The organism is Bartonella koehlerae C-29 (genome assembly GCF_000706625.1).
Classification (GTDB): domain Bacteria; phylum Pseudomonadota; class Alphaproteobacteria; order Rhizobiales; family Rhizobiaceae; genus Bartonella; species Bartonella koehlerae.
Window position 1 is genome coordinate 1,035,295 of record NZ_KL407334.1, and the last position, 164,417, is coordinate 1,199,711.

Genomic DNA, 164,417 nt, shown 5'->3' on the forward strand with positions numbered 1-164,417 from the left:
TTATTTAATTATGTGTATTTAATTTTAATTATATTAAATATTTATTTTTGCAGTTTTAATTGAAGAAAAAAAGAACAAAATGAATCTAGGCAGCCTCTCTTTCAATAAGCAAAAATAATGCTTTAATTTGATGTTGTAAAATAAGTCGATAGCTATACAGATGTTATTGATTATCATTGATAAAAATAATACGATTGATTACATAAAAATTACAAAAGACTGAGAAAATTTTTGTATGTAATTTATATCTTCTTACCAAAACCTTTTGAAAAATGATATAAGAAAGAAAATAAGTAGTGAGGAGATAGTGAGCATTTATAATGAGATTTTCACGTTTCAATGTTGCTATCACTTTTGCATTTAATAATGCAATAATTACATGTGTGATTCATGATAAAATTTAGTTTGAAATCAATAGTTAATCTTTATTTAATTTGTTATTGAATAGCTATATTGATATATATAAAAAGTCTTTGAGACAACAAATCTCACAAAAGTAAACGCTCTGATCTGATATATAAACCACTGATTATTTACAGAGAAAACAATCTATGCATCTCAAAGTTGCTTAATCATTTTTTTCTCTTTAAAATGCACATTTGAGCTAAGTTTCGCAATTATATCTTTTCTACGATAAAAAGGCGTATGAGTTAATTGGAATATCCATAAATTGTGCATACTGATTTAAAAAATATACAGGAACACAATTTTACGCGATTATTGTGGATTTCATTCTTATGAACTGAAGAAGCATAGTAATTAGCGTTACAATTATTTGCGAAAAAGTGCTTTCATCAGGAGTGACTTAATTTTTTTTGTAGTTTACAATTTTTTTTATCATTTTATTTTAGCTAAAAGGGAGTGTGTATTAATTTATTTTTATCTATTTTTTTTTCAAAAGGTTGGAGTTATATTAATGTCAAAAAAAGTCATGATCGTTGAAGATAACGAACTTAATATGAAGTTATTCCGTGATCTTGTAGAGGCGAGTGGCTATGAAACCGTTGAAACACGCAATGGTCTTATGGCATTAGATTTAGCTCGTTCATCAATGCCATCTCTTATCCTTGTAGATATACAGTTGCCAGAGGTATCAGGGATAGAGGTTATTAAACAATTAAAAGAAGATGGGGAATTGAGAGCTATCCCTGTTGTTGCTGTAACAGCCTTTGCTATGAAAGGGGATGAAGAGCGAATTCGTGCCAGTGGATGTGAGGAATATATGTCAAAGCCTATCTCCGTTCCTCATTTTATTACAATGGTAAAGAATTTTTTGGACTGAAACTTTGTTAAATGATGATGGAAAAGACACTGAGAATCTTGTGAGATAACTGAAGTTATACTGCAAATGTTTTTGTGAAAGAGTATGTAGATATATCTGAGTTACCAGAGTGCAAATTCTAAAATTGAAATCGAGGTTTTAGGATTTTTTTTGGTCGATTTATTCTTACTTTTTATCTAAGAAGAAATTAGTCGTTTAACATTCTTATTTTTCTCCTGATAGATACAAACTGATCAGTATATTTCCGAAAAAACTGTTTTAACAGATAAAAAAAGCCCCGTTGAAATGAGGCTTTATGAATTACAAAAAAATAAAATTAGCGCTTTGAGAATTGGAAAGAACGACGCGCTTTTGCTTTACCATATTTTTTACGTTCAACAACACGGCTATCACGGGTAAGAAAGCCCCCCTTTTTCAAGATTGTGCGAAGTTCTGGTTCGTAATAGGTTAAAGCTTTGGAAATGCCATGGCGCACTGCACCAGCTTGTCCAGAAAGACCACCACCTGCAACGGTTGCAATAATATCAAATTGAGTATCTCTGTTTGTTGCAACAATTGGCTGACGAAGAATCATTCTAAGAACAGGACGCGCAAAATATTTGTCAAATTCTTTATTGTTAATGGTGATTTTTCCAGAACCAGGTTTGATCCATACGCGAGCAACAGCGTCTTTACGTTTTCCTGTTGCATAGGCACGTCCTTGTGAATCAAGCTTTTGCACATGAGTAGAAGTGAAATTTTCATGAGTTTTTGCAGTATTTGTTACGACACTAAGCTCAGCAAGAGAATTAATTCCAGCCATAATCAAGAAATCCTTTTGTTTTTGCGGTTTAAAGCACCAACATCAAGAGCTTCGGGCTGTTGTGCCGCATGCGGGTGTTGGCTTCCAGCGTAAACACGGAGATTTTTCAATTGTCGACGACCAAGAGGCCCACGAGGAATCATGCGTTCCACAGCTTTTTCAACAACGCGTTCAGGAAAACGTCCTTCAAGAATTTGCCGTGCTGTACGCTCCTTAATTCCACCAATATAACCGGTATGCCAATAATATTTTTTATCTGTATATTTCTTTCCGGTGAGAGATATTTTATTTGCATTGATCACAATAACATTATCACCATCATCAACATGTGGAGTAAATGTAGCTTTATGTTTACCACGTAAGCGGTTAGCAACAAATGTGGCAAGACGACCTAAAACGAGGTTCTCTGCGTCAATAACAACCCATTTTTTCACCACTTCAGTTGGCTTTTGTGAAAAAGTTGCCATAGAAGTATCCTTTACTGAGCTCTTTAAACGAGGGTATTTTTGTTTTTTTGCGTTGAAAATTGTTATCATAACAAAATATTAACACATATTACCTGCCCTGATATAATGTCTTTTGATTTACGTCAAGAGAAAATAAAAACTTATAAAACAGAACTTTATAAAAGAGGTATTTTAATACCATTCATTAGGAGAGGCTTATGTACATTTTAAATTAGAATGAGTATTACAAAAGACGATTTTATCCTGAACGCGTGATTGTATTTTATTTACCTTCATTATAAAATGAACACCAATGCGTCGATCTCGTTATTTTCTCAATGTTCAATCTTCTGCTAGCGGTCAGGCTTGGTTAGATGCCCTTGATATTCAAGGGATAAATAATGCGCGTGCTATTTCTCAAAAATTTGGTTTTCCAGATCAATTAGCCCGTGTTCTCTCGGCAAGAGATGTGGATGTATCTGATGCTGTTGCTTTTATCAATCCAACATTACGTACGCTCATGCCTGATCCAAAAAGTTTTACGGATATGCAATGCGCAGCAGAGCGCATCGTGACAGCTATTCTAAAGCAAGAGAAAGTTGCAGTTTTTGGTGATTATGATGTTGATGGTGCTTGTTCATCTGCACTCATAGCGCGCTTTATGCGTTATTTTGGTGTCGAAGTAAAAATTTATATTCCTGATCGTATTGTTGAAGGATATGGCCCGAATGAGCAAGCAATGAGGATGTTGATACAACAAGGTGCTCATTTGATTATCACAGTTGATTGTGGTGCGAACAGTCCAGATGCAGTAAAATCAGCAAGGCTTGCAGGTGCTGATGTTGTCGTTTTAGATCATCATCAAATGTCAGAGATTCATCAAGAAGCTGTTGCTCTTGTTAATCCTAATCGTCCAGATGATTTTTCTGGACAGGGGCATTTATGTGCTGCTGGCGTTGTCTTTGTTACGTTAGCATGGGTTCATCATTTATTGCGAAAGAAGAAATTTGCAGGAAAATTTCTTGACCTTCTCAGTATGCTTGATCTTGTTGCATTGGCAACCATATGTGATGTCGTTCCATTACAAGGTGTTAATCGTGCTTTTGTGGTAAAAGGGCTCCAAGTTGCGCGTTCTATGCATAATCCTGGAATAGCGGCTTTAACAAAGGTTGCACGTATAGGTGAGCCACTTAATAGTTTTCATTTAGGTTTTTTGTTAGGCCCTAGAATTAATGCGGGAGGACGTATTGGCGATCAGGCTTTGGGAGCACGTTTGCTTAGCTGTGAGGATAAAAATGAAGCGGACAGAATAGCAGAACAATTGAATCAATTTAATCAAGAACGTCAAGAAATGGAGGGCATTCAATTAGCGCAAGCAGAATCTTATATTGATTCTCTTTATCAAGATCGAGAAACACCACTATCGCTTGTAATTGCTCATCAAGAATGGCACCCGGGAATCATTGGTATTCTTGCATCCCGTTTAAAAGAGCGTTTTTTTTGTCCTGTTTTTGCCATTGCTTTGAAAGAAGATGGAAGCGGCGTAGGATCAGGACGCTCAATTAGTGGCATAGATTTAGGAGCACTTGTTCGTGAAGCTGTTACGTTAAATTTATTGGAAAAAGGGGGGGGGCATAGTATGGCAGCAGGGATCACAATCCAATCGACAAAAATTGAACTTTTTCGAAAATGGCTGGAAGAGAGAGTCTCTTTAAGTGTTGCACAGTTGCGTGCTGAAAAGTCTCTTAGTATAGATGGTTGCCTTTCTGCTTCTGGGGCCAGTAAAGCGCTTTTTGATATGATTGAAAAAGCAGGACCATTTGGTTCGGGGAATACGACACCTGTTTTTGTTCTTCCCTCTCATCGGTTAATAAATCTGTGTGAGGTTAGTAAAGGGCATCTCCGCCTTATTATGTCTAATATGGAAGGAAAAAAGCTGCAAGGAATAGCTTTCCGTGCTGTAGGGACATCGCTTGGTTATTTTCTTTCTGGAAATGTTGGTGAAATGATCCATGTGGCCGGCAATATTAGCTTAAATTATTGGAACGGAAATATCAGTCCACAACTTCGCGTTATTGATGCAGCTGCAGTGATCTGAGAGGAATATTTTCTGAAATTATCAGATATCTAGATTTGAAGCAAAAGTAGAGTTTTCCTGTATGAATCGAAATCGTGCTTCTGGTTTTGTTCCCATTAAGCTTTCTACAGTGTTTTTGGTTTCTTGCACTTCTTCTGCATTAATAGAAACGCGTAGCAGTGTACGTTTTTGAGGATGCATGGTGGTTTCTTTAAGCTGTTCAGCACGCATTTCACCAAGTCCTTTGAAACGTCCAATTTCAATTTTAGCTTTTCCAGTGAATTCAGTTTTTAATAATTCATCTTTATGGGTGTCATCACGTGCGTAAGCAACTTTCCCTCCTTGCGATATTCTGTAAAGGGGAGGCACAGCAAGGTATAAATGTCCCTGACGAATAAGATCGGGCATCTCTTGAAAAAAGAAGGTAATGAGCAGTGAGGCAATATGAGCGCCATCAACATCCGCATCTGTCATAATGATAATACGTTCATATCTAAGATCTTTTTCGCGATATTTGGAGCGCGTTCCACATCCAAGAGCAAGTATAAGATCACCAATTGTTTGGCTTGAGTTCATTTTTTCGTGTGCAGCACTGGCTACATTTAAGATTTTTCCACGAAGAGGTAAAATTGCTTGGTTTGCTCTGTTACGCGCTTGTTTAGCTGAACCGCCAGCAGAGTCACCTTCAACAATGAATAGTTCAGCACCAGCAGCACAGTTTTGGCTACAATCTGCTAGTTTACCGGGGAGACGTAATTTACGTACAGCTGTTTTTCGATTTATTTCTCTGTCTTGGCGCCGTTTAACGCGTTCTTCAGCACGTTCAACAACCCAATCAAGAAGTTTTGTTGATTCTTGTGGAGAATTTGTCAGCCAATGATCGAAAGGATCGCGTATTGCATTCTCAACGATACGCTGAGCTTCGATTGTCGCTAATCGGTCTTTGGTTTGTCCCACAAATTCAGGATCTTTAATAAACACTGAAAGTATTGCAGAAGTTGAAATCATAACGTCATCAGACGTAATGATAGAAGCGCGCTTGTTTCCTATTAATTCAGCGTAAGATTTTAATCCGCGCAAAAGAGCTTGACGCAGTCCCATTTCATGTGTTCCACCCTCTCCGGTGGGAATAGTATTGCAGTAAGACTGTACATGGGAATCGCCACCATGCCAGGCGATAGCCCATTCAACAGAGCCATGACCATTAGAGTGTTTTGTTTTGCCAGAAAAAATTTCTGATGTTACCCGGTATTCATCTTTCAATGATGAGAGTAAATAATCTTTAAGTCCATCTGGGAAATGAAAAGTAGCTTTTTCGGGAATATTTTTTGTGTTGTCAAGTAAGGCAAGATCGCAATTCCAACGAATTTTTACACCACCAAAAAGATAGGCCTTGGAGCGTGCCATCTTATAAATTTTTTCTGGATCGAAAGCTGCTTTTTCACCAAAAATTTTACTATCAGGGTGAAAACGAACGCGTGTGCCACGACGATTATAAACATCACCCAAATCTTCCAAGCCAGATTGAGGAATACCGCGAGAGAAGCGTTGTCTGTAAAGTTTGCGTTCTCGTGCTACTTCAACTTCCATATAGTCAGAAAGAGCATTGACAACAGAAATTCCTACACCATGAAGTCCACCAGCTGTTTGATAAGCTTTGCCATCAAATTTACCACCTGAATGGAGTTGGGTCATAATGACTTCAAGAGTTGATTTTCCAGGCATTTGAGGATGATTTTCGACAGGAATGCCACGTCCATTATCTATAACTGTTAAATAGCCGTTTTTCTCTAAGGACACATCAATGAAGTTCGCATAACCAGCAACTGCTTCATCCATTGCATTATCAATAATTTCGGCAAATAAATGATGAAGTGCTTTGCTGTCTGTTCCACCAATATACATTCCAGGACGTAAGCGTACGGGCTCTAGCCCCTCAAGCACACGAATAGACAGCGCGTTATAGTCATTTTCTTGCGTATCTTTTTTCGAATTCACTGCTTCTGAACTCAGCGGGGGAGAAAGATTTTTTTCTTTTATATTTACGCAAAACTGAGCATTATTTAAAATACTAAAAAGATCTTTGTTTTTATCGCTCATGACGTTCGATTATCTACCTCATTAAAATAAAATCTTCATAAAAGTGAATTTTATGCCTGTTTTTTATTTAAAAATCAATGCAGTTAAGAAACATCAATTGTTGGTCCGAAAATTTGTTCAAAGACTTGTTTAAGAGCAATATCAATATCGTGCATTGTTACAGGTAAACCTAGATCAAGAAAGCTTGTTACACCGTGATTTGTGATACCACAGGGAACAATTCCTGAATAATGGGCTAAATTAGGATCAACATTGATAGAAACGCCATGAAAACTCACCCATTTGCGCACGCGAATACCCACAGCCGCAATTTTATCTTCTGAAGAAAGGCTATTTTGTGTTGATTGGCAACTGTGCCTTTGAACCCAGACCCCAACGCGATCTTTACGGCGTTCACCTTTAATATTAAATTTTGCAAGCATTTGTATAATCCATTCTTCCAAGGCACTAATAAAAGCACGGATGTCTTGCTTTCGGCGTTTAAGATCAAGCATAATATAAGCAATGCGTTGTCCTGGACCATGATAAGTAAATTCACCACCACGTCCTGCCTCATAAACAGGAAACAAATGAGGTGCTAAAAGGTCTTTTTTATTCGCACTTGTACCAGCTGTATAAAGAGAAGGATGTTCAAGAAGCCAAACCTGTTCAGATGCGTTTTTTTCAAGAATGTTTTCTACACGCTCTTGCATATAACTTAGTGCTTCAGGATATTCGACTAAGTTATGACTTACTTTCCATTCAACTGGTGGATTTCCAGAGATTGTTTTAAACTGATCTGGTAAATAACTACGGTCAGTATATTTCAATTCAAATGTCATAAGTAAATTTATATTGGTACTCAAGTTTGTGTTTGTAATCAGTAAAAGAATTATAGATTAAGATATGAAATTCTTCATTAAAATTGGATAATACGGGTAACAAATTTTATTAAGAAAATTCGCTATCTTGTAAAATCTATACCCATTTTACCACCTTCCTGTGGCACCACCACCACCTGATGATCCTCCACTACCTCTAAATCTTCCTCCTCTTGAATGACTACCATAGATTCTACCAGAATATCTGTTGTCGGTATTTAAATTTAAAAACCAAGGTGTGAAAATGATCCTCATCCAGAGATATTTTTTAGAGCCTATTTTTTTTCCAAAAATCATTGCAAGAATGGGCAGGACAAACATGATAAAAAAGATTAAAAATACGATTGTATTAGCTATTATTTCTTCTTTTTCAACTTTTTTACGTTGTTCTTCAGTAATTTTAGCTTTTTCCTTGATTCGAAAAGAAAAATCAGAATCACTTTCTGTAATGACGTTGATAATTGCGTGAACTGCTTCAACAATTCCTTTTTGATAATTCCCTTCACGAAAATTAGGAAGAGCAAAGCTATTAATGATAACTGTGGAAAGAGTGTCTGTTAGTACTCCTTCCAAACCATAGCCCACTTCAATACGCATTTCACGTTCATTCGGTGCAATGACAAGTAATATACCGTTATTGACCTGTTTTTGACCTAATCCCCATTTACGAAAAAGAGAATTGCTATATGTTTCTATATCGCTTCCTGAAAGGGTAGGGAGAGTTACAATAACAATTTGATCTCCAGTTTTCTCTTCGAGTTCAGCCAACTTTTCTATTAAATTCTGCTTTGTTGCATTATCGAGCAAATGAGCTACATCGTTAACATAGCCAGTTAAGGGAGGAAACTTGATTTGTGAATAAGCACTTCCTCCCAATGCAGTAACCAAGTACAGAAAGGCAATAAAAACCAATAAATATGGAAAAACACTGCGTTGCATAAAATAGTGAAAGAATTTCATTAATTAAAATTAACCTTCGGTTTTTGTTGGCTATCTGTATCAATCGTAAATGTTGGCATAGGTTTAGCATCACGAAACCATAATTTTGCCCAAAGCATTGTTGGCATTGTTTTTAGTGCGGTGTTGTAGACACGTACTGTTTCAATATAATCACGGCGTGCAACAGAAATTCGGTTTTCAGTGCCTTCTAATTGTGATTGAAGAGCAAGGAAATTCTGATTTGCTTTAAGATTAGGATAATTTTCAACAACAGCCATAAGACGTGAAAGTGCGCTTGATAAATTTGCTTGATTGTTGAGATATTGCTGCATCATTTCTGGATTATTCAACATATCAGCATTAATGTTTATTTGTGTTGCTTTTGCACGTGCTTCAACAACATTGGTAAAAACAGCTTGTTCATGGGTAGCATAGGTTTTGACAGTTTCTACGAGATTAGGAATGAGATCTGCACGGCGTTGATATTGGTTAAGCACGTCACTCCATGCTGCATGTGCTTTTTCTTCATTTATTGGGATCGTATTAAATCCACAGCCACTTAAAAATGGTATTAAAAACGCTAAGAAAATAGCGATTGAGAATCGTCTTAACATTTTAAACATAGGATAAGTAAGTATAATTGAAGCATTTCGTGCATTTAACATAAAGACATCTCCACAACTATTTCATATATTATATAGTATATATCTTTTTTATAAAAAGTATTTTGAATTTTGTAAAATACATTTCATAAATAAATTCATACATTTATAATTTTTTATCGTTCCTAAATGATTGGTGAAATTAAAATAACAATGCCTTTGTAAATAACCGCTTATAAAATACTAATTTATACTGTGTAATATGAATATTGATTATTATTGCAACAGATTAGGATTTTTCTGCCTTTTGATTTGAAAATCCCTTGTTTTTTGGAGATAACAATGGAGAGAGAAAGTTTTAGATGAGCTTGGAGATAAGCATTTGAAAATTTTATTCTAACATTTTTAAAATATAAATAAGAACAGCATTCTAAAAGAAAGATGCTAAATGCTTTTTTTGAGAAAACAATATATTAGCTTAAGTATTTTTCATCATATAAAAACAAAGTTCCGCTGATAAGTGTGTGCAATGAGAGGAAAACTGTTTTGTATTCTCTTTATTTCAATCTATTCTTATGGCTGAAGGGTATATTTAGGTTCACTAAATTCAGTTGTGTTTTGGAAGGGTGCATTTGGTTTGACTGTGATTTAAATTCAAACAGCAATTTACAGCTGGGAAAATTGCGGGTGGAATTTTATGCAGAAGAAATGCTCCCCCTTATAAGATTTGCGTTTTAACAGCCAGCGCAATAGCACTTACTTTAATCGGTTAGCCGAAGATATCCAAAACAAAATGACCTGCACCTTTGGCGATACGCTTGAGAATTATCGCAAGATTGGCAAGGAGTAAAGCATGACCTTAAGAATTGTTCGCGGTTTTACACTGATTGTTGATGATGATGTTAATCTTTACTTAGTTCAAACTTCTTACATTGGAAGAAGTCACTGAAACCTATCAACTAGGTGGTTCTTATATGCAAATTGGTGTGAGTGGTCTTGGTGCAAAAGCCATTAGCTTACAGATGAAAATCTGCAGCCACACACCAGAAATCATCGGTATCTTTAGAGCTACCCCTGATATTCGTCATAAATTAACCTTCATAAACCTCATATGTGATACACACACTTTTTTTACATTGTTTATTAATTTTGCATTACATCTAAAAATAAAAAATTATGTTTTTTCTTGAGTACCTTTAAAAATTATCGAATAAGTGATAAGCACAATCAATAATGATTTTAAATACAAATTATGACACTTTTTGATGTAAAATTAGAGGATGTGGTATAAAATAAATAATCATATCTTTGATTATTCACTTCATTGTTTTTTAAACGTATCCAGTTACGTTGATGAATATCATGTAAACTAAAAACATTTGGCAAAAAATCACAACGATCTACAATCAATTTTGCGCTTTCTTCTGTCAATGTACCACCCGCCGCATAAAGCTGTTTTACACGACTTAGTAGATATTGTAACCAGTGCAATGCCAGAGAGAGTAAACTAACTTCAAAACAATTGCTCTTGATCAGTTCAAATATTGAGGCAAGGGTTGCTGTGGTTTTGGATATTTTTAAAAGACGTAAAAGACAAAGGTGATCAAAGAGAAAATTCCATGGTTCAGTCCCATCTCATGGGAGGAAAGGATGTACAGATCAGTGCTAATCACGATGTGAACATGCAAGAAGCAAATGTTTTAGCAGGTTGTAATGTGAATATTGATTCTGGCAATAGTATCACGCTGTTGGAAAGCTATGATATTTCTAACGGCAAAGAAAAGCATGAAAAATCCTTTGAAGCGTTACAGGTTTTGTCAATGTTGGCATTCTTGATACGGTACAAGACATGCAGAATGCAGCCAAACGTTTTGGTCATGGGGACGGGGAATACAAAATTGACAATGGTATAATTGCTAGTCTAAAAAGTTATGATCTCTATAACAAATGAACCGCTTTATTTTGTCGTTTTTCCACAGGCTGCTCTACCATATCAGGACTTATGATTGCGGGATATCAGAAATTTCTAGAAAATAACTTTTTGGGGGTAACTAATTCAACAAAAGAAGCACAAGATCTGCTGAAGAGTAATGGCAATACAGAGTTAGAATTTTATGCCCATAGTCGCGGTGGCATGACAGTGGGGAATACGCTAAAAGCATTAGACAAACAAGGTGTGTACGGTATAGCTGGCAACACAAATATTCAATCTTATGGACCAGCCTTTGATGCTCAATCTATGGCAATATTAGATAAACTGAGTGATGGAAAACAAACCTATGTTGTTTTGGATGGACATACAGATGATTTTGTAAGCAGATGAATCGGTGGCAATAGTTTTATCTACAAAACAGTTCCAGTTAGCAGTAACACTTGGAAAGAAGCATGGAGAATGTTTTTAGATCCTTATAACGTCCATACTTGTCTTAGAGATGGTGACAACATGTGCAGAAGGCTTTATGACCCTTTCCATTGTGTACAAATTAGTTCAAAGAGGAAAAAATGAAGCAAGTTTTAAGATTATAGCGGGTTCATTCTGTTAGGGTATAGCTAGATTATAACTTAAGTAAGTTTTCCACATCATCTTTAGGATGTGGAATGCGGACTCTTAGTGATGTTTTTCCAGAAAATCAAAATCTAAGTATCAAAACAGAAGTGATAATTCATGCTTGCATGGTTCAAGCTGGTTTTCAGTATAAAATGAAAGGGGTGAGTTGGTGTTATACTTTTAAAGAGGAAAACCTTTCTAATTGTCGTCTTGACGCTGTCATTTCATAGCGCAGTGTCAAGAAGCGCTTAAATAGCCTTTTTTGTAAAAAGCATTCAGAACAATATGAATGTTATCCTTAAGTGCTGTTGTTGGAGATGATCAACAATCTTCATATTCCTGCTTTCGCTTGCCTATGCCGGATTGTGTCCTCAACCAACCATTCCTATCTGATTATTTAGCAGCTGCTGCTTGTAAAATTAAAGGGGAAATTTCTTTTCTCATTCAATGATGTATCAGAGATACGAGAAATTTTTAGGCAAATTACTCTAAGAAGAGGTGAGAACCACTTATTCTTCTAACTCGTCAAATAAAGCGATTCCAGCAAAGAAACTGGTCATTACCAATTGGCGACCTTTAAGAAAAGACAAAAAGATTCATGAAAGAGTCCTTATATAACCTTTAAAAGGTCTTTGAAAACCCCTTAAAAATCTTTTGAAAAAAATAAATTGGTACAAAACCTAGTGTCGAAATATACAAAATCTGCTGGCAAGCTACATTGGAAAGAAGAAAATGGTCGGAGCGGCGGGATTCGAACCCACGACCCCTTGACCCCCAGTCAAGTGCGCTACCAGGCTGCGCTACGCTCCGAACCATGAAAGACGACTAAACGACTGTTTCTTTAAAGGCAAGAGAAAAATAAGAGGAGAAAAATCTAAAGTACTTTTACCATTTTTAAAAGAGCTTATTTTAATAAAAGTAAAATTTTGAACTTTGAGGTTCCTTTGCTTTTTTAGGAGAAATAATTGAATTCTCAAACTCTTGATTGTTGTTGATTATAAGTACATGTTTATTAACTATTTTATACGGATTGCAAAGAAGTGAGATAAGATTTTGTGTTTTTAAACGTATGTATTTTGGGAGGATAAACCTAATAAATGCGAGAGAAAAATAACATTTGTTTCATATTTTTGTTTATTCATCGAGAATCTGTCAAAAAAGTGAACGCTTTTACAAGTATCATAAATGATGCAGGGTATTGAAAGGCTTTTTCTCTTTTTTTTTTTGGAGAAGGGATATTTCATACGGATAACAAAGACAGCAAAAATAAAAACCCCAGATTGCACAATCAAAAATAGGAAATTGTTGGGAAATTTTTATCGCGATCAGAAAAGATCAAAACATTTCAATTTATATCTTGTTATTCTCTTTTGTATATACCAGATAAGTAAAATATTAAAGTCTTTATTTAACAAAAAAGAGAAAATGGTGAGTTGTTTTTCGGTAGTAAATTTGACAGAAGCCGCAGTAGATCGTGTTAAAGCAATTATGAATGCAAAAGATGCACGGGGTATTCTTATTAGTATCAAGAAAGGCGGCTGCGCAGGAATGGAATATACCATTACTCTTGTCAAAGAAGAAATTTTGGATGCAGATGTTGTTGAACTTAATGGTGCCCGTGTTTTTATAGCACATGATGCAGTCTTATTTTTATTAGGAACGCAGGTGGATTATGAAGTGACAACACTTCGTTCCGGTTTTGTATTTAAAAATCCTAATCAAGTTTCAGCATGTGGGTGCGGTGAATCGGTAGAACTTCGTCCTGCTTCGCAAAATCACCTAAAGGAAAACGTATAACACTAATTGAACTTAATCAGTGGGGAGCTTGTTTTTTTAGATTGATAAAATCTAATATTTTCCTTACCTTTCGTCCTTAGCCTTATTCCAAAGAGATACCATTTCTTTCAGGGATGTATCAGCTAGTGTTTTAGATTGTGTGTATAGGCTTTCTTCAATATAGGTAAAACGGTTTCGGAATTTTGTATTTGTTTTTTTTAATGCTTTTTGTGAATCAATATTCAAATGGAGCGCGAGATTCAGCAGAGAAAAATAAAGATCACCGAATTCTATTTCTATATCTGATATTTTTTCGCTTTTTATTGCATCTTTGAGTTCATTAATTTCTTCTTCGATTTTTGCAAAAAAATTATGGATTTCACGCCAATTAAATCCCACTTTAGTAGCTGCTTTTTGTAAAGCAAGAGATTCTTGGTCTGCTGGTTGGTGCTTTTTTACTTTTGCAAGAATACTTGTTGTGGAATTGGTTGGTAAGTTTACTGCCTCGTAGCATTTATTTTGTTTAGCCCGTTCTATTTTTTTGATACGCTCCCATTCATCCTCTATAAAACCACGTTTTTTCTGTTTTGCGTTGCCAAAAACGTGAGGGTGGCGACGAATCATTTTTGAGGTAATTGCGTAAACAACATCTTCAAAAGCAAAGCTACCTTCTTCTTGAGCAATTGTAGCATGATAGACGACTTGTAAAAGAAGATCACCGAGTTCATCACAAAGATCTGTTCGGTTTTCTCGTTCAATGGCATCGATAATCTCGTAAACTTCTTCAAGCATATAAGGTATGAGAGATTCAAATGTTTGTTTTATGTTCCAGATACAACCGCTCTCACGATTTCGTAATGCTGCAACAATTGCGATAAGATCATTGATATCTTTTGATGCAAACACTTATATTTTTCCTATAAACTTATGAATATAGTCAACTATCCCAACGTCTGTGTAACCAAGTCCATTGTCCTGGATATTCACGTACCCAACTTTCAACAATATCATTTAATTTCTGCATTGAAGCAGCTATATCAATTTCATTTTTTTCATCAAGTGGAAGTTTTACACGTTCATACAACTCTAAACGATGGCGCTTTCCAGCTAAACGAATACAGCGTGCTGGATAGATATCACAATTATATTGGCGAGCAAGTTTTATAATTAAGGGGTTTGTTTTAAGTTGTCTGTTGAAAAATGTTCCCCAAACACCTCGGCAAAATTTTTGATCAACAAGCATGCCGATATTCTCTCCCTCTGCTAATTTGGCTGCTAATGCCCAAGCTGCACCAGCCTTGGAAGGAACGAGGTGTCCCATGGAAGTTTCTCTGGCTTTAAGGACTCGTTTTGCAATATAAGGATTATTGGGTGGTCTAAATAATACTGTAACATTCAGACCAAAACTTTGTGCGCATATAGGAAGAAGTTCGAAATTTCCGGTATGTGCTGTGAAAAAAATATGCGGTTTTTTTTCATTTTTTAATCGCTCAAATATTTCAGCACCTTTAACTTCGATAAGTCCTGGCTGCTTCGCATGAGGATCAAAATCAAAAATTTTATCAAGAAAAATATATTCAGCTAAAAACTGTCCTATATTCTCCCACATTTCCACTGCAATTGCACGGAGTTCTTCTTCTGTTTTTTCTGGATACGCTGCTCTAAGATTTGCAAGAGCGATTTGGTGACGGTGTACAAGAGGACCAAATGTTTTTGCTAGCCAGGAAAAAAAAGCAAATCCAATGTTAGCAGGAAAATATTTTAAAATAAATAAAGAACCAATGAGCAGATACCCCCAAAAAAAGTAAAATGATTTTTTTGCTGTAATTTTAATATAATAAACAAAATTTTTAATATAAAATTTCATCATGACTTAATTAATTTTAAGGATAATTTTACCAAAAACATCACGGCTTTCCATTCGCTTTAAAGCTGTATCAATTTCATTGAATTGAACAATTGTATCAATGACAGGGTGTATAAGGCTTTGTGCCATTTTCTGCATGGCGTTTTGCATATTTTCTATACGGCAGCCAAATGAACCGAATATTTTAAGTTGTTGCTGGAACAATTGCATGAGATTGAGTGATGTTGAAATACCAGAGGTAGAACCACAAGTTACCAAGCGTGCTCCTCGTTTCATACACAAAAGAGAACCGCTCCATGTCTCTGCACCTACGTGTTCAAAAACAACATCGACCCCTTTTTTTTGGGTTAATTTGCGCACAACACCTTCAAAACGATCTTTACGGTAATTAATAACGTGATCCGCACCAAGAGCTTGTGCTTTTGCAATTTTTTCATCTGAACCGACAGTTGTGATAACTGTACACCCTGTTTGTTTTGCGAGTTGAATAGCTGCTGAGCCGATACCAGAACCACCTGCTTGTATCAGGATTGTTTCGCCTGCTTGTAGGTTTGCATTATCGAAAAGCATATGTTCTACAGTACCAAAAGTAATTGGAGCAACGGCTGCTTGCAATTCATCACATTTTGCAGGAGTGGGAACCAATAGATGTGTTGGCAAATTAACAAGTTCGCGGGCAAAACCGTCAAGATGAAAACCGTAGACGCCCTTTACATCATTGCAAAGATTATTACGTCCTTCACGGCAAGCTTGGCATATCCCGCAGGTTTGCGCACCATAAATTGAGACAATTTGTCCAAGTTGTAAATTTTTAACGTTATTTCCCAGCTGAGTAACTTCACCGGAAGCTTCTGCACCAATGACAAGGGGCATTTTTCTTTTAGCAAAGGCCATACCACGCCAACCCCATACATCAAGATGATTAAGAGCGACAGCTTTTATACGCACTGTCACTTCATTGGGGGTAGGTGGTGGTGGCGGGGCAATAGTGGTGATTTCAAGTTGGCGTTCATTGAGTAGTTGCAGTGCACGCATTATCATTCCCCCTTAAAATATGTGGCTTTTAGATTAATTATGACAAATTTTTGTCAATATTAAAAGGATTATCGTTTATATGCTGTGATAACGAGACTCATATTTTGACCGCCGAATCCAAATGAGTTTGACAAAATCGCATTGACACAGGCCTTACGGCTACGGTTAGGAACAACGTCTAAAGGGATAGCAGGATCAGGATCATCATAATTGATTGTAGGAGGAAGTATTCCCGATTGAATTGTTAAGAGCGAAAAAACAGCCTCTATAGCGCCAGCAGCAGTTAATGTGTGACCAATCATTGACTTATTAGAAGAAACAGGAATATGTTTTAGGCTATCACCGAAGACTGTTGATAATGCGAGATACTCCATCTTTTCATTTTCAGGTGTTGAGGTGCCATGTGCGTTAATATAGTTAATTTCATTAATAGTTACATTTGCATCCTCTAAGGCTTTGCGAATGGCTTCAATTGCTGGAGATGCATCAGGTTTTGAACGCGTACGATGAAAATCATCTGCTGTTTCTCCACAGCCAGCTAAAATTCCTAAAATTGTCGCATTACGATCTAATGCGCTTTTAAGAGATTCAAGAACAAGAGCACCTGACCCTTCTGCCATAACAAAACCATCTCGGTCACGGCTAAAGGGTTTTGCTGCTTTTTCTGCAGGATCATTTTGGGTTGAAAGGGCAGATAATAATGAAAAGCGGATAAGGGATTCTGCTGAAACTGAACCATCTGTAGCAACTGTGAGCACGCGATTTGTTTCTTCACGTCGAATAGCTTCAACACCTAATTGAATTGCTGTTGCACCGGATGCACAAGCAGTGGAAAGTGTAATAGGAAGTCCTTTTGTGCCAAATTTTTTCTGAAGATTTTCTGCAATTGCACCAAATTGTGTGGTTTCAAACAGCGTCTCGTGGAGTTTATGGTTGCAGATTTCAAGAAGATGCGCATAGGAAGGCGCACCATTTAACTTTCCTTCTTGATCAAGAGTAAGACGTGCTTTCCATTCAAGTTCAACAGGAGGAGCTGCTAAAAAGAGTGGTCCATTAAAATTTATTTTATCAAAATCCGCTTGCTCTAAAGCTTCCTCTGCTGCAAGATTAGCAAGTTTTTCAGAAAGAGCAGAAGCGCCACACGTGCTTTCTTTAAGAAAATCAACTGTTCCAGCGATACGTGTCTTTAATTCCTCAACAGGAAAACGTGTTATTTTGTGGATGCCGCTAACACCACTTGTTAATTTTTGCCAATTTTCGTACTTGCCTTTCCCCAGTGATGTTACAATTCCTGCTCCAGTTATTGCCACAAGTGGTCGTCCAAAATGATCGTGATATTGCATTGTAGAAATCCCTCTATACAGCAGTTAGCTGTGCTATACCTTCAGCTCTTTTGATACCAATGGTTGTAACAAATGCTTCACGTATTTCTTTAGGAAAAGGTTTTTCATGAACACTGAATGCTGGAAAACTGCGTTTTTTTTCAATAGCAAGTGCAGCAAGTGCGAGAGCTAAAGGAAATTGTGCTTCCCGCATATAACCAAATAATGTTGTAATACCACGGTAAAACATATCAGTAGCTTCAAGAGCATTTTGTTCTGCTTTAGTTACTTCATGAAATCCTGAAGCCGCTGAAATGGCAAAGGAATTTTTAGCTCCTACTGTTTTCAACATTGTTGCAATTGATTTTTCAAGCGAAATTTTTGTTCTATCTGTCTGATCCGTGATGATTTTGCTAATTTTAGCATAAGGGCGTGCATTACGTTTTTTTGCATGTTTCCCATTTTCAAGGACTAGAAAGATACCGCCAGAACCCGTTATAATACCACCGCCAAGGCAATTTTTACGATCCCATACTGGCGACCATCCACTGCGTGATAAGAGACCTCCAAGTTCATGCGCCAACAGCATATCATAGCTTTGTGTATTATAAGAGCTTCCTACCAATACATGTGTACTTTGTCCTGATCGAATACGAGCTATAGCAATTTGAATAGCAGAAAGTCCACACCCTTCTTCTCCCATGAAGGTACGAGAAGATCCCGTTACTTTATGAACAATTGAAATATTCCCAGCTAAAAGATTAGAAAGTTGTGCTAAAAACAAAGTTGGACGAAGTTCAGTTGAAAGGATTGAATTTAACATAGAAGCATGATTAGCTCCTGTACGTGCTTTGGAAAGAACTTGTGTGTCAACGTCAATGTCACGTTCTCCTCCACCTGCTGCAACAATCATATCCATTGTTGATGTTAATTTCTCATTATTCTTTATACCTGCATCATCAAGAGCAAGGCCTGCTGCATAAGTACCAAGACGTTGCCACGCTCCCATTTGCCGTTGGTCACTCCGTTTTGGAATTTGCAAATTCCAATCGATTTCAGGTAATTTATGGATAGTATAGGGAGAAAAAGTTGTACAATCAAGATTTGGTGTAATTGTTGTTTTATTCAAGATATCCCAATGACAATTACCCCCTTCACCCAAAGAGGTTATCAGTCCTATACCAGTTATGAATACTGTTTGATCATGCATGATAAAAGAAATTAACTCGCTTGTTTTAAAGAAACGAGTTCATCAATTTTTGCACAAAGATTTTTAAGAACAAAGTATTCTTCAGTTGCAACTGCACCTTCATTAACTTCTTGTGTCCATTGTTCTAGCGGAATTTTAATTCCAAAAGCCTTGTCAATGGCAAAAACAATGTCAAGAAAGTCAAGACTATCAATCCCTAAATCATTGATCGTATGACTTTCATATGTAATCATATTACGATCAACTTCACTGATTTCTGCGATAATATCAGCAACTTTATCAAATGTAGAGGACAATGTATAATTCCTTATTATGTGTGATGGTTTCAGAAGATACTTTTAAGTATTATGTAGTATAGATCCTCTTAGTTTTTTTAAAAAAGACTTAACTCAAGATAAATTTATCTTTTCAATATAGCAAATAATTTTATAAGATATGAAGTATCACACATCAAGTTTTTAAAAGAAATTGATGTTTTATTATGAATTCATTCATTTTCATTATGCAATTTTTTTCTATTTGCAGCAAGCACCGCAAGAGCTGTCATATTAACCACTCCTCTTGAAGTTACTGAAGGTGTTAGGATGTGTGCAGGACGTGAGGCTCCGATCAAAATAGGGCCTACATGAAGTGCATTGGTAAGATTTTTTACGAGATTGAGTGTTATGTTAGCGGCATCGAGTGTTGGGAAAACAAGCAAATTTGCTTCACCTTTAAGGCGTGAATCAGGAAAAACACGATCACGAAAAACTTTAGAAAGTGCAGCATCTCCGTGCATTTCTCCATCGGCTTCTAAATTTGGGTATAATTGGGCAAGAATTTCAGTTGCACGGCGCATTTTACGCGCACTTTCTGTATTTTTGGAGCCAAAGTTTGAATGTGATAATAATGCTGCTTTGGGTGTTATACCAAATGCTTCAATTTCTTTTGCAGCCAATACTGTCATTTCTGCTACTTCTTCTGCAGAAGGATCTTCATTGACATAAGTGTCTGTTAAAAAAAGGGTGCGGCGTGGAGAAATAAGCAAACTCACAGCAGAAAAATGACGAGTATTTGAATCAAGCCCAACAATTTGTTCAATTAATTCAAGATGACGTTCAAAACGTCCTTCTAAACCGCAAATCATTGCATCAGCTTCTTCACGCATGACTGCCAGGGCAGCAATCGCTGTTGTTGAGGTTCTCACGATTGTTTTTGCAACTTCTGGTGAAACACCACGTCTTCCTGTATAACGGAGAAATAAGCTAACATAATCACGAAAACGTGGATCATCTTCTGGATTTGTAAGTTCAAAATCTATGCCAGGGCGAATTCTTAAACCAAAGCGTTTTAGTCTCGTTTCCACTACATGGGGACGGCCGATGAGAATTGGAATTGCTGTTTGTTCTTCAAGCACAATTTGCGCTGCTCGGAGGACGCGTTCATCTTCACCATTGGCATAAATGACGCGTTTACGTTTTGCTGTTTTTGCTGCTGCAAAAACGGGCTTCATTGTTAATCCAGAACGAAATACGAATCGATTAAGGGTATCATGATAAGCTTCCATATCTTCAATCAGCCGAATCGCTACCTTTGTGTCCATTGCTGCTTTAGCCACGGCAGGAGCAATGCGTAGTATTAAGCGTGGATCGAAAGGGGAAGGAATAAGATAGTCAGGACCAAAACTGGGTGGTTTCTTTGAATATGCACGTGCTGCAATATCTGAAGTTTCTTCGCGGGCGAGAGCAGCAATCGCATAAACTGCAGCCATTTTCATTTCTTCATTGATTGCGGTTGCACCAACATCTAATGCACCACGGAAAATATAAGGAAAACAAAGGACATTGTTTACCTGATTGGGATAATCAGAGCGTCCTGTACAGATCATTGCATCTGGTCGCACAGAACGTGCTTCTTCTGGCATAATTTCTGGTGTTGGATTAGCAAGGGCCAAAATTAAGGGATTTGGAGCCATTTTTTTCAGATATTCAGGTTTTAAAACACCACCTGCTGAAACACCTAAAAAGATATCCGCATTATCAATAATCTCAGATAAGGTGCGTGCATCAGTTTTTTGTGCATAATTGATTTTCCAACGATCCATAAGTGTCTTGCGACCTTCATAAACAACTCCCTCTAAATCGCTAAGCCAAATATTTTCAACTTTTGCTCCAAGACGGACCAAAAGGTTGATACAAGCGAGAGCTGCTGCTCCTGCGCCTGAGGAAACTATTTTTGCATTTTCAATTTTTTTTCCTGCAAGACTTAATGCATTTAATACTGCTGCAGAAACAATAATAGCAGTTCCATGTTGGTCATCATGGAAAACTGGAATATTCATCTTAGTGCGAAGTTTTTCTTCGATTTCGAAACATTCAGGAGCTTTAATATCTTCAAGATTTATACCACCAAATGTAGGTTCTAAGGCAGATACGGCTTGTACCATTTGTTCAATATCAGATGCATCAATTTCAATATCAAAAACATCAATATTCGCAAATTTTTTGAATAAAACAGCTTTTCCTTCCATAACCGGTTTTGAGGCGAGGGGACCAATATTTCCTAACCCAAGAACAGCAGTTCCATTTGATATAACGGCAACTAAATTAGAACGAGAAGTATATTGTGCAGCAAGATTTGGATCTTTATGAATTGCAAGACATGGTGCAGCAACACCTGGAGAATAAGCAAGAGCTAAATCACGTTGATTATCAAGAGGTGTTGTAGCTTGGATTTCTAATTTTCCAGGCTTTGGATGTTGGTGATAAAAAAGTGCGGCACTGTCAAGTTCAGTTTTTTGTGAACTGAAATCACTATTTCGTTCTGTAGACATTTTTACGATATCCAGGTTAGTATATGTTTATATGTGGAGATCCATCTACCATAAGGCCTTGTACACTGATAGATTCTAATTTCTCTAAATACAAAAATGTACAGGTATGAGCAAATTCTTCTAGACTATTAAATTAGTTTGATGATTCTTTTCGTTTGAGCTCGTTAACAATTTTATTGATATCATAAAAACCAACCTTCTCCCCTTAAAAAACAAGTAAAGTATCACTGATAGTTTACATTACCAAGCGGTTATTTTTTTTTTGCAATGCTCGCAAAAAGGAAAAACAGAAAAGCTTTCTATTAACTTAACCTGTTTTCTACAAATATATGCTTTATTTACACCTTTATAAGTGATTTTAAGAATTATAAACCAACATTTGCAATGTCTTAAACTGTTTGTATCTTTTCTAAAGAGACTTTGCAAACTGAAGAGTGGAAATTTTATTTTTTATTATTGAATAGAGGTAAAAGGAATTTCTTTAGGGTTGGAGTTTGTATTCAATATTTAAAAATATGCTGATAAAACGAAATTTAATACGGGTGAAATGAGTTGTAGTGCAGGTATGTCAGCAAATATGCGTGTGTTTTGATGAAAAAAAATTTATCGGAACAACCCAGGGATGAACATTTTATACATAAAGTTAATTTTTACAGAGTTTGTATACGAGATGTGAAATAGAGAAGGGAATTAGCACGAGAATATAGAAAGAGTAGTATTCACCATATGAAATGCTATGCTGTTTAGCAATTGATCATACTATTTTAAGAGGATTATTACTTTGAGTGTTACAAAAACTGAATTCAATCCTCTATTCAACCTTTGAAGTAAATATATGTAATCAGTGAATTCTATGATGATGAGCAATGAATACAAAAGCGAAAGAAAAAAGTAGAAAAAATCCTTTGCCACTTTTTTATTGTCTATTGGATGCGACCACTTGCATGAGCAAGCATAGTATAGACTTTCCCAGTATCTGATATCAGATATTTTCGAACTGAATTGGAATAACCAGAACTGCGGGATACATCACGTAAGAGTTTTTCAAAATCCGCAATATACTGATTAACGGAATTTTTAAAATTCACATCGTTTATATATTTTTTCTTAATCGTTTCAAATATCACTTTCCCATTCAAGGTATAAAGGCGGTCTATCACAATATTTTCTTGTCCATGTCGATAATGATCCCACAGCTCAACCATAGCATTGTGTTTAATGGCTTGTACTATACCAGCTGCTAATGAGTTAAGAGAGGTGCTTACAGGATGCGATTTTGTTTGTACTGATGCAAAAACAGCATTATTAGGTGTTTCATTGTACAAGGCCTCTTCACGCGAAGCTCTTTCTAAAAGATTCGATACCCATTTATTTTGCCTTTTTTTGCTTTGGTCTTGTTGCAAAATAGGTTTAGGTGGTACTATCTTCTTGATAACTTCAGGAGAAGCAGTATCACGTTTATGAAGCGTCGATGATGATGAAATTGCCGGTATTAACTGTTCCTTTACATTCTTTTGATCACTTTTTTGTATAATGCTTACCAAATCCTTTAATGCTGTAATTTGTTCATTCAAAGCGTGGCGGATTATTTGGGTTGTTTCTTTTGTCTTTTCTGGCAATTTTTGAACACTCTCATTAAGATCATTATTAATTTTTGAAAATTCGGAACGAATTTCATCAGCCGAACGACGTATATCCTCTGTTGCTCCTGAAAAACGCGTTGAAGCTTCATCAATAAGCTGATTAAGTGATTGCTGGAGTGAATGTGTAGAATTACGAGTATTTTCGTCAGCGCGTTTAAATGCCAAACTAAGAATACTTTCATAATGTTCAATCAGTTGATTGATTTCATTAGATTTTGAAATAAGAGCATTGCTTAACGCAGAAAGCGTATTGTGTTTTTCCTCAAGTGTTGCATTGAATGAATTTTCAGATTGTTCGAGAACATGAATTGTCTCAGAAAGAGTTTTAGCATGTTCACCAAAACTGCTTGTTATATGACTAATTTTTTCAAATGCATTTTGTGAAAGTCCTTGTAAAACTTCCACGTTGCTATCAAGTGCTTGATTAGAGGCTGATAAATGTTCTACTGCTTGATGAGTTTTGCGGAAAAAATTATTTGCAGTTTCACTAAACTTGTCATCAATATTTTGAACTGCCGAAAGTAAAATACTATTATTTTCAGAAAAATTATAAATTGATTGATTTAATTGTGCAACGATGGAGGAGATATTCTTGAGAAGATCTTCCTTCATAGCAGTTACAGTTTGAAGAGTTTCTGAGTTAGTTTGTGTTAAGCTATTCACTAAAGATTCATTTTGCGCATACATTCTTTGTTCAGTATCTTGTGTTGAAAGAGAGAGTTGCTCCCTAATATGCTGTGTTAAATGATTAATTGAATCAGTTGTATTCTGAGCAGCTTGGTTTAAATGATTTGTCAACTCTGTAAGTTTTTCAACATGACCTGAAATTTGAGTAGCTGTTTGATTGCTTGCTTCTTCCAAACGATTATTTACATCAGAAAGTTGATCTCCTAGATTAGCTTTAAGGTTTTGCATAGAGTGATAAAGAATATTGCAGCGTTCATGGAGGATTTCTTCAATCGCTGTTGTAGAAGTATGGATTGTTTCATTCAATAATGTTTGTGCATTATAACTCGCCGTTGTGAAGGCTTCCATAGTATGGGATGCTTGCTCAGACAGAACAGAAAGAACTTTTTCACTGGTATCATAAACTGTTTGTTTAACGTTTGATACAATACGATTGCCAGACTCCGAGAGAATATTTTCTGCTTGTACAGCAACGTTGGCAACAGACGAAAAGATCTGTTCACCCGTAGAAGAAAGGACATCAGAAGCTTTTATAATTTTATCGTGTAGGTTATCTGTAACTGTATTAACAGAATCCTCTAATGTGATGCGTATATTATCGACGCTTGTTTCCAATGCTTGTTGAATTGCTTGGCTTTGTTCATTATTCAGGATGATGGATGTTTGTAATGTATCAGAACGTTCTGCAAAAGCAGAGGTTTGTGTTTTGATAGTTTCACATACCTGTCCAATTTTTTCGGATAATTTTTCCTCTAACGTGGCTGCACATTCAAAAATCTTGCGTGTACGAACTTCTAAATTTGCGTCGAGCGAACCCATTTGTGTTTCAAGTGTCTCAAAAAATTTACCGTTGGATTGAGAGAGAGTATTCTTTAAAATTTCGGTATGATCTTCAAGATTTTTGATATGATCTTGAACAGTTTCAGTAATACTCCTGTTATTGGCAATAATTGCGTCCTCAACTAAATCTATCTGTTTCTTTAACGCAACATCAACGTGTATATCACTTTTTTCGATGAGATTATAGATTGTTTCCATCCGTTGTTCGAGTGTGCGCGCCTGATCTGCAAGAACTTCATTAAGAGAAAAACTGTTAATAGCCAAAGAGTCACGCAGAGCATCAGCGCGTATATCAATATTTCTAGCTTGTGCTTCTAAAGCGTCTTTCGTTGTATTACAACTTTGCACAATGACTTCTTGTAATTTCTCTGTACATTGAACCATATTGGCAACATGATTTTCAGCATATTGATCAACGATTTGAATATTATCAATCAAAACCTTTTCAATGTTTAAAGCATTTTTGGCTAAGATATCAGTCTGACTTTTTAAGGTATCAGCGATTTTATTTTTTTCGCTATCAAGCATATCTGCCATCAAAGCTCTTTGATCAGAAAGTTGCAATTTAAAATCCTGCGAACGTTCTTGTATGATATCAACAATTGCACTATCGATATGTTGAATTTCTTCTCTCAGCCTTTCTTTGCTTTTGTCGATTGCTGAAAGAATACTTTCATGTCCATTTGTAAATGCGCTGGTAATATCAGCTGTTCTTTCTTGGAGATTTTCATTAATTTTTAAAACATGCGCTTCTAAGAATTCACCAAGCTTTTCGGCATTGTCTTCTAAAGTTTGACTGCGAGAAATAAATGATTCAATAATAGAATCACTATATTCTTTCAAAGACAGATCAACAGTTGCTAAACGGTTTTCAAAAACTTCAATTGCTTCTGAAGCTACGTTATCAAATTTAGAAGAGAGTTTGTCTGCTTGTTCATCGAATTGCATGATTTTTTCATCAAAACTCTGGAGAGATTGCTTATTGCGATCAATAATGGTTTCATCTAGTGTTCTAAATTTTTCGTTAATACTGTATAGAGTCTGATCTGTTGCTGCTTGTATATGTGTTGTGATTTTAGCAATATGCATTTCAGCTTTAGCAGCTGCTTCATTAAAGGTTTTTTCTATTTGTTTTTCATTATTATCGAAACGTTTTGAGAAATCATCAAAGTTTTCCCCTAACTCGTGGAAAAATTCTGTGTTTTTTTGCTGAATCTGTCTTGTTGTTTCACTAAATTTTTCAGAAAGCTGATTTGTTACACCATCGCCTGCATGGGAAAGTTTTGCAACAAGATCTTCACCTTGTTTTTGTAAAGTCTGCGAAAGGGTTTGTGCAAGTTTTTCAACATTCTTGACAATGTTGGAGGTAGCTAAGCCAAATTCATCACTGAGTTGTTCTTGTGTTCCTTTAATTGTTGACTGTACGCGGTCCGCATGATTCAAAATGGCTATGCGTTCATTACTCAATTCTTTAATTAATGTATGAATACGCGATTCGTTTTCAGCATAGGCTTGCTCTAGATGATGAACTTCACCTTGGATAATAGCTTCAAGCTCAACAGCACGTTCAAGGGTACGTTCAATTCCCTGATTCATTGCTGCTACTTCTTCACGAATGGTTTGTCCTATAGCAACAGCTTGTTTTTCAGATATATGTTGTGGTTCACTGAGCCGCTGTGCAGCATTTGTCATAAGAACGGCAATATTGTGCAATTCATTTGAGCGTTTTGTTAATTGAGCAAATCCCCAAGACATAAGAATAGGAATTGTTGTTCCTGCTGCTACAGCTAATCCAGTTGGCGATGTAAAAAAAGTCGTAATATTTGATAAGGAATTCAGTTCAATAGGAGCTAGCCTATGAGCAATAAAAGCACCTCCTGCTGCCCATAGAGCGCTGAGCGCCGTTGTACACCAATAGATTCGAGAAATAGAACTCTGCTTTAATAATTCAAAATTTAAAGGGGTTGTTATATCATCATTAGCAGGAAGAAGTTTTGTAGACAATACTGTATTATGAACAGTTCCACCTGAAAGTTCACGCGTCGGTTTTGCGGCAAAAAGCTGCTCAACAACGGATTCATCAACAACAGAATTATCATGAATATTCGAGGTAAAAATCGAAGTGCCATTTTCAGCAAGAATTTCTTCTTCTGCCATTGCAATCTTTTGAATCAAATCATCTACATTAACGACATTTTCAGAATTATTGGAGGATGTCATTTCAATTTTAGTGTCATCAAAGTTAAAGTTCATAGCTTTTGTGAGAGCTTCTTCAACTTCAACTTCAAATGTTTGTAATTTTGTTCTGCGTGCCATACTCGCCTCGTACTCTTACAGATGAAAAAGGGATACGTCCTCCTCATAATATTCTAGCATACTAGCTGTTAATCATTTAGAAAGGAATATGTTCAGGGCAAAATTTTGAAAACTTATCAAGATAAAGTTAACGTAGCTTTTTTATCGTATTTGAAAATGATAAAAAATTTAATAAAAACAAATCATTATTTAATTACAAACAGAATAAAAATACTTGTTTACAACTTTAGTTTATAATGTATACAATGCTGGATTATAAGCAAAATTATAAGATTGTTCTCTTGCAATTTAAGAGTAATTTAATAATAGTTACGCACGGTATGTTAAAGATATCTGTGGTCTGAGTTTAAGTTTGTATCTATGCAGCTTGCTAGAGTGCTCTTAATCGATGACAAATTGATGAATTATGCCTTTGCACCAATTATTTTTTATATGCAATGTCCTTTATGTAAACTAAAAGGCTATTTTAAAAAAGATTTTAAAAGTAATTCATAAAAAGTAAACGTTATTTGGTGATAGGTTCTTATGGTTTATGATGCTCGTTGTCTTTAGAATAATATTTTTTTGCTTTTCATTAATGGTATTAAAGGTTCAAATTATCTTTTTCTAAATTTTAAAGCTTCTACGTTGACAATTTAGTATTTTTCAGTCGATATGCGTGCACAAATATTTTATGCAATTTGAGACGAAGGTGTAAGAATAATGGCAGAAAGATCACAACACCTGCAAGATGTATTTTTAAATACAGTGCGCAAGCAAAAAATTTCTCTTACAATTTTTCTTGTAAATGGCGTTAAACTAACAGGTATTGTAACCTCATTTGATAATTTTTGTGTCCTTTTACGTCGTGATGGACATGCGCAATTGGTTTATAAGCATGCTATTTCTACAATTATGCCGGGACAACCTGTACAAATGTTTGAAGGTGAAAGTTCTGAATAAAAAACTACTTCACTTAATTTATAGACCTCTTATCCTGTTTTAAAATGCTTTAATTGCTATGAACAATGAAAATAAGAGATTTAGGAGTTTTTTTTCACGGGTTGTAGAGCAGGTGCGTACATTTGTTTTAGTGCCAATTTGCCAAGAAAATAAAAGTAAAAATGCTTCATATATATTTTCAGTCTCTTCTCGGGTCCAGGAAGTGTTGGGGTTAGTTCGTGCTATAAGGTTAGAAGTCATTGATTATGAAACGGTCAATATCATTATACCACGTCCTGCGACTTTATTTGGGACGGGCAAAGTAAAAACACTTGCTCATTATGCAAGTGAATATAATATTGAGCTCATAATTGTAGATCATTTTTTGACACCAGTACAACAGCGTAATTTAGAAAAATTATGGAATTGCAAAGTTATCGATAGAACAGCTTTGATTCTTGAAATTTTTGGAGATCGCGCGCGAACAAAAGAAGGGGTTTTACAAGTCGAATTGGCGCATTTATCTTATCAAAAAAGTAGGCTTGTGCGTAGTTGGACACATTTGGAAAGACAACGTGGTGGTCGTGGTTTTTTAGGTGGACCTGGTGAAACCCAGATTGAAGCGGATAGGCGGCTTTTGCAAGAGAAGATTATACGTATCCGCCGTGAATTAGAAAAATTCATTAAAACACGGGCTCTTCATAGAGCCAAGAGAAAAAAAACATCCCATCCTATTGTTGCTTTGGTAGGATATACTAATACGGGAAAGTCAACTCTTTTTAACCGTTTAAGTAGTGCAGATGTATTAGCAAAGGATATGTTGTTTGCTACACTTGATCCAATTTTGCGCAAGGTTGTTCTTCCCCATGGAAAAACTATCCTTTTATCTGATACTGTCGGTTTTATTTCTCATTTACCAACGCATTTGATTGCGGCCTTTAGAGCAACCCTTGAAGAAGTGATTGAAGCTGATTTGATTCTTCATGTGAGAGATATGTCAGATCTTAATCATCGCGCGCATAAGCAAGATGTTTTAGAAGTTCTTGCAGATCTTGGTATCGATATTGATGACACAGAGCATATCATAGAAGTTTGGAATAAGATCGATATATTGGATGAGCATACATTGAATGTTTTGCGAACAAACGCCAAAACACAGTTAAATCCCGCAGTAATGGTATCAGCATTCATGAGCGATGGACTAGATCAATTATTAGCAGCAATTGAAAAGCGAATTTTTGGAGAAATGCACAACATTGAATGTCTTTTAAGGCCTCATGAAATGTCACTTATTGATTGGTTTTATGAAAATTCTGGTGAAATAATGCAGGAAGGGCATAATGATGGTTCTGTTACCATTCGAGCTATGCTTACTTCTGAAGCAAAAAAACGACTAGATCATATCAAACAAACTATGAATTAAAGTTTTAAAAAGCTATTTTAAAATATTTTTTCTTAAATTTTAGTTTTTTCTTATCTAGAAATAATATGAATACAAGTTAAGAGGATAGTTACTACTTTCTCTTAATAAAAAAATATGAAGTATTTTGCCGGTTTAAATCAAGATGAATCTTAAATGCAATAAAAAACTGTTGATATGCACAGTAATGCGAAATGTTTTGCTTGTTTTTCTGTTAGCAGTGCTCTGTACATTTTTTATTTGGTTATATTATTTTTTTCAGCCGCGTGGCTATCAGGCGACTTTAACATTTTCGTTATCTGATTCTGTAGGGAAACCTTTCCCACTCGATAAACAAAAGAATGCTATCGCTTTTTTATTTTCACAGACTGTCTTTTTAAATGATTCAAGTTTGCAAAATTTCTCTTCTACCCCTTTTCTCAAGAAAGAGTTTCGTGAAAATATTCATTTATCCCGTGATGGTGATCTCATCAAACTTACTTTTGAAGCTGGAACACTTGAAGCTGCTCAACAAGGACTGGAAATCTGGTTTTCGGTATTTTCAGAAGCAATTGTAAAACAAAAACAATTATTAATAGAGCAACAATATGATGCTCATGCGTTACTGGATATAGTGCAGCGATTCCGTTCGTCTATTGATTCTTTTCTTCACCACAATGCAAAACAAACAGAGCTTAATGATCTTTCTGTTCAATTAACGCAAGCAACTTTAAAGCGTATTCATTTAATGAGTTTAAATTCAACCATTAAGATGATGCGTGAAAATGGACAGTCTTTACTATCTTTCTCATTTATTGCCAGCAATCCAGCAGTTGCTGCATTAGAATCCAAGCGTAATCTTTTGGAAACCCAAAGAGCGCATATGGTTATACAATTAGGTTGGACACATCCTCAAATTAAGGCAATGACCGCAGAATTAGAGGCACTTTCTCATCAATTAGAAAATAAAATTTTGCAGATTGCTCATCAAATTCATTCAGATGAGGTTATTGCAAGGGACTTTGAAGAACAGATCAAAAAAAAGATTGGTTTTTTTGTAACGGATCAATCCCAATCTTTGAATCAAATGTTTAACGAGCTAGAAAATAAAATAAGAATAGTGGTGGACACGCAAAACAAAGAGATAATCAAGGATACTGTTCTCTTGCAAAATGCAAAAATTCATGTGGTTGTACCAACAACCTTAGCGCCCATTTCTTTTATGACTCTTTACGGAAAAGATCTTATTGTGAGTGTGTTTGCAAGCTTAGTCACTCTTTTAGGAGGAATTTTGTTGTTTTATAACTGCTTTAGAAGCAAAAAAAGCCGACCGGAAGAAGAGAGTTTTAAAAAGGACGAGAACTTTTTAGCATCTAAGGAAATAAAAAATCTTGAGGCTTGTATTACAATAGAGGGATTATCGGATTTTTTAAAAGGCCGCACTTCAACAGTTGTTTCAATTATTGGTCCAGAGGCTGCACGGATAGCGGCAAAACTCTCTCTTCATCTTATAAAAGAGCGCGAAACAGTTCTGTTAGTGGATATTTCTGGTCAACAAATAGAGAAAATCATTGGTCCACATCGGGGTTTGAGCGATATTTTAATAGGGAATGCTCAGTTACGTGATGTTATTTATCGTGATTATGACACGAGTGTTGATATTCTTCCACAGGGGTTAACAAGTGCTGTTTGTGCACAAGATTTTTCAAATAATATTCCTCATTTGTTACAAGAATTAAAAAAAGAATATAATTTTATTATTTTAGAAATGGCAAGTGAACCTAAATATGGATTTGAACAATTTGCTGGACTAACAGACTATTACATTTGTAGTATTGCGCTTAACAAACAGGATTGGATGAAGAAAATGGTGAGCAGGTTTCCCAGGACTGTTTACCGGGTGGTTGAATCATAAATGTCATAAAATAAGAATGCTTATTGCATGTTATAGCGGTATGTTTGTCTTTGTTTTGTGCTAAAGTTGCAGTACATATTATAAAGAGCTAAAATTTAATGTTTAAATTTTAAAAATGAGTTGTGGTTTGAGAGAGAGCAGGGCAATCAAAGATATGGTAGTAAATAGTTTGAATAATAACGTTTTAACACCATTACAAAAGAAAAATCGAAAACACATTCAACTGTGGCTTTATTCTATTTTATTGCTTTGTTTGGCGATTGTTTTAGTAGGGGGGGCTACCCGCTTGACGGGATCAGGTTTATCGATAACCGAATGGAAGCCAATTCATGGTGTTATTCCACCGATTGGTGTGGAACAATGGCAAGAGGAATTTTTAAAATATCAACAGATAGCACAATATAAGATGCTTAATCGTGATATGACTTTAAGTGCATTTAAGGTTATTTTCTGGTGGGAATGGGTGCATCGTTTTCTCGGACGTCTTGTTGGCCTTGTGGCTTTATTGGGTTTAATTTGGTTTTGGGCAACAAAACATTTTGAAAAAAATATTTTGCTCCAACTTATTATTGTACCCATTCTTATCGCATTTCAAGGGATTATTGGTTGGTGGATGGTGGCTTCAGGTATTGGCCAAAGCAACTTGACAAGCGTGAGCCAATATCGTTTGGCATTTCATCTTATAACAGCATGTTTTGTTATTATTTTTGTTACTTATTTATCTCAAGGGCTTACAGAATATTCTGAAAAACCAGCAAATCAAAGGGTTCAATATTTTGCGGGTTGGCTTGTTATTTTGATTTTGATTGAGATTTATTTTGGTGCTTTGGTTGCAGGGCTGCATGCTGGGAAAGTTTATAATACGTGGCCACTTATGGATGGTCAATTCATACCAGATGGATTGCTGCAGCATAATCCTGTTTGGCTCAACTTATTTGAAAATCCTTTGACGGTTCAATTTGTTCACCGTTTTTTTGCTTATTTCTTGTTTTTTGTAGCGGTTATTCACGCTTTCTATGTGCAAAAGAATATTCCATATTCATCCCATTCCCGTCGTGCATTTTTTATATGTGTTATGATAATTGTCCAAGCACTTTTAGGTATTCTTACACTGTTACATGAAGTCCCAATAAGTTTTGGGCTCATTCATCAAAGTGCTGCATTAGCAGTGTTGTATTTTTCGGTTACACACTGGCGAGCAACAAAAGGAGCGCATCATACTGTTAAATAAAAAATTGTTACCAGGGAAAATTCTAGCTCCCTGAAAGCATTAAGTCAAGATTTTGAACAGCAGCTGCGGCTGCACCTTTCCCTAAATTGTCTAATATGGCACAGAGATTGAAAATTCCTTCGCTATCATTGCCAAAAACAAACAGTTTTATACCATCTTTATGTGCTAAGCATTCTGGATTGAGTTTGCTAAGCGAATCAGTTTCTTCTTGTGATGCAACTGAAATAATGTTTTGTCCATCGTAATGGTTTACAAGAATTTCACGTAGATCAGCATAGTTTGCTGATTTCGTAAATAAGTGGCGATGCAGAGGAATATTCACAATCATTCCTTGAGGAAAACGACCAACACTTGGTACAAAGATGGGTGTATGACTGATTTGTCCATGGATTTTAATCTCTGGCACATGCTTGTGTTTAAGATTAAGAGCATAGATGAAATAATTTTCTCGAACGCCATCTTGTCGAGATTGATTTTCCATTTGTGCAATTAATTTTCTACCGCCACCAGTATAACCAGATATTGCGTTAATTGATATTGGATAATAAGAATCTAGCAGGCATGCTTCACGTAGAGGGCGAATCAAGCTAATTGCACCGGTAGGGTAACATCCGGGATTGGTTACGTAGTGTGCTGCTTGGATGCGTTCTTTTTGGCCTGCTGTCATTTCAGGAAAACCATAGATCCAGTTTAGTGCAACACGGTGAGCTGTTGAGCTATCAATAATTCTAATTTTTTTATTTTTTTTAAGCCAGTGAACTGTTTCGCGTGCAGTTTCGTCTGGAAGACACAAAATAGCAATGTCAGTTTGATTAAGATAGTCTTTTCGAATATTAATATTATACCGATCGCTATGAGGAAGAGAGAGTAATTCTAAATCCGAACGCTTTGCTAGTCGCTTTTGTATCTGTAAACCAGTTGTTCCATGTTCACCATCAATAAAAACTTTCGTTGCCATTCTCTTTGCCTTGAATTAATTTTTCTGCCATATGCAACTTGCTGCATAAATCAGCATAGACGATTGGATTTCTTAAGGAGGCGGTTTCTTTCTTGTAAAAAATTCTGTAATAAGAATATGTTAAGATAAATGTAGAATCTATTTTGCATTATTTATTTTTGCAAGACTAGAATTTCATTTTTAAACGGCAAAAAACAAGCAAATTGCAAAAAATAAGGCTAATATTTGCTCTATTTTTAAATAAAAAATTTAAAATATTGGTCTGCATGGCTTGCTATGTTATCGTTCGTAACTTTCTTTTTTTAATTTTAGGAACGTGTTTTTATGACCAAGCAAGCAAATGATACACAAAAGCGTTTTTTTAATGATAATTTACAAACGGTTGATGTTGCAATCTTTGATGCGATCAGAGGAGAGTTTGAGCGGCAACAACATGAAATTGAGTTGATTGCGTCAGAGAATATTGTTTCAAGGGCAGTTCTTGAAGCTCAAGGATCAGTTTTAACCAATAAATATGCAGAAGGTTATCCAGGAAAGCGCTATTATGGAGGTTGTCAATTTGTTGATGTGGTTGAAGATTTAGCAATTGAACGAGCTAAACAGCTTTTTGGTGCTGATTTTGCAAATGTTCAGGCTAATTCTGGTAGCCAAATGAATCAAGCTGTGTTTTTAGCTTTATTAAAGCCTGGTGATACATTTATGGGCTTGGATTTAAATTCCGGTGGTCATCTTACGCATGGTTCATCCGTTAATATGTCAGGAAAATGGTTTGAGGTTGTTTCCTATGGTGTGCGTAAAGAAGATCAGCGTCTTGATATGGAGGCTGTTGAACGCCTTGCAAAGGAACATAAACCCAAACTTATTATAGCAGGGGGATCAGCTTATTCTCGCTTATGGGATTGGAAAAAATTCCGTGAAATTGCAGATGAGATTGATGCTTATTTCCTCGTTGATATGTCTCATATCGCTGGTTTAGTCGCTGGTGGTGTTCATCCTTCACCTGTTCCACATGCGCACATTGTGACAACGACGACGCATAAATCACTGAGAGGTCCTCGTGGTGGTTTGATTTTGACAAATGATGAAACTTTAGCCAAAAAAATTAACTCAGCGATTTTTCCTGGTCTTCAGGGGGGCCCTTTAATGCACGTGATTGCAGCTAAAGCTGTTGCATTTGAGGAAGCTTTGCAACCTGCTTTCAAGGATTATAGTGCCAATGTTATTGCTAATGCGAAAACCTTAGCAAAAACACTACAGAGTAACGGTTTTGATATTGTTTCTGGCGGTACAGACAATCATTTATTGTTGGTTGATTTGCGTTCCAAAAAAGTGTCAGGAAAACGTGCAGAATTGGCTTTAGGGCGTGCTCATATTACCTGCAATAAAAATAGTATTCCTTTTGATCTTGAAACACCATTTGTAACATCCGGAATTCGTCTTGGTTCACCTGCTGCGACGACACGTGGTTTTGCAAAAAATGAGTTTATTCAAATTGCTCATATGATTTCAGAGATTCTTGATGGTCTCGGTATGGCAACAAGTGATGAGGACAATAGTGCTGTTGAAATGGTTGTTAAGAAAAAGGTAGAAGATATGACAAATAAATTTCCTCTTTACTCTTATCTTAGCACTTGTTAAGGATGTAAAAAGATGCGCTGTCCTTATTGCCAATACGAAGATACACAGGTTAAGGATTCGCGTCCTTCAGAAGAAGGGACGGTCATTCGTCGTCGGCGTATATGTTCCGTGTGCGGTGGCCGTTTTACCACTTTTGAACGTGTTCAACTGCGTGAGCTTTTGGTTTTTAAAAAAAGTGGTCGATACGAACCATTTGACCGGGATAAGTTGATGCGATCAGTTGAGATAGCTGTGCGTAAACGCAATATTGACCCAGACTATATTGAACGCGTTATTTCTGGCATTGTACGTCAACTCGAGAGTTTAGGAGAACCAGAGATTACTTCGGAAAAAATTGGACATCTTGTGATGAAAGCGTTGAAAAGCATTGATGATATTGCTTACATTCGTTTTGCTTCCGTCTATCGAGATTTTCGTAACGCAAGCGATTTTCACGATGTTATAGACGAATTGTCGAAGGGTATAACGGACACAGAATCTTGTTTTGATGAATAAAAAAGCGCAAGATGAGCGGTTGATGGCTGCAGCTATCCGTTTGGCAGAACGTCATGTCGGACTTACTGGTGAAAACCCGTCTGTCGGTACAATAATCGCACGAAACGATGAAAATATTGGAGCATACATTGTTGGCTATGGTGTAACAGCCATCCACGGGAGGCCTCATGCCGAGGTACAAGCCCTACAAATGGCTGGCCCTTTGGCGTACGGCGCTACTGTTTATGTTACTTTAGAGCCTTGTTCGCATTATGGCAAAACTTCGCCGTGTGCAAATGCTCTCATCAAATCCGGTATTTCGCGGGTTGTTATTGCTCTTACTGATTTAGACAAGAGGGTTGATGGTCGTGGTATTGCTCTTTTGCGTGCGGCTGGCATTGAGGTTATTGAAGGGGTCTTGGCTAAAGAAGCTTTCGAGTCTTTGTGCAGCTATTGGTGTATAAGGAAGCAGAAACGTTCTGCAGTCACTTTTAAAATGGCAATTTCTGCTGATAATGGTGTTGGAAAAAAGGGGCAAGGTGGAATAAAAATTAGTGGAACGACTTCTCATATCTATACTCATATTCTTCGTGCTCAAAACAATGCTATTCTTGTTGGTATTGGTACTATATTGGCGGATAATCCACAATTAAATTGCCGTTTGCCAGGAATGGAAGTGCGTTCGCCTATACGTATTATTTTGGATACAGATTTATGCATTCCACTCAACGCAAAAGTTGTTCAAACAGCAAAAACAATTCCTACATGGGTTATTTGTGATGTGAACTTTTCAAAGAAAAGCAAAAAAATCGCACTGGAACAGTGTGGAGTATCTGTTTATTCGGTAAAAATGAGCAATGGTTACATGCCACCCTTTACTATTTTACAGCTGCTTTATCAACATGGAATCAATAGCGTTTTACTTGAGGGAGGCGTAAAGACGGGAAAAATTTTTTTAAATGCTGGTTGTGTAGATCATTTGATATGCTTTTATGCACCCGTTATTTTAGGAAAAAATCGTATTGAAGCCCCTTATTTGGGGAATTATCTCTCGCAATTTCATGAAGTAGAGACAAGAATGTTTGGAAATGACCGTTTTTATAAATGGAGGCGTAAGACATTATGTTCACAGGAATTGTAACGGATATAGGTTGTGTTGAAGATGTCCAATCCTTAAAGCAGGGGATGCGGTTCATTATTTCAACACGTTATGGTATCGAAGACTTAGAAATTGGTGCATCAATCGCGTGTTCAGGGATTTGCCTAACAATCGTTGAGCGAGGATTAAAACAGCAAACGAAAACCAATTGGTTTGCTGTAGAAGCGTGGGAAGAAGCGTTGCGTTTGACTAATCTTGCACAATGGACAAAAGGAACATTTGTTAATTTAGAACGTTCATTACGATTGGGTGATGAAATGGGCGGGCATTTGGTTTCTGGTCATATTGACGGTTTGGCTGAGATTATTGATCAGAAAATGGAAGGTGATGCAGTTCGTTTTTTTCTACAGGTATCAAAACATTTTATGCCTTTTATTGCAAATAAAGGCTCTATCGCACTTAATGGAACATCTTTGACCGTTAATTGTGTTGAAGATCATATTTTTGATGTTCTTATTATTCGTCACACACTTGAAATGACAACCTGGGGACAAGCTGAAATTGGAGATCTGGTCAATTTAGAAATTGATCAATTTGCCCGTTATGCTGCAAGACTTTCTGACTTTAGATATAAAGACTAATAAATTAAAATTCTATATTCTATAATTCTAAGTTCTTTATGGGATTCCCATTATGACAATAGAAATACGTAAAAAATTGCATATATTGATTGTTGAAGCGCGTTTTTATGATGGGATTTCCGATGCGCTTCTTACAGGTGCAGTAAGCACTTTGCAAAAAGCCGAAGCAAGCTATGATATTGTGACAGTTCCAGGAGCATTAGAAATACCCGGTGCAATAGCTTTTGCCGAAAAAAATAGTAGGATATCTTATGATGGTTATGTAGCACTTGGTTGTGTTATTCGGGGTGAAACATACCATTTCGAAATTGTTGCAAATGATTCTTGTCGTGCATTGATGGATTTAACAGTCCATAAGCACTTGGCTATTGGAAATGGTATTTTGACTGTTGAGGATGAAAAACAAGCATGGGCGCGTGCAAAACAGGATGAAAAAAATAAAGGTGGTTTTGCTGCTGAAGCTGCTTTATGTATGATCGCTCTAAAAAAGAGATTTGGAGAAATCATTAAATATGGTTGATGTAAAAGGCAAATATTTTCCCCGTTTAGCCAATAAACGTGGAACAGCAAGACTCGCTGCAGTTCAAGCGCTTTATCAAATGGATATGGTTGGTTCTGGTGTGATGGAAACGGCAGCTGAATATAAGGCTTATCGTTTAGGAAAAAATATTGATGGAAATCAGTATCTTGATGCTGATTTTCAGTGGTTTTTGGCTATTATAACTGGTGTTGTAAAAGATCAAAAACAGCTTGATCCTATGTTGCACCAACAACTTTCTGCAGAGTGGTCACTTTCACGTCTTGATTCCACACTGCGCGCAATTTTACGTGCAGGTTTATGGGAATTAATAAACCGTCAAGATGTACCTATTGCTGTCGTGATGAGTGAGTATGTTGATATAGCAAAGGCATTTTTTGAAGGTGATGAGCCAAAACTCGTCAACGCAGTTCTCGATAGTGTGGCAAAAAAAATCCGTTTCTAAAAATAGCATTAAAATCCTCGAAACTCTCAGGACCAACATTAGCAGACCTGACAATATCACAACTTCATGTAGGCTGTTACAAACTTAGTCATGGGCTGGCAAATTCGCAGGACCCTTAATAATCTGAATCAAGAAAGGTTGCTCCCTGGTCGCAGTTGGAGTTGTTTTCGCGATAAAATCAAACACTTGGCCATCTTGTAACCCATAATTAGCTATTTTAGTAACCTGATCGTTTTTATTAAAGTAAATGGCTAAAACTCTACGATCAATAATTTTTGTTTTCATAAATTGCATCCCACGGTACCGAGTTTGTGAGATATAATAAAAAACCTCATTATCATATTTTGTTTTTAGAGAAGGGGTTCCTAAAGCTAAAATAACTTGCTCCTGACTGGACCCAATAGAAATAGAATCGAGGGCATTTTTATCAAGAATATAACCTTCTTTATATATTTGGCTTGAACCTGAGGAATCAAGAAGACTACAACCGGCACTTGCTACCATGCTTACTATTAACAGACCAATCAATAACTTATGTTTGATTACGGCCACTCTCTGGGGCACTTGCAACAATGATACCTCCCTTTTATACTTAGGTGTAAGTTTATAATTAGACATACGACAAAAGGGAAACCTCAAGTTTTTTTCTCATTTTAGCTTAATCTGCCATAGCTTACATTGAGTTTCCCTGTTATAAAGCAAATTATGCCATATAGAATTTCTTTAGAAAAGAAAAAAATGAATGAAATGTATTTTGGCTAAATGAAAGCACAATATTTATATCTCTTCATATTCGGGAATTTCCAATGAATGTTCAAAATAATTCTCAAATGACATTTGCTTTGGCTTATCCAATTTCAGTGCGGTCATTACCTGCTAAAGGTATAAGAGTTCATATCTGTGCAGATCAGCAAGAGTGCACACATTTAGCTAAGAATCATGATTTAGTTGAAGTGAAGTTTTGTGAGGGAGAATTCTATATTTTACCGTGGAAAAAGCGTGGGGTGCGCGTAAAAGGTTTATTGCAGGCACGTATAATACAATTATGCGTTATTACATTAGAGCCACTAGAAAATATTCTCTATGAAAATATTGAGATTGTTTTTATTTCTGAAGATTCAAATTTGATTAAACAAAAAATATCAGAGGATACAGGTGAATTATTTTTAGATGTAGAGGGATTAGATACACCAGAAGTATTTTATGGCGATAAAATTGATATTGGCGCAGTTATGGAAGAATTTTTTGAGTTGTCCATTAATCATTATCCGCGCAAAGAAGGAACACACATGAGTATGATTGAAAATTTAGAAGAATATGAGAAAAAATTATCGCCATTTTCTGTTTTGAAAAGTTGGAAGTAATTGTAAAAACATAAAAAAAATGTCTATTGTATACTATTATAAAAACGGTATTTTCTGCGAAGCTATTTTGCCCAATATGCTTCGGGGGGGGTAGTAGCAAAAAATCGCAATATAAGTTTAAAAGCGTAAATGAAAAATGTGGGATAGGCAGGCGTGATTAGAATTTCTATAGATGTTATGGGTGGTGATTATGGTCCGGAAGCAACTATTGCAGGCGCAGCAAGGATAACAGAATATTTACCAAATGTTTATTTTCTGTTTTATGGATTAGAGGAGGCTGTTAAGCCAGTTTTAAAAAAATACCCTTGTTTGGCTTCTGTGTCGTGCTTTTGTCCCACAGAAAGTTATACACGTATGGATGAAAAACCAAGCCAAGCACTTCGCAATGGGCGTGGTAAATCATCAATGTGGTATGCAATTGAAGCGATAAAAAATGGTAAAGCTGATGTTTGCATTTCTGCTGGTAATACTGGTGCACTCATGGCAATGTCTTATTTTTGTTTAAAAATGATGGCAGAAGCTGAACGTCCTGGGATTGCGGGTATTTGGCCAACACTTCGTAGTGAGAGTATCGTTTTAGACATTGGTGCAACGATCGGTGCATCTGCTAGCCATTTGGTTGATTTGGCCGTTATGGGAGCAGGGATGTTTCGCGCCTTATATCATACTGAAAAACCAAGTGTTGGGCTTTTAAATGTAGGTGTTGAAGAGGTTAAAGGGCTCTATGCAATCAAAAAAGCTGGAACGATATTACGTGAAGTGCAATTAGAAGGGCTAGAGTATAAAGGATTTGTTGAAGGTAATGATATTGGAAAGGGAATAGTAGATGTTGTTGTAACGGAAGGATTTTCTGGTAATATTGCGTTAAAAACGGCAGAAGGGACTGCACGGCAGATAGGAGAGATCTTAAACAGCGCTATGCGTAGCTCTTTTTTCTCATCCCTTGGTTATTTTTTGTCACGAAGTGCTTTTCGTACATTGAAGCACAAAATGGATCCCGATAGGGTGAATGGTGGAGTGCTTTTAGGTTTAAATGGTATTGTTATAAAAAGTCATGGGAGCGCTAATGCTGGTGGTTTTGCTTCTGCTATCCGCATTGGTTATACAATGGTTCATAATGGACTTTTAAAAAAAATAACCGCTGATTTGCGCCGGTTTCATGAGAATAAGCAAACACTTTTTGATAAAGAAGATGAAACTAAGGAGAATGAAAAGATCATATGATAAAAATTGCTAGAATAAATAAAAAATCTCAGGAAAAGGTTAGCAGCGAATGATTCGATCTGTCGTGCGTGGTATAGGAGGTGCTTTACCCAAAAAAAGCTTATCGAATGATGAGATTGCGAAGTTTGTTGAAACATCGGATTCGTGGATTATTCAGCGTACAGGAATACGTCAACGCTACATTGCCAATGAAAAGGAAACAACAGTTTCTTTGGGAGTAGAAGCTGCACAAGCTGCACTTATAAATGCTAGTTTAACAATTAAAGATATTGATTGTATTATTTTAGCAACCTCAACACCAAACCGTACTTTTCCTGCTTCTGCTGTCGAAATTCAACATGCTTTGGGAATGAGCCATGGATTTGCTTTTGATATTCAAGCTGTTTGTTCTGGTTTTATTTTTGCTTTAACAACAGGAGATGCTTATTTATGCTGTGGAACAGCCAAAAGGATTTTGGTTATCGGATCTGACACATTTTCTCGAATTTTAGATTGGCAAGATCGTACGACATGTGTTTTGTTCGGTGATGGTGCGGGTGCTGCTGTTTTGGAAGCACAAGAAATTGAGAGAGGTGTTGCTTTTGATCGTGGCATTTTATCTGCGAAATTGCGCTCTAATGGTGCGTATATGGATAAACTTTATGTTGATGGTGGTCCTTCAACAACGCAAACAACCGGCTATTTACGTATGGAAGGGCGAGAAGTTTTTAAATATGCAGTTGGTATGATAACCGATGTGGTTGATGAGTGTTTTGCAGCTGCTGGTGTGGATTCTTCACAATTAGATTGGTTTGTACCTCATCAGGCCAATAAACGTATTATTGAAGCGTCAGCTAAAAAACTAGGAATTTCTATAGATAAAGTGGTAATCACCGTTGATCAACATGGTAATACGTCTGCAGCATCTGTGCCATTAGCTTTAACAACGGCTATTTGTGATGGAAAAATTAAAAAAGGAGATCTCGTCATGCTAGAAGCTATGGGAGGAGGGTTTACATGGGGTGCAATTCTTATTCGTTGGTAGATTATAGTCGCTTGACCATATTTGAATAAAACGTATAAATCATTTTGTAATTTTTAATATTTGAATAGGTGGTTAGAATGACAAGTAAAACAGTAACGCGTGCAGATTTAGCAAGCGTAGTTTGTAGAAAAGTGGGCTTGTCACATACGGAATCGGCAGCTTTGGTTGAATTGGTTTTAGATGAAATTTGTAATTCACTTATAAGAGGTGAATCTGTTAAGTTATCTTCTTTTGCAACTTTTCAAGTTCGCAAAAAAAATGAACGGGTTGGACGTAATCCAAAAACCGGTGTTGAAGCACCTATCCTACCGAGACGTGTAGTGACATTTAAGGCTGCAAATATACTTAAACAAAGAATTATGGATTCGTATCGTGCAAAACAAAAAATAGTGTCACATGAATAAACGTTGTTACAATCTTTGATATTTGTTTAAAAAGATTTTATAAAACAAAATTTTCCATTCTGTTTTAAGAAAAAGATTTTTTAGTCTAAATATAATCAAATATGGTCCTATTTTTGACCAGTCTAGTTGAAAAATTAAAACTTATTGAGTCGTTATAGAATCATTTGTAGAGTTTGAGATAAGGTGTTGAAAATGGATAAAAGCTCCGATGCTTTTCGCACAATTAGCGAAGTAGCCGAGTTATTGGAGCTTCCACAGCATGTCTTAAGATTCTGGGAAACACGTTTTAAGCAAATTAAACCCATGAAGCGTGGTGGTGGAAGGCGCTATTACCGGCCGATTGATATTGATTTGCTTAATGGTATTAAGAAATTACTGTATGATCAGGGCTATACGATAAAAGGTGTGCAACGTCTTTTGAAAGAGAACGGTGTTGCTTTTGTTACTGCCTTTGGTAATGGTGATCTCGATGCCATAAATGTTGTAATAGAAAAAAAACATGGGGAACAAACTTCTGAATTCACCAGCAGTAAGCTTAAAAAGTCTTCTTTTGGGCTTTTGAGCTTCATGAAAAATGAGGCGGAAACATCTATCGGTTCTGTTAATGTTTATAAAGATAAAACCGATAAAGCATTATTGCAAGAAATACTACTTGAGTTAATTGAATGCAAGCGCGTGCTTGACAGAGCACGATAACGACGTCTCTCTTCTCTTTATCGTTTTTTTCATTTTTTAGAACATTTAGGTATTTATTATACGACGCAAGTCCGGTGGGGTTGCTTCATTCTTAAGTCGCTCAATCACTTCTTCTACAGACAAGAAGATTTGTTCTGTACTTCCTAAACGGCGCATACTCACGCTGTTTGTTTCAGATTCACGTTTACCGCATACCAAAATTACGGGAACTTTTTGTAAAGAGTGCTCACGTATTTTATAGTTAATTTTTTCATTGCGCAGATCTAATGTTGTAGACAGTCCAACAGCTTTAAGCTTTGCCGTTAATTTTTTTGCATATTCATTTGCTTCGGATGTAATTGTTGCCACAATAACCTGTTCAGGTGCAAACCAAAGTGGCATATGTCCAGCAAAATTTTCGATTAATATACCAAGAAAACGCTCCATTGATCCAAAAATGGCGCGGTGAATCATGACTGGCTGACGCTTTTCTGAATCTTTATCAATATAAAATGCATTGAATCGTTCAGGAAGGTTAAAATCTAATTGTATTGTTCCACATTGCCATTCACGACCGATAGCATCCTTCAATGTATATTCGAACTTTGGTCCATAAAATGCACCTTCACCTGGAAGAATACTCGTTTTGATTTGCCCTGCGGATTTTGTCTCAATAGTTTTAAGAACAGATTCCATAATATTTTCTGCATGATCCCATAATGCGTCAGATCCGACACGCTTTTCTGGGCGTGTTGAAAGCTTAAGACTGATTTCTTTAAAACCAAAATCAGCGTAAGTTGATAAGATCAGATCATTAATATTGAGGCATTCATCAGCTAATTGTTTATCGGTACAAAAAATATGTGCATCATCTTGTGTAAAGCACCGTACACGCATAAGACCATGAAGAGAACCCGAGGGTTCATAACGATGAACAACACCAAATTCAGCGATTCTCGTTGGCAAATCGCGGTAAGACTTTAAACCATGTTTAAAAATCTGCACATGACCAGGACAATTCATTGGTTTAAGAGCATAAACATTTTCATTATCCCAATCTTCAGCTGCGGGAATTGCTTTGAACATATTCTCCTTGTACCATCCCCAATGACCAGATATTTCCCATAGTGATCTGTCGAGAACTTGCGGTGCATTAACTTCGTCATATTGATGATCATTAAGGCGTCTGCGCATATAGTTGATCAAATTTTGAAACATTTTCCAGCCTTTTTTGTGCCAAAAAATCATACCTGGTCCTTCTTCTTGCAAATGAAATAAATCCATTTCACGTCCCAAGCGACGATGATCACGTTTTTCAGCTTCTTCTAGCATGTGTAGATAGGCTTTTAAGTCATTTTCGTTTGCAAATGCTGTGCCATAAATTCTTGTTAGCATTGGATTATTAGCATTACCACGCCAATAAGCTCCTGCAACTTTCATCAGTTTGAAGGCATTTCCAATTTGTCCAGTAGATTGCATATGTGGACCGCGGCAAAGATCAAACCAATCACCTTGATAATAGACTTTCAAATCTTGATTATCGGGGATGCTATCGATAAGCTCAACCTTATAAAGTTCACCTTTTTCAGAAAAAATTTCTCTGGCTTTTTTACGAGACCAAACTTCTTTTCTAAAAGGTTTATTGCGTTGGATAATTTCATGCATTTTCTTTTCAATGATAGTAAGGTCATCCAATGTGAAAGGTTGTTGACGCGCAAAATCATAATAAAAACCATTTTCAATAACAGGGCCAATTGTTACTTGTGTTCCAGGAAAGAGATCCTGTACTGCTTCGGCTAGGACATGCGCACAATCATGGCGTATGAGCTCAAGAGCACGTGTGTCTTCGCGAGTAATGATTTCTATCTGACCAGACTGTTCTAATGGATCAGATAGATCGCGGATGACTCCGTTAAGGCTATAGGCAAGTGCTTTTTTTGCAAGTGATTTAGAAAGAGATTTGGCCAATTCTAAACCAGTCATTGTAGAGTGATAATCACGCTTCGAACCATCGGGAAAAGAAAGAGAAACAGAGCAAGACATAAGGCACCCCTTTAATCCAATTCCACGAACGATTGCGGATGATTTCGTGAAAACTTAGTAATAAGCAGTTAAGGCCAATTAAGCTCATTTTTTAGCAATACGCATGAAAAAAGGAAAGAATTATTTATTATGTTTTGTAGAAATTTTCCAGTAGCACCAAGGTTTGTAAAAACAGCAAGAGTTTCCAAGAGAGGTGGGTACTGGATCAAATCCATGTGTTCCGAATGGACCACAACGTATGATACGAAAAAATCCCATCCATGCTCCAGCCCATAGTCCATGGCGTGCGATTGCTTCATAAGTATATTCTGAACAGGTTGGTAGGTGGCGACACTGATTTCCTATAAAATTGGAAAATGTTATTTGATAAAAATGTATCAATAGAAGACCGAGTAAACGTCCGGGTGTTTTTCGCCAAGGGCCCGTATAATTGCGAGTTTGTCTCTTTTTATTCTGAGGATGTGGATTAAACATTTATTTTTCTTCAATTTGTTGAATACAATCTATAACAGCATCAAAAATAAGCATCGTTGATGTGTGGCGTGCTTTATAGTCTTTAATGGGCTGCAAGCAGGAAAATTCTTCAAATGGAGCTGGAGGAGGAGGGCCATCTTCTGTCAACATATGATAGATAACTTTACATAACATTTTAAGATTTTGTGTTGTTTCGCCAATGATATGATATGCTAAAAGTGAAGCAGCAGCCTGTCCTAGTACACATGCATGCACTTCATGAGAAAAATCTGTAACAATATTATTTTCTACTTTTAGATCTACAGTGATTGTTGAGCCGCAAAGGCGTGCATGCTTTTTTGACGTTGCATCCGGTTTATTAAGACGTCCAATTTTGCTTATATTGGCAGCATATTCAAGTATTTTATCATTGTAGATATTATCAATCATGACCTATGGCCTCAAATTTCGAAAGCCGTGATTGTTTAAGCTTTTAATTCGATTATATAGAGATTATACAGGATGAAATGGATATGGAGCAAACGCTTTGTATATGGTAGCCTTGGAGTTTTTAAATGCACAATATTAAAGTAGGTACTAAAAACCTTTTTTTATCTGGTAGGAAGCGCCCTCCTTTTGAAGAAGTGGAAGCGGCGATTCGTACATTTCTGTTATGGATAGGGGAAAATCCAAATCGAGAAGGGCTTTTGGAGACTCCAGAGCGGGTTGCTAAGACATATCGTGATCTTTTTACCGGGTATGACGAATCGGTTGAAGAAATCTTGGGCACGATTTTCGAAGAGGTTTCAGGCTACAATCAACCGGTAATCGTAAAAGATATCTCTTTTTATTCACATTGTGAACATCATATGATTCCAATTGTTGGTAAAGCTCATATCGCTTATCTTCCTGATACAAAGGTTGTTGGTCTTTCAAAAATTGCACGGGTGGTAAATGTTTTTTCGCGTCGGTTACAGACACAAGAAGCTATGACAGCTCAAATAGCTAATGCTTTGGAAACACATCTAAGACCTCGTGGTGTTGCAGTGTTGATTGAGGCTGAACACATGTGTATGGCTATGAGAGGAGTACAAAAGCAAGGAGCTAAAACGATAACGACAAGTTTTCATGGCTCTTATGAAAAGGATCAAGTTGCACAGGCTCATTTTATGATGATGGTGCGTAGATCATCTTAAAACCTGTTGTTCTCGTAATTTAGATTTGCTTATAATTAGTTCGGATAAAAATCATCAAAAAGTAAAAATGGACTTGTACCTTTCTGTGTGATTTGTTAAATCCCAAAAGATAGATATTTTGGCTTCACCATGTGCGGTCGTGGCGGAAGTGGTAGACGCGCAGCGTTGAGGTCGCTGTGGGGCAGCCCGTGGAAGTTCGAGTCTTCTCGACCGCACCATTTTTTTTCTTTCCTTAGGATTTTCTGTGATATCATCTGATAGTATTGTGAATGGTTTGCATTATTTCTTTATTTTATACGTTTCATAAGATTAGAGACGCCCTTATGATATGCATTTTTAGTCTCATAAATTATAACCTTTTACAAAATGCCTTTGTTATTTCATTTTACACTTCATAGTTTAAATAACATTAGGCAACTGTTTTCATAACCAAGGCTTTCAATTTGTATTTTGCTGTTTCTATGCATTCTCTGTAGTTCTTGCATCATTTTTTATAAAATATGATGTGTGATACACATTCTTAAAAAAAACTTAATGGGATTTTGTCAATTCTCCTAACAGACAATTTTTATCGTTTTAGTGTGTGATTAAAACTGTGTCTTTATGAGGGATATATCAAATTTAAAACTTTTCAAAAGACAGTTTGTAATATGAGAAATGCCATCAATAAGTATTATGGCTATGAGTTTTGAGGGTACCATAATGTAAAGAAATTTAGTTCTTTCTTAAAGGATCTTTTGAAAAGCTATCATTTTAGGTTACGATATAATCTATAATCTTAAAGGCAATCGAAAAAAACCAATTTTATTAAATATGGGATGTCTTTAAAATCTTAAAGAACTTCATAAGAGTTTTCAAAATTTCAAATCCTCTCTTATTAGAGTATCGCATGATAAACTGTTCCTTTTAAGATTCTATGTTTCAACTTAACAAGATGAGGAGCTTATAGATTGTCGTTTAAACTAATACACAAAAAAGCTTTGAAACAATTTTCATGGATCAGCAAGGTTGCCAACCGTCTCGACAACTTAGCAATTGGTATCATTAACAAGTCTCCTCTTTTTATAGGCCTTAGCACATTGATTCTTCATCACCCATTCAAGAGTGGTGCTAACGTTTACAATATAGTTATAACTTTAAAGAAGGATATCTGCCATGATGATATTGTGTTTGTAGATAACTTTAGACCTATCCTTTGTTTTACTGGTTTTAGAAAGTTTGATTTTTATCATGCGATAGAGTAAATTTATTATATTTTGTGGATTAAGTGAGTATTTTAAGGATTATATTCTTTTCTTTATGATAAAAGTAATTTTCCACATTACGCCTTAAATAAATGGCATGCAGTGCGTAAAATTGCAGTTTGGCGGAGCGCTTTAAAATCTTCAATGGCGGGGGAGGGAAGATATGGTTTGTGCAACTGTTAAAGTGGGTAAGTGTGAGGCAGTTTATGCTCTTTACTTACTTAAAAGAATTTATTTCACCAGAATAATAAAAAATTGTTACACGATTGACAGTTTTTCCCACAGTGAGAGGAAAGCTGTTCATTAAGGTGGTTTTCTTGACAAGAATTTGATTGCCAATTTGCCAATTTGCGTACGGCGCTTTCTGGAACCCTTGGTAAGATGTTAACTGAAGAAATCGATTCCGCTAAGGCAGAAGGGAAAATTGACATCGTCACTCTGATTGTTGCCCATGTGGGTTTTGGTTGTCTGGTGGGTGCCACTGTCACCAGTAATTGTAAAGCCCGTGCTGTCGGGGAAGCGACAGAAATGCTGCAAAATGCTGCAATATAAACTGTGAGTAAAAGGCATTGTGCAAGAGGAGATGGGAGCCCTGGATTGGCACACACCAACTTCGGAAGAGCAAGCGTGGATCACCGCAAAAATTGATGCGCAGTTTGTTGATTTTAAAGAGCACACCATTGATATGGCGCGCATTGCGGGAGGGAGGCAGCTCTTGCTGGTGATGATGTCAATATCGGCGCTGATGTTGCAGGCAGTGCTGCGGAGAATAACTACTTCGGAAGTGTCCAACAAATTCAGATGAAAAAATAGTTAGAGGAGTGTTCTGACTATTTGTATTAAACAAAAGTTTTTGCGAAATGGTTTGCGATTAATAGCTGGCAAAAGCCAATTCTGAACGAGCAGAATAAAGTGTGAGAGAAATTATGTAAGAAATATCTGCGGCTTCGCAAGTAGTAAGAGAAGCAGAGCAGATAGCAACAGAGACGAAGCAAGTAGCAGCAACAGTGGTAGTGATCTCTCATGAAGCGAGAAGAATACACCAATGACAGCAGCGAACACGGCAAGAGATGCCAAGGAGATGGCAGAGGCAGCAAGAAGTGTTTTGGAACAGGCAAAATCAGTTACAGAGGAAGTAAAGGGGACTACCGAATCCGCTAAAGGATTAGCGGAAAGAACGACAACAGCGGTTAGTAAAACTTCTAAATCAGTGGATGAATCCAAGGTTGTGAAAACCACTGCAGAAATAGCAAAATTATCCTTAGAAGCAAAGAGCTTTGTGGCACAGTTGAAGAGTGTTTCTGAAGATGCCAAGACAATAGAGACGAAAGGGAGTCAGTCATCCGCAACAGCCCTCACAACTTTCACACAAGCGAATACATTAGCTTCCAGAACGATGACTCAATGAACAGATAAGTAGCGGACAAGACGAAGGAAAACAGAGCTAAGTCTATCAGAAGAGACAAAGAAAAGCAAGCGTGTTTGTGATGAAAACAAACAAGCGCAAAAAAGATAGCAGAAAGTGCGCGACAAGAAGCGAGTGTGGCAAAGGAAGGAGTTCAGAGTATAAAAGATACCACTACTTCACGAGACTACTAACAGAAAATTCTAAAGGAAATATTATGAGTGTAAAAAGTGAGTTTGTAGCAGATAAAGTAAATATAAATCTAAAGTATTCATGTTGAAAATAATAAGATATCTAATGAGGTAACGCGTGAATCTTTTTACAAAGCGGACAGAAATGAAGACATTTTTTATGCTAAAAATATTGCTGATTTATTTAAGCAACTGGACATCTAAATATGTGTTCAGTGAGCTATTCAGGAAAGTTTAAAAAGGATGTAAGACGAGCAAAAAAGCGTGGAAAAAATATACAAAAGCTTACAGAAGCTATGCAATTTTTGATTAATAAAAAAATTGCCTGCTGTATTAAATGATCATGCATTATAAGAAAACTGGAAGCCTCGTAGAGATCTTTATATAGAACCAGAGATTGGTTATTAGTTTATATAGTTAACAAAGAGCGAGTATCCATTTTGATAGGACAGGTGCAAGCTCGAACTTATTTAGATAAGAAAAAACATTATAGCGCGATTCGTAATCATTGCAGAGAAGAAACTGGAAAATTCTGATAGAATCAGAACGAATATCTGTTCTCGGTTAAGAGGTTCTATACAGATGCTTACACCATTTGGTAAAATTGTGTGTAAACTTCGTATTGATCATTCTGAATGCTTAGTTAGATATGGCTGAGAAATTAGACGTGTCTGCGGCATTTTTGTCTTCTGTAGAGATTGGTAAAAATCTGTATCTGTTGGCATGGAAGAAGAGAGGAGCTGTACACTTTAGATCAAGAAGCGGCATGCTTTTTAAGAAAAGAAGCAGATGCTTGCCGCAAGAGTTTTACAGTAAAATCTTCTGATTCTTTTAGTTGTGAAATTGTTGGTATGTTTGTTGGACTTTGCATAGTTGCCCACAACAGGATTTACTAGACTTAAAAAAGTTGATAGAAAGAGTTAGCGGTTAAGGAATTCGTCAAAATGCATTTCGATTGCACCATTTTGTGTTTTCAGTTGCTGCTGCAGACGAATAAGGGGGAAGTATAGTACGTATTAGAGAAGGACTTTTATGGCGTATTATTTATTGTATTTCTGGTAATAGTTTCATTTCAAGTCCGTGAAGGTATTGTCTGTTTAGCTGTAAATTTGAAATGTTGATTCTTTATAAGAAGAACAGGTTGGAGTTGCGGTGAGAATTAAAATATTTTTAAAGTATTTAAAACTTTTTATTTGCGTTTCTTTATTAACAGCATGTAGTACATCGCGGGCAGTGCTTTGGCATGGGATCCATGCAACACCATCTATGATTGCAGTACAAAGGGAGGTTGAAAGTAGATCAGTACCCCCAAAAGCTATTGTTCCAGTGTATGTTGCAACAAGTCGTATGATGCAGAACAACTATTCTCAGCCTTATGGGGCAGAACGATCAAATAAAGTACACTATAATCGTGTGGATATAGGAATCCCTCAACAACACGTGAAAGGGATTGTCGAAACAAACGCGTATAAGCCTACTCATGATAAGTATTTTGCAGCAGTAGCGTTGCAAAAATATGATAATAAAGAACAGTTTAAACGGCAATTAAATGTGGCTTTAGAAAAAAAACCAAGAGGAAAAAGAGAAATTTTCCTTTTTATTCATGGTTATAATAATAATTTTGCAGATGGCACATTTCGTACAGCTCAGTTTACATACGATTATTCCTTAAATGTGGTTACTGTGCACTATTCGTGGCCCTCTGCAGGATCAGTTCCTCTTTATATTTATGACCGTGATAGCGCTAATTTTGCACGTGATGGACTGATAGAGCTCTTAACACTTATCAGCGAAACTAAAGCTGATCAGATTTCAGTTATTGCACATTCTATGGGCAATTTTGTTATAATGGAAGCATTTAGAACTCTAGCATTGCAAAGAAAATATAAACCTATCCAACGTATTACAAGTTTTTTAATGGCAGCGCCAGACATTGATATTGATGTGTTTGAACGTCAACTTAATGATATTAAGAAATTACCTCAGCCAACAGCTATTTTGGTATCTCGTGCAGATAAAGCTCTCGCTGTTTCTGGACGTCTTACGGGTGGACATCATCGTGTGGGGGATGGTTCGGATATTGAAATGTTGCGTAAAAATGGAATAGCTGTTCTTGATTTTTCTAATGTTGATGGAGGAGCACATAATGTATTTGCTTCTTCTCCAACGTTGATGGCTCTTGCTCGAGAAGGGTCTTTGGCTTCAACAATTATGCAGGGTACAGAATTATCGCCCAGTCAAGCGCTTCTTGCTGATAGTAGTAGTGTGTTAGAAAAAACAACGCACCTTATCCTTTATACACCTTTACGTCTTTTATCCCCACTAGCTCGACGGTAAGTGCAAAAAGAATGAGGACTTCCCCTAAAATATAAATAACATTGGGAACAATATTTTTTAGCACTTTCTTTAGAATGGTTTTGTAGAGTTAAAACTGAATAGTGGGATGATATAAAAAACCATTGATTAGGTAAGTTCAAATGGTTGCACAAAAATGCTATGCCAGTACGCCTACATTAGTTGATTACTTATCTCATTCCGCAGTTAATTTGTTAGGTATTCATGCAATACTTTTAAAGATGAGAGAAAAGGCTATGGGGGGAGAATCAAATTTATTACGCCAAATTGATTCTACAAAAAAACAGTTAAATGAGCTAAGTTGTGCTCTTATTTTAGAATACCGCAAACGCCAAGAAAATGAGCGTTTTCTAAAGCAAATTTTGCTATCAATTTCTGATCAACTTTTCTCACTTAATAATGATTTCAAAGAAACTGGACGCCTTTTCTTTCAGGAGATTAGAATGCTTCAATCTCAGATGCAGTGTTTTTACGAGGGTAAGGAAAGGCAGTATTTATTAAGTGAACAAGAGTCTTCTTATTCTCCATCAAAAATTGATGAAGTTATTAAGCAGTTACAAAAAGCAAGAGAAAAACTTATTATTGAAAGTCCGCATCTCTTTGAAAAAGATTGTTAAAGCGAAAAACAAAAAATTTTCTGAATCAAGCACGTTGATAAAAATATTTTTAGCTTAGTAGAAAATAGTGCAGCTAGATTGCAGTTGTTTTTCTCTTTTTTACAGTTCTTTACAATATCAGCTGATAGAGTATTTCAGGTGCGATTCCAACGGTAGAAAATATATTTAAACATGCTGTTCAATTTACTGAAGAATATCTGACGGTTTTAAAGAAAATGAGAGGCAGCAGAGTTACGCATTAGTTTACAAGATTTGGCTCTCCTTAATACAGGTTCTAAAAAATTAAAAATGATAAAACTGGACATCTTGTCATAATAAAAACTACAATCGTAATGCTTGTTTCGTATGTATAGACCGTCTCATCAATATAACATATAGCTTTGATACAGAAGAAAAAGTGGCTGTAGTTATCTTCAAATCTTCGCTCTCGGCACTTTTTTCACTGCTCATCGTGATATTTTTCTTTGATTACCCCAATATATAGCTCTCAAAGAAGTAGAAGAGATTTATACAGTCTTTGGTGCTGAAGTCGATGGAAAAACTGAAATAGATTTGTGCAGATATTCTTGAGTGGACTTATAGCCAAAATGTAAATCAAATCATCTATGATTATGCTGCTTTGCTTACAAACAAACTTGATTTTGTGGTGAGTTATCTTATTGCTCTTATTCTAATTAGGTCGTTGAAAAGCTCAAATTTTATAGGAAGAGTTTTAGGGAAAAAACTTCTTAGGCTTTATGGAAGGCATCATGAAATACAAAACTGACAATGTTCTTACTTTCGTTTGGTGTTATTGAACAGGTTTACTCACAAAACGTTCTGACTTTGTCCGTTGATCCCCAAGCACTATCCATTCCTAAAACTGCACTTGTTGATGTACATAGGGAGGGGGCGGATGAAAAACAGATGATAATAATGATAAATTGACTATGGAGAATGCAACAGCACTTTTGAAAAGACTAGGCTGGTTGGTTAACAAGATCGATGGAGATAATCATATGGCAAGCTATCAATTGGTTGACCGTGAAGTATAAATTCTTTATAATAGTGGAATTACTCACAATTTCTTGCAATGTGATAACGATTTTTAAATTAGTATTGATATTTTTACAGCTGCTTGTGAAATAACTTATCCTACGCTGAATATTTATCCGATTAAAAGCTTAATTTTGAGGTAAAAGGTTTAGAAATATTTGAAGAAGAAGTGGAAGAAGATCGTTTAAAACAAGCGCGTGATGAGGCTTTATAATAGGCAGTCGAAAAGATTAATCTTGTGCAAGAACTATACTTTACTTCATATTAGTGTACTGGCTTTATTGGGTGATGTTGAGACCTTTCAATTTTGTTACAACGGTTTTGCAAGTGGGGGGTATCGACACAACGTCCAACAGATTCTTTTTTAAAGCGCACTGGCTTTAGACAAAGAAGTGACAAAATCTAGCTAACTCAGCTATGCATTGAGAAAGGGGCAAAGAGTCTTCCAACCAATTAGAGCGCTGCAGTGAAAAGTTTCTGCACTCTTTAAAAAAACTTAAGTTTATTCAAAAAAAATCCGTGATTATTTTGTTTAAACTAAGGGGATTATAGATCATGAAATGGATGAAGAAAAGAAAGCACGACTCGATTGGGCTTTTTGAATTTAAATGTAAAAGGGTTTATCAGGAAGATAAGCTTTTGGAGCCCAAAACAATTTCTTCTTGAAAGGAAAAAGGACAACTTAGTGCAAGTACAAATGTTGAGAGAATAACGTCAGAAAAATCCTCTACTGGTATTAATTGCAGGTCTATAATGTTGTATCTTTTATAACACAAGAACAAAATTGTCCTTTAGCAGAGATTTTCCACTCATTCTATCAAGAAAAGAGCTCTTTTTATTCCTATTAATCCAAATCTAATTCCATTGGATATCACTAAATAAGTATTTGATAAGTAGAAATGTTAATAAACAAAGACCTTCTGTAATTTGTGGAGAATAATTTGTAGACAATTTCACGTTATCTGATGTTACAACAATTTGTTGATGTACATAGTCATGTTATCAATTTTTGTACTGCGGATAATACGGTTGATGATATAAGGATTAAAAAAGTTGAGGAAATTCTTGGTCTGCAATTCATATCGCTCTACAAGAGTTTTTTGAAAGATTATGGAGTAGAAGAAATTGACTTTAAGAAATATCCAGCATTTACGAGATCTGCGTGGGTATTCCTTTTGGTTATATTGTTTACCGAAACTTACTCGATTTATAAAGCCAAATCAACTTTTTCTCTGTACAATTGATTTTGGTGATATATTTTACTTTGATTATTCTCAATTTCAAGATGGCAAATGCTCATTCTATCTTAAGTGTTCCTCTGGAGGTTTCCAGTATTATGCAAGTAATTTTTATGAATTCCTTTATAAAATGAGAGAATAATCTTTTTATAGCAGTTTTGCTTTTAAAGTGTAATGCTAAACTGCCATTCTTTCCTCAATAGTGGGTAAATAAGATTGCTCTCTTAATAGAAAGACAGACCAAGTCTATTATTACAAAAACGCTAAACTCAGAAAAACCAGAACGTCAGGTTTGTGAAAATGCAAAATAGCAACAAAATTACTGGAAAACAATCTTTAAATACAGGTGAAACCTCTGAAACCATATTTATCAAAAAAATTCTGTCTTTATGGTTGACTGAGATAAAAATAACAAAGTTGTCTCTTTAACAGATTAATACGCTATGAAAGTAGAAATAGAGAAAACAACGGCACATTGATAAACAGAAAACCGGTATGCTTTTAGTATTAACCAACAGATTCAATCATGCAACAAAAAGGAGATGGACTGGTAAATTAAAAAATTACCAAAATATCTAATTTATTGATGATAGTTTATTTTTTTAAAAGATAAAATGGTGCCCCCAGAGAGACTCGAACTCCCGACCCCCTGATTACAAATCAGGTGCTCTACCAACTGAGCTATAAGGGCATAAACGTATAGGAGTTAACACAAACTCTTAAAAAGGAAAATAGAAAATTATTAGTTTTTGTACATATTTTTTTAAAAAAAACTTATATCATAAATTATAAAATAATCAGCTTCTCTATTTTCTTACTATTGTTTACAGCAATGTTGTATATTATTTCCATGTTGACGTTTTATAGAAGCGCTGATGAAAGTACACCATTTTGTTATTGAATTATGAAGCTAATTGGCTAGAAAGATATTTTTCTAGCCAATGGATATTATAATTACCATCTGCAATATCTTGATTGTTAATAAGATCGCGAAAAAGAGGTAATGTGGTTTTTATTCCATCAACTACAAATTCATCTAAAGCACGCTGTAAACGCATCATGCATTCTAAACGGGTACGTCCATGAACAATAAGCTTTCCAATCATGCTATCGTAATAAGGAGGGACACAGTAACCTGAATAAGCACCTGAATCGACCCGTATTCCTAAGCCTCCAGGTGTATGAAAATGTGTAATGGTTCCTGGTGATGGGGTAAAGTTAATAGGATCTTCCGCATTAATACGACATTCAATAGCATGACCAGAGAAACAAATATCCTCTTGTACAACCGAAAGTCTACAGCCTGATGCAATATGAATTTGTTCATGGACTAAATCTATGCCTGTAATTGCTTCAGTTACAGGATGTTCAACTTGTAAACGCGTATTCATTTCAATAAAGTAAAATTCACCATTTTCATAAAGAAACTCAATAGTACCCGCTCCACGATATCCTAGTTGTGCACAAGCGTTTGCGACAATATCACCAATTTTTTTTCGTTCAATTTCATTAAGTGCAGGTGAAGTTGCTTCTTCCCATATTTTTTGATGACGTCGTTGAAGTGAACAATCGCGTTCCCCTAAATGGATAGCATTCCCAGCTCCATCACCTATAACTTGAATTTCAATATGGCGTGGCTTTTCCAGATATTTTTCGATATAAACTGCATCATCACCAAAAGCCGCTGCTGCTTCTGAACGGGTTGTTTCAAGAGCTATAGCGAACTCTTGTTCAGAGTGGACCACTTTCATACCGCGTCCGCCACCGCCGGCAGAAGCTTTAATAATAACTGGATAACCAATTTTATGAGCCGTACGCAGAGCTTCTGCTTCTTCAGTGATCGCTCCATCTGAACCAGGGACTACAGGAATTCCAAGTTTTTTAACGGTTTTTTTTGCTTCAATTTTATCTCCCATGATGCGAATATGCGCAGCCGTTGGGCCGATGAATGTAATCTTATGGGCTTCTAGAACATCTGCAAATTTTGCATTCTCAGAAAGAAAGCCATAGCCCGGATGAACTGCATCAGCACCTGTGATCTCACAGGCAGCAATAATTTGTTGAATACTTAAATAAGAATCGCGAACTGAGGGAGGGCCAATACAGACACTTTCGTCAGCAAGACGAACATGCATTGCATTAGCGTCAGCAGTTGAGTGAACGGCTACGGTTTTTATTCCAAGTTCTTTGCAGGCTCTCAGAACACGAAGAGCAATTTCTCCCCGATTAGCAATGAGGATTTTTCGAATCATAGCTACTTCTCACCTTATTCAACAACAATAAGCGGTTCACCAAACTCAACGGGTTGGCCATCTTTAACAAAAATAGTGGTTACTTTGCCTGAACGTGGTGAGGGAATTTGATTCATTGTTTTCATCGCTTCAATAATAAGTAGAGTTTGTCCTTCAGAAACATTTTGCCCTATCTCTACAAAAGATTGTGCACCTGGTGAAGGTGCAAGATAGGCTGTACCAACCATTGGAGATGTGATTGCATTTTTTGATTTGTCTTCTGGTGTAGGAGTTCCAATTGTTGGTATTGGGGGAGAAGCCACAGAAACAGTAGGAGTAGAAACAGGAGCATAGATTGTTTGTTCGGGAACAGCTGTGATATTTTGACGTGATACACAAATACGCAGTCCGCCCTGTTCAAGCTCAATATTGGTTAAATTGGTATCATTCAAAATTTCAGCAAGGTCGCGGATAATTTTCGTATCAATTGCGGTCTGTTTTACAGCGTCCATTTTTTTTGTTGCCATTTTATTTCTAACTCCTTGATCAATGAAGATCGTCATTATTTAATTATTATGACTGAATACTTAGACTACAGATGACCTTTTTTGAGGATTCTATATAATTTAAAACCAGTGTTTGCTATGCGAAATTGCACTTATAAGCTTGTTGTTAAAAAAGAGAAAGCATAAAATCACCTAATTTAGAGTATTTTAAAAGATAACGAAGTAAAGAAAGAACGTTCATTGCATATTTTCTATGGCTTCTTTGAGAATTTCTTCACTCATAGCTCCGATGAGTAATTTATCACCGATGATGTAAGAAGGTGTTCCCGTAATATTCAGTGTAGAAGCAATTTGAATATTTTTTTTAAAGGCGTTTTGCAGGTTAGGATCTTTTATTGCATTGCGCAGTTTTTTTTCATCTGCTCCTAATGAAACCGCTATTTTTATAGCTCTGATTTCGTTTGCACGACTCCGATGTGCTAAAAGCTCTTTGTAAAACTGAGGATATTTCTCTGGAAATTGTTTTCGAAAAGCATAAGCAACAATATGTGCTGCCATAGAATCAGATCCCAAAATTGGTAAATCTTTCATAATAACCCGTAGATCTGGATATTCTTTCATTAAGTTTTCTATGTATGAGTAAGAAATTTTACAATATCCACAATTGTAATCAAAAAAATCAACCAGCACTCTTTTACCATTTGGATTTCCCAAAACAGCATCATGAGGAGATTGAAAAATCTGCTTTTTCAATGAGTTGATAACGGAAGCCTGTTTTTTGGCATTTTGTGCACTTTGCTCTTCTAGCTTTTCCTGAAGAATAAGCTGCATTTCAATCATAATTTCTGGATTAGTGAGTAAATAATCTCTTACAACCTTTTGAATACCGTGATCATCAATACGTGATATAATTTTTTCTCTAAGTTTAGATAAAAAGTTAGAATCTTCAAGAAGTTGTATTTTAAGATTTTCTAGTGTTTTTTCGCTTAATTTTGCGTTTGAAAAAGAAGGTGAACAGAGCAAAATACTCAATATAATTGTTATTGAAAATTTTGCAATGAGCTCCGTTTTTAGGTGTTGAGGTTGAGAGATCATCTATATGGCTTCACATTTCTTTTGTGACATTTTCAGACTATATGAAAAATATTGCCTATGTGCAACAAAGCATTTAACTACAGTGGAGATTTAATCGGTTATAAAAAAGACAGTAATTTTTTTCTGTAAGAAGATGTTGTGTAATGCATGTTTTGCAATGATTATGTTTTTGAAGAGCTGAAGCTTTTTCTTTTTTATCAGATGTTGTTTTCATCTTTAGATGATATCAAGGATATTTTTTGCATATTGATTGTGAAAAGAAGTACGTTAACAATTTGATTGAGAGTATTTGTATTGACTTTTTTTTGTTGTTTTATTGAGTACAGTGGAACAAACTAAATTGAATGATGAAAAAAAATTATGGAAACCGTAGCGCATTATGACCTTTTTATTATTGGTGGAGGGATAAACGGATGTGGCTTAGCAAGGGACGCAGCGGGACGCGGATTTAAAGTGGGATTGGCTGAAATGAATGATCTTGCATCCGGCACATCAAGTGCATCGACAAAGCTCATTCATGGTGGTCTTCGTTATCTTGAACATTATGAATTCCGGCTTGTTCGTGAAGCACTGAAAGAACGCGAGATCATTTGGCGTATGGCTCCGCATATTGTACGTCCTTTGCGTTTTCTTCTCCCTTATCATAAAAAATTACGCCCTGCTTGGATATTGCGTTTTGGACTTTTTATTTATGATTATCTCGGTAACTGGAATCAGAAATTGTGGCCTAGTAAAACGGTTAACTTTTCAAAGAATTTTTGCTCTACACTTAAGCAAGAATATCATAAAGGTTTTGAATATTCTGATGCAAGAGTAGATGATGCTCGTTTAGTGATTGCAAATGCTCGTGATGCAGAAAAGTGGGGAGCTGTAATAAAAGTGCGAACGGAAGTTCTGTCTTTAAAAAGTGAAGAAAAAAAATGGGTTGTGATTCTTCGAAATAAATTAAGCGGTAAAGAGTTTTGCATTACGGCTTCTTATGTTGCAAATATGACAGGTCCTTGGATTAATCATATTTTGACAAATGTATTAGACTGTAAAGAAAATCCACCAGTACGGCTTGTCAGAGGTTCTCATATTCTAGTTCCAAAGCTTTATGCTCATGATCGTGCTTATATTTTTCAAAACGGGGATGGGCGTATTCTGTTTTCCATTCCGTATCAGGAAGAGTTTACATTGCTTGGAACCACAGATTGTGAATATCAGGGTGATCCTGCTGATGTTCATATTACCGATACAGAGATTGACTATATCTGTACAGCAGCGAGTGAATATTTTTTACAACCGGTATTGCGTGAGAGCATTGTCTGGACTTACTCTGGTGTCCGTCCTCTCTATGACGATGGTACTTCAAAAGCACAAGAAATCACGCGTGATTATGTTTTAAAAGAAATGGGTACAGAAAGTACACCACGGATTCTTAATCTTTATGGTGGTAAGATTACAACTTATCGCAAATTAGCTGAAGATGCGATGAAATTTGTTGAAAAAGCGCTTGGCAAAAAGGGAAAACCGTGGACGGCCAACTCAACGCTTCCTGGAGGCGATTTTCCACATAACAAGCTAGATACAATCGAAAATAAAATTGCTCTTTTAGTACCAGGTTTAGATGCTTTTACATATCGCAGACTTGCAAGGTCTTATGGTTGCGAGGCGTTGAGGATATTTGCAAATGGTAAAGCAGATAAGGGAAAGAATTTTGGACATGGACTTTATGAAATAGAAGTAAAGTGGCTCATAGAAAAGGAATGGGCTAAGACGTGTGAAGATGTGTTATGGCGCCGCTCAAAACTTGGACTTCTGTTTAACAAAAAAGAGATTGATGCTCTGACTGCTTATATGCAAAGAACAAAAGACAATGAACAAAATTTATGATCACGTAGCTTTTAGAGAGTTTATTGAGCTTTATTTTTGCATTTGTTTACACATTAAATTAAAAAGCGCTGAAGGAGAATAAATTATTATGATGTTAATCGTGGGGCGCTTTAGTCTATTTTTATCAAATTAAAAATATCTTAGAATAATGAGCTAAATAATAAAAAGATAGGATGAGAGTGGAGATAAATACCATTCAGAGAGGTTTTTTGTCGTTTTTAAGAAGATTTTAGATCAATTAAAAAGGATAATTGGGGAGAGCATTTTTTCACCTTCAATTGATAGCAAAAAAATAATAAAATTTTCTGCAAGATAAAAAAAATCAGATATTAATTATAAATGGGAACTCTTAAGAAAGAGAGGAGGGATGCTCCTATGATATTTTACAGTTCTCCCTCACCAATAAAATTTGCAATAGCACCAATGTTGGGATGGACAGATCGGCATTGCAGATTTTTTTACCGCCTTTTAACTAAAAAGGCACTTCTTTATACAGAAATGATTGTAGCTGATGCTGTAATCCATGGTATTCGTGAACAACTTTTGACTTTGAATCATAAAGAACATCCAATTGCATTGCAATTAGGGGGCTCAGATCCACAAAAATTAGCAGAGGCTGCGCGAATTGCAGAAGATTTTGGTTATGATGAGATAAATCTCAATGTTGGTTGTCCATCAAATCGCGTTCAATCTGGCGCATTTGGTGCTTGTTTGATGTTATATCCTGGCATTGTGGCAAGTGCTGTGGAAGCAATAAAACAAGTGGTTACACTCTCTGTAACTGTCAAATGTCGAGTTGGGGTGAACGATCAGGATGAAGAGTTAGCTTTAGATCTTTTAGCTAATAAAGTTTGGAATTCTGGATGTGATGCACTCTGGGTACATGCACGTAAAGCATGGTTAAAAGGATTGAGTCCAAAGGAAAATCGCGATATTCCTCCACTTAATTATGAAAGAGTTTATAAATTAAAACGAAAATATTATAATAAATTTATTGGAATAAATGGTGGAATTAAATCAATTGATGAAATAAAAAAGCATTTGAGTATATGTGATGCTGCTATGGTTGGCCGACAAGTCTATCATAATCCAGCTTTATTAAAGTATATTGATTCTGAAATATATGGTGAACAGCAAAATGATCTTAGCGATGGTGATCTCATTGAGGCCATGTGTGAATATGCTGCTCAACATATTGCATCAGGGGGGCAGCTTTCTCATGTAACACGTCATATGATTGGTTTATTTCATGGTCAGAATGGTGCACGTCGATGGAGGCAAATATTATCAAATAATGCAAGAGGAAAAGATTCAAGCGTCTACGTTTTGAAAGAAGCTTTTTCTGCTATCATGTAACACAACATTTTTATCAGATAAACAGATATCAAAGCTTAAATTTTAAAGTTTTTCTTCCAGACTTGTGAATTTCAGAAAGCCAATCCCTTTGTTGTGGAGAGAACTCTAATGCCAGTCTCAACTGAAAGAGAAAGCTGCTTACCCTTCACTTTTTTTGTTTCGATTCGTGCAAATATACACAGCCAAGAATAGTTTAAGTGCTTTTCAAAAATTGCGTAAAGATTTCATTAAGTGATTGAATTTTATCGAATAAGTGGAGATATTGACTATTTATTGCGTATTGTTGTTCCTAACATTGAAACTTAGGACCCTTTTTTATAATAAATATATGCTGATCAATGTTAACTTAATATAGAAATAGGCTGAAGCCCTCATATAAAAATAAGTTTATACATTAAATATTGTTCATCTGTAGATCAATAAAAACAGTTATTTAGTACAAAAAAAAATCGTTAATAATTATCTAACATGCTTAAAAGACTTTAAAAAAACAAATTATTCATATCCTGTTTATATGACAAGATTTTAAATTACATATTATAAATTTGAAAAGATATCTTTCTTCATGACTGTTAGTCCATTTGATGATTTTCATGCTTTTCTCACAAATTTATCAAGTGCTGATAAATTTTTTATGATTTTAGCAAAAAAACGGCAAAAAAATTAACAAAGGAGCAATGAGTATTAAAAAAATTAGGAGAAATAGCGGTTTGATATACCGGATAGAGAGGTGCAGAGAAATCTATCGTAACACAGCCTTTAAAGGCTATTGTTTTTGGGAATCATAGCTTTATCGAGGAGAATGTTACATCATTTTTGCAATTTATAACACAAAAGATGGTACAAAATTTCGCGGTTGGTGGCGTTACTATTAGTCAAATTTGTATAGCTTATGATTTTGGATTGAAGATATTTGATCTAGCAATGGAATATATCCAACAATGAATATTACCAAAGATGCAGCAATGGATGAGCGCAGTGCTTTTACTACAATGACATTTGGAATGGAAGCCATCGCTAGTGAAACAGATCTTTTGTGTATTGGTGAAATGGGAGTTGGCAATACGAAAATAGCTTCAGTTTTTATGTTTAGCATTGTTTGACGGAGAAGTGGAGGAATGGACAGCGAGCAGCATAGGAATTAAGGAGAAATTTTATTAGCGAAAAATAGCTGCAGTGGGAACCGCTGTTTCTTTACATAAGCATCGTTTTAATGACCTTATTTGAAATAATGCGTTGTCTAGGAGGACATGAAATTGCCGCGATCGTAGGTGTCATTTTGTTACTAGAATGGAAAAGATACCGGTTATTTTGGATGGTTTTGTAGCAATTGGAGTAGCACTTTATGAAATGAATCCAAAAGCTCTTGATCATACCCTTGTTGGGCACGTTTCTTCTAAGTCAGCACATTACAGGTTTTTAGAAAAAATTGACAAAGAATCGCTCTTAGATCTATAGATGTGTGTCTTGGCGAAGGAACAGGTGCGGCTATGGCAGTTGCTATCGTCAAGGCTATTGTTTTAACCCACGCTCAAATGGCAGTGTGCGAACAAGAACATTTGACCGTTTAAGAATGATAGCGATTTTATCAGCATCAAAAAATCTTTAAAAATTTTTTTCACTTGTTTTGTCGTGCAATTTTATATAATTGAGTGGTAGTTCCGTGGTGTATTTAATTTGTTCTATCGCGAAAAAAGATGAAACATCACGGATATCGATTTTAGCAATTAATTTTTTGTAAAAAAGATCGTAAGCTTCAATGTTAGGAACGACGATACGCAATAAATAGTCAATATTTCCACTCATTCGATAAAATTCAATCACTTCACGAAATTCTTGCACAATTTTTGAAAAGCGCTTAAACCATTCATGACTGTGTGTGTTCGTACGAATAGAAACAAAAACAGTGATGTGTGCATTTACTTTTTCTGGAGAAAGGACAGCAACACGACGTTGAATAACACCATCTTCTTCAAGTTTTTGAATTCTACGCCAACAAGAAGTGGTAGAAAGTCCTACTTTTTTAGCGATATCAGCGACAGAGAGTGTCGCATTTTCTTGCAAAAGATGTAAAATTTTTCGATCAAGACGATCCATATTTTTCTCAATATTCAGTTTGTAAAAATTTACGCACTAAACTGCGTAGGGACATAATAAGCTCATCATTAAACCATGGATTTTTTTGTAACCAAGAAGTATTTCGCCATGATGGATGGGGTAAAGGCATCACATTATAGCCTCGAGGTTGACGTATGGAAAGAATGTTTTTCCAATCATTAACGGTTGCTGAGACAGTTTTATGTTTTAGCTTTGTAATATGCCACTTTTGTGCATAACTTCCAATAGCAAGAACAAGTTTTATTTGTGGCATAGCTTGAAATACCTTTTCATGCCATATTTCTTGACATTCACGTCTTGGTGGTAAATCAGATTTTTTTTGATCATAGCCTGGAAAACAAAATCCCATAGGAACAATAGCAAAGAGAGATCTATTATAAAATTCATTCCTTGTTACATTGAGCCAATTACGTAATCTTTCGCCAGAACGATCATTAAAAGGAATAGAATTTTCATGGACACGTAGCCCTGGTGCTTGTCCTGCAATTGCAATCAAAGCCGTATTGGATAAATAAACTACGGGTTTTGGTTCATGCGGAAGAGGAGGAAGATAACGGGGATATTTGGTACAAACACGACAGGAATAAATTTTTTTTTCAAGTTTGATAATTTGATTATATGGTTGTTTTTTCATTGGTAAATAAGAAATTAAAGAATATTATATGGGGAAATATATTCTTTATTCTACTCGAGGATGCGCTTTTCGCCATTTTCTCGGGTATTGAAAATCTGATTGCCATATTCCTTTTCTTTTCTTTCTGGCTTCTTGTTCTTCTTGAGGGTAGTCATAATAACTTACAGCCCAACCATCCTGTACCATCGTTGCGTTGATGTTACTGACTTGCTTTGTTTTACATGTCGCAAGAATGCGGCCATATTTATCCTTTTTATACCAATGACATATAACAGGCTGATTTGCTATGAGTTGCTCTAAGTGTTTTTTTGCTTCAAGTCCGCATGCATAGGGTACTTTTTCGGTACCACAAAATTGTTTTATCTCAGGAGCGTCAATTCCTGCAAGTCGGATCATAACAGAGGAAATCATAAATGAATCGCCATCAATGATTAACGCATTTCCTTCGATAGATTCTTTGGAAACTAAAGAGGTCTTCTGAGGGTATGTTTTAGTATACTCAATGTAAACTATCACAATGATGAAAATACTAACAGCAATAAAAATGCTGGAACTCATAATCTTTAGGTTGAAACCACTTAGGCCAAAATAAGAACTTTTTTTTCTCATGAGACAAAAAACTATGGTTATAAAACGTTTAATTTATAAAGGATTGACTTATAACGTCTTCAATAAAATTCGATTATTTTGATAAATAAACATATTACTCAAATTATAATGAAAAAATTCTACTATATTAAACATACTTCACTCTTAAATTACATAGCAAACCAAATTCAACACAACACCACAATGATACTGCTCAAAATACAGAAGAGCAATTAAAAAAATAAACCAACCTTATTTAAATTATATAAAGCTCTAAAATAAAAACAAATAAATACAATTCAAATCTCTATTTTTCCCCTTGATAAGCAGCATTTAAAACTGCAGTGCTTTCGATTGCAACAGTCACGAGAAAAATAATGTAAGTCAATTATTTAATTTTTGTTTCTTTAAATTCAACGTGCTTTTTTACAACTGGATCATATTTACGCTTGCTCATTTTATCTGTCATTGTACGACTGTTTTTCTTCGTTACATAGAAAAAACCAGTATTTGCAGTTGATAAAAGCTTGATCTTAATGGTTGCTGCTTTGGCCATAATTAAGAGTCCTATTTATACTGAAAACTATATAATTTTCCATTAAAGTCTATTTCTGATGCAAACAGATCTCCGATAACACTACGGATCTCGTCAAAAAAGTCAAGAGCTGATTAATTTTTTCATGTGTTGAATAAGCATCAAAATGATATATAAACTAAAAAAACAAGCCATTGTAGTTAAAAAAATTGGTTTCGAGATATTTCATGCTTTGAATAGTATTTGTCCTAATAAACATATTGATCTAATAGTAAAAAAATAAAAGCAGAAATGGTAAGAAAAAATTCTTCCTCGTTAAGGCATATTGCTCACGCTGTAAGCTCGATTCTACAAAGGTAAATAAAAATGTGAGTGAGGAGAAAAAGAGGAAAAATCAGAATCCATTGCTGTTTAAATATCATAGTATTAAAAGTTTTAAATTTCTTTTTTCTGGATTCTTGTAAAGTTAAAATACACATCTCATACAGAAATAGTACTGATCCTTTGTGTAATCGTTCATTACTGTTATGTATTAAGAGTAAATATTATCAAACAAAAATGTTGCTACAAAAATAAGATTACTTCATTTTTATTATATTCAATGGATTAAAGAGAGTTATTAACAGTGAATGCTCCCATTGACAACACTACAAAAATACTGCAATCGTTGAGATAGGAAAGAAAACGTAAGAATAAATAACACATATTAGCTATCTTTAAATTTGAGGATTAATTTTCAAAATACGAAAATTGTTATGATAGCAAACATAATAAAGATATATAGTAGAAAAGAGCTTTAAATTCTTGATTCCCACTTTTGCCAGCAGTATTGTACCTATCGCAAAGTATAATCGCTTCTATAAGAGTGTAAACACAAAGTAACAGACTGCATTTTTAAGTGATGCGCAATTGTTGAGTTAAAACTTTGATAAGATAAACAGGATTGTCATGGTAAAATGCAATATAAATTTTACAATAAAGCAAATTCATATTTCTTGAAAACTAGATACTAGAAAACTTAAAGAGCTAATAATGCAATAATTTCCGCAAAGAATTTTTTGAAACTCTAAAGTTTTTATTATAAGAATAGTTTAATTTTGTTTTTCTCATGAAGCTTATGAATAGCTAATTTAAAAGCTAAAAGAAAGTAAATTCCTCCATTGCAGATTTTCTAATTCCCTTAATATTCGAAATTATTTCAGATTTTTATAGGGTTGCTATTGATTAAAAATAAATATACGATCCCTTATGCTGAAGAGAGTTACTTGCATACTAAAAATAATATAATGAAATAAATTATATAGAACAGTTCAGTTTTTAAATTATAGTTATTTTATTATTTTATAATAATATTTTATTTAAAGTAATGGAACTAAAGATGTAATTATCTCCTATAATATTTTTTTATTATATTTTTATAGTATAATAAAAATTGTCACGATGATTTTCATTTTTACATATTTCCTTCATTTTTATCTGATATTATTTCTTTCATAAAAGTTACGCTTTCGTTTTTTTGCTATAAATTTGTTTTTATGATAATATGCAGATGAAAAAGCTATTGGACGAGGGTCTGTTAAAAGTTCAAAGCATAAAGCACCAGCAAAAGGCTGTACTTTTATAAGCTTCACTTCTACTATATCATTGAGTTGGTAGCCTTTATGACTACGCTTTCCTACCAGAGTATGTTGTACTTCATCGAAATAATAATAATCATTTTCAAGTGTAGAAATATGCACAAAACCATCTATATTGAGTGTATCAAGTGAGATAAAAAGACCTGTTTTTGTAACTCCAGAAATACGACCTGTAAAAGTACAACCGACTTTGTTGATTAAATAATGTGCGATAAGTCTATCAATAGTTTCTCTTTCAGCCACTATTGCTCGGCGTTCATAGAGAGAAATTTGTGTGGCGATTTCTGCAAGATTTTTTTCTTGTGTCTCTGTTAATTGATCATTCCCTAGCTTTAGAGCTTTAATGAGTGCTCGATGAATAATCAGATCAGCATAACGACGAATTGGTGATGTAAAATGTGTATACTTATGTAAGTTCAAACCAAAATGGCCGATATTTTGGGGGTTATATTCTGCTTGAGATTGTGTGCGCAAAATAACTTGATTGATCAATTCTTGTTGTTGGGTATTCACAACTTTTTTTAAAATTTTATTAAGGCGTGCTGATGTTAGTTCTGCACCCCGAGAGAGTGATAAACCCAAACTTTGAAGAAAACTCCGTAATATTTCTTGTTTTGCGAGAGAGGGCCTATCATGAATTCGATAGATGAAGGGCTGACGATATTCTTTTAATGTTTCAGATGCGGCAATGTTAGCTTGTATCATGAATTCTTCAATCAAACGGTGTGATTCTAGATGCGTTTGTATCTCAATATTTTTGATGCATCCATTTTGATCAAGAATAATTTTTTTTTCTGCTATTTCTAATTCTAGTGGTTGTCGACGATTCCGTGCGATTTTAAGGCATTCATAAGCTTGCCACAATGGTTGTAAGACGTTTTCGAAAAGAGGAGCCATTTTTTCATTTATATTTCCCTCAATTGCTGATTGTACTTCTTGATAAGAGAGGTTAGCTCTTATACACACCATAACGCGGTGAAAATTATGTTTTCGTTTGTTCCCGTTTGCATCAAAAATCATACGAACTGCTAAAGCGGGTCTTTCTTTTTCTTCACGTAGAGAACATAAATTATTAGAAATACGTTCTGGAAGCATTGGCACAACGGTATCGGGAAAATAAACGGAATTTCCTCGCTTTAATGCTTCTTTGTCTACAGCACTTCCTGTTTTGACATAGTAAGAAACATCCGCGATTGCGACAACAATAATCCAACCGCCACTATTTGCAGGATCTTTGTCCTTTGTTGCATAAACTGCATCATCATGATCTTTTGCGTCTGGTGGATCAATCGTAATGAGTGGCAATTGTCGCCAATCTTCACGATTTTCTATGTTGGCAGGTTTTACATTTTTCACTTGCTTAAGAACATCTTCAGGAAAAATATAAGGAATTCCCTTTGACAGAAGCGCAATCATTGAAAGTGTTTTTTCACTCTCAATGTGTCCTAAAACATTTTTTATTTGTGCACTCTTCAGCCCATACCGAGTATTTTTTTTAATTTCGACTTCAACGAGATCGCCAGTTTCTACATGAATTTCTGAAGATGTATCAATAATCAATTCACTCATTTTACGCTCGACAGGATCAAGACGCCATTGGCCATTTTCTAATTTTCGTGCAACGCCAAATGTGCTCTTTGGTGATAGATCAATTTTACGAACAATTTTTCCCGTATAAGGGGAGCTTTGAGGTGCTTTATTTCGAAAAATTTTTACAAGAATATGGTCTCCAATATCAACGTTTATTCCTTTTATATGGTGAAAAGGGAGTATTTTAATCTTTGGTTTTGGGCCATTTCCCCACTCAAGAGGTTGCGCAATAAAACTACCGTCTTCATCAGGTGCAGTAATTTTTAAAATAGCAACAGCTGGCAATAGTCCTTTATTTCTTGCCTTTTTACGCTCCTTTTGTTCTAAGCTCTGATGTTCCAGATCCCGCAATATATCTCGTAACCAGATACGAGAATCATTTTGTAAATTGAAAGCTTTTGCTATTTCACGTTTACTTGATCGACCAGGATTCTCATTAATAAAGGAGAGAATTTCTGCCTTATTAGGCAGCCTTTCCAAATTCAGCGGTTGGAAATATTTTGTTTGTTTTTCACCTTTAGCCAAAATTTATGTCTCTTTTGTTTTTATAGAAACTCTTTTTGAGTTTATTTTTTTACCAGATTCTTTAGCCGATATAAGTTCTAATGCTTCTGAAAGTGTCACATTAATCGGATCTTTATCTTTTGGCAATGTTGCGTTAATTTTGCCCCAATTAACATAGGGACCATAACGGCCATTGCGGACGGTGACAGTTCCCCCATCTGGGTGGGCTCCTAATATTGCCAGCGCTGCAGTTGTTGTTCTACTTCGCTTTGTTTTATTTTCTTGTTTTTCGGCAAGTACTGTAACAGCGCGATTTAGGCCAATATCAAAAACTTCATCTGCATTGAGAAGAGGAGAATATTTCCCATCATGCGTAAGGTAGGGGCCATACCGGCCAATTGTTGCGGTGATTATTTTTCCTGTTTCAGGATGAATACCAATTTCACGGGGTAATGATATTAAAGCCAAAGCTTTATCAAGAGTGATCTTTTCTGCTTGCCATTCTTTTGGTAACCCTGCACGCTTAGCTTCTTTTCTTTCACCAAGTTGAATATAGGGCCCAAAACGACCATTGCGAAGAGAGATATCTTTTCCTGTTTTAGGGTCGACTCCAAGCATAACGGGTTCATCATTCCGTATGGATTTGTTCTCTTCTCCTGGATCTGTGCCAAGTTGGCGTGTGTATTTGCATTCGGGATAATTAGAACAGCCAACAAATGCACCATAACGACCGAGTTTTAATGATAACTGGCCGTTTGTACATAGAGGACAGGAACGGACATCACTTCCATCTTCACGTACAGGAAAAGCAAGAGGTGCTAATGTTATATTTAAAACATCGAGAACATTTGTTATACGCAATTCTTGGATATTGGTAATAGAGGCATTAAATTCATCCCAAAAGTCTCGCAATACATCTTTCCAAGAAAGCTTTCCATCCGATATAAGATCTAGTTTTTCCTCAAGATCTGCCGTGAAACCGTATTCTACATAGCGATTAAAGAAATTTTCAAGAAAGGCTGTAACAATACGTCCTTTAACATTGGGAATAAGCTTTCGTTTATCAATTATGATATATCCACGATCAGACAATGTAGCCAATGTGGATGCATAAGTTGAAGGACGACCTATTCCTAACTCTTCAAGCTTTTTAATTAAGGAAGCTTCAGAATAACGGGAAGGGGGGGCAGTGGTATGTTGTATGGCGTCAACCTTGTCTTTTGTAAGTTCTTCATCAGTATTGATTTGCGGCAGATGTGTTGTTTCATTTTCTTCACTGTTTTCTTCATCTCGTTGATCTGTGTAAACAGAAATAAAGCCATCAAAACGAATAACAGAACCTGTTGCGCGTAGATTTGCGTGATTTTCCCCTTGTTGTGCTTCAATTTCAACAGTTGTACGTTCAATTTCAGCAGAACGCATCTGGCTTGCAATAGCGCGTTTCCATATCAGTTCATAGAGTTTTGCCTGATCGTTGTCGAGAAAATTCCGTACTTGATTAGGAGTACGTTGAAAATCGGTTGGACGGATGGCTTCATGTGCTTCCTGTGCATTTTTTGCTTTTGTTGAATAAAAACGTGGTTTTTCAGGAATATAATCACTGCCAAAAGATTCATGAATTACTTTTCGTGCTAAATCTATGGCTTCTTGTGCTATTTGTACACCATCAGTACGCATATAAGTAATCAGCCCAGCCATTTCACCATTAATTTCAACACCTTCATAGAGCTTTTGAGCAATTTGCATGGTACGAGAAGCTGAAAAACCCAGTTTTGAAGAAGCTGCTTGTTGTAAAGTAGATGTTGTAAACGGAGGAAAAGGATTTCTCTTTGTAGGCTTTGCTTCAACACTTAGTGTATAATATTTTGCCTTCTCCAACATAAGGCAAATTTGATCTGCTTGTTCTTGAGATTGAATGTCAAGTTTGCCAATCTTTTTTTGATTAAACATTGTTAATCTTGCTTGAAAACCGTCATTGCGGATGGTTTTCAAGTCTGTTGTAATAGACCAGTAATCCTCTTTGATAAAATGTTCTATTTCTGATTCACGATCACAAATAATACGCAGGGCAACCGATTGAACGCGACCAGCCGAACGTGCTCCGGGGAGTTTACGCCATAAAACAGGTGAAAGTGTAAAACCAACAAGATAATCGAGAGCACGACGTGCAAGATAAGCATCTACAAGTGATGTATCAATATCACGTGGATTATTCATCGCATCAAGCACAGATTTTTTTGTGATGGCATTGAAGACAACCCGTTTAACAGGTTTATCTTTTAAAACTTTTTTCTGACGAAGAACATCTAGAATATGCCATGAAATAGCTTCCCCTTCACGATCAGGGTCTGTCGCTAAGATAAGACTATCGGCTTCTTTAACTGCTTTTGCTATTTCATTTAAACGTTTAGCGGCAGCAGAATCTACATCCCATTTCATAGAAAAATCTTGATCGGGTATAACAGAGCCATCTTTTGCGGGTAAATCACGAACATGTCCAAATGATGCTACTACTTTATATTGAGACCCAAGATATTTATTAATTGTTTTTGCTTTTGCTGGAGATTCAACGATAACGATATTCATAATTTTACCCGAATGTTGAAATAAAAAACTTTTTTATAAACTTCTTTTCCAGGAATAGCTAATGGCAATTGGTTAAGAGCACATAAAAAAACATTAATATTATACAGCTTGTGATTGTTATTGTTAAAATACACCCTATATGGAATTACACGATTTATTTTCCACGGTTAATACAAAAACATAAGACGCAATACTTAAGATAACGTCTATTGAGAGGTGAGGAGAATACTCAAGGATAGAAGATTATGTTTATAAATCATTTAAAAATTATCCAATATATTACAGATATGTCAAAACAGATGAACCAGATGGCACGTCAGGCGCGAAGTCCTCTTTTAGCATTGCTTTTGGATATGGCTGCTAAAGAAGGACAAAGTATTATTAATAGTGCGGAGGCTCTTGGAGAAGATCAAAATTCGACAATGACACATAACCACCAGAGTGTCGAATAAGCTTTCCAGCAAGTTCGAGTTCAATCAATAGAAGGTAGAGATTTGAGAGGGGAACACCTGAATGGGTACTCAGTGTGTCTAAATCAATGGGTGTTGTTGAGAGGGCAGAGAGAACAGCACGCCGTTCTTCTTTGCCTACAACGCAAGAAGGGGTGCTGTTTTTTTCATCAGGTGAATTAAAACAGCCTTTTTCAAGTTGCAAAGAGGGTGTTTCTTCAAAGAAGTTAAGTTGGAGATTTGTGGGCGTTGGGATTAATGGTGTAAGTGTTTCTATAATATCAGAGGGGTGTGTGGTTAGCAAGGCACCATCCTTGAGGAGGTTGTTTGTACCAACGGATCTTGGATCAAGTGGAGAACCGGGAATGGCAAAAGTCAATCGTCCCATTTCGGCAGCTTGACGCGCAGTAATAAGGGATCCTGACCGCAGTGCTGCCTCTACAACCAGCAATCCAAGTGAGAGACCTGCAATAATACGATTTCTTCTTGGAAAATCGATAGCCCGTGGTTTCCATCCAATGGGCATTTCACTGATAATTGCTCCACCGTTTGTGATAATATCTTCGTGCAGTTTTTTGTTTTCAGGAGGATAGATGTGATCAATTCCACTGGCCATTACTGCAACTGTGCCCGTTTGTAGACTTGCTTGATGTGCAATGCTATCAATTCCACGCGCTAATCCAGAAATAATTGCAAAACCGGCGTTTCCAAGAAAATGAGCAAATTGAGCAGCCAGTTTCTTGCCAGATGCAGAAGCATTTCGAGATCCCACAATTCCAACAGAAGGTTTCTCAAAAACTGATACATTGCCTTTTATAGCAATAAGCGGCGGTGATGCTTCTGTAACCTTAAGAAATCTTGGATAATCAGGTTCTCCTATACCAACAAACCGAATACCTAATCTTTCGGCTTCTTGCATTTCTTTTTCCGCCTCTTCTAATGTTGCTATTCGGATAGATGTAGAAAGACCCCCCTTTCTACTAAGCTCAGGAAGTGCCGCTAAAGCGTTTTCTGCTGTTTTATAATGATCAATGAGGTTGCGAAAACTCACTGCTCCAATATTTGCGCTCCGCAACAATCGTAACCAGTTTAGACGTTGACGATCAGTGAGTAGAATTCCTTTATTTGCCCCCGTTTTGCGTCCCAATTTTGCTTTCTTTCCCAACTAACAATCTGCTGATATTTGCATAATGTTTTATCATCACTAATAGGCTCATAGTCACTAATATACAATGAACATAGAGATAAGGGTAGGAAAAATAAACAAATATTGGAGTAATAATAACAGCAATGATTGCGGATAATGAAGAATAACGCGTAATGAAAAAAAACACTATCCACGCAGTGATGAAAGCAATTGCTGCTGGCCAATAGAATCCTAAGCATACACCTAAATAAGTAGCAACACCCTTACCACCTTTAAATTTAAGCCATACGGGAAAAAGATGTCCTAAAAACGCAGAAAAACCCGCTAAAGAAATAATGATATTATTTTCTATCGGATTAGTTAAAAATTTTATAACAAGAATAACAAGACTGCCTTTTAATATGTCACAAAGAAGTGTAAGGGCAGCAATTTTTTTATTTCCTGTTCGTAAAACGTTTGTAGCTCCAATATTTCCGGAACCAATTGTTCTTATATCACCAAGTTTGGCTAATTTTGTAAAAAGCAAACCAAAAGGGATAGATCCAATGAGATAAGATATCAGAAAGATAAACCATGTAATAAATTGAAAAAGTGTTTCACCTTCATTCATTAAAAACTCCCATGAAGTTTATTGATCAAGTTTAAAAATTGATTGTCCTTTAACAAAGGTTTGGAGGACACGTCCTTGGAAGTGCGCCTTCTCAAAAGGTGTATTTTTTGAACGTGAATACAACTTCTCTGTAGAAACTACCCATGGTTCATCAAGATCAACCAAAATAAGGTCTGCATGAGCACCTTTTCTAAGTGTTCCTGCATTGAGATCAAAGAGTTTTGCAGGTGTTGTTGACAAAAGTTCAGTTAATCGGAGAAGAGAGATGGTTCCGTTATGATAAAGGCGTAAAGCTGCACTCAATAAAGTTTCCATGCCGATGGCACCTACGGCTGCCTTACTAAATGGTAGATATTTTCTATCAAGACTTTGAGGATCATGAGAAGAAACGATAATATCCACTGTTCCATCTTTTATTGCTTCAATCATTGCTATACGATCTTCTTCTGTACGCAATGGAGGTATCAGGCGAAAAGAGGTGCGATATTCACCAATGTCATTTTCATTAAAAGATAAGTGATTAATGGATACACCGGCTGAAATCTTTTCACTTCGTTGCTTGCTTAAACGAAGTGCGTCAGCAGACAGTGCTGTTGATATTTGTGCTGCATGATAACGTGTTTGGGTTAATACTGCTAAGCGCAAATCTCTTTCGAGTGGGATAACTTCTGCTTCGCGGGGTATTCCAGAAAGTCCAAGCCAACTGGCTAGAAGACCTTCGTTCATAACGCCTTGTCCTGTAAGATCTTTGTCTTGTGTTTCGTGCATCAATGGAACATTGAAGTCGCGTGCATAAGTCATTGCACGCCGCATAACAGACGAATTTTGAAGTGTTTTTTTTCCTTCACTAAAGGCAACTGCTCCTGCATCTTTTAGCAAGCCAAATTCGGTTATTTCCTGTCCGTTGAAACCTTGAGTAATGGCAGCAACGGGATAAATATTAATTGATGAAACTTCCTGTGTTGTACGCATAATAAATTTAATAAGCGCTACATTATCAATGACTGGATGTGTATTTGGCATCATAAGAAAGGAAGTAATGCCTCCTGCTGCTGCAGATTGGCTTGCTGAATCAAAAGTTTCCCGATTTTCATTTCCTGGTTCTCCAACAAAAACGCGTGCATCAACAAGTCCAGGGAGAATTGCTTTATTTTGTGCATTAATAATTTCTGCCTCTTCGGGAATTCCCTGATTAAGGGCTTCTTTTCCAGCGGCTGTAATCAGTCCATTTTCAACAATAACGGAACCAATTTCATCGATTGTACGAGAAGGATCGATAATACGAGCGTTTTGAAAAACAATTGGCTTTGTCATTTTTTTTCTCCACTTGCCTTAAGGCGTGAATCTAATAAAGCTTCCATGACAGCCATACGTACAGCAATACCCATTTCGACTTGTGTATGAATCATGCTTCGTGGTCCATCTGCTATATCAGATGCGATTTCTACACCACGGTTTATTGGGCCAGGATGTAGAATAATACAATCGCTTTTAGCGTAAGTTAAATTCTCTTTATGTAAGCCGAAATAATAAAAATATTCACGAATGGAAGGAATAAAGGAACCTGTCATACGTTCTTGTTGTAAACGCAGCATCATGATAACATCAGCACCTTTAAGACCTTCTTTCATGGTGTTATAAACTTCAACACTCATATCTGCGATACTTGCTGGCAAAAGTGTTGAAGGAGCAACAACACGAACACATGCTCCCAAGGCGTTGAGACTGAGGATATTGGAACGTGCGACACGTGAATGCAAGATATCACCACAAATTGCAACAGTTAACCCTTCAATACGACCTTTTGTTCTCTTAATGGTTAGAGCATCTAATAAAGCCTGTGTTGGATGTTCATGTGCACCGTCACCTGCATTAATGACACAACAGTCAACTTTTTTCGCTAACAAAGCAGCTGTTCCGGCACAACTATGGCGAATAACCAATATATCTGGCTTCATCGCATTGAGGGTTGTAGCTGTATCAATCAATGTTTCTCCTTTTTTTACAGATGAATTGCCAATAGCCATACTCATCACGTCTGCCCCTAACCGTTTGCCAGCCAATTCAAACGAAGATTGTGTTCGTGTGGAAGCCTCAAAGAAAAGATTAATTTGCGTACGCCCATGCAATGTAGATTGTTTTTTATCACTTTTTTTTAAGAAGGGAACATTTGCATTTGCTCGATCAAGCAATATGGTAAGGTCTTGTACACTTAGATCTTTAATAGCTAACAGATGTTGGTGGGGGAAAAGGGGAAAAAAAATATTTTGAGTCATAGCATTCTTTTCTATCTCTCTTTAAAAAGATTAAACAAGCATTTGTTTGAATATGATAAATATTTTTTAACTGCAAAAAGACAAATAGTCTATGATATGAATGATTTGAATAATAGGAATATGCCTATGAGTGCTGTATTTGCGCAAAACTCCCGCCGAAAAAATGCATTTCTCAGTGATACGCTGATGTTTCGCATCGCGTCCACTTTGCCTACATTTTTGTTAGCAAGTTTTGAAGAAATAGGAGATTTTGTAGCTAGTCGTAAAGCATGGGAGCTTGCCTCTTTGGCGAATCGTTATCGGCCAATGTTGCGCTATAACGACGAATGGGGAAAGCCAACAGAAAAATTAGAGATACACTCTTCTTACAAAGCTCTTCAACAATATTCCAGACAAGCTGGTTTGGTCACTTCACTTTGGGAAAACACCAGTTCAGAAAATGGAATACGCTATCAAGCGCGTGCTATCCGCTTAGCTTTATCTGCCAGTCTAGAAACGGGGCATTTAAATGAAGTTATTATTACAAGCGCTGCTATTGCAGTTTTAATTAGTGATGTTGAACTCTTTAAAAAATGGCAAAATGTACTTTTATCACGTCAATATGATTTGTCATTCAAGCCTGTTAATAGTAAAAAAGCAGCTTCATTGACTTGTGCTTTTGATGATTTTGAAAAACACGAAAAATACTCTTTCAATTTTCCAAGTGTTAAAAAAAATTCTTTTGATGAAAAAATGGGGCGTGATCTCTATCGTTTAAATGTTGTAAAAACCAATGTTATTAATCCTATAGTTGATGGATATCTTGTTAGTGCAGAGTTAGATGGTCATTTGAGCTGCTTTTTAGTTCCACGCATGCAGGAAAATGGTGCATTAAATGGGTCTATATCGATTCGTCATTTAGTGAAGCGTTCCGGAGAAACTTCAACACCAGAAGGTATTGTTGATTTTCAAGGCAGTTGCGGTTGGCTTTTGGGGAATGCTGGAGAGGGCATTAAGGTCATGAAGGATATTGAAACGATGATGCGTTTTGATCAATCTGTCATATCGGCAGGTGTTCTGCGGGCTGCTCTTCAATTTGCTATAGATTTCTTTCGGCAAAAGATGCCAAACCAGCCTTTGTCTCCATTAACAGAACGTATTTTTGCAGATATTGCACTTGATATTGCTGCCGCACAAGCATTAGTTTTGCGTTTAGCGCGAGCATTTGACAATGCTGCAAATGACCGTTCTGAAGCAGCTTTTGCACGAATTATGACTCCTATTATTGCTTATCATGTGAGCCAATTAGTTGTTCCTATTATTGGTGAAATTATTGCCCAGCTTGGCATTGAAAGTTTTATAGAGGATAATCCACTATCACAAATGTTGTGTAATGGGCCTGCGCGGATTGTGAGAAATACTTCTGCTAATCAATTGGTAAAAGATGCAATTCTCATAGCTGAAAAAGCACCGGGATTATTTCAGAAATTATTAGAAAAAATTGCTCTTGATATCGGCCCAGCAGGGCCAAGAACAATTGAGATTATTAAATCTGCTGGAGAAATGGCATCGGCAAATGAAGGAGCAGGGAGATTTTTTGTTGAACAAGTGGCATATGCAGCTGCCGCTGCAGCGTTACAATCTACAGATATAGAGCATGTTGCAAGTGCTTATATGGAAAGCCGTCTTGGGGGACAATGGAGAGCTTCCTATGGTATGTTGATTGCACGATATAATGCAGGACTTTTGTTAAGTGTTCTTTATCCTTCCATATGATGAAAGTTGTGGATTCTATTAAGAGCACCTTGCAATATGAATGCAGCAGCAGCAGAATCAATCCGAGTTGTTCTTTTAGTGCGTGACATATCCATTTCGAGAAGAGAGCGTTCTGCAGCAATCGTCGATAAGCGTTCGTCCCAAAAAACAAAAGGAATTTCTGTATATACTTCCATATTTTTGACAAAAGTCCTCGTTGCTTGAGCACGAGGTCCGCTGCTTCCATTCATATTAAGAGGTAACCCAATAATAACAACGCCTACATTTTCACGGTCAAAGATTTGTATAAGGGTTTGAGCATCTACCGTAAATTTTTTTCGTTGGAGTACAGAACGCGGATTTGAAAAAATCAGCCTTCTATCAGAAACCGCAATTCCAATAGTTTTCGTGCCCAAATCCAACCCTGCTACTATTTGACCGGGCAAAAGATGTATCATAACTTCATTTATATTAATAACGGCCATATGCTTTACAATTTAAGTTCTTTATTGTTTTAGATTTATACTTATATTCGTTTATTTGGGTTATCAAATATTCTTGCGCTTGCAAACGCAGCCTTGTATAGCCAGAATATGAATAAATGAATATCAAAATAAAAAAGCAGAAAGGCGTAGTATGTCTGTTGATCAGGAAACAGTCAAGCGGGTATCACATTTAGCACGCATTGCTCTTCATGACGATGAAGTAGAACCTATGACAAAAGAACTCAATATCATTTTAGATTTTGTGGAACAATTGAATAAAGTTGATGTCAGTGGAGTTAAACCATTAACATCAGTGATACCAATGACCTTACGAATGCGTGAAGATCGTGTTACAGATGGTGATAAAGCAGCAGATATTGTAGCAAATGCACCTGTTACAGAAGAAAATTTTTTTCTTGTCTCAAAAGTCGTCGAATAACTTTTTATATTTTAAAAATTTGAGAACCAATATGACTGATTTAACAACCCTCACAATTGCACAAGCCCGTGATGCTTTAACAAAAAGAGAGCTTAAAGCAACTGAATTAACAGAAGCTTATTTAAAGGCAATTGAATTAGCCAATCCAATCTTGAATGCTTATGTGGCAATAACAGCAGAACAAGCAATGAAAATGGCTGCTAAATCAGACAGCTGTTTGGCTAAAGGACAGGGAGGAATTTTAGAAGGAATTCCATTGGGAATTAAGGATCTTTTTGCGACACAAGATGTTCATACACAAGCCTGTTCCTATATTCTTAATGGTTTTAAACCGCACTATGAATCAACAGTGACTGCTAATTTATGGAGAGATGGAGCCATTATGTTAGGGAAGCTTAATATGGATGAGTTTGCTATGGGATCTTCTAATGAAACGTCATATTATGGTCCAGTTATTAGTCCATGGCGAAAAAAAGACTCTAATGAAAAACTAGTACCAGGTGGTTCTTCAGGTGGTTCTGCGGCCGCTGTTGCAGCAGGGCTCTGTATGGGTGCAACCGCGACAGATACAGGTGGCTCAATACGTCAGCCAGCAGCATTTACTGGTACTGTAGGGATAAAACCAACTTATGGACGTTGTTCACGGTGGGGAACCATCGCTTTTGCCTCATCACTTGATCAAGCGGGACCTATAGGGCGAAATGTTCGAGATTGTGCTATTTTACTTAAATCAATGGCTTCTTTTGATGAAAAAGATTCTACTTCGGTTAATTTACCAGTGCCTGATTATGAAAGTTATATTGGTCAATCCATAAAAGGAATAAAAATTGGTATTCCGAAAGAATATTACCTTGAGGGAATGTCACCTGAAATTGTTGAACTTTGGCAAAAAGGAATAAATTGGCTAAAAGAAGCAGGGGCTGAAATCAAAAATATTTCATTACCCCATACAAAATACGCTTTGCCTGCTTATTACATTGTGGCTCCTGCAGAGGCGTCTTCTAATCTGGCGCGTTATGATGGTGTTCGTTTTGGTCTTCGTATACCGGGAAAAGACGTTATTGAAATGTATGAAAATACCCGCTCAGTTGGTTTTGGTAAGGAAGTAAAACGACGTATTTTGATCGGCACTTATGTTCTTTCATCAGGCTATTATGATTCCTATTATCTTAAAGCTCAGAAAATAAGAACATTAGTAAAGCGTGATTTTGATCAATGTTTTTCTTCTGAGGTTGATGCTATTCTCACACCAGCAACACCAACACCAGCTTTTGGTATTGCTGATGAAAAAATAAAAAATGATACTGTGGCAATGTATCTTAATGATATTTTTACTGTGCCGGTTAATATGGCTGGTTTACCAGGAATTTCTGTTCCTTCTGGTCTCTCATCAAATGGTTTACCGTTAGGATTGCAATTGATTGGTAAGCCTTTTGCTGAAGAAGTCATTTTTCAGATAGCTCACATTATAGAACAAGCAGCCGGAATGTTTAGCGCTGAAAAGTGGTGGACATAATAATAAAAAAGCTCAGTTTTTTTATGAAAAAAGTTTTCGTTTAAATTACTTGAACTTGAAATTAGTAACTCATACTGTTCCTGAAATTGAATTAGAATGCATTAGAAAAGCTATTATTGAGCAAGAAAACCAATTCTCAGTTAGTTTTAGAAGAACGAGCAATCACAAAAGATTATGAAATACGCTATAAATGCTTGTTTTGCTACACATACATTAGAAGAATATAAGGGTTTCCTTTTATAAATAAAAAAGTGATGAAGAACTTTTGTTCACTAAAGAGTATTATGATATTTTGCAATCATGTTCCGTTCTTCGACAGATTTAAAAGTTATTAAAAAAAATAAAATAAAATCCATTTCAGACTTTAGAAAGGGTGCATGAAAATTGAAAACCACAAGATATCTTTCTTAATATAGAAAAACGTTTATGCAAGAGGATAAGCTCTCGATTCTTAACCATTGTACGTAATTTTCATCCGCCAAGATACGCTTCTTTAACACGGGGATCAGAAAGCATAGCTTTTCCTTCACCATGAAACAAAATATGCCCAACTTCCAGAATATAAGCATAGTCCGCAATGGAAAGCGCAGCAAATGCATTTTGTTCAATAAGAAGAACAGTTTTTCCCATATCATTAATTTTTCGGATAATCGAAAAAATTTCCCGAATAAGAAGCGGTGCTAACCCCAGTGAGGGTTCATCTAATATTACCATGTCAGGATTACTCATGAGTGCACGGCCTACAGCAAGCATTTGTTGTTCACCACCTGACATTGTTCCTCCTAATTGCTTTGCTCTTTCACGCAGGCGCGGGAAGAGATCAAATATCCATTCGATATCACGAGAAATTCCTGACTTATCATGGCGAATATAAGCGCCTAGATGGAGATTTTCTAAAACGGTGAGATGAGGCATAATGCGCCGTCCTTCAGGACTGAGAGCAATACCTAATCGCAAAATTTTTTCTGGTGACTTTTTAATAATTGATTCGCCTTTATAGGTAATTTTTCCATAAACAGATCTATTAAGTCCTGTAATAGAACGTACAATGCTGCTTTTTCCTGCTCCATTGGCACCTATTAAAGTGACTATACTTCCTTTTTTTATAGACATAGAAAGATTTTGGATAGCTTTAATGGCGCCATAATGAACGTGAAGATTTTTGATTTTAAGAATATCCATAAACATCTCCGCCAAGATAAGCTTCAATAACTTTAGGGTTGTTACGAATTTCATCTGGTGTGCCATTGGCAATGCAACAACCATGCTCCATTACCAAAATATATTGGCAAAGCCCCATGACAACTTTCATATCGTGTTCGATAAGTAGAATTGTAAGATCAAAGTCTTTTTGCACTTTTGCTATGAATTTTCTAAGATCTTCACTTTCTTGTGGATTCATACCGGCAACAGGTTCATCAAGAAGAAGTAATTTTGGCTTTGTTGCTAGAGCACGTGCAATTTCTAAACGTCGTTGTACACCATAGGGCAGAGTCGTTGCAGATTGATTGGCAAGGTGATCAAGTTGCAGCTGTTCAAGAAGTTCCATCGCATTTTTATAAACTTCTCTTTTCTCTTTCATTGCTTTTGGAAAAAACAAAGCTGAAGAAAACCATGGATGCTTTTGCCGAACATGAGCCCCCACCATAACATTTTGCAAGACTGTTAACTCTGAAAAAAGGCGAATATTTTGGAATGTTCGTGCAATATGGTATCTACAGATAATATAAGGAGGAGCTCCAGAAACTTTTTTCTCATCAAAAAGAATGATTCCACTTGTGGGGGCATAAAATCCGGAAATCATATTAAAAATGGTTGTTTTTCCAGCACCATTGGGACCAATTAATCCAGTAATTGTTCCTCGCTTGATTGCCATATTAACATTATTGACAGCAACCAATCCGCCAAAACGCATTACGATATCATTGAGAGAAAGAATAGTGTCATTCATAGCTTTCCCTCAGTATTAGAGAGCTTTTTACGTGTCAAAAAGCTATAAATCCCATTCCATGAGAATTCACTTTGTCCCAATAAACCTTTTCTCCAAAATAAGATAATGACAAGCAATAAAAGAGAAAAAATAACCATCCGGAGTCCTGGTGTCTCTGGAATATGTATAAAACCTAAGTCAAATGGACTTTCAATAATGCGAAGCCACTCAAGCATGACCGTAATAATAATGCTGCCAATAACGCTGCCTGTAATTGAACCAAGACCACCAGCAACAACAATCATTAAAATATTAAAAGTTAGAAGGAAGTTGAACATTTTGGGATCAATTGTTGAAATAAGAGCGGCCATTAATGCTCCTCCGACACCTGCAAAGAATGCACCTACAGTAAAGGAAAAGCTACGGTAGAAAAAAGCGTTAATCCCCATTGTTTTCGCAGCGATTTCATCATCACGAATAGCGCGTAGTACATTACCAGTATTGCTTCGCAATAAGAGAATAATGAAGGTAACCGTAAATGCTAACCAACTATAATTCCACCATAATGTCGCATTTTGAGGTATTCCTTTGATTCCTAAAGAACCATTTGTTACGAAGGTCGCGTTTGTAATAACAATGCGAATAATTTCTGCAAAACCTAACGTTGCAATTCCAAGATAATCTCCACCAAGACGCAAGATAGGAAGAGCAATCAATAAACCTACAACTGCAGCACACAGACCACTTACAACAACAGTTACAAAAAAAGGTAACTGCAGATCATGCAATGGCTCAGCTATAGGTTCGAGAATCCACATCATTTCTTTTTGTTCAGGAGAAAGAAGTAAAATTGCGCATACATAAGCGCCAATAGCCATGAATCCAGCATGTCCAAGAGAAAACATTCCTGTAAAACCGTAAATCAAATTAAGCGAAATTGCCAATATCGCATTAATAGCAATAAGATTGATGACACGAAGTGTGTAATCATTAAAATGATTATCAGCGTAAAATAAAGAACCGATAAGAACAAGAATACTGATACACGATAAAAAAGTTGAAGCTGATTTTGCCATTAGATTTTCTCCTGACTTTTTTTGCCCATTAAACCAGTGGGCATTACTAATAAAATCAGAATTAATAAAATAAAGGCAAAAGCATCTCTATACCCGGATAGAGCAGGAAAGAATGCAACAATCATAATTTCAATAAATCCTAGTAACAACCCACCCAACATTGCTCCTGGAATTGATCCAATACCTCCAATAACGGCTGCTATAAATGCTTTGAGTCCGGGAAGAATTCCCATATAAGGTTGAACTTGAGGATAGCGTAAAGCCCACATGATGCCGGCAATAGCAGCAAGCGCTGAGCCTACCCCGAAGGTGAGTGCAATGACTTTATTGACAGAAACACCCATCAAACGAGTTGTTTCAATATCGTGAGAAATTGCACGCATAGCAAGACCAGGTTTTGTTTTATGGATAATCCATAGCAATAACACAATAAGAATAAATGAAACAATGGGAACGATTAGAGACATGGGAGCAATTCTAATAATTCCATTTTTCCCTGATTCTAAATGCCATAAGAATGGTGTTACAAGAAAATCTGGCTGTTTTACACCCTTTGGTACACCACTAAAGATTACGGTAGCAAGATTTTCAATAAAAAAGGAAACTCCTATTGCGCCAATGAGTGCTGAAATACGTGGGGCATGACGCAGAGGTTTATAGGCAAACTGATCAATAGTAATACCCACTGCACTTGTGATGAAAATTGAAAAACAGAGAGCTAAGATCCAAATCGGTGTAAAATCTTGTGGGGCAATTTTAAAATAATAAATGAACGTTAAAATTAAAGCAAAAAAAGCAGCAACCCAATAGAATTTAGGGCGTTTTTTAAACCCTATAAATACTGAATAATAAATGAAAAGAGCCAATAATATAAGAACAACAGCAGCCCAAGCAGGCATAAAGCTGATTGTGGAAAAGAAAACGAAATATGCCCCCAGCATAAAGATATCACCATGAGCAAAGTTAATGAGTCTTAGAATACCATAGACCATGGTGTAACCAATAGCTATAAGCCCATAAAGGGCCCCCAATGCAAGGGCATTAAAAAAATACTGGATGAACATTTCAGTGCTCATCTCTTATCCTTCCGCATTTGTTAATTCATATATAATGAAAGAAGCAACCAAAAAACGATTTGATTGAACAACAATCATCAACCGATTTTCGTATTTTGATTTAGTAAGATTTTCTGATTTTTTTAAAAAGCAGGTTTGACTTCATTTAAATAGACACGTTTTCCATCCTTTATTTCAATAACACCGATAGGAATTGTAGGATTATGGTTTTCATCCATAGACATATCACCAAAGGGTGTTTGAAAGTCTTTTAATTTGCTAAGTTCTATAGTGATTTTTTCACGATCAGCACTGCCAGCATTTTCAATAGCTTTCATAAACATCATATAACTTGTGTACCCCAAAACGGAATTGATATTTGGTTGTTTGTCAGGATAAGCTGCTTTCCATTCTTTTGTGAATTCTTTTGCAGCTTCTGACATATTTGGCATATTCTCGCTATAAGGGAGTGTTGTATGTAAAAAGCCTTCTGCAGCCTTTCCCGCAATTGTAATAGTTTCTGGATTATCCATAGCATCTCCACCCATAATTCGGAACTTCGCACCTAATTCACGCGCTTGTTTCATGATGATGGCACCCTCAGAGAAATAGGACGGAATAAATAAGATATCGGGATTTTGTGCTATAATCTGTGTAAGAACAGCTGAAAAATCCTGATCTCCAGAATTATAGTTTAAATTTGAGATAATCTCACCACCTAGTTTTTTAAAAGAATGCGTAAAATAACTGGCAAGACCAATGGCGTAATCACTTGATATATCTTTGAGTATAGCAGCTTTTTTTGCATGTAAAGTTTGAATTGCGTAAGTTGCAACTCCTATGCCTTGGTAGGAATCAACGAAGCAAGCGCGAAAGTAATACTTCTTGCCTTGTGTAACCAGCGGACTTGTTGAAGAGGTTGCAATAGCTGGAGTTTTCTCTTTTTCGGATATTTCTCCACCAGCCAATGAGAGTGAAGAGCCATAACTCCCGATGATTCCGTTTACTTTATCACTCGCGATTAGGCGCATAACAGCATTCGCAGCTTCTACTTTATCAGATTTATTATCAACAACAATAAGTTCTACCTTACGTCCCAATATTTCTGGGATTTTTTTGTGTGCCAATTCTATACCTCTAATTTCAAGCTGACCTCCAAATGCATTTTGACCACTTAACGGAAGGTAAACACCAATTTTAATGGTTTCATTCGCATAAACATTTACTGTAAGTGTCATGACAGCCGTGACTATAGCAAGAATTTTCCTCAATTGCATTGGGCAACTTCCTTTAGTTGTAGTTTTTACACTTTATCGTGAACTTCTGCATCATGCAAGTTACACATTAATGAAAATATCATTGTTCGAAAAACCTTTTGTATGATCTCTCTTTAGTGAAAGATGTCTCTTAAGATACGTTAAGCATATGATCAAACATTTTTTGGATTTATGGGTTAATGTTAACATAGAAAATACGACAATATGGGGAAATCTTAATCTTGGGGCTTGCGTGTTGATACAATCGCAATGTTTACTTACACATGAAGAATCAATGTCGTGTAATTTACCTACAGGATCACGTTTTATTATGGCGAGTAAGGATGCATTAAAGGGTTGTTCCCTGTCTGAAGACAGTATAGGTGCTTGTGGTGAGATTATTGAAATCAGTGGTGTCATTAAGTGGTTTGATGGGAGTAAAGGGTATGGATTTATTGTGCCTGATTTACCTAATTATCCCGATATATTACTGCACGTTACGGTGATGCGCAGAGATGGCTTTCAAACAGCTTTGGAGGGTGCTAAAGTTGTTTGTGCTGTAGAAAAAACTGAAAGAGGATTAAAGTGCGTTCAGGTGAAATCTATAGATTGTTCATCAGCGATTCATCCAGCAGAAGTTCCAGCCCGAACGCATGTCGTTGTTACTCCAGAAAGTGGTTTAGAGCGCGCAATTGTTAAGTGGTTTAATCGCGATAAAGGATTCGGTTTTCTTAGCCGTGGACAGGGAACAGAAGATATTTTTGTTCACATGGAAACGTTGCGCCGTTTTGGTTTAGCAGAGCTTCGTTCTGGTCAAGTCGTTCTTGTACGTTTTGGTAAAGGGGAAAAAGGTTTGATGACAGCGGAAATTTATCCGGATGTAGGGATTCCGTTTGCTACGCATTGAGTTTCACTATTGAATCCACATTATATATATATTTTTTTTGAGAGAGGGTTATGTATGTAAGCGTAAATAGCGCTAAAGCGAGTATGTGTGAGAGGGGGCATATTCATGAAACTATCAATCAAAAGAGTCCGGTTGTTCATAGTCTATTGAGAGCGATAAAAAGATAAATGTCTTATTTTTTAGATTTTGATGCTTTTTATTTTATATGAAAAAGCTAAAGATTTGTTGAGTGAGAAGATAAAAATGTTAAATTTTTTAAAAAGATGGCTTACCATTCTATTGCCAGTGTCTTTTCTATTAGCAGTAAGTTTAGCTATAGCAAAAAAGCCTTTAGAACTTCCTGTTAATTCGATTCCTTTAGAGATACAAACAAAGCAGGGGACAATTTCTTACAAGGTAGAGATTGCTTTTACACCGTCCCAAGCGGCAGCTGGGTTAATGTACCGCACGGATTTTCCACGTGATCGTGCAATGCTCTTTAGACAACAAGGAAGTAGGGAGTTAAAGGATAAGCAGCAGTTGTTTATGTGGATGGCAAATACATCTTTACCTTTAGATATGATTTTCTTAAACGATGAGGGGATTATCGTATCAATTGTCGAAAAAACTTCTCCATTTTTAACAGATATTATTTCATCGGGAGCGCCTGCAACTTTTGCACTTGAAGTTAATGCTGGTGAAGTTTCTGAAAAACAAATAGAGAAGGGACAACGTGTTATTCATCCTGCTATTTGTGGCAAATGTGACAGTGAGAAAAAATGACAGGAGAGAATATTCGTTTTTTTGAATATGATGGTTTACGATTTGCTTATAGAGAAGAAGGGCAGGGTACACCTATTTTGTTGATTCATGGTTTTGGGTCTTCTGCACGTGTGAATTGGTATGCAACGGGTTGGTTTCGTACTCTTACTGAAGCAGGATATCGTGTTATTGCCCTTGATAACCGTGGACATGGAGATTCTGTTAAAAGTTACGATTCTTCTTTTTATACACCTCAAGCTATGGCTGGCGATGCGATGCGATTGTTGCAGCATTTAGAATTATCTAAAGCGCATGTCATGGGATATTCTATGGGAGCTCGAATTAGCGCATTTATGGCTCTCTTGTATCCAACATATGTACACAGCGTTATTTTTGGTGGCTTAGGCATTGGTATGGTAACAGGAGCAGGGAATTGGGAACCTGTTGTGGAGGCTCTTTTAGCAGAAGATATTTCTACTATTACTAATCCACGTGGTTTGATTTTTCGTAAATTTGCAGACCGAACCAAAAGCGATAGACGAGCTCTTGCTGCGTGTATTATCACATCAAAGCAAGAGTTAACAGCAGCTGAGGTTTATAAAATTAAGCAACCTGCACTTGTAGCTGTTGGTTCATTAGATGAAATTGCTGGTAAAGCAGAGCCATTAGCAGCCTTGTTGCCACTTGGAGAAACACTGCCCATTCCTGGACGAGATCATATGCTGGCTGTGGGAGATAAGATCTATAAAAGAGGCGTTATCGACTTTCTTTCTCGCTATCCTATCGTATGAGAATCATTGACAGTTTAGAGCCCGAAATATCATTTACTCCCATGATCTTATATAAGGTAACAATAGGGGTCAAAGTATCTATCTTATTGTGAGGAGAGGGATTTTTATGCAACGGTAAAGGAAATAGCAATAAAAATTCTGGAAAATTCATTTGTTATAAGAATGATTTCTTTATTTTATATATTAAATTTAGTACCTTACTGAAAATAGTTAAAGAAAATTATTTTTTAATTATACAACAAGATCTTATGGTAAACAAAATAGTTGTAAAAAAGAGAGTGCTTTTGTTTAATGAAGCTCTGTTTTGTGTAAAAAGGAAAAAAAATACACTAGGTGATCGATGTTTTGCCTCAATATGCTTGTAAACGCAGATACTGAAATTGAGGATAAAGTAAAAATTATTAAAAATTTACGTTTTTCTCTACCCGTTTTTTTTACTTTTGTAATCTGTAGGAGTATATTTAACAACGATAAACTCTTTTAAAAGGATATTAAACAAAAATTGAAAATAATTGTGTTTTGAGTATAAGCCAAACCGAAGATTAAGACTAGGATTTTTTACTATCTTTACAGAATCTTAGGAATATCTTATTTGCTTATAAAGAATTAAATTAATATCTAAGAAAGACAGGAGAACAGAGTGAATGCTGATGAAATAAAAAAACTTGATAGTTATTTAAAAAACACATTCCAAAATTCAGCATTACAGGTGAGAGCTCGGCCTAAAAAGGATGATTCTTGTGAGGTTTATATCGGGGATGAATTTTTAGGTGTTATCTATCGAGATGAAGATGAGAATGAGTTGTCCTATAATTTCTCGATGGCCATATTAGATATTGATTTAGAAAATTAATTTATTATGAATAATTTTATGAATTTTTTCTTTATCTAAAGATATTCATATGAACTTTAATTCTTTAAAGCTCGTGTAGTTATTGCGTGCTATAATAAGGTGGTCATGAACAGTAATTCCTAATGCATTTGCCGCATCTTTTAATCTATACGTCATTGTTATATCCGCTTTAGAAGGTGTTGCATCGCCGGAGGGGTGATTATGAACTAAAATAAGTCCTGATGCAGACAATTGCAAAGCTCGAGAAATTACTTCACGAGGATAGACAGGGGTGTGGTCGATAGTTCCAGTTTGTTGCACTTCATCAGCGAGCAAACCATTTTTCTTATCAAGAAACAATACACGAAATTGTTCTCGTGTTTCATGCGCCATGACAGCTTTACAATAAGCTAATACTTTGTCCCATGATGAAAAAATATCACGTTTTAATAATTGCGCACGGGCAAGACGTCCTGCAACATCTGAAATAATTTTTAAGTCGAGTGCAGTTGCAGGACCACATCCTTGAACTTCTTGAAGCCTATGAATATCAGCGCCCAACACATCGGCTAATGAGCCAAAATGTGCTATTAAGCTTTTAGCTATTGGTTTCGTATTTGCTCGGGGTATCGTGCGAAAAAGCAATAATTCAAGGTATTCATAATCTTCAATTGCATTTCCTTTTGATTTTAAATAACGTCTCCGGAGACGTTCACGATGCCCCTGGTAATCTTTATAAATCTGTGAATTTTTCTGAATTTTTTCACTTTTTTTTTCTGGTATTGGATCAAGTGGGAAACTTTTGGTTAATGCAAAATGATTACTTTGACTATTTCCCTTTTTACTTAACTTTTTAGCCATAACATTTCTACATTTATTTAGACATATGAATTTGGAATATAAAAAATATTTTTAGGAGATTGTGTAAATATTTCACACCCTTCATTTGTTACACCAATTGTATGTTCGTACTGTGCAGTAAGAGATCTATCACGTGTAACGGCAGTCCAGCCATCAGATAAAATCTTCACTTGTGGTTTACCAAGATTAATCATCGGTTCAATTGTAAACATCATACCTTGTTTGAGTTCTATTCCTTCTCCAGGGTTTCCATAATGCAGAATATTCGGAGCATCATGAAAAAGTTGACCGATTCCATGTCCACAAAAGTCTCTCACAATTGAACAGCGTTCGGACTCTGCATAGCGCTGAATTGTTGCACCAATATCACCTGTGGTTGCTCCGGGTTTGACTACAGCAATTCCTCTCATAAGACTTTCATAGGTTATCTTTAGCAAGCGTTCTGCAGCACGTCTGATTTTTCCAACAGGATACATGCGGCTTGAATCGCCATGCCAACCATCTAGAATAAAGGTTACATCAACATTTACAATATCGCCTTCTTGCAAGGGTCTTTTATTGGGGATACCATGACACACAACATGGTTGATAGATGTACAGCATGAGTGCCCATATCCATGATAATTTAGATCAGCAGGGAATGCTCTTCGCTCAGCACCAAAAGTAAAAACAAAATCATCAATTTCTTGCGTAGTGATACCAGGCTTAATAATATCTGCAAGTGCATCGAGACATTCCGCAGCAATACAACCGACTTTCCGCATTTTATCAAAAGCGTAGTCATCAAAAATGCGGATTTGTCCGTTAAATTTTAAGGGTATTTTGTGATATTCAATATAATCAATCATTTTCTGTTTTCTATTTTTACTTGCTGAATTGGAAAAATACCTTCTACACTTACGTGACATTTTATAGCATAAAATTCCACCCCTGATTCTAATGCTAAATCAAATTTACGTCCATAGGTTGGATCAAGATCACGGCAGATTGTAAAAGTTGAGCAATCTTCCCGTTGAATCACATAAAGCATAATAGCTCATTTTCCTTGTTGCACGATTTTTATAAGCTCTTCAAGATGACGTGTACCACGTTTTGCCTCAGTATCAGGAAATTTTACTAGTCCTTTTTGCCGAATAAAATGAACGTTTTTAACTTCTAGATAACAGTCAGGTAGGATGTCATCACGCAGAAGAAAGTCAATTCGTGATTGTGTGCCATAACGTTGTTCTTTCAAGATTGTTTTGTATTCGTTTAATTCTGGTAGTAAACTATTTTGAATTGCTTCTAATGCAAGTTTGTTTGATAAAGTTGTATTGATTCCAACTAAGGTATTATTTATTTCTATAATTTCTAATTGATATGCGTATTTTCGTTTGGGATTATTGTTATATGAAAGCCAAATATTAGAATTTGGAGTTGTTAATCCAAGCATTGATCCTGTATTGGGAACCGATATGTTGAAAGTATGTTGATCTTCTCGTTTAACATCAGAAAGAAAACGTTTATAACTACGGATAAGTTTTGCAGGAAAAAGTTCAGGAATAAATAGCATATCTTAGGATGCATAATTTCATAATTCAACTCAAATAGTGATTGTAACAATTATAACATGTTAAACAAGGAGATATTGGTGCAAAAAATGTTATAAGAGCACTTATCTCAACTTTCTATAAGCAGCAAAATTCATTTTTTGCTTTTACAAATTATTATTAATCTCTTTAAACTCACAATTTTTGAGTGAAAAAATAATATTGACTATAACTTGTTCTTTAAAAGATTATTTCATGGAATATGTTATTTTAGGAAGGTTGCGTTAAAAAAATCAGCGATAGGATCATAATTATAATGGCTGGAACCAATAAGAATCGTAAGAATTTAACAAATGGGCCAATTATTATTTTAGTCGAGCCGCAGTTGTCTGAAAATATTGGTATGGTAGCAAGGGCAATGGCAAATTTTGGGCTCTCTAAGCTTCGGTTAGTCAAACCTCGAGAAGAGTTTCCAAATGAAAAAGCCAAAGCTGCAGCAAGTAAAGCAGATCATGTCATTAACGATACAATAATTTTTGATACATTACGTGATTCGATTGCAGATTTGCACTACGTTTTTGCCACAACTGCACGTAAAAGATGTGGTTTTAAAACGGTAAAAAGTGCTGTTGAAGCGGCGACTATATTACGTCAGCGTGAGAATATTAGGCAGAAGACAGGTATTGTCTTTGGAAGAGAAAGGTGGGGATTAGAAAATGATGAGATCAGTCTTGTTGATGAAATTATCACTTTTCCAGTGAATCCTGCTTTCGCTTCACTTAATATTGCACAAGCGGTTTTGCTTATGTCTTATGAATGGATGAAATCAGGTTTAGAAGATGCAAGTGATACAGCTTTTCGTGCAGCAAAAATGGAGCCAGCGAATAAAGCAACGTTTCATGGTTTTTTATCTCAGTTAGAGGATTCTTTAGATATCCGTGGATATTTTAGACCCCGAGAACGCAAAGAGGTGATGCTTGCGAATCTGCGCTCTGTTTTTACGCGCGCTAATTTTAGCGAATCTGAAGTGCGCTTGCTATGGGGGATTATATCTTCATTGGATCATTTTTCGCCTAAATTTCCGCGAGGAAGCGGTTCACCCGCAGATCGTGATCATAAAAAATTAAAAACAAGTGTGAAAACTGATGGATGAACGACCTGTTCTTTTTTTTGATAGTGGCATTGGTGGTTTAACAGTGTTGAGGGAAGTGCGCGCTCTTATCCCTGAAAAGCAATTTATTTACGTTGCTGATGATGTTGGATTTCCTTATGGGAATTGGGAAGAAAATGTTCTAAAAAACCGTATTTTAAAAGTTTTTACAAATCTTGTAACGCTTTATAATCCTGCTTTATGTGTAATCGCTTGTAATACTGTTTCTACACTTATGATGGCAGATTTACGAAAAAATTTTCCCCATATTCTTTTTGTAGGAACGGTTCCTGCAATTAAATTAGCAGCTCAACAAACGAAATCTGGTTTTATTTCAGTGTTAGCTACTCCTGGAACTGTTAAACGTACATATACACATGAATTAATCAATTGTTTTGCAGATCAGTGCCATGTTCAACTTGTTGGAAGTGAAAAACTTGCTGGATTTACTGAAAATTATTTACGTGGAAAATCTGTCGATTTGGAAGAATTGCGTAATGAAATCCTTCCGTGCTTTGTTGAGAAAAATGGCAAATACACTGATATTATTGTGTTAGCGTGTACACATTATCCTTTTTTGATTCACTTTTTTCGTGAACAAGCCTTATGGCCCGTTCAATGGATTGATCCTTCAAAGGCTATAGCCAAACACACAAGATCGTTATTACCGCAAAGAACGCATCACAAAACTATAAAGAAGCATAAAGATTTTGCATTGTTTACATCACAAAATACAACTTCTTCAACAAAGCGCTTGTTAAAAGGATTTAGCTTAAATATCATGAAAGGAGTTGACTTTGAGGTGTGAGATTAATAAAGTCATTCCAGCTTTTTCTTTCAAGAAAATGGCATGAATTGACGTGTCCCGCGGATAACTTTGCATATTATGTGTTAAGATATTCTGTCAGTCTTTATTTTTGAAGGCAGAGGAGGGTGCGTTTCCTTGGAATCTTGTTCTTTATTTTAAAGGAAATGCGATGAGTAAACGCGAAACAACAAAATATAAAATTGATCGCCGTATGGGAGAAAATATTTGGGGTCGTCCAAAATCTCCTGTTAATCGCCGTGACTATGGTCCAGGTCAGCATGGACAACGCCGTAAAGGTAAACTTTCTGATTATGGTGTGCAATTGCGTGCTAAGCAGAAATTAAAAGGATTTTACGGTGATATTTCAGAAAAACAATTCCGTAAAACTTATGAAGAAGCTGCTCGTCGACGTGGTGATACGGGTGAAAATCTTATCGGGCTTTTGGAAGCTCGTTTAGATTCGGTCATCTACCGTGCAAAATTTGTACCGACGATTTTTGCTTCTCGCCAATTTATCAATCATGGTCATATTAATGTGAATGGTCGACGCACAAATATTCAATCATATCGCTGTAAGCCAGGTGATGTTATTGAGGTTCGTGAGAAATCAAAACAGCTTGTTTTAGTTTTGGAATCTGTGCAATTGGCTGAACGGGATGTGCCTGAATATATTGAAGCGGATCACAATCAGATGAAAGCAACATTTATCCGTGTTCCTGCTTTTGCAGACGTTCCTTATGCTGTGCAAATGGAACCCAATTTGGTTGTTGAGTTTTATTCTCGATAAATGCTCACAGTCTGGCATTGCTCTTTCTATTTTTTACATGTTCAAAAATATTATGTTGCTTATAAGCTTTTGAACAAGTGATTTTTGTGAGTAGAACTATATCGAGTTTATTGTTATTTTTATAACAACAAACTCGATATAGTTTCGCTTTTTTGCACTTATCATTTTAAGCTCAAATAAACAGCGGTTTAAACTGCGTTGCGTTTATGTTTTGTGTTACTTGCAGAGCAAGCTGTTTATTGTGCAGAATATAATATTAATAAATAATGTTTCAATTGAATATCAGACAATGGAAAAGAATAGAGAGAGAGTTGATCCTTTGGCAATAAAGACTGATGATTGCCATCCAATATTTCGGATTGCTCCTTCAACTGTGGAGTTTAATAAATTACGCAAACGGCTTTTGCGTCATATACGGCAAGCGTTTGATGACTTTTCTATGCTTTCATCAGGAAAAAAATGGCTCGTTGCTTTATCAGGCGGAAAGGACTCTTACGGTTTATTAGCACTTCTTCTAGATTTAAAGTGGCGTGGTCTTTTACCTGTTGAAATTTTGGCCTGTAATCTTGATCAGGGACAACCAGGATTTCCAAAACATATTCTTCCAGACTTTTTGAGTTCTTATCAAATTCCACATCGCATTGAATATCAGAATACTTATTCAGTTGTTACAGATAAATTGGTGCATACGCAAACATACTGTTCTCTTTGTTCTCGATTACGACGTGGCAATTTATACCGTATTGCACGTGAAGAGGGGTGTTCAGCATTAGTTCTGGGACATCACCGTGACGATGTTTTGGAAACGTTTTTTATGAATTTGTTTCATGGTGGTCGATTAGCAGCTATGCCAGGAAAGCTTATAAACGATGAAGGAGACCTTTTTGTTTTGCGCCCTCTTGTTTATGCTGCCGAGGAAGATATGGAAAAATTTTCTCAAGCAATGCAATTTCCTCTCATTCCTTGCAATTTTTGCGGTAGCCAGGATGGTTTACAACGCAATGCAATGAAGAAAATGCTAAAAGATATTGAAAGAAAAATGCCAGGGCGTAAAGACACCATGATCCGTGCCTTAACAAATGTACGCCCAAGCCATTTGCTTGATAAAAAATTTTTTGATTTTAAAAATCTATTTTAAAGATTAAATGTTCATGTAAATGATAGTTGTGACAATATATACGCAATAACATCTATTTTCATCATATTGACTGTGATCTTCATAAAAATAAATTTAAGCCTTTTTTATAATTTCAAACTGCGATACCATAAAGATCATAAGCATCTGATCGTTCTATTTTAACAATGACAAATTCACCAACACGTAAGGGGAGTCGTGACGATATATATACAACGCCGTCTATTTCTGGAGCATCATATTGGCTAAGACCTTTAGCTATTTTTCCTTGACTTTCATCGATAAGAATTTGAAGTCTTTTTCCAACTTTTTTCTTTAAAAGATGAGTAGAAATTTTTTGTTGTTTTGCCATAAAGCGATGTCAGCGGTTTTCCTTCACTTCTTCAGGAATGCTTTTAAATCCCAAATCATTTGCAACAGTACCTTTTACTTCTTCATATTTAACGCAGCCGGCACATTCAATTTTGACTTCGTCTAACCATTCAAGAAGTATATTAAAATCTTCATGAGTTTCACCTGGAAAGCCAACAATAAATGTGGATCGCAAAGTGAGATCTGGACAAATTATGCGCCATTTTTCAATTCTACGATTTATTTTTTCACAAGAGCAGGGCGTTTCATGTTGCGCAAAACAGTTGGTGATGCGTGTTGAAAAGGAATATCCAGATAAGGAAGAATTTTTTTTCCGCCATAAATTCAATAACGTTATCAACATGAGGATAAGGATAAACATAATGCATGTGTATCCAAATGCCCATATTACCTAATTCGCGACAAAGATCGAAAAATTTTGTTTTTACTGTGCGATCTTTCCAAGGAGTTTCTAGATATTTAAGATCAATGCCGTAAGCACTTGTATCTTGTGAAATAACCAAAAGTTCTTTTACACCTGCTTGTACAAGTTTTTCAGCTTCACGAAGAACATCACTGATAAAGCGTGACATAAAATTACTGCGCAAAGTATGTATAATACAAAAGCTAGACCGATTAGAGAATCCTTCAGAAATTTTTAAATAAGCATAATGACGGGGTGTTAAACGAATCCCTTGAGGGGGCACTGAATCTATAAAAGGATCATGAACTGGAGGAATTGCTGTATGAACTGCTTGTATAACGCTTTCATAGACTTGTGGTCCTGTAATGGCCAATACATTAGGGTATGCTTGACGAATAACATCGGGATCAGCACCAAGATACCCAGTTACAATAACTTTTCCATTTTTTTAAAAGGGCTTCATCAATATTGGCGAGTGATTCATTTCGGGCAGAATCAAGAAAACCACAGGTATTCACAATAACGAGATCAGCACCTTGATGTTTGCATGAAATTTCATAACCTTCGGATCGAAGACTTGTAATAATTCATTCAGAATCTACAAGTGCTTTAGGGCATCCAAGAGAAACAAAACTAATACGAGGCACTGCCATAATAATTCCTACAACTTTATGACATTTATGACAGTCGAATTTTATTTGTCTCTTTTACTTTATTAAGAATAAAAATGCTCTTGATTTTTTCTACAAAATTTTATGAGTCTGCGTAGCATATAACATGCTAAAAAAATACTTAAACAATCTGTCATTGAATAGAGGAGTTTACTCAGTAACTTTTTTGTTTTTTAATATTTGCGAATAAGTCCGATAAGCTTACCTTGTATCTGCACACGCTCAGGTCTGTATATGCGCGTTTCATAGTGCGGATTTGCAGCTTCCAGTGTAATAGAGTTTCCTTTGCGTCGATAACGTTTAAAGGTTACTTCTTCTTTATCGATGAGTGCAACAATAATTTCGCCTGGTGTTGCCGTATTTTGACGTCTAACAATTATAGTATCTTTATCAAGAATTCCAGCCTCAATCATAGAATCATCTTTGACTTCTAGGGCATAATATTCACCTAGGCTAATCATATCTTGTGGCAAACAAAGCGTATTTATTTGTTGCTGTATAGCGGAAATAGGTACAGCAGCAGCAATGCGACCCATAATGGGAATGATGATGTTTTTTTTATCTTTCAAATTAAAATTATCAGAGTTTTTTGATACTCTTCTTTTATTATTCTTTATTATACTAGGGGAAATTTTACGTGCTGAAGAAAGGTTAAATGTTATTTTCTCGGGAAGTCGGACAACTTCCATTGCACGGGCACGATTTGGCAAACGGCGTATAAAACCTCGCTCTTCTAAGGCTGTAATAAGTCTATGAATGCTAGATTTTGAAGTAAGCTCCAATGCAATCTTCATTTCATCAAAGGAGGGGGGAACGCCCGTTTCTTTCATATGATTGTGAATGAACAAAAGTAATTCATATTGTTTACAAGTCAGCATTGAATATTCCAATAAACAGAATCAAAAAAGAAAGAATAAAAAATATATTTTAAGTAATTATTATACAATTTTTATTTTGATAAAACAATAATATCTATTTTTTAATTTTATTAAGTGAATTTAATAAAGTAATATTTAATATTTTATGTTTATTTATTAATTTTTTTTATTTTTTAAAATATATTTTATTTTTTTAAATAAAAAATTATCTTAAGCTAAATTCTATAAGCGGTTTCGTATACAACGATGAGGAAAGAAGAAATAGCAGAAAAATATTGATAACTAAAACAAAGAATATTTTTTTTTCAAAAGGTGTTGACCAAATCAAAAGTCAACCGTATGTTTCATTCACTTTCGATAGGCAAGAGAGCTTGTTTGGGAGCGCGTAGCTCAGCTGGTAGAGCAACTGACTTTTAATCAGTAGGTCCAGGGTTCGAATCCCTGCGCGCTCACCAGCTTTATAATATTAATAAAGATTCGAGGATTTTAATTCATTTTTTTTTCCCTTTTCCCTCACTAACAACTGTTAGCTATTAAAGATCTAATTTGTATAAAGTGATGACATTGCTATCTTCAATACAGCCAAAAAGCGTTGTAGGTTGCGATATCATAATTTTTGCATTGGTTGCAGATATTCCTGTTCACGTTCTCAAGTTATTACTGATTTATTAATTTACAGTTTTTTCTGTATTTACAGTTATTTTCTAGTGGTTAACTGACCTTTATACAGAGAACCCCTATTTATTCACAGTTTATATTATGAGACTATGTTTTTTATTTAATATATTGATTTTTATTATTTTTATTCATTTTAATGTCTTTAAAAGTGCTTTTATTTTTTGTGACGAATAACAAAAAATAATTTAACAATATATTAATTTCTTGATTAAAGCTGAATTTTAAGTCTATCGTATATCGGTGCGCGGGGAATCATCCTATACTATGAATTTTCCCATCGCATACAAGAAGATATGGTGTATTTTTTCGATGGGTAATAGAAAAATAAGCGGGTTTTCAGATGCTTTTAGACAAAGAATCTTCTTCCGTTGTTAAATCAACACTTCAATTTGTTTCTCTAGTAGCTGCTTCTCAGTTATTGGTATCTTGCTGTACAAGCAAAACAACGCATTTTACATTAAAAAGTTTCTGTAATAATAAGGCAGTTGATGCAAAGACTGTTAGTCTACCTAAAAAAGTTTCAAGTAGACAAAATCAATCAAAAGAAAAAAGAAGTGGGCGGGCAGTCGTCGGCAAGCCTTATAAAATAAAAGGAAAATGGTACTATCCTCAACATGATCCGGCTTATAAACGTATTGGACAAGCATCATGGTATGGCTCAGATTTTCACGGGCGTTTAACAGCGAATGGTGAAATCTATGATATGAATCTCTTGACTGCTGCTCACCCCACGATGCCTTTACCCAGTTATGCTCGTGTTACGAATCTAGAAAATGGCTCTTCACTTATTGTGAGAGTGAATGATCGTGGTCCTTTTATGAAGGATAGAATCATTGATTTGTCAAAACAAGCCGCAGCAATACTTGGTTATGAAAATTCCGGTGTAACAAATGTTAAAGTGGAGTATATTGCTGAAGCACCTGTTGGCCACTATGATGGTGCTTATTTAATGGCCTCTTATACACCTGGAAATATCGGTTCATATTCTTTAGCATTAGCAGATACTCTTCAAAAAAGAGAAAGCATTATGTTAGAGAAGGGCAATATAGGCAGCAAAAAACAATCAACCAAAGCTGTTGTTGAACAGAAGAAACTAAGTAAAATTGTTTCAATAAAATTGCCAGAGATTGGTCCTGTGCTGGTTGACAAGCCGTTGTTGTTCCATCAGATAGCTTCTATAAAATAGTCTTTCTCAATAAATCAGAAATGAGCCGAGAAAAAGAGCAGAGATGGAGTGCTTGCAGCTTATTTTAAGATGAAGCGTGTGTTAATTTTTAATCGTACGAAGCTTCCAAACGACGAATGATTAAAAAAGTTGAATGCGGTAGGATTTTCACTAAAAATGAGGTTGTGTGTTGTTCATAAAAAGGCAAATGCTAATAATCTAGTTTTTACAATCCTACGATTTTCTTTAACAGTTAATGCGTGATGCAAATGCCTTTTCTTACCTATTTGTACCTTAAAGTGGTGGATTCTTCTCATGGATAAAGATAAATATTATTCTGTGAAGGGGCGTCTTGTGTTTTACAAGCCTTTAAAACGTTAAATTTAAATCCTTACGCGAGAAATGTATTATATTGCTTTTATTTTGGTAAAACTAAACGAACAGTGAAATATAATCTTCTTTAGCAAGTAATTCTTGATTTATAGAAAAGAAAAAATCTTTTCTTGTATAAGAGTATTCTCTATACTGATTCTTGAGATACGGGAGGATCGGTTATGCATATGGTATTAAGGATTTTACTTACCTTATTTTGGATGCTGACATTAAATGGGTGGGGAAAAGCGCAAAATTTTCAAACTTCTGCACCGCAATTACTATTACTAGATCATGAAACAGATACAATACTTTTTGAAAAACAAAGTGATATTCCTTTTTTTCCTGCGTCATTAGCAAAATTGATGACAGCAGAAGTTATATTTTATCAATTAAAGGAAGGATTGTTAAGCAGTACACAAACATTCAAGGTGAGTGAGAATGCTTGGCGCAAGGGTGGAGCGCCTTCCGGTACAACCACTATGTTTGCAAAAGTGAAGACAGAAATCAGTGTTTCTGATCTTTTGCGTGGTTTAATTATTGTTAATGGAAATGACGCTGCCATTATCCTTGCTGAGGGAGTATCGGAAAGTGAAGCTAATTTCGCAAAATTGATGAATCAGCGAGCCAAAGCGCTTGGATTAAGACATAGCAATTTTGTTAATCCAACAGGGCTTCCTGAAGAGGGACAGTTTGTGACATTACGCGATATGATAACATTAACGCGTCATATTGTTCGTACCTATCCCGATTATTATACACTTTACCGTGAACCTCACTTTACTTGGAATAATATTTTTCAACGTAACAAAAATCCTCTTATTTCTAAAGAAATTGGTGTAGAAGGCTTTGGTTTTGGCTACAGTGAAGAAAAAGGCTTTTCAATGGTTGTTGCTGCTTATAAAAATCATCGACATCTTTTTTTAGCAATAAATGGTTTGCAAAATGGTAGAGAATACACAAAAGAAATAGAACGCATTCTTCAATGGGGAATGATAGCTTTTAGTCTTAAAACAATTTTTACAAAAGGAGAAACAGTTGCTCATGCTTCTGTTTATGGTGGGGAGCAAAGCTTTGTGCCACTGATTGTTAAAGAGCCGATAGATTTCATGCTTTCCAATGAAAAAAAAATGGATGTTAAAGCAAAAATTAAATATCGTGGTCCCTTGAAAGCTCCAATTATTCTAGGAAAACCAATTGGTATCATTCAAATTTTACAAGATAAAAAGGTTCTTCTCGAAAAACCAGTTTTTGCTGGAAACAATGTTCAGGAAGGAAGCTTTTTTGCAAAAGTAAAAAATGCATTCTATGAAATAACAATTGGATGGTTACGCAAATATTTATATTACATACTAAATTAAGAATTAAGGTTCATCAGTGTCTGGTTATTTTATCACATTCGAGGGTGGGGAAGGCGTAGGAAAAACAACGCAAATTTTTTTGCTTGCTCAGCATCTTTGTAGCAAAGGCTATGATGTCTTTACAACACGAGAACCAGGAGGAACCGCAGGTGCAGAAGTAATACGCCATATTTTATTGTCAGGTCAGGTACAACAACAATATGGACCTTTGATTGAAGCGATTTTGCTTACAGCAGCGCGCATCGATCATGTTAGTGAAGTCATTATGCCTTCTTTGCAAAAAGGCAAAGTTGTTTTATGTGATCGCTTTATTGATTCTACACGTGTTTACCAAGGACTTAATGATAGAGTAAATTCCTCTACTCTTGCTGTTTTAGAATATCTTGCACTTAATGAAATAAAGCCTCAGCTGACATTCTTGTTAGATATACCAGCAAGATGTGGTATGAAGCGTGTAAATTTGCGAAGGAAAAAAGCAGAAACGATAGATTATTTTGAAAAAGATGAACTAAAGATTCAAGAACAAAGGCGCCAAGCTTTTCTTCAATTAGCAAAACAGGAGCCATGTCGGTTTCGTGTGATTGATGGAACGGATACAGTGGAAATTATTGCAGATCAAATAAGAGATATTTGTGATCAAGTGATGTTGTTGGATCAGTTTCCATGAGTGATGTGAATTTTTTACGCCAATATGATGATATCGGTAAAGTTTTACCACCGTCACAGAATAATATTATCTTTGGTCATGAAGTTGCTCGTCATTTTTTAGCACAAATGCTTAAGGAAAAACGTTTACCTCATGCCTTATTATTTGAAGGAGATTACGGGATTGGAAAAGCTACGTTGGCGTTTCACCTTGCTTGGAATATTTTAAGCTCTCAAAAGGATGACTTCGTGCAACCAAAGCATAATTCCGTTACATGGCGTCAAATTACACAGGGAAGTCATCCTGGTCTTTTGCATATTTCACGTCGCTTTGATGTAAAAACGCAAAAGTTTAAAACAGGTATACTTATTGATGATATTCGCGAGATTATACATTTTTTAAACCAAACGTCACAAGACAATAGGTGGCGTATTGTTATTATTGATCCTGCTGATGATATGAATAAAAGTGCAGCGAATGCAATTCTCAAAACACTCGAAGAGCCTCCTGCAAAGACATTATTCATTATTATCACACACTCTTCAGGAAAATTACTCCCAACAATTCGCTCACGGTGTCAACAGATTTCTTTGCGTCCATTGCATAACAATGAGATGAAAAAAGTCATTACACATATGTTTTCCAATCAAAATGTGATTGATGAAGAAACTGTTCGGAATCTTGTTAAAAAATCCAATGGAAGACCTCGAAAAGCAGCCCTACTTATTTATGGAGGGCTTGAAATTGTTAAAACCATTGATGCTTTATTAGAGCAATCTGTTTACAATCCAGCTATCGTACATACTCTTGCACAAACACTTTCTTCTTTTTCTTCAGCTATCCAATTTCAACAATTTTGTGATGAAATTCTTGATAAAATTCAAGAAAAAGCTATCATGCTTGTTGAAAGAGGAAATTTGCCTCTTTCAAAAAAATGTGCACAAATCTGGCAGGAAATTCATCAAGAAGTAGGAGAAATGCAGTCATTTAATCTTGATAAAAAGCAATTCATTATCAATTTGCTTTTTAGAGTTCATAAGATCATTTGTGAGAGTGAGCTTTTTTCGTGACAATCTGATTAACAGGCGTTATGTCATTAAAATTCAATGTATCTTTTATTGTGTTTTACAACGAGTATGACATGCCTGACACGTATTATATAACAACTCCGATTTTTTATCCTAATGGTACTCCACATATTGGACATGCCTATAGTGCAATTGCAAGCGACGTTTTGGCCCGTTTTCAACGATTAGATGGTAAGAATGTATTTTTTCTATCTGGTACGGATGAGCACGGTTTGAAGATGCAACAAACAGCAGCCACGTTGGGCATAACACCTAAGCAACTCGCAGACCGTAACAGTACTGTATTTCAAAAAATGCTTTCAGCATTAAATTGTTCTAACAATGATTTTATTCGTACAACAGAAGAGCGCCACTATCAAGCTTGTCAAGAAATTTGGAAAAAAATGGAAGCGAATGGCGATATTTACCTTAGCCGATATATAGGTTGGTATTCAGTCCGTCAAGAAGCTTATTATGAAGAGAAGGATACTGAAATTGGAGAAGATAATATCCGTCGCGAAAAGGAATTAGGCTCTCCAGTTGAATGGAACGAAGAAAAAAGTTATTTTTTTAAGCTTTCTCGTTATGAAAAAGCTCTTCTTGAATATTATGAAAAATATCCTGATTTTATTGCTCCACCTGAACGACGTAATGAAGTTATAAGTTTTATCAAGTCGGGTTTAAAAGATATTTCTATTTCACGTGCAGGTTTTAATTGGGGAATTTGTGTTCCAAATGATCCAAAACATGTAATGTATGTCTGGGTTGATGCACTCACAAACTATCTTTCAGCCATTGGCTTTTTTGATCAAAATTCAAAAAAACGTGATTTTTGGCCTGTAAATGTTCATATCATTGGTAAAGATATTATTCGTTTTCACGCAGTTTATTGGCCAGCATTTTTAATGTCTGCTGGCATTGCATTGCCTAAACGTATTTTTGCACATGGTTTTTTACTCAATCGTGGTGTAAAAATGTCAAAGTCCATTGGAAATGTTGTTGATCCTTTTGAAATGGTGGATCACTATGGTCTTGATCAAGTACGTTATTTTCTTCTCCGTGAAGTGCCATTTGGACAAGATGGTAGTTATAGCCATGATAGTTTTGTGAATCGTATTAATGCAGATCTTGCTAATGATCTTGGTAATTTAGCGCAACGCTCTTTGTCTATGATTGCTAAGAACTGTGATGCAAAAGTTCCTATACCAGCTACATTTTTAGTTCAGGATAAACAGCTTTTGGAGAAATCTCTTCAAGCCCTTGATACTATGCGCCAAGCCATGTCTTCTCAGGGAATACATTTAGCACTTTCAGCTGTTTTTTCAGTGGTTTCAGATGCCAACCGCTATTTTGCTAACGAACAACCTTGGAATTTAAGGAAAAATAATCCAGAAAGATTTTCCACGGTTCTTTACATAACTTTAGAGATCTTGCGGCGAATAGGAATTATGCTGTTGCCTTTTATACCACAATCAGCAACAAAACTTCTTGATAGCCTTACAATTTCTCAAGAAGATCGATTATTGCAGCATATAAGCAATTCAAAAATTCAAGAAGGTCTTGATCTTCCGCCACCAGAACCAATCTTTCCCCGTTATATTCTTAAAAAAGACGATATTCATCATGTTGATTGATACGCATTGTCATCTTGATTTTGAGGATTTTGCTCAAGATTTGGATGATATTATCCAAAGAGCGCTAGATGCAAATGTTAAACGTATGATAACAATTTCAACGCATGTTGGTAAGTTGGATAAACTTTTAACAATTACAAAAAACTATCCTCAAGTTTTTTGTACTGTTGGCACGCATCCCAATCATGCCCATGAAGAACAAAATATTACAGCTAAAGAACTCATTGATCTCTCAAAACATCCTAAAATTGTTGCATTTGGGGAGGTTGGTCTTGATTATCATTATGATTATTCCTCACCAGAAGAGCAAAAGAAAGTTTTTCAAGAATATATTGTCGCTTCTCGAGAAACACAGCTCCCTCTTGTTATACATTCCCGCAATGCTGATGTAGATATGGAAAAAATATTACGCGAACAGATAAAAGAAGATGCTTTTCCATTTGTACTGCATTGTTATTCGTCTGGGATGCAACTCGCTCGTGCTGGCATTGAGCTTGGTGGATATATCTCTTTTTCAGGTATTCTCACTTTTAAAAATGCGCTTGAAATCCGTGAGATAGCAAAAATTGTGCCTCATAAGTATTTATTGGTGGAAACGGATTCACCATTTCTAGCACCTGTTCCTCATCGGGGAAAAACGAATGAGCCGTCTTTTGTGCAATATACAGCGGCTATTTTGGCTGAAACAATTGGCTTAACTATTGAAGAAATAGCGCGGATAACAACGCAAAATGCTTTTCGTTTATTTAGCAAAATGAAGTAAGGGAAAAGGTATGTCGGATCGGTACCGCTTTACAATATTAGGCTGTGGTTCTTCTCCTGGAGTTCCACGTCCCAATGGTGATTGGGGAGCGTGTGATCCCAATAACTTTAAAAATAAACGCTACAGAAGTTCTTTATTAGTCGAACGCATTCATAAATCAGGGAAAAAAACAACTATTGTTATTGATACTGGTCCAGATTTTCGATCACAAATGATCGATGCAGGTGTAAAGCATCTTGATGCTGCACTTTATACACATTCTCACGCAGATCATATTCACGGTATTGATGATTTACGTAGTTACGCACTTGCACAAAAATGTCTGATAGATATTTATGCCGATTCTTTTACACTAAGACATTTGAAAAATGCTTTCGGATATTGTTTTCAAACACCAAAAGGTTCATCTTATTCACCCATTTTAAAAGCGCATCTTATCAATGAAGATAGCCAATTTATAATCCAAGGGCAGGGTGGCTCAATACATGTCAATACGCACTTACAATTGCATGGCAGTATCTATTCTTTAGGTTTTCGTATTGGTAATGTTGCTTATTGTACAGATGTTAGTCAATTTCCTAAAAGAACATTAGCAAAGTTAATGAATTTGGATGTTTTAATTATTGAAGCTCTTCAGTTTAAATCTCACCCAAGTCATCTTTCTGTTGATCAAGCATTACAATGGATAAAATATTTAAAGTCCCAAAAAGCTATACTCACACATATGGATAGATCACTTGACTACAATGAAGTTATAAATTATCTCCCATCGCACATTAAACCTGCATATCAAGGGCTTGTTTTTGAAACAGAAGCACAAGTCTAAGAATCCGATAATTCTTGTATTCTTTCTTCTATAACATTAATCGCATAATATATATTATGGAACTTATTTTCCAAGTATCTGCCTTATAATCTGCCTTATAATTTGCAGTGTAATGAGAGTTAAGAATAATATTCCATGAAACACTGGTAAAATTAGCTGATAGTCAGAATAACAAATCATCGCTAACGTTTCGCTAAAAGCTGCAATGCACCATAAAATAATTCCCCAAGGTGAAGACATCCAAAGCCCAATTAATGCAATAGGATAAACAATAGCCAATGTGGCCGATAAACATTGCCATGACCATGGCATAAGATCAAAACGCCATAAAGCTCCTGGAAATACACCAACAAGACGTATCCAATAAAAAACACCTAAACCCAAGCAGATAAGCGCTAAAAACCGTAAATAACAGTTATAAATTAAATTAATTTTTGAAATCTTTTTTGGGGAGGTATTTATCAAAATAATAATTCTTTTTCAACAGTTTGGAAGTAAATATCTATCATTTCATCTGTTATACTCGACAGTTTATCTGGATGCCACCTTGGTGTTTTGTCTTTATCAATTAACATTGCACGTACACCTTCACGAAAATCATGTGAATTAATCATATGATGAGCAATGCGGTTTTCAATTTTCATACACTCTTCTAAAGTTTGAGATGAATTTTGTTTCATTTGTTTCCAAATAATTTTTAAGCTTGTTGGAGAGCGTGATTGCAAAATATCATAACATTCTTTAGCAAACAAAAGTCCTTCTTTACTTTTTTTATAAAGAAGTTCCATACATTCTTCTAACGTATGTGCACCAAAACAAACATTTATAACACCGCGTATTTCATGACTTGTTTCATAGTCTTTTGTAATCGCGCATTCTTCTAAAGCTAATTGAGGATTTCCTTGCTCAATAATAGCTGTTCTAATGCATTCTAATTCAATTTCAGGAACAGCATGTGTTGCTAACCCTAAGTTTAAGCAATCTCCCCATTTTATGCGTGCACCGGTCAATGCAAGATAAATGCCAAAGTGATTGGGAAGAGATGGTAAAAAAAAGCTTGCACCAACATCTGGAAAAAATCCAATAGCACCTTCTGGCATAGCAAAAAGTGTATTTTCTGTCACAATTCTGTGTGAACCATATATAGAAATACCTACACCTCCTCCCATCCAAATACCATTTAAAAAAGAAATGTAAGGTTTTGGGAAACGTCTAATATAAGCATTTAAGCGATATTCATCACTAAAATATTGATAAGAAGAGGGCTTTTCCCCCATATGGTAGATTTCCACAACATCCCCACCAGCACAAAAAGCACGTCCCTCCCCTTCAATTAAAACGCAAGAAATATCATCATCTGTTTCCCATGCATTCAGAGCTTTTTTAAAAGCGGAAACCATTCGCTCATTAAGAGCGTTTAACGCTGAAGAGCGTGTGAGCTTTATAATACCAACATGCCCTTTTTTTATAAAAGAGATTTCATCACCTGCTCCAAAGTCAATTTGCATCTCACACTCTTTCTAAAATTATCTATTTAATTGTTTTTTATTCCTAATTGAGGAAATATTTGCATAATAGCACCAATAGAATACATATAAACACCTGTTACTGAAATTCCTATCTTAACCCAAAATGGAGCATTCAGTTGGTAAAAAAATGCTGCAACACCAAAGGAACACCATAAAAGAAAAATTGGAAAATTAAGCCTACGCAAACGGATGACCCTTAGTGGATGGATGAAATAAATAGGTAAAAAAGATATGATTGCTGATAAGACAATAATGCTAAAGGTGATCCACTCCCCTGGTCTTACGACAAAAAGCGTGAAAACCATCATATTCCAAACGACAGGAAATCCTTTAAAAAAGTTTTCTTTGGTTTTCATTCCAGTATCTGCATAATAAATCGCCGATGAAATGACAATGATTGCACTTAATAAAAATGATAATCCTGATCCCATAAAACCACTTTGATAAAGCGCAAAAGCTGGAATTAAGACATAAGTCACATAATCAATGATATTATCCAGGAGTTCTCCAGACCATGTTGGAAGTACATACTTAACATCAAGTTTGCGCGCAATTGGCCCATCGATACCGTCAACAAGAAGTGCAAGTCCGAGCCAACAAAACATAGCAGTCCATTCTTTTTGAGAGGCTGATATAAGAGAAAGAAATGCTAAAAACGAACCCGAAGCTGTTAGTAAATGAACAGAAAAAGCCTTTGCTTGTGGCATTGTTACTTTTTTATGGCGCAAGAGATCTGCATTCGTTTTGATTTTTTTTGTTAGCTTTCGTTTCAAGGTTTTCTTATCCTCGTTTCTAAAATTTCCATTCATTTACCAACACGATATCTTTTCCATAGTATGATTCATCCTAAAAAAAACATAAAAAGGTTACTTTTTTATACTGCATTCTTTATTACATATAATAAGGAAATTTTATAAATAAAAAGAGATTATTCATTTAGAAACATTAAAATGTTTTGTAGATGAAGAAAGGCTCAAGTAATTGTGACATTTGAAAAAAATGAACATAAAGATATTGCTGTCATTGGCGCAGGCCCTGTTGGCATGTTAGCAGCATTGAATCTTGCGCATAAGGGCTATTCTGTTTGTCTTATTGGTCCATCTGTTGATACAAATGAATTACGCACGACCGCCCTTATGATGCCAGCAATTCGTACACTTCAAAAACTCAATATTTGGAATATTGTCAAAAGTCATGCAGTAGCTTTATCTTTCATTAGAATCATAGATATAACCTCTCGGATTGTGCGTGCTCCTACTGTAAATTTTTCTTCCGCTGAAATTGGTGAAGAGGCTTTTGGTTATAATATCCCTAATGTAGAGTTAAACAATGCTTTAGTCGCTTCTGTTGCGCGTACGCCTAATATCAAACGATTTTTGTCTTCAGCACACTTTTTCCATCACCAACCAAATCATATACATGTTACCCTTGCAGATGGTGGAGTTATTCAAGCATCGCTTGTTGTTGCAGCTGATGGACGCCACTCTCGAACACGAGAAGCAGCAGATATAAGTGTTAAAAAATGGAATTATCCGCAAACAGCACTCGTCCTTAATTTTTCTCATGATTTATCCCATCAAAATACATCGACTGAATTTCATACAGAAAGTGGTCCCTTTACACAGGTTCCACTCCCAGGACACAGATCCAGTCTTGTATGGGTTGTTAATCCTTCTCACGCTGAAGAATTATTGCATCTAGAATCAAAAAAAATTGTAAAAGTGATAGAAAAGCAAATGCAATCAATGCTCGGAAAGCTGACATTAGAAACACCAATTCAAGCATGGCCGCTTTCAGGACTTATTTCCCAACGTTTTGCTGCAAATAGGACAATCTTAGTAGGTGAAGCAGCCCATGTTTTGCCTCCTATTGGAGCGCAAGGATTGAATTTAGCTTTTCGTGATATTCAAACTTTGATTGATATTTTACCCAACAAAATATCTGATTCTAACTCTAAAATGATCGTTGCACATTATAACAAATGTCGGAAACCTGATATATTGATCCGAAGTGGATTTGTTCATATGCTCAATTCTGCTTTACTTTCTAGTATGTTACCTGTTCATATCATGCGAAGCGTTGGACTTGGATTATTACGTAATTGCTTACCGTTACGTAATTTATTTACGAGAGAAGGAATGTATCCCGGTTACGGATTTAAAGAAATTATGCAAACATTTCCAACCAAATCACCTAAACAAATAAAGCTTTGAAAAACTAAGAAAAGTCAAATTTATCGACGATAAAAAAATAACAAACTTTATTTTATATCTTTATTCTATTCTATTTGTATCAAAAAAAATGAACGTAAATCTATAGTCATTTAAAGATACGAATTTTGTAGAAATGCCAATTTAAAATGGCTGTTTTAGTTAATCAACATAAATTTTCAAAATTTTACGTCATTAAATATAGAATTGAAAATAAGCTATTCTCTGGAACCTGTCATCAATAAAAAGGTTATTTAAAGTATTGTTTTAACAGATGGTGATAAGATGGGATTAAATGAAAATTTGAAATTAAGTATTTTTTTTATGTTGATTATATGTATCTCACCTATAATTGCATTTTCAATAAGTAAAGTTTTCCATGCCCCTTATTGTCAAACCTTTGCCTATGCCCAAAAAGATATCACTAAACCAGGCCAAAATTCGTTTACTAACACGCAAATTAAAAATTGTCTTATGCAAAATGGCTTTGGGGTTATTAAACGATTGCGTTTAGATGACAAAGGTATTTGGCGCGCTTTAGTAGAATTTAAAAAGTGCCATTTTTTTGTATCTGTCGATTATTCTGGAATAGTTAGCGTCCGAAATGAAAGAAAAAAATGTGACTGATTTTAAAACTTATAGCAACGTTGATTCTTATAACAGTGATAAAAGAAATTTTTTAAAAAAGATTTGTCATTTTATTAAAGAGCTAGTTTTCATTGGAGGTTTAAATGGCAGCGTATCGGGAGCAATCGCAGCAATCCTAGCAGCCTATGGTTATATTGCTCTTCCAGGATTTGGTCCGATTATCGCAATGAGTACAGGTATAGCACTTTTCGTCGGAACGATAATTGGTGCAATGATAGGATCAATAATGGGTGTTTTTATCAGTATATTTTGTATTTTATGGGAAACTTATATACATCACAATAATTATTTTTCTTACAAACTTCGTAATGAGTAGAAAATTTTCGTCGTTTATTTTGCTCATGAACAAGTTATATTTATATATTCAAATTTTTTATAAAATCCGCATCATAAGATGGATAAAACACTAATTAAAACTAAGTTGTAAAAATTTCTTCTCTGATCTGATTTTTCACTGCGCTTTAAAAAAAACTGTTTTTTTAAAAGCATCTCTTGAAGAAATCTGCATTGTTTGATAGATAAAAAAAATCGTTCTAGATATGCTAGAAAATATTTAAGATATAAAATTTAATGAACTAACATATTGATTTTACATTTTTTAAGTGAAGAATTAATATTTGAAAACCAGTCTTTATTATAAAATATAAAATTCATTAATAATGAAAAAAGGTGCTGTATGAATAAACTTATATTTTTATTTTTAGCTCAAATTGCATTTTTAAACTGTATATCTAATGTATTAGCGAATTCTATACAAGTAAAGATTTATGAATTAAAAGAAAACAACATAAAAAATCCTATTGGTACAATTGAAATTGAAGAAAATATATACGGTTTGATTTTTACGCCAAATTTATCTAGTTTGCCAGAAGGTTTGCACGGTTTTCATATACATGAAAATCCTTCATGTGATACAAAAGATGGTGTAATTGGTGGTGCTGCAGGCGGTCATTATGATCCACAGCATACCAACAAACATCTTGGACCTTATAATATCAACGGTCATCTTGGTGACTTACCAACACTGTATGTTGATAAGCAAGGACAAGCGACGATGAGTGTTATCGCTCCACGTCTCAAAAAGCTTTCTGAAGTTAAAGGCCATTCAATGATAATTCATATAGGAGGGGATAATCAATCAGATAAGCCATTACCGCTTGGTGGAGGTGGTGCACGTTTAGCATGTGGTATTATTGAAGAATAAGTCTATCGGAATCTTTTAAAGTTATTGATATTTTTGTAAAAGATGAAAGAGTTTGTTTCTATTTCTGATATGTGAACAATCAAAAGTTTTTAATAATTCTCTAATGTAACACGTTCGGTAGTATAAAAACTCTTCCCTTCTGATGTTAGTTTTTTATTTTTTACGCTAATAGTGTATAATTAAGAGTGATAAGAGATAAATTAGAAAATTTGAGGATGGTAGAAACCTAGAAAACAAGTTCTTATGGGAAATGATTTCAATCAAACTGGTGAGATTCGCCAGTTTGATAAAATTGGTGAATGAGTTTAATATAAACAAAAAAATTTTTGTTCTTCTTTAATAATCTATTAACGATGTCCCAATTAGTATCATTACGCTCTTTTGCAGAAATCATAATTTGACTCTCAGAAAAATTTTCCCTATCAAATCTTATAAATCCATTTCCATGTAAACTTAAAAGCATTTAGAGTTCTTTTAGAAGATATCTAATTAACTTCCCATATTCTGAGCCTGAAAATCTCGCTAGCGACTAGATAACTAAAATTAGCCCACGAAAAATTGCTGACCGTTTGAAAAAATACTTGTCGTACATTTAAAAGCGATAGATAAGAATTTTTACTTCAAAAGACCAAAGTTTTATTTTTTATCCAAATATTGCAAGATGCCATTCTCTACTTAAATCTCGCATTCCTACAAGATCTGGATAAAGCCATTTATTTGCCACCAGCACCACTCTTAACAAATAACCACAGTAACGGATAAGATCTAACCTCTTCACTGATAACACGGAGCTGCTTATGTGTCATGGCGTTGGTTATTACATAAATATAATCTGCTTTGCTTGAATATCTTTGCATTCAATAATAATTTTCATCAGGTATATAGGTAAACTCCATATGTTTACACATAGTTTCTGAAAGCATACATTATATTTGCAACTAATAACCCATTGTTTCCATCGATCTTTTTGCAAAAGAGAGGCGCAAATCTGTAATAGCAAAATCTACCTCCACCTTGCCAATTTACACTTTTAAAAATACCATCTTGGTGCCATCGATCATCTGTTTTAAACGAGGAATAATGTGAGTATAGCAATGTTCACTAAGTTCAATTATACCGCTTACACTCCATTTTATGCATAACAAGCACCGGTAGCTCTCGAACCAGTAAAGAAATCTAATATAAAATCACTGGGATTGGTAGCAAGTTGAATAATGCATTCTTATGAGCCGTTCGGTTTTAGGATTACAAAAACATTATCAGAATTAAAGATTTGAGCTTCTTTTTTTTTGCATCTCGATTGTGTCCAACTTCCGTTTTTTATATTGGTTCTATGACAAGTTTGTTTATGACAAGAAGGTGGATAATCGCACAAATACCTTTAAGAACGACCCTCTGCACGGATAACTCTTCAGATTTCCAAGAATTATGCAGGTCATTATCAGGGTTTTTATAGCGTGCACCTACATCGGTTAAACGAAGAATAAAATTAGATCGCCAAACAGTTTTATCTTTAGCATAAACTATCACAAAATCATGATTATTTGGAAGCCATTTTACATCATTTTATGGAGCATATTTCCTTCTACTAAATAACACTATTTACAAAAATTGATAAAATTGTGTTAACCAAAAACCTTGTTCATAATTACTTTCAGATAAGCTTGCTCATCATAATCAATAGATATCCATATGTCTTCCATCATACACAAATAAATAAATGATGTAACAGCTCTAATTTATCCTGCATAAGGCTTAGCCATATGGAATGCTCTAAACATCTTCATAATGTTCAAATGCAATTTAGATCGATATAGATACATTTCACTTTATCTATTATTTTTTGTTCAAGCCCTTAGAGAATTATACCAAAAGTGAGTTTATTATCAAATAATATCGTGATCGGGCACTACTTAATGCGAAGCATGATAAAATTTTTCAAGATCTTCCAATAAAATACGGGGCCTAAGTTTGGACGTTTTTCTTTTCGAATTTAAGTGAATTTTAACTTTTATTTATTTAATTTCCTAGATTTAAATGTTTACAAGAATGAATAAGAGCATTCATAAATGGCTCAATTAAACTAATTTAATAGTATTTAATACCATCCGACAGCAACTTGCGCTTCTTCTGACATACAATCAGGTGTCCATGGTGGATCGAATGTCATAATCACTTCAACATGCAAGACACCCTCAACTGCACTTACAGCATTTTCTACCCAACCCGGCATTTCACCTGCAACAGGACACCCAGGTGCTGTAAGCGTCATTTCAATTTTTACCGAACGATCATCTTCAATATCAATACGATAAATCAATCCTAACTCATAAATATCAGCAGGAATCTCCGGATCATAAACTGTTTTGAGAGCAGCGATAATATTATTCGTCATACGATCAATTTCGTCTGCCGGAATTGCTGATATGTAAGATTTTTTATTCTCTCTTACAGTTTCAACAGGTTTTGTAGAATGACGCTCTTCAATTGATTCAGCCATTAAAAAATGTCCTTGTTTCTTTCAATGCTTCTACTAACTGATCAATATCTTCATAATTATTATACATAGCTAATGATGCACGACAAATAGATGTTAAACCAAAGTGTTGTAATAAAGGTTGTGCACAATGGGTTCCTGCCCGTATAGCAACCCCTTTTCTATCCAAAAACATCGCAACATCATGTGCATGAATACCTTCAATTACAAATGATATAATCGCTCCTTTATGAGGAGAATGACCATAGATACGTAATGAATCAACCGTTTTTAATTTTTCATGCGCATAAGTTAAAAGTGCCATTTCATGTGCTTGAATTGCTTTTCGATTCTCCTTTTGCATATAATCAATAGCAGTGGCCAATCCAATAGCTTCAACTATAGGAGGAGTTCCTGCTTCAAAGCGGTAAGGAGGAGCATTATAAGAAACTTTATTGATTGTCACATCTTCAATCATTTCCCCTCCCCCTTGAAAAGGATGCATTTCCTCCAGCCTATGTTCCTTACCATAAAGGACACCAATACCTGTAGGACCATAAAGCTTATGACCAGTAAACACATACCAATCACAATCAAGATCTTGCACATCAACTGTTAAATGTATAGCTCCTTGGGAACCATCAACAAGAACAGGAATAGTATTTTGATGCGCTCTTTTAATAATCTCTTTAACAGGAGGTATAGTTCCCAATATATTTGACATATGAGTAAGAGTGACAAGCCGCGTTCTTTCGCTTAAAGCCTTTTCAAAATCTTCAATATGAAGAACACCATTTTCATCAACAGGAACGAAAACGAGCTTAATACCTTTTTGTTCACGAAGAAAATGCCAAGGAATAATATTTGAATGATGTTCCATGATAGTAAGAACAATTTCATCACCTTCCCTTAATTTGGACATAGCCCAGCCATAAGCAACAGTATTAATAGCTTCTGTTGCGTTTTTTGTAAAAACAATTTCTTTAGCTGTTTGAGCATTTAAAAAAGTACGAACTGTTTCACGGGCATTTTCATAAGATTGTGTTACTGCATTCGCTAAAAAATATATTCCTCTATGAACATTAGCGTAACTATGTTGATAGCAATTATTCATTGCATCGAGCACTGATTGTGGTTTTTGAGCAGAAGCACCACTGTCAAGATAAGCTAATCGCTTTCCATAAACATCACGGTGCAAAAGGGGAAAATCACGTCGAATTTCTTCTACATTATAATTTAATGTTTGTACGTTATTTTCCATTTTCTCTACTTTAAATATTTTTTTCTAACCATTTACCAATGATATTTTCCAAAATGGCTTGGATATTTTCCTGCTTGACGTCATCAATGAGTTCGGAGACAAATCCTTTAATTAAAAGAGAACGAGCAGTTTTAAAAGGGATACCACGCGCCATAAGATAGAAAAGATGATCATAATTAATATTAGCAACCGTCGCACCATGGCCACATGCAACATCATCAGCGAAAATTTCTAGTTCAGGCTTTGCATTAAATTCTGCATCATCTGAAAGAAGAAGACTATTACAAGTCATGCGAGCATCTGTTTTTTGAGCTTTTTGAGCAACACGTATTATGCCCTGAAACACACCAACCGCCTTATCAGTAACCACATTACGTACAATTTCGGTTGAGGTTGATTTTTCTTCAACGTGACGAACAGTCATCGTAAGATCGCTGTGTGTTTGTCCAGAGAGCAAATTTATGACCCGTAATTGAAAATCAGACTCTTCTCCTTGTAATTCAACATCAATTTCCTGACGATTAAGTTGACTGCCTATATTAATCACATACAGCGATAATTTAGCACTTTGGCCAAGGATAGCACGAAATTTACCAAACTGTGTAGAATCAAAACCACGATTGCGAATAAGAATCCATGTAACATCACCATAAGCTGCAACATCTAATGAATATATCGAACTGATGAAGGTCTCTTTATCATCGCCAATCTGATGTTCAACAAATACAGCTTGACTGTTTTTATCCATTTTTATATCTGAAAAAGTATGAGATTGCCCACCCATTTGAATATTTTGTAATTCAATCGGAATATTTAATTTTGTATTTTCAGGAATATGAAAAAGCCAGCCATCCGTAACAAAAGCGGTATTTAATTGTCCAATAAAATCTTCATCAGCAGTGATACAGTTTATCTTTGCAATTTTTTTTTCCAGTGCCTCTGCAAAACGTTTTATTGTAACACCTGATATGTCTGAGTGTGTAAGTGTTTTGCCGTTTTCAATGGAAAATAGGTGACTTTCTGAAAGTAATCTGCCAACCAATTGCCCGTTATTTTCTGGTAAAAAATTGCTCACAGATTTTAGTAATGTGCGCAAATTAGTATAGTGCCAGCTTTCGATTTTACGTGAAGGGAGTCTTGTGGTTTGAAACAATTCAATAGATTTTTTACGGACTTCTTGCACTGTCTTATCACCAGGTAAATTGTTCACACGCTGATTAAAATTCTTCACTATATCTTCTTCAACCGTTAACAATTCTTGCTGCGAATTCACATTCATATTTGATGACCTCAAGCTGCTTCTCTGATAAGATCAGTATACCCATTCTGTTCTAAATAAAGCGCTAATGATTTATCTCCGCTTTTAATAATACGTCCTTTATAAAGAACATGTACCGTATCAGGAATAATATAATTAAGCAGTCTTTGATAATGGGTAATAACCAAAAATGAACGCTTTGGATCGTGGAGCTTATTGACACCATCTGCAACAATTTTTAGTGCATCAATATCTAAACCAGAGTCTGTTTCATCTAAAATGCAAAGTTTAGGTTCAAGAAGCGCCATTTGTAAAATTTCAGCACGTTTTTTTTCTCCACCTGAAAAACCTACATTTAAAGGACGTTTGAGCATATCCATATCTATTTCAAGTTTGGAAGAAATTTCTTTAACGCATTTAATAAATTCAGGAATTTTGAGCTCTTGATCACCACGCGCTTTGCGTTGAGAATTCATCGCAACTTTTAAAAATTCCATCGTTGCTACCCCAGGTATTTCCATTGGATATTGAAATGCAAGAAAAACACCATATGTAGCACGCTCTGCTGGATCCATTTCTAAAAGTGATTGTCCATTATAAAGAATATCACCATCTATCACCTCATAATCATCACGACCAGCAAGTAAATAAGACAAGGTAGACTTTCCAGCCCCATTCTGTCCCATGATAGCAGCAACTTCACCGTCTTCAACAGTCAAGTTTAAACCACGAATAACTTCTGTATCGGTTCCAATAATACGGGCGCGTAAATTTTTTATCTCTAACATCATTTAATTCCTGTTCTGGTTGTTCTATGTTAAGTGTGCTCTTTACTTTAAATAATTATCCCACACTACCTTCAAGACTTATACCAATAAGCTTCTGTGCTTCGACAGCAAATTCCATTGGAAGTTTCTGAATAACTTCTTTTACAAAACCATTCACAATTAATGCGATTGCTTCTTCTTCAGAAATTCCTCGCTGCATAACATAAAAAAGCTGATCATCAGAAATTTTTGATGTTGTTGCTTCATGTTCAAATTGCGCTGTCGCATTTTTTACTTCAATATAAGGTACCGTATGAGCACCGCAATCATTGCCAATTAACAAACTATCACATTGCGTAAAATTACGCGCATTGTATGCTTTTCGCTGCGCTGTAACTTGTCCCCGATAAGTATTATTTGAAAAACCGGCAGAAATGCCTTTGGAAACAATACGACTGGATGTATTTTTTCCCAAGTGAATCATTTTCGTACCGGAATCAATTTGTTGATGACCATTTGCTACAGCAATAGAATAAAATTCTCCACGTGAATTGTCACCACGAAGTAAGCAAGAGGGATATTTCCAAGTGATTGCAGAACCTGTTTCGATCTGTGTCCATGAGATTTTTGAACTATCGCCCCGACAATCTCCGCGCTTTGTCACAAAATTATAAATACCACCGTTACCCTCTTTATCGCCAGGATACCAATTTTGTACTGTAGAATATTTAATTTCTGCATTTTTGAGCGCAACAAGTTCAACAACAGCAGCATGTAGTTGATTTTCATCACGTTGGGGTGCCGTACACCCCTCAAGATAAGAAACGTAAGAATCTTCATCTGCAATAATCAATGTTCTTTCAAATTGGCCTGTATTGCGTTCATTAATCCTAAAATAGGTTGAAAGCTCCATAGGACAACGAATCCCTTTGGGAATATAAACAAATGAACCATCTGTAAAAACAGCTGCATTTAAGGCAGCATAATAATTGTCTCCCACAGGTACAACTGTTCCTAAATATTCCTTAATAAGAGCAGAATGCTCGATAATTGCTTCTGAAATAGAGCAAAAAATAACACCAGCACGTGCTAACTCTTTTTTAAATGTCGTCACAACAGAAACGGAATCAAAGACTGCATCAACAGCTACCTGCCCTGATGCATAAATACTCTCATCAAAACTAGAAGGATCAGATTGTTTTCTTACTCCTGCCAAAATTTCTTGCTCTTTAAGTGGAATGCCAAGTTTTTCATAGGTTGCCAACAATTCAGGATCCACTTCATCGAGAGATTTTGGTCCTGTGTGATTTTCAGGAGCGGCATAATAATGAAGTTCCTGAAATTCGATTTTGGGGTATTCAATACGTGCCCAATCAGGTTCTTGCATTGTCAACCAATGGTGAAAAGCTTGTAAACGCCATTTTAGCATCCATTCAGGTTCGCGTTTTTTAGCAGAAATAAATCTGATAATATTTTCGTTTAAACCTTTTGGAGCTTTGTCTGTTTTAATTTTTGTTTCAAAGCCGTATTTATATTGATCAACATCTATTTCACGTACCTGACGTATTGTTTCTTGTACTGCCGGCATAAATTTTCTCCATTTTGAGGCATCAAGAATCGGTGATTAAAGGTCTTGTTTTTTATAAGAGTGAAGCAAGCAATTCATTTTCTAGGCTATATGCAAAGTGAAAAAAATTCAATCAAGCTTATTTTATTTTTTTAAATAATTCTAATTTTCATAAACTTCACCTTTTTTTCTTATTCACAATTTGAGAAAAAAACAATAAAAAATCACCAATATCTTTAGAAGTTGTACACCGTCCTGTTGAAATGCGAATTGCACCATTTGGAATATGATATCCCATTGCCTCTAAGACGCGGCTTTGTTTTACTTTTCCTGAAGAGCAAGCAGAACCTGATGATACAGAAAATCCTGCCAAATCAAAACTAATTTGCAGAGTTTCAGCTTTTATATCGGGTACAGTGAAATAAGTTGTATTTGGTAAACGTTGAGCTCCTTTACCAAAAATTTCAATATCACAACACATTTTCTGTATTCCATCTTCTAATTTATTACGTAAATAGAGTAGTTGCTTTATCTCTTCTTGGCTGTAACAATCAGCTATTGCTGCCCCAAAAGCAGCAATAAGCGGCACTGCTTCTGTTCCTCCACGTAAACCTTTTTCTTGCCCTCCTCCCACAATAAGAGGATGTGGCATCAAAAGGTTCCCGCATGAAACAATAGCACCAATTCCTTTAGGTCCGCCGATTTTATGTCCAGACAGTATAAAAAAATCTCCTCCCATCTGATGAATATCAACAAAACTTTTATCTACATATTGTGTCAAGTCAACAATAAGAACGCCTTCATAATCCCTCACAATGGCAGCTATTTCTTTTATTCGTTGAATAACACCCGTTTCACCATTTGCGGCTTGAATAGCAACAAGAGGAAGCCCCTTTATTTTATCATGAAGGCGTAAAAGAGAGACTAATTCATCTTGTTGAATAAGCCCATCTTGATTAACAGCAACTATACTGATGAATTCTTTAGGGAAACGTCCGCCTTCTGCAATTGATGGATGTTCAGTAGCTCCAATGTAAAGATGAGAAAATTGAATTTTAGAGCTTCCCATGTTATAAAAGGGTGTTAATAAAGTCATGGCTGCTTCACTTGCGCCAGATGTAAATACAACATGATCTGGATTTGTGTTGAGACTTTTAGCAATTTGTCGACGTGCTTTTTGTAATAAAGCTTTAGCAGCACGTCCTTCCGTGTGAACAGATGAGGGATTACCAAATATCTCTAAAGATTTCAATAATGCCAACTGTGCCGTCTTCTTAAGCGGTGTTGTCGCGTTATGATCAAAATATCGACGTTTTACAACCATTTTACATCGCAATCATTAATCTTTAAGAATTGATTTTTAAAAAGTAGTGCAATTTTCTTGAAAAATACACCAAAAACAGAATATCTAACGGTTCATGAAAACGAAATGAATATATTAAAGTAGATATAAAGTAGACGAAGAATAATAAACCAAGGTTAATGAAAGCCTTTATAGCATTTAAGGAGCATTTGATGCCAGAAATTATTTTTAATGGTCCCGCAGGTCGGCTTGAAGGACGTTATCAACCGTCACAACAAAAAAATGCACCAATTGCCATTATTTTGCATCCTCATCCTCAATTTGGTGGAACGATGAATAATAAGATTGTTTATGACCTCTTCTATATGTTTCAACAACGCGGTTTTACCACATTACGTTTTAATTTTCGTGGTATTGGTCGCAGTCAAGGCGAGTTTGATTATGGAATAGGAGAGCTTTCAGATGCCGCTGCTGCACTCGATTGGGTACAAACACAACATCCTGATTCTAAAAATTGCTGGGTCGCTGGATATTCATTTGGTGCTTGGATTGGTATGCAACTTTTAATGCGCAGGCCAGAAATTGAGAGCTTTATATCTGTTGCTCCTCAACCTAATATTTATGACTTTTCATTTCTTGCTCCTTGTCCCTCCTCTGGGCTTATTATTCACGGTGACATCGATAGGGTCGCACCATCAAAAGATGTTCAAACGCTTGTCGATAAATTAAAAACGCAAAAAGGCATTACCATTACACAAGAAATACTAGAAGGTGCTAACCACTTTTTTAGCGGGTGTAATCAGGAACTTATTGAACGATGTGCACAATATTTGGATAATCATATTGCAAGTGAGCTCCTCACTTCTCCACCTGAAATACTTTCACTTACTTAAAAATGTTAGAAATTAAAAAATATTCTTATAACAGATATGCTGCTTATTCTTTGCGTTTTTTCAAAGTTTTCCTCCTATTTATCTCTAAAGGTAAAAAATAATCTCTGTGTTATAAGCAATATTTTCCATTCTCTTGTGATATATACATTATCTATGCTAGAGAAAATGCATAAATGATCTATTCTATAAAAAATGCAATATTCATCAGGAAATAAAATCTGTGCTTGCTTTTAAATCTGATTTTTTAAATACTATGAGCGAACGTGGTTTTATCCACCAAATTTCCGATGAAAAGGGTTTAGATGCTCTTTTTTCAAAAGAAGTTGTTAGTGCCTATATTGGATTTGATCCTACAGCTTCAAGTCTCCATGCTGGCAATCTTCTTCAAATTATGATGCTTTATTGGTTACAAAAAACCGGTCATCGACCTATTGCTTTGATGGGGGGAGGAACAGGATTAATCGGTGATCCTTCCTTTAAGGATAAAGCGCGACGTCTTCTGACACAAGATGATATCGCTGAAAACATTGCTGGTATTAAAAAGGTATTTTCTCGCTATTTAACATTCGGTGAGAGAGAAACCGATGCATGCATTGTTAATAATGCTGAATGGCTGAGCACTTTAAATTACTTAGAATTTTTGCGTGATGTAGGAAAGCATTTTTCCGTTAACCGTATGTTGTCATTTGATTCTGTCAGACTGAGACTTGAACGCGAACATTCTTTATCATTTTTAGAGTTTAATTATATGATCTTGCAAGCTTATGATTTTGTTGAACTTTATAAGCGTTATGGGCTCCGTATGCAAATGGGTGGCTCTGATCAATGGGGTAATATTATCAACGGGATTGAACTAGGACATCGCTTAGGAACACCACAGTTATATGCTCTTACTTCACCATTACTGACAACTTCTTCCGGTGCAAAAATGGGTAAGTCATTGAATGGAGCTATATGGCTTAATGCTGATATGCTTTCACCTTATCAATTTTGGCAATATTGGCGAAACATAGAAGATGCTGATGTCACACGATTTTTAAAGCTTTATACACCATTGCCAATGGACGAAATTCTTAAACTTTCTGCATTACAAGAGACTGAAATTAATGAAGCAAAGAAAATTCTTGCAACAGAAATTACAGCAATGTTACACGGACGCGATTTTGCAAATGCAGCAGCAAAAACTGCGCGGAAAACTTTTGAAGAAAGAACACTTGGAGAAAATCTTCCAACTGTTGAAATTAACGCCACAGACTTAAAAACGGGTACTGGATTGCTGATTCTTTTAGTACAAGCAGGACTCGCTAAATCGAACAGTGAAGCACGCCGACATATTCAAGGTGGAGGAGTTCGTGTCAATGATCACATTATTGAGGATGAAACGCATCTTATTCGTGAAGAAGATATCAATGCACAAGGAATTATTAAACTTTCCTTCGGTAAGAAAAAACATGTTTTGATAAAACCGCTCTAATCTCTTTGTTATTTTCTGCACTCATTTTATAACTTTTTACGTTGCTTTGATGTGCAAGGCTTGTGCTTCTGATAGCTAACTTCATTCATTATACTATAATGCGCCCTTTACGATAAATGATAATTCTCCAAAATAGTTATATTCTAGAGAGTTGAAGAATAATTTTTATGATTTTATTCTCTTATTTCATGATTCTATGTATTCTCATATGCAATGCTTACGCAAAAAAGAAAGGCTCAACAATGACAAGACAAATGAAAGGCACTCCAGCACCTGATTTCAATTTGCCACGCGATGGAGGAGGTAAATTATGCCTTTCTGATTTTCAAGGAAAAATGGTTGTTTTATATTTTTATCCGAAAGATGACACCAGTGGCTGCACAAGTGAAGCCATTGATTTTACGCGACTAAAGACAAAATTTGATGAAATCGGGGTTGTTATTATTGGGATGTCCCCGGACAATGTTAAAAAACATGATAAATTTAAAACAAAACACGCGCTTGATATTATCCTTGTTTCTGATGAAGAAAAAACAACGCTTGAGAATTATGGCGTTTGGATTGAAAAAAGCATGTATGGGCGAAAATATATGGGCGTTGAACGAAGCACTTTTTTAATTGATCCAACTGGAATAATATCTGAAGAATGGCGCAAAGTTAGCGTATCTGGACACGCCGAAAGTGTTTTAGCTGCTGCTACAGTTTTACATCGTAATAGCTTGTCAATTTAGTAACGCGATGCCTCCATAAAAAAGAAAACTCTCCTCCAATTGGTTTTCAATTGGTAAACTGGACTAACAGGATGAAGAACCGACTAAGCAAACAACCTATAAAAGTTAAGAAAGATTATGTCTGATTAATCAATATCCTCAATTTCTCGACCTTTCCCGTAGATTCGTCGAGCAAGTGCAGCTTCTATAAAGGAATCTAAATTGCCATTAAGTACGGATTGGGGATCAGTATTTTCAACACCTGTGCGCAAATCTTTGACAAGTTGATAAGGCTGAAGAACATACGATCTAATTTGATGCCCCCACCCGATTTCTGTCTTAGAAGCTTCAACAGCATTTGTTTTTTCTTCTTTCTTTTTGAGCTCTTCTTCATAAAGTCTTGCACGCAACATAGACCACGCAGTTGCTCGATTTTTGTGCTGAGAACGCTCTGTTTGACATTGAACAACAATACCTGTTTTCATATGTGTGATGCGAACTGCAGAATCTGTTGTATTGACATGTTGTCCTCCAGCTCCTGATGCACGATATGTATCAATACGAACATCTGCCTCTGAAACATCAATTTCAATATTATCATCAATAACTGGGTAGATCCAAATGCTTGCGAAAGAAGTATGACGTTTCGCATTTGAATCAAACGGCGAAATGCGTACCAAACGATGTACACCTGATTCCGTCTTCAACATACCATACGCATTATGCCCTTTTACGAGAAGAGTCGCTGATTTTATTCCTGCTTCTTCCCCATCATGAATTTCTAAGATTTCAACCTTCATTTTATGCTGTTCAGCCCAGCGCATATACATGCGTAACAGCATAGAAGCCCAGTCTTGGCTTTCCGTACCTCCCGCACCAGCATGCACTTCTAGATAAGTATCATTCTGATCGGCTTCTCCTGAAAGAAGCACATCAATTTGTCTTTTATCTATTTCACTCTTAAGATTACGTATTGAATTTTCTGCATCCGTGATGATTTCGATATCACTTTCTTCTTCGCCCATTGCGATTAACTCAATGCACTCTTCAAGTGTTTTTGTAAATGATCGAATTACATTAATTGAATTATCAAGATGCTGACGCTCACGCATCATATCTTGCGCTTGTTGTGCATTATACCAAAGTGTTGGATCTTCTGCTTTTTGATTGAGATATTCGAGACGTTTTAGTGATTGATCCCAGTCAAAGATGCCCCCTTAGTAACTTAATTGCTTGTTGGATTTCATCGACTAATGTTTCTATTTCTGCTCGCATAATTTAAATACCATAGTTTTTATTTTAAGATTATTTTGAGTTATATAAATCTTAGCATTTTTACAAATTCAATAATGGTCATAACAAGACACCCGCATAGCTTCATTAATTTCTTTACTGTAGCTATACTGCAAAAAAACAGATAAAAATTATTTCTCTCTACAAGTTATCTCAAAAAAGATACTCACTGATTAATACAACCCACCCATACCACTTTCAAGAGCCTTGTTGACCTGTGGAGAAGTCGTTATTGAAGGAACACCATCTTGAAAAGAGTTTGTACTCCCGATAACTTGATATATATCAGCAGGTCCAGTTCCTGGTTTAAAGGCTTCTATAATGACATCGCGATCTCCTACTTCAGCAAGCATACCTGTCTTACGATTAATCGGCATTAAAATCATACCTTCTGGCATTTTAAATGGTACATCTGGCTTTCCTTTCAAAGCCCCTGCAATAAACTCACCGAAAATAGGTGCTGCCAGTGAACTTCCTGTTCTATTGTATCCTAGCGGTGCTGGTTGATCGTAACCGACAAAAATACCAACAACAAGATCAGGAGTAAATCCCATAAACCATACATCTTTAGAATCATTGGTTGTCCCTGTTTTAGCTGCAATATGTCGATTGAGGAAGCGTAAACGCCCAGCTGTACCGCGCTGAATAACTCCCTCCATCATTGATGTAATCTGATAAGCTGTCATAGGATCAAGAACTTGATCTCGCTCATCAGTTAATGTGGGTTCACTTTGATTATCCCATAATTGAGCATTACAATTTTCACAAAGACGATCATCATGACGGTAAATTGTTTTTCCATAACGATCTTGAATTCTGTCTATTAAAGAAGGATTAATAGAACGTCCCCCATTGGCTATCACTGAATAAGCTGTAACCATCCGTAGAACTGTTGTTTCAGCAGCCCCTAAAGCCATGGGAAGATAAGGTTGTAATTTATCTACGATACCAAAACGCTCTGCATATTCAGCGACAAGAGGCATTCCCATATCATTGGCAAGCCGTATCGTCATAAGATTACGAGAGTATTCAATGCCATAACGCAACGTCGAAGGTCCCGCAAAGGTGCCACCATAATTTTTAGGTTGCCAAACCTCACCATTATATTGACGAATTTCGATAGGACCATCTAAAACAACGGATGCTGGTGTATATCCATTATCAAGTGCGGCTGCATATACGAAAGGCTTGAAAGCAGAACCAGGTTGACGATAGGCTTGTGTTGCTCGATTAAATTCAGATGCTGCAAAAGAAAATCCTCCCACCATCGCGAGAACACGCCCTGTATGAGGTTCCATAGCCACAATTGCACCTTCAACCTTTGGGATTTGTTGTAAACGATAAGCATTATCCGTATTTGATACTTTCTCAACAAAAACTACATCTCCAACTTGCAGGACATGAGATAAATTTTGAACAGTTTTTCGATAGCCATTTTCTTTAACAATATGTAATGCCCATTTTGAATCGGCTTCAGACAAAACAGCAATTTCCCGCTTTGTTGATAATAAACCTGACGCTTCATGCTGTGGCTGTAAACCAATCTCCACTTTATTAGCGTTAGCAGAAAGAACAACAGCTAAACGCCATTCAGGGATATCACTTAATCCAGCTATATTTGCGAGTTCTATACCCCAATCATCTTTCTTATTAATATGCCCGTAAACTCCGCGCCATCCTTGTGAATGATCAAATTTAATTAATCCATTGTGCAAAGCACGCCTCGCAATAAGTTGCAAATGCGGATCAAGCGTTGTACGAATTGAAAGTCCACCTTCATAAAGCGTTTTAGTTCCATAACGGTGCATTAAACGGCGCCGCACTTCTTCAGTAAAATAGTCAGCAGCAAAAACGTAGTTCTCGCTTCTCCGTACTGTAACTCCTAACGGTTTTGCTTTAGCTTCTTCACCTTGTTCACGTGTTACATATCCATTTGCAACCATCCGATCTATAACCCAATTGCGTCGATTAATAGCCCGCTGTGTATTCTTAAATGGATCATAATTTGCTGGACCTTTTGGAAGAGCAGCCAAATAAGCGCACTGCTCTAAGGTAAGATCATTAACGGATTTATTGAAATAGGTCAAAGATGCTGCTGCGATACCATAAGTACTACGACCAAGATAAATTTCATTGAGATAAAGTTCGAGAATATGATCTTTCGAGTAAGTCTTTTCAATACGCATCGCCAGGATAGCTTCCTTTAATTTACGCTCTAACGTTGCATCTGAGCTTAAAAGAAAGTTTTTAGCGACTTGTTGTGTAATGGTTGATGCTCCTTCCGGACGTTTTCCAGAACCAATATTGCGGATATTATTAAGCAAAGCTCTAGAAAGCCCTTCAGGATCCAAACCAAAATGATGATAAAAATTTTTATCTTCAGCTGAAATAAAAGCGGCTTTAAGAAGCTTTGGTATTGACTGAATTGGTAAATAGAGGCGACGTTTTGTAGCAAATTCTGCCATAAAGCTCCCATCAGAAGCATGGACGCGAGTCATCACAGGTGGCTCATAGAGCGAAAGAACTTCATAATCAGGAAGCACATTTGCCTGATTCTTTGCTATCGCTCCTTGCGTCATTACTCTCCAAAATCCAATTACAACAATAAAACTCAAAAGATATCTAAAAAAAATTATCATCAAAACGCTGTCGCTTTCTTTAAGAATGAATAAAAAAACACATCACCTCACCGACAACAAGGTGATATGACACGTACTTGAGAAAAAAAACTGTTTTCCATCTTCTAATATTATACTATAAAATTACATTTAATACTCTATTTCCTTCCCCATTTAAAGAGGCTGCATCATTTTCTGTTTATACTCAGCGAATTGACGAATAGAATAAGCAATAGAGGTAGCTATTTGTTTTCTCCATTGGGGGTTGTTTAATAATTTTTCATCCTCTTTATTTGATAAATAACCTATCTCTATCAAGACAGAGGGAACATCTGGAGCTTTTAAAACTTGAAAATCAGCGCATCGATGAGGATTATTTATCAAATTGATATGACTCTTTGATAAATTTGAGATAACACTATTAGCAAAATTAATCGAAAATGCGTGCGTTTCACGTCGAGTCAAATCGAGCAAAATATCTGTCACTTCAAGCGATTCTTCTGCAGGTAAACCGTCAAGTAGATCGACCTTATTTTCACTTTCAGCTAAGGATTTCGCAATTGCATCAGATGCTTTGTCCGATATAGTATATACTGTAGCACCACGAAGAGAATGCACATCAATTGTATCTGCATGAATAGAGATAAAAAGATCAGCAGTAAATTCCTGTGCTTTTTTAACTCTTTCGCTTAATCTTAGAAAGACATCAGAATCCCGTGTTAATGCAACAATGGTGTGGGGATCTTTTTTTAATTCATCTCGCAATGCGCGTGCAAATGCTAATGTTACATTTTTTTCTAAAATTCCAGTAACTCCCCGCGCACCACCGTCAATACCACCATGTCCAGGATCAAGGACAACACGAAAATTACGGGGGAGATCTCTCTGTATTTTTGTATTGGAATCAGCTTTTTGTTGTTTTTTCAATACCTCATCAAACTTTTTTTGTGCGCTTTGAATAATATCAATCAAAAGTTGCCATGAACCATTCTCTAATTTCTGGATTATATTTTTTTCAACAACAAAAGCCGTTTTGCTTGTCAAAATAATGCGTGAAGTTTTTATATCAGAAAAACTATAACGCACATCTGAGAGCATATTTGATAATTTATTTTGGTTCTTTAAAGATGTGTTTTGCACTGAAAAATCAACGGTAGGTAAATTGATAACCAAACGTGCAGGACGATCAAAAATCTGCAAAAAAACATTTGGTTCAGCATTAAAAACTGCAATAATACGTGTGCGCTTACTATCACCAATAGTTCGCAAATTGATAAGTTTCAAAGCATCTGCAGCTTGGATATTTGTTTGGAATATAAAAAAACATAGTACACAGTATGTGAGGTGTAAAATAACACGCCAATAGGCTGATTTCGGCTTTTTTATAAAAAACCCTCTTATCATAAGCAAAATACTCTACATTAACAAAAAACTCGTCTTAGTCTTATCAACAGTGATGCCAACAGATTTAAATTTAAACACTAAAAAACTAAATTAAGGCAATAGAGACATTATAATAGCATATCTTGATATTGTTACTTGCCAAAAGCATGATATCAACATAAAAGAGCATTTGCGCTTTCTGGCCGAATAATAGCCATTTAAATTATCTGTAGTCCATATTAAGTTGTCTTTAGAAAATCTGTTGCATATTACAAATTTAGGCTTTTTATAGATGAGAAGTCTTTATGTTAGCTAGGATTGCGTTATAAGATTAGTTGGTTCGGGTATCCGAACTTTTTTTAAAATTGTTTTGCCGGAGACTTACAAAAATATGAGTCATACAAAACAGATGGAAATGATGATGAAAAATACTTTCAGTGCAATTGTGTATCTGCACTTGATCCCCCATCCTGTTTTGCTGGCACCTCCTTTTTATGGCAGACAGCCCGTTATGTTTACGAACAGTCATACTGTTCGTTTTAATCAAATTATGCATGTCGCCTTCAGGATTTTAACTTATGTCAAACAAAATGCTTATAGATGCCTCCCACCCGGAGGAAACACGTGTTGTTGTTGTTCATGGCAACAAAATTGAAGAACTTGATTTTGAATCGGAACATAAAAAGCAGCTCAAGGGGAATATTTATCTAGCACGTATTACCCGTGTAGAACCGTCTCTTCAGGCAGCTTTTGTAGAATATGGTGGTAACCGTCATGGTTTTTTGACATTTTCTGAAATTCATCCTGATTATTATCAAATTCCTCTCGCTGATCGCCTCGCTCTTCTTGAAGAAGAAGAAACAGCTGCAGTAGGAGAAAATCATATAGATGTTCTTGTTGAAGAAAGAAACAAAAAACGCTCCAGAAAAGCAAAAAAAGATAAGAAAAATAGCACTATGGAAGCAAATGTTGTAAACAACATTATATTCGATTCAATCATAATTGATGATGCAGAAGAAGCATTTGATACAGATGATTCACATGACGATATTGAAATGGTTGGTGCAGAAGATGTCCGTGAAGAACTCCCTACTTATCAGCGTAAACAAGGACGTCAGTATAAAATTCAAGAAGTGATTAAACGACGTCAAATTTTGTTGGTGCAAGTTATCAAGGAAGAGCGCGGTAATAAAGGTGCCGCACTCACAACATATTTATCTCTAGCAGGTCGTTATTCTGTTTTAATGCCCAACACAGCGCGTGGTGGTGGTATTTCACGAAAAATTACTAATGCGCAAGATCGCAAGCGTCTTAAAGAAATTGTAAAAGAATTAGCAGTTCCAAAAGGCATGGGAGTTATCTTGCGAACTGCTGGAGCCAATAGAACAAAAGCTGAAATTAAACGTGATTATGAATATCTTACACGGTTATGGGATACTGTTCGCACTTTAACACTCAAGTCAACTGCTCCATGTCTTGTCCATGAAGAAAGCAACCTTATAAAGCGTTCTATACGTGATCTTTACAATAAAAATATCAATGAAATTCTTGTTTCTGGTGATCAAGGATATCGTGAAGCAAAAGACTTCATGCGTATGCTGATGCCAAGTCATGCAAAAGTTGTGCAACCTTATCGCGATCCTACCCCTATTTTCGCACGCAATAATATCGAAATTCAACTTGATAAAATGTTGCACCCGCAAGTTTCTTTAAAATCTGGTGGCTATCTTGTTATTAATCAAACAGAAGCACTTGTTGCTATTGACGTAAATTCCGGCCGTTCCACTAAAGAACTTTCTGTTGAAAAAACAGCTTTACAAACTAATCTTGAAGCTGCAGAAGAAATAGCACGTCAATTACGCTTGCGTGATCTCGCCGGTCTGATTGTGATTGATTTTATCGATATGCTTGAAGATCGTAATATTAGAATGGTCGAAAAAAAATTAAAAGATTGCTTAAAAAATGACCGTGCCCGTATTCAAGTTGGCCATATTTCACACTTTGGCCTTCTAGAAATGAGTCGTCAACGTATTCGCATATCGGTTTTAGAAAGCACAACACACCCCTGCCCTCATTGCTCTGGAACAGGAAATGTACGTTCTGAATCATCAATTGCTTTACATGTTATGCGTTCAATTGAAGAATATCTTCTTCATAATCCGAAACATAACATTACTGTGCGCACTCCTGTAGCAACAGCGCTTTATGTCTTAAACCACAAACGCAATATTCTTGTTAATTTAGAAGCACGCTTTAAGCTTAATATTAGTATTGAAGCAGATGATAACATTGGAACACAACATCTCATTATTTCTAAGGGGACGATAGCAGAGACAATTTCTCAGCCCTCATTAATTTTTGAAGATGATCGTAAAGAAGTCATTGAAAATACTCTTTTAAAAGAAAGCAGAGAGAGCGAATTTATCGAAGATAACTCACCCATTGAAAAAAACCAAAAACGTCGATGTAAAAATCGTCAAGATGAGAGTTATGATAGTCCTCTGTTTACCGTTCATAAAAAAAATGATATAGTAAGTGAGGATTCCCGTCGTCGAGGACGTCGTCGAGGACGTCGGGGTGGTCGCCGTAATCAGGAAAATAATCTTTATCAGATTCATATTCCTTATGCAGAACCAGTTGGAGACTTTGCCAAACAGAGCTTAGAAGAAATTAAAGCAGATCATCTTCAAACTCATGTTCAAGCTGCTAAGTCTGTGGAATTTGAAGAAGTCAAAAACGACACACAACACTTGACTGTACAACAAGGTGAATCTGTAAAAGTCGATACGGTTGCTAAACCTCAAAAACGCAAAGCACGCCCTTCGAAAACAAAAAAAAATCAAAGTGTGAAAACACCAGAACCTCTAGAAGAAAAATCTACAGACGGCTCACTAGATAAAGTTAAGACAAAAAAAGTAGATAAAGATTCTCATGAGATAGCAGAAAAAACTCCTGCAATTGGTAAAAAATCAACTCCTAAAAACACACCGAAAATACAAATAGAGGAAACATCAAAACAAGAAACCATAGTAGAGGAAGTTGTTAAACCAACTTCTTCTAAAATTGAAGAGATAGCTAACCAACCCATTGTTATATCATCAATACCTGACAGTCCTTCTAAAACTAAGCGTATTGGTTGGTGGAAACGCAAAACACTTTCCAAGAATTAAGTATAAAAAAACCGCCACAAGTATTTGTGGCGGTTTAAAAAAACACACAAATAAAAAGAAAATAATTTTTTATTATTCTATGTTATGTGTATTAATTTTGTTTAGCTTTTTCTTGCTCAGACCGCATACGATCTTCAATCTCTTTTTGCTTCGATTGAATAGCCTGTTGTAGTTTTATTTGTTCTTGTTGAAAATCTTTTTCTTCCATACCAGGCCCTGTATATGCGGCTGTAAATCCGTTAAGAGAAAATTCAATAGGATTAGCTGAACCACGGAAATTAATCGTGGTTACAACCATTTTAGAACCACTTTTCATAGCAGCAATGAGTTTATCATCCAAGCCATCATTGGCAATACAGCTTGGTCCATTACAAATAATGTAAGGAACTTTTTTAGAGAAGTTATCTCCAATTTGAATATGAACACCCTCTGGCAAAAAACGACCTGTAGGCACTTGAATACCTATACGTCTTTCATTTTGTTTCCCTTTTATTTCAACGAGATTAAAAGCCGTCAAAGGTTGTCCAGTATTTGATACAACAGTGTTCATTGTATTACAAATATCAACATCATGCTGCTTGCTGCAAACTTTATACCAACCTTGAGATAAAGTTTGTGCACTTGCAGGAGCATGAATTGTAATAAAAAGAGCAACAGCTCCAGCTAATATTGAAACAACAAAATAGATATTTTTATGCGACATGATTAAGTTAATCCTTTCAACGCGCTTTCACAATAACCCCAACATTAGGAATATTACAATAATTTCAATCACGTGTATTAAATTAAATTAATAAAATAACACCTCTTCTTATGCCTCTTACTTCAATACAAAGATAAAAGTCAAATTTGGAGAAATAAAGCTATAAATAGCTAGTTAAATAATTTATGCACTCATGCAGCATACCCATCTTTATTGCATTGCTCTTTATAAAATTTGTTCATAAAATATCTTAGTGCAATGAAATAAGATAAGATTGCATAAACGAATCAATATTGCAATACGGTTAAAGTAAACTTCTATGTTATTCTATAATTTTTATTATCTTAGACTTTTCTTTACATTTGTAATTCTTCTTTTAAGTTATAGAGCGTTCGCAACTGGTATTGCAATGCATGGGACTCCAAAATTGTCAGATCAATTTGATTATTTTCCTTATGTATCTCCCAATGCAAATCGAAAAGGGAAAGTGACTTATGGTGTTGTTGGAACATTTGATGGATTAAATCCATTTGTAATCCGCAGTTTCCGAACAACTGCAAGAGGACTTTTCGCTGATGAACAATTTTCTAGTCTTGTTTATGAAACAATGATGGTACGCTCTCGTGATGAAGCATTTACACTTTATAGCCTTCTAGCAGAAAAAGTTGAATTAAACAATGAGCGCACTGAAATTACCTTTTTTCTTAATCCAAAGGCACGTTTTTCAGATGGACATCCTCTAACAATTGAAGATGTTTTATTCACAATAAAACTCCTTAAAAATAAAGGAAGACCCCCATTTGATCGCTATATAAAACGGATAGAATCTGTCGAAAAAGTTGGAGATCACGGTATTAAAATACGCTTTCCACACTCAAAAGATCGAGAATTTCCGCTGCTCTTAGCAAGTGCCATGCCAATATTGCCAAAACACGCTATTAATGTTGATGATTTTGAAAAAAATGGGTTAAATAAAATCCCAGGCAGTGGTCCCTATATCATTGAACATGTAGATCTGGGTGAACGGATTATCTATAAACGCAATCCTTATTATTGGGGTCAGAATCTCCCCGTTAATAAAGGATTAAATAATTTTGATATTATCCAAATCGAATATTTTCGCAATGATACAGCGCGTTTTGAAGCATTCAAAAAGGGCATTATTGATGTTTTTATTGAAACAAATTCAAATCGTTGGCAGCATTCTTATAATTTTCCAGCTGTTCGTGAAGGACAAATTATCAAAGAAATTTTTTCGAAAGGGACACCTGCTGATATAATGGGATTTGTTTTTAATACACGACGCATACTTTTTAAAGATAAAAGAGTAAGACAAGCGTTATCGATACTTTTCGATTTTGAATGGATCAATCATCACCTTTTCAATAATATATACACAAGAACAGAAGGTTATTGGGATGGATCTATCCTTTCCTCTGTTGGAAAACCAGCAAGCGAAAAAGAAAAAGAACTTTTAGCACCTTATCCTGATGCGGTTCTTCCTGAAGTTATGGATGGCAGTTGGCGTATTTCCAAAACAGATGGATCGGGTATGGACCGATTAAACGCTCAAAAAGCTTGGAAACTTTTACAAGAAGCAGGCTTTACAAAAAAAAATAACAGGCTTATTGCCCCAAATGGTTTATCTTTTCAATTTGAAATCATGACTCAATCACTTGAAGAAGAAAAGGTTGCACTTGCATTTCAGAGTACTTTGTCACGTCTTGGTATTCATGCCGAAATAAGAACTGTTGATGATAGCCAATATCAAAATCGCTTAGGAATGTTTGATTATGATATGATTATAGGAAAATTAAAAAATTCTCTGTCACCAGGAAACGAACAAATAAATCGTTGGAGTTCGGCTTCTCGAAATTTGAAAGGAAGTTTTAATTTTGCTGGAACTGCTGATCCTGCTATAGATGCGATGATAACAGCGATACTTGATGCACATTCAGATGTTGATTTCATTGCAGCAGTTCGTGCTTTAGATAGAATTCTTATTTCTGGAAGTTACTATATACCTTTGTATCATTTACCTGAACAGTGGGTAGCACGTTGGTCATATATTAAACACCCCGTTTATACACCTTTATACGGATATCGCCTTCAAGCTTGGTGGCGTGAATAAAACTAATTTAACAAAAATTATTTTAAGTTTTTCCTATCTATGAGTAATTTTATCTAAAATAATAAAGCTTCATAAGCTTTTTAAAAAAATAAAAAATCATACTATTATCCGCATAGTGACTAGTTATTTATTATATTTCTTTAATTGGATGTATTCACCATAGAGAACTATTTTATATTACCATACTCTTATCAAATATATTTGTTATAAAAATTTAAAAGTATTTCTACTTTGAATAAAGTGTAATAAAAATGAAACAACTACCTTTAATTAAAACAATCTTTAATACAAGAAAAATGTACGATTTATAATATTCTTTCTCTTATTTGGAAGAAGTATATTATGTACTTCTCTCATGGTTTTACAAATATAGGTGAATCTTTTTTCAAAAACATACCATCCTATATAATGGGATGACTTTATACTGTAAGGTATTTATTTTTATAGATATTATAAAAGCTATTCGTTAACAATTCTTCAATATCTATGATTAAACTGAGGTATATAAAGTTGTTTGTATTTATTGACAAAATAAAATATTTACGCAAAATAATACTTATCATTAAATAATTATTTTTTACTTTAATTAAATAATATTTACTTTATTACATATTATTTTACTATTTTGTATTTATAAGTAAACTATTTTTATCTAAATCATATAATTATTTTATAATATTATTCCTTTAGATATTTATATTATTACAAAATTTTATTCTGTTCCTTTAAAAGCGTATAGCGTTTTGTGCTAATATAATTATATTTTAAAAAATACTTATATTAGCAAATTTTTCTTCAATAAAATTTATCATATTATTAATATTCTTTCTTTTTTCTTTAAAATATTGATATTTTTGTTAGAAATTAAATTGGTTAAGCCGAACTTAGCATAAGATTTTTTAAAGCAATATATTAAAGTGAGTATAACAAGGCTATCATCAGCAATCGTTATAATGAAAAAAATACTATTACCCTGTTTTTTGCTCTTTAGAGGATTTGTAGAAAAGCATTACATGCAAGTGTTATTTAATACGATTACGCTGTCTAATCTACTTTTTTATTATATCAATATGTATTATAATGCAGAAACTTGAAGTTTATTTTTATAAAGACTCAATAAATGTATATTTTTATAGCTTAAGTTTATAAAAATGGTTGAAGTTTAAAAATAGTGAACTTTTCTAAACAGGGTGTTGTTCTGCCATTTCTACAAGTTGTGTCATAATAGTTGTTACTCCAACAAGTCTTTCATCCACTCTAGCCCAATCACGAATAAGAGCGATAGTTTGATCTGGTCGAATTTTAGCCATCGAACCTTGTTTTCCAACCCACTGAACAAGAGAAACACTATTTGCAAAATAATTATTACGAAACTGTATCACAACACCCTTAGGTCCCATATCCAATTTTTCCACATGTGCTTTTCGGCACAATATTTTTATATAAAAGACTTTAAGAAGATGTTGAATTTCAAGTGGCAAAGATCCAAAACGATCAATTAATTCCGCTGCAAATTCATTAATTTGCTCTAAATTGTCAAGTTCTGTCAAACGACGATAAAGCCCCATACGTAAGGATAAATCAGGTACAAAACTCTCTGGTATCATCACTGTTATACCAAGTGAAATTTGAGGCGACCATTGTTCATCATCACTCTGCTTGCCATCTTTTAATTCAGCAACAGCTTCTTCAAGCATTTTTTGATAGAGCTCAAATCCAACTTCTTTGATATGCCCCGATTGCTCTTCACCCAAAAAATTTCCTGAACCACGAATGTCCATATCATGACTTGCCAATTGAAAACCAGCCCCTAAGCTATCAAGAGATTGTAAAACTTTAAGACGACGATCTGCAGCAGGAGTTAAAATTTTACCAGAAGGAAATGTAAAGAGTGCATAAGCACGTTGTTTTGAACGCCCTACCCTACCACGCAGTTGGTAGAGAGCAGAAAGACCAAACATCTCAGCACGATGCACGATTAAGGTGTTGGCTGTTGGAATATCAAGACCTGATTCAATGATGGTTGTTGACAGAAGAACATCATATTGTCCATCATAGAATGCATTCATAATATCATCAAGTTGTCCAGCCGGCATTTGCCCATGAGCTACAACGAATTTGAGTTCAGGAACATGTGTTTTGAGATATTCTTCTACAGAAACAAGATCAGAAACACGAGGACACACATACAAACTTTGTCCACCACGGTAATATTCTCGAAGCAATGTTTCGCGTATAACAAGTGAATCAAACGGTACAATAAAAGTACGTACCGCCATTCTATCAATGGGAGGAGTTGTTATTAATGAAAGCTCACGAACCCCTGATAAAGCAAGTCCTAAAGTGCGTGGTATTGGTGTTGCTGAAAGTGTAAGAACATGGATATCACTTTTCAGCTCTTTTAACCGTTCTTTGTGTTTTACGCCAAAATGTTGCTCCTCATCAATAATAAGAAGCCCCAAGCGTAAAAAATTCACTGCACTGCTTAAGAGTGCATGTGTTCCAATGACAATGTCAATCGTACCATCTGAAAGTCCTTTTTTGACTTGGGAAAGTTCTTTAGTGTTGACAAGCCTCGAAGCATGACCAATTTTAACGGGTAATCCTTGAAAACGTGAAATAAAAGTTTTGTAATGTTGCCGTGAAAGCAAAGTTGTCGGCACAACAACAGCAACCTGATATCCATTTAATGCTGCAACAAAAGCGCTTCGAATGGCAACTTCTGTTTTTCCAAAGCCAACATCACCACATATTAAGCGATCCATCGGTTTTCCTGATGCTAAATCGTCTAAAACTGCTTCAATGGCATCCATTTGATCTTCCGTTTCTTCATAAGGAAAGCGTGCAACAAACTCATCAAATGGTCCAATTGGTGGAACCAAAGCAGGTGCATAACGCGTAGCACGCTCTGCAGCAATACGAATTAACTGGCCAGCCATTTGCAATAAATGTTTTTTAAGTCGTGCTTTACGTGCTTGCCAAGCAACACCACCTAACTTATCTAACGCTACATCTATTCCCTCCGATCCATAACGTGAAAGAAGCTCAATATTTTCAACAGGTAAAAAGAGCCGATCACCTCCTGCATATTTAATTTCAAGACAATCTCGTAAAATTCCAGCTGTAGTGATGGTTTTAAGACCAACAAATTGTCCAATACCATGATCGATATGCACCACGATATCACCAGAATTTAAAGCTGCAATTTCAGAAATAAAATTTTTATTGTGTTTCCGCCGTTTTGGTAATCTTATTAATCGATCACCAAGGATATCTTGCTCTGTTATGATAACAAAATCTTCCACTTCAAAACCATGCTCTATCCTTATAACAGCTGCTGTTATATGATCACGTGGTGTTGCTCTGACAGTGTGTAATGATTTTACAACATCTATTTTTTTCAAACCATGCTCATCAAGAACCTGCAGCAAACGATTGAGAGACCCTTCACTCCAACCAGCTAAAAGCACTTTTTTTCCAGCAGCATGCAATGAAGCAATATGATGAACGACACTTGAAAAAACATTTTTTTCTTGCGCATTACGCTCTTTTACAAAATCATATCCCAATTTAACATTCGCATGAATAAGAGTTTGTCCAAAAGTTTGCGGAACAATAAAAGGTGTGAAATCAATACGTTGTCTGAATTGTTGTGCAATTTCTAAAACATGCTCTGGTGTTAAATAGAGAAGGCTAGGTTCTATTGGATGATAAGAAGTAGGATTTTCTTTATCATTTTCATGCTCTTTCTCTTTGCGCGCATTATAATAATCTTCAATAAGACGATAACGCTCGGTGAGCACTTCTTCTATGAGATGTTCAAAAACAAATGGTAAATTGCCACAATGGTCAAAAAAAGTGTCAAGTTTCTCATAAAAAAATGGGAGCCAATGTTCCATACCAGCAAAGCGTCGCCCTTGAGAAAGAGCTTCATAAAGCATGTTATTTTTTTGTGACACACCAAATGTACGGATATAATTGCTTTTAAATCTGCTAATAAGTTCAGGTGTAAGAACAACTTCACTCATTGAGTGTAAGAAAAATTCAGTTCTTTTATTTGTGGTTCTTTGTGTTTCTGAATCAAATACACGAATAGTTTCCAGGGTATCTCCAAAAAAATCAAGACGTAAAGGTTCAGAATCAACAGGAGAAAAGATATCAAGAATCCCTCCTCTCACAGCAAATTCACCAACATCACGGACCACCGTAACACGCTCAAAACCATTGGATTCTAAAAATTGAATTAAATGCTCCATGCTCGTAGGCTGACCAACACGGGCATGAATCATCTGTGTCTCAATCATTTCATGAGGGGGCAATTTTTGCATAATTGCATTTGCTGTTGTTAATATAATTGCAGCGCGTGGATTTTGACGCAAATTTGCTATATTTGCCAAAGCCGAAAGGCGACGTGCCATAACAGCAATTCCAGGGGATACACGATCATAGGGTAAACAATCCCATGCGGGGAATTGAAGTACAGGTAAATTAGGCTCAATAAAATTTAAAATTTGCTGTAAATGCGCAATTTTTGTGCCATCACGGATAACATAAACAAGTGGTTTATCTTGTGCAATTTTTGAACTCAATTGAGCAAGAGCAAAAGCTTCAAATCCATCAGTAATTCCATCAAAGATCATGTGAGCAGAAATATTCTGGGGAATAACAATTTTTTTAAATATAGGCATGGGATCAATTTAAGTTTATACAAACATGATAATTGACTGATAATTGACAATGTCACGAAAAAGCGGACTATCAACTTCAGGTGGTGGTGAAACTTCTCCGGTAATCCACGTCAGTAAATCACGATCATTAAAAGACATAATATACTCGAGTTCAGAAATCTTTTTATCACTCATTCCAGCAATATGAGCATCCACATACCGCCCAAAAATGAGATCCATTTCACGAATACCTCGATGCCATGCACGAAAAATCAATCGGCGATGACGCACGTCTAGTTGATTTTCGTCAACGACAACAATTGTCATAAAAGTCTCCTTGATTTAAGTGAAAAATGGTATGAATAAAATACTTAATTTGTAGAATAAATTTTTTATCTTACCTCTAGGGAAGTTCAACAATCTTTTTTTCCTTAAGTGTAATACGACGATGCATTTGTTTAGCTAAAGCGTAATTATGTGTTGCAATAAGAGCAGAAAGACCAGCTTGACGAACAAGCGCAAATAAAGCTTGAAATACATAAGCGGAAGTTACAGGATCAAGATTCCCTGTAGGCTCATCAGCCAAAAGAACCGAAGGACCATTTGCTACTGCACGCGCAATAGCAACACGTTGTTGTTCACCACCGGATAATTCAGATGGACGATGATTAGCGCGATGATAAACACGCAGATATGTTAATAATTTAAGTGCACGATCTTCTGCTATGGATTTTTTAAATCCTGCTATCATTTGCGGTATCATGACATTTTCTAAAGCTGTAAATTCTGGAAGCAAATGGTGAAATTGATAGACAAAACCAATGTCATTTCGTCTTATAGCCGTTCGCTCATTATCAGAACGTTTTGCACAAGAAACACCACGTAACATCACATCACCAGCAGTTGGTTTTTCTAATAATCCAGCAATATGAAGAAGTGTTGATTTTCCAGCACCAGAGGGTGCAACAAGTGCTACAAGTTCCCCACGGTTAAGGATAAAATTTGCTTTATCCAAAATAATAAGAGGTTTATTTCCCCCTAAAAAATGTCGTTCAATCTCTACAAGCTCTAAAATAGCTGTCATTATTCATACCTCAAAGCTTGTACAGGATCTAGCTTAGCAGCGCGCCATGCCGGAATGAGAGCGGCAAGGAATGACAAAAATAAAGCCATTACAACAACCATGACTGTCTGTCCCCATTCAATTTGGGCAGGCAATTTTGTTAAAAAATAAAGTTGAGGATTAAAAACATCGACATTAAATAACCAAGATATAAAGTCTTGAATATGATTGATATTCGCGGTCGCTATGATACCAGAAATTAAACCCAATAGTGTTCCAATCAATCCAATCATCATACCAGTGACAATAAATATGCGCAAAATCGCACTTTGTTGTGCCCCCATCGTGCGCAAAATTGCAATATCATGACTTTTATCTTTTACAAGCATAATCAGGCCTGAAATAATATTCAAAGCAGCAACAAGAACAATAAGAGAAAGAATGAAAAACATAACATTCCGTTCAATCTGTAAGGCCGAAAAAAAAGCTTGATTGCGCATACGCCAATCAATTAGATAGACCTGTTGATCAATGGCTTTCTCTACGATTGGTTTTATTCGATCAACAGCATCAGGATCATTCAGAAATAACTCTAAAGATTGGATTTTATTTCCCAAATTAAAAAACATCTGTGCTTCATGAAGAGGCATAAAAATAAATATTGAATCATATTCAGACATACCAACTTCAAAAATAGCAACCACTTTATAGGCTTTAATACGTGGTGTAACTCCAAAAGGAGTCTCATCACCATCTGGAGTAATGATACGAAGATCACTCCCAATTGTAAGATCTAATTTTTCTGCCAAACCACTTCCAATTGCAACACCTTCCTCTTGATCAAATTGAGCAAGCGATCCTAATTTAATATTTTCCGATACTGTTTTAAGCTTCTCTAAATCTTGTTTGCGCATACCACGAACTAAAGCACCAGATCCTCCTTGAAGTTCACCCTGCACAAGCGCTTGCCCCTCAATAACAGGCAAAGCAAATTTAATACCATTCATGGATTCTACAGAAGAAATAAGAGTATTATAATCGGAAAAACCAGAATTAATTGTTTGAACAATAAGGTGCCCATTCATACCAAGAATACGATTGAGAAGCTCTGTACGAAAACCATTCATTACTGCCATAACAACAACAAGAGCAAAAACCCCTAACATAATTCCCACAAGAGAAATAATTGAAATAACAGAGGCAACTACGTGTTTTTTATTAGGAATCATATAACGAAAAGCGATCATCCATTCATAAGATAAAAACCATTTACTCCTCAACCACTTCATAACACTGCCTATCAAATTACAGAAAACTGGTTGAGTACATTTTCAACCGTTAGAATTTTTTTAACACCCGTTTTTCGATCTTTAATTTCAACTTCATTTTTTGCAACACTTTTAGGCCCAACAATTATTTGTATTGGCAGACCAATCAAATCCATTGCTACGAATTTTGATCCAGGACGTTCATCTCTGTCATCTAATAATGGATCAAAACCAGCATGCATTAAGCCCTGATAGAGAGTTTCACACGCATGCGTACATTTTTCATCATCTGGTTTCATATTGATGATACCAAAATCAAACGGTGCTATCGACTTTGGCCAAATAATACCATTTTCATCATGAGAAGCTTCAATAACTGCGGCAACAAGACGTGAAGGCCCAATACCATAGGATCCCATAAAAACCACATGTTCTTTTCCATCTTGTCCCATAACTTTTGCTCCCATTGGAGCAGAATATTTTGTACCAAAATGGAAAATATGCCCTACTTCAATACCACGAGCTGATAAGCGATTATTACCAGAAACCTTAGCCCACTCTTCTTTATCGTGCATTTCCTCTGTTGCTGCATAGAAAGAGGTCCACTGTTTAACAATATTGGCTAGGGCAGCTTTATCACTAAAATCTATCGAACTATCTGGAACAGTAAGTTCAAGAAAGTGTCTATCACAGAATATAGCACTCTCCCCCGTTTCAGCTAAAATAATAAACTCATGACTGAGTTCACCACCAATTGGACCTGTATCAGCACGCATAGGGATTGCTTTTAAACCAAGACAAGAAAAAGTGCGTAAATAAGCAATAAACATACGATTATAAGACATTTTAGAGCCTTCATAATCAAGATCAAAAGAATAAGCATCTTTCATTAAAAATTCCCGTGAGCGCATCACACCAAAACGCGGACGGATCTCATCACGAAACTTCCATTGAATATGGTACAAACTAAGCGGAAGGTCTTTATAAGAACGAATATAGGAACGGAAAATGTCTGTTACCATCTCTTCGTTGGTCGGACCATAAAGTAAATCGCGTTTTTGGCGATCTTTAATGCGTAACATTTCCAAACCATAATCATCATAACGACCACTTTCACGCCAAAGATCTACAGATTGAATTGTAGGCATTAATATTTCTATAGCACCAACTCGTTCTTGCTCCTCACGAATAATTTTACAAACTTTATCAAGCACTTTTTTACCCAAAGGAAGCCAAGAATAAATTCCTGATGTTTGCTGACGAATCATACCTGCACGCAACATGAGTCGATGAGAAACAATTTCTGCTTCCTTAGGATTCTCTTTTAAAAGTGGAAGGAAATATTGAGAAAGACGCATTAATAATTAACTCCTAATTAAACCTATCATACCGGAATAATTTAAATATACCCTACACTTATCTATAGCTACACATAACTACATTCTGAATTCTTGCAAACATAACGATTTTGTTGTTAAAAAATTTATGTGCTGTATTTTTTTATTTGATTTATTTTGAGCGACGAAATGATCTAACAATTTTCTTCTCTCTTTTTTTCATTAAAAAGAAATAAGATAATATTAAAATACTTTATTTTGACCGATGTAAAAAAACTGTACAGACAGGCTTTTTTTGCCAAGCCTCATTAACAGCTGCTCTCACTGCATACCGTATTGCTTCCTGAATAAGTTCATTATTTTTTCGTTTAATGCGTGGAATGTTATAGATAGTATTTTCTACGACATCTAAAAGAATATCTTTTAAACTTTCCCCCTTTCCATTACTTTCAGGTAAACCGAATGTTGTCAAACTAACATCGCCCTGTAAATCATGTTTGCTATTCATTTGAAGAGACACACCAACATAACCTGCATAACTTAATTTGCGACGCTCACGAATCCCTAACTCATCTTCATCACCAATAAGGCAACCATCTTTATAAATCTGACCAACAGGAACTTGATCAATAACCTCTACAGGTTCCGGCGCAAGACGCAACATACTACCATTTCTAATATCGGCAATCATTTTAATACCTGCTTGACGTGCTAGATCTGCTTGAGCAACAAGGTGCATTGCCTCACCATGTACAGGAACAAGTATCTGTGGTTTTACCCAATCATACATCTGTAAAAGTTCTAAACGACGAGGATGACCTGAAACGTGAACAAGAGCATTTTCATTCGTAATTATTTTAATTCCCATGTCAATGAAACGATTTTGTATCTCAATAATAGATTTTTCATTTCCTGGGATATTCCGTGAAGAATAAATAACGGTATCACCAGCAGAAAGTTGAAGATTTTTCATTTCATTTCGCGAAAGTTTAGCTAAGGCAGCACGAGACTCACCTTGACTACCGGTTACAATTAAAACAATTTCTTTTCGCGGTATGTAACCATAATCATCTTCCGAAACAAATGGCGCTAAACCGTTCATATAACCAAGCTCTTGCGCAACCATAATACTCCGCTTAAGAGAGCGCCCAACGACAAGAACCTGACGTCCAACAGACTCAGCTGCAAGAGCAATTGAACGTATTCGACCAACATTAGATGCAAAAGTTACAAATGCAACGCGTCCTTCAGCTTTTGCAATAATTTCAGAGAGACTTATCTGAACTTGCTGCTCTGATGGTGATATACCATCTCGACAAGCATTCGTAGAATCGCAAAGCAATGCTAAAACACCTTTTTTACCTAAAGCACGAAAGCGTTCTTCATCCGTTACAGCCCCGAATGAAGGTGTATGATCAATTTTCCAATCACCAGTATGAATCACAGTGCCTAAGGATGTTGTAATTGCCAAAGATACAGATTCTGGAATTGAATGATTAACGGCAATAGCCTCTACTGCAAAGGAACCAACCTGAAAGCAATCGCCAACTTGAAAAATATTGTGTGAAATTTGATAAAAACCAAAATCTGATTGCCTTTTACTTTCCAATAATCCTGCCGTAAAAGGTGTACAGTAAAGTGGAACTTTAAGTTTTGGCCATAAATCAAAAACACCACCGTAATGGTCTTCATGGGCATGTGTCAAAACAAGACCACGCACATTGTGTTTTTCACTTTCCAGAAAACGAATATCAGGGAGGATAAGATCTACCCCTGGTAATTCAGGACCAGCAAAACTAACCCCCATATCAACAAGCAGCCATTCACGAAGATTTTGGGGACCAAATCCATAAGCAGCAAGATTCATACCTATTTCACCTACTCCTCCTAAAGGTAAAAAAACAAATTCATCTTCGTTGGTTGCGACCATAAACATCTCCTCTTAAAACAATCTGATAGTGAAAGAAAGTTTTATCAATTAATAACAATCTGCGTTTACAGAAGCAGCTGAACCAAAATGAACATCTCCAGCTGTTATAATTTCTTGTTGACCATTTTTTTGTTTTATGACGCAGTTAAAATTATTATCAAGACCATAAAAAATACCTTCAATGATTTTTTCATCATTGACTATTTTGACATACTGTCCAAGATGAGCGGAATATAAAAGCCACTTTTCACGGATTATATCACATCCCCCTGGTTGTTTCCAAAGAAGGTAATTTTTAGAAAAACACTCCGTCAAAATCGTAAATAACTGTTTTGTTTCAACATCCAAACCAATATTCTTTAAACTTGAAGTAGAATATGGCGCATCTTCATAGTGATATTTTGTATTGATTCCAATACCAATAACCAACGCATACTGCTGTGATGGCAATTTAAAAATCTCGAGCAAAACTCCAGAGCTTTTAAACCCTCTTAGCAAAATATCATTTGGCCATTTTAAGCTAACAATACCGTTCGTTTTCTTTTCATCTTTTATAAATTGTTTTATTGTCTCTACCACACTTACCCCAGTAACAAAGCCAAGTTGAGCAGCTGTTTGATGAAAAATATCCTCAACTAACAAAAGACTAGAATAAAGATTCCCTTTTGGACTAAACCATGTCCTCCCTCTTCTTGCTTTTCCTTGTGATTGTTCTTTTGCAACAACCCAAAGATAACCATGATGACCATCTTGAGCTTTTTGCTGTGCAATACAATTTGTTGAATCAACAGTTTCGTACGATTCAACAGTGTATCCTTGTTTTTGTGCAAAATCTGATAAGATATAATCCATTTTCATTAAAACAATGCAGTAGCTGCTCGTTCTGCCAAGTCAGCAAACCAAATTCCGAAAAGCATATAAGATAAAATAAAGAATGCGGAAAGGGCAAGACAAAACAAGAGCTCATTCGATAAAACAATAAAATGCGCTTTTGCATCATCAAACCACATAACTTTAATGAGACGCAAATAGTAAAAAGCCCCAACAACAGACGCTATCATACCAACGATAGCAAGTGGAGTAAGACCAACATGAACAGCGGCAGAAAATGTATACCACTTTCCAAAAAAACCGGCCATAGGTGGTATACTTGCTAAAGAAAAAAGCTGTATTGTCATCGTAATAGCCATAAATGGATTTGTCTTTACCAATCCTGAAAGATCATAAATATTTTCAACATTTCCATCACTAGAGCGCATCCCAAGAATAAAAGCAAATGAACCAATTGTCATACTAAGATAAATAGTCATATAAAGAATAACACTTTTTATCCCCAGCATATCTCCAGAAGCTAACCCAACAAGCGCATATCCCATATGACTAATCGATGAATAAGCCACTAAACGCTTAATGTTGTTCTGGCCAATTGCAGCAAATGCACCAAGTATCATTGAGGCAATCGCCATAAACACTAAAATTTGTTGCCATGCAGGCATAGAACCATCAGTATTCTCCAGTGGAATAAAGGTCATAACAATAATACGAATTATTAAGGCCATTGCTGCAATTTTGGGAGCACCAGCAAAAAATGCTGTAATTGGTGTTGGTGCTCCTTCGTAAACATCAGGTGTCCACATATGAAATGGAACAGCAGAAATTTTAAAAGCCAAACCAGCTAAGATAAAGACAATTCCAAAAATAACGCCCAATTGTAAATTTTCACCTTTTAAAGCAACAGCAATTTCGCGAAAACCAATTTGACCAGTAAAACCATAAAGTAAGGAAATTCCATAAAGCAGCAGCCCCGAGGATAATGTTCCTAAAACAAAATACTTTATACCCGCTTCAGAAGATTTTACATTATTGCGATTAATAGCAGCAAGAACATATAAAGCCAAAGATTGTAGTTCTAACCCCATATAAAGTGATAGCATATTACCTGCTGAAATCATCAGCATCATGCCAAGGGTTGCTAAAAGAATAAGTACCGGAAATTCAAATATATCAAACTTATGCGTACTGCTAAAACCTACAGACATAACAAGAGCAAAGAGTGCACCAATAAGTGTTAAAACTTTCATGTAGCGTCCAAAAGAGTCGATAATAAGCGCATTGGTCTGAAATAAACCATTTTTCGGAAAAATAATGATAATAACGATGGTTGCTACAAAGAGAGCAATAGCCAAACCAGTCACGGTTAAAGAAGAACGTGCTTTTGAATAAACACCAAACAAAAGCAACACCATCCCCCCTAAGGCTATTAAAATCTCTGGAAAAATTAACACTAATTGAGTGATTATTTTAGTTTGCATGAGCATTCTTCTTTTATCTAGTGTAATTTATTGATGAGAGTTTTTACAGAAAACGCCATTGCTTTAAGAATAGGCATTGGATAAATACCAAAAAATATTGTAAGAATAACCATCGGATAAAGGATGAATTTCTCTCTTGAAGAGAGATCAATAAGAATTTTTAAATTTTCTTTATCCAAAGAACCAAAAACCACACGCCGATAAAGATAAAGTGCATAAGCAGCCGACAAAATAACGCCAGTTGTAGCGAAAATAACAATCAATTTGTTCACTTGAAAAACACCTATTAAAGTTAAAAACTCACCTAAAAATCCTGAACTTCCTGGCAAACCAACATTTGCCATAGTGAAGATCAAGAAAACAACGGCATATTTAGGCATGTTATTCACTAAACCACCAAAAGCTGAAATTTCCCGTGTATGCAAGCGATCGTAGATAACTCCAACACAAAGAAATAAAGCTGCTGAAACAATCCCATGCGATAGCATTTGATAAATAGCACCTTGGATAGCCTGTTCATTTGCAGCAAAAATACCCATCGTCACATACCCCATATGTGCTATTGAGGAATAAGCAATAAGTTTTTTTATGTCATTTTGAACAAGCGCCACCAACGATGTATAAATAATAGCGATAAGCGATAAAGTAAAAACCAAAGGCGCAAAATCAGCTGAAGCAAGAGGCAACATTGGTAAAGAAAAACGAAGGAAACCATATCCGCCTAATTTAAGTAAAACACCAGCTAAAATAACGGAACCAGCTGTTGGTGCTTCCACGTGAGCATCAGGGAGCCATGTATGGACTGGCCACATCGGCATTTTAACTGCAAAAGAAGCAAAAAATGCAAGCCATAACCACATTTGCATATGTGCTGGAAACTGGTAAGTTAACAAAGTTGGTATATTGAGAGTACCTGTTTCCCAATACATAACCATAATGGCAACCAGCATAAGCACTGACCCAAGTAAAGTGTAAAGAAAAAACTTCATACTCGCATAAACACGACGAGCCCCTCCCCAAACGCCTATAATAATAAACATTGGAATAAGGCTACCTTCGAAAAAAACATAAAACAATATTGCATCAAGAGCACAAAAAACACCAATAATTGCAACTTCAAGAAGAAGAAAAGCAATCATATAGGCTTTTAATCTATCTTTAATATTTTCCCAGCTTGCTAAAATACAGAAAGGCAAAAGAAAAGCTGAGAGAACAACAAAAAGAATAGAAATACCATCAACCCCCATATGATAGTTAATGCCCCCTCCCAACCAATTGAATTTCTCAACCATTTGAAAATGAGCATTTGTATGATCAAAACCAGCCCAAATAATTAAGGAAATAATAAAAACAAACACAGTCGTAAAAAACGCTACATTGCGTATATTATGTCGTGCTACCTCACTATCATCTTTGATAAATAGAATCAAAACAACACCAACAAGCGGCAAAAATGTAACCGTAGAAAGAATAGGCCAATCAGTCATCAGTTTACGCCCCCGATCATCATCCATGTGATCAGCGATGTAATACCAATAAGCATTACAAATGCATAATGATAAAGATAGCCTGTCTGCAACCGAACAACTCTATTTGTAATATTAACAACACGTGCGGCAATACCATTCGGACCCAAACCATCAATAATCTTACCATCCACCATTTTCCAAAGAAAAAAACCAATTTTAAAAGCGAAACGAACAAACAGAGCGTTATACAATTCATCAAAATACCATTTATGGCAAAGAAAACGGTACATTACAGGCATTAATTTAGCAATTTTCTTGGGAATGGAAGGAACAGAAACATAAAATAAATAGGCTAATATAAATCCAAGAACCATCGCTATAAATGGCAACCATTTTACCCAAGTGAATACATTGTGAGAATCATGAAGAATATGATTCTGGCTGTTTGTAAATAATGCTTCCTTCCAAAAAGCATCATATAGGTCACCAAAAAAGTAAGGTTGGAAAACAACACCAGCAAACATTGCTCCAATAGATAAAATAAAAAGTGGAATTAACATAACTGGAGAAGATTCATGAACATGATGCATAACATCAACCGTCGCTCGTGGTTTACCATGAAATGTCATAAATATAAGCCGCCATGAGTAAAAACTCGTTAATAAAGCTGAAAAAACAAGAAGCCAAAAAGCATATCCCGAAGCAATATTATGGGATGCAAAAGAAGCCTCTATAATTGCATCTTTTGAGAAAAAACCTGCTGTACCAAAAGCAGTCCCTGGAATTCCAACGCCAGTCAATGCGATAGTCCCTATAATCATCATCCAATAAGTTGCTTGTATATGTTTACGCAATCCCCCCATTTTTCGCATATCTTGCTCATCAGATACAGCATGTATCACAGAACCTGCACCAAGAAATAATAAAGCTTTAAAAAAAGCATGAGTAAAAAGATGAAAAACAGCCGCTCCATAAGCTCCAACGCCTAATGCAACAAACATATAACCAAGTTGCGAACATGTAGAATAAGCAATAACACGCTTAATGTCATTTTGCACCAACCCCACAGTTGCTGCGAAAAATGCAGTTGTTGCTCCAACAATAATAACCACTGTCAAAGCAGTTGAAGAAAGTTCGAAAATAGGTGACATACGTGCAACCATAAAAACGCCAGCCGTTACCATTGTTGCTGCATGAATAAGTGCTGATACAGGTGTTGGTCCCTCCATTGCATCAGGAAGCCATGTATGTAAAAGAAATTGTGCAGATTTTCCCATAGCACCAATAAATAACAAAAGACATGTAACAGTAAGCGCTATTTGTCCATTAAGATGCCAATTCCCAAATGTCATACTTTTTACAAAACTATCGTCAGCCGCTTTTGCAAAAATAGATGTAAAATCAACGGACTGGAATAAAACAAAAATACTAAAAATTCCTAAGAGAAAACCAAAATCTCCAACACGATTAACCACAAAAGCTTTCATTGCAGCTTTATTTGCAGAATCTCGTTGAAACCAAAAACCAATGAGCAAATAAGAAGCAAGCCCCACACCTTCCCATCCAAAAAACATTTGAATCAAATTATTAGATGTCACCAACATAAGCATCATAAATGTAAATAAAGAAAGATAGGAAAAAAAACGCGATCTTGAAGGATCATGATGCATATAACCAATTGAATAAATATGTACTAATGCCGAAACACTGTTGACAACAATAAGCATGACAGCTGTTAATGTATCAACATGCAAAGCCCAATCAAAAGTTAATCCATCTACACTAAGCCAATGTAATACGAAAACATCAACCGCTGGAGAATGACCAAGTGCGATACTTAAAAAGGCTATCCATGACAATAGGGCAACAATTACCATAAAGCTACATGTGACCAATTCACTCGCTCGAGCTCCTACAGTTTTTCCACCTATAGCAGCAATTAAAAAACCCAAAAATGGAAGAAAGACGATCGTATAATACATCATTGGTTAGCCTTTCATTACATTAACATCTTCAACCGCAATAGAACCACGATTACGGAAAAAAACCACAAGAATTGCTAAACCAATTGCAGATTCAGCAGCTGCTACTGTTAAGATAAATAAAGCGAATATCTGACCAACAAGATCATGAAGAAACGCTGAAAATGCAATAAAATTGAGATTAACCGAAAGCAAGATAAGCTCAATGGACATCAAGATAATAATTACATTCTTTCTGTTAAGAAAAATGCCTGCGATACCAATCGTAAACATAAGAGCCGAAACAATTAGATAATGCGTAATATCAATGTGCATACCCCCCCCTAAATACCCTTACCTGATTCAACTTGTTTAATTTCAATGGCATTTTCTACTGTTCTAGAAACTTGCGCTGCTATAGATTGTCGTTTTACACCCAATTTATGACGAAGTGTCAAAACAATAGCACCAATCATTGCAACTAATAAAATAATTCCAGCAATTTGAAAGTAGAAAACATAATCCGTATAAAGAACATCACCTAATGCCTGTGTATTTGTTTTCCGAACTAAGTCTGGCATTGGTTGCGTAACATGTGTTCTAAGAACTGGAGAAAAGCGGCTTCCCACAAAAACAATGATCAATTCTACAGCAACAATACTTCCAACAAGAGCTCCAATAGGAGCATACCGAAGTGCACCACTTTTAAACTCAGCAAAATCAACATCAAGCATCATAACCACAAATAAAAACAAAACAGCGACAGCCCCAACATAAACAACCAGAAGAATAAGCCCCAAAAACTCCGCTCCTGCAAGCAAAAACAAAGCTGCCGCATTAAAAAACGTCAATATTAAAAACAAAACTGAATGCACAGGATTACGTGCTGTAATAACAATAACTGCACTCGCAAGCATAATAAAAGCAAATAAATAGAAAAATGCCGCCGCTAGATCCGTTAGCATAGGCTTCTCCTCAATTAACCAAACAATTGGTATAACATTTCATATCAAATTATAATTTACCGGAAAAACTATCCGACTACCCACTCAACGATACACTTAACGATAAGGTGCATCCATCAATATATTCCGAGCGATTTCTCGTTCCCAGCGATCTCCATTCATTAAAAGCTTTTCTTTATCATAATAAAGTTCCTCACGCGTTTCTGTTGCAAACTCAAAATTGGGACCTTCCACAATAGCTTCAACTGGACAAGCTTCTTGACAAAAACCGCAGTAAATACATTTAACCATATCTATATCATAACGAATAGTTCTACGTGTACCGTCATTGCGCCGTGGTCCTGCCTCAATTGTAATCGCTTGTGCAGGGCAAATTGCTTCACACAATTTACAAGCAATACACCGTTCTTCACCATTTGGATAACGACGAAGCGCATGTTCACCACGAAAACGCCCAGAAACAACCCCCTTCTCATAGGGATAATTAATCGTAGGCTTTGGTGAAAAAAACTGACGCATTGCCAAGAAAAAAGCACTCACAAATTCTAATAAAAGGAGTGATTTTGCTGTCTGAATAAGACCTGACACCGTGAAACCTCCTCTTAAGCGAAACCAATATATTTTAAAAAAGCAGCAGTTATTACAACCATTGCTAGTGAGAGAGGAAGAAAAACCTTCCAACCAAGCCGCATAAGTTGATCATAGCGATAACGCGGAACAAATGCTTTGACCATAGCAAACCAAAAAAATACAAAACAAACTTTTAAAACAAACCAAATGATACCAGGAACCCAATTCAGCCACCAAACATCCAAGGGAGGCAACCAACCACCTAAAAATAAAATAGTTGTTAATGCACACATTAAAACAATAGCAACATACTCACCAAGAAAAAAAAGCATGTAAGGTGTTGAAGAATACTCAACCATGTGACCAGCAACAAGTTCAGATTCTGCTTCAACCAAATCAAAGGGCGGACGATTTGTCTCTGCGAGTGCAGAAATAAAAAATATAATAAACATTGGAAAAAGGACGAGCCAATTCCAATCAAGAAAACTGTTAAAAGGAAGACCAAGAATCGTCCCCATTCCATGACTTTGCTTCTGAACAATTGTTGTGAGATCCAATGAACCACTTACTAAAATAACGGTTACAAGCACAAAACCAATGGAAACCTCATAAGAAACCATTTGGGCCGCCGAACGAAGAGCTCCTAAAAAAGGATATTTTGAATTCGACGCCCACCCCCCCATAATAACACCGTAAACTTCAAGAGATGAAATGGCTAAGATATATAGCAAACCAACATTAATATTTGCAACTGCCCAACCTTCATTAACAGGGATAACAGCCCACGTTGATAAAGCAAGCGTCGCAGAAACAAAGGGTGCCAAAAGAAAAACACCTTTATTAGCGCCAGCAGGGATAATAGGCTCCTTAACAACAAATTTAATTAAATCCGCGAAAGATTGTAACAACCCCCATGGACCAACAACGTTTGGACCACGCCGTAACTGTACTGCCGCCCAAATCTTTCTATCTGCGTAAAGAAGATAAGCAACAAGAACCAGGAGAACAACCAAAAGAAGAAGTGTTTTTCCAACTATAATAAGTAATGGAAATAGCCAGGTCATGAAGAAATCATATATCATTATTTCTTTTCCTCTACCCTTCCTCTATAGCTTGCACAGCGCAATTTTTTATGAAAGACGAACATTCAGCCATAACTGCAGAAGCACGTGCTATCGGATTTGTCAAATAAAAGTCTTTGACCATAGAAGTAAATGTTTGCGTTTCCAAAACAGTCTTTTGTGAAGCAAGAGCTTTAAGATCACCTATATCAGGAGGGACTATATTATCAATGGCACAAAGATGTGGATAATCATTAAACAAGCTCTCTCTTAATTGAAAAAGCGAATCAAAAGGAAGCTTTTGTCCTAAAATATCCGATAAAGCCCGTAAAATAGCCCAATCTTCTTTTGCTTCACCCGGTGCAAAACCAGCCCGATTGGTCATTTGAACACGTCCTTCTGTATTCACATAAAGTCCTGATTTTTCAGTGTAAGCCGATGCCGGTAAAATAACATCAGCAGCGTGTGCACCATTATCACCGTGGCTACCAATGTAAATTGTAAAAGCTTTTATATCAGCTAATTCTACTTCATCAGCACCAAGCAAAAATAAAATTTCACAGGTTTTAAGAATATTTGCGACTCCAAGCTTAGATGTAAAACCTATATCTAACCCCCCAACAGTTGATGCCGCATTGTGAAGAACCCCAAACCCATTCCATTCCTCACTAAGTGCTCCAATACTATCAGCTAATTTTGCGAGATTTTTTAAAACAGACAAGCCTTCTTTACCTGAAACAGCACCCTCCCCAATAAGAATAAGTGGCTTCTTCGCGTTTTTTAATGTATTAAAAAACGCATCCTCCCCACGAATAAGTGCATTCAATGCATCCGTACCAGCTCCAAGATAAGAATAAGGATAACGTAAATCTACCTTCTCTCCAATTAATGCTATGGGAAACTGTCCCATCCGTTGACGCTTTAAAATACGTGCATTTAAAACAGCGGCTTCATAGCGAGGATTAGATCCTACGATAAGCAATGCATTAGCCTGTTCAATACCTGCAATCGTTGGATTAAAAATATAACTCGAACGGCCTAATTCAGAAGACAAAACCATCCCTCTTTGACGACAATCAAAGAGCTTTGATCCCAATGAAATCAGTAATTTTTTAAGTGCATACATTTCTTCAATGGACACAAGATCTCCTGCAAGCGCCCCTATTTTTTCTGGCAAAGTTTTAGAAATCACCATTTTAATTTTTTCAAAAGCCTCTGTCCAACTTACAGGTTTAAGCTTACCATCTTTGCGTACATATGGCCTATCAAGCCGCTGTGTGCGTAGTCCGTCCCAAATAAAACGCGTCTTGTCAGAAATCCATTCCTCATTTATGTCTTCATTGGTACGCGGCATAATTCGCATAACCTCACGACCGCGGCTATCAATACGGATAGCACTACCAAGTGCATCCATGACATCAATCGATTCTGTTTTAAATAATTCCCATGGACGTGCATGAAATGCATAAGGTTTTGAAGTTAAAGCTCCCACTGGACAAAGATCAATAACATTTCCCTGTAATTCAGATGTCATTGCTTTTTCAAGATATGTTGTAATTTCAGCATCCTCGCCACGACCTATTAAACCAAGCTCCGAAATACCCGCCACTTCCGTTGTAAAACGAACACAACGTGTGCAATGAATACAACGAGTCATAACAGTTTTTATGAGTGGCCCAATATATTTATCTTCTACAGCACGCTTATTTTCCGTATAACGAGAACAGCCACGCCCATAAAGCATTGCTTGATCTTGAAGATCACACTCTCCCCCTTGATCACATACAGGACAATCTAAAGGGTGATTGATGAGGAGAAACTCCATTACACCTTCACGAGCTTTTTTAACCATTGCCGTATTAGTAAAAATTTCTGGAGATTCACCGTTAGGCCCTAAGCGTAAATCGCGAACCCCTATAGCACAGGAAGCCTGAGGCTTTGGAGGCCCCCCCTTGATCTCAACCAAACACATCCGGCAATTTCCAGCAATTGATAAAGATTCATGAAAACAAAAACGCGGCACCTCAGCACCCGCTGCCTCAGCAGCTTGAAGCAACGTATAGTAATCAGGGACTTCGATCTCTTTACCATCAACTTTGATATTTATCATCACTCATCCAGCCTGCGGATAACCCACCTAAAATTTTCATTCTGTTGCTCTTAAAACAAAAACCCTTTATCCTACCGTTTCCAAAGAAATATTTTTTCTTTGAACGACATTACGCGTATAGTCATCAATTCTACGTTCAATTTCTGGACGAAAATTACGTATCAACCCCTGTATAGGCCACGCGGCAGCATCACCAAGTGCACAAATGGTGTGCCCTTCAACTTGTTTAGAAACTTCAAACAAAAGATCAATTTCGCGTTTTTGTGCTCTTCCCTCAACCATACGTCCTAAAAGACGCATCATCCATCCCGTTCCTTCACGACATGGTGTACATTGACCACAACTCTCATGCTTGAAAAAAGCTGCTATACGCCAAATTGCCTTGATAATATCGGTCGATTTATCCATAACAATCATACCACCTGTACCAAAAGAAGACCCGACATCGCGCATCCCATCAAAATCCATAATCGCATCCACCATATCCTCACCACGAACGACCGGGCAAGAAGCCCCACCTGGAATAACTGCTAAAAGATTATTCCATCCACCACGAATACCACCGGTATGTTTTTCAATTAATTCACGGAAAGAAACTCCAAGAGCTTCTTCAAATGTACAAGGTGCATTCACATGTCCAGAAACCATAAACAATTTAGTTCCAACATTATTTGCACGCCCAATCGATGAAAACCATGAAGCACCACGACGCAAAATCGTTGGAACAACAGCAATGGACTCTACATTATTAACTGTCGTTGGACAGCCGTAAACCCCCATATTTGCAGGAAATGGCGGTTTAAGCCTAGGCTGTCCTTTTTTGCCTTCAAGACTTTCAATAAGAGCCGTTTCTTCCCCACAAATATAAGCACCAGCACCATGATGAATAATAATATCACAAGCATGCCCATATTTCGTTTTTTTGCCAAGCAAACCAGCATCATAACATTCATCAACGGCAGTTTGAAGCGCTTCACGTTCACGAACATATTCACCGCGAATATAAATAAAAGCAACATTTGCTCCTATCGCAAAAGTAGCAAGTGCACATCCTTCAATTAAAGTATGGGGATCATGTCGCAAAATATCGCGATCTTTACACGTTCCAGGTTCTGATTCATCTGCATTTACAACCAAATAATGAGGCCGGCCATCACTCTGTTTTGGCATAAAAGACCACTTCATTCCAGTAGGAAAACCTGCACCACCACGGCCACGCAAACCCGATGCTTTCATCTCATCAATAATCCAATCACGACCTTTATCAATAATTGCCCTGACACCATCCCAATGTCCACGTAACACCGCAGCTTTTAATGATTTATCTTTTAAACCATAAAGATTGGTGAAAATGCGATCTTTATCAACCAGCATATTCCACCTTTTTTTTTATTGTGCTTAGCATTCTTAGCTTTCCCTCAAATGCAATTTTAAAAAATCTTTTCAAAAATTCTGACTGTTAGTTAAATCTTAAGAGAATGGATAAAATAATAAAATATCTTTTCAAGAAAAAATATTTACTATGCTCCTATTTCTTTTTTATCCTTTTTCTTTAAAGACTTAAGCGAATTCTGTTCTTTTTCATCAATGAGAGAAGTTAAACCACTAATCGGTTCTGATGATTTGCGACTATTTTGCGGACCAACAGCTATCTCAGAACCTTTCCCCGCTTCAAATGCATCAATAATTTCTTCAAGACGCTCAGCTGTAAGATCTTCATAAGTATCTTTAAAAATCATAACCATAGGAGCATTGACACAAGCACCAAGACATTCCACCTCTTCCCATGATAAGGTTCCTTCTTGATTGGTCATAAAAGGTTCATGATGAATTCTTTTCTGACAAACTTTAATCAGCTCATCAGATCCACGTAACATACAAGGAGTCGTACCACAAACTTGAATATGCGCCTTTGTTCCAACTGGCTTAAGCTGAAACTGAGTATAAAAAGTTGCAACTTCTAGAACACGAATATAAGCCATGGAAAGAATTTTAGCTATATGCTCAATCGCAGCACGTGTTACCCAGCCATCTTGCTCTTGAGCACGCATTAATAATGGGATGACAGCAGATTGCTCACGCCCTACAGGATATTTTTCCATAGTACTTTTTACCCATATCTGATTTTCTTTTGTAAAAGAAAATTCTGCAGGTTGGTAGACATCATCTGCAAGTCGGCGTACAGACATTAGCGATCAACCTCCCCAAATACAATATCAATCGAACCCAAAATAGCTGTAGCATCAGCTAACATATGTCCCCGGGTCAAAAAATCCATGGCTTGAAGATGAGCAAAGCCAGGAGCACGCAATTTAACACGATAAGGCTTATTTGTTCCATCAGAAACAAGATAAACCCCAAATTCACCCTTCGGAGCTTCCACAGCGACGTATACCTCACCAGGAGGTGTATGGAAACCTTCCGTATAAAGTTTAAAATGATGAATAAGCGCTTCCATTGAGTTTTTCATTTCACACCGCTTTGGAGGCACAATTTTACGATCTAAACTCGAGACTGGTCCATTTTTCTCAGTACTAAGCAAGCGATCCACACATTGGCGCATAATTTTCGCTGATTGACGCATCTCTTCCATACGAATGAGATAACGATCATAACAATCACTGTTTTTCCCTATAGGAATATCAAATTCCAGTTCGTCATAACATTCATAAGGTTGGCTTTTACGCAAATCCCATGGCACACCAGCTCCACGAATCATAACTCCAGAAAAACCACGTGCCCAAGCCTCATCACTATTTACCACACCAATATCTACATTACGCTGCTTAAAAATCCGATTTGGTGTAACAAGCGCATCAAGTTTACCAAGAGCAATAAGAAACGGATCAATAAAATTACCAATATCCTCAATTAAAGATTCCGATAAGTCTTGATGCACGCCGCCAGGACGAAAATAATTTGCATGAAGACGCGCTCCACAAGCACGCTCATAAAAAATCATCAATCTTTCACGTTGTTCAAATCCCCAAAGCGGCGGCGTTAAAGCCCCAACATCCATTGCTTGTGTTGTTACATTAAGCAAATGATTAAGAATACGCCCAATTTCTGAAAATAAAACACGTATTAACTGCCCTCGTTTGGGAACCTCAACGCCTAATAATTTTTCAATAGCAAGTACAAAAGCATGCTCCTGATTCATAGGAGCCACATAATCCAAACGATCTAAATAAGGGGCAGCTTGAAGATACGTTTTTGTTTCCATTAATTTTTCGGTACCGCGATGTAAGAGTCCAATATGTGGATCTACACGCTCAACAACTTCACCGTCCAATTCCAGAACCATGCGCAAAACTCCATGCGCTGCCGGATGCTGCGGACCAAAATTGATATTAAAGTTTCGAACATTAACCTCGGCCACTATTAACCCCTTGTTTTTTTTAATAAACTTTATATCAAACTTTAATAAAAATATTCATTATATTGAAACATATAGTTATTTAAGAATCCTACTACTCTAATTCTATATTTTACCAGCTCCAATATTATTTTTCATCCTTTCTTTTTTCATCACATGGCAAAACATATTGCACTCCTTCCCAAGGAGAAAGGAAATCAAAATTCCGCATTTCTTGTCGCAAAACAACAGGCTCATAAATTACCCTCTTTGCTTCATTATCATAACGGCATTCCACAAATCCCGTCACAGGAAAATCTTTGCGTAGAGGATGCCCTTCAAATCCATAATCAGTTAAGATCCGCCTTAAATCTGGATGACCTGAAAATAAAATCCCATACATGTCGTACGTCTCACGTTCATACCATTCTGCTCCAGGATAAACCGAGCAAGCAGAAGCAACGGAAGTACTTTCATCAGTACGTACCTTAACACGCAACCGTAAATTATGACGAGGAGATAAAAGTTGATAAGAGACATCAAAACGTTTATCGCGAGCAGGATAATCAACACCACTAATGTCTGTAATATTAATAAACTGACAACGAGAATCATCACGAACAAATATTAAGACATCTGTAATTGCATCAAGGCGCGATATAATAGTCAACTCGCCAAATTCAAGAACAGTTTCTTCAAGCTTATCTCCTAACTTGTTTTTCAAATAGGTAGCAAGCTCTTCTAATGATTCACTCATCGACACAAAAGCTCCCTATCGCTCTATCGAGCCGGTACGACGGATTTTTTTCTGTAACAACAATATACCATATAGTAATGCCTCTGCTGTAGGAGGACATCCTGGAACGTAAATATCCACAGGCACAATACGGTCACACCCACGAACAACAGAATAAGAATAATGATAATACCCACCACCATTTGCACATGATCCCATAGAAATCACATAACGCGGTTCAGGCATTTGATCATAAACTTTCCTTAAAGCAGGTGCCATTTTATTGGTTAAAGTACCTGCCACTACCATAACATCTGACTGACGGGGTGAAGCGCGTGGTGCATATCCAAAACGCTCATTATCATAATGAGGCATTGAACACTGCATCATTTCGATAGCACAACAAGCCAAACCAAAACTCATCCACATGAGAGAACCGGTGCGCGCCCAAGTAATCAAAGCATCTGCTGAAGTAATTAAAAAGCCTTTCTCCGATAATTCAGCATTAACCTCACGGAAAAATTTATCGTCAGAACCTATCAACTCACCTGTATTAGGATCAATAATTCCTTTTGATTTTGGAGTAGTAATTTTTGAATTGCTAAATATTAGTCCCATTCAAGAGCTCCTTTTTTCCATTCATATATAAATCCGACAGTTAAAAGTGCTAAGAATATAATCATTGACCAAAAACCAAACATATCTATCGAACCAAATGAAACTGCCCAAGGAAAAAGAAAAGCAACTTCAAGATCAAAAATAATAAACAAAATCGATACCAAATAAAAACGAATATCAAACTTCATTCGCGCATTATTAAATGAATTAAACCCACATTCATAAGCAGATAACTTTTCGGGATCGGGGGAACGATAAGCCACCATATAAGGAATAACCAAAAGAACCCCTGCAATAACTGCTGAAACAATAATAAAGATTAAGACCGGCAAATAAGAGCTCAATAAATCAGTCATAATCATCTCTCACCTTCATGAAATATTTGTTAGCGCAATCACTCAAAATCCCTAATATCAAACAGACAAATTGTAATAACCGTTTTGTTAATTCCTGTCATACTACTTTAAGGACATGTCCGGAAATATTTTCCTTGTTGGCATAGGTAACGCAGAGCAAAGAAAGACGCAAGCCCTATTCTTATAAACCATGTAAAAAGGAAGGAAAGCTATATTCTAGAAAAAACTCTAAAGCCTGTACTCTAATGGTCTTTTGCTCTACAATTTTTGCCTTTAAAAGAAGAAATCCGTGAAAGAATTCAAAATGGCGCGAGTGACGGGGCTCGAACCCGCGACCTCCGGCGTGACAGGCCAGCACTCTAACCAACTGAGCTACACCCGCGCACTCTTTTGAACCAACTTATTCATTGGTATAAAGGCCCGTGTAAGGGGTTCATTCGTTTATGTCAAGCGGACTTATGCATTTTTTTAAAAAAATCGTTAAACAACATCTTTATTCTTGCGTTTAGAAAAATTTTTCCTTAAAGAGTGCACATTCAGTTGTTGATCATTACATTGGGCGATTAGCTCAGCTGGTAGAGCGCCTCGTTTACACCGAGGATGTCGGGAGTTCGAGTCTCTCATCGCCCACCGCCAACAATAAATTATTTGATTTTATCCACTTTTATCAAGGTGAGAGATGCGTGAATATCAAAGTAAGGGAATGAGATTTTCTAGCTTACCTCTACACAGCGCGTTCTTACAAATTATTCCTAAGAATTCTTTGAGTACTGCTAGATTCTTTTAGGGAAACCATTTAAAATTCTAATAAGCATGCCAACAATTTCATATTGTAACGGATTTAAAAGGTTTTGTTATAAAACTCTTGCAACAAATGTAAACTTCTTTTCTTAAAAGAGAAGCTATCTCTTGGTCTAAAGTGTACAGTTCAATAATCTTTTCTTCCATGCCAACAAATACAGATTTTCTACCTATTTCTGTAAAAGATAAAAACACTACAGATACTCTATCAGCTATATCTAATAAACGTCCTGAATGACCAATGTGAAATTTGCGTAAAGTTCTACCCAAAACTATTTTGGGTAAAAGAGTAAAGGCTACTCAAAAATTGTTACTGTTTTAATAAATAATGGAATGTGAGATTTTGTTATGGTTACTACCTTGCCCTTTTTAATGTCTTTTGACAAGTTGACTCACACCAAGATGAAATTACCAATTTAGAAGCATTCTTTTAAAAGCATATCTTAGAAATTATTTCGATCGGCACTCAAGAAATTTTATTAAAAACGTTTAGAAATCCATTTAAATGATTGACCTTTTGCAAGAATTTTGTAAAAAAATGTACTGAATTTGGAGGGGTGGCCGAGCGGTTTAAGGCACCGGTCTTGAAAACCGGCGTGCAGGAGACTGTACCGTGGGTTCGAATCCCACCCCCTCCGCCACAGCACTTTTATCACGCTATAACTTATTGATTTTATGTATGTTTTTTTAAGGTGCGGGATGTATAAATAAAGGTGCGGGAATAGGATTTTCCAACATGCCTGTATAGGGTGCCTCTTTTTTTACCAACTTTCTCCAACAATTTTTTAAATTCTGCCAAATCTTGTTGTGAAAAATTCTCTAAAGTTCTAACAAATATGCCAACGGGTACAGATTTCTTGCCAATTTTTACAGAAGATAAAAAGGCTACAGATACGCCTAGTTTATCAGCCATATCTAAGAGGCGCTCTGAGCAATCAATGCAAAAAAGTTTGCGTAAAATTTGACCAAATGATGTAAGCATCTAGAAAGTCCTGTTAAAAGAAGAAATATCTCTTGTGATTCTAGCAAATATTTTGAGATTTTCTCAATTATTACGAATCAGAACTTCTTTTGAGGTGTTTTTTGAGAGCTTTTGTGAAAGATTTTGAGGGAGCTAATTTTTTGAAAACCATTGTTTTAGATGTGCAATGACATTATCTATGGCATCCATGAGACGAGCAAAATCGAGGATAAGCAAAAAAAGAAAAAATGCACTCCACTTCATGAAACGCGACATCACTTTCACACTTTGATAGGTTAGGATTATTTCTTGAAGCATTGCTTTTTCCGCTTCTGTAAGCTCTATTTGTTTTTCAGTGTTTTTTCTGGCCATGTTTCCACCCACACAAGTATTCCCCTTGCTTATTATGCTTTAAGATCTCTCTTGCTAAGTTTGAACTGATCACGTTCAGATCTTGCTGATTTAAATAAATGGGCAACCAACCAACACAAGAAGAAGCATATTTATGGATCCCGCAACCAGTCAGAGAGAGCAGCCCGCACATCAGCATCAGTTTTTTTGTTAACTTCATTTTCTATTTCCAGCCGTGTTGTTGCTGCCTTTAAAGCTTTTTTGGTTTGCTTTTGCTGTTCAGTCTTCTTGCCAAAATGAAAAGCTCTCATTAAGGCTATAAAAAAAGCGGCTAGAGCCGCGCCTGTTAACAGCAGATTTCTTTTCATCCATAAGATCATAGGCAGTGCTCCTGAAAACGCTTAGCCACGAAGAAAATGCCAGCACAGGCAGCAAAAACCATAACGGCAGCGAAAGCCCATTGGATGGGACCATTGCCCGCTAAAAAACCACTAAGACCTGAGAAAGATCCAATGACTGGTGCAAGGGCTTCGGCTTTGAAAAGCCCTGTTGCATGCTTTTTTTCTACCGTCTGATAGTTGGAGGAAACAAACGCGCCTTTCGCCCACAACCCTGCTTCTGCTGCACGACGGTGGACTAAGCCTTTTAAACGCTTTCCTCCTGCTCTAGTCCATTTCTGCAATTCAATGGGTACAGATTCATAATCGCCTTTATTCAGCTTTTTAAGTAATGTAGAATTTTGGAAAGCTATGATCCCTATATTATAACAAAAGGAAACAAGAGCACCAAACTGCTCGTCACTTAAGTCAACATAAACCGCTTTTTCTACCGCCCGCTCATATTGACGCAAGTCTTCCAAAAGAAGAATTTCCGCTCTTTTTTCCGTAATGACCATGCCTTCAACAACTATCGGCTTACCCGCTTTTTCTGTATGACCATATCCTATCGTCCAAACACCAGAAGCATCTCTATAAGCATGGAGCCGTAGCCCTTCCCATTTCTTTAAATAATTGAGACAATTTTTATTGATTTTTCGTGCCATCGTTCAATTCCATTTTATAAATATACCTTGATTAATACGGCGCCATCGCCACCATCGCCACTGGAGGAAGACGTTGCATCCTTTCCAGGAAAATAACCGCCACCACCACCGCCATAAAGTACCTTACTCTCTTTAGGAACTAAAGCGCCTTTACCACCATGACCGCCCCACATGCTATGGCCACCATCACCAACTTTACCATTATAATAACTACCGCCACCACCACCGCCACCACCATAAACACTACTCCCACCTGTACCGCCTTTACCGCTAGTGCTACCACGACCTTCACCGCCAGTGCCGCCACCACCACCACCGCCATAAACACTACTCCCACCATCACCACCTTTACCCCCTAAACCATAAACACTACTCCCACCATCACCACCT

138 protein-coding genes, 7 tRNA genes and 7 pseudogenes are annotated in these 164,417 nt (G+C 36.0%); 64 read left to right on the plus strand and 88 right to left on the minus strand.

Going from position 1 to position 164,417, the window contains the following annotated elements; genetic code table 11:
• Positions 1–916: 916 nt before the first annotated feature.
• Positions 917–1,282, plus strand: coding sequence for a response regulator (locus O9A_RS04315; RefSeq protein ID WP_034459143.1), 366 nt, complete (start codon positions 917–919; stop codon positions 1,280–1,282).
• Between the two features lie 316 nt (positions 1,283–1,598).
• Here O9A_RS04315 and rpsI read toward each other — a convergent pair whose 3' ends face one another.
• Together rpsI and rplM are read right to left on the minus strand one after the other, a co-directional pair.
• On the minus strand, positions 1,599–2,087 hold the full coding sequence (rpsI, locus tag O9A_RS04320; RefSeq protein ID WP_425348745.1) for a 30S ribosomal protein S9: 489 nt from the start codon (positions 2,085–2,087) through the stop codon (positions 1,599–1,601).
• Positions 2,087–2,551: a 50S ribosomal protein L13 gene (gene rplM, locus O9A_RS04325; protein ID WP_034459150.1), complete on the minus strand. Its 465-nt coding sequence runs from the start codon at positions 2,549–2,551 to the stop codon at positions 2,087–2,089. The genes rpsI and rplM overlap by 1 nt, the downstream gene beginning before the upstream one ends.
• A gap of 292 nt (positions 2,552–2,843) precedes the next feature.
• On the opposite strand from rplM, the gene recJ reads away from it, so the two are divergent.
• A complete protein-coding gene (gene recJ, locus O9A_RS04330) occupies positions 2,844–4,628 on the plus strand; it encodes a single-stranded-DNA-specific exonuclease RecJ (protein WP_034459154.1) in 1,785 nt (594 codons plus the stop codon).
• A 21-nt stretch (positions 4,629–4,649) separates the two neighbouring features.
• Here recJ and parE read toward each other — a convergent pair whose 3' ends face one another.
• From parE to O9A_RS04350, 4 genes are all read right to left on the minus strand, one after another.
• Positions 4,650–6,707: a DNA topoisomerase IV subunit B gene (parE, locus tag O9A_RS04335; RefSeq protein ID WP_034459156.1), complete on the minus strand. Its 2,058-nt coding sequence runs from the start codon at positions 6,705–6,707 to the stop codon at positions 4,650–4,652.
• 83 nt (positions 6,708–6,790) lie between these two features.
• Complete coding sequence (gene lipB, locus O9A_RS04340) at positions 6,791–7,528, minus strand: lipoyl(octanoyl) transferase LipB (protein WP_034459158.1); 738 nt, start codon at positions 7,526–7,528, stop codon at positions 6,791–6,793.
• A 147-nt stretch (positions 7,529–7,675) separates the two neighbouring features.
• Positions 7,676–8,527 carry a TPM domain-containing protein gene (locus tag O9A_RS04345; RefSeq protein ID WP_034459160.1) on the minus strand — a complete coding sequence of 284 codons (852 nt, stop codon included), beginning with the start codon at positions 8,525–8,527 and terminating at the stop codon, positions 7,676–7,678.
• The gene (locus O9A_RS04350; protein ID WP_034459161.1) at positions 8,527–9,171 is read right to left on the minus strand and encodes a LemA family protein; all 645 of its coding nucleotides are present in this window, start codon (positions 9,169–9,171) and stop codon (positions 8,527–8,529) included. Before O9A_RS04350 ends, O9A_RS04345 begins: the two co-directional genes overlap by 1 nt.
• 1,556 nt (positions 9,172–10,727) lie before the next feature.
• On the opposite strand from O9A_RS04350, the gene O9A_RS04365 reads away from it, so the two are divergent.
• The 3 genes and pseudogenes from O9A_RS04365 to O9A_RS08345 all read left to right on the plus strand — a co-directional run.
• On the plus strand, positions 10,728–11,021 hold the full coding sequence (locus tag O9A_RS04365; RefSeq protein ID WP_034459165.1) for a hemagglutinin repeat-containing protein: 294 nt from the start codon (positions 10,728–10,730) through the stop codon (positions 11,019–11,021).
• A gap of 89 nt (positions 11,022–11,110) precedes the next feature.
• Positions 11,111–11,431, plus strand: a complete 321-nt coding sequence (locus O9A_RS07440) for a hypothetical protein (protein ID WP_051665582.1) — start codon at positions 11,111–11,113, stop codon at positions 11,429–11,431.
• 263 nt (positions 11,432–11,694) lie between these two features.
• Positions 11,695–11,958 (plus strand): annotated as a pseudogene (locus O9A_RS08345) (hypothetical protein); the annotation flags it as partial.
• Positions 11,959–12,389: 431 nt separating this feature from the next.
• Here O9A_RS08345 and O9A_RS04380 read toward each other — a convergent pair.
• A tRNA-Pro gene (locus O9A_RS04380) sits at positions 12,390–12,466 on the minus strand.
• A 618-nt stretch (positions 12,467–13,084) separates the two neighbouring features.
• On the opposite strand from O9A_RS04380, the gene O9A_RS04385 reads away from it, so the two are divergent.
• Positions 13,085–13,453, plus strand: coding sequence for an iron-sulfur cluster assembly accessory protein (locus tag O9A_RS04385; protein WP_034460196.1), 369 nt, complete (start codon positions 13,085–13,087; stop codon positions 13,451–13,453).
• A 63-nt stretch (positions 13,454–13,516) separates the two neighbouring features.
• On the opposite strand, the gene mazG is transcribed toward O9A_RS04385, so the two are convergent.
• The 8 genes from mazG to O9A_RS04425 all read right to left on the minus strand — a co-directional run bounded on the left by mazG (position 13,517) and on the right by O9A_RS04425 (position 27,164).
• Complete coding sequence (gene mazG, locus O9A_RS04390; protein ID WP_034459167.1) at positions 13,517–14,338, minus strand: nucleoside triphosphate pyrophosphohydrolase; 822 nt, start codon at positions 14,336–14,338, stop codon at positions 13,517–13,519.
• 31 nt (positions 14,339–14,369) lie between these two features.
• The gene (locus tag O9A_RS04395; protein WP_034460205.1) at positions 14,370–15,299 is read right to left on the minus strand and encodes a lipid A biosynthesis lauroyl acyltransferase; all 930 of its coding nucleotides are present in this window, start codon (positions 15,297–15,299) and stop codon (positions 14,370–14,372) included.
• Between the two features lie 6 nt (positions 15,300–15,305).
• On the minus strand, positions 15,306–16,334 hold the full coding sequence (locus O9A_RS04400; protein ID WP_034459169.1) for a zinc-binding dehydrogenase: 1,029 nt from the start codon (positions 16,332–16,334) through the stop codon (positions 15,306–15,308).
• Positions 16,335–16,402: 68 nt separating this feature from the next.
• A complete protein-coding gene (locus O9A_RS04405; protein WP_034459171.1) occupies positions 16,403–17,677 on the minus strand; it encodes a beta-ketoacyl-ACP synthase in 1,275 nt (424 codons plus the stop codon).
• A gap of 13 nt (positions 17,678–17,690) precedes the next feature.
• Positions 17,691–18,866 (minus strand): beta-ketoacyl-ACP synthase, encoded by a 1,176-nt coding sequence (locus O9A_RS04410; RefSeq protein WP_034459173.1) that lies wholly within the window; start codon positions 18,864–18,866, stop codon positions 17,691–17,693.
• Positions 18,867–18,877: 11 nt separating this feature from the next.
• Positions 18,878–19,162 carry an acyl carrier protein gene (locus O9A_RS04415; RefSeq protein ID WP_034459175.1) on the minus strand — a complete coding sequence of 95 codons (285 nt, stop codon included), beginning with the start codon at positions 19,160–19,162 and terminating at the stop codon, positions 18,878–18,880.
• A gap of 191 nt (positions 19,163–19,353) precedes the next feature.
• On the minus strand, positions 19,354–21,678 hold the full coding sequence (locus tag O9A_RS04420; protein ID WP_034459177.1) for an NADP-dependent malic enzyme: 2,325 nt from the start codon (positions 21,676–21,678) through the stop codon (positions 19,354–19,356).
• Between the two features lie 923 nt (positions 21,679–22,601).
• Positions 22,602–27,164, minus strand: a complete 4,563-nt coding sequence (locus O9A_RS04425; protein WP_034459179.1) for an apolipoprotein A-IV repeat region-like domain-containing protein — start codon at positions 27,162–27,164, stop codon at positions 22,602–22,604.
• 702 nt (positions 27,165–27,866) lie between these two features.
• Here O9A_RS04425 and hfq point away from each other — a divergent pair.
• The 4 genes from hfq to O9A_RS04445 all read left to right on the plus strand — a co-directional run bounded on the left by hfq (position 27,867) and on the right by O9A_RS04445 (position 32,630).
• Complete coding sequence (gene hfq, locus O9A_RS04430; RefSeq protein ID WP_011179303.1) at positions 27,867–28,106, plus strand: RNA chaperone Hfq; 240 nt, start codon at positions 27,867–27,869, stop codon at positions 28,104–28,106.
• Positions 28,107–28,164: 58 nt separating this feature from the next.
• On the plus strand, positions 28,165–29,508 hold the full coding sequence (gene hflX, locus O9A_RS04435) for a GTPase HflX (RefSeq protein ID WP_034459181.1): 1,344 nt from the start codon (positions 28,165–28,167) through the stop codon (positions 29,506–29,508).
• 142 nt (positions 29,509–29,650) lie between these two features.
• Positions 29,651–31,399: a membrane protein gene (locus tag O9A_RS04440; RefSeq protein WP_034459183.1), complete on the plus strand. Its 1,749-nt coding sequence runs from the start codon at positions 29,651–29,653 to the stop codon at positions 31,397–31,399.
• Between the two features lie 154 nt (positions 31,400–31,553).
• Positions 31,554–32,630 carry a COX15/CtaA family protein gene (locus O9A_RS04445; RefSeq protein ID WP_034460212.1) on the plus strand — a complete coding sequence of 359 codons (1,077 nt, stop codon included), beginning with the start codon at positions 31,554–31,556 and terminating at the stop codon, positions 32,628–32,630.
• Positions 32,631–32,652: 22 nt separating this feature from the next.
• Here the strand turns inward: O9A_RS04445 and argC are convergent, their stop codons facing one another.
• Positions 32,653–33,588 (minus strand): N-acetyl-gamma-glutamyl-phosphate reductase, encoded by a 936-nt coding sequence (gene argC, locus O9A_RS04450; protein ID WP_034459185.1) that lies wholly within the window; start codon positions 33,586–33,588, stop codon positions 32,653–32,655.
• A gap of 324 nt (positions 33,589–33,912) precedes the next feature.
• Here argC and glyA point away from each other — a divergent pair, with 324 nt between their 5' ends.
• The 6 genes from glyA to nusB are packed head-to-tail and all read left to right on the plus strand — an operon-like array spanning position 33,913 to position 38,423.
• A complete protein-coding gene (gene glyA, locus O9A_RS04455; RefSeq protein WP_034459187.1) occupies positions 33,913–35,226 on the plus strand; it encodes a serine hydroxymethyltransferase in 1,314 nt (437 codons plus the stop codon).
• A gap of 12 nt (positions 35,227–35,238) precedes the next feature.
• On the plus strand, positions 35,239–35,721 hold the full coding sequence (gene nrdR, locus O9A_RS04460; protein WP_034459189.1) for a transcriptional regulator NrdR: 483 nt from the start codon (positions 35,239–35,241) through the stop codon (positions 35,719–35,721).
• Entirely contained in the window at positions 35,714–36,841 is a 1,128-nt protein-coding gene (gene ribD, locus O9A_RS04465; RefSeq protein WP_034459191.1) for a bifunctional diaminohydroxyphosphoribosylaminopyrimidine deaminase/5-amino-6-(5-phosphoribosylamino)uracil reductase RibD, read from the plus strand. The genes nrdR and ribD overlap by 8 nt, the downstream gene beginning before the upstream one ends.
• Complete coding sequence (locus O9A_RS04470) at positions 36,823–37,440, plus strand: riboflavin synthase (protein WP_034459193.1); 618 nt, start codon at positions 36,823–36,825, stop codon at positions 37,438–37,440. Before ribD ends, O9A_RS04470 begins: the two co-directional genes overlap by 19 nt.
• Positions 37,441–37,492: 52 nt before the next feature.
• Positions 37,493–37,960, plus strand: coding sequence for a 6,7-dimethyl-8-ribityllumazine synthase (locus tag O9A_RS04475; protein WP_034459195.1), 468 nt, complete (start codon positions 37,493–37,495; stop codon positions 37,958–37,960).
• On the plus strand, positions 37,953–38,423 hold the full coding sequence (nusB, locus tag O9A_RS04480; protein ID WP_034459198.1) for a transcription antitermination factor NusB: 471 nt from the start codon (positions 37,953–37,955) through the stop codon (positions 38,421–38,423). Before O9A_RS04475 ends, nusB begins: the two co-directional genes overlap by 8 nt.
• 84 nt (positions 38,424–38,507) lie before the next feature.
• Here the strand turns inward: nusB and O9A_RS04485 are convergent, their stop codons facing one another.
• Complete coding sequence (locus tag O9A_RS04485) at positions 38,508–38,927, minus strand: outer membrane protein assembly factor BamE (protein WP_051665636.1); 420 nt, start codon at positions 38,925–38,927, stop codon at positions 38,508–38,510.
• 302 nt (positions 38,928–39,229) lie between these two features.
• Between O9A_RS04485 and O9A_RS04490 the strand changes: the two genes are divergently transcribed.
• From O9A_RS04490 to O9A_RS04510, 5 genes are all read left to right on the plus strand, one after another.
• Positions 39,230–39,787, plus strand: a complete 558-nt coding sequence (locus tag O9A_RS04490; RefSeq protein WP_034459200.1) for a DUF177 domain-containing protein — start codon at positions 39,230–39,232, stop codon at positions 39,785–39,787.
• A 153-nt stretch (positions 39,788–39,940) separates the two neighbouring features.
• Complete coding sequence (plsX, locus tag O9A_RS04495; protein ID WP_034459202.1) at positions 39,941–41,011, plus strand: phosphate acyltransferase PlsX; 1,071 nt, start codon at positions 39,941–39,943, stop codon at positions 41,009–41,011.
• Positions 41,012–41,060: 49 nt separating this feature from the next.
• Positions 41,061–42,035 (plus strand): beta-ketoacyl-ACP synthase III, encoded by a 975-nt coding sequence (locus O9A_RS04500; RefSeq protein ID WP_034459204.1) that lies wholly within the window; start codon positions 41,061–41,063, stop codon positions 42,033–42,035.
• 77 nt (positions 42,036–42,112) lie between these two features.
• Positions 42,113–42,439 (plus strand): integration host factor subunit alpha, encoded by a 327-nt coding sequence (locus O9A_RS04505; RefSeq protein ID WP_034459205.1) that lies wholly within the window; start codon positions 42,113–42,115, stop codon positions 42,437–42,439.
• A gap of 192 nt (positions 42,440–42,631) precedes the next feature.
• A complete protein-coding gene (locus O9A_RS04510) occupies positions 42,632–43,135 on the plus strand; it encodes a MerR family transcriptional regulator (RefSeq protein WP_034459207.1) in 504 nt (167 codons plus the stop codon).
• Between the two features lie 45 nt (positions 43,136–43,180).
• Here O9A_RS04510 and thrS read toward each other — a convergent pair whose 3' ends face one another.
• The 3 genes from thrS to O9A_RS04525 form a co-directional block, all read right to left on the minus strand.
• Entirely contained in the window at positions 43,181–45,157 is a 1,977-nt protein-coding gene (thrS, locus tag O9A_RS04515) for a threonine--tRNA ligase (protein WP_034459209.1), read from the minus strand.
• 120 nt (positions 45,158–45,277) lie between these two features.
• Complete coding sequence (gene yidD, locus O9A_RS04520; RefSeq protein ID WP_034459212.1) at positions 45,278–45,631, minus strand: membrane protein insertion efficiency factor YidD; 354 nt, start codon at positions 45,629–45,631, stop codon at positions 45,278–45,280.
• Entirely contained in the window at positions 45,632–46,060 is a 429-nt protein-coding gene (locus O9A_RS04525; protein WP_034459214.1) for an iron-sulfur cluster assembly scaffold protein, read from the minus strand.
• Positions 46,061–46,185: 125 nt separating this feature from the next.
• Between O9A_RS04525 and folE the strand changes: the two genes are divergently transcribed.
• From folE to O9A_RS04565, 8 genes and pseudogenes are all read left to right on the plus strand, one after another.
• The gene (gene folE, locus O9A_RS04530) at positions 46,186–46,806 is read left to right on the plus strand and encodes a GTP cyclohydrolase I FolE (protein ID WP_034459217.1); all 621 of its coding nucleotides are present in this window, start codon (positions 46,186–46,188) and stop codon (positions 46,804–46,806) included.
• 133 nt (positions 46,807–46,939) lie between these two features.
• Positions 46,940–47,024, plus strand: a tRNA-Leu gene (locus O9A_RS04535).
• A 1,374-nt stretch (positions 47,025–48,398) separates the two neighbouring features.
• Positions 48,399–48,602, plus strand: a complete 204-nt coding sequence (locus tag O9A_RS08605) for a hypothetical protein (RefSeq protein WP_154656371.1) — start codon at positions 48,399–48,401, stop codon at positions 48,600–48,602.
• Between the two features lie 31 nt (positions 48,603–48,633).
• Positions 48,634–48,855 (plus strand): hypothetical protein, encoded by a 222-nt coding sequence (locus tag O9A_RS08610; RefSeq protein WP_051665586.1) that lies wholly within the window; start codon positions 48,634–48,636, stop codon positions 48,853–48,855.
• A 240-nt stretch (positions 48,856–49,095) separates the two neighbouring features.
• Entirely contained in the window at positions 49,096–49,458 is a 363-nt protein-coding gene (locus O9A_RS04550; RefSeq protein ID WP_034459222.1) for a hypothetical protein, read from the plus strand.
• A 770-nt stretch (positions 49,459–50,228) separates the two neighbouring features.
• Positions 50,229–50,577, plus strand: a pseudogene (locus tag O9A_RS08355) (XRE family transcriptional regulator).
• 221 nt (positions 50,578–50,798) lie between these two features.
• Positions 50,799–51,983, plus strand: coding sequence for an alpha/beta hydrolase (locus tag O9A_RS04560; protein WP_034459224.1), 1,185 nt, complete (start codon positions 50,799–50,801; stop codon positions 51,981–51,983).
• Positions 51,984–52,123: 140 nt separating this feature from the next.
• Entirely contained in the window at positions 52,124–52,618 is a 495-nt protein-coding gene (locus tag O9A_RS04565; protein WP_034459226.1) for a hypothetical protein, read from the plus strand.
• 2,888 nt (positions 52,619–55,506) lie between these two features.
• Here the strand turns inward: O9A_RS04565 and O9A_RS04585 are convergent.
• From O9A_RS04585 to O9A_RS04600, 4 genes are all read right to left on the minus strand, one after another.
• A tRNA-Thr gene (locus O9A_RS04585) sits at positions 55,507–55,582 on the minus strand.
• A gap of 211 nt (positions 55,583–55,793) precedes the next feature.
• Entirely contained in the window at positions 55,794–57,143 is a 1,350-nt protein-coding gene (gene accC / locus O9A_RS04590; RefSeq protein WP_034459228.1) for an acetyl-CoA carboxylase biotin carboxylase subunit, read from the minus strand.
• A gap of 14 nt (positions 57,144–57,157) precedes the next feature.
• Positions 57,158–57,649, minus strand: a complete 492-nt coding sequence (gene accB, locus O9A_RS04595) for an acetyl-CoA carboxylase biotin carboxyl carrier protein (protein WP_034459230.1) — start codon at positions 57,647–57,649, stop codon at positions 57,158–57,160.
• A gap of 216 nt (positions 57,650–57,865) precedes the next feature.
• Positions 57,866–58,723, minus strand: coding sequence for a DsbA family protein (locus O9A_RS04600; RefSeq protein ID WP_034459233.1), 858 nt, complete (start codon positions 58,721–58,723; stop codon positions 57,866–57,868).
• Positions 58,724–59,083: 360 nt separating this feature from the next.
• Between O9A_RS04600 and glpD the strand changes: the two genes are divergently transcribed.
• The 4 genes and pseudogenes from glpD to O9A_RS04615 all read left to right on the plus strand — a co-directional run bounded on the left by glpD (position 59,084) and on the right by O9A_RS04615 (position 63,525).
• The gene (gene glpD, locus O9A_RS04605; protein WP_034459234.1) at positions 59,084–60,598 is read left to right on the plus strand and encodes a glycerol-3-phosphate dehydrogenase; all 1,515 of its coding nucleotides are present in this window, start codon (positions 59,084–59,086) and stop codon (positions 60,596–60,598) included.
• A gap of 375 nt (positions 60,599–60,973) precedes the next feature.
• Positions 60,974–61,954, plus strand: coding sequence for a tRNA dihydrouridine(20/20a) synthase DusA (dusA, locus tag O9A_RS04610; RefSeq protein ID WP_034459236.1), 981 nt, complete (start codon positions 60,974–60,976; stop codon positions 61,952–61,954).
• Positions 61,955–62,185: 231 nt separating this feature from the next.
• Positions 62,186–62,260 carry an Lrp/AsnC ligand binding domain-containing protein gene (locus tag O9A_RS08670; protein WP_425348746.1) on the plus strand — a complete coding sequence of 25 codons (75 nt, stop codon included), beginning with the start codon at positions 62,186–62,188 and terminating at the stop codon, positions 62,258–62,260.
• A 259-nt stretch (positions 62,261–62,519) separates the two neighbouring features.
• Positions 62,520–63,525: pseudogene (locus O9A_RS04615) on the plus strand (nicotinate-nucleotide--dimethylbenzimidazole phosphoribosyltransferase).
• 34 nt (positions 63,526–63,559) lie between these two features.
• Here the strand turns inward: O9A_RS04615 and O9A_RS04620 are convergent.
• The 6 genes from O9A_RS04620 to topA form a co-directional block, all read right to left on the minus strand.
• Positions 63,560–64,051 (minus strand): Lrp/AsnC family transcriptional regulator, encoded by a 492-nt coding sequence (locus O9A_RS04620; protein ID WP_034459238.1) that lies wholly within the window; start codon positions 64,049–64,051, stop codon positions 63,560–63,562.
• Positions 64,052–64,058: 7 nt separating this feature from the next.
• On the minus strand, positions 64,059–64,706 hold the full coding sequence (locus tag O9A_RS04625) for a uracil-DNA glycosylase family protein (protein WP_034459240.1): 648 nt from the start codon (positions 64,704–64,706) through the stop codon (positions 64,059–64,061).
• 45 nt (positions 64,707–64,751) lie between these two features.
• Positions 64,752–65,315 carry a thermonuclease family protein gene (locus O9A_RS04630; RefSeq protein WP_034459241.1) on the minus strand — a complete coding sequence of 188 codons (564 nt, stop codon included), beginning with the start codon at positions 65,313–65,315 and terminating at the stop codon, positions 64,752–64,754.
• Positions 65,316–65,682: 367 nt separating this feature from the next.
• On the minus strand, positions 65,683–65,850 hold the full coding sequence (rpmG, locus tag O9A_RS04635; protein ID WP_034459244.1) for a 50S ribosomal protein L33: 168 nt from the start codon (positions 65,848–65,850) through the stop codon (positions 65,683–65,685).
• Between the two features lie 1,451 nt (positions 65,851–67,301).
• The gene (gene rnr, locus O9A_RS04640) at positions 67,302–69,581 is read right to left on the minus strand and encodes a ribonuclease R (protein ID WP_034459246.1); all 2,280 of its coding nucleotides are present in this window, start codon (positions 69,579–69,581) and stop codon (positions 67,302–67,304) included.
• A gap of 3 nt (positions 69,582–69,584) precedes the next feature.
• Positions 69,585–72,146, minus strand: a complete 2,562-nt coding sequence (gene topA / locus O9A_RS04645; protein WP_034459248.1) for a type I DNA topoisomerase — start codon at positions 72,144–72,146, stop codon at positions 69,585–69,587.
• Between the two features lie 245 nt (positions 72,147–72,391).
• Between topA and O9A_RS07720 the strand changes: the two genes are divergently transcribed.
• Positions 72,392–72,598, plus strand: a complete 207-nt coding sequence (locus tag O9A_RS07720; protein ID WP_075320684.1) for a hypothetical protein — start codon at positions 72,392–72,394, stop codon at positions 72,596–72,598.
• Here the strand turns inward: O9A_RS07720 and dprA are convergent.
• The 4 genes from dprA to O9A_RS04665 are packed head-to-tail and all read right to left on the minus strand — an operon-like array spanning position 72,528 to position 76,628.
• Positions 72,528–73,742: a DNA-processing protein DprA gene (dprA, locus tag O9A_RS04650; protein ID WP_154656372.1), complete on the minus strand. Its 1,215-nt coding sequence runs from the start codon at positions 73,740–73,742 to the stop codon at positions 72,528–72,530. The two genes, O9A_RS07720 and dprA, sit on opposite strands and share 71 nt — an antisense overlap.
• Complete coding sequence (plsY, locus tag O9A_RS04655) at positions 73,717–74,352, minus strand: glycerol-3-phosphate 1-O-acyltransferase PlsY (RefSeq protein ID WP_034459253.1); 636 nt, start codon at positions 74,350–74,352, stop codon at positions 73,717–73,719. Before plsY ends, dprA begins: the two co-directional genes overlap by 26 nt.
• Positions 74,353–74,370: 18 nt before the next feature.
• The gene (locus tag O9A_RS04660) at positions 74,371–75,666 is read right to left on the minus strand and encodes a dihydroorotase (protein WP_034459255.1); all 1,296 of its coding nucleotides are present in this window, start codon (positions 75,664–75,666) and stop codon (positions 74,371–74,373) included.
• On the minus strand, positions 75,663–76,628 hold the full coding sequence (locus O9A_RS04665; RefSeq protein ID WP_034459257.1) for an aspartate carbamoyltransferase catalytic subunit: 966 nt from the start codon (positions 76,626–76,628) through the stop codon (positions 75,663–75,665). The genes O9A_RS04660 and O9A_RS04665 overlap by 4 nt, the downstream gene beginning before the upstream one ends.
• Positions 76,629–76,754: 126 nt before the next feature.
• Between O9A_RS04665 and O9A_RS04670 the strand changes: the two genes are divergently transcribed.
• Positions 76,755–78,383 carry an acyl-CoA dehydrogenase family protein gene (locus O9A_RS04670; RefSeq protein ID WP_034460218.1) on the plus strand — a complete coding sequence of 543 codons (1,629 nt, stop codon included), beginning with the start codon at positions 76,755–76,757 and terminating at the stop codon, positions 78,381–78,383.
• On the opposite strand, the gene ruvX is transcribed toward O9A_RS04670, so the two are convergent.
• Entirely contained in the window at positions 78,368–78,847 is a 480-nt protein-coding gene (gene ruvX / locus O9A_RS04675) for a Holliday junction resolvase RuvX (protein ID WP_034459260.1), read from the minus strand. The genes O9A_RS04670 and ruvX overlap by 16 nt on opposite strands.
• 151 nt (positions 78,848–78,998) lie before the next feature.
• On the opposite strand from ruvX, the gene gatC reads away from it, so the two are divergent.
• Together gatC and gatA are read left to right on the plus strand one after the other, a co-directional pair.
• The gene (gene gatC, locus O9A_RS04680; RefSeq protein ID WP_034459262.1) at positions 78,999–79,286 is read left to right on the plus strand and encodes an Asp-tRNA(Asn)/Glu-tRNA(Gln) amidotransferase subunit GatC; all 288 of its coding nucleotides are present in this window, start codon (positions 78,999–79,001) and stop codon (positions 79,284–79,286) included.
• 31 nt (positions 79,287–79,317) lie between these two features.
• Positions 79,318–80,802: an Asp-tRNA(Asn)/Glu-tRNA(Gln) amidotransferase subunit GatA gene (gene gatA, locus O9A_RS04685; RefSeq protein ID WP_034459263.1), complete on the plus strand. Its 1,485-nt coding sequence runs from the start codon at positions 79,318–79,320 to the stop codon at positions 80,800–80,802.
• A 471-nt stretch (positions 80,803–81,273) separates the two neighbouring features.
• Here the strand turns inward: gatA and O9A_RS04690 are convergent, their stop codons facing one another.
• The 5 genes from O9A_RS04690 to O9A_RS04710 form a co-directional block, all read right to left on the minus strand.
• Complete coding sequence (locus tag O9A_RS04690) at positions 81,274–81,984, minus strand: ABC transporter ATP-binding protein (RefSeq protein ID WP_034459266.1); 711 nt, start codon at positions 81,982–81,984, stop codon at positions 81,274–81,276.
• The gene (locus O9A_RS04695) at positions 81,971–82,753 is read right to left on the minus strand and encodes an ABC transporter ATP-binding protein (protein ID WP_034459269.1); all 783 of its coding nucleotides are present in this window, start codon (positions 82,751–82,753) and stop codon (positions 81,971–81,973) included. The genes O9A_RS04690 and O9A_RS04695 overlap by 14 nt, the downstream gene beginning before the upstream one ends.
• Positions 82,750–83,808 carry a branched-chain amino acid ABC transporter permease gene (locus tag O9A_RS04700; protein WP_034459272.1) on the minus strand — a complete coding sequence of 353 codons (1,059 nt, stop codon included), beginning with the start codon at positions 83,806–83,808 and terminating at the stop codon, positions 82,750–82,752. The genes O9A_RS04695 and O9A_RS04700 overlap by 4 nt, the downstream gene beginning before the upstream one ends.
• The gene (locus O9A_RS04705; protein ID WP_034459277.1) at positions 83,808–84,884 is read right to left on the minus strand and encodes a branched-chain amino acid ABC transporter permease; all 1,077 of its coding nucleotides are present in this window, start codon (positions 84,882–84,884) and stop codon (positions 83,808–83,810) included. Before O9A_RS04705 ends, O9A_RS04700 begins: the two co-directional genes overlap by 1 nt.
• Before the next feature lie 122 nt (positions 84,885–85,006).
• Positions 85,007–86,140 carry an ABC transporter substrate-binding protein gene (locus tag O9A_RS04710; RefSeq protein WP_034459280.1) on the minus strand — a complete coding sequence of 378 codons (1,134 nt, stop codon included), beginning with the start codon at positions 86,138–86,140 and terminating at the stop codon, positions 85,007–85,009.
• A gap of 310 nt (positions 86,141–86,450) precedes the next feature.
• Here O9A_RS04710 and O9A_RS04715 point away from each other — a divergent pair, with 310 nt between their 5' ends.
• The 4 genes from O9A_RS04715 (at position 86,451) to O9A_RS04730 (ending at position 89,411) form a co-directional block, all read left to right on the plus strand.
• Positions 86,451–87,026, plus strand: a complete 576-nt coding sequence (locus O9A_RS04715) for a cold-shock protein (RefSeq protein WP_034460234.1) — start codon at positions 86,451–86,453, stop codon at positions 87,024–87,026.
• A gap of 243 nt (positions 87,027–87,269) precedes the next feature.
• The gene (locus tag O9A_RS04720) at positions 87,270–87,788 is read left to right on the plus strand and encodes a DUF192 domain-containing protein (protein WP_034460235.1); all 519 of its coding nucleotides are present in this window, start codon (positions 87,270–87,272) and stop codon (positions 87,786–87,788) included.
• Positions 87,785–88,558, plus strand: coding sequence for an alpha/beta fold hydrolase (locus O9A_RS04725; protein ID WP_034459283.1), 774 nt, complete (start codon positions 87,785–87,787; stop codon positions 88,556–88,558). The genes O9A_RS04720 and O9A_RS04725 overlap by 4 nt, the downstream gene beginning before the upstream one ends.
• A gap of 640 nt (positions 88,559–89,198) precedes the next feature.
• Positions 89,199–89,411 (plus strand): DUF3126 family protein, encoded by a 213-nt coding sequence (locus tag O9A_RS04730; RefSeq protein ID WP_034459287.1) that lies wholly within the window; start codon positions 89,199–89,201, stop codon positions 89,409–89,411.
• Between the two features lie 45 nt (positions 89,412–89,456).
• On the opposite strand, the gene radC is transcribed toward O9A_RS04730, so the two are convergent.
• The 3 genes and pseudogenes from radC to sfsA all read right to left on the minus strand — a co-directional run bounded on the left by radC (position 89,457) and on the right by sfsA (position 91,803).
• Positions 89,457–90,251 carry a RadC family protein gene (gene radC / locus O9A_RS04735; protein WP_034459290.1) on the minus strand — a complete coding sequence of 265 codons (795 nt, stop codon included), beginning with the start codon at positions 90,249–90,251 and terminating at the stop codon, positions 89,457–89,459.
• A gap of 17 nt (positions 90,252–90,268) precedes the next feature.
• Positions 90,269–91,099: a type I methionyl aminopeptidase gene (gene map / locus O9A_RS04740; RefSeq protein WP_034459293.1), complete on the minus strand. Its 831-nt coding sequence runs from the start codon at positions 91,097–91,099 to the stop codon at positions 90,269–90,271.
• Positions 91,096–91,803: pseudogene (gene sfsA / locus O9A_RS04745) on the minus strand (DNA/RNA nuclease SfsA). Before sfsA ends, map begins: the two are co-directional and overlap by 4 nt.
• Before the next feature lie 293 nt (positions 91,804–92,096).
• Here sfsA and O9A_RS04750 point away from each other — a divergent pair.
• The 4 genes from O9A_RS04750 to ttcA all read left to right on the plus strand — a co-directional run bounded on the left by O9A_RS04750 (position 92,097) and on the right by ttcA (position 95,663).
• A complete protein-coding gene (locus tag O9A_RS04750; protein WP_034459296.1) occupies positions 92,097–92,933 on the plus strand; it encodes an RNA methyltransferase in 837 nt (278 codons plus the stop codon).
• Positions 92,926–93,738 (plus strand): glutamate racemase, encoded by an 813-nt coding sequence (murI, locus tag O9A_RS04755; RefSeq protein WP_034459299.1) that lies wholly within the window; start codon positions 92,926–92,928, stop codon positions 93,736–93,738. The genes O9A_RS04750 and murI overlap by 8 nt, the downstream gene beginning before the upstream one ends.
• 169 nt (positions 93,739–93,907) lie before the next feature.
• Entirely contained in the window at positions 93,908–94,525 is a 618-nt protein-coding gene (gene rpsD, locus O9A_RS04760) for a 30S ribosomal protein S4 (protein WP_034459302.1), read from the plus strand.
• 289 nt (positions 94,526–94,814) lie between these two features.
• On the plus strand, positions 94,815–95,663 hold the full coding sequence (gene ttcA, locus O9A_RS04765) for a tRNA 2-thiocytidine(32) synthetase TtcA (RefSeq protein ID WP_245262472.1): 849 nt from the start codon (positions 94,815–94,817) through the stop codon (positions 95,661–95,663).
• A gap of 112 nt (positions 95,664–95,775) precedes the next feature.
• Here the strand turns inward: ttcA and rimO are convergent.
• Positions 95,776–97,088, minus strand: a pseudogene (gene rimO, locus O9A_RS04770) (30S ribosomal protein S12 methylthiotransferase RimO).
• 191 nt (positions 97,089–97,279) lie between these two features.
• Positions 97,280–97,984 (minus strand): transcriptional repressor LexA, encoded by a 705-nt coding sequence (gene lexA, locus O9A_RS04775; RefSeq protein WP_034459304.1) that lies wholly within the window; start codon positions 97,982–97,984, stop codon positions 97,280–97,282.
• A gap of 379 nt (positions 97,985–98,363) precedes the next feature.
• Here lexA and O9A_RS04780 point away from each other — a divergent pair.
• The 8 genes from O9A_RS04780 (at position 98,364) to O9A_RS04815 (ending at position 106,496) form a co-directional block, all read left to right on the plus strand.
• Positions 98,364–98,439, plus strand: a tRNA-Lys gene (locus O9A_RS04780).
• A 563-nt stretch (positions 98,440–99,002) separates the two neighbouring features.
• Positions 99,003–99,848, plus strand: a complete 846-nt coding sequence (locus O9A_RS04785) for a septal ring lytic transglycosylase RlpA family protein (RefSeq protein WP_034459306.1) — start codon at positions 99,003–99,005, stop codon at positions 99,846–99,848.
• A gap of 533 nt (positions 99,849–100,381) precedes the next feature.
• A complete protein-coding gene (locus O9A_RS04790) occupies positions 100,382–101,560 on the plus strand; it encodes a D-alanyl-D-alanine carboxypeptidase family protein (RefSeq protein WP_034459307.1) in 1,179 nt (392 codons plus the stop codon).
• A gap of 16 nt (positions 101,561–101,576) precedes the next feature.
• Positions 101,577–102,227: a dTMP kinase gene (gene tmk, locus O9A_RS04795; protein WP_034459308.1), complete on the plus strand. Its 651-nt coding sequence runs from the start codon at positions 101,577–101,579 to the stop codon at positions 102,225–102,227.
• On the plus strand, positions 102,224–103,276 hold the full coding sequence (locus O9A_RS04800; protein ID WP_034459310.1) for a DNA polymerase III subunit delta': 1,053 nt from the start codon (positions 102,224–102,226) through the stop codon (positions 103,274–103,276). Before tmk ends, O9A_RS04800 begins: the two co-directional genes overlap by 4 nt.
• A 71-nt stretch (positions 103,277–103,347) precedes the next feature.
• Complete coding sequence (gene metG, locus O9A_RS04805; protein ID WP_034459312.1) at positions 103,348–104,907, plus strand: methionine--tRNA ligase; 1,560 nt, start codon at positions 103,348–103,350, stop codon at positions 104,905–104,907.
• Positions 104,897–105,670: a TatD family hydrolase gene (locus tag O9A_RS04810; protein ID WP_034459315.1), complete on the plus strand. Its 774-nt coding sequence runs from the start codon at positions 104,897–104,899 to the stop codon at positions 105,668–105,670. The genes metG and O9A_RS04810 overlap by 11 nt, the downstream gene beginning before the upstream one ends.
• Positions 105,671–105,680: 10 nt before the next feature.
• Positions 105,681–106,496, plus strand: a complete 816-nt coding sequence (locus O9A_RS04815; RefSeq protein ID WP_034459317.1) for an MBL fold metallo-hydrolase — start codon at positions 105,681–105,683, stop codon at positions 106,494–106,496.
• Positions 106,497–106,559: 63 nt separating this feature from the next.
• Here O9A_RS04815 and O9A_RS04820 read toward each other — a convergent pair whose 3' ends face one another.
• The 3 genes from O9A_RS04820 to pcsA are packed head-to-tail and all read right to left on the minus strand — an operon-like array spanning position 106,560 to position 108,834.
• Complete coding sequence (locus tag O9A_RS04820) at positions 106,560–106,961, minus strand: DUF6163 family protein (protein ID WP_034459320.1); 402 nt, start codon at positions 106,959–106,961, stop codon at positions 106,560–106,562.
• Positions 106,958–108,004: an enoyl-CoA hydratase/isomerase family protein gene (locus O9A_RS04825; protein ID WP_034459323.1), complete on the minus strand. Its 1,047-nt coding sequence runs from the start codon at positions 108,002–108,004 to the stop codon at positions 106,958–106,960. The genes O9A_RS04820 and O9A_RS04825 overlap by 4 nt, the downstream gene beginning before the upstream one ends.
• A gap of 26 nt (positions 108,005–108,030) precedes the next feature.
• Positions 108,031–108,834 carry a phosphatidylcholine synthase gene (gene pcsA, locus O9A_RS04830; RefSeq protein WP_034459324.1) on the minus strand — a complete coding sequence of 268 codons (804 nt, stop codon included), beginning with the start codon at positions 108,832–108,834 and terminating at the stop codon, positions 108,031–108,033.
• Between the two features lie 174 nt (positions 108,835–109,008).
• Here pcsA and O9A_RS04835 point away from each other — a divergent pair, with 174 nt between their 5' ends.
• The 4 genes from O9A_RS04835 to sodC all read left to right on the plus strand — a co-directional run bounded on the left by O9A_RS04835 (position 109,009) and on the right by sodC (position 112,087).
• Positions 109,009–110,238, plus strand: a complete 1,230-nt coding sequence (locus O9A_RS04835; protein ID WP_034459326.1) for a UbiH/UbiF family hydroxylase — start codon at positions 109,009–109,011, stop codon at positions 110,236–110,238.
• A 282-nt stretch (positions 110,239–110,520) separates the two neighbouring features.
• Positions 110,521–110,862 (plus strand): hypothetical protein, encoded by a 342-nt coding sequence (locus tag O9A_RS04840; RefSeq protein ID WP_034459328.1) that lies wholly within the window; start codon positions 110,521–110,523, stop codon positions 110,860–110,862.
• A complete protein-coding gene (locus O9A_RS04845; RefSeq protein ID WP_342543606.1) occupies positions 110,855–111,199 on the plus strand; it encodes a hypothetical protein in 345 nt (114 codons plus the stop codon). The genes O9A_RS04840 and O9A_RS04845 overlap by 8 nt, the downstream gene beginning before the upstream one ends.
• Positions 111,200–111,559: 360 nt before the next feature.
• Complete coding sequence (gene sodC, locus O9A_RS04850; protein ID WP_034459331.1) at positions 111,560–112,087, plus strand: superoxide dismutase family protein; 528 nt, start codon at positions 111,560–111,562, stop codon at positions 112,085–112,087.
• Between the two features lie 1,320 nt (positions 112,088–113,407).
• Here sodC and O9A_RS08020 read toward each other — a convergent pair.
• From O9A_RS08020 to O9A_RS04890, 7 genes are all read right to left on the minus strand, one after another.
• Entirely contained in the window at positions 113,408–113,617 is a 210-nt protein-coding gene (locus O9A_RS08020; protein WP_154656373.1) for a hypothetical protein, read from the minus strand.
• Positions 113,618–114,185: 568 nt separating this feature from the next.
• Positions 114,186–114,587, minus strand: coding sequence for an SUF system Fe-S cluster assembly protein (locus tag O9A_RS04865; RefSeq protein ID WP_034459333.1), 402 nt, complete (start codon positions 114,585–114,587; stop codon positions 114,186–114,188).
• A complete protein-coding gene (locus O9A_RS04870; protein WP_034459335.1) occupies positions 114,580–115,824 on the minus strand; it encodes a cysteine desulfurase in 1,245 nt (414 codons plus the stop codon). Before O9A_RS04870 ends, O9A_RS04865 begins: the two co-directional genes overlap by 8 nt.
• A gap of 10 nt (positions 115,825–115,834) precedes the next feature.
• Positions 115,835–117,103 carry a Fe-S cluster assembly protein SufD gene (sufD, locus tag O9A_RS04875; protein WP_034459336.1) on the minus strand — a complete coding sequence of 423 codons (1,269 nt, stop codon included), beginning with the start codon at positions 117,101–117,103 and terminating at the stop codon, positions 115,835–115,837.
• 11 nt (positions 117,104–117,114) lie between these two features.
• A complete protein-coding gene (gene sufC, locus O9A_RS04880) occupies positions 117,115–117,870 on the minus strand; it encodes a Fe-S cluster assembly ATPase SufC (protein WP_034459338.1) in 756 nt (251 codons plus the stop codon).
• 55 nt (positions 117,871–117,925) lie between these two features.
• Positions 117,926–119,437 (minus strand): Fe-S cluster assembly protein SufB, encoded by a 1,512-nt coding sequence (sufB, locus tag O9A_RS04885; protein ID WP_034459341.1) that lies wholly within the window; start codon positions 119,435–119,437, stop codon positions 117,926–117,928.
• Between the two features lie 157 nt (positions 119,438–119,594).
• A complete protein-coding gene (locus O9A_RS04890; protein ID WP_034459343.1) occupies positions 119,595–120,740 on the minus strand; it encodes a cysteine desulfurase family protein in 1,146 nt (381 codons plus the stop codon).
• Positions 120,741–120,931: 191 nt separating this feature from the next.
• On the opposite strand from O9A_RS04890, the gene O9A_RS04895 reads away from it, so the two are divergent.
• The 3 genes from O9A_RS04895 (at position 120,932) to O9A_RS04905 (ending at position 123,817) form a co-directional block, all read left to right on the plus strand.
• Positions 120,932–121,612 carry an alpha/beta hydrolase gene (locus tag O9A_RS04895; RefSeq protein ID WP_034459345.1) on the plus strand — a complete coding sequence of 227 codons (681 nt, stop codon included), beginning with the start codon at positions 120,932–120,934 and terminating at the stop codon, positions 121,610–121,612.
• Between the two features lie 220 nt (positions 121,613–121,832).
• Positions 121,833–123,086: a tyrosine--tRNA ligase gene (gene tyrS / locus O9A_RS04900; protein WP_034459347.1), complete on the plus strand. Its 1,254-nt coding sequence runs from the start codon at positions 121,833–121,835 to the stop codon at positions 123,084–123,086.
• Positions 123,087–123,328: 242 nt separating this feature from the next.
• Positions 123,329–123,817: a peroxiredoxin gene (locus O9A_RS04905; RefSeq protein WP_034459348.1), complete on the plus strand. Its 489-nt coding sequence runs from the start codon at positions 123,329–123,331 to the stop codon at positions 123,815–123,817.
• Between the two features lie 125 nt (positions 123,818–123,942).
• On the opposite strand, the gene prfB is transcribed toward O9A_RS04905, so the two are convergent.
• The 3 genes from prfB to O9A_RS04920 all read right to left on the minus strand — a co-directional run bounded on the left by prfB (position 123,943) and on the right by O9A_RS04920 (position 129,111).
• Positions 123,943–125,071 (minus strand): peptide chain release factor 2 gene (prfB, locus tag O9A_RS04910; RefSeq protein ID WP_154656374.1). Its coding sequence is split into 2 segments (ribosomal slippage): positions 123,943–125,001 and positions 125,003–125,071, totalling 1,128 coding nucleotides; the frame shifts between segments, so codons are not numbered across the junction.
• A 191-nt stretch (positions 125,072–125,262) separates the two neighbouring features.
• A complete protein-coding gene (locus tag O9A_RS04915; RefSeq protein ID WP_034459354.1) occupies positions 125,263–127,728 on the minus strand; it encodes a penicillin-binding protein 1A in 2,466 nt (821 codons plus the stop codon).
• Between the two features lie 153 nt (positions 127,729–127,881).
• The gene (locus tag O9A_RS04920; RefSeq protein WP_034459356.1) at positions 127,882–129,111 is read right to left on the minus strand and encodes an N-acetylmuramoyl-L-alanine amidase family protein; all 1,230 of its coding nucleotides are present in this window, start codon (positions 129,109–129,111) and stop codon (positions 127,882–127,884) included.
• 557 nt (positions 129,112–129,668) lie between these two features.
• Between O9A_RS04920 and O9A_RS04925 the strand changes: the two genes are divergently transcribed.
• Complete coding sequence (locus O9A_RS04925; RefSeq protein WP_034459359.1) at positions 129,669–132,260, plus strand: Rne/Rng family ribonuclease; 2,592 nt, start codon at positions 129,669–129,671, stop codon at positions 132,258–132,260.
• A 91-nt stretch (positions 132,261–132,351) separates the two neighbouring features.
• On the opposite strand, the gene O9A_RS04930 is transcribed toward O9A_RS04925, so the two are convergent.
• Complete coding sequence (locus O9A_RS04930) at positions 132,352–132,963, minus strand: invasion associated locus B family protein (RefSeq protein WP_034459361.1); 612 nt, start codon at positions 132,961–132,963, stop codon at positions 132,352–132,354.
• A 319-nt stretch (positions 132,964–133,282) separates the two neighbouring features.
• Here O9A_RS04930 and O9A_RS04935 point away from each other — a divergent pair, with 319 nt between their 5' ends.
• A complete protein-coding gene (locus tag O9A_RS04935; protein ID WP_034459363.1) occupies positions 133,283–135,094 on the plus strand; it encodes an extracellular solute-binding protein in 1,812 nt (603 codons plus the stop codon).
• A gap of 1,181 nt (positions 135,095–136,275) precedes the next feature.
• Here O9A_RS04935 and mfd read toward each other — a convergent pair.
• The 22 genes from mfd to O9A_RS05045 form a co-directional block, all read right to left on the minus strand.
• Positions 136,276–139,782: a transcription-repair coupling factor gene (mfd, locus tag O9A_RS04940; protein WP_034459365.1), complete on the minus strand. Its 3,507-nt coding sequence runs from the start codon at positions 139,780–139,782 to the stop codon at positions 136,276–136,278.
• A gap of 15 nt (positions 139,783–139,797) precedes the next feature.
• Positions 139,798–140,088 carry an FAD assembly factor SdhE gene (locus tag O9A_RS04945; protein WP_034459367.1) on the minus strand — a complete coding sequence of 97 codons (291 nt, stop codon included), beginning with the start codon at positions 140,086–140,088 and terminating at the stop codon, positions 139,798–139,800.
• Between the two features lie 76 nt (positions 140,089–140,164).
• Positions 140,165–140,845 (minus strand): ABC transporter ATP-binding protein, encoded by a 681-nt coding sequence (locus O9A_RS04950; RefSeq protein WP_034459369.1) that lies wholly within the window; start codon positions 140,843–140,845, stop codon positions 140,165–140,167.
• The gene (locus O9A_RS04955) at positions 140,845–142,113 is read right to left on the minus strand and encodes a lipoprotein-releasing ABC transporter permease subunit (RefSeq protein WP_034459371.1); all 1,269 of its coding nucleotides are present in this window, start codon (positions 142,111–142,113) and stop codon (positions 140,845–140,847) included. Before O9A_RS04955 ends, O9A_RS04950 begins: the two co-directional genes overlap by 1 nt.
• A gap of 11 nt (positions 142,114–142,124) precedes the next feature.
• Positions 142,125–143,450: a proline--tRNA ligase gene (gene proS / locus O9A_RS04960; protein WP_034459373.1), complete on the minus strand. Its 1,326-nt coding sequence runs from the start codon at positions 143,448–143,450 to the stop codon at positions 142,125–142,127.
• A 232-nt stretch (positions 143,451–143,682) separates the two neighbouring features.
• The gene (locus O9A_RS04965; protein ID WP_034459376.1) at positions 143,683–145,359 is read right to left on the minus strand and encodes a ribonuclease J; all 1,677 of its coding nucleotides are present in this window, start codon (positions 145,357–145,359) and stop codon (positions 143,683–143,685) included.
• Positions 145,360–145,407: 48 nt separating this feature from the next.
• Positions 145,408–146,217 carry a biotin--[acetyl-CoA-carboxylase] ligase gene (locus tag O9A_RS04970; RefSeq protein ID WP_195890919.1) on the minus strand — a complete coding sequence of 270 codons (810 nt, stop codon included), beginning with the start codon at positions 146,215–146,217 and terminating at the stop codon, positions 145,408–145,410.
• Positions 146,217–147,671: an NADH-quinone oxidoreductase subunit NuoN gene (gene nuoN, locus O9A_RS04975; protein WP_034459378.1), complete on the minus strand. Its 1,455-nt coding sequence runs from the start codon at positions 147,669–147,671 to the stop codon at positions 146,217–146,219. Before nuoN ends, O9A_RS04970 begins: the two co-directional genes overlap by 1 nt.
• 17 nt (positions 147,672–147,688) lie before the next feature.
• On the minus strand, positions 147,689–149,158 hold the full coding sequence (locus tag O9A_RS04980) for an NADH-quinone oxidoreductase subunit M (protein WP_034459379.1): 1,470 nt from the start codon (positions 149,156–149,158) through the stop codon (positions 147,689–147,691).
• On the minus strand, positions 149,158–151,122 hold the full coding sequence (nuoL, locus tag O9A_RS04985; RefSeq protein WP_034459383.1) for an NADH-quinone oxidoreductase subunit L: 1,965 nt from the start codon (positions 151,120–151,122) through the stop codon (positions 149,158–149,160). Before nuoL ends, O9A_RS04980 begins: the two co-directional genes overlap by 1 nt.
• A gap of 6 nt (positions 151,123–151,128) precedes the next feature.
• Entirely contained in the window at positions 151,129–151,437 is a 309-nt protein-coding gene (nuoK, locus tag O9A_RS04990; RefSeq protein WP_034459384.1) for an NADH-quinone oxidoreductase subunit NuoK, read from the minus strand.
• Positions 151,438–151,445: 8 nt separating this feature from the next.
• The gene (locus tag O9A_RS04995) at positions 151,446–152,066 is read right to left on the minus strand and encodes an NADH-quinone oxidoreductase subunit J (protein ID WP_034459391.1); all 621 of its coding nucleotides are present in this window, start codon (positions 152,064–152,066) and stop codon (positions 151,446–151,448) included.
• A 96-nt stretch (positions 152,067–152,162) separates the two neighbouring features.
• Positions 152,163–152,654: an NADH-quinone oxidoreductase subunit NuoI gene (nuoI, locus tag O9A_RS05000; protein ID WP_034459394.1), complete on the minus strand. Its 492-nt coding sequence runs from the start codon at positions 152,652–152,654 to the stop codon at positions 152,163–152,165.
• Between the two features lie 14 nt (positions 152,655–152,668).
• Positions 152,669–153,715 (minus strand): NADH-quinone oxidoreductase subunit NuoH, encoded by a 1,047-nt coding sequence (nuoH, locus tag O9A_RS05005; RefSeq protein ID WP_034460243.1) that lies wholly within the window; start codon positions 153,713–153,715, stop codon positions 152,669–152,671.
• A gap of 16 nt (positions 153,716–153,731) precedes the next feature.
• On the minus strand, positions 153,732–155,807 hold the full coding sequence (nuoG, locus tag O9A_RS05010; protein WP_034459396.1) for an NADH-quinone oxidoreductase subunit NuoG: 2,076 nt from the start codon (positions 155,805–155,807) through the stop codon (positions 153,732–153,734).
• Positions 155,808–155,873: 66 nt separating this feature from the next.
• On the minus strand, positions 155,874–157,181 hold the full coding sequence (nuoF, locus tag O9A_RS05015) for an NADH-quinone oxidoreductase subunit NuoF (RefSeq protein WP_034459398.1): 1,308 nt from the start codon (positions 157,179–157,181) through the stop codon (positions 155,874–155,876).
• Positions 157,182–157,327: 146 nt separating this feature from the next.
• On the minus strand, positions 157,328–157,996 hold the full coding sequence (nuoE, locus tag O9A_RS05020; protein ID WP_034459400.1) for an NADH-quinone oxidoreductase subunit NuoE: 669 nt from the start codon (positions 157,994–157,996) through the stop codon (positions 157,328–157,330).
• Positions 157,996–159,186: an NADH-quinone oxidoreductase subunit D gene (locus O9A_RS05025; RefSeq protein WP_034459403.1), complete on the minus strand. Its 1,191-nt coding sequence runs from the start codon at positions 159,184–159,186 to the stop codon at positions 157,996–157,998. The genes nuoE and O9A_RS05025 overlap by 1 nt, the downstream gene beginning before the upstream one ends.
• A 124-nt stretch (positions 159,187–159,310) precedes the next feature.
• The gene (locus O9A_RS05030; RefSeq protein ID WP_034459406.1) at positions 159,311–159,919 is read right to left on the minus strand and encodes an NADH-quinone oxidoreductase subunit C; all 609 of its coding nucleotides are present in this window, start codon (positions 159,917–159,919) and stop codon (positions 159,311–159,313) included.
• 15 nt (positions 159,920–159,934) lie between these two features.
• Complete coding sequence (locus tag O9A_RS05035; protein WP_034459408.1) at positions 159,935–160,516, minus strand: NuoB/complex I 20 kDa subunit family protein; 582 nt, start codon at positions 160,514–160,516, stop codon at positions 159,935–159,937.
• Positions 160,507–160,872, minus strand: a complete 366-nt coding sequence (locus tag O9A_RS05040; RefSeq protein ID WP_034460246.1) for an NADH-quinone oxidoreductase subunit A — start codon at positions 160,870–160,872, stop codon at positions 160,507–160,509. Before O9A_RS05040 ends, O9A_RS05035 begins: the two co-directional genes overlap by 10 nt.
• A gap of 305 nt (positions 160,873–161,177) precedes the next feature.
• Positions 161,178–161,254 (minus strand) — tRNA-Asp (locus O9A_RS05045).
• A gap of 175 nt (positions 161,255–161,429) precedes the next feature.
• Between O9A_RS05045 and O9A_RS05050 the strand changes: the two genes are divergently transcribed.
• A tRNA-Val gene (locus O9A_RS05050) sits at positions 161,430–161,502 on the plus strand.
• 60 nt (positions 161,503–161,562) lie between these two features.
• On the opposite strand, the pseudogene O9A_RS08365 reads toward O9A_RS05050, so the two are convergent.
• Positions 161,563–161,949 (minus strand): annotated as a pseudogene (locus O9A_RS08365) (XRE family transcriptional regulator).
• Positions 161,950–162,224: 275 nt separating this feature from the next.
• On the opposite strand from O9A_RS08365, the gene O9A_RS05060 reads away from it, so the two are divergent.
• Positions 162,225–162,314: transfer RNA gene (locus tag O9A_RS05060), tRNA-Ser, on the plus strand.
• A gap of 32 nt (positions 162,315–162,346) precedes the next feature.
• Here the strand turns inward: O9A_RS05060 and O9A_RS05065 are convergent.
• The 6 genes and pseudogenes from O9A_RS05065 to O9A_RS08025 all read right to left on the minus strand — a co-directional run.
• Positions 162,347–162,655, minus strand: coding sequence for a transcriptional regulator (locus O9A_RS05065; protein WP_011180804.1), 309 nt, complete (start codon positions 162,653–162,655; stop codon positions 162,347–162,349).
• 132 nt (positions 162,656–162,787) lie between these two features.
• Complete coding sequence (locus O9A_RS05070; protein WP_011180805.1) at positions 162,788–163,006, minus strand: hypothetical protein; 219 nt, start codon at positions 163,004–163,006, stop codon at positions 162,788–162,790.
• Positions 162,987–163,205, minus strand: coding sequence for a hypothetical protein (locus O9A_RS08675; RefSeq protein ID WP_011180806.1), 219 nt, complete (start codon positions 163,203–163,205; stop codon positions 162,987–162,989). Before O9A_RS08675 ends, O9A_RS05070 begins: the two co-directional genes overlap by 20 nt.
• Positions 163,138–163,365 carry a hypothetical protein gene (locus tag O9A_RS05080; RefSeq protein WP_011180807.1) on the minus strand — a complete coding sequence of 76 codons (228 nt, stop codon included), beginning with the start codon at positions 163,363–163,365 and terminating at the stop codon, positions 163,138–163,140. The genes O9A_RS08675 and O9A_RS05080 overlap by 68 nt, the downstream gene beginning before the upstream one ends.
• On the minus strand, positions 163,362–164,027 hold the full coding sequence (locus O9A_RS05085) for a gene transfer agent endolysin BgtA (protein WP_011180808.1): 666 nt from the start codon (positions 164,025–164,027) through the stop codon (positions 163,362–163,364). The genes O9A_RS05080 and O9A_RS05085 overlap by 4 nt, the downstream gene beginning before the upstream one ends.
• Before the next feature lie 14 nt (positions 164,028–164,041).
• A pseudogene (locus tag O9A_RS08025) lies at positions 164,042–164,417 on the minus strand (hypothetical protein); the annotation flags it as partial.

Coding starts and splice junctions, on each gene's coding strand:
- dusA (WP_034459236.1), top strand. CDS start 60,974: ATGATATTTTACAGTTCTCCCTCACCAATAAAATTTGCAATAGCACCA.
- O9A_RS04525 (WP_034459214.1), bottom strand. CDS start 46,060: ATGATTGATAATATCTACAATGATAAAATACTTGAATATGCTGCCAAT.
- nuoG (WP_034459396.1), bottom strand. CDS start 155,807: ATGATAAATATCAAAGTTGATGGTAAAGAGATCGAAGTCCCTGATTAC.
- O9A_RS04790 (WP_034459307.1), top strand. CDS start 100,382: ATGCATATGGTATTAAGGATTTTACTTACCTTATTTTGGATGCTGACA.
- O9A_RS04945 (WP_034459367.1), bottom strand. CDS start 140,088: ATGACAATTGTTGTCGTTGACGAAAATCAACTAGACGTGCGTCATCGC.
- metG (WP_034459312.1), top strand. CDS start 103,348: ATGCCTGACACGTATTATATAACAACTCCGATTTTTTATCCTAATGGT.
- ribD (WP_034459191.1), top strand. CDS start 35,714: ATGAATAAAAAAGCGCAAGATGAGCGGTTGATGGCTGCAGCTATCCGT.
- O9A_RS04475 (WP_034459195.1), top strand. CDS start 37,493: ATGACAATAGAAATACGTAAAAAATTGCATATATTGATTGTTGAAGCG.
- pcsA (WP_034459324.1), bottom strand. CDS start 108,834: ATGAATGGAAATTTTAGAAACGAGGATAAGAAAACCTTGAAACGAAAG.
- O9A_RS04690 (WP_034459266.1), bottom strand. CDS start 81,984: ATGGATATTCTTAAAATCAAAAATCTTCACGTTCATTATGGCGCCATT.
- sufD (WP_034459336.1), bottom strand. CDS start 117,103: ATGAATGTGAATTCGCAGCAAGAATTGTTAACGGTTGAAGAAGATATA.
- glpD (WP_034459234.1), top strand. CDS start 59,084: ATGGAAACCGTAGCGCATTATGACCTTTTTATTATTGGTGGAGGGATA.
- O9A_RS04700 (WP_034459272.1), bottom strand. CDS start 83,808: ATGGCAAAATCAGCTTCAACTTTTTTATCGTGTATCAGTATTCTTGTT.
- murI (WP_034459299.1), top strand. CDS start 92,926: ATGGATGAACGACCTGTTCTTTTTTTTGATAGTGGCATTGGTGGTTTA.
- nuoF (WP_034459398.1), bottom strand. CDS start 157,181: ATGCTGGTTGATAAAGATCGCATTTTCACCAATCTTTATGGTTTAAAA.
- hflX (WP_034459181.1), top strand. CDS start 28,165: ATGAACAATGAAAATAAGAGATTTAGGAGTTTTTTTTCACGGGTTGTA.
- O9A_RS04565 (WP_034459226.1), top strand. CDS start 52,124: ATGGTTGCACAAAAATGCTATGCCAGTACGCCTACATTAGTTGATTAC.
- recJ (WP_034459154.1), top strand. CDS start 2,844: ATGCGTCGATCTCGTTATTTTCTCAATGTTCAATCTTCTGCTAGCGGT.
- O9A_RS04695 (WP_034459269.1), bottom strand. CDS start 82,753: ATGAATGACACTATTCTTTCTCTCAATGATATCGTAATGCGTTTTGGC.
- argC (WP_034459185.1), bottom strand. CDS start 33,588: ATGGCAACGAAAGTTTTTATTGATGGTGAACATGGAACAACTGGTTTA.
- folE (WP_034459217.1), top strand. CDS start 46,186: ATGCACAATATTAAAGTAGGTACTAAAAACCTTTTTTTATCTGGTAGG.
- O9A_RS08610 (WP_051665586.1), top strand. CDS start 48,634: ATGGGAGCCCTGGATTGGCACACACCAACTTCGGAAGAGCAAGCGTGG.
- O9A_RS04810 (WP_034459315.1), top strand. CDS start 104,897: ATGTTGATTGATACGCATTGTCATCTTGATTTTGAGGATTTTGCTCAA.
- O9A_RS04490 (WP_034459200.1), top strand. CDS start 39,230: ATGAATGTTCAAAATAATTCTCAAATGACATTTGCTTTGGCTTATCCA.
- map (WP_034459293.1), bottom strand. CDS start 91,099: ATGATTGATTATATTGAATATCACAAAATACCCTTAAAATTTAACGGA.
- O9A_RS04720 (WP_034460235.1), top strand. CDS start 87,270: ATGTTAAATTTTTTAAAAAGATGGCTTACCATTCTATTGCCAGTGTCT.
- O9A_RS04915 (WP_034459354.1), bottom strand. CDS start 127,728: ATGATAATTTTTTTTAGATATCTTTTGAGTTTTATTGTTGTAATTGGA.
- gatC (WP_034459262.1), top strand. CDS start 78,999: ATGTCTGTTGATCAGGAAACAGTCAAGCGGGTATCACATTTAGCACGC.
- nuoE (WP_034459400.1), bottom strand. CDS start 157,996: ATGTCTGTACGCCGACTTGCAGATGATGTCTACCAACCTGCAGAATTT.
- O9A_RS04890 (WP_034459343.1), bottom strand. CDS start 120,740: ATGGTTGTAAAACGTCGATATTTTGATCATAACGCGACAACACCGCTT.
- O9A_RS04970 (WP_195890919.1), bottom strand. CDS start 146,217: ATGAAAATGGATTATATCTTATCAGATTTTGCACAAAAACAAGGATAC.
- O9A_RS04825 (WP_034459323.1), bottom strand. CDS start 108,004: ATGCAAATTGACTTTGGAGCAGGTGATGAAATCTCTTTTATAAAAAAA.
- nuoK (WP_034459384.1), bottom strand. CDS start 151,437: ATGCACATTGATATTACGCATTATCTAATTGTTTCGGCTCTTATGTTT.
- O9A_RS04930 (WP_034459361.1), bottom strand. CDS start 132,963: ATGTCGCATAAAAATATCTATTTTGTTGTTTCAATATTAGCTGGAGCT.
- sufB (WP_034459341.1), bottom strand. CDS start 119,437: ATGCCGGCAGTACAAGAAACAATACGTCAGGTACGTGAAATAGATGTT.
- O9A_RS05030 (WP_034459406.1), bottom strand. CDS start 159,919: ATGAGTGAATCATTAGAAGAGCTTGCTACCTATTTGAAAAACAAGTTA.
- accB (WP_034459230.1), bottom strand. CDS start 57,649: ATGGCAACAAAAAAAATGGACGCTGTAAAACAGACCGCAATTGATACG.
- nrdR (WP_034459189.1), top strand. CDS start 35,239: ATGCGCTGTCCTTATTGCCAATACGAAGATACACAGGTTAAGGATTCG.
- O9A_RS05080 (WP_011180807.1), bottom strand. CDS start 163,365: ATGATCTTATGGATGAAAAGAAATCTGCTGTTAACAGGCGCGGCTCTA.
- O9A_RS04785 (WP_034459306.1), top strand. CDS start 99,003: ATGCTTTTAGACAAAGAATCTTCTTCCGTTGTTAAATCAACACTTCAA.
- O9A_RS04750 (WP_034459296.1), top strand. CDS start 92,097: ATGGCTGGAACCAATAAGAATCGTAAGAATTTAACAAATGGGCCAATT.
- O9A_RS04980 (WP_034459379.1), bottom strand. CDS start 149,158: ATGACTGATTGGCCTATTCTTTCTACGGTTACATTTTTGCCGCTTGTT.
- O9A_RS05040 (WP_034460246.1), bottom strand. CDS start 160,872: ATGACTGATTTATTGAGCTCTTATTTGCCGGTCTTAATCTTTATTATT.
- nuoN (WP_034459378.1), bottom strand. CDS start 147,671: ATGCAAACTAAAATAATCACTCAATTAGTGTTAATTTTTCCAGAGATT.
- O9A_RS04405 (WP_034459171.1), bottom strand. CDS start 17,677: ATGCAATATCACGATCATTTTGGACGACCACTTGTGGCAATAACTGGA.
- O9A_RS04670 (WP_034460218.1), top strand. CDS start 76,755: ATGAGTGCTGTATTTGCGCAAAACTCCCGCCGAAAAAATGCATTTCTC.
- hfq (WP_011179303.1), top strand. CDS start 27,867: ATGGCAGAAAGATCACAACACCTGCAAGATGTATTTTTAAATACAGTG.
- O9A_RS04895 (WP_034459345.1), top strand. CDS start 120,932: ATGCCAGAAATTATTTTTAATGGTCCCGCAGGTCGGCTTGAAGGACGT.
- O9A_RS04485 (WP_051665636.1), bottom strand. CDS start 38,927: ATGGTAGCAAGTGCCGGTTGTAGTCTTCTTGATTCCTCAGGTTCAAGC.
- O9A_RS04500 (WP_034459204.1), top strand. CDS start 41,061: ATGATTCGATCTGTCGTGCGTGGTATAGGAGGTGCTTTACCCAAAAAA.
- O9A_RS07440 (WP_051665582.1), top strand. CDS start 11,111: ATGATTGCGGGATATCAGAAATTTCTAGAAAATAACTTTTTGGGGGTA.
- O9A_RS04400 (WP_034459169.1), bottom strand. CDS start 16,334: ATGCGTGCACTGCAACTACTCAATGAACGCCAACTTGAAATCACCACT.
- O9A_RS04955 (WP_034459371.1), bottom strand. CDS start 142,113: ATGAAGTGGTTGAGGAGTAAATGGTTTTTATCTTATGAATGGATGATC.
- O9A_RS04620 (WP_034459238.1), bottom strand. CDS start 64,051: ATGGATCGTCTTGATCGAAAAATTTTACATCTTTTGCAAGAAAATGCG.
- glyA (WP_034459187.1), top strand. CDS start 33,913: ATGACCAAGCAAGCAAATGATACACAAAAGCGTTTTTTTAATGATAAT.
- O9A_RS04965 (WP_034459376.1), bottom strand. CDS start 145,359: ATGGTCGCAACCAACGAAGATGAATTTGTTTTTTTACCTTTAGGAGGA.
- nuoL (WP_034459383.1), bottom strand. CDS start 151,122: ATGTATTATACGATCGTCTTTCTTCCATTTTTGGGTTTTTTAATTGCT.
- O9A_RS04505 (WP_034459205.1), top strand. CDS start 42,113: ATGACAAGTAAAACAGTAACGCGTGCAGATTTAGCAAGCGTAGTTTGT.
- O9A_RS04345 (WP_034459160.1), bottom strand. CDS start 8,527: ATGAAATTCTTTCACTATTTTATGCAACGCAGTGTTTTTCCATATTTA.
- O9A_RS04920 (WP_034459356.1), bottom strand. CDS start 129,111: ATGATAAGAGGGTTTTTTATAAAAAAGCCGAAATCAGCCTATTGGCGT.
- O9A_RS04420 (WP_034459177.1), bottom strand. CDS start 21,678: ATGTCTACAGAACGAAATAGTGATTTCAGTTCACAAAAAACTGAACTT.
- topA (WP_034459248.1), bottom strand. CDS start 72,146: ATGAATATCGTTATCGTTGAATCTCCAGCAAAAGCAAAAACAATTAAT.
- O9A_RS04665 (WP_034459257.1), bottom strand. CDS start 76,628: ATGACTCAAAATATTTTTTTTCCCCTTTTCCCCCACCAACATCTGTTA.
- sufC (WP_034459338.1), bottom strand. CDS start 117,870: ATGTTAGAGATAAAAAATTTACGCGCCCGTATTATTGGAACCGATACA.
- plsY (WP_034459253.1), bottom strand. CDS start 74,352: ATGAATGAAGGTGAAACACTTTTTCAATTTATTACATGGTTTATCTTT.
- O9A_RS04950 (WP_034459369.1), bottom strand. CDS start 140,845: ATGACAGCTATTTTAGAGCTTGTAGAGATTGAACGACATTTTTTAGGG.
- O9A_RS05085 (WP_011180808.1), bottom strand. CDS start 164,027: ATGGCACGAAAAATCAATAAAAATTGTCTCAATTATTTAAAGAAATGG.
- O9A_RS04660 (WP_034459255.1), bottom strand. CDS start 75,666: ATGACAAAGCCAATTGTTTTTCAAAACGCTCGTATTATCGATCCTTCT.
- radC (WP_034459290.1), bottom strand. CDS start 90,251: ATGGCTAAAAAGTTAAGTAAAAAGGGAAATAGTCAAAGTAATCATTTT.
- O9A_RS04995 (WP_034459391.1), bottom strand. CDS start 152,066: ATGCTAACGGATCTAGCGGCGGCATTTTTCTATTTATTTGCTTTTATT.
- ttcA (WP_245262472.1), top strand. CDS start 94,815: ATGGAAAAGAATAGAGAGAGAGTTGATCCTTTGGCAATAAAGACTGAT.
- O9A_RS04935 (WP_034459363.1), top strand. CDS start 133,283: ATGTTATTCTATAATTTTTATTATCTTAGACTTTTCTTTACATTTGTA.
- O9A_RS04870 (WP_034459335.1), bottom strand. CDS start 115,824: ATGGAAAATAACGTACAAACATTAAATTATAATGTAGAAGAAATTCGA.
- O9A_RS04710 (WP_034459280.1), bottom strand. CDS start 86,140: ATGCAATTGAGGAAAATTCTTGCTATAGTCACGGCTGTCATGACACTT.
- nusB (WP_034459198.1), top strand. CDS start 37,953: ATGGTTGATGTAAAAGGCAAATATTTTCCCCGTTTAGCCAATAAACGT.
- lipB (WP_034459158.1), bottom strand. CDS start 7,528: ATGACATTTGAATTGAAATATACTGACCGTAGTTATTTACCAGATCAG.
- O9A_RS04865 (WP_034459333.1), bottom strand. CDS start 114,587: ATGGCTGAATCAATTGAAGAGCGTCATTCTACAAAACCTGTTGAAACT.
- O9A_RS05070 (WP_011180805.1), bottom strand. CDS start 163,006: ATGGCCAGAAAAAACACTGAAAAACAAATAGAGCTTACAGAAGCGGAA.
- O9A_RS04350 (WP_034459161.1), bottom strand. CDS start 9,171: ATGTTAAATGCACGAAATGCTTCAATTATACTTACTTATCCTATGTTT.
- accC (WP_034459228.1), bottom strand. CDS start 57,143: ATGATTCGAAAAATCCTCATTGCTAATCGGGGAGAAATTGCTCTTCGT.
- O9A_RS08675 (WP_011180806.1), bottom strand. CDS start 163,205: ATGAAGTTAACAAAAAAACTGATGCTGATGTGCGGGCTGCTCTCTCTG.
- O9A_RS04510 (WP_034459207.1), top strand. CDS start 42,632: ATGGATAAAAGCTCCGATGCTTTTCGCACAATTAGCGAAGTAGCCGAG.
- O9A_RS05035 (WP_034459408.1), bottom strand. CDS start 160,516: ATGGGACTAATATTTAGCAATTCAAAAATTACTACTCCAAAATCAAAA.
- mfd (WP_034459365.1), bottom strand. CDS start 139,782: ATGCCTATATTTAAAAAAATTGTTATTCCCCAGAATATTTCTGCTCAC.
- parE (WP_034459156.1), bottom strand. CDS start 6,707: ATGAGCGATAAAAACAAAGATCTTTTTAGTATTTTAAATAATGCTCAG.
- O9A_RS04365 (WP_034459165.1), top strand. CDS start 10,728: ATGGTTCAGTCCCATCTCATGGGAGGAAAGGATGTACAGATCAGTGCT.
- O9A_RS04315 (WP_034459143.1), top strand. CDS start 917: ATGTCAAAAAAAGTCATGATCGTTGAAGATAACGAACTTAATATGAAG.
- O9A_RS04840 (WP_034459328.1), top strand. CDS start 110,521: ATGGGATTAAATGAAAATTTGAAATTAAGTATTTTTTTTATGTTGATT.
- O9A_RS05065 (WP_011180804.1), bottom strand. CDS start 162,655: ATGCTTACATCATTTGGTCAAATTTTACGCAAACTTTTTTGCATTGAT.
- O9A_RS04925 (WP_034459359.1), top strand. CDS start 129,669: ATGTCAAACAAAATGCTTATAGATGCCTCCCACCCGGAGGAAACACGT.
- rpmG (WP_034459244.1), bottom strand. CDS start 65,850: ATGGCCAAAGCAGCAACCATTAAGATCAAGCTTTTATCAACTGCAAAT.
- O9A_RS04600 (WP_034459233.1), bottom strand. CDS start 58,723: ATGATCTCTCAACCTCAACACCTAAAAACGGAGCTCATTGCAAAATTT.
- O9A_RS04550 (WP_034459222.1), top strand. CDS start 49,096: ATGACAGCAGCGAACACGGCAAGAGATGCCAAGGAGATGGCAGAGGCA.
- O9A_RS04425 (WP_034459179.1), bottom strand. CDS start 27,164: ATGGCACGCAGAACAAAATTACAAACATTTGAAGTTGAAGTTGAAGAA.
- O9A_RS04445 (WP_034460212.1), top strand. CDS start 31,554: ATGGTAGTAAATAGTTTGAATAATAACGTTTTAACACCATTACAAAAG.
- ruvX (WP_034459260.1), bottom strand. CDS start 78,847: ATGGCCGTTATTAATATAAATGAAGTTATGATACATCTTTTGCCCGGT.
- gatA (WP_034459263.1), top strand. CDS start 79,318: ATGACTGATTTAACAACCCTCACAATTGCACAAGCCCGTGATGCTTTA.
- O9A_RS04410 (WP_034459173.1), bottom strand. CDS start 18,866: ATGCATGATCAAACAGTATTCATAACTGGTATAGGACTGATAACCTCT.
- O9A_RS04905 (WP_034459348.1), top strand. CDS start 123,329: ATGACAAGACAAATGAAAGGCACTCCAGCACCTGATTTCAATTTGCCA.
- O9A_RS04715 (WP_034460234.1), top strand. CDS start 86,451: ATGGCGAGTAAGGATGCATTAAAGGGTTGTTCCCTGTCTGAAGACAGT.
- O9A_RS04815 (WP_034459317.1), top strand. CDS start 105,681: ATGTCGGATCGGTACCGCTTTACAATATTAGGCTGTGGTTCTTCTCCT.
- O9A_RS04725 (WP_034459283.1), top strand. CDS start 87,785: ATGACAGGAGAGAATATTCGTTTTTTTGAATATGATGGTTTACGATTT.
- O9A_RS04440 (WP_034459183.1), top strand. CDS start 29,651: ATGAATCTTAAATGCAATAAAAAACTGTTGATATGCACAGTAATGCGA.
- thrS (WP_034459209.1), bottom strand. CDS start 45,157: ATGTCTTGCTCTGTTTCTCTTTCTTTTCCCGATGGTTCGAAGCGTGAT.
- O9A_RS04470 (WP_034459193.1), top strand. CDS start 36,823: ATGTTCACAGGAATTGTAACGGATATAGGTTGTGTTGAAGATGTCCAA.
- O9A_RS04705 (WP_034459277.1), bottom strand. CDS start 84,884: ATGAGCACTGAAATGTTCATCCAGTATTTTTTTAATGCCCTTGCATTG.
- proS (WP_034459373.1), bottom strand. CDS start 143,450: ATGCGTCTTTCTCAATATTTCCTTCCACTTTTAAAAGAGAATCCTAAG.
- rpsD (WP_034459302.1), top strand. CDS start 93,908: ATGAGTAAACGCGAAACAACAAAATATAAAATTGATCGCCGTATGGGA.
- O9A_RS04800 (WP_034459310.1), top strand. CDS start 102,224: ATGAGTGATGTGAATTTTTTACGCCAATATGATGATATCGGTAAAGTT.
- lexA (WP_034459304.1), bottom strand. CDS start 97,984: ATGCTGACTTGTAAACAATATGAATTACTTTTGTTCATTCACAATCAT.
- O9A_RS07720 (WP_075320684.1), top strand. CDS start 72,392: ATGTTTATAAATCATTTAAAAATTATCCAATATATTACAGATATGTCA.
- rplM (WP_034459150.1), bottom strand. CDS start 2,551: ATGGCAACTTTTTCACAAAAGCCAACTGAAGTGGTGAAAAAATGGGTT.
- O9A_RS04625 (WP_034459240.1), bottom strand. CDS start 64,706: ATGAAAAAACAACCATATAATCAAATTATCAAACTTGAAAAAAAAATT.
- O9A_RS04395 (WP_034460205.1), bottom strand. CDS start 15,299: ATGAAATTTTATATTAAAAATTTTGTTTATTATATTAAAATTACAGCA.
- sodC (WP_034459331.1), top strand. CDS start 111,560: ATGAATAAACTTATATTTTTATTTTTAGCTCAAATTGCATTTTTAAAC.
- yidD (WP_034459212.1), bottom strand. CDS start 45,631: ATGTTTAATCCACATCCTCAGAATAAAAAGAGACAAACTCGCAATTAT.
- O9A_RS04630 (WP_034459241.1), bottom strand. CDS start 65,315: ATGAGAAAAAAAAGTTCTTATTTTGGCCTAAGTGGTTTCAACCTAAAG.